The 228897-nt window shown below is 66.5% G+C and carries 218 protein-coding genes and 2 pseudogenes (1 of these 220 only partly in view); 123 read left to right on the top strand and 97 right to left on the bottom strand.

The features are described 5' to 3' along the window. Window positions 1–143: 143 nt before the first annotated feature. On the top strand, window positions 144–443 hold the full coding sequence (locus ABZ789_RS09090; protein ID WP_358422190.1) for a WhiB family transcriptional regulator: 300 nt from the start codon (window positions 144–146) through the stop codon (window positions 441–443). Window positions 444–456: 13 nt separating this feature from the next. Here the strand turns inward: ABZ789_RS09090 and ABZ789_RS09095 are convergent, their stop codons facing one another. Continuing rightward, window positions 457–1860, bottom strand: a complete 1404-nt coding sequence (locus tag ABZ789_RS09095; protein ID WP_358422193.1) for a PLP-dependent aminotransferase family protein — start codon at window positions 1858–1860, stop codon at window positions 457–459. 37 nt (window positions 1861–1897) lie between these two features. On the opposite strand from ABZ789_RS09095, the gene ABZ789_RS09100 reads away from it, so the two are divergent. Further along, a complete protein-coding gene (locus ABZ789_RS09100; RefSeq protein WP_358423106.1) occupies window positions 1898–2779 on the top strand; it encodes a DMT family transporter in 882 nt (293 codons plus the stop codon). Between the two features lie 3 nt (window positions 2780–2782). On the opposite strand, the gene ABZ789_RS09105 is transcribed toward ABZ789_RS09100, so the two are convergent. Next, window positions 2783–3616 carry an NAD(P)-dependent oxidoreductase gene (locus ABZ789_RS09105; protein WP_358422196.1) on the bottom strand — a complete coding sequence of 278 codons (834 nt, stop codon included), beginning with the start codon at window positions 3614–3616 and terminating at the stop codon, window positions 2783–2785. Window positions 3617–3660: 44 nt separating this feature from the next. Here ABZ789_RS09105 and ABZ789_RS09110 point away from each other — a divergent pair, with 44 nt between their 5' ends. From ABZ789_RS09110 to ABZ789_RS09125, 4 genes are read left to right on the top strand one after another with little or no spacing between them, the layout of a single operon-like run. Then, window positions 3661–5280 (top strand): methylmalonyl-CoA mutase family protein, encoded by a 1620-nt coding sequence (locus ABZ789_RS09110; RefSeq protein ID WP_358422199.1) that lies wholly within the window; start codon window positions 3661–3663, stop codon window positions 5278–5280. Next, a complete protein-coding gene (locus ABZ789_RS09115; RefSeq protein WP_358422202.1) occupies window positions 5280–5681 on the top strand; it encodes a cobalamin B12-binding domain-containing protein in 402 nt (133 codons plus the stop codon). Before ABZ789_RS09110 ends, ABZ789_RS09115 begins: the two co-directional genes overlap by 1 nt. Window positions 5682–5726: 45 nt before the next feature. Next, window positions 5727–6683, top strand: coding sequence for an LLM class F420-dependent oxidoreductase (locus tag ABZ789_RS09120; protein WP_358422205.1), 957 nt, complete (start codon window positions 5727–5729; stop codon window positions 6681–6683). Beyond that, complete coding sequence (locus ABZ789_RS09125; protein WP_358422208.1) at window positions 6680–7735, top strand: CoA transferase; 1056 nt, start codon at window positions 6680–6682, stop codon at window positions 7733–7735. The genes ABZ789_RS09120 and ABZ789_RS09125 overlap by 4 nt, the downstream gene beginning before the upstream one ends. On the opposite strand, the gene ABZ789_RS09130 is transcribed toward ABZ789_RS09125, so the two are convergent. After that, entirely contained in the window at window positions 7617–8864 is a 1248-nt protein-coding gene (locus tag ABZ789_RS09130; protein ID WP_358422211.1) for an MFS transporter, read from the bottom strand. The genes ABZ789_RS09125 and ABZ789_RS09130 overlap by 119 nt on opposite strands. Window positions 8865–8951: 87 nt before the next feature. On the opposite strand from ABZ789_RS09130, the gene ABZ789_RS09135 reads away from it, so the two are divergent. After that, complete coding sequence (locus tag ABZ789_RS09135) at window positions 8952–9530, top strand: helix-turn-helix domain-containing protein (protein WP_358422214.1); 579 nt, start codon at window positions 8952–8954, stop codon at window positions 9528–9530. A gap of 12 nt (window positions 9531–9542) precedes the next feature. Here the strand turns inward: ABZ789_RS09135 and ABZ789_RS09140 are convergent, their stop codons facing one another. Beyond that, window positions 9543–10562: a ferredoxin--NADP reductase gene (locus ABZ789_RS09140; protein ID WP_358422217.1), complete on the bottom strand. Its 1020-nt coding sequence runs from the start codon at window positions 10560–10562 to the stop codon at window positions 9543–9545. A gap of 103 nt (window positions 10563–10665) precedes the next feature. Between ABZ789_RS09140 and ABZ789_RS09145 the strand changes: the two genes are divergently transcribed. Genes ABZ789_RS09145 through ABZ789_RS09165 form a run of 5 tightly spaced genes read left to right on the top strand, consistent with a single transcriptional unit; the run spans window position 10666 to window position 15715 of the window. Then, a complete protein-coding gene (locus ABZ789_RS09145; protein ID WP_358422220.1) occupies window positions 10666–12072 on the top strand; it encodes an AMP-binding protein in 1407 nt (468 codons plus the stop codon). Further along, window positions 12050–12955, top strand: a complete 906-nt coding sequence (locus ABZ789_RS09150) for an acyl-CoA dehydrogenase (protein ID WP_358422223.1) — start codon at window positions 12050–12052, stop codon at window positions 12953–12955. Before ABZ789_RS09145 ends, ABZ789_RS09150 begins: the two co-directional genes overlap by 23 nt. After that, window positions 12942–14030, top strand: a complete 1089-nt coding sequence (locus tag ABZ789_RS09155; protein WP_358422226.1) for an acyl-CoA dehydrogenase family protein — start codon at window positions 12942–12944, stop codon at window positions 14028–14030. The genes ABZ789_RS09150 and ABZ789_RS09155 overlap by 14 nt, the downstream gene beginning before the upstream one ends. Before the next feature lies 1 nt (window position 14031). Further along, the gene (locus ABZ789_RS09160; protein WP_358422229.1) at window positions 14032–14799 is read left to right on the top strand and encodes an enoyl-CoA hydratase/isomerase family protein; all 768 of its coding nucleotides are present in this window, start codon (window positions 14032–14034) and stop codon (window positions 14797–14799) included. 13 nt (window positions 14800–14812) lie between these two features. Beyond that, window positions 14813–15715 (top strand): alpha/beta hydrolase, encoded by a 903-nt coding sequence (locus tag ABZ789_RS09165; protein WP_358422232.1) that lies wholly within the window; start codon window positions 14813–14815, stop codon window positions 15713–15715. Window positions 15716–15763: 48 nt separating this feature from the next. Here the strand turns inward: ABZ789_RS09165 and ABZ789_RS09170 are convergent, their stop codons facing one another. Both ABZ789_RS09170 and ABZ789_RS09175 read right to left on the bottom strand, forming a co-directional pair. Continuing rightward, a complete protein-coding gene (locus tag ABZ789_RS09170) occupies window positions 15764–16090 on the bottom strand; it encodes a hypothetical protein (protein ID WP_358422235.1) in 327 nt (108 codons plus the stop codon). Window positions 16091–16130: 40 nt separating this feature from the next. After that, window positions 16131–16892 carry an SDR family oxidoreductase gene (locus ABZ789_RS09175; RefSeq protein WP_358422237.1) on the bottom strand — a complete coding sequence of 254 codons (762 nt, stop codon included), beginning with the start codon at window positions 16890–16892 and terminating at the stop codon, window positions 16131–16133. Between the two features lie 350 nt (window positions 16893–17242). On the opposite strand from ABZ789_RS09175, the gene ABZ789_RS09180 reads away from it, so the two are divergent. Then, the gene (locus tag ABZ789_RS09180; RefSeq protein ID WP_358422240.1) at window positions 17243–18178 is read left to right on the top strand and encodes a zinc-binding dehydrogenase; all 936 of its coding nucleotides are present in this window, start codon (window positions 17243–17245) and stop codon (window positions 18176–18178) included. Window positions 18179–18249: 71 nt separating this feature from the next. On the opposite strand, the gene ABZ789_RS09185 is transcribed toward ABZ789_RS09180, so the two are convergent. Next, window positions 18250–19002, bottom strand: coding sequence for an SDR family NAD(P)-dependent oxidoreductase (locus tag ABZ789_RS09185; RefSeq protein WP_358422243.1), 753 nt, complete (start codon window positions 19000–19002; stop codon window positions 18250–18252). Then, window positions 18999–19766, bottom strand: coding sequence for an SDR family NAD(P)-dependent oxidoreductase (locus ABZ789_RS09190; protein WP_358422246.1), 768 nt, complete (start codon window positions 19764–19766; stop codon window positions 18999–19001). Before ABZ789_RS09190 ends, ABZ789_RS09185 begins: the two co-directional genes overlap by 4 nt. Before the next feature lie 64 nt (window positions 19767–19830). On the opposite strand from ABZ789_RS09190, the gene ABZ789_RS09195 reads away from it, so the two are divergent. The 4 genes from ABZ789_RS09195 to ABZ789_RS09210 all read left to right on the top strand — a co-directional run bounded on the left by ABZ789_RS09195 (window position 19831) and on the right by ABZ789_RS09210 (window position 23724). Beyond that, window positions 19831–21270 (top strand): fatty acid--CoA ligase family protein, encoded by a 1440-nt coding sequence (locus ABZ789_RS09195; RefSeq protein ID WP_358422249.1) that lies wholly within the window; start codon window positions 19831–19833, stop codon window positions 21268–21270. Beyond that, window positions 21263–22402: a thiolase family protein gene (locus tag ABZ789_RS09200; RefSeq protein WP_358422252.1), complete on the top strand. Its 1140-nt coding sequence runs from the start codon at window positions 21263–21265 to the stop codon at window positions 22400–22402. Before ABZ789_RS09195 ends, ABZ789_RS09200 begins: the two co-directional genes overlap by 8 nt. A 13-nt stretch (window positions 22403–22415) precedes the next feature. Then, the gene (meaB, locus tag ABZ789_RS09205; RefSeq protein WP_358422255.1) at window positions 22416–23300 is read left to right on the top strand and encodes a methylmalonyl Co-A mutase-associated GTPase MeaB; all 885 of its coding nucleotides are present in this window, start codon (window positions 22416–22418) and stop codon (window positions 23298–23300) included. A 94-nt stretch (window positions 23301–23394) separates the two neighbouring features. Beyond that, the gene (locus tag ABZ789_RS09210) at window positions 23395–23724 is read left to right on the top strand and encodes a PLDc N-terminal domain-containing protein (RefSeq protein WP_358422258.1); all 330 of its coding nucleotides are present in this window, start codon (window positions 23395–23397) and stop codon (window positions 23722–23724) included. A 16-nt stretch (window positions 23725–23740) separates the two neighbouring features. On the opposite strand, the gene ABZ789_RS09215 is transcribed toward ABZ789_RS09210, so the two are convergent. The 3 genes from ABZ789_RS09215 to ABZ789_RS09225 are packed head-to-tail and all read right to left on the bottom strand — an operon-like array spanning window position 23741 to window position 26385. Next, on the bottom strand, window positions 23741–24820 hold the full coding sequence (locus ABZ789_RS09215; protein WP_358422260.1) for a dihydrodipicolinate reductase: 1080 nt from the start codon (window positions 24818–24820) through the stop codon (window positions 23741–23743). Window positions 24821–24860: 40 nt separating this feature from the next. Next, window positions 24861–25676 (bottom strand): acyl-CoA thioesterase domain-containing protein, encoded by an 816-nt coding sequence (locus ABZ789_RS09220; RefSeq protein ID WP_358422263.1) that lies wholly within the window; start codon window positions 25674–25676, stop codon window positions 24861–24863. A 58-nt stretch (window positions 25677–25734) separates the two neighbouring features. Beyond that, window positions 25735–26385, bottom strand: coding sequence for a TetR/AcrR family transcriptional regulator (locus tag ABZ789_RS09225; RefSeq protein ID WP_358422266.1), 651 nt, complete (start codon window positions 26383–26385; stop codon window positions 25735–25737). Between the two features lie 179 nt (window positions 26386–26564). Between ABZ789_RS09225 and ABZ789_RS09230 the strand changes: the two genes are divergently transcribed. The 3 genes from ABZ789_RS09230 to ABZ789_RS09240 are packed head-to-tail and all read left to right on the top strand — an operon-like array spanning window position 26565 to window position 29515. Further along, window positions 26565–27563: an acyl-CoA dehydrogenase family protein gene (locus ABZ789_RS09230; protein WP_358422269.1), complete on the top strand. Its 999-nt coding sequence runs from the start codon at window positions 26565–26567 to the stop codon at window positions 27561–27563. Further along, entirely contained in the window at window positions 27547–28722 is a 1176-nt protein-coding gene (locus ABZ789_RS09235; protein ID WP_358422272.1) for an acyl-CoA dehydrogenase family protein, read from the top strand. Before ABZ789_RS09230 ends, ABZ789_RS09235 begins: the two co-directional genes overlap by 17 nt. 10 nt (window positions 28723–28732) lie before the next feature. Further along, entirely contained in the window at window positions 28733–29515 is a 783-nt protein-coding gene (locus ABZ789_RS09240) for an enoyl-CoA hydratase (protein WP_358423109.1), read from the top strand. 60 nt (window positions 29516–29575) lie between these two features. On the opposite strand, the gene ABZ789_RS09245 is transcribed toward ABZ789_RS09240, so the two are convergent. Next, on the bottom strand, window positions 29576–30343 hold the full coding sequence (locus tag ABZ789_RS09245; RefSeq protein WP_358422275.1) for an SDR family oxidoreductase: 768 nt from the start codon (window positions 30341–30343) through the stop codon (window positions 29576–29578). 86 nt (window positions 30344–30429) lie between these two features. On the opposite strand from ABZ789_RS09245, the gene ABZ789_RS09250 reads away from it, so the two are divergent. Further along, on the top strand, window positions 30430–30870 hold the full coding sequence (locus ABZ789_RS09250; protein ID WP_358422278.1) for a nuclear transport factor 2 family protein: 441 nt from the start codon (window positions 30430–30432) through the stop codon (window positions 30868–30870). Between the two features lie 32 nt (window positions 30871–30902). Then, a complete protein-coding gene (locus ABZ789_RS09255; RefSeq protein ID WP_358422281.1) occupies window positions 30903–32369 on the top strand; it encodes an ornithine decarboxylase in 1467 nt (488 codons plus the stop codon). 2 nt (window positions 32370–32371) lie between these two features. Here ABZ789_RS09255 and ABZ789_RS09260 read toward each other — a convergent pair whose 3' ends face one another. From ABZ789_RS09260 to ABZ789_RS09300, 9 genes are all read right to left on the bottom strand, one after another. Next, complete coding sequence (locus ABZ789_RS09260) at window positions 32372–33106, bottom strand: acyl-CoA dehydrogenase family protein (protein ID WP_358423112.1); 735 nt, start codon at window positions 33104–33106, stop codon at window positions 32372–32374. A gap of 62 nt (window positions 33107–33168) precedes the next feature. Beyond that, the gene (locus ABZ789_RS09265) at window positions 33169–34257 is read right to left on the bottom strand and encodes an acyl-CoA dehydrogenase family protein (RefSeq protein ID WP_358422284.1); all 1089 of its coding nucleotides are present in this window, start codon (window positions 34255–34257) and stop codon (window positions 33169–33171) included. After that, a complete protein-coding gene (locus tag ABZ789_RS09270; RefSeq protein ID WP_358422287.1) occupies window positions 34254–34679 on the bottom strand; it encodes a nuclear transport factor 2 family protein in 426 nt (141 codons plus the stop codon). The genes ABZ789_RS09265 and ABZ789_RS09270 overlap by 4 nt, the downstream gene beginning before the upstream one ends. Beyond that, complete coding sequence (locus tag ABZ789_RS09275; RefSeq protein WP_358422290.1) at window positions 34666–35925, bottom strand: amidohydrolase family protein; 1260 nt, start codon at window positions 35923–35925, stop codon at window positions 34666–34668. The genes ABZ789_RS09270 and ABZ789_RS09275 overlap by 14 nt, the downstream gene beginning before the upstream one ends. A 177-nt stretch (window positions 35926–36102) precedes the next feature. Next, window positions 36103–36291, bottom strand: coding sequence for a ferredoxin (locus ABZ789_RS09280; protein ID WP_358422293.1), 189 nt, complete (start codon window positions 36289–36291; stop codon window positions 36103–36105). Beyond that, entirely contained in the window at window positions 36288–37580 is a 1293-nt protein-coding gene (locus tag ABZ789_RS09285) for a cytochrome P450 (protein WP_358422296.1), read from the bottom strand. The genes ABZ789_RS09280 and ABZ789_RS09285 overlap by 4 nt, the downstream gene beginning before the upstream one ends. A 281-nt stretch (window positions 37581–37861) precedes the next feature. Further along, complete coding sequence (locus tag ABZ789_RS09290) at window positions 37862–38188, bottom strand: hypothetical protein (protein ID WP_358422299.1); 327 nt, start codon at window positions 38186–38188, stop codon at window positions 37862–37864. Further along, window positions 38185–39453 (bottom strand): aromatic ring-hydroxylating dioxygenase subunit alpha, encoded by a 1269-nt coding sequence (locus ABZ789_RS09295; RefSeq protein WP_358422302.1) that lies wholly within the window; start codon window positions 39451–39453, stop codon window positions 38185–38187. Before ABZ789_RS09295 ends, ABZ789_RS09290 begins: the two co-directional genes overlap by 4 nt. 4 nt (window positions 39454–39457) lie before the next feature. Then, window positions 39458–39994 carry a carboxymuconolactone decarboxylase family protein gene (locus tag ABZ789_RS09300; protein WP_358422305.1) on the bottom strand — a complete coding sequence of 179 codons (537 nt, stop codon included), beginning with the start codon at window positions 39992–39994 and terminating at the stop codon, window positions 39458–39460. Between the two features lie 296 nt (window positions 39995–40290). Between ABZ789_RS09300 and ABZ789_RS09305 the strand changes: the two genes are divergently transcribed. From ABZ789_RS09305 to ABZ789_RS09340, 8 genes are all read left to right on the top strand, one after another. After that, window positions 40291–40602, top strand: coding sequence for a hypothetical protein (locus tag ABZ789_RS09305; protein ID WP_358422307.1), 312 nt, complete (start codon window positions 40291–40293; stop codon window positions 40600–40602). Between the two features lie 79 nt (window positions 40603–40681). Then, window positions 40682–41848 carry an acyl-CoA dehydrogenase family protein gene (locus tag ABZ789_RS09310; protein WP_358423115.1) on the top strand — a complete coding sequence of 389 codons (1167 nt, stop codon included), beginning with the start codon at window positions 40682–40684 and terminating at the stop codon, window positions 41846–41848. Continuing rightward, window positions 41848–42615: an SDR family NAD(P)-dependent oxidoreductase gene (locus ABZ789_RS09315; RefSeq protein ID WP_358422310.1), complete on the top strand. Its 768-nt coding sequence runs from the start codon at window positions 41848–41850 to the stop codon at window positions 42613–42615. Before ABZ789_RS09310 ends, ABZ789_RS09315 begins: the two co-directional genes overlap by 1 nt. Next, window positions 42615–43910, top strand: coding sequence for a CaiB/BaiF CoA-transferase family protein (locus ABZ789_RS09320; RefSeq protein ID WP_358422313.1), 1296 nt, complete (start codon window positions 42615–42617; stop codon window positions 43908–43910). The genes ABZ789_RS09315 and ABZ789_RS09320 overlap by 1 nt, the downstream gene beginning before the upstream one ends. Continuing rightward, window positions 43907–44740: an enoyl-CoA hydratase-related protein gene (locus tag ABZ789_RS09325; RefSeq protein ID WP_358422315.1), complete on the top strand. Its 834-nt coding sequence runs from the start codon at window positions 43907–43909 to the stop codon at window positions 44738–44740. Before ABZ789_RS09320 ends, ABZ789_RS09325 begins: the two co-directional genes overlap by 4 nt. Next, complete coding sequence (locus ABZ789_RS09330; RefSeq protein ID WP_358422318.1) at window positions 44733–45887, top strand: thiolase family protein; 1155 nt, start codon at window positions 44733–44735, stop codon at window positions 45885–45887. The genes ABZ789_RS09325 and ABZ789_RS09330 overlap by 8 nt, the downstream gene beginning before the upstream one ends. A gap of 123 nt (window positions 45888–46010) precedes the next feature. Beyond that, the gene (locus ABZ789_RS09335; protein ID WP_358422321.1) at window positions 46011–46613 is read left to right on the top strand and encodes a helix-turn-helix domain-containing protein; all 603 of its coding nucleotides are present in this window, start codon (window positions 46011–46013) and stop codon (window positions 46611–46613) included. 74 nt (window positions 46614–46687) lie between these two features. After that, window positions 46688–47119: a hypothetical protein gene (locus ABZ789_RS09340; RefSeq protein WP_358422324.1), complete on the top strand. Its 432-nt coding sequence runs from the start codon at window positions 46688–46690 to the stop codon at window positions 47117–47119. 108 nt (window positions 47120–47227) lie between these two features. Here the strand turns inward: ABZ789_RS09340 and ABZ789_RS09345 are convergent, their stop codons facing one another. The 4 genes from ABZ789_RS09345 to ABZ789_RS09360 are packed head-to-tail and all read right to left on the bottom strand — an operon-like array spanning window position 47228 to window position 51328. Continuing rightward, entirely contained in the window at window positions 47228–48226 is a 999-nt protein-coding gene (locus tag ABZ789_RS09345; RefSeq protein ID WP_358422327.1) for an NADPH:quinone oxidoreductase family protein, read from the bottom strand. Then, the gene (locus tag ABZ789_RS09350; protein ID WP_358422330.1) at window positions 48223–49002 is read right to left on the bottom strand and encodes an enoyl-CoA hydratase-related protein; all 780 of its coding nucleotides are present in this window, start codon (window positions 49000–49002) and stop codon (window positions 48223–48225) included. The genes ABZ789_RS09345 and ABZ789_RS09350 overlap by 4 nt, the downstream gene beginning before the upstream one ends. Continuing rightward, on the bottom strand, window positions 48999–50030 hold the full coding sequence (locus ABZ789_RS09355; protein ID WP_358422333.1) for a phosphotransferase family protein: 1032 nt from the start codon (window positions 50028–50030) through the stop codon (window positions 48999–49001). The genes ABZ789_RS09350 and ABZ789_RS09355 overlap by 4 nt, the downstream gene beginning before the upstream one ends. Continuing rightward, a complete protein-coding gene (locus ABZ789_RS09360; RefSeq protein WP_358422336.1) occupies window positions 50027–51328 on the bottom strand; it encodes an acyl-CoA dehydrogenase family protein in 1302 nt (433 codons plus the stop codon). The genes ABZ789_RS09355 and ABZ789_RS09360 overlap by 4 nt, the downstream gene beginning before the upstream one ends. A 104-nt stretch (window positions 51329–51432) precedes the next feature. On the opposite strand from ABZ789_RS09360, the gene ABZ789_RS09365 reads away from it, so the two are divergent. Both ABZ789_RS09365 and ABZ789_RS09370 read left to right on the top strand, forming a co-directional pair. Next, on the top strand, window positions 51433–51876 hold the full coding sequence (locus ABZ789_RS09365; protein WP_358422339.1) for a VOC family protein: 444 nt from the start codon (window positions 51433–51435) through the stop codon (window positions 51874–51876). A gap of 22 nt (window positions 51877–51898) precedes the next feature. Next, on the top strand, window positions 51899–52741 hold the full coding sequence (locus ABZ789_RS09370; protein WP_358422342.1) for an SDR family oxidoreductase: 843 nt from the start codon (window positions 51899–51901) through the stop codon (window positions 52739–52741). Here the strand turns inward: ABZ789_RS09370 and ABZ789_RS09375 are convergent. Continuing rightward, window positions 52727–53380, bottom strand: coding sequence for a TetR/AcrR family transcriptional regulator (locus ABZ789_RS09375; protein ID WP_358422345.1), 654 nt, complete (start codon window positions 53378–53380; stop codon window positions 52727–52729). The genes ABZ789_RS09370 and ABZ789_RS09375 overlap by 15 nt on opposite strands. A gap of 131 nt (window positions 53381–53511) precedes the next feature. Between ABZ789_RS09375 and ABZ789_RS09380 the strand changes: the two genes are divergently transcribed. Genes ABZ789_RS09380 through ABZ789_RS09405 form a run of 6 tightly spaced genes read left to right on the top strand, consistent with a single transcriptional unit; the run spans window position 53512 to window position 60092 of the window. Beyond that, entirely contained in the window at window positions 53512–54810 is a 1299-nt protein-coding gene (locus ABZ789_RS09380; RefSeq protein WP_358422348.1) for a hypothetical protein, read from the top strand. A gap of 4 nt (window positions 54811–54814) precedes the next feature. Continuing rightward, window positions 54815–56218, top strand: a complete 1404-nt coding sequence (locus ABZ789_RS09385; protein ID WP_358422351.1) for an acyl-CoA reductase — start codon at window positions 54815–54817, stop codon at window positions 56216–56218. Next, window positions 56211–57260, top strand: a complete 1050-nt coding sequence (locus ABZ789_RS09390) for an aldo/keto reductase (protein WP_358422354.1) — start codon at window positions 56211–56213, stop codon at window positions 57258–57260. Before ABZ789_RS09385 ends, ABZ789_RS09390 begins: the two co-directional genes overlap by 8 nt. Before the next feature lie 32 nt (window positions 57261–57292). After that, a complete protein-coding gene (locus tag ABZ789_RS09395) occupies window positions 57293–58726 on the top strand; it encodes an aldehyde dehydrogenase family protein (RefSeq protein WP_358422357.1) in 1434 nt (477 codons plus the stop codon). A gap of 20 nt (window positions 58727–58746) precedes the next feature. Beyond that, window positions 58747–59196 carry a carboxymuconolactone decarboxylase family protein gene (locus tag ABZ789_RS09400; RefSeq protein ID WP_358422360.1) on the top strand — a complete coding sequence of 150 codons (450 nt, stop codon included), beginning with the start codon at window positions 58747–58749 and terminating at the stop codon, window positions 59194–59196. Beyond that, window positions 59193–60092: an NAD(P)-dependent oxidoreductase gene (locus ABZ789_RS09405; protein WP_358422363.1), complete on the top strand. Its 900-nt coding sequence runs from the start codon at window positions 59193–59195 to the stop codon at window positions 60090–60092. The genes ABZ789_RS09400 and ABZ789_RS09405 overlap by 4 nt, the downstream gene beginning before the upstream one ends. A 60-nt stretch (window positions 60093–60152) precedes the next feature. On the opposite strand, the gene ABZ789_RS09410 is transcribed toward ABZ789_RS09405, so the two are convergent. The 10 genes from ABZ789_RS09410 to ABZ789_RS09455 all read right to left on the bottom strand — a co-directional run bounded on the left by ABZ789_RS09410 (window position 60153) and on the right by ABZ789_RS09455 (window position 69382). After that, window positions 60153–60914, bottom strand: a complete 762-nt coding sequence (locus tag ABZ789_RS09410) for an SDR family NAD(P)-dependent oxidoreductase (protein WP_358422366.1) — start codon at window positions 60912–60914, stop codon at window positions 60153–60155. A gap of 101 nt (window positions 60915–61015) precedes the next feature. Beyond that, on the bottom strand, window positions 61016–61813 hold the full coding sequence (locus tag ABZ789_RS09415; RefSeq protein WP_358422369.1) for an NAD(P)-dependent oxidoreductase: 798 nt from the start codon (window positions 61811–61813) through the stop codon (window positions 61016–61018). Further along, window positions 61810–62628 (bottom strand): NAD(P)-dependent oxidoreductase, encoded by an 819-nt coding sequence (locus ABZ789_RS09420; protein ID WP_358422372.1) that lies wholly within the window; start codon window positions 62626–62628, stop codon window positions 61810–61812. Before ABZ789_RS09420 ends, ABZ789_RS09415 begins: the two co-directional genes overlap by 4 nt. Window positions 62629–62656: 28 nt before the next feature. Then, the gene (locus tag ABZ789_RS09425) at window positions 62657–63586 is read right to left on the bottom strand and encodes an alpha/beta fold hydrolase (RefSeq protein WP_358422375.1); all 930 of its coding nucleotides are present in this window, start codon (window positions 63584–63586) and stop codon (window positions 62657–62659) included. Further along, complete coding sequence (locus ABZ789_RS09430) at window positions 63583–65283, bottom strand: OB-fold domain-containing protein (RefSeq protein WP_358422378.1); 1701 nt, start codon at window positions 65281–65283, stop codon at window positions 63583–63585. Before ABZ789_RS09430 ends, ABZ789_RS09425 begins: the two co-directional genes overlap by 4 nt. Window positions 65284–65297: 14 nt before the next feature. Then, complete coding sequence (locus tag ABZ789_RS09435) at window positions 65298–66644, bottom strand: cytochrome P450 (RefSeq protein WP_358422381.1); 1347 nt, start codon at window positions 66642–66644, stop codon at window positions 65298–65300. Between the two features lie 51 nt (window positions 66645–66695). Beyond that, on the bottom strand, window positions 66696–66887 hold the full coding sequence (locus ABZ789_RS09440; RefSeq protein ID WP_358422384.1) for a ferredoxin: 192 nt from the start codon (window positions 66885–66887) through the stop codon (window positions 66696–66698). Between the two features lie 85 nt (window positions 66888–66972). Further along, window positions 66973–67833 (bottom strand): mycofactocin-coupled SDR family oxidoreductase, encoded by an 861-nt coding sequence (locus ABZ789_RS09445; RefSeq protein ID WP_358422386.1) that lies wholly within the window; start codon window positions 67831–67833, stop codon window positions 66973–66975. 38 nt (window positions 67834–67871) lie between these two features. Further along, the gene (locus tag ABZ789_RS09450) at window positions 67872–68576 is read right to left on the bottom strand and encodes an SDR family NAD(P)-dependent oxidoreductase (RefSeq protein ID WP_358423118.1); all 705 of its coding nucleotides are present in this window, start codon (window positions 68574–68576) and stop codon (window positions 67872–67874) included. Then, window positions 68573–69382: a TauD/TfdA family dioxygenase gene (locus ABZ789_RS09455; RefSeq protein ID WP_358422389.1), complete on the bottom strand. Its 810-nt coding sequence runs from the start codon at window positions 69380–69382 to the stop codon at window positions 68573–68575. The genes ABZ789_RS09450 and ABZ789_RS09455 overlap by 4 nt, the downstream gene beginning before the upstream one ends. Window positions 69383–69592: 210 nt before the next feature. On the opposite strand from ABZ789_RS09455, the gene ABZ789_RS09460 reads away from it, so the two are divergent. From ABZ789_RS09460 to ABZ789_RS09505, 10 genes are all read left to right on the top strand, one after another. Continuing rightward, complete coding sequence (locus ABZ789_RS09460; protein ID WP_358422392.1) at window positions 69593–71092, top strand: aldehyde dehydrogenase family protein; 1500 nt, start codon at window positions 69593–69595, stop codon at window positions 71090–71092. Next, window positions 71089–72294: a CoA transferase gene (locus ABZ789_RS09465; RefSeq protein ID WP_358422395.1), complete on the top strand. Its 1206-nt coding sequence runs from the start codon at window positions 71089–71091 to the stop codon at window positions 72292–72294. The genes ABZ789_RS09460 and ABZ789_RS09465 overlap by 4 nt, the downstream gene beginning before the upstream one ends. Window positions 72295–72346: 52 nt before the next feature. Next, window positions 72347–73540 (top strand): OB-fold domain-containing protein, encoded by a 1194-nt coding sequence (locus ABZ789_RS09470; RefSeq protein WP_358422398.1) that lies wholly within the window; start codon window positions 72347–72349, stop codon window positions 73538–73540. After that, a complete protein-coding gene (locus ABZ789_RS09475) occupies window positions 73537–74694 on the top strand; it encodes a thiolase family protein (protein WP_358422401.1) in 1158 nt (385 codons plus the stop codon). The genes ABZ789_RS09470 and ABZ789_RS09475 overlap by 4 nt, the downstream gene beginning before the upstream one ends. 289 nt (window positions 74695–74983) lie before the next feature. After that, window positions 74984–75937 (top strand): ABC transporter permease, encoded by a 954-nt coding sequence (locus ABZ789_RS09480; protein WP_358422404.1) that lies wholly within the window; start codon window positions 74984–74986, stop codon window positions 75935–75937. Beyond that, window positions 75934–76836: an ABC transporter permease gene (locus tag ABZ789_RS09485; RefSeq protein ID WP_358422407.1), complete on the top strand. Its 903-nt coding sequence runs from the start codon at window positions 75934–75936 to the stop codon at window positions 76834–76836. The genes ABZ789_RS09480 and ABZ789_RS09485 overlap by 4 nt, the downstream gene beginning before the upstream one ends. Window positions 76837–76883: 47 nt before the next feature. Further along, entirely contained in the window at window positions 76884–78461 is a 1578-nt protein-coding gene (locus tag ABZ789_RS09490) for an ABC transporter substrate-binding protein (protein ID WP_358422410.1), read from the top strand. Window positions 78462–78489: 28 nt separating this feature from the next. Then, on the top strand, window positions 78490–79503 hold the full coding sequence (locus ABZ789_RS09495) for an ABC transporter ATP-binding protein (RefSeq protein ID WP_358422413.1): 1014 nt from the start codon (window positions 78490–78492) through the stop codon (window positions 79501–79503). After that, window positions 79493–80542, top strand: coding sequence for an ABC transporter ATP-binding protein (locus ABZ789_RS09500; RefSeq protein ID WP_358422415.1), 1050 nt, complete (start codon window positions 79493–79495; stop codon window positions 80540–80542). Before ABZ789_RS09495 ends, ABZ789_RS09500 begins: the two co-directional genes overlap by 11 nt. Further along, on the top strand, window positions 80539–81975 hold the full coding sequence (locus ABZ789_RS09505; RefSeq protein WP_358422418.1) for an MFS transporter: 1437 nt from the start codon (window positions 80539–80541) through the stop codon (window positions 81973–81975). The genes ABZ789_RS09500 and ABZ789_RS09505 overlap by 4 nt, the downstream gene beginning before the upstream one ends. 14 nt (window positions 81976–81989) lie before the next feature. On the opposite strand, the gene ABZ789_RS09510 is transcribed toward ABZ789_RS09505, so the two are convergent. The 5 genes from ABZ789_RS09510 to ABZ789_RS09530 form a co-directional block, all read right to left on the bottom strand. After that, window positions 81990–83276, bottom strand: coding sequence for an MFS transporter (locus tag ABZ789_RS09510; RefSeq protein ID WP_358422421.1), 1287 nt, complete (start codon window positions 83274–83276; stop codon window positions 81990–81992). Window positions 83277–83470: 194 nt separating this feature from the next. After that, window positions 83471–83761, bottom strand: a complete 291-nt coding sequence (locus ABZ789_RS09515) for a DUF3263 domain-containing protein (RefSeq protein WP_358422424.1) — start codon at window positions 83759–83761, stop codon at window positions 83471–83473. 30 nt (window positions 83762–83791) lie between these two features. Continuing rightward, window positions 83792–85225, bottom strand: coding sequence for a FadD3 family acyl-CoA ligase (locus ABZ789_RS09520; protein ID WP_358422427.1), 1434 nt, complete (start codon window positions 85223–85225; stop codon window positions 83792–83794). Further along, entirely contained in the window at window positions 85222–86403 is a 1182-nt protein-coding gene (locus ABZ789_RS09525) for an amidohydrolase family protein (protein WP_358422430.1), read from the bottom strand. Before ABZ789_RS09525 ends, ABZ789_RS09520 begins: the two co-directional genes overlap by 4 nt. A gap of 34 nt (window positions 86404–86437) precedes the next feature. Continuing rightward, the gene (locus tag ABZ789_RS09530) at window positions 86438–87979 is read right to left on the bottom strand and encodes an AMP-binding protein (protein ID WP_358422433.1); all 1542 of its coding nucleotides are present in this window, start codon (window positions 87977–87979) and stop codon (window positions 86438–86440) included. 136 nt (window positions 87980–88115) lie between these two features. Between ABZ789_RS09530 and ABZ789_RS09535 the strand changes: the two genes are divergently transcribed. The 3 genes from ABZ789_RS09535 to ABZ789_RS09545 all read left to right on the top strand — a co-directional run bounded on the left by ABZ789_RS09535 (window position 88116) and on the right by ABZ789_RS09545 (window position 91332). Beyond that, window positions 88116–88838: an enoyl-CoA hydratase/isomerase family protein gene (locus ABZ789_RS09535; protein ID WP_358422436.1), complete on the top strand. Its 723-nt coding sequence runs from the start codon at window positions 88116–88118 to the stop codon at window positions 88836–88838. 104 nt (window positions 88839–88942) lie between these two features. Continuing rightward, window positions 88943–90277 carry a cytochrome P450 gene (locus tag ABZ789_RS09540; RefSeq protein WP_358422439.1) on the top strand — a complete coding sequence of 445 codons (1335 nt, stop codon included), beginning with the start codon at window positions 88943–88945 and terminating at the stop codon, window positions 90275–90277. A gap of 335 nt (window positions 90278–90612) precedes the next feature. Beyond that, window positions 90613–91332, top strand: a complete 720-nt coding sequence (locus ABZ789_RS09545; RefSeq protein WP_358423121.1) for a M23 family metallopeptidase — start codon at window positions 90613–90615, stop codon at window positions 91330–91332. A 66-nt stretch (window positions 91333–91398) separates the two neighbouring features. On the opposite strand, the gene ABZ789_RS09550 is transcribed toward ABZ789_RS09545, so the two are convergent. After that, entirely contained in the window at window positions 91399–92562 is a 1164-nt protein-coding gene (locus ABZ789_RS09550) for an IS30 family transposase (protein WP_358423124.1), read from the bottom strand. Window positions 92563–92837: 275 nt separating this feature from the next. Next, entirely contained in the window at window positions 92838–94808 is a 1971-nt protein-coding gene (locus tag ABZ789_RS09555) for a M13 family metallopeptidase (RefSeq protein WP_358422442.1), read from the bottom strand. A gap of 111 nt (window positions 94809–94919) precedes the next feature. Here ABZ789_RS09555 and ABZ789_RS09560 point away from each other — a divergent pair, with 111 nt between their 5' ends. Further along, window positions 94920–96128, top strand: coding sequence for a serine hydrolase domain-containing protein (locus ABZ789_RS09560; RefSeq protein ID WP_358422445.1), 1209 nt, complete (start codon window positions 94920–94922; stop codon window positions 96126–96128). Between the two features lie 17 nt (window positions 96129–96145). On the opposite strand, the gene ABZ789_RS09565 is transcribed toward ABZ789_RS09560, so the two are convergent. Together ABZ789_RS09565 and ABZ789_RS09570 are read right to left on the bottom strand one after the other, a co-directional pair. Next, the gene (locus tag ABZ789_RS09565; RefSeq protein ID WP_358422448.1) at window positions 96146–97069 is read right to left on the bottom strand and encodes a PaaI family thioesterase; all 924 of its coding nucleotides are present in this window, start codon (window positions 97067–97069) and stop codon (window positions 96146–96148) included. A gap of 68 nt (window positions 97070–97137) precedes the next feature. Next, the gene (locus tag ABZ789_RS09570; RefSeq protein ID WP_358422451.1) at window positions 97138–97743 is read right to left on the bottom strand and encodes a DUF1707 domain-containing protein; all 606 of its coding nucleotides are present in this window, start codon (window positions 97741–97743) and stop codon (window positions 97138–97140) included. 187 nt (window positions 97744–97930) lie between these two features. On the opposite strand from ABZ789_RS09570, the gene ABZ789_RS09575 reads away from it, so the two are divergent. Further along, on the top strand, window positions 97931–98401 hold the full coding sequence (locus ABZ789_RS09575; RefSeq protein ID WP_358422453.1) for a glyoxalase: 471 nt from the start codon (window positions 97931–97933) through the stop codon (window positions 98399–98401). Between the two features lie 24 nt (window positions 98402–98425). Here ABZ789_RS09575 and ABZ789_RS09580 read toward each other — a convergent pair whose 3' ends face one another. Continuing rightward, on the bottom strand, window positions 98426–99445 hold the full coding sequence (locus ABZ789_RS09580; RefSeq protein ID WP_358422456.1) for a sigma-70 family RNA polymerase sigma factor: 1020 nt from the start codon (window positions 99443–99445) through the stop codon (window positions 98426–98428). Between the two features lie 110 nt (window positions 99446–99555). Between ABZ789_RS09580 and ABZ789_RS09585 the strand changes: the two genes are divergently transcribed. The 9 genes from ABZ789_RS09585 (at window position 99556) to ABZ789_RS09625 (ending at window position 109347) form a co-directional block, all read left to right on the top strand. Next, a complete protein-coding gene (locus tag ABZ789_RS09585; RefSeq protein ID WP_358422459.1) occupies window positions 99556–101055 on the top strand; it encodes an AarF/UbiB family protein in 1500 nt (499 codons plus the stop codon). 110 nt (window positions 101056–101165) lie between these two features. Beyond that, complete coding sequence (locus ABZ789_RS09590; RefSeq protein ID WP_358422462.1) at window positions 101166–101975, top strand: crotonase/enoyl-CoA hydratase family protein; 810 nt, start codon at window positions 101166–101168, stop codon at window positions 101973–101975. A gap of 31 nt (window positions 101976–102006) precedes the next feature. Continuing rightward, window positions 102007–103164, top strand: coding sequence for an acyl-CoA dehydrogenase family protein (locus ABZ789_RS09595; RefSeq protein ID WP_358422465.1), 1158 nt, complete (start codon window positions 102007–102009; stop codon window positions 103162–103164). 2 nt (window positions 103165–103166) lie between these two features. Further along, on the top strand, window positions 103167–104735 hold the full coding sequence (locus ABZ789_RS09600) for an acyl-CoA synthetase (protein ID WP_358422468.1): 1569 nt from the start codon (window positions 103167–103169) through the stop codon (window positions 104733–104735). 2 nt (window positions 104736–104737) lie between these two features. Then, window positions 104738–105340 carry a TetR/AcrR family transcriptional regulator gene (locus ABZ789_RS09605; protein ID WP_358423127.1) on the top strand — a complete coding sequence of 201 codons (603 nt, stop codon included), beginning with the start codon at window positions 104738–104740 and terminating at the stop codon, window positions 105338–105340. Then, window positions 105337–106482: an acyl-CoA dehydrogenase family protein gene (locus ABZ789_RS09610; protein ID WP_358422471.1), complete on the top strand. Its 1146-nt coding sequence runs from the start codon at window positions 105337–105339 to the stop codon at window positions 106480–106482. Before ABZ789_RS09605 ends, ABZ789_RS09610 begins: the two co-directional genes overlap by 4 nt. Next, window positions 106479–107519, top strand: a complete 1041-nt coding sequence (locus ABZ789_RS09615) for an acyl-CoA dehydrogenase family protein (RefSeq protein WP_358422474.1) — start codon at window positions 106479–106481, stop codon at window positions 107517–107519. The genes ABZ789_RS09610 and ABZ789_RS09615 overlap by 4 nt, the downstream gene beginning before the upstream one ends. A gap of 175 nt (window positions 107520–107694) precedes the next feature. Beyond that, window positions 107695–108870 (top strand): CaiB/BaiF CoA-transferase family protein, encoded by a 1176-nt coding sequence (locus tag ABZ789_RS09620; RefSeq protein WP_358423130.1) that lies wholly within the window; start codon window positions 107695–107697, stop codon window positions 108868–108870. 201 nt (window positions 108871–109071) lie between these two features. After that, window positions 109072–109347, top strand: a complete 276-nt coding sequence (locus tag ABZ789_RS09625) for a WhiB family transcriptional regulator (RefSeq protein WP_358422477.1) — start codon at window positions 109072–109074, stop codon at window positions 109345–109347. 13 nt (window positions 109348–109360) lie between these two features. On the opposite strand, the gene ABZ789_RS09630 is transcribed toward ABZ789_RS09625, so the two are convergent. Further along, complete coding sequence (locus tag ABZ789_RS09630) at window positions 109361–110053, bottom strand: SDR family NAD(P)-dependent oxidoreductase (protein ID WP_358422480.1); 693 nt, start codon at window positions 110051–110053, stop codon at window positions 109361–109363. A gap of 231 nt (window positions 110054–110284) precedes the next feature. Between ABZ789_RS09630 and ABZ789_RS09635 the strand changes: the two genes are divergently transcribed. From ABZ789_RS09635 to ABZ789_RS09645, 3 genes are all read left to right on the top strand, one after another. Continuing rightward, window positions 110285–110998 carry a dienelactone hydrolase family protein gene (locus tag ABZ789_RS09635; RefSeq protein ID WP_358422483.1) on the top strand — a complete coding sequence of 238 codons (714 nt, stop codon included), beginning with the start codon at window positions 110285–110287 and terminating at the stop codon, window positions 110996–110998. A gap of 129 nt (window positions 110999–111127) precedes the next feature. Further along, entirely contained in the window at window positions 111128–113062 is a 1935-nt protein-coding gene (locus tag ABZ789_RS09640; RefSeq protein ID WP_358422486.1) for a 2-oxoacid:acceptor oxidoreductase subunit alpha, read from the top strand. Continuing rightward, the gene (locus tag ABZ789_RS09645) at window positions 113059–114129 is read left to right on the top strand and encodes a 2-oxoacid:ferredoxin oxidoreductase subunit beta (protein ID WP_358422489.1); all 1071 of its coding nucleotides are present in this window, start codon (window positions 113059–113061) and stop codon (window positions 114127–114129) included. The genes ABZ789_RS09640 and ABZ789_RS09645 overlap by 4 nt, the downstream gene beginning before the upstream one ends. Window positions 114130–114223: 94 nt before the next feature. Here ABZ789_RS09645 and ABZ789_RS09650 read toward each other — a convergent pair whose 3' ends face one another. Together ABZ789_RS09650 and ABZ789_RS09655 are read right to left on the bottom strand one after the other, a co-directional pair. Beyond that, window positions 114224–115639 carry an amidohydrolase family protein gene (locus ABZ789_RS09650; RefSeq protein ID WP_358422492.1) on the bottom strand — a complete coding sequence of 472 codons (1416 nt, stop codon included), beginning with the start codon at window positions 115637–115639 and terminating at the stop codon, window positions 114224–114226. Continuing rightward, window positions 115636–116859, bottom strand: coding sequence for a CoA transferase (locus tag ABZ789_RS09655; RefSeq protein ID WP_358422495.1), 1224 nt, complete (start codon window positions 116857–116859; stop codon window positions 115636–115638). Before ABZ789_RS09655 ends, ABZ789_RS09650 begins: the two co-directional genes overlap by 4 nt. A gap of 76 nt (window positions 116860–116935) precedes the next feature. On the opposite strand from ABZ789_RS09655, the gene ABZ789_RS09660 reads away from it, so the two are divergent. Both ABZ789_RS09660 and ABZ789_RS09665 read left to right on the top strand, forming a co-directional pair. Beyond that, entirely contained in the window at window positions 116936–117967 is a 1032-nt protein-coding gene (locus ABZ789_RS09660; protein WP_358422498.1) for an enoyl-CoA hydratase/isomerase family protein, read from the top strand. A 43-nt stretch (window positions 117968–118010) separates the two neighbouring features. Then, window positions 118011–118424 carry a DNA-binding protein gene (locus tag ABZ789_RS09665; RefSeq protein ID WP_358422501.1) on the top strand — a complete coding sequence of 138 codons (414 nt, stop codon included), beginning with the start codon at window positions 118011–118013 and terminating at the stop codon, window positions 118422–118424. A 69-nt stretch (window positions 118425–118493) separates the two neighbouring features. On the opposite strand, the gene ABZ789_RS09670 is transcribed toward ABZ789_RS09665, so the two are convergent. Next, window positions 118494–119489: a MaoC family dehydratase gene (locus tag ABZ789_RS09670; RefSeq protein WP_358422504.1), complete on the bottom strand. Its 996-nt coding sequence runs from the start codon at window positions 119487–119489 to the stop codon at window positions 118494–118496. Window positions 119490–119569: 80 nt separating this feature from the next. Continuing rightward, a pseudogene (locus ABZ789_RS09675) lies at window positions 119570–119695 on the bottom strand (CoA ester lyase); the annotation flags it as partial. Between the two features lie 226 nt (window positions 119696–119921). Between ABZ789_RS09675 and ABZ789_RS09680 the strand changes: the two are divergent. From ABZ789_RS09680 to ABZ789_RS09690, 3 genes are read left to right on the top strand one after another with little or no spacing between them, the layout of a single operon-like run. Further along, window positions 119922–121073, top strand: coding sequence for an acyl-CoA dehydrogenase family protein (locus tag ABZ789_RS09680; protein WP_358422507.1), 1152 nt, complete (start codon window positions 119922–119924; stop codon window positions 121071–121073). Between the two features lie 26 nt (window positions 121074–121099). Continuing rightward, window positions 121100–121846, top strand: a complete 747-nt coding sequence (locus ABZ789_RS09685; RefSeq protein WP_358422510.1) for a GntR family transcriptional regulator — start codon at window positions 121100–121102, stop codon at window positions 121844–121846. A 27-nt stretch (window positions 121847–121873) separates the two neighbouring features. Further along, window positions 121874–122326 (top strand): MaoC family dehydratase, encoded by a 453-nt coding sequence (locus tag ABZ789_RS09690; RefSeq protein ID WP_358422513.1) that lies wholly within the window; start codon window positions 121874–121876, stop codon window positions 122324–122326. 3 nt (window positions 122327–122329) lie between these two features. Here the strand turns inward: ABZ789_RS09690 and ABZ789_RS09695 are convergent, their stop codons facing one another. The 4 genes from ABZ789_RS09695 to ABZ789_RS09710 all read right to left on the bottom strand — a co-directional run bounded on the left by ABZ789_RS09695 (window position 122330) and on the right by ABZ789_RS09710 (window position 125577). After that, on the bottom strand, window positions 122330–123463 hold the full coding sequence (locus tag ABZ789_RS09695) for a PQQ-dependent sugar dehydrogenase (RefSeq protein ID WP_358422516.1): 1134 nt from the start codon (window positions 123461–123463) through the stop codon (window positions 122330–122332). Window positions 123464–123542: 79 nt separating this feature from the next. Continuing rightward, window positions 123543–123980, bottom strand: a complete 438-nt coding sequence (locus ABZ789_RS09700; RefSeq protein WP_358422519.1) for a MaoC/PaaZ C-terminal domain-containing protein — start codon at window positions 123978–123980, stop codon at window positions 123543–123545. Then, complete coding sequence (locus ABZ789_RS09705) at window positions 123977–124423, bottom strand: MaoC family dehydratase N-terminal domain-containing protein (RefSeq protein WP_358422522.1); 447 nt, start codon at window positions 124421–124423, stop codon at window positions 123977–123979. Before ABZ789_RS09705 ends, ABZ789_RS09700 begins: the two co-directional genes overlap by 4 nt. A 92-nt stretch (window positions 124424–124515) precedes the next feature. After that, a complete protein-coding gene (locus tag ABZ789_RS09710; RefSeq protein ID WP_358422525.1) occupies window positions 124516–125577 on the bottom strand; it encodes an alanine racemase in 1062 nt (353 codons plus the stop codon). A gap of 133 nt (window positions 125578–125710) precedes the next feature. Here ABZ789_RS09710 and ABZ789_RS09715 point away from each other — a divergent pair, with 133 nt between their 5' ends. The 4 genes from ABZ789_RS09715 to ABZ789_RS09730 are packed head-to-tail and all read left to right on the top strand — an operon-like array spanning window position 125711 to window position 129521. Beyond that, complete coding sequence (locus ABZ789_RS09715) at window positions 125711–127543, top strand: amidohydrolase family protein (RefSeq protein ID WP_358422528.1); 1833 nt, start codon at window positions 125711–125713, stop codon at window positions 127541–127543. Then, on the top strand, window positions 127540–128181 hold the full coding sequence (locus tag ABZ789_RS09720; RefSeq protein ID WP_358422531.1) for a TetR/AcrR family transcriptional regulator: 642 nt from the start codon (window positions 127540–127542) through the stop codon (window positions 128179–128181). The genes ABZ789_RS09715 and ABZ789_RS09720 overlap by 4 nt, the downstream gene beginning before the upstream one ends. After that, entirely contained in the window at window positions 128171–129043 is an 873-nt protein-coding gene (locus ABZ789_RS09725; RefSeq protein WP_358422534.1) for an alpha/beta hydrolase, read from the top strand. The genes ABZ789_RS09720 and ABZ789_RS09725 overlap by 11 nt, the downstream gene beginning before the upstream one ends. A 4-nt stretch (window positions 129044–129047) precedes the next feature. Then, a complete protein-coding gene (locus ABZ789_RS09730) occupies window positions 129048–129521 on the top strand; it encodes a nitroreductase family deazaflavin-dependent oxidoreductase (RefSeq protein ID WP_358422537.1) in 474 nt (157 codons plus the stop codon). Here ABZ789_RS09730 and ABZ789_RS09735 read toward each other — a convergent pair whose 3' ends face one another. The 6 genes from ABZ789_RS09735 to ABZ789_RS09760 form a co-directional block, all read right to left on the bottom strand. Beyond that, window positions 129522–130349, bottom strand: coding sequence for an ABC transporter permease (locus tag ABZ789_RS09735; protein ID WP_358422540.1), 828 nt, complete (start codon window positions 130347–130349; stop codon window positions 129522–129524). Beyond that, the gene (locus ABZ789_RS09740; protein ID WP_358422543.1) at window positions 130346–131518 is read right to left on the bottom strand and encodes an ABC transporter substrate-binding protein; all 1173 of its coding nucleotides are present in this window, start codon (window positions 131516–131518) and stop codon (window positions 130346–130348) included. Before ABZ789_RS09740 ends, ABZ789_RS09735 begins: the two co-directional genes overlap by 4 nt. Then, on the bottom strand, window positions 131515–132255 hold the full coding sequence (locus tag ABZ789_RS09745; RefSeq protein WP_358422546.1) for an ATP-binding cassette domain-containing protein: 741 nt from the start codon (window positions 132253–132255) through the stop codon (window positions 131515–131517). The genes ABZ789_RS09740 and ABZ789_RS09745 overlap by 4 nt, the downstream gene beginning before the upstream one ends. Beyond that, on the bottom strand, window positions 132231–133277 hold the full coding sequence (locus tag ABZ789_RS09750; protein ID WP_358422549.1) for an acyl-CoA dehydrogenase family protein: 1047 nt from the start codon (window positions 133275–133277) through the stop codon (window positions 132231–132233). The genes ABZ789_RS09745 and ABZ789_RS09750 overlap by 25 nt, the downstream gene beginning before the upstream one ends. 4 nt (window positions 133278–133281) lie before the next feature. Then, complete coding sequence (locus ABZ789_RS09755) at window positions 133282–133797, bottom strand: DUF4242 domain-containing protein (protein ID WP_358422552.1); 516 nt, start codon at window positions 133795–133797, stop codon at window positions 133282–133284. Between the two features lie 115 nt (window positions 133798–133912). Next, window positions 133913–134200: a putative leader peptide gene (locus tag ABZ789_RS09760; RefSeq protein ID WP_358422555.1), complete on the bottom strand. Its 288-nt coding sequence runs from the start codon at window positions 134198–134200 to the stop codon at window positions 133913–133915. On the opposite strand from ABZ789_RS09760, the gene ABZ789_RS09765 reads away from it, so the two are divergent. Then, entirely contained in the window at window positions 134094–134690 is a 597-nt protein-coding gene (locus tag ABZ789_RS09765) for a TetR/AcrR family transcriptional regulator (RefSeq protein ID WP_358423133.1), read from the top strand. The genes ABZ789_RS09760 and ABZ789_RS09765 overlap by 107 nt on opposite strands. Window positions 134691–134699: 9 nt before the next feature. Here the strand turns inward: ABZ789_RS09765 and ABZ789_RS09770 are convergent, their stop codons facing one another. Then, window positions 134700–135818 (bottom strand): energy-coupling factor ABC transporter permease, encoded by a 1119-nt coding sequence (locus ABZ789_RS09770; protein ID WP_358422558.1) that lies wholly within the window; start codon window positions 135816–135818, stop codon window positions 134700–134702. 134 nt (window positions 135819–135952) lie between these two features. Here ABZ789_RS09770 and ABZ789_RS09775 point away from each other — a divergent pair, with 134 nt between their 5' ends. Both ABZ789_RS09775 and ABZ789_RS09780 read left to right on the top strand, forming a co-directional pair. Then, entirely contained in the window at window positions 135953–137179 is a 1227-nt protein-coding gene (locus ABZ789_RS09775; protein ID WP_358422561.1) for an acyl-CoA dehydrogenase family protein, read from the top strand. A 167-nt stretch (window positions 137180–137346) separates the two neighbouring features. Further along, window positions 137347–138105, top strand: coding sequence for a TetR/AcrR family transcriptional regulator (locus tag ABZ789_RS09780; RefSeq protein ID WP_358422564.1), 759 nt, complete (start codon window positions 137347–137349; stop codon window positions 138103–138105). Window positions 138106–138122: 17 nt separating this feature from the next. On the opposite strand, the gene ABZ789_RS09785 is transcribed toward ABZ789_RS09780, so the two are convergent. Together ABZ789_RS09785 and ABZ789_RS09790 are read right to left on the bottom strand one after the other, a co-directional pair. Beyond that, window positions 138123–138920: an alpha/beta hydrolase gene (locus tag ABZ789_RS09785; RefSeq protein WP_358422567.1), complete on the bottom strand. Its 798-nt coding sequence runs from the start codon at window positions 138918–138920 to the stop codon at window positions 138123–138125. 25 nt (window positions 138921–138945) lie between these two features. Beyond that, entirely contained in the window at window positions 138946–140478 is a 1533-nt protein-coding gene (locus ABZ789_RS09790) for an ATP-binding cassette domain-containing protein (RefSeq protein WP_358422570.1), read from the bottom strand. A 188-nt stretch (window positions 140479–140666) separates the two neighbouring features. Between ABZ789_RS09790 and ABZ789_RS09795 the strand changes: the two genes are divergently transcribed. The 3 genes from ABZ789_RS09795 to ABZ789_RS09805 all read left to right on the top strand — a co-directional run bounded on the left by ABZ789_RS09795 (window position 140667) and on the right by ABZ789_RS09805 (window position 144956). Next, window positions 140667–142436, top strand: coding sequence for a penicillin-binding transpeptidase domain-containing protein (locus tag ABZ789_RS09795; protein ID WP_358422573.1), 1770 nt, complete (start codon window positions 140667–140669; stop codon window positions 142434–142436). Between the two features lie 77 nt (window positions 142437–142513). Then, window positions 142514–144190: an NTF2-like N-terminal transpeptidase domain-containing protein gene (locus tag ABZ789_RS09800; RefSeq protein WP_358422576.1), complete on the top strand. Its 1677-nt coding sequence runs from the start codon at window positions 142514–142516 to the stop codon at window positions 144188–144190. Window positions 144191–144218: 28 nt separating this feature from the next. Then, on the top strand, window positions 144219–144956 hold the full coding sequence (locus ABZ789_RS09805) for a sulfite exporter TauE/SafE family protein (RefSeq protein WP_358422579.1): 738 nt from the start codon (window positions 144219–144221) through the stop codon (window positions 144954–144956). A gap of 10 nt (window positions 144957–144966) precedes the next feature. Here ABZ789_RS09805 and ABZ789_RS09810 read toward each other — a convergent pair whose 3' ends face one another. The 5 genes from ABZ789_RS09810 to ABZ789_RS09830 all read right to left on the bottom strand — a co-directional run bounded on the left by ABZ789_RS09810 (window position 144967) and on the right by ABZ789_RS09830 (window position 150409). After that, window positions 144967–146439 (bottom strand): peptide MFS transporter, encoded by a 1473-nt coding sequence (locus ABZ789_RS09810; protein ID WP_358422582.1) that lies wholly within the window; start codon window positions 146437–146439, stop codon window positions 144967–144969. A 101-nt stretch (window positions 146440–146540) separates the two neighbouring features. Continuing rightward, the gene (locus ABZ789_RS09815; protein WP_358422585.1) at window positions 146541–146930 is read right to left on the bottom strand and encodes a DUF3054 domain-containing protein; all 390 of its coding nucleotides are present in this window, start codon (window positions 146928–146930) and stop codon (window positions 146541–146543) included. A 121-nt stretch (window positions 146931–147051) separates the two neighbouring features. Beyond that, window positions 147052–147606, bottom strand: a complete 555-nt coding sequence (locus tag ABZ789_RS09820) for a YceI family protein (RefSeq protein ID WP_358422588.1) — start codon at window positions 147604–147606, stop codon at window positions 147052–147054. 88 nt (window positions 147607–147694) lie between these two features. Continuing rightward, window positions 147695–148816, bottom strand: coding sequence for a YbhN family protein (locus ABZ789_RS09825; RefSeq protein WP_358422591.1), 1122 nt, complete (start codon window positions 148814–148816; stop codon window positions 147695–147697). A 108-nt stretch (window positions 148817–148924) separates the two neighbouring features. After that, window positions 148925–150409 (bottom strand): adenylate/guanylate cyclase domain-containing protein, encoded by a 1485-nt coding sequence (locus ABZ789_RS09830; RefSeq protein WP_358423136.1) that lies wholly within the window; start codon window positions 150407–150409, stop codon window positions 148925–148927. A gap of 175 nt (window positions 150410–150584) precedes the next feature. On the opposite strand from ABZ789_RS09830, the gene ABZ789_RS09835 reads away from it, so the two are divergent. The 3 genes from ABZ789_RS09835 to ABZ789_RS09845 are packed head-to-tail and all read left to right on the top strand — an operon-like array spanning window position 150585 to window position 153105. After that, entirely contained in the window at window positions 150585–151727 is a 1143-nt protein-coding gene (locus ABZ789_RS09835) for a DUF5931 domain-containing protein (protein WP_358422594.1), read from the top strand. A 59-nt stretch (window positions 151728–151786) separates the two neighbouring features. Beyond that, window positions 151787–152413, top strand: coding sequence for a response regulator transcription factor (locus ABZ789_RS09840; protein ID WP_358422597.1), 627 nt, complete (start codon window positions 151787–151789; stop codon window positions 152411–152413). Between the two features lie 41 nt (window positions 152414–152454). Then, the gene (locus tag ABZ789_RS09845) at window positions 152455–153105 is read left to right on the top strand and encodes a DUF1707 domain-containing protein (protein ID WP_358422599.1); all 651 of its coding nucleotides are present in this window, start codon (window positions 152455–152457) and stop codon (window positions 153103–153105) included. A gap of 50 nt (window positions 153106–153155) precedes the next feature. On the opposite strand, the gene ABZ789_RS09850 is transcribed toward ABZ789_RS09845, so the two are convergent. The 3 genes from ABZ789_RS09850 to trmB are packed head-to-tail and all read right to left on the bottom strand — an operon-like array spanning window position 153156 to window position 157984. Continuing rightward, complete coding sequence (locus ABZ789_RS09850; protein ID WP_358422601.1) at window positions 153156–156503, bottom strand: MMPL family transporter; 3348 nt, start codon at window positions 156501–156503, stop codon at window positions 153156–153158. Between the two features lie 9 nt (window positions 156504–156512). After that, a complete protein-coding gene (locus tag ABZ789_RS09855) occupies window positions 156513–157205 on the bottom strand; it encodes an NYN domain-containing protein (RefSeq protein ID WP_358422603.1) in 693 nt (230 codons plus the stop codon). Beyond that, a complete protein-coding gene (gene trmB / locus ABZ789_RS09860; RefSeq protein ID WP_358423139.1) occupies window positions 157202–157984 on the bottom strand; it encodes a tRNA (guanosine(46)-N7)-methyltransferase TrmB in 783 nt (260 codons plus the stop codon). Before trmB ends, ABZ789_RS09855 begins: the two co-directional genes overlap by 4 nt. A 97-nt stretch (window positions 157985–158081) precedes the next feature. On the opposite strand from trmB, the gene ABZ789_RS09865 reads away from it, so the two are divergent. The 17 genes from ABZ789_RS09865 (at window position 158082) to ABZ789_RS09945 (ending at window position 175229) form a co-directional block, all read left to right on the top strand. Beyond that, the gene (locus ABZ789_RS09865; protein ID WP_358422606.1) at window positions 158082–158699 is read left to right on the top strand and encodes a hypothetical protein; all 618 of its coding nucleotides are present in this window, start codon (window positions 158082–158084) and stop codon (window positions 158697–158699) included. A gap of 89 nt (window positions 158700–158788) precedes the next feature. Continuing rightward, a complete protein-coding gene (locus ABZ789_RS09870; protein WP_358422609.1) occupies window positions 158789–160033 on the top strand; it encodes a hypothetical protein in 1245 nt (414 codons plus the stop codon). A 36-nt stretch (window positions 160034–160069) separates the two neighbouring features. After that, complete coding sequence (locus tag ABZ789_RS09875; protein WP_358422612.1) at window positions 160070–160450, top strand: DUF6802 family protein; 381 nt, start codon at window positions 160070–160072, stop codon at window positions 160448–160450. Between the two features lie 277 nt (window positions 160451–160727). Then, window positions 160728–162560, top strand: coding sequence for a phosphoenolpyruvate carboxykinase (GTP) (locus tag ABZ789_RS09880; protein WP_358422615.1), 1833 nt, complete (start codon window positions 160728–160730; stop codon window positions 162558–162560). A 213-nt stretch (window positions 162561–162773) separates the two neighbouring features. Further along, window positions 162774–163454 carry an isochorismatase family cysteine hydrolase gene (locus tag ABZ789_RS09885; RefSeq protein ID WP_358422618.1) on the top strand — a complete coding sequence of 227 codons (681 nt, stop codon included), beginning with the start codon at window positions 162774–162776 and terminating at the stop codon, window positions 163452–163454. Beyond that, entirely contained in the window at window positions 163451–164377 is a 927-nt protein-coding gene (locus tag ABZ789_RS09890; protein ID WP_358422620.1) for a polysaccharide deacetylase family protein, read from the top strand. The genes ABZ789_RS09885 and ABZ789_RS09890 overlap by 4 nt, the downstream gene beginning before the upstream one ends. Then, window positions 164374–165306, top strand: coding sequence for a hypothetical protein (locus ABZ789_RS09895; RefSeq protein WP_358422623.1), 933 nt, complete (start codon window positions 164374–164376; stop codon window positions 165304–165306). The genes ABZ789_RS09890 and ABZ789_RS09895 overlap by 4 nt, the downstream gene beginning before the upstream one ends. Window positions 165307–165341: 35 nt before the next feature. Continuing rightward, on the top strand, window positions 165342–166724 hold the full coding sequence (locus tag ABZ789_RS09900; RefSeq protein ID WP_358422626.1) for an MFS transporter: 1383 nt from the start codon (window positions 165342–165344) through the stop codon (window positions 166722–166724). Window positions 166725–166872: 148 nt separating this feature from the next. After that, a complete protein-coding gene (locus ABZ789_RS09905; protein WP_358422629.1) occupies window positions 166873–167949 on the top strand; it encodes a class I SAM-dependent methyltransferase in 1077 nt (358 codons plus the stop codon). Beyond that, a complete protein-coding gene (locus ABZ789_RS09910; protein WP_358422632.1) occupies window positions 167940–168245 on the top strand; it encodes a hypothetical protein in 306 nt (101 codons plus the stop codon). The genes ABZ789_RS09905 and ABZ789_RS09910 overlap by 10 nt, the downstream gene beginning before the upstream one ends. 34 nt (window positions 168246–168279) lie before the next feature. Continuing rightward, on the top strand, window positions 168280–169818 hold the full coding sequence (locus tag ABZ789_RS09915) for an ABC transporter substrate-binding protein (RefSeq protein WP_358422635.1): 1539 nt from the start codon (window positions 168280–168282) through the stop codon (window positions 169816–169818). A gap of 38 nt (window positions 169819–169856) precedes the next feature. After that, a complete protein-coding gene (locus tag ABZ789_RS09920) occupies window positions 169857–170957 on the top strand; it encodes a methyltransferase domain-containing protein (protein ID WP_358422638.1) in 1101 nt (366 codons plus the stop codon). Between the two features lie 2 nt (window positions 170958–170959). Beyond that, window positions 170960–172027, top strand: coding sequence for an ABC transporter ATP-binding protein (locus ABZ789_RS09925; RefSeq protein ID WP_358422641.1), 1068 nt, complete (start codon window positions 170960–170962; stop codon window positions 172025–172027). Then, a complete protein-coding gene (locus tag ABZ789_RS09930) occupies window positions 172024–173067 on the top strand; it encodes an ABC transporter ATP-binding protein (protein WP_358422644.1) in 1044 nt (347 codons plus the stop codon). Before ABZ789_RS09925 ends, ABZ789_RS09930 begins: the two co-directional genes overlap by 4 nt. 9 nt (window positions 173068–173076) lie before the next feature. Beyond that, complete coding sequence (locus tag ABZ789_RS09935) at window positions 173077–173361, top strand: hypothetical protein (protein ID WP_358422647.1); 285 nt, start codon at window positions 173077–173079, stop codon at window positions 173359–173361. Window positions 173362–173367: 6 nt separating this feature from the next. Next, window positions 173368–174294 carry an ABC transporter permease gene (locus ABZ789_RS09940; protein ID WP_358422650.1) on the top strand — a complete coding sequence of 309 codons (927 nt, stop codon included), beginning with the start codon at window positions 173368–173370 and terminating at the stop codon, window positions 174292–174294. After that, entirely contained in the window at window positions 174294–175229 is a 936-nt protein-coding gene (locus tag ABZ789_RS09945) for an ABC transporter permease (protein ID WP_358422653.1), read from the top strand. Before ABZ789_RS09940 ends, ABZ789_RS09945 begins: the two co-directional genes overlap by 1 nt. Before the next feature lie 60 nt (window positions 175230–175289). Here ABZ789_RS09945 and ABZ789_RS09950 read toward each other — a convergent pair whose 3' ends face one another. Then, window positions 175290–176069 carry an IclR family transcriptional regulator gene (locus ABZ789_RS09950; RefSeq protein WP_358422656.1) on the bottom strand — a complete coding sequence of 260 codons (780 nt, stop codon included), beginning with the start codon at window positions 176067–176069 and terminating at the stop codon, window positions 175290–175292. A 240-nt stretch (window positions 176070–176309) separates the two neighbouring features. Here ABZ789_RS09950 and ABZ789_RS09955 point away from each other — a divergent pair, with 240 nt between their 5' ends. The 7 genes from ABZ789_RS09955 to ABZ789_RS09985 are packed head-to-tail and all read left to right on the top strand — an operon-like array spanning window position 176310 to window position 183766. Continuing rightward, on the top strand, window positions 176310–178064 hold the full coding sequence (locus ABZ789_RS09955) for a carbon-nitrogen hydrolase family protein (RefSeq protein WP_358422659.1): 1755 nt from the start codon (window positions 176310–176312) through the stop codon (window positions 178062–178064). Beyond that, a complete protein-coding gene (locus ABZ789_RS09960) occupies window positions 178054–180189 on the top strand; it encodes an FAD-dependent monooxygenase (protein WP_358422662.1) in 2136 nt (711 codons plus the stop codon). The genes ABZ789_RS09955 and ABZ789_RS09960 overlap by 11 nt, the downstream gene beginning before the upstream one ends. After that, entirely contained in the window at window positions 180186–180926 is a 741-nt protein-coding gene (locus ABZ789_RS09965) for an arylmalonate decarboxylase (protein ID WP_358422665.1), read from the top strand. The genes ABZ789_RS09960 and ABZ789_RS09965 overlap by 4 nt, the downstream gene beginning before the upstream one ends. Before the next feature lie 29 nt (window positions 180927–180955). Then, the gene (locus ABZ789_RS09970) at window positions 180956–181282 is read left to right on the top strand and encodes a Dabb family protein (protein WP_358422668.1); all 327 of its coding nucleotides are present in this window, start codon (window positions 180956–180958) and stop codon (window positions 181280–181282) included. After that, window positions 181279–181947 (top strand): isochorismatase family protein, encoded by a 669-nt coding sequence (locus tag ABZ789_RS09975; RefSeq protein ID WP_358422671.1) that lies wholly within the window; start codon window positions 181279–181281, stop codon window positions 181945–181947. The genes ABZ789_RS09970 and ABZ789_RS09975 overlap by 4 nt, the downstream gene beginning before the upstream one ends. Further along, the gene (locus tag ABZ789_RS09980; protein ID WP_358422674.1) at window positions 181947–182882 is read left to right on the top strand and encodes a DUF3089 domain-containing protein; all 936 of its coding nucleotides are present in this window, start codon (window positions 181947–181949) and stop codon (window positions 182880–182882) included. The genes ABZ789_RS09975 and ABZ789_RS09980 overlap by 1 nt, the downstream gene beginning before the upstream one ends. Then, window positions 182879–183766: an alpha/beta hydrolase gene (locus tag ABZ789_RS09985; RefSeq protein ID WP_358422677.1), complete on the top strand. Its 888-nt coding sequence runs from the start codon at window positions 182879–182881 to the stop codon at window positions 183764–183766. Before ABZ789_RS09980 ends, ABZ789_RS09985 begins: the two co-directional genes overlap by 4 nt. Window positions 183767–183803: 37 nt before the next feature. Here ABZ789_RS09985 and ABZ789_RS09990 read toward each other — a convergent pair whose 3' ends face one another. Genes ABZ789_RS09990 through ABZ789_RS10000 form a run of 3 tightly spaced genes read right to left on the bottom strand, consistent with a single transcriptional unit; the run spans window position 183804 to window position 186065 of the window. Beyond that, the gene (locus tag ABZ789_RS09990; protein WP_358422681.1) at window positions 183804–184280 is read right to left on the bottom strand and encodes a VOC family protein; all 477 of its coding nucleotides are present in this window, start codon (window positions 184278–184280) and stop codon (window positions 183804–183806) included. 49 nt (window positions 184281–184329) lie between these two features. Then, window positions 184330–185499, bottom strand: a complete 1170-nt coding sequence (locus ABZ789_RS09995) for a zinc-dependent alcohol dehydrogenase (RefSeq protein WP_358422684.1) — start codon at window positions 185497–185499, stop codon at window positions 184330–184332. Beyond that, the gene (locus ABZ789_RS10000; protein WP_358422687.1) at window positions 185499–186065 is read right to left on the bottom strand and encodes a hypothetical protein; all 567 of its coding nucleotides are present in this window, start codon (window positions 186063–186065) and stop codon (window positions 185499–185501) included. The genes ABZ789_RS09995 and ABZ789_RS10000 overlap by 1 nt, the downstream gene beginning before the upstream one ends. Window positions 186066–186433: 368 nt before the next feature. Here ABZ789_RS10000 and cysK point away from each other — a divergent pair, with 368 nt between their 5' ends. Together cysK and epsC are read left to right on the top strand one after the other, a co-directional pair. Next, the gene (gene cysK / locus ABZ789_RS10005; RefSeq protein WP_358422690.1) at window positions 186434–187369 is read left to right on the top strand and encodes a cysteine synthase A; all 936 of its coding nucleotides are present in this window, start codon (window positions 186434–186436) and stop codon (window positions 187367–187369) included. 8 nt (window positions 187370–187377) lie between these two features. Beyond that, complete coding sequence (gene epsC, locus ABZ789_RS10010) at window positions 187378–187956, top strand: serine O-acetyltransferase EpsC (RefSeq protein ID WP_358422693.1); 579 nt, start codon at window positions 187378–187380, stop codon at window positions 187954–187956. Between the two features lie 109 nt (window positions 187957–188065). Here the strand turns inward: epsC and ABZ789_RS10015 are convergent, their stop codons facing one another. Continuing rightward, window positions 188066–189514, bottom strand: coding sequence for an aldehyde dehydrogenase (locus ABZ789_RS10015; protein WP_358422696.1), 1449 nt, complete (start codon window positions 189512–189514; stop codon window positions 188066–188068). A 318-nt stretch (window positions 189515–189832) separates the two neighbouring features. On the opposite strand from ABZ789_RS10015, the gene ABZ789_RS10020 reads away from it, so the two are divergent. Then, the gene (locus tag ABZ789_RS10020; protein WP_358422699.1) at window positions 189833–190219 is read left to right on the top strand and encodes a hypothetical protein; all 387 of its coding nucleotides are present in this window, start codon (window positions 189833–189835) and stop codon (window positions 190217–190219) included. 22 nt (window positions 190220–190241) lie between these two features. On the opposite strand, the gene ABZ789_RS10025 is transcribed toward ABZ789_RS10020, so the two are convergent. The 3 genes from ABZ789_RS10025 to ABZ789_RS10035 all read right to left on the bottom strand — a co-directional run bounded on the left by ABZ789_RS10025 (window position 190242) and on the right by ABZ789_RS10035 (window position 192482). Continuing rightward, on the bottom strand, window positions 190242–190673 hold the full coding sequence (locus tag ABZ789_RS10025; protein ID WP_358422702.1) for a CBS domain-containing protein: 432 nt from the start codon (window positions 190671–190673) through the stop codon (window positions 190242–190244). A gap of 104 nt (window positions 190674–190777) precedes the next feature. Then, the gene (locus tag ABZ789_RS10030; protein ID WP_358422705.1) at window positions 190778–191680 is read right to left on the bottom strand and encodes an ROK family protein; all 903 of its coding nucleotides are present in this window, start codon (window positions 191678–191680) and stop codon (window positions 190778–190780) included. Window positions 191681–191726: 46 nt separating this feature from the next. Next, a complete protein-coding gene (locus tag ABZ789_RS10035) occupies window positions 191727–192482 on the bottom strand; it encodes a class I SAM-dependent methyltransferase (protein ID WP_358423142.1) in 756 nt (251 codons plus the stop codon). 162 nt (window positions 192483–192644) lie between these two features. On the opposite strand from ABZ789_RS10035, the gene ABZ789_RS10040 reads away from it, so the two are divergent. Then, window positions 192645–193874 carry a glycosyltransferase family 4 protein gene (locus tag ABZ789_RS10040; protein WP_358422707.1) on the top strand — a complete coding sequence of 410 codons (1230 nt, stop codon included), beginning with the start codon at window positions 192645–192647 and terminating at the stop codon, window positions 193872–193874. Here ABZ789_RS10040 and ABZ789_RS10045 read toward each other — a convergent pair. After that, complete coding sequence (locus ABZ789_RS10045) at window positions 193785–195536, bottom strand: hypothetical protein (protein ID WP_358422710.1); 1752 nt, start codon at window positions 195534–195536, stop codon at window positions 193785–193787. The genes ABZ789_RS10040 and ABZ789_RS10045 overlap by 90 nt on opposite strands. A gap of 144 nt (window positions 195537–195680) precedes the next feature. On the opposite strand from ABZ789_RS10045, the gene ABZ789_RS10050 reads away from it, so the two are divergent. Next, the gene (locus tag ABZ789_RS10050) at window positions 195681–196841 is read left to right on the top strand and encodes a polysaccharide biosynthesis protein (RefSeq protein ID WP_358423145.1); all 1161 of its coding nucleotides are present in this window, start codon (window positions 195681–195683) and stop codon (window positions 196839–196841) included. 27 nt (window positions 196842–196868) lie between these two features. Here ABZ789_RS10050 and ABZ789_RS10055 read toward each other — a convergent pair whose 3' ends face one another. Further along, a complete protein-coding gene (locus ABZ789_RS10055) occupies window positions 196869–198104 on the bottom strand; it encodes a DUF3068 domain-containing protein (RefSeq protein ID WP_358422713.1) in 1236 nt (411 codons plus the stop codon). A 247-nt stretch (window positions 198105–198351) separates the two neighbouring features. Here ABZ789_RS10055 and ABZ789_RS10060 point away from each other — a divergent pair, with 247 nt between their 5' ends. Further along, entirely contained in the window at window positions 198352–199524 is a 1173-nt protein-coding gene (locus ABZ789_RS10060; protein ID WP_358422715.1) for an acyltransferase, read from the top strand. Here ABZ789_RS10060 and ABZ789_RS10065 read toward each other — a convergent pair. The 4 genes from ABZ789_RS10065 to ABZ789_RS10080 all read right to left on the bottom strand — a co-directional run bounded on the left by ABZ789_RS10065 (window position 199413) and on the right by ABZ789_RS10080 (window position 205616). Beyond that, the gene (locus ABZ789_RS10065; protein ID WP_358422718.1) at window positions 199413–203705 is read right to left on the bottom strand and encodes an alpha-(1->3)-arabinofuranosyltransferase; all 4293 of its coding nucleotides are present in this window, start codon (window positions 203703–203705) and stop codon (window positions 199413–199415) included. The two genes, ABZ789_RS10060 and ABZ789_RS10065, sit on opposite strands and share 112 nt — an antisense overlap. Next, window positions 203686–203859 carry a DUF2613 domain-containing protein gene (locus tag ABZ789_RS10070; RefSeq protein WP_358422721.1) on the bottom strand — a complete coding sequence of 58 codons (174 nt, stop codon included), beginning with the start codon at window positions 203857–203859 and terminating at the stop codon, window positions 203686–203688. Before ABZ789_RS10070 ends, ABZ789_RS10065 begins: the two co-directional genes overlap by 20 nt. Window positions 203860–203999: 140 nt before the next feature. Beyond that, window positions 204000–205082, bottom strand: coding sequence for an isochorismate synthase (locus ABZ789_RS10075; protein ID WP_358422724.1), 1083 nt, complete (start codon window positions 205080–205082; stop codon window positions 204000–204002). Window positions 205083–205148: 66 nt separating this feature from the next. Beyond that, window positions 205149–205616, bottom strand: a complete 468-nt coding sequence (locus tag ABZ789_RS10080) for a universal stress protein (protein WP_358422727.1) — start codon at window positions 205614–205616, stop codon at window positions 205149–205151. Window positions 205617–205729: 113 nt separating this feature from the next. Between ABZ789_RS10080 and ABZ789_RS10085 the strand changes: the two genes are divergently transcribed. Together ABZ789_RS10085 and ABZ789_RS10090 are read left to right on the top strand one after the other, a co-directional pair. Continuing rightward, window positions 205730–206911 carry a glycoside hydrolase family 3 N-terminal domain-containing protein gene (locus ABZ789_RS10085; protein WP_358422730.1) on the top strand — a complete coding sequence of 394 codons (1182 nt, stop codon included), beginning with the start codon at window positions 205730–205732 and terminating at the stop codon, window positions 206909–206911. 74 nt (window positions 206912–206985) lie between these two features. Further along, window positions 206986–207594: a TetR/AcrR family transcriptional regulator gene (locus ABZ789_RS10090; protein WP_358422733.1), complete on the top strand. Its 609-nt coding sequence runs from the start codon at window positions 206986–206988 to the stop codon at window positions 207592–207594. A gap of 85 nt (window positions 207595–207679) precedes the next feature. Here ABZ789_RS10090 and ABZ789_RS10095 read toward each other — a convergent pair whose 3' ends face one another. After that, entirely contained in the window at window positions 207680–208537 is an 858-nt protein-coding gene (locus ABZ789_RS10095; protein ID WP_358422736.1) for a MaoC/PaaZ C-terminal domain-containing protein, read from the bottom strand. After that, window positions 208538–209884: a 3-oxoacyl-ACP reductase gene (locus ABZ789_RS10100; RefSeq protein ID WP_358422739.1), complete on the bottom strand. Its 1347-nt coding sequence runs from the start codon at window positions 209882–209884 to the stop codon at window positions 208538–208540. A gap of 124 nt (window positions 209885–210008) precedes the next feature. Between ABZ789_RS10100 and ABZ789_RS10105 the strand changes: the two genes are divergently transcribed. Both ABZ789_RS10105 and ABZ789_RS10110 read left to right on the top strand, forming a co-directional pair. Next, window positions 210009–211322 carry an acetyl-CoA C-acetyltransferase gene (locus ABZ789_RS10105; RefSeq protein WP_358422742.1) on the top strand — a complete coding sequence of 438 codons (1314 nt, stop codon included), beginning with the start codon at window positions 210009–210011 and terminating at the stop codon, window positions 211320–211322. Between the two features lie 227 nt (window positions 211323–211549). Next, a complete protein-coding gene (locus tag ABZ789_RS10110) occupies window positions 211550–214201 on the top strand; it encodes a VanW family protein (protein ID WP_358422745.1) in 2652 nt (883 codons plus the stop codon). Between the two features lie 76 nt (window positions 214202–214277). Here the strand turns inward: ABZ789_RS10110 and ABZ789_RS10115 are convergent, their stop codons facing one another. Beyond that, window positions 214278–215486, bottom strand: a complete 1209-nt coding sequence (locus tag ABZ789_RS10115; protein ID WP_358422748.1) for an oxygenase MpaB family protein — start codon at window positions 215484–215486, stop codon at window positions 214278–214280. Window positions 215487–215544: 58 nt separating this feature from the next. Here ABZ789_RS10115 and ABZ789_RS10120 point away from each other — a divergent pair. Continuing rightward, window positions 215545–216300, top strand: a pseudogene (locus ABZ789_RS10120) (zinc-binding dehydrogenase); the annotation flags it as partial. A gap of 76 nt (window positions 216301–216376) precedes the next feature. On the opposite strand, the gene ABZ789_RS10125 reads toward ABZ789_RS10120, so the two are convergent. Together ABZ789_RS10125 and ABZ789_RS10130 are read right to left on the bottom strand one after the other, a co-directional pair. Continuing rightward, window positions 216377–218212: an acyl-CoA dehydrogenase gene (locus ABZ789_RS10125; protein WP_358422751.1), complete on the bottom strand. Its 1836-nt coding sequence runs from the start codon at window positions 218210–218212 to the stop codon at window positions 216377–216379. Window positions 218213–218309: 97 nt separating this feature from the next. After that, a complete protein-coding gene (locus tag ABZ789_RS10130; protein ID WP_358422754.1) occupies window positions 218310–218918 on the bottom strand; it encodes a class I SAM-dependent methyltransferase in 609 nt (202 codons plus the stop codon). Between the two features lie 162 nt (window positions 218919–219080). On the opposite strand from ABZ789_RS10130, the gene ABZ789_RS10135 reads away from it, so the two are divergent. After that, entirely contained in the window at window positions 219081–220103 is a 1023-nt protein-coding gene (locus ABZ789_RS10135) for a beta-ketoacyl-ACP synthase III (RefSeq protein ID WP_358422757.1), read from the top strand. 36 nt (window positions 220104–220139) lie between these two features. After that, the gene (locus tag ABZ789_RS10140; RefSeq protein ID WP_358422759.1) at window positions 220140–220838 is read left to right on the top strand and encodes an HNH endonuclease family protein; all 699 of its coding nucleotides are present in this window, start codon (window positions 220140–220142) and stop codon (window positions 220836–220838) included. A 7-nt stretch (window positions 220839–220845) separates the two neighbouring features. Here the strand turns inward: ABZ789_RS10140 and ABZ789_RS10145 are convergent, their stop codons facing one another. Both ABZ789_RS10145 and ABZ789_RS10150 read right to left on the bottom strand, forming a co-directional pair. Continuing rightward, window positions 220846–222966: a thiamine pyrophosphate-dependent enzyme gene (locus ABZ789_RS10145; RefSeq protein WP_358422762.1), complete on the bottom strand. Its 2121-nt coding sequence runs from the start codon at window positions 222964–222966 to the stop codon at window positions 220846–220848. Between the two features lie 20 nt (window positions 222967–222986). Next, a complete protein-coding gene (locus ABZ789_RS10150) occupies window positions 222987–224333 on the bottom strand; it encodes a cytochrome P450 (RefSeq protein WP_358423148.1) in 1347 nt (448 codons plus the stop codon). A gap of 137 nt (window positions 224334–224470) precedes the next feature. On the opposite strand from ABZ789_RS10150, the gene ABZ789_RS10155 reads away from it, so the two are divergent. Next, entirely contained in the window at window positions 224471–225367 is an 897-nt protein-coding gene (locus tag ABZ789_RS10155; RefSeq protein ID WP_358422765.1) for an alpha/beta hydrolase, read from the top strand. Window positions 225368–225378: 11 nt separating this feature from the next. Here the strand turns inward: ABZ789_RS10155 and ABZ789_RS10160 are convergent, their stop codons facing one another. From ABZ789_RS10160 to ABZ789_RS10170, 3 genes are all read right to left on the bottom strand, one after another. After that, window positions 225379–226002, bottom strand: a complete 624-nt coding sequence (locus ABZ789_RS10160) for a universal stress protein (RefSeq protein WP_358422768.1) — start codon at window positions 226000–226002, stop codon at window positions 225379–225381. A 91-nt stretch (window positions 226003–226093) separates the two neighbouring features. Then, on the bottom strand, window positions 226094–227377 hold the full coding sequence (nhaA, locus tag ABZ789_RS10165) for a Na+/H+ antiporter NhaA (RefSeq protein WP_358423150.1): 1284 nt from the start codon (window positions 227375–227377) through the stop codon (window positions 226094–226096). Window positions 227378–227409: 32 nt separating this feature from the next. Then, window positions 227410–227547 (bottom strand): hypothetical protein, encoded by a 138-nt coding sequence (locus ABZ789_RS10170; protein ID WP_358422771.1) that lies wholly within the window; start codon window positions 227545–227547, stop codon window positions 227410–227412. A gap of 100 nt (window positions 227548–227647) precedes the next feature. Between ABZ789_RS10170 and ABZ789_RS10175 the strand changes: the two genes are divergently transcribed. After that, the gene (locus tag ABZ789_RS10175) at window positions 227648–228109 is read left to right on the top strand and encodes a CrcB family protein (protein ID WP_358422774.1); all 462 of its coding nucleotides are present in this window, start codon (window positions 227648–227650) and stop codon (window positions 228107–228109) included. Beyond that, window positions 228106–228474 carry a CrcB family protein gene (locus ABZ789_RS10180; RefSeq protein WP_358422777.1) on the top strand — a complete coding sequence of 123 codons (369 nt, stop codon included), beginning with the start codon at window positions 228106–228108 and terminating at the stop codon, window positions 228472–228474. The genes ABZ789_RS10175 and ABZ789_RS10180 overlap by 4 nt, the downstream gene beginning before the upstream one ends. Here the strand turns inward: ABZ789_RS10180 and aroD are convergent, their stop codons facing one another. Then, window positions 228475–228897, bottom strand: the 3' portion of a protein-coding gene (gene aroD, locus ABZ789_RS10185) for a type I 3-dehydroquinate dehydratase (RefSeq protein WP_358422780.1). Its footprint extends 348 nt past the window's final position; the window shows 423 of its 771 coding nt (coding positions 349–771); its start codon lies beyond the right edge, outside the window; its stop codon occupies window positions 228475–228477.

Below are 228897 nucleotides of genomic sequence, written 5' to 3' on the forward strand. Positions count from 1 at the left end.
AGTGGGGCGTCGAACTCGGCAAGGCTCAGGCCACCGCCCTGCAGGCCGTGCTCACCGGCGACGACACCCCCGACACCGGCGATGCCTCCACCGACAACCTCATCGACATCTACCGCGCTATGCGCGCCGGAGGGAAGTAGGAGATGCCCGCGCTGAAGTTGCTCTATCTGCCGCCTCCTGTTGCCGAGGAATGGGACTGGCAGATCGACGCGGCTTGCCGTGACGCGGACGGCTCGTTGTTCTTCCACCCGGACAACGAGCGGGGCGACGCGAGGGAGAACCGGATGGCCTCGGCCAAGAAGGTCTGCGCTCGTTGTCCGGTGCGGGAGAAGTGCCTGCAGTACGCCCTCGATTCCGGTGAACGCTACGGGATCTGGGGCGGGCTCACGGAGGACGAACGCACTCGGGTGAGAAGGGCTCGCCGGCGCCGCACGAGCCGGTGACGCCCGACCGTCCTCACCCGCCGGAGACGACTCGCCCGATGATCCGGGCGGCCTCCCGGAAGGCCGCGGGATTCGGTCCGGCGAAGTTGAGCCGGAGATACTGGCCGGTGGGCTCCGCAGGGAACCAATCGTCGCCCGCCGCGACGAGCACCCCGGCAGCCTCGCAGTCGCGCGCGACGACCTCGGCATCGCAGTTGTCCGGGAGTCTGCCCCACAGGTTGAGCCCACCGGGCGGCAGTCCCTCGACCTCCACATCCGGCGCGTACTCACGAAGTTCGCTCGCGAGGAGGTTGCGGCGCGATTCGAGCTCGCGACGAACGGCACGGAGATGGGTGTGCCATGCCGGCTGGGTGACGACGTCGAGCGCGACCGTCTGGAGAACGCCGCTCACGTAGACAGATTCGGCCTGCACGTCGGCGAGGATGCGTTCGCGAGCGGGTCCTCGCGCGACGATCGCCGCGACCCGCACCGACGGCGCAACGCTCTTGGTCAGCGAGCGGACGTAGACGACGTGGCCGGAGTCGTCGCGCGCGAACAGCGGAACCGACGGGGTCGAGATCCCGAAGTCGTGGGCCCAGTCGTCCTCGATGACGAACGCTCCCGCATCGCGCACGACGTCGAGGACCCGCTCTCCGGTCGACGACGACCATTGCCCCCCGGTGGGATTCGCGAAATTCGGTTGTGCGTAGAAGGCACGCGCCCGGGTCCGGTCGAAGGCACGCGCCAGTTCGTCGGGATCGGGACCGTTCGGTCCGCTGGAGACCGGCACGAGCTGTACCCCCGCCTTCGTGGCCGCGAGGATCGCACCCCAGTAGGTCGGAGACTCCACGACGACGGGATTGCCGGCACCGACGAGCGCCCGGAAGATCGAACCGAGTCCGCTCTGACTGCCGGGGGTGACGATCACGTCGCCTGAGGACGGTGGGGCGGTGCGCGCATTCGTCGCTGCCGCCAGTTCCGCGGCGAACCACGCCTGCAGTTCGGGAAGGCCCGCCGCCGGTGTCCGTCCGACGGCGGCATCGCTGCGGGACGCGCGTGAATACGCTCCGCGGACAAGGCGCTCAGGAAGCAGTGTGCGGTCGGGGTAGCCGGAGTGGAGCGTGATCACGTCGTTGGGCACGGTGCGCAGGGCTGCGGAGGCGCGGGGGAGCGGTGGTGCCGTTCCGAGCGCTTCCGTCTGCCAGCTGTGGTCGATCGTGTTCGACGTGCGGATCTGCCGGACGAAGGTGCCGACTCCGGTGCGGCTCTCCACGAGCCCCCGGGTCTGGAGTGTCCTGAGTGCCTTCTGCACCGTGACGGGGCTGACGCCGTACTGCGCGACGAGCGACCTCGTCGAGGGTAGTCGGGCGCCGGGTGCGGCGGAGGCGATCCACCGTGTCAGTTCCGCGACCAGCTGGGAACTGCTACTGTTCGACATGAAAGTACAGAGTAGCGCTATCGATTCCGACCGGCCAGTGCTATCGCCCGATCCTCGCGGACTCGCCTGGGGTCTGCTCGGCGTCGCAGCTTTCTCCCTGACCGTCCCGCTCACCCGCATCGCCGTCGAGAACGGAGCGATGTCACCGTTGTTCGTCGCCGCCGGTCGCGCGGTCGTTGCGGCGGCCCTCGCCGCTCTGGCACTCGCGCTCACGGGACAACGACTCCCGAACAAGCATCAGTGGCGCAGAATCGCCGTCGTCACGGGTGGGGTGGTGATCGGATTTCCGATGCTCACCTCGTACGCCCTGACCACGGCACCGGCGAACCACAGTGCGATCGTCATCGCGATCCTTCCCGCCGCTACCGCCGTGGTCGCGGTGCTGCGGGCCCACGAACGACCCCCCGCCCCGTTCTGGGTCGCCGCGGGTGCGGGGACGGTCGCCGTCATGGCCTTCGCCGGCCTGCGCGGTGGAGGTTCCGAAGGATTCGGCCGAGCCGATCTGCTGTTGCTCGGTGCGGTGGCCGCCGCAGCCGTCGGCTATGCCGAAGGCGGACTGCTGGCGCGGGAGATCGGTGCGTGGCAGACGATTTCGTGGGCACTGGTGATGGGGTCGCCGTTGATGGTGGCGCTGACCCTGCTCTCGCTCGCCGACGGACTGCCGCAGGGTGGGATGACGCACTGGGCGTCGTTCGCCTATCTCGGGATCGTCAGCATGTTCCTCGGGTTCTTCGCGTGGTACCGAGGTCTGGCGATCGGGCCGATGGCGCGGGTCGGGCAGGTGCAACTGACCCAGCCGGTCATGACCGTCGGCTGGGCGGCCTGGCTGTTGGGGGAGCCGTTGACCCGGGCGGTGGTGGCGGGCGGTGCCGTCGTCGTGCTGTGTGCCGGCACCGCCGTCCGCGTCCGTCGACGTTGAACGTCAGTCCTTGTCGAGGAAGAAGTCCCAGCGCGGATTGTCGCCGCCGCCGTAACGGGACAGGTCCGTCACTCCGGCTTCGGCCAGGACGTCGGCGTCGACGAAGCAACGGCCGGTGGTCTCCTTCGCCGGTCGCGAGAGGATCTCGACCGCAGCGTCGGCCATGATTTCGGGGCTGCGTGAGGCTGCGAGCAGCGCTTCGCCGTCGGGGGTGTTGGCCACGGCGGAGGTCGCGATGTACGTCTCGGGCCACAGGCAGTTCGCGGCGATGCCGGCATCGGCGTGTTCTGCCGCGAATCCCAGAGTCAGCAGCGACATTCCGTACTTGGAGAGCGTGTACGAAGGATGTACTCCGAGCCAGTACGGGTTCATGTTGATCGGCGGCGCGATCGTGAGGATGTGCGGGTTGGGTGACTCGCGCAGATGGGGGAGGGCCGCCTTCGACAGCAGGAACGTGCCGCGGCAGTTGATCTCCTGCATGAGGTCGTACTTCTTGACCGACAACGATTCGGTCGGCTCGGTCGCAATCGCGCTCGCGTTGTTGACGCAGATGTCCACGCCGCCGAAGTGCTCCACGGCGGTGTCGACGGCCCGCTGGACGTCGTCCTCCTTGCGGACGTCGCCCACCACCGCGACAGCCTTGCCGCCGGCGGCTTCGATGTCGGCGACTGCGGTGTGCACGGTTCCCTTCAGTTTGGGGTGGGGCTCGGCGGTCTTGGCCAGAAGCACCACGTTCGCGCCGTGACGCGCCGCGGCGACGGCGATGGCCAGTCCGATACCGCGGCTGGCGCCGGAGATGACCATGGTGCGGTCGCTGAGGGCATTCTGGCTCGACATCGTTCTCCCTGGTCGGCTTTGGTTATCCAGCTCTGTTCTCCGCAATGATATTGGCATTCTCTTTTTCTGCAAGTAATGTATCCGCCGTGAACGACTTCGCAGAAACCTCGTCGGGTATCCCGCTCGAGCCTGTCTACGGGCCGGGCGACCGTGCTACCGAACCACCGGCGCCGGGGAGCTTTCCCTTCACGCGCGGGAACTTCCCCAACGGCTACAGGGGCCGGTTGTGGACGTTCCGCCAGTACTCCGGGTTCGGTACTGCGGAGGAGTCCAACCGCCGTTACCGCTACCTGCTCGAGCAGGGAGGCACCGGTCTGTCCGTCGCGCTGGATCTGCCGACCCAGTGCGGCTACGACTCGGACGACCCCGAGGTCGGTGAGGAGGTCGGCCGGGTCGGCGTCGCCGTCGACACGCTCGCCGATGCCGAGGTGCTGTTCGACGGCATCCCGCTCGACAAGATCAGCACGAGCTTCACCATCAACGGCACCGCCGCGATCCTGCTCGCCTTCTACGTCGCCGCCGCGGAGAAGAAGGGGGTGCCGCGCGAGAAGCTGACGGGCACCATCCAGAACGACATCCTCAAGGAATACGCATCGCGCGGTACCTGGATCTGGCCGCCGGAACCGTCACTCCGCCTCATCGCCGACACCATCGAGTTCTGCGCCGCGGAAGTGCCGCGCTTCAACGCGATCTCGGTGGCCGGAGCCCATTTCCGCGATGCCGGCGCGAACGCGGTGCAAGAGATGGCATTCACCCTCGCCGACGGTGTCACCTACTGCGACACCGTCGTCGAACGTGGGCGGATGACCATCGACCAGTTCGCCCCGCAGATCTCGTTCTTCTTCTACACGCACGGCGACTTCTTCGAGGAGATCGCCAAATATCGTGCCGGACGCCGCCGGTGGGCGACGATCGTGCGCGAGCGCTACGGGGCGACCACCGACAAGGCGTCGATGTTCCGCTTCGGCTGTGTCGCCGGTGGCGCGTCCCTGTATGCACCGCAGGCACAGAACAACCTCGTGCGTGTCGCCTACGAGGCCATGGCGTCGGTTCTCGGCGGCGTGCAGTCGATGTTCACCGCGGCATGGGACGAGCCGTTCGCCCTGCCCAGTGAGGAATCGGCGACTCTCGCACTGCGCACGCAGCAGATCCTCGCCTACGAGACCGGCGTGACCAGAGTTGCCGACCCCCTCGGCGGTTCGTATTTCGTCGAAGCTCTCACCGACGCGACGGAAGAACGCATCGTCGAGATCATGTCCGATCTCGAGGAGCACGGTGGCATGGTCCGCGCGATCGAGGACGGCTACCTGCAGGGGTTGATCGCCGACGAGGCCTACAAGATCCACCAGGAGATCGAGAACGGCGATCGTCCGGTGGTCGGTGTGAACAAGTTCGTCTCCGACGAACCGCAACCCGAGATCTCGACCTACGAGCTCGATGCCGAAGGTCGTGAGATGCAGTTGAAGCGACTCGCGAAGGTCAAGGCCGAACGCGACCCCGTCGCGGTGCGCAACACACTCGCGGCCCTGTCCCGCGCAGCGGAAGGAACCGACAACCTCATGCATGCCCTGATCGATTGCGCCAATGCGTATTGCACCGTCGGAGAGATGGTCTCCGCGCTGAAGAACGTGTGGGGCGAGTTCCAGCAGCCGGTGGTGTTCTGATGAGCGCCCGCATTCTCGTCGCCAAGCCCGGCCTCGACGGACACGACCGCGGCGCCAAGATCGTCGCGCGTGCTCTGCGCGACGCCGGTTTCGAGGTCGTCTACACCGGCATCCGCCAGAAGGTCGAGGACATCGTCTCGATCGCTGTGCAGGAGGACGTCGCAGTGGTCGGCCTGAGCATATTGTCGGGTGCCCACGTCGCCCTCACCACGAAGGTTGTCGAAGGTCTTCGTGCGGCGGACGCCGGCGACATCGATGTCGTGGTCGGCGGAACGATTCCGCAAGGCGACGTGCCGAAACTTCTCGATGCGGGTGCCGCCGCGGTGTTCCCCACGAGCACACCGCTGGACGTGCTCGTCACCGAGATCGGCAAGCTCACCGGGGCGTCCGAGGCGTCCTGAGCCCGGTACACACCCACATCATCGAGTTCGGGAACTGGAGGAATCGTGCGTATCGGAGTGATGGTCGGCCCGGAACAGGGCGACACCAACCGCAAGGTCGACCGCATGCTGAAGGACGTCGAGTGGGCGGAGTCGGCCGACCTCGACACGGTGTGGGTGCCGCAGATCCCCACCGACTTCGACGCGTTGACGGCCGTCGCGCTGATGGGGACGCGAACGTCGCGTATCGAGATCGGTACCGCTGTGGTGCCGCTGCAGGCACAGCACCCGGTGCACCTCATGCGGCAGTCGCTTTCGACGCATGCGGCGCTCGGTGGACGCCTCGCCCTCGGCGTCGGCCCGTCGCACCACTGGATCGTGCAGGACATGCTCGGGCTGCCCTACGAGAAGCCTGCGAAGTACACGCGCGACTATCTCGAGGTGCTGGCCGCCGCGCGCGACCTGCCGGGTTCGATCGACGTCGAGAACGACACCTTCACCGTCCACAACCCTCTCGACATCGCGCCGGTCGCGCCCATGCCGGTGCTGGTCGCGGCGCTCGGTCCCGTCATGCTCAAGATCGCCGGTGAGCTCGCTGACGGCACTGTGCTGTGGATGGCCGACGAACGCGCGATCGCCGAGCACATCGCCCCGCGCATCACGAAGGCCGCCGAGGAGGCGGGAAGGCCGCAGCCGCGGATCGTCGCGGGCGTACCGGTCTGTCTGTGCGCGCCGTCGGAGGTCGACGTCGCGCGCGAGCGCGCGAATCGCATTCTTGCCGAGGCGGAGTTCTCGCCCAACTATCAGAGGCTCCTCGAACACGGTAAGTCGAGGGACATCGGTGACATGGCCATCGTCGGCGACGAGGACGCGATTCTCGCCGGTTTCCGTCGTTACGAAGAGGCCGGAGTGACCGACCTGTCGATGCGACTGCTGCCGATCGGCAACAACCGCGACGAACTGGTCGCGTCGAAGTATCGCACCCGTGAGGTCGTCGCCGAACTGGTGAAGGAACTGCGGTGACGGCAGGTCCGCTCGCGGGGATCAGGATTCTCGAGGTCGGCCACATCCTCGCGGGCCCGTACGCGACGATGCTCCTGGCCGATCTCGGGGCCGAGGTGACGAAGGTCGAACCGCCCACCGGAGATCTCTCCCGTCAGGTGAGCGATGCGTATTTCGCAAGCCTGAACCGCGGCAAACGCAGCGTCTGTCTCGACTTGACCACCGACGCGGGAATGCGTCGACTCGGCGAACTGGCCGCCGACTCGCACGCACTGCTCGTCAACCTCAAACCTTCGGCGATCCGCAGGTTCGGTCTGACCTACGACGCCCTGCGCAGGTGGAACGAGAAGATCGTCTGCGTCGCCGTCACGGGTTACGGGCTCGACGGTGGCGACGATCCGGCCTTCGACTACGTCATCCAGGCGGTGACCGGTGTGGCGGCCCTGACCGGTGATCCGGACGGGCCACCGACACTGCCGGGATATTCGGCGGCCGACAATTCCACCGGAATGACCGCGGCACTCGGTCTGCTCGCGCAGATCGTGTCGGGGCGTGGTGGTCAGGTGGACGTATCGCTGCGAGACGTCATGTTGTCGCAGTTGAACTATCGCGCCTCCGCCTACCTCAACGAGGGTACGGAACCGCGACGGATGCCGAACGGTGCCCACTCGTACTACGTTCCGGCGCAGCTATTCCCGACTGCCGAAGGGACGCTGGCGCTGTTCGTCACACACGACGGATTCTGGCGGATCTTCGCCGGCGAGGCCGGCATCGACGGCTTCACGGCGATGGCCGAGCGAGCGCAGCGGCGCGACGACGTGCTCGCCGTGGTCGCCGAGGCGCTTTCGCGCGACACGGCTGCCGGCTGGGAAGCCCGTCTCCGTCCGCTCGGTGTGCCCGCGGCCGCGGTGCGCTCGCTCCCCGACGCTCTCGATGCGACGCCCGAGATGATCGTCACCGCTGGGGATTTCCGCCTGGTGGGAAGTCCGATCCGGGTGCAGGGCTACGAGCCGGAGTACGGGCCGCCGCCTGCGCTGGGGGAGCACACCGAAGAGCCGGTGGCGACGCGCTGATCTCGTGCCGGTCGCTGTGCGGGTGGAAAGCGGCCGGCACCAGGGCGGCGACGCCGACCGCGCCGGCCACGACGAAGGTCGGCGCGGCGGACGTCGCGCTCAGCAGTGCTCCGAAGGCGAGCGATCCGGCTGTCTGCCCGACCGCGAGTGCGATGAACAAGGCGACTGTGCCCTCGGCCGCGCGGTCGGGGAGCGAACGCACTGCCCACACGATGAGCACCCCGCTCATCGCGATGTAACTCGCGCCGAACAGCGCGACGGAGATGTAGGTGGGCACCGGTGAGCCGGGCATCAGTCCCAGCAGAGCGGTGGCGGCGGACATGGTTGCCGTCGTCAGCGCCCATGCGACCCGCAAGTTCCAGGTCTGCACGATCCTGCCCGCCGCTGCACCCAGCACACCGAAGGCGCCCAAGGTCATCCACGCGAGAACCGAGTAGGTCTCTCCGTCGGTGGCGTCGGTCATGACGGACCGTCCGAACGTCCAGACCGCGGCGCTCGACGCGCCTGCCAGTGCTGCGGCGACGAGGGGGCGGGCAAGTGGTGAGAGTTCCCCGAGACGCACGGGTACCTTGTGATCGCGGGTGCGCCGGCGGTGGGATGCCCGGTCGGCACGGAGCGTGATGGATGTGGCCACCGCCGTGAGAACCGCGATGGCCGCCCACCCCGCACGCCACTGGCCGGCGGTCGCGAACACCAGACCGCCGGCGACGACGAGCCCCACACCGGTTCCCGAATTGACGATCGTCTGCGCATTCTCCTGCCGCGTGCGAACGATGTTGCGTTCGATCAGGGTCACGAGGCCGGGAGTGGCGAAACCCGCGCCGGCCCCGGCGATGATCACGCTCGTCGCGAAGACCAGCGGGTGCGGTGATGCTGCCACGCCCAGAGAGCCGAGCGCAGCCGTTGCTCCTGCGAATGCCACGACGAGGCGCGGGCGATCGCTGATCCTCGATGCGAGGACGGCAGCGATGCAGTACGAGAGGAAGCTGCCGGCCTGCACTGCACCGGCAACCGTCGGCCCCAATGCGAACGACTCGGTGAAGTGGGGCAGGAACAGTCCGTAACCGAAACGCGCCAGCCCGTAGGCCGCCGCGATCAAGGCGGTGCCGCCGATGACCAGAGTGTGCATCGCGTCCCCCGAGAGGCCGAAGTGCAGAACGGACGTTACTCTACGCTGAAACGGTCGTTCTGGCAGAACGCGCGTTACAGTGAGCGCATGTCCACGCTTCGTCGCCCCCCGGCTCGCGAGCGTCTGCTCCGGGCGGCCGAGGGGCTGCTCTTCGACCGGGGTATCCGCGCGACGCCCGTGGACGAGCTGCTGCGTCGCGCCGAAGCCTCCGCAGCCTCCCTGTACACGCATTTCGGCAGCAAGGAGGCGCTGGTTGCCGAGGCGCTCCGGATCCGGCTCGCGGACTGGCGCGCGGTATGGGACCGGCACATCGTCGAGGCCGGCGACGACACGGAACGCTTGCTGGCGATCTTCGACGCTCTGGATTCCTACCGCGGTGGCACCGATTCGCCTGCCCGGTGGTGTGCCTTCCTGGCGACCGCCACGGAGTTCCCCGAGGCCACCGGCGAGATCGCAGAGGTGCTGGCAGCCGACAGCGACCTTCTCGCCGACCGGCTCCTGCGCTTCTCCGAACCGTTGGCCGGAGCGAAAGCGCAGGATCTTGCCGACGATGTACTCACCGCCTACGACGGAACTCTCGCAGCCTTCCTGCGCGGCCACCCGGAATCGCCGATTCCGGTAGGCCGCAGGCTGGCCATGGCGGCCGTTCGGGCGTACACCGACTGACGTCCGTTCTTCCTATTCGTAACGGACCTTGATGTCCTCGCTGTCGGGTACGCCCTGGCAGGTGAGGATGTATCCGTCGGCGATCTCGTCTTCGGTCAGTGCGTCGTTCACGCGCATCGTCGCGCTGCCGTGGGTGATCTTTGCGATGCAGGTCGCGCAGTTGCCGGCCTCGCACGAGAACGGAGGCGCCAGCCCCGCGCGACGTGCACTTTCGAGCAGCGTCTCCCCGGCGTGCCGGGGAACCGAGACCCTCTGGTTGCCCAGACGGATCGACACGGTGCCCTTCACCTCACCGCTCGTCGCGGGCGGAGCTTGCTGTGCGTCTTCCGGCTTGATGGGTTCTGCCGCGCTGCCGAAGCGTTCGCTGTAGACGTTGCCGGGACCGGGGAGGGCGGATTCGACCATGTCCATGAAGGCCTCCGGTCCGCAAAGGTAGCTGTCGGCGCTGCCGTCGGAGCCCACGAATTCGCGTACCGCGTCGGGGGTGAGCAGTCCGCTCTCGTCGTCGAAATGCCGTACGACCTCGAGGCGGCCTGCGTACCGGGTGACGAGTTCGTCGGTGAGACCGGTGAAGATCGCAGACGCACGGTTGCGATCGGCGACGAGCAGCCGCACAGCACGGTCGGTCGTCGCCAGTGCGCTCTTGGCGAGTGACAGGATCGGAGTGATACCGCTGCCGCCGGCGAAGCCGAGTACCGGGCCGACCGCGTCCCGGAGGAGGAAGGTGCCGGCGGGTCGCGTGATCTCGACTTCGTCGCCCTCGGCGATGTTGTCGTGCAGCCAGTTCGAGACCGCTCCACCGGTCACCCGCTTGACCGTGGTCATCAGTTCGGTGTCGGTCTCGGGGGCGCTCGACATCGAGTAGGAGCGGTACAGCTCGGTGCCGTCGACGTTCACTCGGAAAGTGCAGAACTGCCCGGACTTGTAGGTGAACGGCCCGTCGTGAGGCGCGAGCACATAAGTGCGGGCGTCGTCGGTTTCCTTCACGATCCGGGTCACGGTCGCGCGTTGAAACAAAGGTGGTCTCGCCATGGACCGTCTCCTCCTGGTATCAATGTTCTGCATAAGCGAGAGTACTATTCTCATTCAGGAGAGCAACCTCTCGACCGATATTGCTGCGACGCGAGAGAGCACCATGACCGAACCCGCCGTGCTGGCCTTCGAAGACCGCGAGTACACCCTCGCGGAACTCGAGGCGCTCACCTGCGGGCTCGCCGTCAGGTTGCGTGAACGCGGGGTCCGGCCCGGCGACCGCGTGGCACTCATGTCGTCCAATCGGCCGGAATTCGTGACGGCTTACCGGGCCATCACGAAACTCGGTGCGGTCGTGGTCCTGCTGAGCCCGGCGTGGAAGCGCGCCGAGATCGACCATGCCCTGAGGCTCACCGAACCGGCCTTCGCCGTCGGAGACAATCCCGTCCTCGCTGCCGCGATGCCCATGCTCGATCTCGACGACCCGATCCGGCCCTACCGCGGCCCTCTCGACGCACCGTCCGTCGATCCCGGCGCCGATGCACTGCTGGTCTTCAGTTCCGGCACGACAGGCCTGCCCAAGGCCGTCCGTCACACGCATGCGTCGTTCGCCGCAGCGGTCGCGCACTGGCGCAGGTCGCTCGATCTGTCCGCCGACGACCGGCTGCAGATCGTCACTCCGCCCTCGCACATCCTCGGATTGCTCAACATCGCCACGGTGCTCGAGGCCGGCGGATGGATGCGATTGCACCGCCGGTTCGACCTCGACGAGATGCTGCGGTGCATCGAACGCGACCGGATCACCGTCGAGATGGCCGTCGCGCCGATCGCACTCGCGATCGCCTCTCATCCCGATCTCGAGTCGTTCGACCTGTCGTCGTTGCGGTACATCATGTGGGGCGCTACGCCCGTCACCGCGAGTGTCGCGGAGGTTGTCACCCGGCGCACGGGGGTGCAGTGGATGCCCGCCTACGGGGCGAGCGAAGTGCCCGTCATCGCCTGCAATCCGGTCGACGGTGCTCGCCTCGACAGCGTCGGCCGGGCCGTCCCGGGTGTCGAACTGCGGATCGTCGACCTCCGTACCGGCCGTGAGGTTCCGGTCGGAGAGACCGGTGAGATCCAGGTGCGTTCGGCATCGGCCATGGCCGGCTACCTCCCTGACGACGCCACCGCCGCGGCATTCGCCGACGGCTGGTACCGCACCGGCGACGTCGGATCGATCGACTCCGACGGCTGGCTGCGGATCACCGACCGGGCCAAGGACATGATCAAGGTCAACGGATTCCAGGTCGCCCCTGCCGAGGTCGAAGCCGTGCTGCACGGTCATCCGGATGTCGCCGACTGTGCCGTCTTCGGAACGAAGGACCACGCAGGCGAGACGGTGGTGGCGGCGATCACCACCGCCGCGACGCTCGATCCCGACGACATATCCGCCTATGTGGCCGAACGACTCGCGTCGTACAAGCGACCGGGACGAGTGATCTTCGTGCCCGATATTCCCCGCCTGCCGTCCGGCAAGGTCTTGCGCCGACAACTCGAGGAGCGCCATGGACGTACGTCTGACCAATGAACAACAGCAGTTGCGCGACGCCGCCGCCAAACTGGCCGACGACCTGGGTGCGCGCTCGGTCGCGGATCTGGACGATGCGGCCCGCCGGGCGCGACTGGAGAAGACCGTCGCCGCGACAGGCTGGCGCTCGCTACGCTCCGACGGGGCCTCGGGTGTCGAAGTAGCCATCGTCGCGGAGGAATTCGGACGTGGTCTCGTCGACGTTCCGTTCTTCGGCCCAGTGCTCGCCGACGACTTGCACCGGCACTTCTCCGACGATCAGCCGACGCACGCCCTCGCGGTCGGTGGTGACGCCTTCGACGCACACGGACTGAACCGCGCCCTCGTGCTCCGGGAACGGACGGTGCTGTCGGCCGGTGTCGGAGACCCTGCACCGGGCGCGGATCTGACCCGCTCCTTCGCGACCCTTGCCGAACCCGACGAGACGCTCGGGGAACTCGCCGCCGACGATGCCGAGCGCGCCCACGCACTCGGCATCGTCGTCACCTGCGCCGATCTCGTCGGCGTGTCTAGGGGAGCTCAGGCCGTAGCGGTAGATTACGCGAAAATCCGTGAGCAGTACGGTAACTCGATCGGGTCGTATCAAGCGGTCGCCCACATGCTCGCCGAGAGCGAGGCGCTCATCGAGGGGTCTGTCAGTGTGCTCCGGCACGCGGCCTGGGCCGTGGACGAACTGACGCCCGAAGAAGCGATCCGTGCTGCGCGCATCGCCAAGATCTACACCGCGCGCGCTGCGCGCACCGTCTGCGAGACCGCCGTTCAGGTGCACGGCGGGATCGGCAATACCTGGGAGTGCATCGAGCACGTGTACCTGCGGCGGGCATTGACGTCCACCGAACTGTTCCCCGTGAGCCTGGAGGAGATCGACCTTGGACTTTCGTGACTCGCCGGAAGAAGCCGCATTCCGCACTCGGCTGCGGACCTGGCTCGCCGATCAGGCCGGGAAGTTCCCCACCTCGGGCGACGAGTACTGGGCGCGGCAGGGGGAATGGCATCAGGCGCTCTACAGCGCAGGATTCTTCGGATTGTCGTGGCCGAAGAAGTACGGCGGACAGGACCTTCCGCCCGTCTACGACGTGATCCTCGACGAGGAACTCGCGATCGCGGGGTGCCCGCCCCGGCCGAGTCTCGGCTATCTCGTCGTCGGCCTCGGACACCACGCGAGCGACGAACTGTGCGAGCGGTTCCTGCCCGGCATGATCGACGGGTCCGAACGGTGGTGCCAAGGATTCAGTGAGCCCGGTGCCGGTTCCGACCTCGCGTCGCTCACCACCACCGCGACCCGTGAGGGCGACGAGTACGTGATCCACGGCCACAAGGTGTGGACGAGTTACTCCGACGTCGCCGACTGGTGCCTGCTGCTCGCCCGCACGGACCCGGATGCTCCGCGCCACCGCGGTATCTCGGCGTTCATCGTCTCGATGCACCAGGACGGCATCGAACAGCGGCCACTGAAGATGATCAGTGGGGTCACGAAGGAATTCGGCCAGGTGCTGTTCGACGGTGCGCGTGTACCTGCGAGTCGCATGGTCGGTGCACCGGGTGAGGGCTGGCGGGTCGCGATGACCGTCGTCGGCCACGAACGTGAGCCGTCCACTCTCGGATTCGCCGCGCGTTACGGCAAACTCGTCCGCCAACTCGCCGCCCGCGTCGACGGTCCGCCCCCGCAGGATCTGGCCTGGGCTGCAGTGCAATCGGAAATGCTGCGGCTTCACGTGCGCAGACGGCTGTCCGAACAACTCGACGGGGTGTCGCACGGTTCGGAAGGCTCGCTCGACAAGCTGCTCATGACCTGGGTCGACCAATCGGTCGGGCACGCGGCTCTGGCGGTCGCCGGCAGCCGTGACGAGGAACTGCTCGGCTCCTATATGTACAGCCGCGCGCAATCCGTCATGGGCGGTACCTCGCAGATCCAGAAGAACATCATCGCCTCACGCATTCTCGGATTGGGAGTCTGACATGTACGACATGCCCGAGGAGATCGAGGTCCGCGCCGAGGGGTCGCTGCGGATCATCACGCTGAACCGGCCCGCCAAGTACAACGCGGTCAACGATCCGCTGCACGAGGGACTGGCCCGGTTGTGGCCGCGACTGGCCGCCGACCGTGAGGCCCGCGCCGCAGTGATCACCGGTGCGGGGAAGGCGTTCTCCGCCGGGGGCGATCTCGACTACCTGGCAGAACTGGCGCAGGACGCCGAACTGCGCGCGAAGACGATTGCGGACGGACGCGAGATCGTTCTCGGCATGGCACGCTGCCGGGTCCCGGTGGTCGCGGCGGTCAACGGCCCGGCGGTGGGACTCGGATGCAGCCTGGTGGCGCTCAGCGATGTGGTCTACATGGGTGAGGGCACCTACCTCGCCGATCCCCACGTGCAGGTGGGGTTGGTCGCGGCCGACGGCGGTCCGCTGACCTGGCCGCTGCAGATCAGCCTGTTGCACGCGAAGGAGTTCGCCTTCTTCGGCGAACGGATCCCCGCCGAGCGGGCCTGCGAACTCGGCCTGGCGAACCGTGTCGTCGCAGATCCGCTCGCCGAGGCACTCGTGTGCGCCAAGCGTCTCGTGGAGCAACCGCAGAAGGCGGTGGAGGCCACCAAGCGGCTGCTGAATATCCACCTCGAACGGGCGGTGCTCGCGAGCCTCGACTACGCGATGAGCGCCGAGGAGATGACCTTCCAGAGCGACGATTTCCGTGCCAATATCGCGAGGATGACGGCGGGAAAGGCGTGAGCGGAGAGGTCGTGTGATCGGAAGGTTGCGCTCGCTCTCGAGATTTCATCCCGATCTGCGGGTGGCAGCGCTGCTCGCTCCACGTAGAGCGGTGACTCCGCGATCGCTGCCGGTGATGCGTCTGTTCACCCGCGCGATCCGGGGCACCGGCCCGGACGTGTACGTCTTCGAACCGGGTGTGTCCGTCCGCTGGTTCTGCCCGTCGGCGCGGGGCGGCACCGAACGCGGGGCCGCTCTGCTGTGGATCCACGGTGGTGGTTATGTCTTCGGCCGGGCTGCGCAGGACGACGCGCTGTGCCGGCGGTTCGCCGAGCGCCTCGGTATCGCCGTCGCCTCGGTGGATTATCGACTCGCGCCCGAACATCCCTATCCGACGCCGCTCGAGGACTGTCTGCGCGCCTACGAGTGGCTACGGCACCGGCCGGATGTGGACCCTGCGCGCATCGCGGTCGCAGGTGCGAGTGCGGGAGCAGGGCTCGCTGCGGCACTGTCACTTCTCGTCCGTGACAGGGGAATTCCGGCGCCGGTCTTCCAGCTTCTCGTGTATCCGATGCTGGACGACCGCACTGCGACAGGACCGGCGCAGACACGCATGTGGGACGGATACACGAACAGATTCGGCTGGGAGAGCTATCTCGGTGGAGCCGACCCCGAGACCGCGGTGCCGGCAAGACGATCCGACCTGTTCGGCCTGCCTGCTGCCTGGATCGGCGTGGGCACCCAGGACCTGTTCTTCGACGAGTGCCGTGCCTACGGGGAGCTGTTGCGGGCGTCGGGTGTCCGGTGCGATCTCCACATCGTCGACGGAGCGTTCCACGGCTTCGATTCGGTGGCCTCGCGCACGGGTGTCGCACGCGGGTTCTTTGCCGAACAGTGCGCTGCCCTGGAAACTGCTCTGTACCCGGAAGGCTCGTAGGGCCGCTGCCGATTCAGGCAGCGGCTCCACGAGGTTCGTCCTCCCGCTTCACGAGCGAGGCTTGGAGTACTCCGACTTCACTTCCATGATCCGCATCTTCGGGATCGGGCCGTAGCTGAGCGAATCCGACATGTTCAGCTGTTTTGCCGCCGCCGCCGCGTGAACGTTTGCCTTGGCCGCGTTGGGGTCGCCCTCGAGTTCGTAGAGGGTGACCGACGGGCCACCGTCCGCGTCGGCGGGGGTCAGCCGTGTGGCACCGACAAATCCGTCGAGGGCCACCACTTCGGGGATGTGGACCTCGTCGTACCACTTGTTGAACTCGTCCAGCCGCTCGGGATGGGACGGGTACGACTCGACGAGCAAGTAGTGCTTCATGAGTGATCCTGTCTGTGAGAAGGGTTGTGGTGTAGGGAACTCAGACCCGGACCACCCAGCCACCGTCGATGTTGAGGGTGTGGCCGGTGACCCAGTCGCTACCGGACGACACGAGATACAGCAGGCCGGGGATCAGTTCCTCGGGCTCACCGAACGGGAAGGGGATGGCGTGCTTGACCATCTCCTTGAGCTCGGGTGGTGATGCGATCGAGCCGGCTTCGGTGTTGACCATGCCGGGAGCGATCGCGTTCACACGAATCCCGAAGGGCGCCAGCTCGCGGGCGAGCGAGACGGTCATGCTGACGAGGCCGAGCTTGGTGATGCCGTAGGCCTGCGCGGCCATGAACGCACCGCTCGAGGACTGGTTGACGATCTTGCCGTAACCCCGTTCCTTCATGTACGGAACCACTGCGCGAGTGCACAGCAACGGACCGGTCAGGTTGACGGCGAGAGTGCGGTTCCACAGGTCGATTTCCATTGTCGTCAGCGATCCCTCGCCGACTACTTCCGCCATCAGGCCTGCATTGTTGACGAGGATGTCGACGGAACCGAAGTGTTCGGCCGCGGTCGCTGCCATCTGCGCGGTGCTGGCCTCGTCCCTGACGTCGACGCCGACCGCGAGCGCGCGGTGACCGTCGGCGGCCAGTTCCTCCGCGGCGGCGGTGGCGGATTCGAGGTTCACGTCGGCGAGTACCACCGCTGCTCCGGCTTCGGCGAGACCGCGGGAGTAGGCTCGGCCGATCCCTCCTCCGGCACCGGTGACGATGGCGACCTTGTCGGTCAGTTGTGGGGTGTCTGTCATGGATTTCCTTGTCTGCTGGTACTTCCGGCGTCGGTTACTTCGGTGCCGCCCCTGGTGCGGCAATGCGTGTTCGTCGACGACGGATCCGGATCCGGGTGACGTCGTCGGCCGTTCCGGGCCTCCGGATCTCGTGGAGACCGGCGAGAAGGTCTGTTCCCATGAGGCGGTGCAGTTCGGCCGGGCGGTGGACATCCGGTGGGTCGGGTGGACGTACAGGTAGAGACGGTGTGAGTATCTAAATCTTCCTGTCAAGAATGGTGTTCCGTATTGGGAGAACAGTAATGATTGGAGTGCGGAATCTGCAAGGGGTGGATCCGCTTCGGGTACGTACCGTCACGAAGGAGGGCGTTATGAGGGCATGGCAGTTCGAAGGAGCCGGGCGACCGATCGCACTGAACGAGGTGCCGGAGCCGGAACCCGGCCCGGGCGAGGTGGTGATCGACGTCGCGGCCGCCGGACTGTGTCACAGCGACCTGATGTACATGGAGGTCGGCGAGGCGACGATGCCGTTCCTGCCCATGACTCAGGGACACGAGAACGCCGGTGTCATCAGCGCACTGGGCGACGGGGTCGAGGGCTGGAAGGTCGGTGATGTCGTCGGTGTCTGCACATCGGGAGTGCGCCCGCCGCTCGGGATGTTCGCCCACGGTGGGTTCGCCGACAAACTGGTCGCCGATGCTCGCGATCTCGCGCGGGTGCCCGAGGGGCTGGATCTGTCGCTGGCCGCTCTCGCGACCGATGCAGGAATGACCTCCTATCACGCAATGATCAAGGCTGGTCGTGCCTCGGCAGGAATGAAGGTGGGCGTGATCGGATACGGCGGTCTGGGGCAGATCGGCACCCGCGCGGCTGTGCTGGCCGGCGCCGAGGTGCACGTGGCCGAGACGAAGGAGTCGGTCTGGGATCTCGCCCGGCAGGCCGGTGCGACGGATGTCGTGCGGGACGCGGCCGACTGGGCGGGGCAGGGATTCGACCTGGTGGTCGACTATGCGGGTTTCGACACCACACAGAAGGCGATCGACGCCATCGCCAGGGGCGGCGCCGTGGTGCAGGTCGGTCTGGGACTCCCGACGTTCACCGTCAGGACCCCGACGATCCTCGGCAAGACGCTCGTAGGTTCTCTCGGCGGGACAGTCGAGGACATCGAGGAGGTGTACGAACTGTTCGTGAAGCGCGAAATCGAACCCGCATACACCGAGATCGGCTTCGAGGAGATCGGCGACGGACTGGAACGTCTCCGGCGCAACGAGGTGACCGGACGGCTCGTCGCGCGCTTCGGCCGCTGAGCCGTCGGGTCGGATTCACACCCGGCAACACGAAGGGAGGCCCGGTGCGGGCCTCCCTTCGTGCGGGAACCTCATCCCCTCGGGATCACGAGGCTCTCCGAGCGTTGCACGGTGCCGGAGATTCCGGTCGCGTCCTGCTGCGCGAGCAGCACTGCAGCGGCGCCCATGGTCTCCGGCGGTTCCACCATCTCGGGTGGAATCTCGCGTCCGCCACCACCGGCCGTCCAGCCTTCGGTGAGCACGACCCGCGAGGGTGCCAGGCAGTTGACTGCGATGTTGTCGGATCTCAGGTCGGAGGCGAGCCCGGCATAGAGTCGCTCGACCGCAGCTTTCGACACCCAGTAGGCGTTCGAACCCCGGTCCGTCATCCCCACGCCACTGGTGGTCACCGCGATCATCGATCCGCCTCCACGTTCGCGCAGGTGTGGGATCGCTGCCTTCGTCACGTTGAACACGCCCGTGAGGTTGACGTCGAGACACAGCTGCCAGCGTTTCGCCGGCGTCGACTCGATCGGTCCCATCCACAACACTCCGGCGTTCGCGACCAGGATGTCGAGCCCGCCGAATTCGGCCACCGTCGCGGCGATCGCGGCATCGACGGACTGTTCGTCCGTGACGTCACACCGAATCGGGACGGCTCGTCCGCCCGAGGCGGTGATCCTTTCGGCGACCGATCCGATGGTGCCGGGCAGTTTGCCTTGCTGCTCGGACCGAGCGGCAACCGCGACCGCGGCCCCCGCCTCGGCGAGGGCGACAGCGATCGCCGCACCGATGCCACGACTGGCACCGGCGACGAACGCGACCTTCCCTGCGAGCGGACTCACTTCGGCGGGAACCTCAGTGCACCGTCGAGACGGATGACTTCACCGTTGAGGTAGTCGTTCTCGACGATGGACGCGACGAGCGTCGCGTACTCGGTGGGACGGCCCATGCGCTTGGGATGCGGGATCTGCGGACCCCAGTACGCCTCGAGCTGCTCCCCGGCCTTGCCGTAGGCGGGGGTGAGGATCGTGCCCGGCGCGATCGTGTTGACGCGGATACCGAGGGGCGACAGATCGCGTGCGGCGACGAGCGTCATACCGATCACTCCGCCCTTGGCAGCGGAATAGGGGAGCTGACCGATCTGACCTTCGTAACCGGCAATCGAGGCGGTGTTCACGATGACACCACGCGAACCCTCGTCGTCGAACGGATCCTGCTTGGCGATGGCGGCCGCGGCCAGACGCAGGACGTTGAACGTCGACGTCAGGTACGACTCGATGGTCTTGGTGAAGGCCTCGAGTGCCATGGGGCTGCCGTCCTTGCCCACGAGGCGCCCACCGCCCGCGGGGCCGCCGTGGCAGTCCACGGAGATGCGCAGCGGTGCGAGCGATTCCGCTTCGGCGATGGCTGCGGAGACGGACTCTTCGCTGCCGGCGTCGGTGCGCACGTATCGCACACCGAGTTCCTGTTCGAGTTCCTTGCCCTTGTCGTCGTTGACGTCGGCGACGACGACCTTGGCTCCCGCCTCATGGAGACGTCGGACGGTGGCCTGCCCGAGGCCACCCGTGCCGCCGACGACGATCGCAGAGTTTCCCGCTACCTGCATGCTGCCTCCTTCGATGCTCGAGCTCTTGAAAGTAAAGCTCTCTGTCTGTGAGAATAATGTTCTCATGAACCTAAGCATGATTCTAGAAATGGCCGCAAGCACCGGCGAGCGAGCAGTTGCGACCGTCGGGAACCGGACGCTCACCGCTGCGGGACTCGACGCGCTCGCGCGTCGTGCTGCCGCGCAGTTCCGGAATCATCCGGCGGTGCTGTACCTGGGGTCCAACCACCTCGCGTACCCCGTGGCACTGTTCGGCGCGTCGCTCGCCGGTGTGCCCTTCGTGCCGCTCAACTACCGACTCGGCGAGCAGCAGCTGAGCGCGCTGAAGGACAAGCACCCCGGCGCGCTCGTGCTCGAGCAGGAAGACCTCGACGCCCTCGTCGACGATTCCTACGACGCCGGTGAGCCCGAACCCCCGCTCGAACCGCAGTGGGACGGCGACAAGGTCGCCGCGATCATCTACACGAGCGGCACCACCTCGGACCCGAAGCCCGCGATCCTGCGACACCGGCACCTGCTCGCCTACGTGCTCAACACGATGGAATTCGGTTCGGCGGCGGAGACCGACGCGTCGCTGGTGTCGGTTCCGCCGTATCACATCGCCGGTCTGACCAACCTGCTGTCGAACTTCTACACCGGACGCCGGGTTGTGTACCTGCCGGCCTTCGACCCCCAGGTGTGGCTCGAGACGGTGCGCCGCGAACGCGTCACCCACGCGATGCTCGTCCCGACGATGCTCGCCCGGATCGTGACCGTCCTCGGCGACGACGAGGCCGACACACCGACGCTGGCGAGTCTCGCCTACGGCGGATCGCGCACGCCGCGACCCGTCCTCGAACATGCGCTGCGGGCCTTCCCGGACACGGGATTCGTCAACGCCTACGGTTTGACCGAAACCGCCTCGTCCGTAGCCGTTCTCGGACCCGACGACCACCGCACGGCCTTCGCCTCCGACGATCCGGCCGTCCGCGATCGTCTCGGTTCGGTGGGCCGCCCGCTTCCCGGCATCGAGATCGAGATCCGTTCCGAGCAAGGCGAACCTGTTCCGGCCGGCGAGACAGGCCTGATCTACGTGCGCGGTGAACAGATCTCGGGCGAATACGGCAACCGGAGTGTCCTCGACGCCGAGGGCTGGTTCTCCACCCGCGATCTCGGCCGGCTCGACGCCGACGGTTATCTGTACGTCGAGGGGCGGTCCGACGACACGATCATCCGAGGTGGGGAGAACATCGCTCCCGCCGAGATCGAGGACGTCCTGCTGGCCCATCCGGGCATCACCGAAGCTGCCGTGGTCGGTGTGTCCGATGCCGAATGGGGACAGCGCATCGTCGCGGTCCTCGTCGGTGACGGCGATCCGGACGAGATCCGCCAGTGGGTCAAGGAACGGCTGCGCTCGTCCAAGACCCCCGACAACATCGTCTTCCGTGACGAACTTCCCAAGACCGAGACCGGAAAGCTCTTGCGTCGCACACTTCTCGCCGAACTGGAGGCCACCCATGCCTGATGCCGTGATCGTTTCCGCTCTGCGCACCCCGATCGGCACCGCCGTCAAGGGCACGCTGCGCGACACCGACGCGTTCGCTCTCGCGCACCACATCGTCGCCGCGACCGCCGAGGATCTCGACGCGAGCCTCATCGACGACGTGATCCTCGGTGAGGGCCTGTACGGCGGCGGTGTGATCGCCCGTCATGCCGCGCTCACCGCCGGACTGACCCACGTGCCCGGTCTCGCGCAGAACCGGCACTGCGCGGCGAGCCTGTCGACCGTGCAGTCCGCCGCCGCGAGTATCCGCTCCGGCATGGACCGCATCGTGATCGCCGGTGGCGTGAACTCCGCGTCCACCTCGCCGCGGTCGCTGAGGCGCGAGGGCGAGGATTGGGTGCCGTGGATGTCGCCCAGCCATCCCGATCGCCCCGATGCTCCCAACCGCGATATGTCCATCACCGTCGGCTGGAACGCCGCGGTGAAGGCCGGCGTCAGCCGGGAAGAGATGGACGCCTGGGCGTTGCGTTCGCATCAGGTCGCGATCCGTGCCATCGACGAGGGCCGCTTCAAAGAAGAGATCGTCCCGATCGACACCCCGCACGGCCTCTTCGACACCGACGAGCATCCCCGCCGAGAGACGAGCCTCGAGAAGCTCGCATCCTTGAAGGTGCTGCACCCGGAGATCGAGGGCTTCAGCATCACCGCCGGCAATGCCTGCGGAGGCAACGATGCCGCCGCCGCACTGGCCATCGCGAGCAGCGATCTCGGCCTGCCCGCGCTCGGCAAGGTGTTGTCGTGGGCGTCGGTGGGTGTCGATCCGGCGATCACCGGACTCGCTCCCGTCGAGGCGATCCCGAAAGCCCTGCAGCGGGCCGGATTGTCCATCGGCGATGTCGACCTGTTCGAGATCAACGAGGCGTTCGCAGCGCAGTGCGTCGCGTGCATCAAGCTGCTCGAGATCGACCCCGAGAAGGTCAACGTCAATGGCAGCGGCTGCTCGCTCGGCCATCCGGTCGCCGCAACCGGTGCGCGCATGCTCGTCACCCTCACCCACGAACTGGGTCGGCGCGGTGGCGGCATCGGTGTCGCGTCGATGTGCGCGGGTGGTGGCATCGGTTCGGCTGTCGTGATCGAGGTGCCCGCATCGTGAACCGGGATACGCCGTGAACATCGGTGAACTGATCGAGGCGGCACGCGGGGGCTCCCCGCGTGCCGCCGGCAGGTTGCTGACTCTGGTCGAGGGCCCGCGCCGTGACGAGGTGCTCGCGATGCTCGCGCCGGCGTGCGCCCGCGTCGTCGGGATCACCGGCCCGCCCGGTGCCGGCAAGTCCACCACTGTCGGTGTGCTCACCACTGCCTACCGCCGACGTGGATTGCGGGTCGCGGTGTTGGCCGTGGACCCGTCGTCCCCGTACAGCGGCGGTGCGCTGCTCGGCGACCGAATCCGTATGGCCGCGCACGTCGGCGACTCGGGCGTGTTCGTCCGCTCGGTCGCTTCCCGCGGGCATCTCGGCGGTCTCGCGGCGGCTGTTCCGGCGTCGATCCGGCTTCTCTCGGCGCTCGGTTACGACGTGATCCTGCTCGAATCCGTTGGTGTGGGACAGTCCGAGATCGAGATCGCCTCGGTCGCAGAGCCGACCGTCGTGATCCTCAACCCCGGTGGAGGTGACGCCGTTCAGGCGGCGAAGGCAGGTCTGCTCGAAGTCGCGGATCTCGTCGTCGTCAACAAGGCCGACCGGGAGGGGGCGGATCAGACCGTGCGCGACCTCCGCGGCGACGTGAAGGTCCCGATCCTCAAACTCGTCGCTGCGACCGGCGAGGGTATCGACGACCTCGTCGACGCGATCGAAGCGCACCAGCGGGCCGACACGATCGAGCGCAGAACCGCGCGTGCGCGCAGCCAGATCCTGTCGCTGGCACATACCCTGTTGCGCAACCACACCGAACTCGACGCGCTGGCGAAGGCTGTCGCGGAGGGCCGTGACGATCCCTATTCGGCGGCTGCGCGCCTGCTCGGCGAGACGAACGGAGAGAAGGTCGCAGGGTAAGAACGAAGTTCGCAGGCCGAGAGGCCGACCAGCGGTACTGTCAGGTTTACCTAGAGCCTGCTAGCTTTCGGTAGTGCCATATCTCGGATTGATCGTGACAGTGCTCTGGGTGGGCTGCCTCGTCGACGTCATCTGTTCCGACGAGCATCGGGTCCGGCACCTGCCCAAGTTGTTGTGGCTGATGATCGTTCTGCTCTTGCCGCTGATCGGCTCCTTGCTCTGGCTGGTCCTCGGGCGGCCTCAGGGCGTCGTCGATATCTTGTCGTCGAAGTCCACGCCCCAGTACCCGCGCCCTTCCCGCCCCGTCCTCGCCCCGGAGAACGACGAGGATTTCCAGCGGCGCTTCCGCGCGCGTGTCGAGGAGCAGCGACGACTTGCACAGGAGCAGCGTCGCCACGACGAAGGAAGTGACAGCGCGGGCTGACCGAGCTGCCCCGGTATCAGGCCAGAACAGGGACGACGAGCGGCAATTCGACCGTCGTACGGATTCCGGGGCGAGCCTCACACACCGCTGCGATCGAATTCACGGCGCGGTTGGCGGTGTAGGACGGTGATATCTCGCTCATCCGCTCGAGCGGGATGGGAAAGCGCATGTCGATGTCGAGGGGTGCGTCGCCGTCGACGGCGATGTGCCAACCGGTGGCGTGCAGATCCCAGTCGGCATCGAGTTGATCGGTGCAGTACCAGGTGGGACGGAAGCGCATCAACTCGCGGCCGTCTCGGATTCCGGAAACCGTGATGCGTTGCGCGGCGACCGTTCCCGCCTCGATGGTGCCGGCGGCGATGGTGACGGTCGAACGTGCCGTGGCGAGTTCGCCCGTGGTCCTGATGGCGTCGAGGGTCAGGCCGAGTGCGTCGGCCAGCGCGGCCAGCGACGGCCCGAAGTTCGATTCCACATGGGCAAGACGGACGTCCTCGAAATCGCGCGCCGCACCACCGAATCCCATGACGTCGAACAGGATCCCAGGGGAGTTCCGCTGGGAGAGATCGGCGTACTCGTCGATCGCGAGGTGATCCATTCTCCGCTGGATGGAGGCCAGCACGAGGGGAACGGCCTCGGTGACGAAACCGGGACTGCTGCCGGTGCTGTGGATCGACGTACCGCCGAGGGTGCACGCTGCCTCCACCGCTTCGCGCACCACCGGATCCATTCCTGCCGGGCGATGGAACTCACCGCGGGTGGTGACGATGTTCGTGCCGGACGCGAGGATTCGGCACACTTCATCGAGGTCGAACAACAGCGGCATGTACAGCACGCAGTCCGCTCCGAGTCCGATGATCTCGTCGATGCTGCCGGTGGCGCGCACGCCGACAGGATCGCGCCCGCACAGTACGCCGGCGTCCTGGCCGGCCTTGTCGGTGCTGTGCACGAACACGCCGACGAGCTCGAGCGATGGGTGATCGATCACCGCGCGCATCGCGCGTGTGCCGATCGTCCCGGTCGCCCATTGGACCACCCGGAGAGGGCGGGACGTCGAAGTGCCGGCGACGGCGTTGGCTGGGGCGGACTGTCCTTGCATGACGCCTCGATCTCGGTCGGTGTTCGCGGGAAGAAGAATCTCAGGGCAGGCGCAGCAGTGCTTCCTGCGCGAAAGAGGCGACAAGAGAACCATTCTCGGTCAGAAGATCGCCGCGGCCGAAGCATCGTCCGCGTGCGACGAGTGGACTGTGCTGCCGGAGCAACAACCAGTCGTCGCTGCGGAACGGACGATGGAACCACAGATTGTGCGAGGTCACTGCCGACGTGAACGCGGTTCCGTTGCCGGTGTGGTCGAAACCGTCGACGGCGAGCAGGGCGGTGCCGATGAGGTTGAGATCGGTCGCGTATGCGGCGAGCGCAGGCGCGTACACCTCGTCGACCTCGGGTGTGCGCATCCACATCTCGAACTCGGGGGCCGAGACCCCTCGGTTCTCGAGGTCGGTCGTCGTACGGGTCTCCCAAGGGATCAGCGTGAACGCGGTCCGTGCGCTCTCGTCGAACACCGGCGGTACGTCCGGCACGGTCTGCACCTCCGGTCCGCCCTCGTCGGCGTGCAGGGACACCGAGGCGGTGGCGAGCACACCCTTCGACTGGCGAGCCACGGCCGTCAGGGTGGCGAAGCTCCGGCCTTCGTGCAGCCGGGTGATCTCGTAGCGGACCGGTTCGTCCGCACGTCCTTCACGAGCGAAGACGGTGTGCAGGGACTTGATGCTTTTTTCAGGGCAGGTGAGTTCGGCCGCCCGGACGAACTGCCCGAGCAACTGGCCGCCGAAGAGCCGGTGGTATTCGAGGTGCTGATTGCTGCCTTCGAAGACCACCGACTCCGGACGCTCCTCGTCCGCGGAGCGTGAATGCAGGTCGAGGCATGAGAGGAGGTCGTTCCACAACTCGGTCACAGGCCGAGTGTAAGCGAACTACTCCGATTTGAGAATGTAATTCTCATGCGGTCGGGGATCAGGCTGCGGCGAACCCCTGCGAGCAGAAGTTCCACACTTCGTCGGCTGTGATCGGACGGGTGGTGCTGTCGTCGCCACCACTGGACTGCGCGATGAACATCACGGTCTGCATTGTCATGGCGGCCATCCGCTTCGGGTTCAGGCCCTCGCGCAGGCTGCCCTCGGCATGGACCTTCTCCATCAGCTCGGTGAACAGCGCGAGCATGGGCGCGTGCGCGACCTTCACCTCCGCTGGGTGGGTGAGCAGGAGCTGAGGTGCGAAATCGGTGAACAGGGGTCGCTGTGCCGTCGGGTCGGGACGCGACGATTCGAACAGCAATTCCACGGCGACACGCAGCTGGTCGAGCGGCTTCTTCTCGCCGGCCGCGGCAGCGCGGATCTGGTCGGCGGAGCGGCTCAGGGCATCCTCGAACAGGGCGAGCAGCAGTTCGTGCTTACCGTCGAACTGCAGGTAGAAGCTGCGGAGCGACTGCTTCGAGCGATCGACGACCTCCTGCACCGTGAAGTCCGTGCTGCCCTTCTCGGTGATGATCGCCTGCGCGGCATCGAGGAATCGCTGTACGCGCTGCTCGGCACGCAACTTGGCTGTCCGAATTGAGCGTTCGACTGCGCGCTGCTTCCAGGCTGGTTCTTCGCTAGGGCCCGTCACTGCCGGAATCGCCCTCTGTCGCGTGGGGTGGACATAGGTGCACTGTACCGGAGAGTAAGGCCGGATTGCGGGACTGTCCTCCCATTTCCCGACCATTGTAGAGACTATTACTATCTCATAATGAGAATGATATTCTCGTTTCGTTCCCAGGTTCAACGTCAGGAAGGAGGCAAGTCGGAATGCTTTTCGAGTTCGACTCCGATCAGCAGCTGTGGCAGAAGACCGTCCGGGAAGTGACGGCCAAGGAATGTCCGTCGACGCTCGTCCGCTCCGTCGTCGACAACGGCGCCGATCCCGCGCCGTTGTGGAAGACCTATGCGGGTCTGGGATGGACGGAACTGGTGGAGTCCGAGGCCGCCGTGGAACTGGCGATAGTCCTGGAAGAACTCGGTCGCGCTACCGACCCCACTCCCTTCCTCGCCACCACCACGCAGTATGCGCCGCTCGTCGGTGGCCGGACGCAGTCCGACCGTGCCGGCGCAGCCGTGTACGAGGGAGTCTCCGCAGTGCGCGATGCGGACGGCTGGTTGCTCCGCGGTACCGCACATCAGGTGCTCGACGGCGACCGCGCCGACGACATCGCGGTCGTCACCGACGCCGGTGTGTTCACCGTCCGGGCCGATCAGGTCGCAACACGGCGCACGTCCGGCTTCGATCCCGTCCTGCATCTGGCCGACGTGGTGTTCGACGACGTGCGCGTCGAGACCGAACCGGACACCGACATCGACGTCGAGAAGGCGCGGCACGTCGCTCTCACCGGACTTGCCCTCACCATGGTCGGTGCGTGTCGCCGCATCCTGGACCTCGCGCTCGACCACGTGCGCAACCGTCAGCAGTTCGGCGTGCCTATCGGCTCTTTCCAGGCGGTCAAGCACCGTGCCGCAGACATGCACGTGGCGCTCGAACGTGCCCGTGCACTTGCCTATTTCGCCGCGCTGACCATCGCCGAGGACGATCCGCGTCGTCGCCTCGCCGCATCCATGGCCAAAGCGGCCGCCGGAGAATGTCAATCGACCGTCTTCCGCAGCGGCGTACAGCTGTTCGGTGCGATGGGCTTCACATGGGAGAACGACCTGCAGTTCGCGCTCAAGCGTGCCCGCGCGGGTGAGCACATGCTCGGATCCGCCGCGGAGCACCGGGCACTGATCGCCGAGGAGTACCGTGCAACTCTCGTTTGATTCCGACGTCGAGGAGTTCCGCGCCGAGTTCGTGGCCTTCCTCGAGGAGCACCTGCCCGACCCCTCCGAGGCCACAGTCCGTGCCCGGTCGAGTGCCGACGTTCCCGAGTGGGCACGCCGCTGGCAACGGGTCCAGTTCGACCACGGCTGGTTGCTGCCCGGCAATCCGCCCGAGTTCGGCGGCCGGGGCGCAACGATCCTGCAGCAGTACGTGCACCTCGAGGAACTGTCGAAGCGCCGCATCTACCATTCGTTCAACCCGCAGGGTCTCGGCATCATCGCAGCATCACTGTTGTCGTTCGGCACCGACGAGCAGAAGCGAAATTGGGCGGTGCCGATCCTGCGCGCGGAGATCACCGCAGCCCTCGGGATGAGCGAGCCCGGAGCGGGCTCCGACCTCGCCTCGCTGCGCACCCGCGCGGTGCGCGACGGCGACCATTTCGTCGTCAACGGGCAAAAGGTGTGGACCTCCGGTGCGCACGACGCCGATGTCCTGCTGACCTTCGTCCGAACAGATCCGGATGCGCCGAAGCACAAGGGAATCAGTGTCCTGCTCATCCCGACCGACCTACCCGGTGTCGTCCGGCGCCCCTTCCCCTCGGTGGCCGACGGAGAAGACCGCGACTTCAACGAAGTCTTCTTCACCGACGTGCGCGTCCCGGCCGAGAACCTCATCGGGGAGCTGAACGGTGGCTGGACAGTGGCGAACGGTTCGCTCGGGCACGAACGCACGCTGCTGTGGCTCAGCTTCGCCGACCGTTTGCAGGATTTCGTCGAGGACTTCCGGCCCCGCACGGTGATCGACCGGGACCGCTACGCCACGCTGGTGATGGACCACCAGGCGTTGAAGCTCCTCGGCTCGGCCGCCCTCGTCCGTGAGTCCCTCGGCAAGCAGGATGTCCCGGCTCTGTCGGTGCTCAAGCTTCTCGGGTCGGAAGCGGTCCAGTCGGCCGCCGAGCATGCCCTCGACGCGGCCGGACCGGACGGACTCGTCCACCCCGCGTCGACGTCGGCGTACGTCCCGTGGAATCTCGACAACTTCTCGTCGAGCTGGTTCGAGAGGTTCGTCCGGAGCTTCGCCGGCACCATCGCCGGTGGCACATCGGAGATCCAGCGCAACATCATCGCCGAGCGAGTGCTGGGACTCCCTCGTGGGTGAGGAGGACGCGGTGTACATCCGGTACGAGGTCGCCGATCGCATCGCGACGATCACATTGAACCGTCCCGAGGCCGCCAACGCTCAGAACGGCGCTCTCCTCGACGAACTCGACGCAGCCTGGAATCGCGCAGGCGATGATCCCGAAGTCTCGGTCATCGTGCTTCGAGCGGAAGGCAAGCACTTCTCCGCCGGGCACGATCTCCGGAGCGGTGAGCCGGTTCCCGACAAGATCACCCTCGAGTTGATCTACCGCAACGAGTCTCGGCGATATCTCGAGTACTCGCTGCGGTGGCGCAACATCCCGAAGCCGTCGATCGCGGCCGTGCAGGGCAGGTGCATCTCCGGCGGACTCCTGCTGTGCTGGCCGTGCGATCTCATCGTCGCGGCAGACGACGCGTCGTTCTCCGATCCGGTGGTCCTCATGGGCATCGGTGGAGTCGAATACCACGGTCACACCTGGGAACTCGGACCACGCAAGGCGAAGGAGATCCTCTTCACCGGGCGGGCGGTCACCGCGGAGGAAGCCGAGAAGACGGGCATGGTGAACCGGGTCGTACCGCGCGAAGATCTCGACTCCGAGGTGCGTGCACTCGCAGAGCAGATTGCGAAGATGCATCCCTTCGGGCTGCGGCAAGCCAAGAGGGCGGTCAATCAGACGCTCGATGTTCAGGGCTTCTACGCCGCGATCCAGTCGGTCTTCGACATCCATCAGACCGGACACGGAAACGCTCTGAGCGTCAGCGGATGGCCGGTACTGATGAACCTCGACGAGATGAAGGACAACATTCGTTAGGCACGGAAAATATTGTGTGGGACCGACTCCGGAGTTCGGGGTCGGTCCCACGCCGTTTCGTCAGACCTTGCGGGTGACGCCACCGTCGACGCGGATGATGGCGCCGGTGGTGAAACTCGAAGCATCGCTCGCCAGATGAAGGGCCAGCGGCGCGACCTCCTCCGGTCGCCCCATGCGGCGCATCGGTACGAAAGGTGCCTCTTCTCCTTCCGGCGGCGCCCATGCCTTCGACAGGTCGGTGCGGAACGGGCCCGGAAGGATCGCGTTGACACGCACTTTGGGTGCGTATGCGTCGGCGAGTCCCACGGTGAGGGCGTTCAGGCCTGCTTTCGCGCAGGCGTAGGGGAGTTCACGCACGCTTGCGGTCAGTGAGCCGGCGGTGCCGATATTGATGATCGACCCGCCATCGTGCTCTGCCATGTACGCACCGGCGCGAACGGCGAGACGGAACGGACCCTTGAGATTGACGCCGAAGGTCTTGTCGTAGAGATCTTCGCTGATCGACTCGAGATCCTGATAGAGCGGCGACATTCCGGCGTTGTTGACGAGGATGTCGAAGCGTCCGAAGTGGTGGAGCGTGGTGTCGACGAGCGCGTTGCAGTCGTCCCACTGCCCGACATGGCAGGCGACGGGAAGTACCCTGCTGCCGGTCGTCGCCTCGATTTCCTTCGCAGCGAGTTCGCATGCGTCGAGCTTGCGAGAGGCGACGACGACGTCGGCACCGTGTTCGGCGAGGATGTGAGCGATCGCGCGACCGATTCCGCGTGAACCACCCGTTACGACAGCGGTTTTGCCACTCAGATCGTGGAGAGAATCAAGTTTTCCCATATACGGATCATGCACCAGAATGCGAATCTTGGAAAGGGGGTTCTCTTCTGGAAGAATGAAATTCCGGACGAAATCGAAGGAGCACCATGACGCCTGACGAACTGTGCGACAAGTACGCCATCACCGAACTCCTCTACCGCTACGCGACGGCCGTGGATACCAAGGACTGGGACAAGATGCGGTCGGTTTTCACCGAGGATGCCCATCTGGACTACAGCTCCGTGGGCTATCCACCCGGGCCGAGGGACGAAGTGCTCGCGCAGTTGCAGAAGGCACTGTCGTACCTGCCGATGTCGCAGCATTTCATCACCAATGTCGAGGTCGACCTCGACGGCGACCGGGCGACGGTGCGGGCGATGTTCTACAACCCCATGCAACTCCCCGGCATCGACGGCCTGACCTATTGCGGGGGCAACTATCACCACGAGGTCGTACGAACGTCCGACGGTTGGAAGAGTTGCCGCCTCACCGAAGAAAGCCTGTGGTTCTCCAACCATCCCGACCCGGCGAAGAACGGGTCGCGCTGATTGTCGCCGGGCCGCCGGGGTAACCGACAGGCATGAACCAGTCGGAAACCCCGTTGCTCAGCGCGCTGGAGCAGTATCACCGACTCGACCGCTACGGCTTCACCCCTCCGGGACATCGGCAGGGCCGGGGTGCGGACGAACGGGTCATCAGGGTGCTCGGACACGATCCCTTCCGAGCGGATGTCCTCGCCTCGGGCGGTCTCGACGATCGGCTTTCGCGCAATGGTTACCTGAGCAGAGCCGAAGAACTCATGGCCGACGCAGTCGGGGCGGAGCAGGCGTTCTTCTCCACCTGCGGAAGCTCCCTGTCGGTCAAGGCGGCCATGATGGCGGTTGCCGGCAACGATCCGGGTGGTCTGCTGCTCGGGCGCGACTCGCACAAGTCGATCGTCGCAGGACTGGTCTTCAGTGGGGTCACCCCACGCTGGATCACCCCGCAGTGGGACGAGGAGATGCACTTCTCCCACCCGCCTTCACCCCGGCAGGTCCGCGAGATGTGGGACGAATACCCCGACGCCGCAGGGGCGCTGATCGTCAGCCCCAGCCCGTACGGGACCTGTGCCGACATCGCAGGCATTGCCGAGATCTGCCACGAACGTGGAAAACCCCTCATCGTCGACGAGGCGTGGGGCGCGCATCTACCCTTCCACGCCGAACTGCCCACCTGGGCGATGGATGCCGGGGCCGACATCTGTGTCGTGAGTGTCCACAAGATGGGCGCCGGCTTCGAGCAGGGCTCGGTCTACCACGTCCAGGGAGACCTGGTCGATGCTGCTCACCTGTCGGCGTGCGCCGATCTCCTCATGACCACCAGTCCGAACGTGCTGATCTACTCGGCAATCGACGGGTGGCGGAGACAGATGGTCGAGCACGGAACCGAACTGCTCGGAAGAGCGCTCGAGCTGGCTCGGAGCACCCGGGAGCGAATCGGGGGCATCGACGGCATCTCCGTCCTCGACGATCGGCTTCTCGGCGAGGAGGCCTCCCACGACCTGGACCGCCTGCAGATTCTCATGGACGTCGACGAGCTCGGGGTATCCGGATATCAGTGCTCCGACTGGCTGCGTGAACACTGCCGCCTCGACGTCGGCATGACCGATCACCGCAGGATCCTCGCCACGATGTCGATGGCCGACGACGTGGATACCGCGGACCGCCTGGTCGAATCACTCGAGGCACTGTCCCAGGCGGCGGAGTCCTTCGCCCCGCCCCCGCCGATCGATCTGCCGAGCCCGGGCGAGCTGCAACTCGAGTCCGTGCTCTCTCCCCGCGATGCCTTCTTCGGTAGGACCGAGATGGTGTCCGCCGACCGGGCAGCCGGCCGTATTGCGGCGGAACAACTCACTCCGTACCCGCCGGGCATACCCGCCGTCGTGCCGGGAGAACGACTCGACAGGGCGGTGGTCGATTACCTCCGCAGTGGTGTGGGCGCCGGGATGAATGTTCCCGACGCCACCGACACCTCCCTCGACGAGTTCCGCGTGGTCGTCGAGGGCTGATCTCACAGGTGGACCAGGCGCGGGGCCGAGCCCTCGGCCCGGATGATTGCACCGGCTTCGCGGGTCAATTCACGTGAGCTTCCGAGGAGACCGTCGAGCACCAGGGCACGCCTGATGTGCCGGTGCAGATCGTGCTCGGCGGTGAATCCGATGCCGCCGAGGACCTGCTGGCAGTGACGGGCCGCGATGATCGCTGCGCGACCTGCGGCGGCCTTCCCCAGAAGCGAGCCGAGTTCGTCGGTCGCGGCCTGCAATGCCGACTCCGCCCCCTCGACTGCCACATAGGTCTCCGCGAGCCGGTGCCGCACCGCCTGGAAACCGGCGATAGGTTTCCCGAACTGGGTGCGGTCGAGGGCATGGGTGCGTGCCAGATCGAGCATCGCCCGGCTCGTACCGACCAGCCACCACCCGAGGGCGCGTCGCGCCGCCGCGAGCGGAATCGGATCTCCGGAAGCGACCGGCGCGAGCGGCAGTTCCGCGTCGAGAGCGGTGGTGTCCCGGTCCTCGCGTGCCCATCCGATCCACCGTCCACCGGTGTAGGGGAGCGGGACGACCCCACCGGCCTCACGACCCGCGTCGACGAGCACGACGTCGTTGATCACGGGAGCGTGGGCGCCGGTCTCACCGAGCAGCCGGAACACCATCGGGATGGTGTCGTCGGGCATCTCGGCAAGCATGTCGTGCCAGCCCAGCTCGGTCAGGGCCGCATCGAGCGCGGCGCCGGTCGTGGTCTCCATCGTCCGGCGCAACGCGTCTGCGAGCAGCGCGAGATCCGAATCCGGTGCAGTGCTGTAGGTCGTCACTCCGCCCCCAGGTCGAGAAGCCGGCGCGCGACGATATTGCGCTGGATCTCGGCGGTGCCGCCGTAGATCGTCGCCGCGCGCGAATACAGGAACTCGGTCCGCCATTCGACGTCGGACAATTCGAGCACTCCGGGAAGCAGATCCCGGGCGGTGTCGAACAACTGCTGCTCCGCGGTTGCGAGCAGGATCTTGTCGACCGACGTCTCGGGGCCGAGCGGGGTGCCCGCCGCGAGTCGCTGCTGGGTGGCGTGCGAGCGGCACCGCACGGTGTGCAGGGCGAGATAGGCGGCGCCCAGCTCATCGTCGGATGTCGAATCCGTCTCTTCCACGAGACGATCGAGCCGGGTGAACAGATACGCGATCCGGTGCCAGAAACACGTCGAACGTTCGTGTGGCAACAGGTCCATCGCGAGTTTCCAGCCGTCCCCGGGATTACCCAGCATCCGGTCGGCCGGGACGACGACATCGTCGAAGTACACCTCCGCGAACTCGTCCACCCCGTGCATCGTGCGCAGCGGCCGGACAGAGATTCCCGGCGTGTCCATGTCGACGAAGAAGGCGGTGATGCCCTTGTGTCCCGGAGCGGTGCGGGTGAGCAAAACGCATCGGGAAGCGAACTGCGCCAGCGATGTCCAGACCTTCTGGCCGTTGATCACCCAATGGTCGCCGCGCAGTTCGGCCCGGGTGGACAGCGACGCGAGGTCGCTGCCGGACCCCGGCTCGGAAAAGCCCTGGCACCATTGTTCCTCGCCGCGAAGCAACTTCGGCACCATCTCGGCAGCGAGTTCCGGTCGCGCATAGGAGATCATGGTCGGTGCAAGCACCTCGATCATCGAATAGATGCCCGGTTCGGCGAGATCGCGTGTCGCGACCTCTTCACCGAGTACGGCGCGCAGGACAGCCTCGCCGCCGAGTCCACCGACCTCCTCGGGCCAGCCGTAACGCATCCAGCCGGCGTCGTAGAGTGCTCGGCGCACGCGGGCGAGTTGCTCGACCTGGGCGTCGAACGAGTGGTCCGGTCCGGGAGTCAGATCGTTCTCGTCGAGCCAGCCACGGACGGCCTCCCGGAATTCGGTGACCTTCATGCCGGTTCGAAAGCGTGAGGGATACCGGAGTCGTGGGTTCCGCTGCGGCGGATGAAGGTCATCGCGCGCGTGCGCAGGCGCCACCCGTCGGCTGTGCGGACGTAGGTGTCGTTGTAGTAACCGATACGCATGTCGTGGGTGGAATGCTCGACGAAGCACAGCGGCTGGGTGCCGGTCGCGGCGTCGCCGTCGATGTCGATGAGGGCCGTGCCCGTCATGAACAGGCCCTTCGGCGCCGCGGCGACGAGCTCAGGGAATCGGTCGAGCGGGAACGCGTCGCCGAATGCGCTGTAGGTGCCGTCGGGGGTGAACACGGCGACGACGCCCTCGACGTCGTTCTTCGTCATGTTCACCGCGTAGCGCGCGAGCAGCTGGTTGATCTCGACGAGATCGTCGGTGATCGAACGGTCAGTTGTGGACATAGACCTTTCCGCCTTTCATCACGAACCGCACGTTCTGGGTGACGGTGATGTCTTGGGTGGGGTCGCCGGGGACGGCGATGATATCGGCGAGTAGACCCGGTGCGAGACGGCCACGGTCGTCCACGCCGATGAGTTCTGCGGCATTGATCGTCGCGGCCTGGATCACCGCGAGGGGAGGAAGCCCGCGATCGACGAGTGCGACGATCTCGTCGGCGTTCTTGCCGTGCGGGATGGCCGGCGCATCGGTTCCGACCGCGATCTTCACACCGGCCTTGTACGCCGCGAGTACCGATGTGCGCGCCTTCGGGAACATCTCGGCGGCCTTGGCCTGCAACTCCGGTGGGGCGTGTGAGGTGTCCATCGCGTCGGCGAGGCGGGTGGTGGGCACGAGCCAGGTGCCCCGCTCGACCATCAGATCGATCGCGTCGTCGTCGATGAGGAAGCCGTGCTCGATGCAGTCGATCCCGGCTTCCACCGCGTGCCGCACGGCCTCGGCGCCGTGGGTGTGGGAGGCGACCTTGAGGCCACGACGATGTGCCTCGTCGACGATCGCGCGCAGTTCTTCGTCCGAATAATGTTGTGCACCTGCGGCTCCCGTCATCGACATGACACCGCCGGAGACGCACACCTTGATGAGCTGTGCCCCGTGCTTGATCTGGTAGCGCACGGCCTTGCGGACCTCGTCGACGCCGTTCGCGATGCCTTCCTCGATCGTCAGGTCCAGGACGCCGGGCGAGAAGGCCGCGAACATCGTCGGATCGAGGTGTCCGCCGGTGGGGGTGATGGCGTGACCGGCAGGGACGATGCGCGGACCGTCCACCCAGCCCTTGTCGATGGCCTTACCGAGCGCCACATCGAGAAGATAGCCACCGGTCTTGACGAACAGGCCGAGATTGCGGACGGTCGTGAATCCTGCACGCAACGTGCGGCGGGCGTTTCCGACGGCGCGGAGCATGCGCAGCGGCGGATCGTCCTGCACCGTCGAGTAGACGGGCTTCTCGCCCCGTCCGCCCATGAGCAGGTTGACTTCCATGTCCATCAGTCCGGGCATGAGGATCAGATCCCCGAGATCGATGACGTCGTCGCCGGGCGTCCCGTCGGTGTCACTGCCGGGCGTCCCGGTTGTGTCACTGCCGGGCGTCCCGCCCACGCCGACGATGCGATCGCCGTCGATGTGGAGGATTCCCGGGCGGACGATCTCGCCCGTGTCGACGTCGAGCAATCCGGCTGCCTTGAGGGTCAGCATCGAGCGTCCTTTCATCGGAGAGCGACGCATCCGAGAATGCCACTCTCTATCTTGATTATGAGGTTTTCACACAACCCCGGACGCCGTCAATCGACCGGCTCGTTACGACACGAAAAACGGCGCCGGCCCGGACCTTTCGGACCGGACCGACGCCGATGTTCGACTTCGGTTCGTAAGTCAGTCGAGCTTGATGGCTCGCTCCGGACATCCCGCCGCAGCCTCGCGGACGGAGTCCTCGTGTTCGGCCGGAACCTCGGTCACGAGCGTCACGGCATACCCGCCGTCGCTCAGATCGAACACCTCAGGGCATGCAGCGAGGCAGACGCCGTGTCCGCGACAAGCGTCGTCGTCGACGAATACCTTCACTTCGCCTCACCTTCCGCAGGCGTGTACTCGAGGTGCAGCGCGAGCAGGCCACGCAGGATGAAGGTCGGCAGGTAGCCGAACTTGCGGTCGCCTTCGGGGCCGTGCACTGCCTCGGAGATGCGGATGTCGCTGGTGCGCTCGAGCAGACGCTGGATGCCCACGCGTCCTTCCGTGCGTGCGAGCGGCGCACCCGGGCAGGCGTGCACACCGCGACCGAACGCGATATGGGTGCGGGCGTTCCGGCGGTCGAGGTCGAACTCGTTCGGATCCGAGAACTGGCGCGGATCGCGGTTCGCGGCACCGTTCACCAGCATCATGATCGAGCCGGCGGGCACGTCGACGTCTCCGACGGTGGTGGACGTCTTCGCGAGCCGGAAGTCGCCCTTGATCGGGCTCTCGAAACGCAGTGTCTCCTCGATGAAGTTGGGGATGCGCTCGGGCTCGTCACGCAGAGTCTTCTGGAGTTCGGGCTTCTCGGCGATGATCCTGAGTGCGGAGCTGAGCAACCGGACGGTGGTCTCCTGGCCTGCGGAGAAGACGTTCGCCGCGATGCGCAGCACGTCCTCGACCGGCGGCAGGGTGCCGTCGGGGAAGGTCGCGGTGGCGAGGCCCGTCAGCACATCGTCGGTGGGGTTCGCGCGACGGTCCTCGATGTACGCACCGAACTTCTTGTACAGGAACTCGAGGGGATTGAGCTTGAGCGACTCGCCCTCGGTGCTGCCGAGCGTGAAGCCCTTCTCGACCTGGATGTTCAGGCCTTCGATGAACTCCTGGTGGTCACTCTCCGGAACGCCGAGCAGATCGGCGATGACGAGCATGGCGAAGGGTGCGGCGAAACCGGTGATGTAGTCGCCCTCGCCCCTGGCGAGAAGGTCGTCGAGGAGCCTGTCGGCGATGCGCTCGATGAACGCCTCGTTCTCCTTGAGGCGCTTCGGCGTGATCAGTCGCATCAGCAGACCGCGATGGTCGTTGTGCTGGGGCGGATCCATCGTGGGGAGCTGGTCGTTCATCGGCAGCGACGGGCGGTGCTCCTCGATGAAGTCGCTGATGTCGTCGCTCTCGGGGCAGGCCGGCAGACCCGAGAAGGGGCCGGTCACCGAGATGCACGACGAGTACGTCTTCTCGTCGCTCAGCACCTGGATCGCCTCTTCGTATCCGGTGACCATCATGACGTTCATGTGGGGTTCACGTTTGACCGGGCATCCGTCGCGCATGGCGTCGTAGTAGGCGTACGGGTCCTCTACGAGATCCGGGTCCGTGAAGAAGTTCTTCGAGGCGATGTCGGTCATGATTCCTCCGAGGCAGGGCTGTGGGCTGTTGCAGAGTCCGGCCGCGATGCGCGGCGATCCCGCGCCCGATGCCGTAGCTCGCCCGCACATCCAATCACGCTCCGGAAAGACCGGCGCGACGGGATCTTTGGTGCAATTCGGACTTGTTATCCGTCACATACAACGATCTTGATCGTTGTGTTTGATCTTGATGTGCGAACGGCAAGCGCGCCCGTGCCGAACCTCGAGGTTCGACACGGGCGCGCGAGGTACTCATCGCCGGAACGCTCCGACACGGGTCATCACACCACCGGTTCCTTGGTGATCGTGACCCAAGCGGCGCCGCTGTCCGGCACGCGCGGCTGCTTCCAGACCTCGACCGGGAAGGACACCATCACGAGCGACTGCATCAGGTGCATGAGCGCGCGGGCATCGTCCTCGAGGTCGTCGAGGTCGAACTTGTCGAGGTAGGTGATCGCGTCCTCGAGGCGGCCGAAGGCCGCATCGTAGAACTGCTGCATCTCGGGCATGCTCGAGGCCAGTCGCTTTGCGTAGCGCTCGGGCTCGGTCGCGAGAGCCCAATCGGCATAGGGCTCGAGGTCGGCGAATTCGGTGGGCAGAGTCGTCACTTCTGGTACTCCTTGACGTAATCGGCGACGGTCTTGTGGAGATGGCGCAGGAGGATTTCCTGGTCGTTGAGCGGGAAATCGGTCACTGCGCGGGTGCCGATCATGGTCTGGGTTGCTTCGAGAGTGTTCGCGTCCTGGAGCGCGTACTCCTTGAAGGTGACCGCGGCGAGTTCCTGCGCGAGGCGCTCACGGGCGTTCTTCGGCGGGACGAAGTACAGGCTCGCCTCGAAGATGTGCTTGTCTACGGCGGTGGGCCAGTAGGTGTAGGTCAGGTACCAGCCCGGCTTCCAGACGAGCAGGGTCATGTTGGGGAAGAACTCGAAGCTGTCCTGTCCCCAGCTGTGGAACTTGGTGGGGTTGAGCGCAGGAGGCAGCTGGTCGTCGGCGAGACCTTCGACGTCGGGGGTGTCCCAGGGGCCGAAGAGTCCGGAGCGCAGAACGCGTTCGATGGGCTTGACCATGTTGGGATCCTTGGGCGGAGCCATTCCACCCCAGGAGGAGATCATCGAGTGCGGGGGCTTGAGGTCGTAGTGCAGAGCCTCGTAGCCGTAGCCGGCGAGCTTATCGGCCTCGTCCTTCACGGCCTGCTTCATGTGCAGGATCGGTGCGTGGTAGAACTCGGCGAAGGCGTCGATGAACAGCTTCCAGTTCGATCCGATCTCGGAGCGGTAGCTGTAGACCTCGGTCATCTTGTCGAACGGGTAGCCCTCGAGGCCCTTGGCGAAATCACCCAGGTAGTCGACGAGCGGTTCGGCGTCGTCGTCCAGGTTGATGTAGATGAAGCCTTCCCAGATCTCGCAACGGACCGACTTGAGGCCGAAGTCCTTCTTGTCGAGATCGAAGAACTCGCCCTCCTGCTGGACGAAGGTCAGATCGCCTTCGAGGCTGTAACGCCAGGCGTGGTACTTGCAGGTGAACTGCTTGCAGCTGCCTGCGGTCTCCTCGTTGGGGAAATCGTTCCACACCAACTTGTTTCCGCGATGGCGGCAGACGTTGTGGAACGCGCGGACGACACCGTCGTTGCCCTTGACGATCACCAGCGAGGTGCCGGGGCCGGCCGAGGGGATCTCCTTGGTGAAGTAGCTGCCGACGCGGGGCAGCTGCTCCACACGACCCATGTAGAGCCAGGTGCGCTTGAAGATCGCCTCGCGCTCGGCTTCGAAGAAGGCGGGGTCGATCGAATCGGTGTAGTCGACCGGTGCAGTGCCGAGTTCGGGGTAGTGCTCGGTCCAGCTTCCCTCGGCCGGCTTGGCAAAGTGGGGCAAGGTTCTACCTTTCGTCGTCGGACTCGATACCGAAGGTGTTGTAAGCCATGGCCATGAGGCTGTAGCCACCTACGGTGAAGATGAGGTCCATCAGTTGCTTGGTGGTGAGATGCTCCGAGAGCGCTGTCCAGGTCTCCTCGGACAGGCGCGAGGTCTCGGTCAACTCGCGAACGGAATCGAGCAGGCGCTGTTCGAACGGATCCGCTGCAGTTCCACCGAGTGCCGCAGTGATCTCGTCCGGCGTCAGACCGGCCTCGGTCTGTGCGATCTCGATGTGGTGCTCACGTTCGTACGAGCAGTCGTGCAGTTCGGCGACCCGGAGGATCACCAGTTCGCGTAACCGTGCCGGGAGTGTCGACCGGAACAGAAGATGCACGCTGAAACCGAGAAATGCCTTGGTCAACTCCGGATGGTGAACGAGCGTCGCCATCGCAGCGCCGGCCTGCTCCGGGTTCCGCATATGCCGGGGCATCAGGCCTTTCAGTGCCGCGTCGACGTTCTCGTCCCAGAGTTCCGCCGGCAGCGGGGATAGCAGTGCCACATCAACCTCCTCCCTGTTCGAGAGAATTGCATTCTCATTTCTGAGCGATAGATTTCCATGTTGCCGCCGGATAGTCAACGCCAGGGATGAAATGCGACGTTTGCGCAGGTCGAGAGGGTGAGCTTTCGCGGGGTGGGGGCCGAGGGCCTCGGGTGGGGTCGCTCGCCCGCGGCGTTCACGCGACGAAGCGTCGTCCCACGCGTATGTTGATTCTCTGTAAAAGAGAAGATAGTTTCCATCGCACGAGCCGCCTCGAGTCACGCTCGCTCACCGAATGATCGAAAGAGAGGTACGTCGTGACCACACCCGCACCACTACGTCCTGGAGTGCAGCTCGCTGCCGCCGAAGGGTCCACGAGGGTCGTCGTCGTCCGCGCGCCTTCGGAGGGTGCCCAGGAGCTCACATGCGGTGGAGCTCCGATGATTCCGGCGCCTGCGGGCCGCCCGGAGCCGTCGGCGGGCGACGCCGTCACAGTTCTCGGCAAGCGCTACGTCGATGCGAACGACACGGTCGAGCTTCTTTGCACCTCCTCGGGCCCCGGCGAACTCGGTTACGGCGGCGTTCCTATGACTCTCAAGGCTGCAAAGCCGTTACCCGCTTCCGACTGACCGATACGAAAGGGATCATCATGAACCTCTGCGACCTGCAGCCCCGTCGACAGGGCGTGAGGTGACGACGATGAGCGGCATGAGTTTCGAACTCGGCGAGGACCAAGAACTCATCCGCAAGTCGGTGGCCGAACTGTGCAAGAGGTTCGACGACCAGTACTGGATGGAAAAGGACCTCGCACACGAGTTCCCGTCGGAGTTCTACCAGGCCATGGCAGACGGCGGCTGGCTCGGCATCACCATGCCCGAGGAGTACGGCGGGCACGGGTACGGCATCACCGAGGCCACGCTCCTCCTCGAGGAGGTTGCACGATCGGGCGGCGGCATGAATGCCGCGAGTTCGATCCACCTCAACATCTTCGGTATGCAACCGGTGGTCAAGCACGGCTCCGACGAGCTCAAGGCACGCACCCTGCCGCGGATCGTAAACGGCGACCTGCACGTCTGTTTCGGTGTCACCGAGCCCGGCGCCGGCCTCGATACCTCACGGATCACGACCTTCGCGCGCAGGGAAGGAGATCACTACGTCGTCAACGGACGCAAGGTGTGGATCTCCAAGGCGCAGGAATCCGAGAAGATCCTGCTGCTGACCCGCACGAGTCGCTACGACGAGGTCGAGAAGAAGACCGACGGCATGACGTTGTTCCTCACCGACCTGGATCGCAGCTGTGTCGACATCCGTCCGATCCGGAAGATGGGGCGCAATGCCGTCACGTCGAACGAATTGTTCATCGACGACCTGCGGGTTCCCGTCGAGGATCGGGTGGGCGAGGAGGGACAGGGCTTCAAGTACCTGCTCGACGGCCTCAACCCCGAACGTATGCTCATCGCCGCCGAGGCGCTCGGCATCGGTCGGGTGGCGCTCGAAAAGGCCGTCAAGTACGGAAACGAACGCGAAGTGTTCGGCCGCCCGATCGGCATGAACCAGGGAATCCAGTTCCCCCTTGCAGATTCGCTCGCACACCTCGACGCCGCCGAACTCGTGCTGCGAAAGGCCACCTGGCTCTACGACAACGGGCAGCCGTGTGGCCGGGAAGCGAACACCGCCAAATACCTCTGTGCCGACGCGGGATTCACTGCCGCGGACCGTGCGTTGCAGACGCACGGCGGAATGGGCTACGCGGAGGAGTACAACGTCTCGCGTTACTTCCGTGAAGCACGCGTGATGCGCATTGCACCGATCAGCCAGGAGATGATTCTGAACTTCCTGAGCTCACACACTTTGGGACTGCCGAGGAGCTACTGATGGCCGTGAACAATTCTCTCTTCGATCTCACCGGGCGTTCGGCCGTGGTGACCGGCGCGGCCGGCGGTATCGGCTCGGCCGTCGCCGAGGCTCTGGCCGCGGCCGGTGCAGCCGTGCTCGTCACCGACGTCGACGGTGACGCCGCAGCCGCTGTCGCCGAGCGTATCTCGGCCAATGGCGGCAAGGCGGACAGCGCCGCACTCGACGTCCGTGACAGGGAAGCGGCCGACGCAGCGATGGCCCGTGCTGCCGGCTTGACCGAAGGCGTCCTGCACATTCTCGTCAACAATGCCGGTGTCACCGACCCTGCAATGTTCGCCGACACCACCGTCGAGTCGTTCCAGCGGATCCACGACATCCACGTGCTCGGTGCCTTCACCTGCTCACAGGCGGCGCTGCCCTTCCTCGCGACCGACGGCACGGGACGGATCATCAACGTGACCTCCTCGGCGGGAATCACCGGCACGCTGGGGCAGGTGAACTACTCCGCGGCCAAGGCCGGGATCATCGGCATGACCAAGTCGCTCGCTCGCGAGCTGGCACGCAAGAACATCCTCGTCAACGCTCTGGCTCCGCTCGCTGCGACGCCCATGACCGAGACGATCCGCACCAACGAGAAGTTCGCTGCGAACATGCTGGGTCGTATTCCCCTGCGGCGTTGGGCATCGCCGGAGGAAGTGGCCGGAGCATTCGTCTTCCTGGCCACGGACGCAGCGTCCTTCGTCACCGGGCAGGTCCTGCCGGTCGACGGCGGTATGGTGATGTGATGCCCGAGGCTGGGACGGGTTGGGAAACAACGGGTTCGGGGGAAACGAGCTCGGGTGGTCCGGATGGCCCGCTCGCAGGAGTCACCGTCATCTCCCTGGAGCAGGCCGTCTCGGCCCCGATGTGCACGCGCACGCTCGCCGACTTCGGTGCACGGGTCATCAAGATCGAGAACCCCCGCGGGGGTGATTTCGCGCGCGACTACGACGACGTCGTCCGCGGCATGGCGGCCCATTTCGTGTGGGCGAACCGCGGCAAGGAGTCGGTGACACTCGACCTGAAATCGGAGGACGGGATCGCCGTCCTTCATCGACTCCTCGCACGCTCGGATGTGCTCGTGTCGAACCTCGCGCCGGGTGCCACGGCTCGACTCGGTCTGTCACCCGACCGGCTCGAGGAGAGCTATCCCGAGCTCATCGCAGTCGAGATCGACGGTTACGGGCCCGGCGGGCCGCTCTCCCACAAACGCGCGTACGACCTCCTCGTCCAGGCGGAGGCGGGTGCCTGCGCTGTCACCGGTTATCCCGACATGCCGGCGAAACCGGGACCGCCGGTCGCCGATATCACCACCGGCCTGTATTCGGCGGTGTCGATCCTCGCCTTGCTGTGCGGTAAGGAGCGGCATCGCGGCCGCGGGGGTGCGCTGTCGAAGGTCTCGGTGAGCCTGTTCGACACGATGACCGAACTCATGGGTTATCCGCTCACCTACACGCGCTATTCCGGAGTGAACCAGCAGCCACTGGGCATGTCGTCGCCTGCGGTTTCACCGTACGGGTCGTACCGGACTGCCGACGACCAGGTGGTCGTGCTCGGCACCACCAACGACAGGGAATGGCAGCGGCTCGCGCGGGAGATCATCGAACGCGACGACCTCGCCGACGACGAGCGTTTCCGCACCAACGCCGGTCGCTGTGAGCATCGGGCCGTGCTCGACGAGGCGATTGCGCAGTGGTGCGCCCGGCATCCTCTCGCGTACGTGCAGAAGATCGCCGACGAGGCCGGGATCGGCAATTCGCGTTACAACCTGCCCAGCGACGTGATCGCGCATCCTCAGTTGCAGGTACGCGATCGCTGGCGCCAGGTGGACACACCGAACGGTCCGATCGAGGCTCTGCTGCCCCCGCCGGTCGTGGAGGGCTTCGAACTGCCCATGGGTGCTGTGCCGGGACTCGGCGAGCACACCGATTCCGTCCTCCAGGACTTCGGCGTCACGCGGGACGAGATCGCACGGCTACGTGAGACGGGCGTGATCGGTCCCGCATACCGAACCCCTGCTGTGGAAGGGAAAGGCCGATGAGCGGCGGCAGTCTCCTCGTCGACGACCGTGACGGAATCCGGACCCTCACTCTGAACCGGCCACATCGCAAGAACGCGATCGACGGCGCGCTGTGGGAGTCGCTGCACGCCGCGCTCGTCGAAGCCGGTGACGATCCCGGCCTCCGGGCCCTGGTCGTCACCGGCGCGGCCGGCGCATTCTGCTCCGGCGCGGATATCTCGAAGCCCGGTGCCGCACATCCCATCCGCAAGATGCAGGCATTGACGGACGTGGCCTTGCGGCTTCACGAACTGCCGATTCCCACGGTCGCGAAGGTCGACGGCGTCGCATTCGGCGCCGGATGGAATCTGGCATTGGGATGCGACCTGGTTGTGGCTACGCCACGCTCGACGTTCTCGCAGATCTTCGTCCGACGGGGACTGTCGCCCGATCTGGGCGGCACGTGGTTGCTTCCGAAGCTCGTCGGCCTGCAGCAGGCGAAGCGATTGGCATTGCTGGCGGATGTCATCGATGCCGACGAGGCGCTCCGGCTCGGCTTGGTGACCTGGGTCGAGACGGAGGAGAAGATCGACGATTTCGTCGACGATCTCTGTGCCCGGTTGGTGGCGGGCCCGCCGGTGGCACTTGCGCAGACCAAAGCGCTGTTGAACGAGGCCGGCGAGCGCGGTCTGCGCGATGCGCTGGCGAGCGAGGCGCGGGCCCAGGCCGTCAACTTCGCAACCGTCGACGCCCCCGAAGCCTTCCGGGCCTTCGCGGAGAAGCGCGAAGCGCAGTTCACCGGAAGGTGGGCGCTCGGTCCGGCCGGCAACGAATCGGCACCATCACCTACGAGTGGAGAAGTACATGCGTGAAGCAGTCATCGTCGAGGCAGTCCGTACGCCGGTCGGCAAACGCAACGGCGGACTGGCCGGTGAGCATCCGGCGGATCTCTCGGCGCACGTCCTGCAGGCTCTCGTCGACCGCACGGGAATCGACCCGGCACTCATCGACGATGTCGTGTGGGGTTGCGTCTCGCAGGTGGGCGACCAGTCGAGCAACATCGGCCGGTACTCGGTTCTCGCGGCCGGGTGGCCCGAGTCGATCCCGGGCACGACCGTCAACCGTGCATGCGGGTCGAGCCAGCAGGCACTCGATTTCGCGGCGCAGGCGGTGATGTCGGGGCAGCAGGATGTCGTCGTCGCCGGTGGCGTAGAGGTGATGAGCCGGGTGCCCTTGGGCTCGGCCCGGGCCTCCGGGCAGCCCTACGGCCCCAAGGCGCTCGCGCGATACGACGGATTCTCGTTCAACCAAGGCATCTCCGCAGAGAAGATCGCGCAGAAGTGGGGGTTCTCCCGCACTCGTCTCGACGAGTTCGCGGTGCTCTCGCACGAGCGTGCTGCCGCCGCGCTGGACCGGGGTGCGTTCGACGGGCAGATCGTCCCGGTGCCGACGCAAGCCGGGACGGTGTCCGTCGACGAAGGGGTGCGCCGGGGGTCGACCGTCGAGAAACTTGCCGGATTGAAGCCGGCCTTCGCCGAGGACGGGGTCATCCACGCCGGCAACTCGTCGCAGATCTCCGATGGCGCCGCAGCACTGCTCGTCACGACTCCGGAGAAGGCGCGGGAACTCGGCCTCACGCCACTGGTGCGGTATCGGGCGGGTGCCGTTGCCGGAGCGGATCCGGTACTCATGCTGACCGGGCCGATCCCTGCGACCGAGAAGGTTCTCGCGAAGTCCGGCGTCGCACTGGAAGAGGTCGGCGTCTTCGAGGTGAACGAGGCTTTTGCGTCGGTGCCGTTGGCGTGGCTGGCCGAGACCGGCGCCGACCCCGAGAAGCTGAACCCGCTCGGTGGGGCGATCGCACTCGGTCATCCCCTCGGCGGCTCCGGAGCTGTACTGATGACGCGGATGATCCATCACATGCGCGATCAGGATCTTCGCTTCGGTCTCCAGACCATGTGCGAGGGGGGCGGCACCGCCAATGCGACCGTCGTCGAGTTGATCCGAAACCAGGGCTGAGGAGGACATTCGGGCAGGTGTGACATCCATCGGGAAATAAACATAATGAGACGCTTGTCACAAGAGGAAAAACGACTTAATGTGTGTTCAGTAGGTTGTCCTTCTACAAAGAAGTGAGGGGTCTTGTCTCAACGTGCATACGACACTCTCCTCGCCAGAGGTGAGGACCGTCGGGAGCTGATCGTCAGCGTCGCCCAACGGTTTCTGGCGCGGAACGGGTGGCGCAGCACGAGCCTCTCTCAGATCGCCCGGGAAGCAGGATTGACCCCTGCCGGGCTGTTGCACCACTTCGAGTCGAAGGACCAGTTGTTGCATGCGGTGCTCGATGCCCGCGACAACGACGACGACGCCCGCGCGGATCGGACGGGGGATCTCGTCGATCAGATCAGGAAGATTCCGAAGCGTTTCGAGGAGTCACCCGAACTGGTCGGAATGTACGCGGTACTTCTCATCGAGAATCTCGAACCGGATGCTCCTCTGCACGAGCGCCTACTCGGGCGGTATCAGACGGCACTCGAAACGGTCGAAGCCGGAATCCGGCGTGGACAACTTGCCGGCCGATACCGAACGGATGTGGACCCAGCCGTCAAAGCGGTGGAGATCGTCGCTTTCCTCAATGGAATGGAAACCTCATGGCTGCTCGATCGTTCGCTCCCACTGACCGCAATATTCGAGGACTTCACACAGTCGCTCGAGCAACAGCTCATGCCCGTCGCCACATCCTGAGGCGGAGAGTCGCGATCGTCGCGCCCCGAGTCGCAGACGCCGTCCGTTACACCGGAGGCTGGCTGTACGACCAGGTGGCAGCAGGCTGGGAAGTGGTGGTGGTGGTCCCGCAGAGTTCCGATCTGCGTCCGTTCGAAATTCTCGGCGCCACGAAGGCAGTCGATCTCGAGTCGGCTCTGAGTTCCGGATCCCAGGGTCCGATGCCCGACACCGTAGCCGTCGCAGCGGAGCTCTACATGTCCGACGAGCGGATCCGAGGGGGTGTGCTCGACACGCTCTCGGAGAGCCCGGCCAAGATCGCGCTGTGGGGTGAGGGCATACCCTCCGAACTCGACTCCCGAATCGCGCCGCTGCAGCACCGCCTGAGCCGAGCAGCCCAGGTTTTCAAGTCGCACGCACTCGCCGCTGCGTCGGCGCCGGCAACTGCCGTCGGCCTCACCGAGTCCTTCCGGACCGGGGGTGTCGACGCCGGCCGTGTGCGCGGTGGTCTGCTCTCCATGGTCTGAGGGTTCCGGTTCGTACGGCTGTGGCTCCGACTTCCCACGAAGTCGGAGCCACAGCCGAAGCGCAGCCGGAGGCCCGGAGTTTCGGCCGAAGCGCAGCCGGCCCGGCGCTCAGCGCGACATATCGATGACGACCTTCCCCACCGCTCGTCCATCCGCCACCCGGCGCAATGCCTGCGCGGTGTCCTCGAGCGGATAGTCCGCCCCGATGTGCGGAACCGCCTTGCCGGAGACGAGCAGATCCACCAGCTCGGCCTCGTTCCGCCGGTACTCCTCGGGATCGAGATCCTGGAACTGGAAGCCCATGATCCGGATTCCCTTGACCAGTACGAGGTTCAACGGAATCCGAGGGATCGAACCGGACGCGTATCCGACAGTGACGAAACGTCCGCCGCGGCGAAGTGAACGGAGCGCCGGCTCCGAGAGTTCTCCGCCCACCGGGTCGATCACCACGTCCGCACCCTCGGGCACAGCCTTCTTCAGGGACGAGCGCAGATCCTCCGCCCGGTGGTCGATCATGTGGGCCGCGCCGTAGGACGACGCTACCGCCAGCTTCTCGGTCGACGAGGCGACTGCGGTGACCGAAGCGCCCAGTGCCACGCCGAGTTGCACGGCCGCAAGACCGACTCCGCCACCCGCCCCGAGCACGACGAGTTCCTCACCCGCCTCCAGCCGGGCCACGGACCGGAGCGTGTGATAGGCCGTGCGGTGCGCCACCCCGAAGGATGCAGCGGTTCGATCGTCGATGCCGTGAGGAATCTTCTTCAGGGATTTCACGGGAGCGACGATCTCGTCGGCGAACGCTCCGACCAGTCCGGTGCCGGTGACGCGGTCGCCGACCGAGATCTCACCCGCATCGTCCGCGATCTCGACGACGGTACCCGCGTACTCGCTGCCCGGAACGAAGGGCGGCGGCACGCTGATCTGGTACTTGTTCGCCACGAGGAGGACGTCGGGAAAGTTCACCGCCGCTGCCCCCACTCGCACCCGGACCTGCCCGGGCGCGAGTGGGGATGACGGCCGCGACTCCATCCGGAGGGATTCGGGCTCCCCGTATTCGGTGCAGACGACGGCGCGAACGGTGCTCGTAGGCTCTTCCGGAGCGGTCACTGTCCCTGCCAGACCGGTGCCCGCTTCTCCATGAACGCGGTGGCGCCTTCCTTGGCGTCGTGGCTGGTGAAGACGACCGACTGCCAATGGGAGAGTCGCTCGTCGGCCCGCTCGGGATCGGCCTGGGTCAGCCGGACCAGTTCCTTCACCGCAGACAGCCCGAGCGGGGCGTTCGCCGCGATCCGCCGGGCGTAGTCGAGCGCGGTGTCCATCACCTGATCCGGTGCCACCACGGCATTGATCAGGCCGAGTTCGTAGCCGCGCTGCGCCGGGATCGGATCCCCGGTCAGGGTGAGTTCGAGGGCCGCTCCGATGGGGATGCGGGTGCCGATGGCGGTGCCACCACCGGCGGGAAAGAGTCCGCGCTTCACTTCGGGCAGGCCGAACTTCGCCTCGGAGGACGCCACGATGATGTCGGCGCCGAGGAGAAGTTCGAGACCGCCGCCCACGGCACTGCCGTTGGCGGCGCCGATGACCGGAACGGAGAGTTCGCCCTTGGAGAGCCGTGCGTATCCGGCGGCTTCGTCGGAATCGGTCCCGATGTCCTCGCCTTCTGCGAACGCCCGGAGGTCCATGCCGGCGCAGAATGCCCGGTCGCCCGTGCCGGTGAGCACGATCGCCCGGATCTCCGGATCCGCTTCGGCCCGGAGTGCTGCGGCACCGAGACCGCGGATCACGGCTCCGTTGAGGGCATTTCGTGCTTCCGGTCGGTCGATGCGGAGTACGAGCACCGGTCCGTGCTGTTCCTGTACCAGTCCGTCCACAGCTGTCGTCATGACGCGACTCCCTTGTAATCGGTCGACTCGGCGAGGTCGGCGGCCGACTTCATGAGGTTGGTGATGACCGGTCCGTAGGACTGCAGTTTGGGATCGTCCCCGGCTCGCTGGAAGCCCTGTTCGAGGACGATGGCGAGCTTCCACTTGGCGAGAATCAAGTAGTAGTCGATGTCGTCGACCTGGCGACCGGAGACCTCGGCGTAGTGCGCGAGCATCTGCGAGCGGCCCGGCATCCCGGTCAGGTCGACGTAGCTCACCGCGCTGTCCTCGTTCGCGCTCGTGTCCTCCGGCCAGTTCATGAGCATCCAGCCGAGATCGAGCTTCGGATCGCCGACGGTCCCCATCTCCCAGTCGACGAGTGCCGCGAGCTTCGCGGGGGCGCCGTGCTCGAACATCACGTTGGCGAACTGGTAGTCGCCGTGCATCAGTCCCGGGACGTAGTCGAGCGGGCGGTGGGTCTCGAGCCACGTGGTGGCGACGTCCATACCCTCGATCTCGCGGGCCTTGATCCGTTCGAAGAAACGGGTCCACCGACTCACCTGCCGGTCGTGGAAGCCCTCGGGGCGCCCGAGATCGTGCAGGCCCTGTGCCTTCCAGTCCACCTTCGACAGCAGGGCGATGCCCTCGGCGAGCTGGTAGGCCAGGCCGGCCCGGGCATCGAGGTCGGTGTCGAAGGGTGCGGGCCAGGTGCCGCGATGGTCCATCGGCGACCATCCGTCGACGTGGCCCATGAGGTAGAAGGAACGGCCCAGCACGGACGTGTCCTCACAGGCGGCAACGGCTTTCGTGTGGGGTACATCGGTTCCGGCGAGTCCCTGGATGATGCGCCATTCGCGCATGATCCCGCTGTCGCGGTCGGCCGGCGCACCGGCCGGAGGGATGCGGATGACGCACGTGAAGTCGTCGCGCGTGAGCTTGTAGATCTCGTTCTGTGTGCCGCCGGAGAGGTATTTCGCGTCGAGGGGTGCGCCCTTACCGGGCAGGCCCTGCTCGTCCATCCAATCGGCGAGACGCTCGGTGTCGATCACAGGTTCCCCACTTCGAGTTCGATGTAGTCGGCGTACTTCTTTCGGGCTGCTTCCTGCTTCTTCGGGATCCACTCCGACGGCCACATGTCGTCGACGGGGCTGTAGTCGCGGAGAACCTGCTTGGCGACGGTGGTCTTGTGTACCTCGGTCGGTCCGTCGGCGAGCCCCATCACCGCCGCTCCGTGGATCATCCTGAAGAAGGGCATCTCGTTGGTCACACCGAGTGCGCCGTGCACCTGCATTGCGCGCCAAGCGATGTCGTGTAGCACGGTAGGCATCACGATTTTTGCGGTCGCGATGTCCTTCCGGACCTTCTTGTAGTCGTTGTACTTGTCGATCTTCCACGCGGTGTTGAGCACGAACAGCCTGAACTGTGCAAGTTGTGCGTAGGAGTCGGCGATATAGCCCTGCACGGTCTGCTTGTCTGCGAGGCGACTTCCGGCGGTCTCGCGGCTGAGGACGCGCTCGCACATCATGTCGACGGCCTTCTGTGCAAGACCGATGGTCCGCATCGCGTGGTGGATGCGGCCACCGCCGAGCCGTACCTGGGCGGCTGCGAACGCCTGGCCCTCCTCGCCGAGAAGGGCGGTGGCCGGCACCCGGACGTCGTTGTAGTGGATGAGCGCGTGGGTGCCGTCGTTCATCGGTTCGCCGTAGAGCCCTACATTGCGCACAATCTCCACGCCCGGGGTGTCGGTCGGGACGAGGAACATCGACGTGCCCTTGTGCACGGGCACATCCGGGTCGGTGACGACCATGACGATGAGGAACTCTGCTGTCCGGGCGTTGGACGAGAAGTACTTCCAGCCGTTGATGACCCAGTGGTCGCCGTCCTTGACTGCGCGGCAACGGAACTGGGCGGGATCGGCGCCACCCTGCGGCTCGGTCATCGAGTACGAGGAGAACACCTCGCCGTCGAGCAGCGGCTGCAGGTACTGCTCCTTCTGTTCCGGTGTTCCGTAGTGCGCGATGATCTCGGCGTTGCCGGTGTCCGGTGCCTGGCAACCGAAGACGATCGGCGCCCACGAGGAGCGCCCGAGGATCTCGTTGAGCAGCGCGAGCTTGAGCTGTCCGTATCCCTGGCCGCCGAGTTCGGGGCCGAGATGGGTGGCCCACAGGCCTTCCGCGCGGACCCTGTCCTTGAGGGGATCGATGGCTTTGCGGCGAAGTCCGTCGAGGGGGACGAACTGCTGGTGTTCCCATACGAGATCGAGCGGTTCGACCTCCTCGCGCACGAAGGCGTCGGCCCAGTCCAGCTTCTTCTGGTACTCGGGCTCGGTCTCGAAGTCCCAGGCCATTGCGCCCTCCTTCCATTGATGAGAATATCTATCTCGATACCAAGAATGCCATTCTTACACGACCGAAGAGCAATGGGAACACCTACCGACCGGAGAGCGCAGACATGAAGGCCGAAGACCTCTTCCACCTGGGGATCGTCACCGACGACCCTCGCGCCGCCCGTGACGAGTTCTCGGCGTTGCTCGGATACGAGTGGGGACCGCAGGTGGGCGGCGCCGTCGACGTGACGTTGCCGGACGGGGACCGCTCCGTCGACCTGCAGTGCACCTACTCCGTCACCGTGCCGAGGATCGAGATCGTCGCAGCCGTGCCCGACGCTCCTCTGTGGGCCTCCACATCGGGCATCCACCACCTCGGGTACTGGTCGGACGACGTCGAGGGCGACTGCCGTCTTCTCGAAAAGGAAGGGTTCGTCGTCGAGGCCACGCGCGCGCTGCCCGGCGGCGGTATGTTCTTCGCCTTCGCCCGCAGTCGGCGGGGCGTGCTCGTCGAACTCGTCACCCGCACCGCCGAATCCGGACTGTCGCGGTGCTGGGCCGCATCCTGATGACTCGAGAGGACTGCACATCATGACCACGGTGGGGATCGCGACCGGAGCGGGTCGCGGAATGGGATACGCGTGTGCGCAGCGCATGGTCGGCACGGTAGACGCCTTGTTGCTCGTCGACCTGGACGCCGACACCGTCGGTGCCACGGCCGACGAGCTGAACGGTGATCGGACGCGCGTCGAACCGTTCGTTCTCGACGTCACCGACGTCGACGGGCTGAACCGCCTCGCCGTCCGGGTGGCCGAACTCGGAACATTGCGGTCCGTCGCGCACGCCGCCGGGATCTCACCCACGATGGCCGACTGGCGGCGGATATTCGAGGTCGACCTGATCGGAACCGCGCGGATCGCTCGGGCGCTCCGCCCACTCGCGACGGCAGGCACTGCGTCGGTCTACTTCGCGTCGATGGCACCGAACATCGGCCGGATGCGGCCTTCGCCGGAAGAGGCCGCCGTGCTCGCGGATCCGCTAGCCGAGGACTTCCTCGACCGTCTCCGCGAGGTGGTGGGGGAGGCGCTCGAACATCCCGGCGTTGCCTATGCGTGGGCGAAATACGGTGTGCAGCAGTTCGCAAGGGACGAAGCTGTGCGGCTCGGGTCCGTCGGTGCCCGCGCGTGCTCCGTTTCGCCGGGCATCATCGACACTCCGCAGGGCCGGCAGGAGGCGGATCACAACGAGTCGATGGGCGAGATGGTGCGGGCGACGCCGCTCGGGCGCACGGGCCGGGCCGAGGAACTCGCCGCCGTCGTCGCATTCCTGTTGTCCGACGAGGCGAGTTTCGTCAACGGCACCGACGTGCTCGTCGACGGGGGTGTGGTGGCGTCGATCACCTCGGGAGCCGGACGCGCGTCAGTCCGGACGTAGACCGCGCAGGAAGAGGTCCACGACGGCCCGGACGTGGGCGTCGACGTCCTCGGCCTCGCGCGCGATCCCGAACGAGGCCAGGCGTGCCGGACCGCCGGACGCCATGGCCAGGAACAGTTCTGCGAGCGTGTCGGGGTCGTCGGCGACGATGCTCCCTGTCGCCGCGTGCCGGCTCAGCAGGTCCGCGACCTGCTTCTTGCGCGGCCAGTAACCCGGGCCCAATGCCTTCCGGGCGATGTCCGGATAGCGCGAGGCGTAGGCGATGGCGACCTGCTGGAGCTTGATCATCGACGGGTCGAGGGCGCGCCGGACGGCGGCCTCCGCGACGGCGGTCAGTGATTCGCCGAGATCGTCGTACTCGGGGATCTCGGGTTCGGGTGTGGGCCAGTCGGTGCGCTGCATGGCCCAGCCCAGAACGTACCGGAAGACGTCCTCCTTGGTCGGGAAGCGCGCGTACAGCGAGGGTTTCGTGGTGCCGGCCGCAGCGGCGATGGCGTTCATCGTCGTGCCCTCGTACCCGTTCTCGAGGAACAGTCGGAGTGCGGACTCGCGCACCGCGTCGTCGAGTCGGCTCGCTTCCTCCCTGGTAGGGCGTCCACCACGGCGTCGAATGTCCTGCTCGCTGCGAGTCGGGGTCATGAGTGCAGTGTGCCAAATCGTCTCGGGTCTGGACACAAAACTTTCCCTGTGGGTATGGTTACGTCAAGCATTTATCTATACCTTCCAGTAAAGTTATCGACGTTCCGCACCCAGAGGGCCGGAGGACTCACATGGCAGAAGCCACCCTGCAGAAAGACGTCGTCGCGACGCTGAACGCCTACTTCCGGGCACGACGGGACCAGGTCCCTGTGCTCGCGCAGCGCGCCGCCGACCAGGACATCACCGAGATTCGGTCGCGTGAGGACATGATCCCCCTGCTCTTCCCCCACACCACCTACAAGAGCTACCCCGAGACGCTCATCGCCAAGGGCCGGTGGGAGCAGATGAACCGCTGGCTCGGTTCGCTGTCGAGCCACCCTGTCGACGACGTCGACGTCTCCGGGGTCGCCGACGTCGACGGCTGGATCGCCGCTCTCGAGAAGGCCGGTCACATGGTCTCTAGCTCGAGTGGAACGAGCGGAAAAGGATCCTTCCTCAACAAGTCCCAGCGTGATATCGACGTGAACAAGCAGAATCTGCTCGACTGCTTCACCGCCCTCGGTCTCCCGCCCGAGAATCGCTGGCACGTCATACCCGTCGGCCCCGAGACGGGCCAGACCCAGCACAACGGGATACGCGATCTGATCATCCGTGAGTTCTCCCGCCCGGACGCCCTCCCGTTGTTCGACGGCGCACCGGTGGAAGGTTTCCACCGCTACATGGCCAGGCTGTCGGCGATGCGCCGCGCGATGGCCGACGGCACCGCCGCACCAGACGACATCGCACGCTTCGAAGCCGAATCCGCCGAACGCGCCGCACAGCAAGACCGGCGTCTGCACCACTTCGCCGACCAGATCATCGCGCACCGGTCCGAGGACATCCTCTTCAGTTCCCAGTTCCCCCAGCTGTTCCGCCTCTGCGAGATCCTGCGGGAGAAGGGGATCCAGGACGGCGACATCACGGGTAGCAATGCGCTCACCAGCGGTGGCGGACTGAAGGGAACGAACCTACCGGCCGACTACCAGGAGCAGATCTACCGAATGCTCAACATCGTTCCCGAGCGCTTCCTGCACTACTACTCCATGCAGGAACTCAACAACCGGATGTTCAAGTGTCCCGAAGAAGGTCGTTACCACGTTCCGGACGAGATCGTCCTGTTCGTCCTCACCAAGGACGGCAGCGCACTCGCCGAACCGGACGGCAACCTCGTCGAGGGCCGTGCCGCCTTCGTGGACACCACCGTCGACGGCCGCTGGGGCGGAACGATCTCCGGTGACCGGATCACCGTCGACCTCGGACCGTGCCCGTGCGGCCGGGCCGGCGAGACAGTGATGCCGAACATCGTCCGCTATTCCGATCTCGGCGACGACGACAAGATCACCTGCGCCGGAACGATGGACGCCTATGTCCGCGGACTCTCGGGAGAGTGACGAGATGGCCACGACCGCACCGGCCCGGACCCGGATCAAGGTCCCGCACTTCGTCCGCGGCGAACTGATCTGGGGTGAGGACAGCGAATACCTCTCCCGCGACTTCGGCGTCCCCTTCGTCACCCCGAAACTCGAATACAACGGCCTGTTCGCACCCCGCTCGGAGGTGGGACCGGCATTCGACGTGCCGATCTCCGAAATCATCGACTTCCTCGTCGAGACCGCGCAATACCTGACCCTGGAGAAGAACGAGTACCTCCAGGAATCCCTCGAGATGACCGTCCAGGTGAGTGCCCTTCCGCGTCGGATCATCGAGAACACCTTCGCCCGGCCCGGTCAGTTCCTCAGCCGGCAGGCGCTCGAATACCGGCTCGAACGCACCTTCGGCGGCCTCGACGTACTCGACGGCTGGGCCGAGCGCACCGATCCGAACGGCAACGTGAGCCGCGTCCGCGCCTTCCCGCCGCGCCTGGTCCACATGATGGCCGGGAACTCGCCTAGCGCCGCGATGACCACCATCGCCGATGCTGCGCTCACCAAGGGCGTCAACCTGTTCAAGATGCCCTCGGCCGACCCGTTCACCACGGTGGCGGTACTGCGCACGATGGCGGATATCGCCCCCGGCCATCCGGTGTTGCGGTCGATGTCCGCCGTGTACTGGCGCGGCGGCGACGAGAAGGTCGAGAACATCCTCTACCGCTCGCAGTATTTCGACAAGCTCGTCGCATGGGGTGGAGGCTCGGCCATCGAGAACGCCGCCCGCTATGCCGGACCGGGTTTCCAGCTGATCTCCTTCGATCCCAAGGTGTCGATGTCGATCGTCGGCCGCGAAGCCTTCGAATCCGAGGAGACCCTGCGCGAGGTCGCCGAACTGGCCGCCCTCGATGCGACCATCTTCAACCAGGACGCGTGCCTGGCGGCGCGACACATCTGTGTCGAGGGTGACGACGATCAGATCGACCGGTTCTGCGCCCTGCTGCACGAGCGGCTCGGCGTGGACCGGGATTTCGCCGAGGCCGTCGGACCGAAGCCCGACGCCGAGATCCGCGAGGCCGTCGAAGGAATGCGTTTCCTCGAGCCCGACTACAAGGTCTGGGGCAAACCCGACGGCAGTGGCTTGGTGGTGCGGTCCCCGGAGATGGTCGACTTCCACCCGACCAACAAGACCGTCAACGTCCTCCCGATCTCGACTCTGGACGAAGCCGCCTCCTACGCCACCGTGGCGACCCAGACCGTCGGTGTCTACCCGTCCCATCGGAAGGCGGAGATCCGGGACCGTCTCGCCACCGCGGGTGTGCAGCGCATTGTCAGACTCGGCAGCGCATTGAAGGGCAGCATGGGCAGCCCGCATGACGGCATGTATCCCTTGCATCGATTCGTCAACTGGGTGGTGGACGACGATGCCTGAGCGCTACGACGGCACCATGGCCCAGTGGGTGCTCGGCCCGTCGGGCATCCGGGTGAGCGAACTGTGCCTCGGTGCCATGACCTTCGGCACCGAGTGGGGCTTCGGCGCCGACGAGGAGACCTCCCGCCGCGTATACAGCGACTACCGCGCCGCGGGTGGCAACTTCGTCGACACCGCGAACAACTACACCAACGGGGCGAGCGAAGAGATGCTCGGCCGGTTCATCGCATCCGAACGCGACGCGGTGGTGGTGAGTACCAAGTACACGTTCCCAACCGACCCCGGCGACGCCAACTCGGGCGGCAGCAACCGGAAGAGCCTGCGCCGCAACGTCGAGACGAGCCTGCGACGACTCGGCACCGACTATCTCGACGTGCTGTGGGTGCACGCCTGGGATCGGTGCACCGCACCGGAGGAAACGCTTCGCGCACTGGACGATCTGGTGCGTTCGGGCAAGGTGCTGTCGCTGGGGATCTCCAATACCCCGGCGTGGGTGATCGCCCGTTCGGACGCCGTCGCCGAGCTGAGAGGCTGGACGTCGTTCAGCGCCCTGCAACTCGAGTACTCCCTTCTCGCCCGTACTCCCGAGCGGGAGCTGCTGCCGATGGCCGGCGAACTCGGATTCGCGGTCTGTGCGTGGAGTCCCCTCGCCCGGGGTGCGCTCGCGCGTGCGCACAGCGCCGAGACCATGGCACGGTTTCCCGAGAAGACGCGTCGCGTCCTGAACGTCACGCGCGAGATCGCCGACGAGCTGGGCACCTCCACCGCGCAGGTCGCCCTCGCGTGGGTGCGTCACCACGGGCTGATGATCTCCATCGGTGCGCGCACGCCCGACCAGTTGCGCGACAACCTCGGGGCGCTGACGTTGCGCCTCGACCCCGCACAGATCGCACGGCTCGACGACGCATCGGCGGTGCCGATGGGGTACCCGCACGACTTCCTCGAACAGCGTCGTGAGATGTTCGTTCCGGATGCCCTGCCGCCTATGGGTTCTCGACGTGAACCGTTACCGGCGGCACCGGCTGTGGACCAACAGGCCTGAGGATCATCGAGCACCCTGCGGAAGGCGACATCATGGACACACTCCACCATTGGATCGACGGCAAGCCGGTGGCGCCGAGCAGCGGTGAGTACGTCGACGCCACCGACCCGGCGACCGGTCGTGCCGTCAGGCGTGTTGCCCGGGGCAACGCCTTCGACGTCGACGCAGCGGTGCGGGCAGCGGCGGCCGCGGGCCCGGAGTGGCTGCAGATCCCCGCACTCGCGCGCGGCCGGTTACTCGTCGATCTGGCCCGCGCGATGCGTGAGGACGCGGACACTCTGGCCGCGCTGGAGACCAGCGAGACTGGCAAACCGGCCAAGGTCGCACTCGCAGAGGTGGAGAACTCGGCGACGTACTTCGAGTTCTACGGCGGGCTCGTCGGCATGCCCGCGGGCGAGACACTGGACGTGGCGCCGGACCAGCACGTCTACACCGTCCGCGAGCCGTACGGGGTCATCGGCGTGGTCACACCCTGGAATCTTCCGCTCAACCAGTCGGCGCGGGCCTGCGCACCCGCGCTGGCAGCGGGAAACACGGTGGTTCTCAAACCATCCGAGTTCACATCGGCGTCGAGTGTGCGACTCGCGCAACTCGCGAGCGAGGTCGGCTTCCCGCCGGGCACACTCGGCGTCGTTCTGGGCACGGGCGGGGAGGCCGGTGCTGCACTCGTCCACCACCCCGAGGTCGCCAAGGTCGCTTTCACGGGGTCGGTTCCGACCGGACGTGTCATCGGGAGTATCGCCGCGGAGCGCATCGTGCCGCTGACACTGGAACTCGGCGGCAAATCGGCGAACATCGTCTTCGCGGACGCCGACCTCGATGCGGCGGTGACGGGTGCCGTCCAGGCATTCACCTCGAACGCAGGACAGGTGTGTTCGGCCGGCACCAGGTTGCTCGTCCAGCGAGAGGTGCACGACGAGTTCGTCTCCCGTCTCGTCGAGAAGGTCGCGGCGATCCGAGTGGGCACCGATATGGGGCCGATCATCACCCGAGACCAGTTCGGCAAGGTGCAGGAGTATTTCAAGATTGCCGAGTCGGAGGGGGCCCGGCTCGAAACCGGCGGCCGAGTCTCCGCATTTGCGGAACAGTCCGGTGGATTCTTCGTCGATCCCACCGTCTATACGGGCGTGGACAATTCGATGCGGATCGCGCGGGAAGAGATTTTCGGGCCTGTTCTCGTGGTGATCCCGTTCGATACCGCAGACGACGCCGTGGCCGTTGCGAACGACTCCGACTACGGGCTCGTCGCCGGTGTGTGGACGCGGGATGTCTCCCGTGCCCTCACCGTCGGCGGGCGCCTGCGTGCCGGACAGGTCTTCGTCAACACCTGGTCGACGGCGTCGGTGCAGACACCGTTCGGGGGTTGGAAGAACAGCGGCTACGGGCGCGAGAAAGGCGTCGAGGCGCTGCACCACTACGGTCAGGTCAAATGCGTGACCGTCAAACTCGATTCGTCGCGGATGTGAATCCGCCGAAGGGAATACCGATGACGAGCAATGCCACTGCCGAAGACGCCGTGGACGCGGCGCACCGCACGGTGAGGGACTCCGGTCTGGCCGTGCGCCGGGAGGTTCTCGGGGACGAATACGTCGACGCCGCGTTGTCCCGCAGTGCCGGCACCGACGGCGAAGGACTGCAGGAGTACGTCAGCGAATTCGTGTGGGGCGGGGTGTGGACCCGCGAGGGACTCGAACGCCGCGACCGTTCGCTGGTCACCATCTCGCTCCTGATCGCGCTCGGCCAGCACACGGAGCTGGCCACCCATATCCGTACCGGGCTGCGGAACGGCCTGACGCGGAAGGAGATCTCGGAGACGGTGGTTCATGCGACCGCATACGTGGGTTGCCCGGCAGGGATAGCGGCGATGCGGGTCGTGCAGGAAGTTCTTGCGGCCGAACTCGGTCCGCTCACGGTAGAGACGGAGTCGGACGCATGAGCGAGCAGCGTGTAGGGCATATCGGCCTCGGCGCGATGGGACGACCCATCGCCCGGAATTTCGCGCGTGGCGGTCGTCGTCTCGTCGTCCGCGATGCCGACGCTGCCGCGCAGCAGCGGTTCGTGGACGAGAACCCCAACGCAGTGGGCGCGTCCGGATTCGCGGATTTCGCCGACTGCGACGTGGTCGTCCTGGTTCTGCCGACGAGCGACATCGTCGACGACGTCGTTCTCTCCGACGGCGGCCTACTGGGGCACCTGCAACCCGGAGCGGTGATCGTAGACATGGGGTCGAGCGTGCCGACGCGCACACAACGTCTCGCCGAGGCGGCCGCCGCGAAGGGTGTGCGCGTCGTCGACGCCCCCGTGAGTGGTGGCGTGGCACGTGCGGAGCAAGGCACCCTCGCCGTGATGGCCGGCGGTGACGCCGCTGTGGTCGACGGGGTGACGCCACTGCTCCAGGAAACCGGTAGCGAGATCATCCGCGTCGGGCCCGTCGGATCAGGACATGCGGCGAAGGCCCTGAACAATCTCCTCGCTGCGAACAACGTGCTCGTCGCTGCCGAGGCGCTGCTCGTAGGCAAGAAGTTCGGAATCGACCCGGCTACTCTGCTCGCGGTCCTCAACGCCGGCAGCGGACGCAATCAGGCCACGGAGACCAAGTACGAGAAGTTCGTGCTCTCCCGCTCATTCGATTCGGGGTTCGCGGCGTCCTTGATGCGCAAGGACATCGGGATCGCGCTCGACCTCGCGCACGATCAGGGGATCGCTCCCGTACTCGGTGAGGCGATCGGGCAGGTATGGAACTCTGCGGTCGAGGCCCTCGAACCCGGTGTCGATCAGACCGCCGTGGTTCGGTACCTGGAACAGGCGTACGGGGTGTCGTTGGAAGGCTGATACCTGCCTACGGTTGCTTCTCGATTCGGCCCCCGTGCCCCGTCTCGATGTGGCTGCCCGTCACCGCAGCACGGTGCCGCCGTCCACATTGACCACCTGTCCGTTGATCCACGACCCGTCATCGGACATCAGATAGGCCACCATGCTCGATACATCCGCGGCCTCGCCGAGGCGGGTGCTGCGGGTTCGAGCGAGCATGCCGTCGAGCAACTTCTGCGGTGCACCGTTGCGGATCTCATCGGTGAGGATCAGGCCTGGCGTCACCGCGTTCGCGCGGATTCCCTCACGACCCCACCGTGATGCGACATGACGTGCCAGGGCGTTGATGCCCGCCTTGGTCGCCGAGTACGCGGGTCGGCGCGGGTCACCGGTGAACGAGGCGATCGACGAGGTGTAGACGATCGTTCCGCCGCCACGTTCGAGCAGCTTCGGTACACAGTGACGGGTGACGAGCATGTGCCCGCGGAGATTGACGGCGACCGTCCTGTCCCAGATCTCGAGGTCGATGTCGACGACGTCGGTGTCCTTCGTGACCGCAGCCATGTCACCGGCGTTGATGTGGACGGCGTCGAGCGCTCCGTACGTCTCGGTCGTCGTCTCGACGAGCGCGCGGACGGAGTCGTCGTCCGAGATGTCGAATTGCACCGCCACTGCGGTACCGCCGGTCTCGGTGATCGTGGCGGCAGTACGTTCGGCGCCTTCGACGTCGATGTCTCCGATCACGACACGGGCGCCCTCACGGGCGAGGCGGCGGGCGGAATCGGCACCGAGGCCGGTCGCGGCACCCGCGACGAGCACGATCTTGTCCTTCAAGCCTTCCATGGAGCACCCTTTCGATCCGGACACGCAATATCGAGGATGAGTGCGGACGGCGTCCCGTGCCGTGAAGTCGAGCCACCACCCGGGACGCCTCGCCTGTCCGCCTATCGGGTGTGCGCGTCGATCGCCGTGTCGAGGACGCCGAGGTCTCCTCCGAGTTCCGACACGGCGGAGCGCACCACCGCCACGTCCTTGGTCAGGAATTCTCCGACAGCACTGCGGAACTCCGAGACCGACCCGCGCATGGCGATGTTCGCCATGACCTTGCACGACGAGCTGCCGTGCGGCAGAGCAGAGAACAACGCCGCCTCGTCGATTCCGAGCTGGCGGCCCAGTTCTGCTGCTTCGGCGAGCAAGCCGATCTCGGCCGCGAACAACGCGTTGTTCACCAGCTTCACCTTCTGGCCGCTTCCTGCGGCACCGACATGCAGGACGGGATCGCCGTAGCTCTTCAGCACAGGCGTCACCGCGGCGACGGCGTCGTCGGTTCCACCGAGGAACAGGGTCAGGGCGCCGGCCGCGATGTCGTGCGGACCGCCGCTGACCGCGGCGTCGATCACCGCGACACCGTGCGGTTCGGCGGCGGCGGCGAGCTTCTCCACCGTGCGCGGGCCGACCGTCGTGTGGACGACGAGCACCGACCCGCGCCGCATTCGCTCGAGTACTCCGTCGCTCAGGCAGACCTGGTGCACCTGCTCGTCGGTGAACACGCAGACCACGACCAGGTCGGTATCGGCACCGATGCCGGAGACATCGGAAACCGCAAGGGCACCGGCCTTCTCCACGGCTGCGCGCGCTTCGTCGTGCCGCGCGAGTACGCGCACGTCGTGTCCATCCGCGACGAGCCGTTCGACCATCGGCAGCCCCATACGTCCGGCGCCGACGAAGTGCACGCGACTCATCGCAGGTGTCCCATCTTTTCGAGGCTCGCATCGGCCGCGGTGAAGGTGATGCCCTCCGAGGCCCCGGCCGCCGCGGCGAGACCGGCCACGAGGCTCACGTCCTTCTTCAACAGCTCACCGGCGTGCCCACCGATCCGCTCGAGGCTGCCCCCGGCCGAGACCACGCGTCCGAGCGCGAAGCTGTTCGCAGAACCGTGCGAGACGACCTCACCGAGGCGGGTGGGATCGACGCCGAGTTCCGCGCCGAGCGCCAGGGTGTTCTCGGCCAGCGCCAGGTTCGCCGTGAACAACAGGTTGTTGAGGAGCTTCGCGACCAGACCTGCACCGAGGTCGCCGAGGTGCACCACCGGGTTTCCGTAGGTGGAGAACACCGGCCGGCACCGCTCCACGACGTCGCTCTCACCGCCGACCATCACGAGCAATGTGCCGGCAGCAGCGCCCATTCCACCACCACTGACCGGAGCGTCGACGAGCGAGATGCCACGTTCTCGTGCGGCTGCCTCGAGTTCGCGACAGGTGTCGGGATGAATCGTGCTGTGGACCGCGATGATGCCGCCCGCGTTCATTCCCGCGAGGACACCGTTCTCACCGGTGAGCACCTGACGCACGTCGTCGTCGTTCACCACACACAGGCAGACCAGATCGCTGTTCGCGGCGAGCTCGGCGGGGGATTCGGCGTACTTCGCGGCCGTATCGGAGTAGGAAGCGAGAGATTCCGGGCGGCGAGCCCAGAGCGTGGTCTCGTATCCGGCGTCCACGATGCGGCGGGCCATCGGCCCACCCTGGCTTCCGAGTCCGATGAATCCGACACGCATCACTGTGCCTCCGATCGGGAATGAGATGTCATAGGGCGGGGGTCTCCTGTTGCGCGATGCAGTCGTCGACGAATTCGAACACCGTTCGGTGGTAGGCCGGTCCGGCGTAGCCGATGCTGAGGTTGTGCCCGCCGCCCGGATGCAGATATGTGGTGACTGTCGGTGCCGCGGAGAATATCTCGGCAATATCCTCGAGCGCCTGTGCATCGTTGCGCCAGACCTTCTCATGTTCGGCGGCGGTGAAGTGCACGGGCACGCGGACCTGCGCGGCAAGGGCGGGAAAGTCCGAGGTCGGCCAGGCCGCGGTGACATCGGCCTCGTAATCCGGCGTGCGCGCGGCGATCGCGGCACCCCCGACGATGTCGGGCGGGTACAGCTCGGACGGTGTCCACAGCAGCTCACCGACTCCGCGGGCGTTCGCGTACCGTTCGCGCGTACCGAGGATCCCTGCGGCGAGTGCATGGTGTTCACGCCCGGTGCCGGACAACTCCATGCCGAGCACCTCCTCGCCCGGGTTCTCGACCGCCATGCGCACTGTCAGCTCACTGCCGACCGAATGTCCCCACAGGAACAGACCCGCGCCGCGAGGAGACGCACCGAGCAGCGCGTCGACGGTGCGGCAGGCGAGGTGCACACGTCGGGCGGGGGCGCCGAGCTCCTCCCGGTGCGGCCGCGACGATCCGTAGCCGGGGCGGTCCGGGGCGATCACGGTGAATCCGTGAGCGACGGCCTCACGCATCATCGACAGTTCGGGATGTCCCGGGCAGTCCCAATAGGCCGCGCGTGCAGCGCCTCCGTGCAGTGCCACGATCACGGCTCGGGGTTCGGCCGCTTCGGCGACCAGGGCCGACATGGGGATTCCCTCGACATCGACGACGCGGGCTACGGGTGAGACGTCTCCCGCGCCGCCGACGTGAGCCTCCTCGATCGGTGAGGACTGTGTGCGGGCGGTACTCATGTGTCGCTCCGCAGCAGCATCGCGCTGCCGGGAGTGAGCCCCCCGCTGCTGACCACGGCGACACGCGCGTCACGAACCTGGCGGTCGCCGCCTTCGCCGCGAAGCTGGGTGACCGCTTCATGGACGAGGCCCATGCCGTGGGTTCGACCGTGCGAAAGCTGGCCGCCGTGCGTGTTGAGGGGGAGTATGCCGTCGCGGGCGATGTTGTGGCCGCCGTCGAGGAAGTCCTTGGCCTCACCGATCTTGCAGAAGCCGAGCGCTTCGATCCACGACAGTGCATTGAAGGTGAATCCGTCGTACAGCTGTGCGACGTCCACGTCCTCGGGACTCAGCGACGTGCGCGACCACAGGTGCGCGGCCGGCCCGAGGACCTGTGGTTCGTGGGTCAGGGTGCTCTGATCCCATTCGATACGCTCGACGATCTGAGTGCCGACAGCCTCGACACGGATGGCTGGTTTGGCGAGGTCGCCGACCGTATCGGCTGCCGAAACGATAACCGCAACCGCGCCGTCGCACGGCACGTCGCAGTCGTACAGACCGAACGGGGTGGTGACCGGCCGGGCCGACAGGTAGTCGTCCATCGTCATCGGGTCGCGGTAGATCGCGGTGGGATTGACCGCGGCGTTGGCCCGCTGGTTGAGGGCGATCCACCCGAGAGTCTCTCGGGTGGCCCCGTAGCGATGAAAGTAGCGTTGCGCGTTCTGCGCGAGAGTGTGCGCGGCGGAGGTGCCGCCGAACGGCACCATCCAGCTGGGTGTGCGGCCGCCGGGTGGGCTGATGTCGCCGGCCTTGACGTATTCGCCGTAGGTGGATTCCCACAGGGTGCGGTAGCAGAGCACGTGGCGGGCGAGCCCGGCGGAGACCGCGAGCATCGCAGCGATCACAGACCCGCTGGGGCCCGGTGTTTCGAGACCGCCGTTGAACCAGGTCGGTCGTAGGCCGAGTGCGGCTTCGACGGCGCCGATACCGCCCTCGCTGAAACCGACGACGGGGCCGGCGCCGGGATAGGTGGACAGTCCGTCGATGTCGTCGAGCGTCAATCCTGCATCGGCGACGGCACGTTCGCATGCCTGCACGGTCAGTTCGATGGGGTCGACCATCAACCTGCGACCGAGGTCGGACGCGCCGATACCGGTGATCGCGACCTTGTCCTCGAACTTGTCCTGTGTTGCGGCGGGCCGGATATGGAATCGGATCTGTTCGGGTTCGATCTCGTCCGTCGGAAGCGGAGCAGGTTCTCCCTGCTCCGCCGTCGGACGGAAGAGCGGCAGCCACACGTCGCCGTCCTGGTGGAAGACGACCTCCATGCGCATGCCCAGTACGAGTTCGTCGGGCTCGCATTCGATCACGTTCGTCGTCAGGCGCACCCGAGGATCGTCCTCGAGTGCGACCTGCGCGATGACGAACGGCGGTTTCAGTCCTGGCAGACCGAAACGGTGGTTGACCGTGAATCCGATGAGGGTCGCGAAGCCGGAGACGACGCGGACTCCCATCTGCCGACCCCGGCAGTAACGGCAGATCGGCTGAGGAGGATGGATGAGAGCCGAGCACGACTCGCATTCGCGGATCCGCAACCGGCCGTCTTCGCCGGATTTCCAGAAGAACTTGTTCTGAGGGGTCAGCTGGGGCAGAGGACGTCCGGATCTCTTCGTGGCCCCGTCCCGGTTTTCACGGTCGACCACCGTCGAGTCAGCCAATTGTGCCGGTTTCCTTACTTCTGTGCCGTGATCGGAGCGGCGAGCTCCTGCTCGTCGATGATTACCTGCAACTTCTCGAGCGTCTCGTCGAGTCCTGCGCCGAGACGAGGTCCGGGCGTGAAGGTCGCCGGCAAGTGCCGCATTCCTTGGATGACGCCGATCGAGTCGTAGTGCACGGTGCCTTCCGGATCACACTTGTAGTCGGGCATCCGGTCGAGCACGGCGAGGAGCATGCGCTTGAACACCGTACGTGCCAGGTTCGATCCGATGCACCGGTGAACTCCGAGCCCGAAACTGAAGTGGCGGTTGCCCTTCCGTTCGAGATCCACGGTGTTCGGGTCGTCGAAGAGCGCCGGGTCGCGATTGGCCATCGCCCACGACAACCACAGGCGTTCACCTTCCTTGAACTGCGTGCCCTTGAACTCGCAGTCGGAGGCGAAGGTGCGGCCGTCACCGGGGGAGGGGGTGAAGTACCGCAGGAACTCCTCGGTGGCGCTGTCGAGGAGGCTGTCCCGTTCCTCACTGAGCCGTTCACGCTCGTTCGGGTTCTGGCTCAGCCACTCGAGTGCGTGCGACGTCAGTGCCGTGGTGGTGTCGAAACCGCCACCGATCAACAGGCTCAAGATGCCGAGAAGCTCCATGTCGTCGGGCTTCTCGCCGAGAACCTCGACGTCGGCGATCGCGTTGATCAGGCCGGGACGGGGCTTCTCGCGGATCTCCATCAGATTGGTGATCAGATCGATGCCCATATTGCGGTGCAGTTCCCCGACCCGGGCGATGTCGGGAGAGTCCGGCGGGGTGTAGATCGCGGCGTGGACCGGTTCGCAGTACACCTCCCACTTCTTGATCGGAACACCGAGCATCGCGAGGGTGATCACGGCCGGCACGATGTTCGCGAGATCGTCCACGAAGTCGATGCGGCCGCTCTCGATCTTCTCGTCGAGGCTTGCGCGGACCACCTCGTCGATGATCGGGATCCACTTCTTGATCGCCGCGGGGGACAGGTACGGGTTGAGCAGGGCGCGGAACTCACGGTGTTCCGGATCGTCCATCTCCAGGATTCCGCCGCGTACACCGGAGGCGCGCTCGGCGGTGGGAATCATGATGCCCTTGTAGCCTTTTCGGACACCCTTGATGTCGTGGTCGTTCGAGACGTCCGGGGATCGCACGAGGTTGAAGACCTCGTCACTTCCTGCGGCGACCCAGTGTCCGCCGTGCGTGTCCGACCACGCCATCGGGCACTTCGACTGCATCTCCTCGGTGATGTCGAGGAACTTGTCGCGGTAATCGGGGGCGTGCCGGTCGAACTGGTAGACGGGGGTCCGGTGGCTGTTGTCGGCAACGGTGTCGTCGACACTCATGGTTGTCCTCTCTGACATTCCGAGTGAGGGGCGGGTCGAGAACTTGGATGTTCAGGAGATCTCGATGGCCTGTTCGGGGCAGGAGCGTGCGGCTTCGCGCACGGCTTCCTCGAGATGCGCCGGGACGTCCTCGACGACGGCGGTGGCGTGGCCGTCGATGTCACTGAGTTCGAAGACCTCCGGTGCTGCCATTGCGCACAGGGTGTGTCCCTGGCAGCGAGCGGCATCGACTTTCACCTTCACGTTGTTCCTCCCGGTTGATGTGGTTTGTTTCTTCGGGCTGTAGACGTCCTCGGACTCGAGAATCCCGTCGGTGACGGGCGGAGGGTCAGATGTGGAAGTCGTACCACTTGAGGTAGCCGCCCCCGTCCACACGCATCTGCATGCCGGTGACGTACCTCGATTCGTCCGACGCGAGGAACAGGACCATGTTGCTGGAGTCCTCGGGTTCGATGTAGGGGATCCGCATGGCCTGCTGGACACCGAAGGCGGGCTCGGCGTCCTGGCGGGTGGGATGCTCGAGGTCGGGACGGAACGACCGGTACATCGGTTCGCTCTGCAGCATGTCGGTGTTGCAGTTGGTGGGGTGGAGGACGTTGGCGCGGATCCCGCGAGGTGCGAGATGAGTGGCGAGGGTGTGGATGAACTGAGTCAGCGCGCGCTTGGAGAAGACGTAGGCGACGCCTCCGAGATCCTTGCCGGGCTGGTCGACCTTCGAGACGTCCATGAGCGCGGCGGTTGATCCGGTAGCGATGATCGATGCGCCCTCGGACAGGTGGGGCAGTGCCGCGTGAACCGCGTTCATGGTGCCGACGAGGTTGGTGTCGACCACATCGGTCCACGCCTCCGTCTGCGGTTCACCCTTCATGCCGGCGACGCCGGCCTGGGCGACGACGATGTCGAGCTTGCCGAGTTCTGCAATGCCCTGCTCTACAGCAGCTTTCATCTGTGCGGAGTCGCGCACGTCGGCCTCGATGGCGACGATGCGGCGGCCTTCCTTCTCGACCAGACGCACGGTTTCCTCGAGATCCTCGGGAGTCGCCATCGCGTAGCCCATGGAGTCGATGTTCTTGCAGATGTCGACTGCGATGATGTCGGCACCCTCGGAGGCGAGCTTGACCGCGTGGCTGCGGCCCTGTCCCCGGGCGGCACCGGTGATGAAAGCGACCTTGCCTTCGACACGTCCCACTGGATTGTCCTTTCGATCGGGTTCGGCGGATGGGATGTTCAGGTGTTACGCCCGCCGTTGACCCCGAGGATCTGGCCGGTGATGTATCCGGCTTCTTCCGAGATCAGGAAGGAACATGCGGCGGCGATATCTTCGGGCTGTCCGACTCGGCGGACCGGTGTGCGCTGGATGTGCTCGTCGATGGTTCCGCCGAGGAGTCCTTTGTCGGCGGAGCGGTGCAGCATGGGGGTTTCGACGAAGCCCGGGGGAACGGCGTTGACCGTGATGCCGGACGGGCCGTATTCGAGTGCAAGAGATTTGGTGAGCCCGTTGACGCCGGCCTTGGAGGAGACATAGGCGGTCATGAACTGTTGTCCGGACTGGGCACTCGACGACGAGATGTTGACGATGCGCCCCCAGCCGGCCTCCATCATGTCGGGCAGCGCAGCCTGCACGCAGTGGAAGACACCACCGAGATTCACGTCGACGACCTTCTGCCAGGTCGCGTAGTCGATGTTGTGGAAGCGCTTGTAGAGCTCGAGACCTGCACCGTTGACGAGAATCGTCACGGGGCCGAGCTGCTCGCGGATCTGTGCGAAGGCGTCGTCCACCTGTGCGCGGTCGGACACGTCGACCTTGTACTCGAGCTCCTCGCCGGAAGGATTGAGATCGAGCACAGCGACCTGGTGTCCGTCCTTACGCAGACGTTCGGCGATGGCCTTGCCGATACCGGAACTGCCTCCGGTGACTACTGCTGTCTTCACTGCCACGGCTCGTCACCCACGATCGTGGTGCGGCGCATGAGTCGTTCCGACGAGGGGTCGTACGGCAGCGCACGGTGCAGCATGCCCGTGTTGTCCCAGACCACGAGGTCGCCGACGGCCCACTCGTGCGAATAGCAGAACCGCTCCTGCGTGGTCCACGCGAGAAGTTCGTCGAGAAGCTCGCGGCTCTCCTCGGGGCGCATACCGACGATGTGATCGGCCGTGGCGCCGATGACCAGGGAGCGCCGTCCGTCGCGACGCTCCCAGACCAGGGAAGATTCGCGCGGAGGGAGCGCACGCCAGCGTGCTACCTGCTCTTCGGTCGGGTCGGGATAGACGAGGCGCTGCGCGGCTTCGAAACTGTGGACGACGCGCAATCCTTCGTACCGCTTCTTCTCGTGCTCGGGAAGATTCTCGTAGGCGGCGTAGGTACTGGCGAATTCCGTTCCGCCGCCGACCATTGCGACGTGCCGGGCCGTGAGGGTGGTGGCCTTCGCCGGTACCTCGTTGGTGGTGTCGTCGATGTGCCAGTGGAACGTTCCCTTGAGGTACTCCGCCGACGGTGTCTTCGCGGGATCCAGCGAGACCGTGAAGATCTCCTGTCCCGGGGCCGGCATGACGACCTTGCCGAGATGGCGGCTGAAGGCCAGCTGAGCCTCGTCGTCGAGTCCGATACCGCGAACTAGAAGTACGCCGCGCCATTTGAGTGCTTCGAGCAACTGGGCGACGACCCGATCGTCGTCGAGGCTGTCGACGCCGGTGACTTCTACTCCGAGTGTGGGGCTCAGCGCTGTAGTGCTGATCACAAGAATCTCCCTTCCGGTTGCGAGAACCATACTCTCGGGCGAATGTGCGTCGCAAGACCCGGAGATTTCGTCTAGTCGCGCCTCGATGCAGTGGTGCGGATCACTGATGGGGCTATCCCGGCGGAGTGCTACTTGCTAAAGTTCTCGTAAGTCGTACAGAGAAATTCTCTGATATGAGAATGATATTTCCACACGAGGCTAGGAGATGGGATGTCAGTGCAGGAGAACGGGGCGACCGCTGTAGCCGATGGTGCGGGCACCGGTGACGTGACGAAACGCCTGCTCATCGACGGGCAGCTGGTCACGGCCGAGCGCAGTTTCGCCTCCTACAACCCGGCCACGGGAGAGGTGGTCGGTCACGCCCCCGACGCCGGTATCGAGGAAGCGGAGGCCGCGATCCGCGCAGCGCGACGCGCCTTCGACACGACCGACTGGTCCACGAACGTCGAGTTCCGGGCCAAGTGCCTCGACCAGCTCTACCAGGCCCTGCGCGACAACATCGAGGAGCTCCGCGAGCTGACCATTGCGGAGGTGGGTGCGCCGCGGATTCTCACCTACGGCAACCAGCTCGACGCCCCGATCGAGATCGTGAAGTACTACGCGGATCTGCTGCGCAAGACCGAATTCACGGAGGACCTCGGCGACGTCGAGTTCCGGGGGCAGCCCCACCGCCGCTGGGTGGAGAAGGAAGCGGCCGGCGTGGTCGCCGCGATCGTCGCCTACAACTACCCGACGCAGCTGGCGATGGCCAAGCTGCCGGCCGCTCTCGCCGCCGGCTGCACGATCGTGCTCAAGGGTGCGCCCGACACCCCGCTCGTGACGCAGGCCCTGGCCGAGGTGATCGCCGAGCACACCGACATCCCCGCCGGCGTCGTCAACATCATCTCGTCGTCACAGGTCGCTCCCGGGGAACTCATGACGACCCATCCCGACGTCGACGTGGTCACCTTCACCGGGTCCACACCCGTGGGCAAGAAGATCATGGCCGCGGCAGCGGACTCGCTCAAGAAGGTCTTCCTCGAGCTCGGCGGCAAGTCGGCCCTCATCGTCCTCGACGACGCCGACTTCTCCACCGCCGCTCAATTCGCCGCATTCAGCATCTGCTCGCACGCCGGGCAGGGATGCGCGCTGACCACGCGTCTGCTCGTCCCCCGCGACAAGCACGACGAGATCGTCGCGCTGGTCGCGGCGATGATGCAGAACGTACCTTTCGGTGATCCGTCGAACCCGAAGATGTACATGGGTCCGGTCATCAGCGAGAAGCAGCGCGACAAGATCCACGCCATGGTCGAACGCGCCGTTGCCGACGGCGCCACCCTCGCGACCGGAGGCGAGAAGGTCGACCCGGGCTGGTTCTACAAGCCCACCCTGCTCGCCAACGTCGATCCTGACAGCGAGATCGCGCAGGAAGAGGTATTCGGTCCGGTCCTCGCCGTGATTCCGTTCGACGACGACGACGATGCCGTGCGCATCGCCAACAACTCCAAGTACGGACTGTCGGGCGGAGTTCTCACCGCCGACGAGGAGCGTGGCATCGCGATCGGCCGTCGTATCCGCACCGGCACCTTCTCGGTCAACGGCGGCAACTACTTCAGCCCCGACGTTCCGTTCGGTGGCTACAAGCAGTCCGGAATCGGCCGCGAGATGGGCAGGGCCGGCCTCGAAGAGTTCCAGCAGCTCAAGGCATTCTCGAAGGTGGTGACCTCGTGAGGCCTCTCGAAGGTGTCCGCGTCGTCGAGGTCGCGATGTACGGATTCGTTCCCTCGGCGGGTGCAGTGCTCGCCGAGTGGGGCGCCGATGTCATCAAGATCGAACATGCGGTGACCGGTGACCCGCAGCGCGGCCTGCGGCAGACAGGAACGTTGCGTGTCGAGGGCGATCCCAATCCCAATGTGGAGCACGCCAATCGGGGCAAGCGCAGCCTGGGTCTGGATATCTCGATCCCCGAGGGTCGCGAGGTGCTGCTCGAACTCGCTCGCGGCGCCGACGTCTTCCTCACCAGCTTCCTGCCCAAGGTGCGCACGAAGCTGCAGATCGACGTCGACGACATCCGTGCGGTCAACCCGAAGATCGTCTACGCACGCGGCAGCGCCCTCGGTCCGCGGGGTGTCGAATCCGGCAAGGGCGGATACGACATGACGGCATTCTGGGCGCGCGCCGGTGTTGCCGCCACGCTCACTCCGCCCGGGGTCGAAGGGATGATCGCCCCTCCCGGACCGGCCTTCGGCGACACGATCTCCGGTACGAATCTCGCCGGGGGTATCGCAGCAGCGCTGTTCAAGCGCGAACGGACCGGTGAGCCCTCGGTGGTGGACGTCTCGCTGCTCAGCAGTGGCGTGTGGGCTATGGGCCACACCATCGCGCTGTCCGCACATCTCGGGCAGCACCTGGAGGCTCCGAAGCCCGGTGGCCATGGTGCCCCGACCAATCCGCTGTCGGGCGTGTACCGCACGGCGGACGGACGCTTCGTCTCGTTCGTCATGTTGCAGCCGGCACGTTTCTGGGCCGACGTGTGCAAGCACATCGAGCGGCCCGACCTGATCGACGATCCGCGCTTCGCCGACGCCGCGTCGATCGCCGCGAATACGGCGGACGCTGTCGAGATACTCCGCGAGGTCATCGGCAGCCGCTCACTCGCCGAATGGACCAAGCGGTTCGGCACGCTCGCCGGGCCGTGGGCGCCGATCCAGGACTCGCTGCAGGTGGTGAGCGATCCACAGGTCCGCGACAACGAATACCTGATCAAGGCAGGCGAACTCGAACTCGCCGCCAATCCGGTGCAGTTCGACGTGACTCCGCCGAACACCGGTCCGGCACCGGAGTTCGCAGCCCAGACCGAGGAGATCCTGCAGGAAATCGGACTGGATTGGGAGCGCATCATCGAACTCAAGACAGCGGGTGCAGTCACCTAGGCAGTGTTTCGAGAGTCGGCCGGTCGGGCCGCACCCGGTCCAGGGAGGGCTTATGCCATATATCGCATCGATCGGAACGTATCTGCCGTGCTGGGGCGCTCCGAACGCCAGAATCGCAGGTGACGACGAGGATGCCGTCACCCTCGCCGTCGAGGCGGGCAGAGCTGCACTGGAAGGCGGAGGGTCGGTCGAGTACGTCGTACTCGTCGGCCGGGACCTGCCCTTGACGGAGAGCAGCAACGCGGCGGTTCTGCTCGCCGGTCTCGGGCTCGATCCGGAACTCGAGGTCGTCGAGCGTCTCGGCGGAGCCCCCGCCACACTCGACGCCCTCGGGTCGGCACGGCCGCGCACCCTGGTCATCGGGGTCGACCTGAACACCGCCGGTGCGGCAGCGGCGCTCACCTCCGATCACGGACTCCAGGTGCGCACCGCCGCGCGGGTGTCCCGCAGCCTCCCGGTCCGCACGCGGAACGATTCCGGCGACATCCACGACTACGGGGACCCGAGGTTGCTCCGGAAGCGTGGTTATCTCGCCTCGCTCGCGACGGCCTGGGTGGACACCCCGGCCGTCGTGGCAGGCGTTCCCGCGGCCCAGGCAGCCGCACTCGCTGCCACGCAGAGCACGGAACTGCCGACGACCGGGGCGAGTTCGGCGCTTTTCGCTCTGGCGGCCATGGCGGAGGCGGGGATCACCGGGCCGCTCGTGGGCATCGAACAGGCCAGCCTGTCCGGTATCACTGTCGTGGGTGGGGTGGCCGAAGTCCGAAGACAGGAGAAACACGCTCGGCCCGTGCCGGATTCGGCCCGGACGATGCCCGGCGAGATCCCGATCTCCCTGGCAGCCTACGAGCGGGCATTCGAAGCCAAGGTGCGCTGGGAGGGCGGTCGCTTCCTCGACAGCGATCAGGTCGACTTTCCTCCCCGGTACCGTGTCGGTGAGGACGGCTCGCTCCGGACCGATTACACCTTCGTCGAATTACCGCGTACCGGAACGGTATACACCGAGGTGACCGTTCACGTCCCCGTTCCGGGCCTGCGGACACCGTATTCACTCGTCGTCGTCGATCTCGACGGTGTGAATGTGCGTGCGCTGGTGCGGGTCACCGGTGCCGTGGCCGGCAGCGTCGACATCGGTGACCGGGGACGCCTGGTGCTCCGGCGCGTCGCCGTGCGCTCTGGTGTCCCCGACTACGGGTACGCATTCGAACCCGATCCGGGATCCGTGGACGAGGAGGAGGCCGCATGAGAAAGGTCGCGATCGTCGGTGCAGGAATGACCCCCTTCGCCGAGCACTTCGCTCTCGGCATCAGGGATCTGCTTCCGATGGCGTACTCGGAGTGTGCCGCGAGCGTGGACAAGGGTGTCGGGAAGTCGGACATCGACGCTGCATGGTTCGGGTCGATGGGAACGACGGACGGGTTCCCGTCCGGGATCCTCGCCGACACTCTGGGCTTGCACGACATCCCGGTCACGCGGGTCGAGAACTCTTGCGCCACAGGACACGACGCGATCCGCAACGCCGTCTACGGAATCGCCTCAGGTGCTTGCGACGTCGCGCTCGTCGTGGGAGCCGACAAGCTCCGGGAGACGGCATCGAAGGGGATGCTCTGGGAGTGGGAATCCATGACGCGAGACATGGCGTGGGATTTCCCCCTCGGGCTCGCGCAGGCCGGCTTCGCCCTGCACATGCGGCGCTACCTGTACGAGTCACCGGCCACCCGTGAGCACATGGCGATGGTGGCGGTGAAGAACCACCGCAATGCATCGAACAATCCCAAGGCATGTCGCCGATTCGAACTGACGGTGGAGCAGGTCCTCGCAGCCGACACCGTGGTGACCCCCTTCGGTATCTACGACTGCGCGCCGCAGAGCGACGGCGCGGCTGCGCTGATTCTGGTGGCGGACGACGTCGTCGATCGCTACACCGACCGACCAGTGTGGATCCGCGGTACCGGCGTGGGATTCGACGCCGTGATGCATCAGCACAAGAGCGATCTCACCTCGTTCGCCGCGACCCGCCGGGCGGCGCGGCAGGCGTTCGGCATCGCAGGAATGGCGCCGGCCGATATAGACGTCGCCGAGATCCACGACTACTTCACCGGTATCGAGATCATCTCGTACGAAGATCTCGGCTTCGCCGAACGCTTCGAGGGTTTCAAACTACTGGAGGCGGGTGTCACCGAGGTAGGAGGAACGTTGCCGGTCAATCCCAGTGGTGGTCTCAACACGAAGGGACACCCGCCCGGCGCGACCGGCGTCGCTCAGTGCGTCGAACTGTTCGAACAACTCCGCGGACATGCGGCCAATCAGGTCGACGGTGCGCGGACGGGCCTCGCCCACAATGTGGGAGGGCCCACGGCTGTCGCCGCCGTCACGATCCTGGAGGGCCCTGGCGCCTGAGCCGAATACCACGAGAACCCGTGCGTCCACGCGACGTGCGGGTTTTCGCCTTCTCGGGGTCCGGTTCCGGGGTTCTTTCGAACAATCTGCAGTACTGCATCCAAATATCCTGCAGCACTGCAAGATTGCCGTTCTGTATTCTTAGTAATTTGATTTCTGTTTTCTGCAATCCGTATTGCCGCAGCCACATGCAGGCTCTAATGTGTGGGGCATCACAGGTAGTGCACTCTGCTCGTGTTCTTCGTCGCCGTGAGTCACGGCCTCGGTAGTACGACGAAAGTTGAGTCGGATGTTTCTCACGATTTCGAAGAAGGTGGGCCGCAGCCTGCTGGTGGTCCTGTTGGTGACCATCGCGGTCGTCGGTCTGCTCAGTCTCGCCCCCGGATCGGTCGCGCAGGTCATTCTGGGGGAGAACGCCACGCCCGAAGCGGTCGCGGCAATGAACGCCAAGCTCGGCCTCGACGCGCCGTTCTGGAGCCAGTACTTCGGCTGGCTGTCCGATGCCGTGCGCGGCGATCTCGGAACATCGCCGCTGACAGGTCAATCGGTCAGCGAAGCCATCGGAGAGCGGCTGCCCGTCACGTTGCAGCTCGCCACGATGGGGCTGCTGATGGCCCTGCTGATCGCGCTGATCATGGGCGTGATCTCCGCGTCCCGTCCGGGAAGTGCCGTGGACCGCGGCATGAATGCCCTGTCGGCCGTATTCCTCTCGGTGCCGGCGTTCATCGCCGGCCCTGTCCTGATCTACTTCCTCGCTATCCAGCTCCAGATCTTCCCGGTGATGGGCTGGTCCCGGATCAGTGAGGGCCTCGGGGACAACCTGCGCAGCGCGCTGCTTCCGGCGCTCGCCATTGCACTGACCGAGATCGCGGCGTTCCACCGCCTGCTCCGTACCGACCTCATCGGCACTCTGCGCGAGGATTTCATCGCCGCTGCCCGCGCGAAGGGAATGCCCTCGGGATACGTCATGTTCCGGCACGCCCTGCGCCCTTCGTCCTTCTCTCTCATCACGGTCGCAGGTATCAACCTCGGACGGCTCATCGGAGGCACGGTGATCGTCGAAACCCTTTTCGGGCTACCTGGCCTCGGTCAGCTCGTCGCCTCGTCCATCACATCTCGTGACGTGATCATGGTGCAGGGAGTCGTCGTCTTCATCGCGGTCGTCTACGTAGCGGTCAACACGCTCGTCGACCTCAGCTACCAAGTGATCGACCCCCGGGTCAGGAAGGTGGTCGGAGCATGACGCAGGTCGCGCTCGACAAGAAGGACACCGCGCGGTCGAGCGACCCGGCGGCGTCGAACCTGCCGAAGGTGCCCGTCGCCCGGAAGGCCCGCTCGGTGCTGGTCTACCTGTCGATCGCGTGGCTGGTGATCATCATCGGGGCTGCGATCACCGCCGGCTTCCTGCCGCTCGCTCCGTACAACGTCCCGATCGGCCCGCCGCGGACGCCACCGAGCTTCGGCTCGCTCGACACCATTCTGGGGACCGACACCCTGGGTAGATCGCTGCTTTCCCGGATCGTCCACGGTGCGCAGGTGTCGCTTGTCATCGGCGCCGTCGCCGGCCTGGTGGGTTTCCTGATCGGATCGTGCTTCGGCATGATCGCCGGCTATTTCGGCAAGCGTGTCGACGCCGTCATCTCGCTCCTGGCCGACGCGATGCTCGCCTTCCCGCCGCTCATCCTGCTGCTGGCGCTCGCCTCGATCCTCACACCGAGTGTCGGGACCATCCTGTTGGGCCTCGGCCTGCTGGCGATTCCGTCGTTCGTCCGGCTCGCGCGAGCGAATACGCTGGCGTGGTCTTCGCGGGAATTCGTCAGGGCTGCAAAGAACATGGGTGCCGGCGACGGTCGAATCCTGTTCCGCGAAATCATGCCGAACGTCCTTGCCCCGCTTGCGTCCTACATGCCCATCGTGATCGCGGCATTGATCGTCGCCGAGGGATCGTTGAGTTTCCTGGGCTTGGGTATCCCTCCGCCGCAGCCGAGTTGGGGCGGAATGATCAACGACGGCAAGGATGCGATCGCGACGTCCCCGCACCTGGTGTTCGTACCCGCACTGGTCATCTTCTTCACGGTCTTCGCCCTCAACCAGGTCGGTGACCACCTTCGCACCAAGTACGACCGCACGCTGCACGACTGATGTGTACCGAGACCGGTTGTACCGCAATCTCCGACGAAAGGTCGACAATGATTCGACGTAGAAGACTGTTCGCGGCCGCTGCGGTCGCCTGCTCCGCGGTGCTCGTGCTGGGAGCATGTGGCTCGGGTGGTGCCGACACCGCGTCCGGTCAGGATGCAGCGGTGGTCGGTGATCCGGTCGCCGGTGGCTCCGCCACCATCCTCCAGGCCGGTGAACCACGTTCCCTCGACCCTGCGGCGCTGTCCAACACCTGGGCTCATCAGCCCGTCCTGGGCAACGCTCTCTACGGCGAGTTGATCATCACCGACAACGACTCGTTCGACGTCGGATACCGTATGGCAACGGATTTCTCGACCGATGACGGGGGGAAGACCTTCACCCTCGCACTCCGTCCCGATCTGAAGTTCAGCGATGGGACACCGCTCGACGCCGCGGCGGTGAAGTTCAACTGGGACCGCCTCAAGGATCCGGCACTCGCCTCGACGACCATTCGGCAGGCCGTTCAGATCGAGTCCACCGAGGTCGTCGACCCTGTCACGTTGCGCGTGACGATGGTCGAGCCCAACCCGCAGTTCGCCCAGGCCATCGTCGCGGGTGCACTGAACTGGATCGCGTCACCGGCCGCTCTGGAACAGGGGCAGCAGGCGTTCGACGAGAACCCGGTCGGCGCGGGGCCGTTCACCCTGGTCAACTGGACCCGTCAGGACTCGATCGAGCTGGAGAAGAACGAGTCCTATTGGGACGCACCGAAGCCCTACCTCGACGGACTCACGATCCGGACGGTGGCCGACTACAACCAGCGATTGAATGCAGCCACGACCGGTGCCGCAGACCTGTCCATGGAGTCGAGCTGGACGAGCCTCGAGCGTGCGGAGTCGGCGGGTCTTGCCACATCGGTGACATCGACCGGCGGTGGACAGTTCGCCGCGATGAACTTCCGCAGGGCGCCCTTCGACGACGAGCGGGCGCGCCGAGCGGTGTCTCTCGCGGTGGACCTCGATGCTGTGAACACCGTGGTGTACAACGGTCTGGGCGAGGTGCCCCGCACGTTCTTCCCCGAGGATTCGCCGTACTACGCCGACATCCCGCTGTCCGAGACGAATACCGAGGAAGCACAGAAGCTGTTCGACGAACTCGCTGCCGAAGGCAAGCCGGTCTCGTTCACCTACCTGGCCTACCCGACTGCGGAGGCGCGCTCGCTCGGCGAAGCGATTCAGGCACAGCTCGCTGCCTTCCAGAACGTGGACATGAAAGTTGAGGTGCTCGACTATCCGACACTCACGGCGCGGGCGGGTGCGCGCGACTTCGACATGATCATCTCCTCGGCGATCACCCAGGACCCCGACTTCCCGCTCTCGATCGCGTTCAACTCTGCTTCGACGGGCAACTTCACCGGGATCAATGATCCCGAAATCGACGCAGCGCTCGAGCGCGGCAGGTTCGGCGCGACCGTCGAGGAACGCAAGGAAGCGTACGACGTCGTCCAGCAGCGCCTCGCCGATCAGGTGGTGGGTCTCTGGTACGTCCGGGCCACTCCTGCGGTCGCCTATTCGAAGGATCTGCAGGGCGTGCAGTTGTACACCCTCGGATCGCCGATGCCGGCCGAATTCTGGATCAGCAACTAGCCGACACGACGGAAGGGGCCGGCTCGCCGTGACTACTCAGCCGATTCTCGAAGTGAGAAATCTCCGTGCCTACATCGGCACTCCGCGAGGCACCGTCCGCGCCGTGGACGACGTGTCGTTCGACCTGGACTCCGGACAGGCGCTGGGTATCGTCGGCGAGTCGGGCTCCGGGAAGTCGGTGATGGCCCGGGCGATCATGGGACTCATGCCACCGCGCTCCGGTCGATCCGGATCGGTGACCTTTCAGGGCCGGGATCTGCTGGCTCTGAACAAGAAAGAAAAGCTCGAGATCTGGGGCAAGCAGATCGCCATGGTCTTCCAGGATCCGGGACGATCTCTGAACCCGGTGGTGCGTGTGGAACGTCAACTCACGGAGGGCATGAGGCGTCACCTCGGGGTGAGCCGGTCCGAGGCGCACTCCCGGGCGTTGAAGCTCCTCGAGGAGGTCGGGGTGCCCGACCCGGAACGCCGATTGCGGAACTATCCCCATGAGATGTCCGGCGGCATGCGCCAGCGCGTAATGATCGCGATCGCTCTGGCCTGCGAACCCGACCTGCTCATCGCCGACGAACCGACGACTGCACTGGACGTGACGATCCAACGGCAGATCCTGGATCTGTTGCGGCGTGTCCAGCGCGACCGCGGAATGTCGATGATGCTCATCAGCCACGACCTCGCGGTGGTGGCGGGCCGCACCGACAGGGTCTCGGTCATGTACGCGGGCCGGCTGGCGGAGGTCGGATCCACCCGTGAGGTCTTCGAGAATCCGATGCACCGGTACACCCATGCCCTGCTCGGTGCGACCCCGACGATCGATCACGTGCGGCACGCCCCGTTACGCGTGATCGGAGGTTCACTGCCCGACCCGACGGCACCACCCGAGGGGTGCCGGTTCGCGCCGCGATGCACCCACGCGTCGGAAGAATGCCGCACCACCCCGCCCCTGCTCGAGTCCGTGGGCGCAGATCATCACGTTGCGTGTCTGAACCCCGTTGCCGTTCCGGTCGGGGCAGTGTCCGGAGGTGAAACCCATGGCCGGTAGTGGTGCCGCTCATCTACGCGGTGACGAAGCTCTGCTCAGCGTGCAGGATCTGGTGGTCGAGTATCCCACCGACAACGGGACGGTCCAGGCGGTCTCGCAGATCAGCTTCGACATACTTCCCGGCGAAACCCTGGGCATCGTAGGCGAATCCGGGTGCGGAAAGTCGACCACCGGTCGTGCGGTGCTGCGTCTGGATCGCATCACCTCCGGCCGCATCCGGTTCGGTGACGAATGGATCGAGCAGGCGAGCGAAAAACATATGCGCTCGCTTCGGCGCGACATGCAGATGATCTTCCAGGATCCGGTCGCGTCGCTCAATCCGCGCCGCTCGGTCGCAGAGATCGTGGTCGAAGGCCTGACGGTGGCGAAGACTCCCGCGAAGGAATGCGAGGCGACGTCGGTCTCTGTTCTCGAGCAGGTCGGTCTGTCCGGCGACAGATTCGCCGGCATGCTCCCGCGCCAGCTGTCCGGAGGCCAGGCACAGCGCGTCGCGATCGCGCGGGCACTCGCCCTGAATCCCCGACTGCTCATCTGCGACGAGCCCGTCTCGGCGCTCGACGTGTCGGTACAGGCCCAGATCCTCAATCTGATCGAGGAACTGAAAGCGGAGTTCGATCTCACGGTGGTGTTCATCGCGCACGACCTCGGCGTGGTGCGCACGGTCAGCGACAAGGTCATGGTCATGTACCTCGGCAAGGTCTGCGAGTTCGGCGACTCCATCGAGATGTACGACGATCCGGCGCATCCCTACACCCGGGCGCTGCTCGACTCGGTGCCCCTGACCGATCCGGAGAAGGGCTTCGCCGGACCACCCCTGGCCGGGGACGTGCCGTCACCGCTCGCTCCTCCCACGGGGTGCCGGTTCCGCACTCGCTGCCCGATGGCGCAGGACCGGTGCGCGGAGGAAGAACCGGAGATGCGCGAGGTCAGGCCGGGACAATACGCGGCGTGCCATTTCCCGCTGCCGTCCGTGACGGGTCGCGATCTCCCCGAGTCGGCCACGGTCGGGGCGGATGAGAAAGCGCCGACTTCCCCGTGAGCGATCGAGTCGGTGGCTTCGCCGGCCGCACGATCTGGGTACTGGTATTCGCAGGCATCGTCACGACGGTGATGTCGACGCTGGTCATCCCATTGCTCGGTGAACTGCCGGAGTTGCTCGGCACCACTCCGTCCAATGCCTCGTGGGTGGTCACGGTGACGCTGCTCTCGGGCGCGGTCGCGACGCCCGTCACGGGCCGCCTCGGTGACATGTACGGCGCGCGGCGGATGCTTCTCGTGTGCACGATTCCGCTCATCGTCGGCTCGTTCGTCTGTGCACTGTCGTCGTCGCTGGCTCCGATGCTCGTCGGCCGAGCGTTGCAGGGTGCGGGATTCGGCATCGTTCCCCTGGGCATCAGCGCGCTTCGCTCTCTCGTGCCGCCCGCGCGCCTCGGGTCGGCGATTGCATTGATGAGTTCGTCGCTCGGCATCGGGGGAGCGCTCGGACTGCCTCTTGCTGCGGCGGTCGTCCAGTTCACGAACTGGCGAATGCTGTTCTGGGGAGTAGGAATTCTCAGCGTGCTGGTCGCGGTGCTCATCGCATGGTTCGTGCGCGACACGCCTGTACCGGCGAAGGCGGGTCGTTTCGACGTCTTCGGCGCCCTCGGTCTTTCGCTTGCGCTGGTGGCCGCGCTGCTGGCGGTGTCGAAGGGCGGCGACTGGGGCTGGGGAAGTCCGACGATCCTGGTGTTGTTCGCGGTCTCCGTGCTCGCCTTCGTCGCGTGGGGGAAGTGGGAACTGAGGAGTGCGGCGCCCCTCGTCGATCTCCGTGTGGCGATCGGGAATCGGGTTCTGGTGACCAACATCGTCGCGACCTTGATCGGCTTCTCGATGTACTTCCAGGCGCTGCTCGTTCCCCAGATCCGGATGTTGCCCGAAGAAACCGGCTACGGCCTGGGTCAGTCGATGCTGGTCATGGGATTGTGGTGCGCGCCGGCAGGGCTGCTCATGATGGCGGTGTCACCGTTGGGCGCCGGACTGACGACTATCCGTGGGCCCCGCACCACACTGTGGGTCGGATGTCTGATGATGGCCGTGTCGTACGCCTCGTCGGTGGTCCTGATGGATTCGACGTGGGGCCTGATGGCGATCACGTGCCTCATCGCGGCCGGAATCGGCCTGGCGTACGGGGCCATTCCCACATTGATCATGGGAGCTGTGCCGCAGGACCGGATCTCGTCGGCCAACAGTGTCAACACCCTGTTGCGCTCGGTCGGTGGAACGGCGTCGGCCGCTGTCGCGGGAGTGGTGCTCGCGCAGATGAGTGTGGGCTTCGCGGGAACCGACGTGCCCTCGGAGAGCGGATTCCTGACGGGGATGTTGATCGGTGCGGCGAGCGCGCTGCTCGCGGCCGCGGCGACCATGGCCATCCGCACCGTGGACCGAACGGAGAGCGGAAGTGTCCGGTCTGAAGCGTCGAGTTCGGTCCGGTGAGGGATCCCGCCTCGTCAACGGCGGGATGACGCGGTGAGGTGCGGCTCGGTGTCGATTCCCGGGATACCGCGTCCGCGCAGCGACGCACCCGCGGTCTCGGCCACGAAGTACAGCGAGACCAGACCGATCACGCACGCCCCCATCATGTAGAAGGCCGGCACGAGATCGTTGCCGGTGCGCTCCACCAGCCACTCGTTGACGGCGGGCGCCGTCCCACCGAAGAGCGACGTCGACACGTTGTACGCGATCGCGAATCCGGCGAACCTGACATGCGTGGGGAACATCGCGGGGAAGGTCGCCGAGATGGTCGACAACTGCAGGACGTACAGCAGGCCGAGGACGGTGAATCCGATGATCGCCCACCCGAATCCGATCGTCATCAGCATGTACATGGGGATGGCGAGGACGAACAGGCCGCCCAGCGACATCGCCCACAGGGGTTTACGGCCGATGCGGTCCGACCACGCGCCCGCGAACGGGATGACGGCCATCATCGAAAGCTGGCCGATCACCACCAGGAACAGCGACGCGGTACTCGTCAGGCCGATCCGATTCTCGAGGTAGGTGGGCATGTAGCTGAGCAAGGTGTAGTTGCACACGTTCAGCGCGATGACCAGACCCATCAGCGTGACGATCTGCCTCCAGTACTTGGTGAGAAGATCTTTGAACTCGGCCCCGATACTGGCCTCTTCGCCGTGCTCCTCCTCGAGTTCCCGAAAGACCGGAGACTCGTCGAGTTTCGTGCGCAGGTAGAGGCCGACGAGTGCGAGCGGGCCGGCCACGAAGAACGGGAGCCGCCAGCCCCACGTCGCCATGAACGCGTCCGTCGACGCCAGGTCGATGGCCAGGACGAGAAGCGCCCCGGCCGAGAAGCCACCCAGGGTGCCGAATTCGAGGAAACTGCCGTAGAAGCCGCGCTTGCGATCGGGGGAGTACTCCGCCATGAATGTGGCCGCACCGCCGTACTCACCTCCGGTGGAGAAGCCTTGGATCATCCGGAGCAACACCAGCAGCAACGGCGCCCAGAACCCGATCGATGCGTACGACGGAACGGCACCGAGCAGCACCGTCGAGCCACCCATCAGCAGGATGGTCAGGGCGAGGATCTGCCGGCGGCCCAGACGGTCGCCGAGCGGGCCCCACACGAAGCCACCCAGCGGTCGCATCAGGAACGAGACCGCGAAGACACCCAGGGTGAGCAGGGTCGCGGATTCGAGGTCGCCGGGAAAGAAGGAGTCGGCGATGTAAGTGGCGGTGTAGGCGTAAACGCCGTAGTCGAACCACTCGGTGAAATTGCCCATGGCGGACGCGCCGATGGCACGTCGGACCTGCTGAGGGGGCGCAGAACTGGAATCCGGCGATGGGTTTACGGAACCGGTTTTCACGGGCGTGCCCTTCGATCGGGATCGATGCCCGGTCGTTTACCCGGGTGGGCGGACCGTGAAACGTGGGCGGACCGTGAAACCGAACCCGGCGAAGTTTCCTCGGGGCCGTATCAGGCGGAGAGTTTGCTGAGCGGGTGCGTCGACGACGCGTAACGCGCACGGTCGCGGCCGGTTGCGGAACGGATGTCGACGGTGCTGAGCCGTTCGTCGCAGATCTGCACGAGTTGCGCGAGAATCTGGGGGTCGAACTGGTTCCATTGGTGCTTGGTCAGCAGGCGACGCAGTCGGTGGAAGTATTCCTCCGGGGTGATGCCGAAGGCCACGAAGATGTCCTCGTCCGGCCCGCCGTTCCAATGCCGCCACTTCACTGCGAAAGCGAGCATTGCAGCTTCGTCTGTCATGACGGCGCTCCTATCGATTGTCGGGGTGTTTCAGCGGAGAAGTTCTTTGACAACCTTGCCGGTGGCGTTCACCGGCAGCGCGTCGACGAATTCGACGACACGCGGAACCTTGAATCCGGCCATACGCGTCCGGCTCCAGGCGATCAGGTCCTCGGCCGGGATCGGGGCCGCGGAGACGACGAACGCCTTACCCACCTGGCCGAGTCGCTCGTCGGGGATGCCGACAACGGCCACTTGGTCGACGGCCGGATGTTCGAGCAGGAAACCTTCGATCTCGGCGGGATAGGCGTTGAACCCGCCGACGACGAACATGTCCTTCTTGCGCCCGATGATACGGAGGTGACCATCGGGATCGAGTTCGCCGAGGTCGCCGGTGTGGAGCCAGCCGTCGGAGTCGACAGCTTCGGCGGTGGCCTGCGGGTCGTCGAAGTAGCCCTGCATCACGTTGTAACCGCGGATGAGCACCTCGCCATCGGCAGCGATACTCACCTCTACTCCGTCGCAAGGTTTTCCGACGGTGGTGGCGATCTGTTCGAAGGTGTCGCCGGGTCTCGATGCCGTCGCGGTGCCCGCCTCGCTCAGACCGTAGCCCGTCATGATCGTCTCGAAGGGGAGTTCGTTCCGGATACGCCGGATCAGGTCGACCGGAATGTCGGCCGATCCGGTTACCGCGGCACGCAGCGACGACAGGTCGTGCGTTCCGCGTTGCTGTGCGGCGAGGAGCGAGTGGTAGAGCGTGGGTGGACCGGGCAGCATGGTCACACTCTCCCGCTCGATCAGTTCGAGGACGATATCCGTCTCGAAGACCGGGACGGGAATTACGGTGGCACCGCGGATGAACGACGCGACGAGACCTGCCTTGTAGCCGAACATGTGGAAGAACGGATTGACGATCATGTAGCGGTCGCCGCGCCGCAGGTCGGCCAGATCGCACCATTCGGAGAACATCCGGAGCGTCTGCAGGTGATTCATCATCACGCCCTTGGGGCGCCCGGTGGTGCCCGAGGTGTACATGATGTCGGCGACGTCCGACCCGTCGATCCTCCGCGCGAACGGACTTCCGCTGTCCAGGAAACCGGACCGGAGATCGATTCGCGAAATGCCCGAAGGTACTGCGTATTCCTGACTGAGAAAGCGGTCCTCGACGAGGACGAGCCTGGCTCCGCTGCGGCGGATGATGTCGCCTGCCTCGTCCTCACGGTAACGGGTGTTCACCGGGACGAGGACGCCACCGGCGGTGAGGACCCCGAAGGCCGCAACGATCCACGCAGCGGAGTTGGGGGCCCAGATCGCCACCCGATCGCCCTTGCCGACCCCCGCCGAGGCGAATGCCCCGGCGGCACGGCGGATTCGATCGGCGAGATCGGTGAAGGAGATCCGGAGGTCCCCGTCGACGACCGCTTCGGCATCACCGAAGCGGTCGCCGGCGCTCAGGACCATCTCGGGGATGGTCCGCCAGTTCATACCTTCAGGAGCCTCGCAAGGTTGCCACCCATGACCAGCTTCTGATCTTCGAGCGGCAGGTGCTGGATGTGCTCGATGTAGGTGGTCGGCTCGGCCAGGCCCTCGGGGTGCGGGTAGTCGGAGCCGAACAGCACGCGCTCGGCGCCGATGAGGGCGGTGAGCTTGCTGAAGTCCTCTTCCCAGAAGGGGCTGACGTGGATGCTCTTCTTGATGGCCTCGACCGGATCCTGCATGCCGAAGCCCTCGGGCGCCTTCTTGTAGACATCGGAGAGAGTCTGGAGAAGGTGCGGCAGCCAGGACGCGCCGTTCTCGATGACGGCGATCCGCAGTTCGGGGAAGCGGAAGAGAGCACCGTGGCACACCCAGGACGCCACGGCGTCCTGGATGGGACGCCACTCGCTGACCATGCGGAAGGCGTTGGTGACGAACGGGAGCATCTCGTCGCCCGTACCGTCCCACTCCTGGTTGTAGCGGGCGTAGCCGCTGTCGGAGGAGTGCTGGGTGACCAGCACGTCCAGCTCGACGACGCGCTTCCAGAAGGGGTCGAACTCGGGGAGGGCGAACGAGCGCGGTCCCTTGTAGCCGGGGACCGGCGCCGGCCGCACGAGGATGGCCTTCGCGCCGCGTTCGACGCACCACTCCAGCTCCTCGATCGCCTTCTCGACGATGGGGAGGCTGATGACGGGAACGGTGAAGATGCGGTCCTTGTAGTTGAATCCCCAGGTCTCGTACAGCCACTGATTGAGCGAGTGGACGACCGCGTGGATCAGCTCGGGGTTGTCGCGCATGCGCTCCTCGACGAGGCTGGCCAGCGTCGGGAACATCAGGGTGCGGTCGATCTGGAGCTCGTCCATGAGCTCGAGGCGCGCCGCGGGATCGCGGAACGCCGGGATCGACTTCATCGGCTTGCCGAAGATCTCCCGCTTGCTCTTGCCCTCGGGGTTGCCGTTCTTGAAGTAGTCCTCCATGGCGCCCGGGCGTGCGACGACCTCGAAGGTGGGGTTGGGGATGTACTCACTGATCTGACCACGGATCGCGATCTTGGTGCGGCCGTCGACCTGCACGTACTTGATGGCGCCTTTGTACTTCTCCGGAAGGAACTTGGTGAGAGCTTCCTCGGTCTCGTACAGGTGGTTGTCCGCATCGAACAACGGGTACGGCAATTCTTTCGCGGGCATGAATCCTCCTTCTCCTGTTGAGAGAATACTATTCTCATCTTCTGGTGGTCGCAATATCCTGACGGACCCGGAACTTCTGGATCTTGCCGCTCGCCGTCCGCGGAAAGTCTTCGACGCGATGCAGTTCCTCGGGCCACTTCTGCTTCGCGATGCCGGCCTGGAGGAAGTGCGCGCGGATCTCGTCGAGCGTCGGCATCGCATGATCGGGGTGCAGCCGTAGAACCGCCGCTGCGTGTTCGCCGAGGCGATCGTCCGGCGCCGACACGACAGCGGCTTCGGCGACCGCGGGCAGTGTCAGGAGTACCTCCTCTACCTCGAGAGCGCTGATGTTCTCTCCGCCACGGATGATGAAATCGGCCTTGCGGTCGGTGATGGTGAGGAAGCCGTCCTCGTCGACGGTCGCGACGTCCCCGGTGTGGTACCAGCCCTCCTCGTCGAAGGCCTTGGCAGTGAGTTCTGCGCTCGTGTATCCCATGCACAGATCCGGCCCGCGGCTGAGGATCTCCCCGTCGTCCGCGATCCGGATCTCCACGCCGGGGCAAGGGCTTCCGTCGGTGAACAGTCGCTTCTCGACCGGGTCCGTGACGAGCGAGCTGGTGATCGACGGATGCTCGGTGCTGCCGTACGCGCGGAACACCGTGATGCCCAGATCGTCGAGCCGGCGTGTGACCGCGGCGGGCACGGTCGAGCCTCCGAGGCCGGCGTACTTCATGTACCGGATGTGCCGGTCGGGATCGAAGTCGGGGTGGTCGAGCAGGCTGGTGATGAAATAGGTTGCCCCACCTCCGATCACGAGTCCATCGCTTTCCATCAGTTCGATGGCCCGGGCGGGATTCCAGACGTCGAGCAGATTGATCGGGCTGTTGTCGAGCAGGGGAATGAGGAACGCGTTGACCATCCCGATGAAGTGCCCGACGGGCGCGCCGGTCAGCTGGTTGCCGCGGTCGGCCGGGTAACGGGCCACGAGCTGCCGGGTCTCGAAGCCGAGAGTGCGGTGGCTGTGTATCACCCCTTTGGGGTCGCTCGTGGTTCCCGACGTGAACGCCAGCAGTGCCGGTCCGGCGGGGTCGACCGGTAGCACTCCCTCGAAGGGGTCGTCGTCGAGGAGGTCGTCGAAGTTGCGCCCGACCACGCCCACCACGGGGATGTCCGCGCACAGATCCGGTTGGTACTCCGTGTATCCGAACTTCTCGGCGCACACGAACACCTTGGGAGCCGACTCGCGCAGGATGAAGCCGAGTTCCTTGCGGCCGTAGAAGTGCACGATCGGGACGACCGTGGCGCCGAGGAAGGACGATGCCCAGAACACCGCGGCGGCCTCCATCCAGTTGGGCAACTGGAACGCAACGACGTCTCCAGGGCCCACACCCCGGCGACGCAGACCGGCGGCGAGGCGGCGCGCGACGTGCTCGACCTCGCCCACGGTGCCCGACCACGGGCGGACGTCGGAATGGATGCGGAACTCGATGTCGGGGGCGGCCTTCAATCCGCCCGCCAGCATGTCGCCGATCGTCTCGCGTGTCCACCACCCCTCGTGCTCGTAGCGTTCGACCAGTTCGGAAGGGATCTGCCGCATCTGAGTGCTCCATGTCCGGGGTGGGGCCGTGCCGTCGTAGGCCACGGCGCGAAGGAGTGCAGACCGGCATAGGCCGGTTGTGATGATGCTATTCTCCTAAAACTAGAATTCCAATATCAGTTCGGAGAACAGAACCATGGTGGAGCTGGAGCTCGATGACGGTCTCGCCGTCGTCACCATCGATCGCCCGCATGCACGCAATGCCATCGCTCCCGAGACGATGGATCAGCTCGAGAAGGTGCTCGACGAAGCCGCGCAGGCGCAGGCGCGTGCGCTGGTGATCAGGGGCGGTGGCGACCGGGCTTTCGTCTCCGGCGGTGATCTCAAGGAACTCGCCAAGCTCCGCACCCACGAGCAGGCAGCCGATATGGCGTGGCGGATGCGTACCGTCTGCGATCGGATCGCCGGCTTCCCCGCTCCCGTCGTGGCGGCGCTCAACGGGCACGCTCTCGGCGGCGGCGCCGAGGTTGCAGTGGCCGCGGACATCCGGATCGCCGCCGACGACGTCAAGATCGGCTTCAACCAGGTCTCGCTGGCGATCATGCCGGCCTGGGGTGGGGCTGAGCGGCTGGCATCGCTGGTCGGACGCGGGCGCGCCCTCATGCTCGCGGGCTCCGGAGAAATCCTTCGTGCCGAGGAGGCCGAACGTATCGGGCTCGTCGACCGGGTGCTTCCGCGGGAGGGCTTCGAACAGGGCTGGCGCGCACTCGGGCGCGCGCTGGCCAACCCGTCGTCCGCATCCGTCAAGCGCGTCGTGAACGGGGCCGGTCCCGAGGAGGCGGTCGACGCGTTCGCGCGATTGTGGGTCGCCGATGCGCACTGGGAAGCGGCGGACAAGGTGCTCTCACGCGGCAAGTGACCCGTCGCCCTCCAGGAGGACGTGTGACGGGCCCATCGGGCGTTTGAACAGGCCGAGACGGGGGATTCTCCAGAGGTCCTGTCCCCTCGACGTCGGGAGCGCCCTTGTCTGCAACGACCGCGATCGTTTCACCCGCCGATGCTGCTCGGCTCCTCGGCAGGGTGGCCGTACCGTTCGTGGCAGTGGGTCCGATCGCGCGGCGTCGCTGGGTGATGAAACTGCTCGAGAAGAACCAATCCGACGCGGCCGTGGTTCGGGTGATCGCCGACCTGCGCAAGCGTCACGGTGACGGTCCGCTGGCCGTGCCGATCCCCGGCCGCACGCTTGCGATCGTCCTGTCGCCCGATGATGTGGACCGGATTCTGCGCACCGACACGGCGTCGTTCACCGCAGCCAACAGGGAGAAGGTGGCCGCACTCAGCCCGTTCCAGCCCAACGGGGTGCTGATCTCCCGAGGGGACATCCGCGCACAACGCCGCGCGTTCAACGAATCGGTCCTCGAACCCGAACACGCGTTGCACCGTCTCGCCGCCGAGTGGGTCCCGGTGATCGAGCAGGAGGTGCGGGCACTGGTGGGAGTCGCCGGATCGCGCGGCGAACTCGACGCGCGGGACTTCGTGCGGGCGTGGTGGCGACTGGTCAGGCGTATCTCGTTCGGCGACGCTGCACGCGACGACGAGAGCGTCACCGACCAGCTGTGGACGCTTCGCTCGAACGGGAACTGGTCGTTCGCGCATCCCCTCCGGCACCGCCTGCGCGACCGGTTCACGCAGAACCTGCACCGCCACGTCACCGCGGCTCCGTCCGCCAGTCTTGCGGGCATCGTCCGTGACCTCGCGGCACCGGCTTCGGTCGATCGGATCGGGCAGATGCCGCACTGGCTGTTCGCGTTCGACGCTGCGGGTATGGTCACCGCCCGCACCCTCGCGGTGCTGTCCACCCATTCCGAGCAGCGCCTGCGCGTCGAGTCGGAGCTGGCGGCAACCGAAGCCGGAACTCCCCAGGTCTACGAATATCTACGGGCCTGTGTGCTGGATACGACGCGCCTGTGGCCGACCACACCGGTCATCCTCCGGGACTCGGTGGAAGAGACCGCCTGGAGCAACGGTGCGGGCGGTAGCTCGACCCTTCCGGCAGGTACGGGTTTCGTGATTCTTTCCTCGGCCTTCCACCGTGCCGACGATCTGCCGTTCGCCGACAGCTTCGAACCCGAGATCTGGCTCGACGGGCGAGCGGAGCGCTACCCGGCGCTCGTGCCGTTCAGCGCCGGACCCACGGTCTGTCCCGGACGCAGCATCGTCCTGTTCGTGGCGAGTACGTTCCTCGCGTGTCTGCTGCGCGCGGCCGACTTCGCTGTGGTGTCGGAGGTGAAGCCCGATCCGGCGCGTCCTCTGCCCGCGACATTGGACAATTTCGGCTTGCGTTTCGCGGTGCGATAAGTTCGCCTGCATACCCCATCCGGGGAAGTTTCATGGGCACTGAGTGCCATGACGTTGCTCACTGTTTACCTCTCTCTCGACCGAACCTGTGAGGTCGGTGTTGCTTCTGTGGCCGGAGTGGGGCAAACGGGACAGTTTTGATGGTCGACTGGTCGGTTTCCTGTCAAATCGACACGCCGCTGATCTCGAAAATCGACGTACTCTGTGACTGAATCGTGATCCTTTCGTTATCGGGATCCCGTCCCAGAGGAACTGTTGTGAACCGAAATACTGAATCCACTCCCACTCGAGACACCACCGACATCCGTCGGCGTGCGGCACGCGTCGGCAGGTGGATGGCAGTCGCGGTCCTCGCGGGCGCGGTGACGGTCGGTAGCACGACCGCCGCGCACGCTGCGGGCGATCCATTCCGCGCGGAGTCCCGCGCAGCCTGGACCGGCGTCGCCGAGAACCTGTCCACCGCACCGCAAGTGCTGAAGGTCGCCGGTCTCGACGCATCCCACTACACCGAGAAGCTCCGCCGCGCCTCCGAACGAGATGCGCAGCGTGCCGCCGAGCAGGTCGCCGCGCAAGAAGCGGCGCAGCGTGCGGAAGACGAGCGAATCGCTCGCGAGGCCGCCGAGCAGGCCGCCCGCGAGGAAGCTGCCCGCCCTAGAGTCGCATTCCCCGCCGCCGGCACACTCACCTCGGGCTTCGGTCCGCGCTGGGGTACCAATCACAACGGCATCGACATCGCCAACTCGATCGGAACTCCCATCGTCTCGGTCACCGACGGCGTCGTGATCGAATCCGGTCCGGCCACGGGCTTCGGCCTGTGGGTGCGCGTCAGGCAGGACGACGGCACGATCGGCGTGTACGGACACATCGATGCTTCGCTCGTGGTGCCCGGCCAGCACGTCCGCGCCGGCGAGCAGATCGCCACGATGGGCAACCGTGGTCAGTCGACCGGCCCGCACCTGCACTACGAGGTGTGGCAGCCGAACGGCACCAAGATCGACCCCATGCCGTGGTTCCATGCACGCGGCGTTCCCGTGCCGGGATCGCATCTGGGCTGACCCCCCTGCACATGACACTGCCCCGACGCTGGGCGGATTCCAGGGGTCGTCGCAACACCAAGCGAACTAGACAAGTTCTAACAGACGCTCGGCTGGGGTATCCCAGCCGAGCGTCTTGCGTGGGCGGCTATTGAGCTTCTGCGCGACGTGCTCGAGGTCTTCGAGGCCGTGGATAGATAGGTCCGTGCCCTTGGGGAAGTACTGGCGCAGCAGACCATTGGTATTCTCGTTCGATCCTCGCTGCCAGGGTGACGCGGGATCGCAGAAGTAGACCGGGACACCGGTGGCCACTCGGAACGCCTTGTGCGCAGCCATCTCTGCACCCTGATCCCAGGTCAGCGAGCCGCGCAGATGCTCGGGCAGCGTGCCGATCAGAGTAACGAGGACGTCGCGGACGGCTTCGGCCGTGTGTTCGCCGGGAAGATGCCCGAGCATGACGTAACGTGTGGACCGTTCGACGAGGGTGACGATCGCTGTCTTGTTGCCCGCGCCGAGCACCAAATCGCCCTCCCAATGCCCTGGGACAGCACGGTCCTCAACTTCCGCCGGGCGTTCGCTGATCATCACCATCGGATCAACGAACCGGCTGGTGCGTTGCTCAGGCGAGCGATGCGGCTTACGGCGGGCTCGGCCGGTGCGCAACGCGTCAGCGACCTCACGTTTCAGCCCGCCGCGAGCCTGGACGTAGATCGCCTGGTAGATCGTCTCCGTGCTCACCTGCATACTCTCGTCGTCCGCGAAATCTCGCGACAGGACGCCGCTGATCTGCTCCGGAGACCATTGTTCCCTCAACCGGTCCGACACGTAATCCCGCAGCCGCCCGGACTGGGCAAGTTTCGCCGGCTTCGGGCGCATCCGTTTCGTGGCGGCGTCGCGATGAGCACCATGCGGCAGATAGACGCCGTCCGTCGAGCGCGTGTCGATCTCGCGTTTGATCGTCGATGCCGATCGTCCCAGTTTTCGGCCGATCGCCCGTAATGACCAGCCGAGCCGCTTGAGATCAGCGATCGTCTCTCGTTCTTGAAGTGACAGCAGCCGCGATCCGACTTGCTCCGGAACCGTCGACGGTGGACTCGTCATGGATCTCATCGTCGTCGTGTTGGTGGTGTAGTCCACAAACGTTCCGTCGGGATAGAGCCGACCGCGTTTCAGTCGTCGGACTCCACGGTCCCAGTCCCTGGCCGTCCGGATGTTGATTCCTACACGTTCTGCCGCGGCCTTCCTGGTCAGGCCCTCCCTGCGTAACGACAGGAATTCGGCTTTGCGAGGGTCCTCGGTTCGCCTCGAAGAGACGCCAGCTGCACGCGCCCACGCGTACGCGGTATTGCGATTGATACCCAGGTCTCGCGCTGCTGGAGTGACGCTCTTGACCACATCGAGCGGGGCGAGGAACTCCTCGCGTTTGTCTGTAAACGACACGGTGGTCGCAACCTCCCGAAACTCGGGGTGTTGCGACCACCGTTAGAACCCGCCCTGTCCGCGTCGGGGCAGTGCTGTATGCGGGGCTACCAGATCCTTACGCGCTCTTCGGGATCGAGATACAGTCCGTCGCCCTGACGGACGTCGAACGCGTCGTAGAACGCGTCGATGTTGCGGACCACGCCGTTGCAGCGGAACTCCGGCGGCGAGTGGGGATCGACCGCCAGGCGACGGGACGCCTCCTCGTCGCGAACCTTCGTTCGCCACACCTGAGCCCACCCGAAGAACACCCGCTGCAATCCGGTCAGTCCGTCGATCACGGGTGCAGGCTTGCCGCCGAGCGCGATCTTGTAGGCCTCGAGCGCGATCGACAGACCACCGAGATCGCCGATGTTCTCGCCGATCGTGAAGCTACCGTTGACGCGTTGTCCGGGAAGGGCTTTCGGCTCGAACTCGTCATACTGAGCGATGAGCGCCGCAGTGCGCTTGCCGAACTCCTCGCGATCCGAATCGGTCCACCAGTTCTGTAGATTGCCGTCGCCGTCGTACTTCGCGCCCTGATCGTCGAAGCCGTGGCCGATCTCGTGCCCGAGCACCGCACCGATACCGCCGTAGTTTGCGGCGTCGTCGGCGTGCAGGTCGAAGAACGGCGGCTGGAGAATCGCTGCGGGAAAGACGATCTCGTTCATGCCGGGGTTGTAGTAGGCATTGACCGTCTGCGGGGTCATGAACCACTCACCACGGTCCACGGGGCCACCGAGCTTGCCCAGATCGCGATCGTATTCGGCGGCGTAACCGCTGCGGTAGTTGCCGACCACATCGTCCGGTGTGATCGTGACGGCGGAATAGTCGCGCCAGGTGTCCGGATAGCCGACCTTGGGGGTGAACTTCTCGAGCTTGCGCAGGGCCGCCTCACGTGTGGCCGGGCTCATCCATTCGAGTTCGGTGATCGACTGCCGATAGGCCTCGATGAGATTGTCGACGAGCACCTGCATGCGGGTCTTGGCCTCGGCGGGGAAGTGCCGTTCGACGTAGAGCTTGCCGACGGCTTCCCCCATGAGATCCTGCACGAGCGACACGCCGCGCTTCCAGCGGTCCCGGATCTCCTGAGTGCCGGTGAGCGTGCGTCCGTAGAACGCGAAGTTCTCCTCGACGAATGCCTCGGACAGATAGGGGGCACGCGCACGCAGTACTCGCCAGACTGCCCAGGCCTTCCAGTCGTCGAGTTGTTCGTCGGCCCACAGCCCGGCGAACACCTCGAGGAAGCTCGGCTGGCGCACCACGATCTCGGCCCACTGTTCGCCGGTCGCGCCGGTCGCGCCGATCCACCCATTCCAGTCGAACTGCGGAAGATCGGCGAGCAACGAATCGATGGTGAGCAGGTTGTAGCTCAGGTCGGCGTCGCGACGCTTGACGACATCCCAGTGACCGGCGGCCAGCTTCGTCTCGAGCGCCACCACCCTCGACGCGTCGTAGGGCAGGTCGGCAAGGGCGAACATCCGGCCGACGTGGGCGGTGTACTGCTCGCGGATCTCGGCGTAGCGCTTCTCCCGGTAGTACGACTCGTCGGGCAGACCGAGTCCGCCCTGTGAGACGTGCATGAGGTACCGCTCGGAGTTCTTCGAATCGGTATCGACGTAGTGCACGAGCGCGCCCGTCACGCCGGTACGCTGCAGGCGGCCCAGCACCACCGCGAGCGCGGCGCGATCGGTGGCGCCGGAGACGGCTTCTAGTTCGTCACGGATCGGGTCGAGACCGGCGGCCTCGATGGCCGCGGTGTCCATGAAGGACTTGAACAGGTCGCCGATCTTCCGAGCGTCGCTGCCCGGTTCGGCACCGGACTCCGCGGCCTCCTCGATGATGGTCCGAACATCGACTTCCGCCTTGTCGGCGAGCGTGCGGAACGCCCCGTCGAGTGCGCGGTCGGCGGGGATCTCGTGCTCGGCGAGCCACCGCCCGTTCACATGTTCGAAAAGGTCGTCCTGGGGGCGGACCCGCTCGTCGACGTGTCCGAGGTCGATGCCGGAGCGGATCTCCGAGTTCTGCGCGAGGGTCATGCTCCCCATCCTTACACTCGAGTCGCCCGGCGTGCAGACAGCGACGTGCAGATACGCGTGGAAGTGGGAGAACACATACACGGCCGGACGCATGCTCCTAGCATCGGGCATATGACCGAAGGTTCCCCGGCGGAGCCGCCCGAGGTGGCACCGTCGACGCAGATGCTGGTCGACCCTCGCTTCATGCCTGTGGCGGATCTGTTCTTCCGGATGTTCTACAAACAGAGTCAGGGTGGTGGCGCTCTCGCGTGCTATTTGCACGGCGAACCGGTGCTCGACATCTGGGCAGGCAGCGCGACCCGTGACAAGCGGTGGACCCGAGACACCATCGTGTTGTCGTTCTCGACCGGTAAAGGAGTGGCCAGCACGGTGGTGCACCGGCTGGTCGAACGCGGCCTGCTCGACTACGACGCAGCCGTGGCCGAGTACTGGCCGGAGTTCGCCGTTGCCGGCAAGGAGAGCATCACGCTGCGCGAACTCATGTCGCATCGTGCAGGCTTGCACAAAGCACGTGGCCTCGTCCCCGGTCGCGAAGGGTTGCTCGACTCCGAGGCCGTCGCTGCCGCGCTCGCCGCGTCACCGCCCGATCCTCGGCGTCTCCACGGGCCGGGTTATCACGCCGTCACCTACGGCAACCTCGTCGCCGAGGTCGCGTCGCGCGCCTCGGGGGTGCCCTTCCAGGAATTGGTGCGTACCGAGATCGCAGAGCCGCTGGGGATGGACGAATTCTGGTTTCGCGTGCCGGAGAACCAGCGGCACCGAATTGCCCGGGTCTTCCCGAAGGTCAACTTCCTGCCGGCGCCGTGGACGACGGCATCGGCCGTCCTGTCCCGTGCGCCGGGAGTGCGTGGCCTCGCCGAGGCGGGCATGGCCGAGGGCTTCGACGAACTGATGCGCAGTCCGTCCGCTCACGATGCAGTCATGCCGGGGTGGAACGGGGTGTTCACCGCTCGGGCTCTGGCCCGCATGTATGCGGCGATCGCCAACGAGGGCACGATCGACGGTGTCCGCCTGTTGGAGAAGGACACGATCGAGCAGTTGCTCGAGGTGCAGACCCGGCGGCGAGATTATGTCCTCGGCATCCGGCCGAACTGGCGACTGGGCTACCACCCCGGCTGGGTGAGAATCCGGCAGCAACCGTTGAAATCGGTCGGGCACTACGGTTTCGGTGGGTCGGGAGCATTCGCGGACCCGGAGACCGGGCTGTCGATCGCGTTCGTCACCAACCGCATGGGAAACGCGCTCTCCACGATCTCCGACGGTCGATTTCTGCGGCTCGGCGCTGCCGCGGTCACGGTAGCGCGCCGAGCCGCAGCCTGATCGGACCCCGAAGCAGACTACGTGCGAGAGGCGAGTTGGACGTTCGCGTGCGCGCGCACGTAGACGGTGCCGTCGGCTGCGCACAGCGTCGTCTCGAAGGAGGCGAGTCGCCGACCTGCCCGTAGCGCTGTCGACCGCAGTTCGATGTCCGGTCCGGGAACGGCCGGCGAACGCAGGTAGTCGAGGCCGATCTCCAGTACGCGGTAGTCGTGGTCGACGCCGGTCAGCGTCTGCGCCGCCAATCCGGTGACGGCCTCCGCTATCGAGACGAGCACGCCGCCCTGCACCGAACCGATCACATTGGCCATCCACTCGCGGGGCGACAGGCGGGCCCGCACGACTCCTCGTTCTGCGGCCGTCACCTCGAGCCCGAGCAATCCGGCGAGGGGACCGCGCGGGAGAGATCCGGTGGAGATGCCGGTGACGATATCGAGCCCGGGCAGCTCGGCCAGGACCGCTGCGTCGGACCACGGCTCCGGTTCTCCGCGGTCCGGTACGGACTCCGCCGCGTCCGGTCCGAGATCGGTCGGTGTGCGTCCGACAAGGATGGATCGTCCCACCAGGTGGGCGACGAGCGCGCCCTGCTCGTCGCGCACGTCGGTGCGTGACACACCGGTCGACTCGTCGAAGAAGAGGCCACTGCCATGGCCGACGAGGATGCCGGAGCTGGGGAAGGGGTGGGCGAGCGTCGCCGTCAGGTGCGACAGCACACCCTGGGGGCGCTCACCGGTCGCCGCGAACCGGGCGAGACCTGCGGGCAGGCCGCCCGCGAAGTCCGTGAGGACGCCCAGGGAAGCGAGAGTGGTCCGTCCGCGGTGGTCGAACAGGTGCGGCCCCACGGGCTGGGTGATCGAGACCGACGTGTCGCCGGCGACCTCGATTTCGACGCCCATGAAACGGCCCGGGCGGTCGACGGGGAACTGTGTCGTCTCGATAACCATGCTCTGCTTCTATCAGGGACGGCTTGCCGGATAGCGGCCGGGGAGTCGTTCCCGCAGTTCGCCGGGCTCTACGGGGTCTCCGTCCCGCCTCGGTTCTCGAGTTCGCGGATCCGCTTCGAGGCCTCTTCGAGTCGCTTCTTCCGTGCTGCAGCTTCCGACTTCTTCAGTTGTTCGTAGACCTTCTCGTCGTCGTCGCTGTACTTCAGGATCAGCCGCGGAACGCTCAGCGTCACGATCAGCGTCGGCCACACGATCCAGGCGTAATCCCACTCGACGACGCGTTGCAGGACGAGAAAGGTCGTCAGAGTGATACCGATGATGATCCAGTCGAGCGTTTCGACCAGATTTCCCCGCGTGCGGAGCGAAACAAGTTCCTCCTCCGCCGATTGTGTCGTCGTCACAGGAGAAGTGTCACCACGGACCGCCGGCATCGAGGAATCGGCAATGATCCGGATACGGCCGTCGACCTGTTCGAGAGGAACCCCGCCGGGCAGACCCCGAAAGGACGGTTGCAACGCCGAAAGTGTTCGTGCCGAGGAGATTTCTCCGGACCGATCGTAGAATTCGGCACTGTCCAGCCGTCCCGCGGCGTAGTGCTCGCCGAGCGCGTTCAACGCGTGCATGCGTTCTGAATCGCTGAGCAACAGGTCTTGGTGATCGGAATTTTCGGTCATGGTCCCCTGCGCTTTCGGAAGTGAGTATCGGATTCCGTGCACCCGCGATCTTAGGGCGGTATGCGAAGAATCGGGGACGCTCGGCGACACCTGCCGTACTCCACGATGAGTTCTCGCCGCGTGGTCGGTCTGTATCCGTGACACCCATACCGCGTCCCGGGCAGGGACACCGAACACAGGAGAAACCATGCCGCGCATACCGTTCGTGAACCTCGCTGTCGAGAACGTCGCCGCCTCTCGGGAATTCTTCGACAAGCTCGGATTCACCTTCAACGACATGTTTTGCGACGAGAACACCGCCTGCCTGGAAATCAACGAGCAGAGCTACGTGATGTTGCTCGCGAAGCCGCGCTTCCGCGACTTCATCAACGACGACATCTGCGACACCACGCGGGCCCGTGAGGTGCTCATGTGCATCACCGCGGAGAGTCGTGAGGGAGTCGACGCGCTCGTGGACGGCGCGGTTGCGGCCGGAGGCACCGAGTGGGTGACCTCGGGTGGGCAGAAGGCACAGGAGGAGATGGGGGAGTACTCGCATCAGCGGGCGTTCCGGGATCTCGACAATCACGTCTGGGAAGTGATGTGGATGGATATGTCCGCCGCAGAGCAGGCGTGGGCACCGGCGGACGCCGAACGAAGCGCTGCCGCGGAGGCTTGATTGCCGGCGACTCGACGGGAGGAGTCAGTGGGCTGCCGGGTCTTCCGGCAGCCCGAATCGGGCGAACAACGCAGCGGTGTCGTCGCCGAAGAAGACAGTGGCGTGCGTGACTCTACCGTCGACGATGTCGAGCACTTGCAGTTGAAAAGGGTGGTGGCGACCGTCCTCCCCTCGCATGTACAGCCCGAATGCCGGTTGGCCGTTCGCCACGGCTGGGCGGAGAACCTGGTCGCCGGGACCCTCTGCAGGGCAGTTGGTCTTGATGAGAGTGACGATCGCATCGGCGCCTTGGTACCAGCCCTCGAAAGGCGGCATCTCCCAGATCGCATCTTCGGTGAGCATCTGTGCGAGCGAGTCGATGTCGTACCTCTCGAAGCCGTCGACCCAGCGCTGTAACAATGCCTTGGTTTCGGCACCGTCGGGTTCGGCCAGTTCGTCGTCCCGCACGCGGGCGTCCTTCAACTGGGCTCGGGCGCGCTGCAGAAGGCTGTTGACCGCGGCTGTCGACGTGTCGAGGGCGGCCGCGACCTCGGTGGCACGCCACTGCAGGACTTCGCGGAGAAGCAGTACCGCCCGCTGGCGGGCGGACAGGTGCTGAAGGGCAGCGACGAACGCGAGTCGCACGGAATCGCGGGACGCGGCGATCGTTGCGGGATCCGACGGATCGTCGACGGCGTATCCGGCCGGGAACGGTTCGAGCCAGGGCACCTCCGGCCGGGTGACCAGATCGTCGGTGGGATCGGCACTCGGTGCGCCGAGTCCGGTGGGTAGCGGCCGACGACTGCGACCCTCGAGTGCGGTCAGGCACACGTTGGTGGCGATGCGGTGCAGCCACGTCCGCAGCGACGAACGACCCCCGAAGTTCTCGTAACCGCGCCACGCCCGCAGGTAGGTCTCCTGAACGAGATCTTCCGCGTCGTGGAGCGACCCGCTCATGCGGTAACAGTGGGCGAGCAGCTCTCGACGGAACGGCTCGGCAAGGTCCATGAAATCCGTCGACGCCGGCATCGAACCGGCAGATTCTCCGAGCAGTTGTTCTGTCATGATCGCGATACCCCCGGCTGGTCGGCCCCCGAATTCGCTACCCGTCAGAGAGTAGCCGTGGCCACCGACAGAAGACAGTGAAAATCGCGGGGCCTCGATCGGGGTGCCGGATGCAGGTACCGTGCACGAAGTCGCGCCGAGGGGGCGCGTGGTGGACGGAGTGGGGACAGGTCGTGCACGAATACACGCTGCGCGAAGGCGTATCCGACAGACCGGACCACACCGGAGCGGTCGGCCCGTACGCGAACGGCCTTCCGTCCGGTGCTCTGGACGTCGAGACACCCGAGCTCGACCGTTTCGGGCCGGCCGAGCTCGGCCGAGCCGTGGTGGTCGCGGCCGTGCTGATCGCTTTCGTGGTGTGGGCCATCGTGCGGTGGACCGTCCGGCCCCGGAACCACGGGATCGTCGAAGCGGCCGCCCACGGCACCGTCGACGCGTTCGAGCACCTCGGGCCGACCTTCGTGAAGCTCGGTCAGCTGATCGCCTCGTCGCCCGGGTTGTTTCCCGTCGCGCTCGCCGACGCTTGCCTGCGCATGCTCGACGACGTTCCGACCTTCCCCTCCGACCAGGCCCGGGCGGTGATCGAAGAGGATCTCGGATACCGCATCGACGAGTTGTTCGCCTCGTTCGACGACGTGCCGCTTGCCGCCGCATCCGTCGCCCAGGTGCACGGCTGTGTGTTGCACGACGGTCGCCGAGCGGTCGTGAAGGTGCAGCGCCCCGGGATCGCGCAGCGCATGCTCGTCGATCTGCGGGCCGCCTACATGGGCGCGAAACTGCTGCAGATCTTCGAGTTCTTCCGCATCGCGAACACACCGGGAATCATCCGCGATCTCTACAACGCGACGATGACGGAACTCAACGCGGCGGTAGAGGCGGACCGGCAGGACCGCTTCCGCCGCAACATCTCTGCTTTCGGCGACAATTGCTACGTCACGGTGCCCGAGGTGTACTGGCAGTGGTGCGGCCCGCGGGTGATCTGCATGGAGAGGTTGCAGGGCAAGCCGTTGGACCGGGTCGTGCCGGGCCAGGACGATCTCGACACCGCCCTGCTGGTGCGCCGAGGGGTGAAGGTGTGGATGGAAGCGGTGCTGTGCCACGGCCCCTTCCACGGCGACGTCCACGCGGGCAATCTGTGGTTGCTCGAGGACGGCCGCGTCGCACTGCTCGATTTCGGCATCGTCGGCGAACTACCCGACAAGTGGCGCGCTCTGCTGCGGGCGTTGTTCCGCGCTGCGCTCCTCGACGGGGACTTCACAGCGGTCGCGCAGAGTGTGCGGGCACTCGGTGTCGCCGCAAATCTCGATGTCGACGACGCGGCGGTCGGGCGGCAGGTGGCCGAGACCTTCGGTCCGCTCCTCGGTCAGGACGTGGGTGAACTGCGGCTCAGCGAACTGATCGGGGCGCTGGTCTCGCTCGGCCGTAAATGGAACACGTCGACTCCCGAGGAACTCGTACTGTTCGGGAAGCAACTCGGGTATTTCGAGCGGTATGCAACCGCGCTGGCGCCGGGTTGGGTGCTCGGCCGCGATTCCTTCGTCTTCCGGAATGTCTTCCCCGAGGAAATAGCCATACGACTTGCCGAATCGGGCGTGAGCCTGCCCGACTGAGTTCGGACCCGCGCAGACCTTTACAGAAAATCGCGCGGCCCGTAATTTGAACGATCGTTCGACCTAATTTGGTGCGAGTCACACAGGAAACGGAAGGACCGCTACCGCACATGGCAGCTTCGCAGGACGTCGTACTGAGCACCCGCGAGGGAAACGTCGTGACCTGGACGATCAACCTTCCGGAGGCACGCAATCCGATTTCGGGTGACGAGGTGGTCGAACGCCTCGTCGAACTCGTCGACGAAGCCAACCGCGACATCGACACGCGGGTCGTGATCCTCACCGGCGCGGGATCTGCCTTCTCGGCCGGGGGCAACGTCAAGGACATGGACGAGCGTCGCGGCATGTTCGGTGGTGCACCCCACGCACTGAGGGAAGGCTACCGGCGCGGTATCCAGCGTCTGCCCAAGGCCATCTACCACTGCGAGGTCCCGATCATTGCCGCGGTCAACGGTCCCGCCGTGGGTGCCGGCTGCGACCTCGCGATGATGTGCGACATGCGGATCGCCTCGACGCGGGCGTTCTTCGCGGAGAGCTTCGTCAAGCTCGGCATCATTCCCGGCGACGGCGGCGCCTGGTTGCTCCCGCGCGCCGTTGGGGCGGCCCGTGCTGCCGAGATGGCCTTCACCGGCGATCGTGTGGACGCCGCGACGGCACTCGACTGGGGCATGGTCTCGCAGGTCGTCGAACCTGAACAACTGCTCGATGCCGCGAACGCTCTCGCTGCACGAGTGGCGGTCAACCCCCCGAACGCCCTGCGTATGACCAAGAAGCTGCTGCGGGAGGGACAGCGCGTCGATCTCGACACGCTCCTCGAACTGTCGGCCTCTTTTCAGGCGCTCTCGCACCACTCCGAGGACCATCGGGAAGCCCTGTCCGCGTTCCTCGAACGACGCACCGGCGACTTCACCGGCAACTGACCCTTCCGATTCCTGACCCCTAGGACAGACCATGCAGCGCACGATCTTCACCGAAGAACACGAACAGTTCCGGAAGATGTTGCGCGACTTCATCGAACGTGAAGTCGTGCCGCATCGCGAGGAGTGGGACGAGATGGGCCGCCCTCCTCGTGAATTCTTCCGCCGGCTGGGCGAACTCGGCATTCTCGGGATCCAGGTCCCCGAGGAGTACGGCGGGGGCGGCGAGTCGAGCTTCAAGTTCAACACGATCGTCTTCGAAGAGGTCGCCCGTGCGGGTGTCTCGTTCGGCTCCTACACGGTGCATGCCTGCCTGATCCTGCCGTACCTGCTCGAATACGCGACCGACGAACAGAAGCAGCGCTGGCTGCCCGGTTTCGCCGACGGCTCGATCATGACCGCGATCGCGATGACCGAACCGGGCACCGGTTCCGACCTTGCGAACATCGCGACCTCGGCGAAACTGTCGGAAGACGGCTCGCACTACATCATCAACGGAGCGAAGACCTTCATCACCGGCGGCGTCACCGCCGACCTCATCCTGACGGTGTGCCGCACCAGCCCGTTCGACCCCGAAAACCGTCGCGGTGGCCTGTCCATCATCGCAGTGCCCACCGACAGTGAGGGGTTCGCGGTGGGTCGCAAGCTCGACAAGATCGGCCTGCACCAGCAGGACACCGCCGAATTGTCGTACACCGACGTGAAGGTACCGGTCGAGAATCTGCTCGGTGAGGAGGGCGCGGGCTTCGGTTACCTGACCCACAATCTGCCGCAGGAGCGGCTGAGTATCGCCCTGAACCAGGTCGGTTTCGCCGAGGCCGCCATCGCCCACGCGATCGCGTACACCAGCGAACGCAAGGTGTTCGGTAAGCCGGTCTCCACCTTCCAGAACACCAAGTTCGTGCTCGCCGAGTGCTCCGCCGAAACGCAGGCCGCGCGGGTCTACGTCGACCGCTGCCTCGAACTTCTCGACCGCAAGGAACTGACGGTCGCGGATGCTGCTCGTGCGAAATTGTTCTGCACCGAGGTCGCCGGCCGCGTCATCGACAAGTGCCTGCAGTTGCACGGGGGCTACGGCTACATCACCGAGTATCCCATCGCCAGGCTGTACGCCGACACGCGCGTGACCCGCATCTACGGGGGTACCAGCGAGGTCATGAAAACGATCATCTCCAAGGATCTGGGGCTGTAGCGATGTATCCGGGACGGTACGCCGCCGTCGACCCGGACCGCCCCGCTGTGTACGAGGCCGCGACCGGGCGGATGCTCACCTATCTGCGACTCGAGGAGGAATCCGTCCGGTTCGCGCACTGGCTGCGTGCACACGGCGTCGGGCGGGGCGATCACATCGCGGTGCTCACCGTCAACGACATGACCGTTTTCCAATTGTATTGGGGAGCACTGCGTTCCGGTGTCTACATCACGTTCGTGAACAGTCATCTGGCGCCGGCGGAGGCTGCCTACATCGTCGACGACTGCGATGCGACGGTGCTCGTGGTCTCGGCGCCGCTCGCGGACCTCGCGGCGGCGATCGTGCCGCTCACCCCGAAGGTGGTGCACCGTCTCGCATTCGGAGGGCAGGTGCCCGGGCACTTCGGGTACGAGGCCGAGACGGCGGGACTTTCGATCATCCCTCCGGAGGATCAACCCCGTGGCAGCGACATGCTGTATTCCTCCGGGACCACGGGCCGGCCGAAGGGAATCAAGCCCGCGCTCACCGGCGCACAGGTGGGGGACGAACCGGGCTCGCCGCTGCTGAAGCAGGTGAGGTGGTTCGGTTTCGACGAGAACACGGTGTATCTGTCACCCGCGCCGATCTACCATTCTGCGCCGCTTCGGTACAGCGTGTCGACACAGGCACTCGGCGGCACCGTCGTGCTCATGGACAGATTCGATCCCGAACGTAGTCTGGCGTACATCGAGCGTTATCGCGTGACCCACAGCCAATGGGTGCCCACCCATTTCGTGCGCCTTCTGAAACTGCCCCGCGAGATCCGGGAGCGCTACGACCTGTCGTCGATGCGATGCGCGCTGCATTCGGCCGCGCCATGTCCCGTCGAGGTGAAGAAGGAGCTCATAGGCTGGTGGGGCGAGATCGTCTACGAGTACTACTCCGCGACGGAGGCAATCGGCAACACCCTCGTCACCCCGCAGGAATGGCTACGCAAGCCCGGCACGGTCGGGAAGACCGGTGGACCTGGCACTCTCGGACTGGCGCACATCTGCGGTGAGAACGGTGAACTGCTACCTGCCGGTGAGATCGGCGTCGTGTACTTCGAACGCACCGACTACTCGTTCGAGTACCACAAGGACCCGGAGAAGACCGACTCGACGCGGCACCCGTTCGAGGAGAACTGGTACACCACCGGCGACATCGGCTATCTCGACGAGGACGACTACCTGTTCCTCACCGGCAGAGACAAGTTCACGATCATCTCGGGTGGGGTGAACATCTATCCCCAGGAAATCGAGAACGTCCTGGTTCTTCACCCCTCGATCGCCGACGTTGCGGTTCTCGGTGTACCGGATGCCGACCGCGGAGAACGTGTCGAAGCGTTCGTGCAACTCGTGCCCGGTGCAGAAGAGTCGGACGAGACCGAAGGTGAGATCATCGAGTTCTGCCGGGAGCGACTCTCGCGTTTCAAGTGCCCTCGGCATGTCCGGTTCGTCGACGAGCTGCCCCGCACTCCCACGGGCAAAATGGTCAAGCGGCGACTCGGCGAGTTGATCGCGCACTACGCCGACACCGGAGCGATGTCTTGAGGGTGCTCTCACCGAAGCAGCGCCTCTTCATCGAGGCAGGACGAAAGGAGTTCGTGCGCAACGGTTACGGATCGTCCTCGATCCGCACGATCGCGCAGGAAGCGGGCGTGAGCCTGTCCGCGCTCTACTACCACTACAAGAACAAGCAAGACCTGCTGCTGGCTATCCTGCTGGACGGTGTCGACACCTACGACGCGGTGTGCGATGCAGAACTCGCTCGTGCCGGCGACGACCCGATCGAACAGATCCGCGCGTTCGTCAGGGGAAACGTCGTCTTCCGTACGAAGTTTCCCGAACACGGTCGTATGATCGCCACGGAGGTCCGCAATCTCGAACCTGAAGGTGCCCGGTTGTACGAGGCACGCCGGCGCGCCGGGCGGCAACGGATCCGCGACATCATCGATCGAGGCGTCGAAGGCGGGGTGTTCACCACTCGATATCCCGACGACTGCCGCCGGTCGATTCTGGCGATGGTCTCTGCGGTCGCCAACTGGTACGACCCTGCCGGTCCGGACACCCCGGAGGAGATCGCCGAACGTTATGCGGAACTGTCGCTGGCGCTGTTGTGCCCGGCTGCGACCGGCGAGGAAGGAACTTCACGATGAGTGCACGACTCGTGCCGAGGGCGGGTACCCCCCACCCGGCGCTGACCGAACTCCGTGCTGAGGTACGGGTCTTCCTGAAGGAACAGATCGACGCCGGGGTGTTCACGCCGGGCATCGACACCTGGCTGACCCGATGGAACCCCGAGTTCACACGGGCACTCGCCGACCGAGGGTGGGTCGGGATGACCATCCCCGTCGAATACGGCGGACACGGACGAACTTTCATGGAGCGGTTCGTCGTCACCGAGGAGTTACTCGCAGTGGGGGCGCCGGTCGCCGCCCAGTGGGTCGCCGACCGCCAGGCCGCTCCGTCGCTGCTGAAGTACGGCACCGAGGAACAGAAGCAGCGGTTCCTGCCGGGTATCGCGGCGGGTGAGATCTGCTGGGCCATCGGCATGTCCGAGCCCGACTCCGGATCCGACCTCGCGAGTGTGAAGACGAAGGCGACCCGCGTCGACGGTGGTTGGCGGATCTCCGGCACCAAGCTGTGGACGTCCGGTGCGCATCATGCGGACGCCTTCTTCGTTCTCGCCCGCTCTGCGCCGCTCGACCCGGCACACCGACACGACGGGCTGAGCCAGTTCATCGTCCTGCTCGATTCGCCGGGTGTCACCATCAGGCCGATTCTCTCGATGTCCGGTGACCACCATTTCAACGAGGTGCTGCTGGACGACGTGTTCGTGCCGGACGACCTGGTGCTCGGACGGATCGGCGCGGGCTGGGAGCAGGTGACGAGCGAACTCGGCTACGAGCGCAGTGGTCCCGAACGCTTCCTGTCGACATTCGGGGTGCTCGAATCCCTCGTGCGCGGTGCGGCCGACGGCAGCGTCGAACCGGACACCCGTATCGGGGCGACCATCGGCCGGATGGCGGGATTGCACCGGATGTCCACTGCCGTCTCCGAATCCCTCGAACGCGGCGAGAATGCCGAACTGGCAGCGTCGGTGGTGAAGGTGCTGGGCACGAAGACCGAGGGTGATCTCGCCGACCTCGCCGACGAGATCGCGGGCTACACCGCCGCAGACCCGCATCTGGCCGAGCTCGTCCGGGCGGGCGTCATGCAACGACCGGGCTTCACTCTGCGCGGCGGTACGAGCGAGATCCTCCGCGGGGTCATCGCACGAGGATTGGGGATGAGATGAGCGGGCAGGACGCACTGCAGTCGACGGAACTGCAGGACTTCGCACAGATGCTGTCCGAGCTGTTCACCTCCGGCGACGACCATCGCATCGGTGAGGTCGTCGAACTCGATCGTGCGTTGTGGGCGACCCTCACCGAACTCGGCCTCGATCGGCTGACCGGTTCCGAAGGGGGCGGCGGAAGCGGGGCAGGCTGGCTGGAGGCGGCTCTCCTCCTCGAAGCCGCCGGTGCAGCAGCTGCGGCCGTGCCGGTCGCCGAGAACGACCTGCTCGCCGGGTGGTTGCTCGAAACCGCCGGATTCGACGCCACTCCGGGCGTGCGTACCGCCGCCGTTCTCGACGCAGATGGCCGCGCCCGTCACGTGCCCTGGGCTCGGTTCGCCGATTCGATCGTCGTGTTGTGGGAGTCGGTGCAGGGGTGGCAGGTTGCCGAGCTGTCCCGCACGAAGGTCGAACTCGTCGAGGCCGTGAACCTGGCAGCCGAGCCCCGCGACCATCTACGAGTGGACCCCTCGATCCTGTCGGGACGTGAGGTTCCGTCGGGCACCGTCGACGATTTCCGCTACCGTGGCGCGCTCGCACGGGTCCTCGCATCCGTGGGAGCGATGGATCGCATTCTCGAGCTCGTCGTCGAACACACTACAGCCCGAGTGCAATTCGTTCGGCCCCTGGGGAAGTTCCAGGCCGTGCAGGCGCTCGCCGCCGACATCGCCACCGAGGCCTCGCTCGCGCACGCCGCTGCCGATGCCGCGGTCGATGCCGTTCTCGCCGGAGGATTCGGGGAGGCGTCGGCGCGGTTCGCGATCGCGGCAGCAGCCTCGTGCGCGGGTCACGCGGCTTCGGTCGTCGCCCGTAACGCCCACCAGGCGCTCGGAGCGATCGGATTCACGATGGAACACGAACTCCACCGCCACACGAACCGGATTCTGTCGTGGCGCAGTGAATTCGGGACGGTGGCGTCGTGGGATGCCGAATTGCTCGCCGCGGCCCGTGAAGCGGAGGATGTGTGGGCTCTGATCACAGGTGGTCCGCCGCGCTGAGGATCGTGCCGTCCTCGGCAGGGACGGTCGTGGCGTCGGCCTGGTAGACATGCAGCGATACCGGATGGGAATCGCCGAATGCGAAAGGAATGCGACGGTGACGAGTGACGGAACCGATCGACGCGAGTCCGAGGCTCGCGATGTCGGGACTCACGATGTCAGGGCTTCGGCCGGGCTGCCGCTGGAAGGCATCACCGTGGTGAGCCTCGAGCAGGCGGTCGCCGCACCCCTCGCCACCCGCCATCTGGCGGATCTCGGGGCGCGGGTCGTCAAGGTCGAACGTGTCGGTGACGGCGACTTCGCGCGGGCGTACGACGGCGCCGTGCACGGGCTGGCCGCCCATTTCGTCTGGCTCAACCGCGGTAAGGAATCCTTCGCGGTGGACCTGAAGGCGACCGCAGGCATCGATGCGGTGAAATCGCTCATCCGGGGAGCCGATGTGTTCGTGCAGAATCTCGCACCGGGTGCCGCCGAGCGACTCGGGCTCGGCGCGGACGATCTGCGTGCGGATCAACCGGAACTGGTGGTGGTCAACATGTCCGGATACGGGACGGACGGCCCGATGCGCGACCGTAAGGCGTACGACCTGCTGGTGCAGTCCGAGACCGGCCTGTGTTCGATCACCGGTACGCCCGAGACCGCGGTCAAGACGGGCATCCCGACCTCCGATATCGCCGCCGGCATGTACGCGCTGACGTCGATCCAGGCGGCCCTGTTGCGCCGGCACCGGACCGGTGCCGGGGCGACGATCGACGTGTCGATGTTCGACGCGACCGCCGAATGGCTCGGTTACCCGATGTACCTGCAGATGTACCAGGATCGTCAGGTTCCGCGAATGGGTCTGTCGCACACTTCGATCGCACCGTACGACAAGTATCCGACCGCGGACGGAGAGATTCTCATCGGTGTCCAGAACGATCGCGGCTGGCGCACTCTCGTCGCTGATGTGCTCGGAATGCCCGAGTTCGCGGACGATCCGCGCTACGCCACCAATCTGGAAAGGGTGCGCCGCCGTGAGGAGGTAGATGCGCTGGTCGCGAAGGGCACCAAGCAGTTCACGAACGCGGATCTCGACGCGAAGCTCGCCGCTTCCGGTGTACCCGCCGCACAATTGCGCGATCTGCGCGGTCTCATCGACCATCCGCAACTCGGGACACGCGACCGATGGCGCGAGGTGCAGACGGAGGTGGGACCCGTGCGTGGCATCCTGCCACCGATGAACTTCCGCGATGTCGAACTGCCGATGGGTGCGGTGCCCGGCCTCGGCCAGCACACCGACGCGGTGCTCGCCGATCTGGGACTCACGGACGAGCAGATCGCAGGTCTGAAGAGGGCAGGCATCGTCGGCTGACCTCGTCTCGCGTCAGCTTCGTCGAATGTGCGGCCATAGCCGTTCGTCACCATAGGTATCCGAAGCGACCGGGATTGCCGATTCTGATGTATTCCTCCTGCTCAGCGTTTGACGGTCCCGGGCGTGTGCCGGGAAAATGGCCGTACAAATACTCGTCCGACGCGGGCGGGTCGGCGACGGCCCCAGGGCGAGGAGGCGGCGATGAACGGATCCGGTGACCGCGATTGGGTGGTCGCGGCGCGGTGCCGGGGCGCGGACACCGCGCTGTTCTTTCCGCAGCCGGAGGACGTCCGCAGGGCGGTGGCCCGGGCCGAACAGCAGGCCAAGGAGGTCTGCCGCTCCTGTCCTGTCATCGCCGAGTGCCGCGAGCACGCCGTGCGTACCGGAGAGACGCACGGCGTGTGGGGCGGCATGAACTACGCCGAACGACGGGCCTTCGAACGTGCGGCGAAGCTCGGGCGTCTGCAGTCGGTCTGAGCGGGCACCGCCCTCAGCCGACGTTGGTGACCGGGATCAGCGCGCCGGTGATCGGGGAGCCTGCGTCGGAGATCAGGAATTCGATCACCTTCGCGACGTCGGCAGGCTTCGACCAGCGGCTCGTGTCGGCATCGGGCATAGCCGCGCGATTGGCCGGGGTATCGATGACGACCGGCAGGAGTGCATTGACGCGGATGTGGTCGTCGCGGTACTCGAGCGCCATCGTCTCGACCAGCGCCGAGACGGCTGCCTTCGATGCGATGTAGGACGCGCCGCCCGGGAAGGGGTTGAGCGTCGCGGCGGTGGAGATGCAGACGATCGATCCACCGCCGCGGCGGATCAGGTGGGGGAGTGCAGCCTGGCTGACCGCATAGGCGGTACGGAGGTTGAGGTCGAGTTGTGAGTCGAGTACCTCGATGGGCGTCTCGTGGACGCGGGGACCGGAGGTGAAGCCGCCGACAAGGTTGACCACACCGAAGAGCGGAGCGTCGGCGTCGTCGCAGGCCAGATTGAGGGCTTCCTCGAGCTGCTGGTCGTCGGTGAGATCGGCCTGCACGAGCTTCAGATTCGGATGCGTCCCGACACGCTCGAGCTCATCGCGGACCAGCCACGGCACCACGACCCGCCACCCGGTATCGAGGAGATGCTTCGTCACGGCGGTGCCGAGTCCGCCGGTTCCACCACTGACCAGTACGGTGCGAGCCATCTTCCTGTGTCCCTTCGAGCGTGCGGTTGCGGGGTCGGTGCCGCGGTTGCTGTGCCCGACCTCCGTCGGACATGAGAGGCACAATACCGCAAAAAGAAAATGATGTTCTCATTAATTTCGGTGGGTGGAAGCGCGGCCCGTGAGTCGATCCGATGGAGGGGGTCCGCTGCTCGGCGAACGACCTCGTACGAAGATCATGACGAAACATCCCGAGCAGTGAAAGGGCGGCCGATGACCGACATCGAGGCGGAATTCGTTCACACAGCAGATCTGCGCGCGTATCTCGCGCGACCACTCGGGGGCGCCACCGGGGGCATGCTTCTCCTGCCCATGATCACCGGCATCGACGAACAGGTCCGCGAGTACGCGCACGACATCGCCGGCACCGGTGTGACCGCCTTGGTGTGGGATCCCTGGCACGGCCCGAGCGCCGACGACACCGCACGCGGTGAACTCGCCGAGATGATGGGACGGCTCGACGACGAGAAGTGCCTGGCGGAGATGACTACCCTGCTCGACCACGCCTTCGGTGAATACGGACTGACGAAGGTCGGCGTGATCGGGTGGTGCCTCGGCGGACGTCTCGCCCTCATCCTCGGCGCTCGCGACACACGGGTCGCCAACGTCGTCGCCTACCACCCGTCGATCGCAGTACCGCCCGCCCCGAACCACACACTCGACGCCGTCGACCATGCAGGCCGCGTCACCGCGCCCGTCATGGTGCTGCACGCCGGCGCCGACACGATCATGAGCTCCGAAACCTTCGGAAACCTGCAGTCGAGACTGCAGCATCGCGAGACCGGCGCGACCCTCACCCACGTCTACCCCGGCGCCGAGCACGGATTCTCCTCCCGCAACCGGCACGGGAATCCCGTCAATGCCGAGGCCTACGCTGTGTCGTGGCCCCAGGTACTGAGCTTCATCGGGGACACCGTCCGGTCCTGAGCGTTCGTTCCGGCTCCCTTCCCGGCTTCCCGCTGCCGCAGATGTCGTGGCGGGAAGCCGGCCCACAGCGGGACGAGGCCGCCGAGAATTTTCGGCGAAACGGTTGCGGACGTGCCCTCGAGGACCACCATGGAGCGCATGGCCTCGAGCGCGAAACTCGAACAGGTCGTCATCCGCATAGCCGGAGACTCGGGCGACGGTATGCAGCTTGCCGGTGACCGGTTCACCGCGGAGGCGGCCGCGTTCGGCAACGACCTGGCGACGCAACCGAACTTCCCCGCCGAGATCCGTGCACCCCAGGGCACGCTGCCCGGTGTCTCCAGCTTCCAGATCCAGATCGCCGACCACGACATCCTCACCGCCGGTGACAGGCCGGACGTGCTGGTGGCGATGAACCCCGCGGCATTCAAGGCCAATGTCGGCGACCTGCCGCGGGGTGGCACCCTCATCGTCAACAGCGACGAGTTCACCAAACGGAACCTGAGCAAAGCGGGATACGAAGCCGATCCTCTCGGCACCGACGTCGTGGAGCACCTGACCGTGCATTCCGTGCCGATGAGCACGCTCACCGCCGGTGCCGTCGAACCGGCGGGCGTCGGGAAGAAGGACGCCCAGCGGGCGAAGAACATGTTCGCGCTCGGTCTGCTGTCGTGGATGTACGGACGCCCGATCGCACCGGTCGAGCAGTTCCTCGAGCAGAAGTTCGCCTCCAAACCGGACATCGCGCATGCGAACGTCCTGGCGTTGCGTGCGGGCTGGAACTACGGGGAGACCACAGAGTCGTTCGCCACCACCTACGAGGTGGCGCGCGCGTCGCTGCCGCCGGGGACCTACCGGCAGATCACCGGTAACACCGCACTCGCCTACGGCCTCGTGGCAGCCGGCCGCGCGGCAGGGATGGACGTCTTCCTCGGTACCTATCCGATCACTCCTGCATCGGACATCCTCCATGAACTGAGCAGACTCGAACGGTTCGGTGTGCAGACCTTCCAGGCCGAGGACGAGATCGCGGGTATCGGCGCCGCGATCGGCGCATCCTATGGCGGAGCGCTCGGTGTCACGAGCACGTCCGGGCCGGGTATCGCTCTCCAATCAGAGGCTGTGGGCCTGGCGGTGATGACCGAACTGCCGCTGATAGTCGTCGACGTCCAGCGCGGTGGACCGTCGACGGGCCTGCCGACGAAGACCGAACAGGCCGACCTGATGCAGGCGATGTTCGGCCGCAACGGCGAATCACCCGTCGCGATCGTGGCACCGCAATCGCCCGCGGATTGCTTCGACGCCGCGCTCGAGGCCGCGCGAATCGCGATCACCTACCGCACGCCCGTCATGCTGCTCTCGGACGGTGCGATCGCCAACGGATCCGAACCGTGGCGGATCCCGGATATCGCCGAGCTGATGCACATCGACCCAGGTTTCGCGGCACCACCGGGCGACGACGACCCCGGCTATCTGCCCTACGCGCGTGACCCCGACACGCTCGGACGTAACTGGGCGATTCCCGGAACTGCAGGTCGCGAGCACCGGATCGGCGGTCTCGAGAAGGCCGACGGCACCGGCGACATCTCGTACCACCACACCAACCACGAGCTGATGACGCGGCTGCGGGTCGCGCGGGTGGCCGGTATCGACGTCCCGGATCTCGATGTCGACGATCCGACCGGTGACGCCGACGTGCTGGTGCTCGGCTGGGGATCGTCGTACGGCCCGATAGGCGAAGCGGTGCGCCGCGCGCGCCGCGCCGGGCACCGCGTTGCTCGAGCGCAACTGCGTCATCTCGCACCTATGCCCGGGAACCTCGGCACAGTGCTCGGCAGATACCGGCGCGTGCTGGTTCCGGAGATGAACCTCGGTCAGTTGTCGTCCCTGCTGAAATCGCGATTCGACGTCGACGTCCAGCCGGTGACGAAGGTGTCCGGGATGGCGTTCCGCGCCGACGAACTCCACGATGCCGTCGAGGCCGAGTTCGCCGGGACACTGGCCGGCATCGAACGGTCCCGGACGTCCGCTGCGGTGGCCTCCTCGACGAAACTCGCTCCGACAGCAGAGAGGGTACGAGCATGACCGGACTCCTCGGCCACGATCTCGGGCTCGCGCCGCACACCGACGCGCTCGACGGTGTGCCTCGCACGGATGCCCCGCAGAAGGCGAAGGATTTCACCTCCGACCAGGAGGTCCGATGGTGTCCTGGTTGCGGCGACTACGTCATTCTCGCGACGATGCGAAGTCTTCTGCCCGAGTTGGGTATCCGGCGTGAGAATCTGGTCTTCGTCTCAGGCATCGGGTGCTCGTCGCGGTTTCCCTACTATCTCGACACCTACGGTGTGCACTCGATCCACGGTCGTGCCCCGACACTCGCGACCGGTCTCGCGGTTACGCGCCCGGATCTGTCGGTATGGGTCGTCACCGGGGACGGCGACGCCCTGTCGATCGGAGGCAACCATCTCGTCCACACCTTGCGGCGTAACGTGAATATGCGGATCCTGTTGTTCAACAACAGGATCTACGGCCTCACCAAGGGTCAGTACTCGCCGACCTCGGAGGTCGGCAAGATCACCAAGTCTTCACCCGCGGGATCCGTGGATGCCCCGTTCAATACGATGTCGCTCGTTCTCGGCGCGGAGGCGACGTTCGTGGCCCGTGCGCTCGACTCCGATCGCGCCGGTCTGACCGACGTGCTGCGCGCAGCAGCGCACCATCGCGGCACGGCCTTCGTCGAGATCCTGCAGGATTGCCCGATATTCAACGACGGTTCGTTCGATGTACTGCGCAAGGACGAAGCGCAGGCCCACCTGATCCCGTTGCGGCACGGCGAACCGATCGTCTTCGGGACCGACGATGAACTGTGTGTTGTGAAGGAAGGTTTCGGCTTGCGAGTGGTTCGGCGGTCCGAAGTGGATGCTGCCGACATCGTCGTGCACGACGCGCACACCGACGATCCCGAGTACGCCTATGCAATCTCGCGGTTGTCGGATCAGGATCTCACCCATGTGGTCACAGGCATCGTGCGGCAGGTCGAGCGGACGACCTACGACGATGCTGCCCGTGCCCAGGTGCGGACCGCCCAGGAGTCCGGATCCGCCGACCTGCAGCAGTTGCTGCGGGGCGACAACACGTGGACCGTGTCCTGACGTTCGTGCACGCACTCGCGTGTCCGCTACCGTCCTCGCTGTCCGCTACGACGATTTACCGTGGCGGAGAGCCGGAGTCGCAGCCGATGGCGGACTATCGGATGTGATGGACGATGCGGCCGCCGATGACGGTCGCGCGTACCGCCTCGGCCGTCGGGGCGGCGAGCGCATCGTGGAGCGGACGGTCGAGCAGGACGAGATCGGCCGGCGCGCCAGTTCGCACGCTACGGGGGATCCCGCCCGGGTCGTCGAGCGGTGTCAGGCAGCGCTCGAGTGCTGTGGTGGCTGCGATTCGCTCGGTCTTCCCCACGACGTCGCCGGTGGGGCACGTGCGGGCGACGGCGGCGGTGATGACGGCCCACGGATCTGCGGGACCGTACGGCGCGTCGCTCGACAGTGCGAGCGCTACACCACCGTCGAGGAGACTTCGGCAGCGGTAGAGATCGGCAAGGTCGCACGGGGCCACGTCGCGGAGATAGGCGTCGCCCCGGTCGGCGAGAAAACCGGGTTGGGTGACGACCTGCAGGCCGAGTTGCCGGATGTCGTCGATCGACTCGGCCGGAATCAGGGCACCGTGCTCGATGCGGTCGCCGGGCACGCTACCGACTTCGGTGAGAACGGCGAGCAGAATCGCGAACGCTTCCCGGCTGACGCAGTGCACCGCGACAGCACGGCCTGCAGTGTGCGCGCGGCGGATCGTCGCCGCGAGGTCGTCGAGATCGGGCAGTCCGGAATCGGCGAGCACGATCTTGTACGGTCCAGGGGCGAAGGTCGCGGAGGAGGATGTGTAATCCAGTGGTGCGCCGAGAACCCGGATGCGCTGTGGGACGGAGCCGTCGGCGTGTGAGATGCGGAGATGGTCGAGAGTCGACGGGGTGAGGTCGGGTGTGGCGTCGGTGAGCCCGGTGATGCCGTAGCGGGCCAGTTCGGCTCCCACATCTGCGAGCGAGGGTGGGCCCACATCGGGTAGCCGGTCGCGTAACCACGTGTCGGCGCGCCATACTCGTCCGGTCGGGTTTCCTCTCTCGTCGCGTTCGACGCCGGGATGATCGGCGGTCGCGAGACCGGTGAGCGCGGCGGCCACGGAGTTGAGGAACCAGACGGCGCCGCTTCGATGCTGGATCCGCACAGGCCGTTGCGAATGCAGTGCGTCCAGCGACGAGCAATCCAGCAATCCAGCAACGTCTTCCGAGTATCCGACACCACGTATCCATCCTTGACCGGGTACGGCATCGAGCTTGCTGGCGAGATCGTCGGCAGTCCGGAGCGCAGGCGGTCCGCACCGAACGGAGTCACGCTCCGCGGCGAGCGCGTGCAGATGAATGTGATGATCGTGCAGTCCGGGGAGCAATGCGCCCCCGCGACCGTCTAGAACGTCGGCCGACGAGGGGGCGCATAGTCCCGGAGCGACAGCGGTGACGATTCCGTCGCGGACCAGAACGTCGACACCGCGACAGTCGGCGACCTCGACATCACGGACGACGAGATCGCGGGCGGCACGGACGTTCACGACCGGATTCCGAGGTCGACGAGGACGCGCTGGGTGTCGCGTCCCGATTCGGGTGCCGGAAAGTCGTTTTCGCGCCTGCTCGGTTCGGCGACCGGCACGGTGCCGGATCGCGTTTCGAATGCCCACCGGCTGCCCTCCCGGAGCGCGGGTTGCGCTATCGTCGCCGGCTCGTCGAGAGTGGAAGCCACCACACCGGACATCGAAATGTCCCACAACATTCCACTCCCGTCCGCCGGTGCCGACATCGCCAGTGTCGCAGCGGTGAGGCCCGTGAGAGGATCGGCGATCGCATCGCCAACGAAGACCGGACCATCCGCGTCGTACGCGAGCAGTCCTGCGGATGCGGCGATGTCGTCGCCGAAACCCACGCGGTGCGAATCTCGTCCGTGGGCAGTGATCGAGATCCAGGTCGTGCCGTCGCGGGTGGCATTCTCGGCGTCGATGCCGAAACCGGCCAGTGCCCGTGGCCGCGATGCTTCGATCACGATGTCCGCTGCTGCCACCAACTCGGCGAGTTCTCGTCGTTGCGTCGCGTCGCCGGGATCGAGCACCACAGACTCGTGCCCGCCGTGCAGCAACCGGTAGAAGTCGGGATTGCCACGACGTGCACCGTCGGGCCGTGACGGTGTTTCCACTTTGACGACCCGGGCGCCGGCGAGGCCGAGTAGGTGAGCACACAGCGGGCCGGCCCACAGGGCACTGAAGTCGACGACGAGTAGCCCCGCGACCGGTCGTGGCGACAACGGCGTCAGGGAAGTACCCGGGAGCGGTGTGACGGGGCCTGCCGCGATCCCGAGCAGCTCGGCGCGCTCGGCGAGGTCGGCCCCCGTGTGTTCGACGAGCCAGTCGGCTACGGCGGGCCACGGGTCGTCCGAGATTTCCGTGCCGATGAGGGCACCGAGCAACGACGGATCGTCCGGACGAGCACACGAGACCGCGGCCCATCCGTCGATGGTCGGCAGCAGGCGGCACGCACCTCCGGCCGACACCGTTCCGGCGCGTCGATGACCGGTGAACGCCGCGCGTTCGGACAGCAAACGCGCGCCGTCGACTTCGACGGCGCCCTGCGATGCCGCGGCGATCCAGGTTGAACATTCACGGGCGAGGGTGGCGGCTCGACCAGGAGGAAGAAGTGGGGGGCCGGCGACTCTGCCGGTCAGGGAGGCAATTCCGCTTTCCGCCCAGTCGCGTACCGGGTCTGCGGCGAGGTCGGTGGCCACGACCGCGATGTTACATTTCGTGCCGGATGGGGCTTGGTGAAGTACGAGGACGGATCACATGCAGACGGCACGACCGATGACACTTACCGCTGAAGACCTGGCGAACGGTGCGGCGGCAGAGCCTCTTCTCGGTGACGGTGGTGCCGTGATCCGGCCGATGCTCGTCGTCGACCTCGACCAGGATGTCGCGAACATCGAGTCTGCCGCCGAGTACGCTCGCCGCTCGGACCGGATTCTCGTCGGCCGCGCCACTCGCGAGGTCGCTGCCGAGCTGCATCCGTTGATCGACGCTCTCGACCTCACCTATGCGCCGGTCGCATCGTCACGCGCGGTGGTGGACGTGCCGGACCCGGACGTGGGAATCGCGGAGTTCACAGAGGCGGTGACGAGGAACCCGCAGGCAGCGCTCGTGGCCCGGCAGGTCGTGCGCGCGTCGGAGACTCTCCCGGTTCCGGAGGCGATCGACGTGGAGTCGTTCGGGTACTCGACACTGCAGGGCGGACCGGAGTTCGCCGCCTGGCTCGCGGAACGTGGACCTCGCCCACTGCCGCCGCCGTCCGCCGAACCGGTACTCATCGCCCGCGACGGCGAGTTCCTGCACATCACTCTCAACCGTCCGGAACGACGCAATGCCTACGGCACGGTGTTGCGCGACGCTCTCGTGGATGCGCTGCGGCTCGCGCTCCTCGACGACAGCGTCGAACGGGTGGTGCTCGACGGCGCGGGGTCGTCCTTCTGCGCGGGCGGTGACCTGGACGAGTTCGGCCGCACGCCCGACACGACGCTCGCCCATTTCGTCCGCACACGCGGTGGAGCGGGCCGCCTCGTCGCCGAGCTCGCCGACAGGATCGAGGTGCGGTTGCACGGTCACTGCATCGGTGCAGGTATCGAGATCCCGGCCTTCGCCGGCCGGGTGGTCGCGGCGCCAGAAACCGTCTTCCGCCTCCCGGAGGTTTCGATGGGCCTGATTCCGGGGGCCGGCGGGACGGTCAGTATCCCGCGGCGGATCGGCAGGTGGCGGTCGCTGCACCTGTTCGTCACCGCTGCACCCCTCGAGGTCTCACGCGCATTCGACTGGGGGTTGGTGGACGAGATCCGCGATATGTGAACAAATCGTTGACAACATACTGTTCACAAGTCATCCTGGGGTCATGTCGGAGGAAGGCTTCACCCCACCGGATCCGAGTCGCGAACGTGCGCACCGCGAATACGCGGGGTTGTTCCGGATCGCCGAACGGCACGGAGGCACGCCCGAACAACGCGCCAGGCAGGCTCATCCGGAGATGCTCGACCCGCTGGGGGCCATCCGCATCGTCGCGGCGCTGGCCGGCGGCGTGCACAGTCCCGGTCCCGACGAACCCGACGTCGACGACGCCGACGTCATCGCCGCGCTGGGCCTGATCCCCAAAGCACGTGCCGAGATGGATCAACTCGAGGCGCTGATCCTCCGCATCGCCCGCGAACGTGGAATGACCTGGCAGGAGATCGCATTCGGGCTCGGCCTGGGAAGCATCCAGGCTGCCCGCCAACGCTACGAGCGCCTCGTCAAACGCATCGATGCGTAACGACGACACCGATGTCGTGCGCGATCTCCCCATGGATTTCGTGCACGACGTCGGTCTCGACAGTGGCCGTCAAGCCATCAGTGCAGTGAACCGCCAATCCAGCACCGGCGCCGGCTCGGCACCGCCGCGGTAGGCGTAGACGAGCGACCGCAGATTCAGCACACCACCACCCTCGGCGAGAGGTTCGGCGGATTCGACGTGCAGGTCGCTGGTGAGGGTGTCGCCTTCGTGCACAGGCCCGGTGTGGTCGCACGACTTCCAGCCCAGCACCGTCACCAGATTCGGCAGCGCGCGCGTCGCCTGCGAGAAGGCCAGGCCGATGGTGTGGCCGCCATAGACGAGACGACCGGACGCGCCCACCCGCTCGTCGTGGTGCGTCGCTGCGACGTTGAGGCTCAGGCGCGCGAGTTCCGGTGCGCTCGAGACGACGTCGCCACTGGACTGCAGCACGGCACCGGCGAGGGACTTGTCGAAGTGCTCGCCCGGCACCTTCGAGCGGTAGACGCCCAGATCCCAGTCGGCGGGTGCGGACCACTGCGGTTCGTCCTGCGGTCCGATGGCCGAGAGGTCGTCGGAGGGCACGACGCGGTCGGGGTCGGGGTTCTCGCTCAGCGGCAGCATCGCGCAGCGGTAGAAATCGAGGACGGTGTTGCCGTCCTGGTCGACGGTGTTCATGCGCAGCGCCGCGAGGCCGGTGGGCTTGCGTCCGGGCTTGGCCGAATTCTCCTTCAGCCCCACGACTTCGGTGGTGGTGTAGAGAGTGTCGCCGATGTGCGGAAAGCGGCGGAAACGCAGGCCGCGGTAGAAGAGGTTGGCCTTGACGTGGTGCGTGACGAGCGTGGACTGCCCGATCGCGATGTCGGTGACCAAGCCGGCGTGGGCGACCGGGCCGCCCGCGACGGCGGCCGACAGATGCCTGTCGAGCGGAAGGCGCAGGCGGTCGCCGAGAATGCTCTGGTGCGCGGCGGCGAGACCGTCGGTGAGTGTCACGGCGGGGGCGGTGTCGAAGATCTGTCCGACGGTCAGTTCGTCGAAGAAGGGTCCGCCGACGTACGAGGTGGTCATGGTGGTCAGGCTCCGATCTTCGACAGGATGCGGCGGGCGGCGACGGCCTCGTCGAGCATCCGGCCGTCGAGCGTGGCGGTGACGGCGTCCTCGAGGTCGAGGACGATCTCGTCGGTGGTGGAGGCGAGAGCCTTACCGGCTTTGCGTTCGTCGGAGCCGGGCGCGACGAGTACGGCGCGCCGGCGGAGGTGTTGCTCGGAATACACGGAAGAACCTCGCGGAGTTCGGTCGGAATTTGACGGCGCTAAATGTACGGCCATTACGGGTGGCCGGCCACCCATAGATTCCAGTAGTCGTTCGCATCGGCGAAAACTCTTGAATCGCCGCGAGGTGAGCGGGTTCGCGCGTTGACAAGGCTCGAGAATCGTCCACAAAATGGCCGTACAAAGTTCTCCGGGCCCGTGCGGCCCGCCCCGAGCGGAGGAATGCCCCGTGACCCATCTGAGCGACGAAGAGGCTTTTCTCGTCGAGACCGTCCGAAACTTCGTCGATCGAGAGGTCAAGCCCACGGTGCAGGAGGTGGAGCACGCCGACGAGTATCCCGAGAAGTGGATCGAGCAGATGAAGCAGATCGGCATCTACGGGCTCGCCGTGCCGGAAGAATACGGTGGCTCGCCGGTGTCGATGCCGTGCTACGTGCAGGTCACCGAGGAACTCGCCCGAGGCTGGATGTCGCTGTCGGGCGCGATGGGCGGGCACACCGTCGTCGCGAAGTTGCTGACGCTGTTCGGGACCGAGGAGCAGAAGAGCAAGTACCTGCCCAAGCTTGCCACCGGTGAGATCCGCGCGACGATGGCGCTGACCGAGCCCGGCGGCGGCTCCGACCTGCAGGCGATGACCACGACCGCCAAGCGCGACGGCGACGAGCTGGTCATCAACGGGGCGAAGACGTGGATCACGAACGCACGTCGCGCCGGTCTGATCGCGCTGCTGTGCAAGACCGATCCCACCGCGCAGCCGCGGCACAAGGGCATTTCCGTTGTGTTGGTCGAGCACGGTCCGGGCCTGACCGTCTCCCGTGATCTGCCCAAGCTCGGCTACAAGGGCGTCGAGTCGTGTGAGCTGAGCTTCGACAACTACCGCATCTCCGCCGACGCGATCCTCGGCGGTGAGCCGGGCAAGGGCTTCGGGCACATGATGAAGGGGCTGGAGACGGGGCGGCTGCAGGTCGCCGCGCGTGCCCTCGGTGTCGCGGCCGCTGCGCTCGAGGATTCGCTCGCCTACGCACAGCAGCGGGAGAGCTTCGGCGTGCCGATCTGGAAGCACCAGTCGATCGGCAACTACCTCGCGGAGATGGCTACCAAACTCACGGCGGCGCGGCAGCTGGCACGGTATGCGGCGGAAAAGTACGACAGCGGTGAGCGCTGCGACATGGAAGCCGGCATGGCCAAGCTGTACTGCTCGGAGGTCGCGATGGAGATCGCACTGAACGCGGTGCGCATCCACGGAGGCTACGGCTATTCCACCGAGTACGACGTCGAGCGGTACTTCCGCGACGCGCCGCTGATGATCGTCGGTGAGGGCACCAACGAGATCCAGCGCAACGTCATCGCAAGTCAGCTCGTAGCACGCGGTGGCCTGTGACGACCGGCAGCTAGGATCGGTCCGTCATGGACAACAAGGTGCGGGAGACCGAACCGGCCTACGCGCAACTCGCGCGCCTGCTTCGCGAGGCCGTGGAAGCGGGGCAGTACAGCGACGGCACACGGCTGCCCACAGAAGCCGAACTCGCCGAAGAACACGGCGTGAGCCGGCAGACGGTGCGTCGCGCGTTCCAGGACCTCGTGGCCGATGGCATCGTCTACCGCGTTCCCGGACGCGGTACCTTCGCGAACGAGTCGGGGCGGCGCTACCGGCGACAGCTCGGTTCCATCGAGGATCTGCTGGCACTGTCGGCCGACACGGTCATGCAGATCGTTTCGCCGCTGCGACGCGGAGTCGACATCGACGCCGCAAGCCGGCTCCGCCTCGACACCGACGTGCTGTACACGGCGGTGTTCAAGCGTCTGCACGACGGAATACCCTTCGTGCTCACAACTGTTCACCTGCCCGAGCGCGTCGCGGCTCACGTGCTCGACGCGCCGGAGCTTCAAGCGGGCGCATCGAGCAGGAACACCATGATCGGTCTGCTCGAACCGCATCTCGACAGCCCCATCGTCGAAGCTGCACAGTCCATCACGGTCGCGCTCGCCGACGAACGGGCAGCACGGGAACTGAACTGCGCCGTGGGGCATCCTCTGCTGCGCGTCGACCGACTGTACTCGAACGACGCAGGGGTGCCCACCGAGCTTTCGGTGAGTTACTTTCTGCCCGAGCACTACACCTATCGCGTCACCCTCCGGCGGGCCGGTCACTGACCGCCGTCCACATCGACAGGAGTAAACATGCGGGTCATCAACGGAATCGACGAGGTCGAGAAGGCTGTAGGAGAACACCTCGGTTACAGCGACTGGCTCGAGATCGACCAGAAACGTATCGACCTGTTCGCCGAAGCCACCGGCGACCACCAGTGGATCCACGTCGATCCGGAGCGCGCGAAGGACGGCCCCTACGGCGCGACCATCGCCCACGGCTACCTGACGCTGTCGCTGCTGCCCGTGCTGGCCACCGAAATCTTCTCCCTCGAAGGTCTGAAGATGAAGGTCAACTACGGCAGCAACAAGGTCCGGTTCCCGGCACCGGTGGTCGTCGGCTCGCGGATCCGTGCCGGCGCGGAATTCAAGTCGCTCGAGCGCACCGCCAAGGGCGCGAACCTTGTGGTGGGCTACACCATCGAGATCGAGGGTTCGGAGCGTCCGGCGCTCGTCGCCGAGACGGTGGTCGTGCTCGTGCCCTGATCGTCAGGCGATCTCTGTGCGGAGGATGCGATCGTCGTCGTCGGCCGGGCTGCCGCGACCGTCCCGGTTGGACGTCGTCAGCCACAGTGAGCCGTCCGGCGCGGCGACGACGGTTCGCAACCTCCCGTACTCACCGACGAGGAAGTCTGTCGCGGTTGCGGCGATGGCCTCCCCGTCGGTGCCGTCGATGTTCGAATCATCGATGTCGATGCGCCACAGTCGTTCTCCTCGAAGTCCCGCCATCCACAGACTGCCCTCGAACCATGCAAGTCCGGACGGGGATGCCTCCGAGACCGGCCAGGTGAGTACCGGATCGACGAATTCGTCCGGCCCTCCTGCACCTTCGACCTCGGGCCAGCCGTAGTTCGTGCCGGGTGTCACGAGATTCAACTCGTCGACGTCGTTCTGCCCGAACTCCGACGCCCACAATCGCCCTCGGTCGTCGAAGGCGAGTCCCTGCACATTGCGGTGGCCCAGTGAGAAGACCGGCGAGTCCGGGTCCGGATTACCGGGTGCGGGTTCGCCCTCACCGTCGATACGGAGAATCTTGCCGCCGAGCGAATCCGGATCCTGGGCGAGTTCGCGTTCGCCCGCTTCACCGGTGGCGACGTACAGCATCCCATCGGGGCCGAACAGCATCCGTCCACCGTCGTGGATCCGCCCGGCGGGAATGCCGTCGAGTATCACCTCGGGTCGGGCGATGGCGGCGCCGTCGAAGGTGGCGCGCAGTATCCGGTTGTCGTGCTCGGTGGTGACGTAGAGGTACACGAGGCGGTCGGTGTCGAAGGCCGGTGAGACCGCGATCCCCAGCAATCCCGATTCGCCCTGTACGCGGGTGTCGTCGATGCGGCCGACCTCGCGGGTCGTGCCGTCGGTGATCTCGAGGATCCGGCCGGTGTTGCGTTCGGTGAACAGCGCCGACCCGTCGGGAAGGAAAGCGATGCCCCACGGCGTGTCGAGGCCGGACGCGACGGTGCCGGTGACGCGCGGAGCGCCCGGCTCTGACGACGGGGATTCGGTGGCAGACCGGCTCATCCCGGCAGGGCCCTCGTCGGCGGAGGGATTCGACGGGGAAGCGCATGCCCCGAGGAGCACCGCTGCTGCGGCGACGAAGCTCGCGAAAGATCTACGGGACATGGGTCGATCTTGCCGTGTCGAAGCCCGTTCCGTCGCTCGACGGCGTTTCGGCGGTGAAGACAGCAAAGTCCGGGCCGCGTCAGGAAGGTAGCGCGAGCCGGACGTGGGTCTTGCCGAGTACCCGCTGGTCGCCGGCGGAGACCGTGAGATCGATGCGTGCGGTGCGTTCCGTCCTGTCGAGCTGCCCGATCTTCGCGGATATCGACAGTTCGGTGCCGTGCACCGAGTCGACCACTACGGGTCGCGTGAAACGGGTTTCGTAGGACAGGACTGCGGTGGGATCTCCGAGCCATTCGGTAACGGTTTGCAGGGCGAGGGCGACGGTGAGCATGCCCTGGCAGAGAACGCCGGGGAGTCCTTCGCCGGCCGCGACGGTGTCGTCGAAATGGATCGGGTTGAAATCGCCCGAGGCCCCGGCGTACCGCACCAGATCCTCCCGAGTCACCCTCAGCTCCGTCTTCGTGATGATCGCACCGACCTCGAGGTCGTCGAATTCGGTCGCGGCGCCGAGCGTCATGTGTCGTCCCCCCTGTGAATGAACTTCGAAGTGACCGATGCGACGAGATTTCCTGCGCTGTCCCGGATCTCGCAGATCGTAGACAGAATGTGGCCGCCGGCGCGTTCGATGACGTCCGTGATGGTCAGCGTGGTCGTGAGATCGTCACCGGCGACGATCGGCCGCCGGTACTCGACCTTCTCCGAGCCGTGCACCACTCGGTGCAGTTCGATACCGGTACCCGGCGTCTGTAGAAATTGCGTCACCGACGGGCTCTGGACGACCGTGGTGAAGGTCGCCGGAGCTACGACATCGGCGAATCCGGCGGCTCGGGATGCTTCGACATCGAGGTGAATCGGGTCGCTCGCGCGAACGGCGCGCGCGAACTCCCGAACCTTCTCCCGGCCGACGAGATAGGGCGTCGGCGGGAAGGTGCGTCCGGCGAGGTCGGGGTTGAGGGGCACCACCGCAGCGTAACGGCGGACGGGCGGCTCTCGCGTCGTGTTCGTGATCTACACGCCGAATTCGATGCGGTCGTGCAGAAGCCGTCTCGACCTCACGTGTTGCATCCTCTCGCCGCGACCTCCCATCGCTCCACCACCACGTTGCCGGAGACCGCCACCAGTTCGTTCGCGAGGTTCACGGCGTTGCACGCGTGGTTGGGAATCACCTGCACCCTGGCCCCGAGGTCCGGGCGGGTCGTCGGGTTCGGCCACTGCACTGTCGCGTGATGCTCCGACAGTGCAGTGATCCGCGCGGCGGGTTCGCCGAGGATGCGTCCGTACCCCGTGGCCCAGGTGGCCCGGTCGGCGCCGAGAACCTTGGATCCGGCGTCCAGGACGACAGTCTCGTCTCGGGCCGAGACGACCGTGGCGAGCACCGTCAGGGCGATATCGGCTTCGGTCACGACTCCGAGTTCGAGCTGTTGGGCATCACCGAAGACGTACACACCCGGACGCAGTTCGGTTGCGGGGGTGGGTAGATCGACAAGCGCGGTGGGTGATGATCCGCCGCTGATCACGGCCGGCTCGATCCCCGCAGTGCGGAGTGAATCGGCAGCGGCGGTAAGGGCGTCGGCCTCGTCCCGGGCAGCACGGTGTGGACCGTCGGGCGCGTACGAGTGGCCGGGGAAGGTGAAGACACCTCTCACCTCGAGACCGGCGTCGTGGGCAGCCGACGCCACAGTTCCCGCCTGTTCGGGCCGAACTCCGGTGCGGTGATGCCCGCTGTCGATCTCGACGAGGACGCCGATCGCAGTGCCGGCATGTTCGACGAGTTGCCGAGCTCCGGACGGGGAGTCGATCCCGACGGTGAGGCGACAACGGTCGGCCAGAGTGCGCAGCCGGGCGCCGCGGGCTGCGTCCACCCACAGCGGATATGCCACGAACAGATCCTCGAATCCGGCTTCGGCGAAGACCTCGGCTTCGGAGACGGTCGCGACCGTCAAGCCGCAGGCTCCCGCGTCGAGTTGGTGACGAGCGATCTCGAGGCACTTGTGCGTCTTCGCGTGCGGCCGCAGCGACAGGCTCCTCGACTGCGCCGACTGTGCCAGCCGCGCGATGTTGTGGTCGAGGACGTCGCGGTCGACGAGCAGTGCAGGGGTCGTGTCGAGCTCCATGGCCGAACCGTAGACGGTCACGCATCGCACGCGCACCATGCCCGCCGGAGCGATCGGAGGGGCTGTCCGAGTCCCCGAGCGCACGCCGAAATTTAGAGAGTGTGCAACCTCTTTTTCGTGCTACGCTCGCCCCATGAGTGGCGTGGATCACAGTGATCGGGATTTCGATGTCGTCGTCCAGGGCGGGCTCTGGTTCGACGGGACGGGTGCACCCGGAGTCGTCCGCAATCTCGGAATACGCGACGGGGTGCTCGTCACCGCGACCCCCGAGGAACTCCCGGCAGGGCCGGAGACCGAGGTCGTCGACGCCCGCGGCCGCTGGGTGATGCCCGGCTTCGTCGACACCCACACCCATTACGACGCCGAGGTGCTCGTGGGTCCGGGCTTGCCCGAATCGGTGCGACACGGCGTGACCACCGTGCTCATGGGCAACTGTTCGATCTCGACGGTGTTCGTGCCGCCCGTCGATGCCGCCGACCTGTTCAGCCGCGTCGAAGCGCTCCCGCGCGAGCATGTGCTCACGGCACTGGAGAAGTCGAAGACCTGGACCACGCCACGCGAATACATCGACGCGTTGAACAAGCTGCCGCTCGGTCCGAACGTGACCGCCTTCGTCGGCCATTCGGATGTACGTGCCTCGGTGATGGGGCTCGGTCGCTCCACCGAATCTGCGAACCGGCCGACCCGCGCCGAACTCGCCGACATCGACGCGCGGGTCGAAGACGCGCTCGACGCCGGATTTCTCGGTGTGTCGACCATGACGAACCCGTGGGACAAGATGGACGGCGACCGTTACCGCTCGCGCACGCTTCCGTCGACCCACGCGTCGTGGTCGGAATTCCGTCGTCTCCACAAGATTCTGCGCCGACGGGGTCGCACCCTCCAGGCGGTGCCGAATCTGAACACCAAATACGACGTCGCGTTCTTCGCGCTCGCCAGCACCGGCATCGGACGCAAGCCGATGAAGGCGTCCGTGCTCGCGGCGGCCGACACCAAGGCCGAACGCTGGGTGAACCGCATCTTCGGTCCGATCGCGTTCGCCGCGAACCGGATCGGCAAGGGTTCCTTCCGTTGGCAGCACCTGCCCACGACGTTCGAGGTGTACTCCGACGGCATCGACCTCGTCGTCTTCGAGGAGTTCGGCTCGGGCCGTGCTGCTCTGCACTTACAGGACGAGATCGCCCGCAACGACCTGCTGCGCGACGAAGCGTACCGTCGCTGGTTCCGGCAGGACTTCGAGAAGAAGTTCTCGCCTCGTGTGTGGCACCGCGACTTCGACGACACCCGGATCGTCGAATGCCCCGACGCTTCGCTCGTCGGCCGCTCGATCGGCGACGTCGCGCGCGAGAGGAATCTGCACCCGGTCGACACCTTCCTCGACCTGGTCGTCGAGTACGGCCGGAAGTTCCGTTGGCACACCGTCATCGCCAACGACCGGTCGAAGGTTGCGGACCGGCTCGTCCGTACACCCGGTATCACCGTCGGGTTCTCGGATGCCGGTGCCCATCTGCGGAACATGGCCTTCTACAACTTCGCTGTCTGCCTGCTCCGACGTGTCCACGAAGCCGAGAACGAGCGCAAGCCCTTCCTGACCTTGCCCGAGGCCGTCCGGAAGCTCACCGGCGAACTCGGCGACTTCTACGGGATCGACGCCGGATATCTACGGGTGGGCGATCGGGCCGACTTCGTCGTCGTCGACCCGGCCGGGCTGAACGAGGATGTCGACGCGTATCACGAGGCGCCGCTCGAGGAGTTCGGAGGACTGCGCCGGATGGTCAACCGCAACGATCGCGCGGTGACCGCGACGGCGGTCGCCGGCCGGGTGGTCTTCCGCGACGGCGAGTTCGTGCCCGGCTTCGGCCGGACCGTGGGTACGGGCAGGTTCCTGCGTGCCGGGATCGAGGAACGCGGACCCGCTCCGGCTCGTACGCCGGCACGTACGCCGGCAGGTGAGCCCGTCGCGTGAGCGCGCCCGCGGCACGTCGCACCCAGCAGGAGCGTAGGGAAGAGACGATCGGCCGTATCCTCGACGCGACCATCACCTCCCTCGCCGAGCTCGGCTACACCGCGACCACGATCGGCGAGGTGTGCCGCCGCTCGGGAGTCTCGTCCGGCGGGGTGTTCAGGCACTTCCCGACGCGACTCGAGCTGATGATCGCGGCCGCCGACGCCGTACGTGAACGGCAGTTCGCGAACTTCGAAGTGGGACTTGCGGCGCTGGGTGAGGACCGGGAGGACGTCGGCGAGTCGCTGCGGGTCTGCCTCGAGCTGTTGCGTACCGCCTGCCGGGCACCGATGAACGCCGCCTGGTACGAACTGCTCGGCGCGGCGCGCACCGATCCGGTCCTGCGCGAACACCTCGTGCCGATGGCGGAGCGGTACCACGCCCAGATCGTGGAGTTCGGGAGGTCGCTGCCGGTCGCGACCCGGTTTCCGCCCGAGATCTTCGACAACGTTCTGCTCTCGCTCGTCCACATGTTCGACGGTGAAGCGCTGTCGTGGACAGTGCATCCGCAGCCCGAACTCGAGGTACAGCGGATCGAAGTGGTGGCCCGGATGTTGTTCGGCGTCACATCTGACATAAGTTCGAGTAATGAGCACTGACGGGTCTGCTCCCAGGTGGTTCGTAGACGCACTCGCCGCGCCGGTCGAGACCGGGAAGGTAGAGGTGGCGGGCGCGACCATCGCCTACCGGGCGTGGGGTGAGGCCGGCGCGGAAGGCGTCGTCCTCATCCACGGAGGTATGGCGCACTCGGGCTGGTGGGACCACATCGGTCCGCAGATCGCAGTCGGTCGCCGTGTGGTCGCGCTCGACCTGAGCGGTCACGGCGACAGCGACCATCGCGAGCATTACACCCTGGACGCCTGGTCCGAGGAGGTTCTGGCTTCGGCCGAAGCCGGCGGTATCAGTGGCCCGCCCATCCTCATCGGCCACAGCATGGGCGGCATCGTGGCGTTCGCGGCGTCGCATCTGTACGGCGACAAACTTGCCGGCGTGGTGATCATCGACTCTCCGGTTCGCGACATGACACCCGAGGAAGTCGAACTGCGTGCGAAGGCCGTCGCGAACGCCGGACCGCCGAAGGTATATCCCTCGGTAGAGGCAGCCGTTGCTCGATTCCGGCTCGTACCGCCGCAGGACGACGCGGAACCCTACGTGCTCGAACACATTGCGCGCGGGGCGCTGAAACAGGTGAGCGGGGGATGGTCGTGGAAATTCGACAATATGCGCATGGGACGCGAAGGACGCCGTAGCCTCGAGGTGATGAGTCCGGGATGTCCTGTTGCGTACTTCCGCTGCGAACGCGGCATCATCGACGATGCGCTGTTCGAGCGGATCGCCGACACTCTGGGGCCGGATGCGCTTCTGATCGAACTTCCGTCCTCGGGCCATCATCCGATGATCGATCAACCGCTTGCCGTCGTCGCTGCAGCGCGCACGCTGCTGGGAGCCTGGGGGAAATAGACGCATGAATCTGCTCCGGCCGGTCGCTGTCCGTATCGGAGCATTGCCGTGGCTGCCACGGTATTCGCGCCCGATCATCGCAGTGGACAAGGCCATCCAGCTCGTCACGCGCGGCAAACTGACCTTGCTGGCGCTCGCGAGGCTTCCCTCTCTCGTACTCACCGTGAAAGGCCGCAAGACCGGCGAGCCCCGGTCCACGCCGCTGCTGTGTGTGCCGCACGACGGGGGATGGCTTGTGGTGGGGTCGAACTGGGGCCACCCGAAACCGCCGTCGTGGGCCGTCAACCTGCGCTCGGCCGACCGCGCCGAGGTCCTCTACGACGGGTCGGCTCATACGGTGTCGGTGCGGGTCGTGGAGGGTGAGGAGCGTGAGCGAATGTGGCAGGTCCTGCTGCGGACGTGGCCCAACTACGCGCTCTACGCCCAGCGCACCGACCGTGAGCTCCCCGTATTCGTGCTGACGCCCTTCGACTCCTGATCAGGGGCCGAGGGGCCGGTCGGCTTCCTCCACGCTCACCGCTTTGCGACGTTCGCGCAGCAGATGCCGAGCCGCCCAGTCGAGCCAGAAACCGAGGAAGCCGATCACGACGATGACAGCCATCACCTGGTCGTAGGAGAGCTGATCGCGGGCGTTGAGGATCTGATAGCCGAGACCGGAACGCACACCCAGCATCTCGGCGGGGACGAGCACGACCCACGCGATACCGAGACCGACCCGCAGACCCGTCTGCACCTGCGCACGGATTGCCGGCAGCACGACGGTGGTGAGTATTTCCAGGCGGGTCGCGCCGAAGGAGCGTGCCACCATCAGGTAACCCTGGTCGATGCCGTGCACACCGGCAGCGGTGTTGATGACGATCGGCCATATCGCCGCCGCGGCGATCAGGAAGAACACCGGCTGGTGTCCGATGCCGAACAGTGCCACTGCGATCGGAGCCCAGGAAAGGGGCGAGATCATCCGCAGGAACTGCATGACGGGCATCGTCGCGCGTTCGACAAGCGGGTTGAGGCCGATCAGCAACCCGAGCGGGATGCCGAGAGTCGCGGCGATCAACAACCCCACCAGCAACCGCCACAGGCTCGCAAGGGTGTCGGGTAGCAGCACGCCGCGCGCGAACAGGTCGACGATCGCCGGGAAGACGTACTGCGGGGCGAAATCCCGCACGAGCGAATCCGGAGCGACGAGCACGGTCGTGACGAGCCACCACAAGGCGACGGCGATGACGATGGCGACGGCCTGAGGGACGAACGGCAGGCGCACGCCGGTGCGGGCCGGAGCGGGAGCCGTGCTGGTCGGGGCGCTCACGAGGGATCGACCTCCTCTGTGCGGGTGAGATCGGTGGGCAGGCCGAAGGCGTCGGTGCCGTCGACACGAGTGAGGGACGTGCGGACGAACCGGTCGTCGACGAGATCGTCGTGCACGGTCGCCGGATCGAGGCGCGACAGAAATCGCGTGTCGCCGTCGACGACGGTGTCGTGCATCGCCTCGATCAGTGCCGCGGTGAAACTCGGGAACGGAAACGGCTGATAACCGATGCGCTGAGGTTGCCACTGCGGGTGCACCGTTCCGGCCTCGCGGCCCGGATAGGTGAGTGCTTTCGTGATGGCGGGCAGCGGCTGCGGCAGATAGCCGGAGGACAGCAACCCGGCGGCAGCCTGGCGGTCGGCGCCGATCTGCAGTTGGGCGGCGACAACCGAGTCGGTGAGAGCCTGCACGGCCACCGGATCGCGTGCGATCAGTTCCTCGTGAACGAGCAGTGCACAGCACGCATGGTCGCGCCAGACGTCGCCGAGGAACCGGTGGATCCGCCCGACCCCGCGGACTTCCGCAGCGGCATTGAACGGATCGGCCACCGTGAAACCGGCGATCGAACCGTTTGCCAGGGCCGGAATCATGTCGGACGGCCCCATCACGACGAGCCCGACCGTGCGGGCGGACTTCGACGGCGCCTCCCGCACGACCGGTGTCAGCCCGCGGGCACGCAGCAGTTGCTGCAGCGCGATGTTGTGGATCGACCACCAGAACGGGATCGCCACCTGCTGCCCGGCGAGGTCGTCGAGGTCGGTGATGTGCGGTGCGACCGTCAACGCCGAACCGTTGGTGTGGTTCCAGCCGAGGATGCGCACGGAACTGCCCAGGCTGTAACGCAACTGGACGGCCATGGGCATGAGCAGATGCACGACGTCGACGCGGCGGCTGACGAAGGCCTCGGCGAGCGACGCCCAGCTACGGAAGAGCACCGGCTCGGCCGGATCGACCACACCGGACGGGTACAGACCCGATCCGTGCGCGACGAGCAACGGCGCGGCGTCGGTGATGGGCAGATAACCGATGCGCAACCGTCCCGTCCGATTGGTGCGATCGGCGGTGGCGGTACGCGCGAGATCGACCACTCCGGCGACACCGCCCGCAGCCGCGAGACCCAGTGCGCCGCGCATCAAGGTACGGCGGCCGAACAGACCCGGTTCGGTCATGTCGCGGACAAGGAGGAGTCGCGGTAGTGCGCCAGGATCTCCGTGCGCAGGGTGTCGCGCTCGACCACCGACGTGTCGCCGAGAGACCACTCGTGCCGAACGACACCGTTGTGCCCGAACAACGCGATGCGGTCGGCCAGCTCGAGGGCTTCGTCGATGTCGTGCGTGACGAGGACCGTCGTGAACCCGAGATCGCGCGCGAGTTCCCCGAGCCACGCACGCAGGTCGGAACGGGTGGCCGGGTCGAGAGCGCTGAACGGCTCGTCGAGCAGCAGCAGCCGCGGACGCACCGCCACCGCGCGGATCACCGCGATGCGCTGCGCCTGCCCTCCGGACAACTGGTCGGGGTAGTAGCCGGCGAGCGCGGAGAGTCCGAATCGCTCGAGGAGCGAGTCGGCGTAGGCGCTGTCGAACCGCTCCCGATGCGCTGCGAAACGTCCACCGAAGGCTATGTTCTGGCGAACCGTCAGCCACGGCATCAGGAACGGTTGCTGGAAGACCATTCCGGTGTGCGGACGGTTGTCGCCCTCGGTGTCGGGCCAATCGACGGAGCCCCGGTCGAGATGATCGAGGCCTGCGACGATCCGGAGCAGCGTCGACTTGCCGCTACCACTGCTGCCGAGGACCACGAGGAACTCGCCGGTCGCGATGTCGAGGTCCACGCCCTGCAGGACGGGCGCCTTGCGTCCGGTGAAGCTCTTGTATCCGTTGGTTATTCGTACTGCGACAGTTCCCACCGAAGCTGTCCTTCCGACGGCGACTGAATGGGCAGGAAGGCCGCTTCGCGGAACCTGCGGTTGGTGGCGCTCGCCGACGCGTAGCCGGCGCCCCCGCGCAGTGTGGCCTCGAGGCGGGTCGCAGCGACCGCGACGACCGAACCGTCGAGTCGCAGGCGGATGAACTCCGCCGGCGGGACGACAGATGGGTCGGCCGCGAAGCGGTAGAGGCGCTCACGCAGGGAGTCGTACTGTGCCGACACGTCTTCGAACTCGCTCGAGAACTGTGCACCGAGACCGTCCAGGCGCGTCGACGCTTCGGAGAGCGACGCTCGCGTGATGCCCGAGCAGAAGGAGGTCTGCAGGAGCATGAACGTCGGGCGAATCATGCCGCAGAATCCGGCGAGGTTCTCGGTCAGGATGTGCGACTGCGGAATTCGTACTCCGTCGAATCTCAGCGAAGTCGACGACGTGGCGCCCAGCGCGAGCAGTTCCGGCGGGTTCGCGATCGTGATGCCCTCGGCATCGGCACGCACCACGGCGACGAGGCGTTCCCCGTCGGCCGTGCGCGCAGGGAAGACGATGAGGGAGTCGGGAAAGACGTTGGACGCCCAGTGGATCGGTCCGGTCACCGTGATGCCGTCGTCGGTGCGCTCTGCAAGCAGTGGAAGCTCGCCGAGGCCGGCGAGGTGCTTGAGGGCGGCGGCCATCGCCGTCACGCCGATCGTGCGCCCCGAAGCCAGATCGTCGCGATAGAGGTCGCGCAGGAATTGCGGTGCGCGATCTATGTATTCGAGCGCCATACGCTGCGCCCACAGCGAGAATCCGACCGTCAGCGACTCTGCGGCGACCTCGTCGACGACCGCGACCATCTCGTCGAGACACTCTCCGCTGAGGCCTTTGCGGAGCAGGCCCGCCTCGCCGATGTGCGCGAGGTCGATGCGGATGTCGGTCTCACCCCGATCGAGGGCAGCGGCGCGGTCGCGCACGAAAGCCGCGATCGCAGCGCGCTGCTCGTAGGTTCGTTCGATGGCCGCGGTCATCTATCTATCCTTCGAGGGAGTGGAGCCGGTCGATGGGCGTGCTGACGACCTCGCGAGCGCGGACGACCGCGGCCTCGTCGGGGGCGTTGTAGAAGCACAGGCACTTGTCCATGTCCTCGCGGACGTAGGTGCGCAGGAAGCTCACCTCGGGGACGTCGGCGTACTTCGGCGAATTGGCCTTCTTGCGGGCGAGATAGGTGTCCATGTCGATGGTGTCCGGGATGTCCCACTCGACGAGATAGCCGGCCTCGGGCCGGGTGGCCTTGATCTGCGCGAGATCGGCGCCGACGAGGCGAACCTCGTTCGGACCCACGATCTCTGCGACATCCAGGGTGGTGGACTCGAGCTGGGCCGGGCGGCACGCGTCGAACTCGGCGATCGCGAATACACGCTTGCCGCCGGTGGTGACCTGCGATTCGATGAGTTCGCCGCCGGCGGCGACGACGGCTTCGTCGAAAGCCTTGATCGCGGCCTCGGCCTGGCCTTCGTTGGGGACGAGTTCGTAGAGATACAGCGACATGGGGTCACCTTCCGGGGAATGTGGATCGGAAACTGTGACCGGCCTGGGCGCGGCGGGCGCCGTTTCGCGTCGGCGACGGCGCAGCCATGACAGGCGGCGCGCAGACAGGGGCCGGTCAGCGGTGGGAACGACGACACGCAGCAGTCGCGACCCGCACGAGATCCACGTGCAGGCGGCGAGTCAGAAGGCTGCGTGTCACGGTCGTCACCGTACATGTGAATAGACCGGTCTGTCTATCCGGGATCTCGGTTACCCTGGGGTCCGTGCGTACGCTCGCCGAGACCTCAGCAGCAGGCATTCCCGAGTCTCCGAAGAACCCCGAGCCCTCGAAGAACGCGGCGAAGCCTGCACCCGCCCGTCGTCTGCTCGACACCGCGAGCGCGCTCTTCGCCGAACACGGCATTCGCGCTGTGGGAATCGACCGCATCCTCGCGGAGGCCGGGGTGGCCCGCGCGAGCCTGTACTCGTCGTACGGATCGAAGGACGCACTGGTACTCGCGTATCTCGACGAACTCGACAAGCACGATCGGCAGCGGTGGCACGCAGCCGTCGAAACGCTGGACGAACCGGTCGCGAAGATCCTCGCCTTCTTCGATCTCGCTATGCAGTCGGCGCCGAAGAAGAACTTCCGGGGGTGCCAGTACGCGAATGCCGCGACCGAATTCCCACGGGAACCGATCGAGCCGGTGGTCGCGCACCGGCGATGGTTGCTTTCGACACTCGTCGAACTGCTCGACCTCGCCGGCGCGACCGAACCGGACAGTGTGGCCCGGCGGGTGCAACTGATCTACGACGGCGCGCTCGCCGGCAGCAAGTTCGAGCATTCCGTCGAGTCCATCACGCTCGGCCGGGAGATGGCCGCGGCGATCATCGAGGCGCACCTTCCGCACTGACCGGTGTGCTCAGGCGGTGGGCATACGCCGCGGCGCGGTCTTCGCCGTGCCGACGGTGGTCGCCGGCCGGGGCACGAGTGCGCGGAAGCCCACGCTCGCGAGGACGAAGGTGCCGAGCGCGCCCAGTGCTGCGGCCACGCCCGTCGAGCCGGGACGTCCGGCGATCGTGTAATCCGCGAGCGCACTGTCCGCGAGTCGATGTTCCTCGACGCCCCGCGCCATGCATTCACCCGTGAGCTCGTCGGCGGACTGCACGTCGATCTCGCACCCCCGTGCGGTGGCGACCTCGAGAGCACCGGGAGTGTCCACGGCGAGAGGACCGAGGAGCCCTGCGATGGCCAGTGAGGCAACCGCCAGCCCCACGAACAGCGTCCCGCGAGCACGTGGGCGCGGGGGCGGAGCAGGGGAGGTATCCGCGTCGAGTGGGTTGGGCGGGAGTCGCGTGAGATAGACGGACTCCGGGGACACCCGTGCGACGGCGAGTACGACGGCGACCGTCACCAGCCCTTCGACCACCCCGATCGGGATGTGTGTCGCGTAGAGGAACCCGATGTTCGACATCGGCACCGTGGAGGTGCCGCCGAGCGCGAACTCGACGACGAATCCCGTCACGGCCGCGAGGACCGAGACGAATCCGCCGACGAAGGAGGCCAGGCCGAGGGAGGCGAAGGGGCGCATCCCGCGGTGCTCGCACAATGCGCGCAGCGCCGTCGCGGCGAGGAAGCCGGCCGCGACGGCGACGAGCACCATGTTGGTGACGTTCGCGCCCACTGCGGACAGGCCTCCGTCCGCGAAGACGAAAGCCTGCACCACGAGGACGATGGTCAATGCCACGGCACCCACGAACGGGCCGAGCACGATCGCAGCCAGTGCACCGCCGACGACGTGTCCGCTGACATCCGGCAGTACCGGCACATCGACCACCTGCAAGGCGAAGACCAGGGCGCAGACGGCCGCCGCGGTGGGTACAGCCTGCTTGTTCAGGTCGCTGCGCGCGTACCAGGCGGCGATGCCGACTCCGATCACGGCGATGACGAAGAACCACGCGGACGCCCGGTCGGCGATCAGACCGTCGCCCATGTGCAGGGCAAGGATGTTCGTGTCCGCGAAGCCGCTCGTTTCGGCCATCTCCGATGTCCCTCTCGCCGACGGAGTGCTCTGCGGCGAAGGCTAATACCGGCACCCGGTATGCGGAGCGTTTTCCGAGTGCCGAATGAGACGAAAGCCTGGGCAGGAAACGCCACCTGTTCTATGTTCGCTGCATGTACGAGTGGTCCGACACAGACCTCATGTTCCGCGACGCTCTACGCGGATTCATCGAGAAGGAAATCCGTCCGCACGTCGACAGTCTCGAGTCGGGAGAGTTGCCGCCGTACGACATCATCCGGAAGTTGTATGCGACGTTCGGCATCGACGAGATGGCCCGCGAGTCGCTCGAACGTGCCCTCGCGAAAGAAGAACGCGGAGAAAAGAGTTCGGGATCGGCCGGCGGAACGGGCGGGTCGCCGGGAATGGGGGCTCTGCTCAACATCGAGATCGCGGGGGTGAGCCTCGGCCTCATCGCGTCCCTGGGAGTGAGCCTGGGACTGACCGCGGGCACGATCCGCAGCCGCGGGACGCTCGCGCAGAAGAAGCGCTGGTTGCCGGAACTGGTGACCTTCGAGAAGGTCGGAGCATGGGCCATCACCGAGCCCGATTCGGGGTCGGACGCCTTCGGCGGGATGAAGACCACCGTGCGCCGCGACGGGGAGGACTACATCCTCAACGGCCAGAAGACGTTCATCACCAACGGTCCGTACGCCGACGTGATCATCGTGTACGCGAAACTCGACGAGGGCGATACCGCCGTGGATCGCCGCGACCGCAAGGTGCTCGCGTTCGTCCTGGACAAGGGCATGGAGGGGCTCACGCAGAGCCCGCCGTTCAAGAAGATGGGCATGAACTCGTCGCCCACGGGTGAGCTGTTCTTCGACAACGTGCGCCTGACCCCCGACCGGTTGCTCGGCGAGACCGAGGACGGCGGCCGCGGCGACGGCAAGGACAGCGCCCGGGAATCGTTCGCGGCAGAGCGAATCGGCATTGCCTATCTCTCACTCGGCATCATCGAGCAGTGCCTGACGCTGTGCACCGAGTACGCGAAGTCGCGGAAGTTGTGGGGTAAGGAGATCGCACAATTCCAGTTGATCCAGCTCAAGCTCGCCGAGATGGAGATCGCCCGGGTGAACGTGCGCAACATGGTCTTCAGCGCGATCGAGCGGGCAGAGGCGGGGAAGCCGGTGAGCCTCTCCGAGGCCTCCGCGATGAAGCTGTACTCGTCGAGGGCCGCGACCGAGGTGGCGATGGAAGCTGTGCAGTTGTTCGGCGGAAACGGATACATGGCGGAATATCGCGTGGAACAACTCGCACGCGACGCGAAATCGTTGATGATCTATGCAGGGAGTAACGAAATTCAGGTAACACATATCGCGAAGGGCTTGCTCGCACAGTAAACGCCCTGCATCCAGCCCTTCGAAATGCGCAAATGGGACAACTGTCGGACGGGGATGACAATTCGTCCGGTGTGTCGACTATTCTTCGCCATGAGAAAAGTTATGCCGGTCACCGACGAGGGGAGTGACCGGTTCCATAGGGGAATCGAGCGGAAATCGGGGGAGCGATGTACGCGGAACGAAGGGGCGGCGAACAGTCGTCGACAACGGCAACGACGGACGGCCGGAGCGCTCGTGCAGAGCGCACTCGTCAGGCCGTCATAGAGGCCCATATCGCGCTCATCCGGGCGGGGGAACTCAAACCCACAGGGGCGCAGATCGCTTCGCGCGCCGGAGTGTCGCTCCGGTCGTTGTGGGGGCATTTCGGAGATCTGGAAACACTGTTCGCCGCCACCGGCGCCGAATTGATGCGACGGCAGGACGACGCCTACGAACCGGTCGATCCGTCGCTGCCGCTTGCCGAACGGATCGATGCCTACTGCCGCCAGCGGGCGGAATTGCTCGAGTTCATCGCGCCGTTCGCGCGTTCGTCCGAGATCCGCGCACCGTTCTCGCGCGAATTGCAGCGCAATCGCCTGCGCTATCTCGATCGGGCGCGATACGAGATCAGGGCATTGTTCTCCGACCAGTTCGAAGGTGTCGACGACACCGTCCGGACGCACATCGAGAATCTGCTGGGAGTCTCGACGACGTGGCCGATGTGGGTGTCGCTGCGGGATGTGCTGCGACTGTCCGTGCCCGAAGCGGTCGAAGTCATGAAGCGGTCGGTGTCGGCCCTGCTGGCGGAAGTATCCGCTGCCGGAAGGCCGCAGGCGATCACGCGCGTCGATGAGGAACAGGACGCGGTGGCGTCGCGTCGAACATATCCGCACTCTCAGCCGAATGCGGCGCTGGGACCGCGCGAGCAGGTCGTCGTTCCGGTGTGAGCAGTGGAGCGCGCCCGTCAACTCCGGCGGGCGCGTGCGGCGAGAAAGGTCTCGACCGCAGGAAGTGCGGCCGCCACCGTCTCGGCGTGGTCCACCCCGCGCAGAATCGCGAGTCGCGCACCGGACACGGTGCGTGACAACGCGCGAGTGTCCTCCACGCGGAGGTGGTCCTCGGATCCGGCGACGGCGAGCACGGGCAGGGCGAGGCTCTCGAGCGTCTCGTCGTCGATGCCCGGTTCCCGGTCCGAGCGACGGAAGTAGGCGGCCAGAGCGCGCGCGTCGTTCTCCAGGAAAGCCGAGCGTGTCGCCTGATCGACCGGGCTGCGACGCTGCTTCTCCCATGCCCGGACGAAGCCGTCCATGCCCTCGCGTTCGAGCACGTCGGCGGAGTCCGGGAAGAACATCGCGTCCATCGCTCCGCGCTGGGGCCGGGCACTGCCCCCGAGCAGTGACAGGCTCGACAGTCGCTCGGGGGCGGTGACGGCGAGTGCAAGACCGGCACGGGCACCGAACGAATACCCCACGTAGTGCGCTCGGTGCACCTTCACCGCATCGAGGACGGCGAGCAGGTCTCCGACGATCGCGTCCATGGCGTATGCGTCCTCGCCGTGGGGAGTGTCGCTGCGGCCGTGGCCGCGCAGGTCGGGCATGACGAGGTGGAAGTCCCTGCTCAGGGTCTTGACGTACCCGAATCCACGCCACACCGCCGACGACAGTGCGCTGCCGTGAACGAGCAGGACGCACGGTCGATCCTCGCTGCCTGCCGTGGTGAACCGGATCCGGGTACCGTCGGCGGGATTCGTCGCGTGGTTCATCCCTGCAGTATGTCCGCTCGGTTGATCACCGCAGCGCGATGGACCGACGCACCCCCACTTCCTGCAGGAAACGCTTGTCGTGCGAAACCACGACGAGCGCCCCACCGTATCCCCGCAGCGCCTGCGTCAGGTGTGCGAGGCCGGCCAGATCCAGGTTGTTCGTCGGTTCGTCGAGCAGCAGTAGTTGCGGAGGAGGATCGGCCGCCAGGACGATCGCGAGGGCAGCGCGCAGTCGCTCACCGCCGGACAACGCACCCACGGGTACCTCGGCTCGGTGGCCGCGGAACAGGAAGCGAGCCAACCGCGCACGTACCTGCTGCGAGGTCAGGTGTGGCGCGCGATCCTCGGCATTCTCCGCGACCGAGCGATCGTCGTCGAAGATGTCGAGACGCTGCGGAAGCAGCGCGAAGGGGACGAGGGGGCCGGCCTCGGCGATGTCGTGGAGCAGGGTCGTCTTCCCCGATCCGTTCGGTCCGCGCAGTGCGATCCGTTCCGGCCCGACGATCTCGACCGGTGTGTCCGCCACCCGCCGGCCGGGTGGGACGGTGCTTCCTGGCAGATCGATGCGGATCTCCAGGTCGTCGCGCACCAGATCCTGCGCACGATCGAGATTCTCCCGCGCCGCGGCAAGATCTTGTTCGTGCTCGCGGCGATAGCGTCCGGCCGAGTCCTGCGCCTGCCGCTTGCGTGCGCCCATCACGATCTTGGGCTCGCGTTTCTGCTCGTACATCTTCTGCCCGTATCGCTGTCGCCGGGCGAGTGCGACCTGCGCGGTCGTGAGTTCGCGTGCCTGTCGCCGCACGTCGTTGCGGGCCTCCCGTACAGCAGCCTGCGCGGCCTGCTGTTCTTGCGCGACGATCCTCTCGTACTCGTCGAATGCACCGCCGAACAGACGCAACGAGCCCTCGCGCAGTTCGGCGATCGAATCCGCCCCCTCGAGAAGTTCGCGGTCGTGAGTAGCGACGACCACCGTGCCGGTGAACCGCTCGAGCGCGTCCTGCAGGCGCGCGCGGCCGTCGGCGTCGAGGTTGTTGGTCGGTTCGTCGAGCAGCAGCACGTCGGGTTCGTCGAGCAACCGTGCGGTGAAGGCGAGCAGTACGGTCTCGCCCCCGGAGAGTTGCCCGACGGTGCGATCGAAGTCGGCAGGCTCGTGCAGTATCCGGTCGAGACCGACACGGTGCACGAGTGCGAGGGCGCGGTCCTCGATGTCCCAGCGGTCACCGACGATCTCGAAATCCCGATCGGAGAATGTTCCGGATTCGATGCGGTGCAGCGATTTACGAACCTCGTAGATCCCGAGAACGCGGTCGACCGGCACCGTGGGGTCGAGGGTGACGTCCTGGGGTAGACAGGCGAGTCGTCCGCGTACGGCCACCGAACCGGAGGTGGGGCGGAGTTCACCCGCGATCAGGCGCAGCAGAGTGCTCTTACCGCTCCCGTTGCGCCCCACCAGCCCCGTGCGCCCGGCCGGGATGACGGCATCGATGCCCTGCAGGGCGCGGGTGCCGTCGGGGTGGACGTAGGAGAGTGCGGACAAGTTGATACCGGACGAAGACATGGTGGCTCCCGAAAGGTGAGGGTCGGCGGCGCGAGTGCGCGGGACGGGACTCACAGGAGCAACGAATTTCTCCGATCGACGGGTACCTGATCCGAACACGATGATGGATCCGATCCGTCCCGGACGCAACGGAATATTTCACCCCGCCGCCTACCTGCGGTAACAGGCACGGGATGGAAAGAGCAGGCATGATCGGGATCGTGCGTATCCGACTGCTGAGCCTCGGCGTCGCGGCAGCGACGGTGTTGTCGCTGCCCGCGTGCGCGATCGGTCCCGATCAGCCGGAGACGGTCGCGGAGGACTTCGCCGCCGCTCTCGACGCCGGCGACGTACCCGCGGCAGCGGCACTGACCACCGATCCGGCGGGGGCGGAAGCAGCCATCGACGCTCTCTTCGAAGGGCTCGGCAACAGCGATCCCACCGTGACCGTCGCGGGAACGGGTGACGGCGACACGTTCGACCTCGACGTTTCCTGGAACTTCGGGGAGGGCCGGGATTGGTCGTACCGGACCGCCGGTAGCGCCGCGGAAGACCCGGCAGCCGACGCCTGGCGGGTGCGGTGGGATCCGGCGGTGCTCGCCCCGGAACTTGCAGGTGGGGCATCGCTGCAGTACCTGACGACGGCCGGCGCCCCGCCGACGATCTTCGACCGGGCCGGGCGGCCGCTGATGGGCGAGCAGGCCGTCACCGTCGTGAACGTCGATACCACCGCCGATCCCGCCGCGGTCGCGCCTCTGCTGGCGACTGTCGTCCCGACCATCACGGCCGAGAGCCTCGCCACGCAGGTCGCAGGGGCCGACGGCGGCGCCGCAGGGGTGATCACTCTGCGGGAGGATGACCTCGCCCCCATCCGGGAGCAGCTCACCGCGCTGCCCGGCGTGACGCTCTCACCGCAGGCTCGATTGCTCACCGTCGATCGTGCCCTCGCCTCACCCGTGTGGGCCGGTCTCGCCGAGCTCTGGCAGGAGGGGCAGGACGCCTCGGCCGGCTGGGTGGTACGGCAGGTCGCGTCCGACGGGACGACCGCACAGGTCGCCGGCGAATCAGGCCCGGAGGCTCCCGACCTGACCAGCACGATCGACCTCGACCTGCAACGACGAGCCGAAGACGCGCTCGCCGCGATCGATACGCCGGCGGTGATCGTCGGGATCGAACCTGCGACCGGTGCGATCCGCACGATGGCCCAGAATGCGGCGGCCGATGCCGAAGGACCGGTGGCGGCCACCGGCCTGTATCCGCCGGGTTCGACATTCAAGGTCGTGACGACGTCCGCGGCACTGCAGGCCGGGCTCGCCGAACCCGACACCGTACTGCCCTGTCCGGGCGTCGCCTCCATCGGTTCGCGCACGATCCCCAACGACGAGAGTTTCGATCTTGGGCAGGTGCCTCTGCACACCGCGTTCGCATTCTCGTGCAATACGACGATGGGCCGGCTCGCCCTCGATCTTCCCCCGGATGCGTTGCGTGCAACGGCCGAGAAGTTCGGGCTCGGCATCGACTACGTAACGCCCGGTCTCGTCACGGTCACCGGCAGCGTGCCGGTCGCCGACACCGACGCGGCCCGCGTGGAAGCAGCCATCGGGCAGGGGCAGGTGACGGCGTCCCCGTTCGGTATGGCACTGGTCGCCGCGTCTGTCGCGAACGGCCGGACGCCTGCTCCCATGCTCGTCGAGGGGCAGCCCGCCACAGCGGACCGAGACGTCGAACCGATCCCGGAGAATGTCCTTGCCGCAGTACGAGAGATGATGCGCGAGACGGTGATCGAGGGTACAGCCGGTACGTTGCGTGACATCCCCGATCTCGTCGGGAAGACAGGGACGGCGGAGTACGGTGACAACGTCGGGGCACACGGATGGTTTATCGGTTCACAGGATAATCTTGCCTTCGCGGTGTTCGTGGCAGGGGCGGACGGCTCGGCTCCCGCAGTGGAGGCAGCGGGCCGATGGCTGAGGGGGTAAGGCAGTGGACCAATCGTGATCTGTTCGTGTGCAACGTGTGCTGGTATCTCGTGTGGCTGAAGTGAAGGTTCTTGCATATGAGATTTCGTGAGTGGCGGGGGAAGTGGTGGCGCATCGGCGCGCTCGCTGTCGTCCTCGTCGTGGCTGTCGTGACTCTGACGACGGTCGTCTTCGCGGATTCTCGCAGTGAGGCACAACGCCTCGTCGACGACTTCGTCGCCGCCCTGGACGATCGCGACGCCGCTGCGGCGGCGGCGCTGACCTCCTACCCGAACGCGGCCGAGGGAACCATCGCTCAGATGTACGACGGTCTGTCCGAGGGCACCGTCGACTACGAGCTCACTCAGCTCGTCGAACTCAACGAGGAATCGGGGTATTTCACCCTCTCCGCAGCATGGAACTTCGGTGAGGGCAAGGACTGGTCGTATCAGGTCAACGGTGCGGTGCGGAAGCTCGCAGTCGGCTGGCGCGTGTCCTGGGATCCGGAGGTCGTCGTGCCCGACCTGTCCGGTGGACGCACAGTCCATCACGTGCGCACCGATGCCGCACCCCCCAAGATCTTCGACCGCACCGGGCGTCTGCTCATGGAGGAACAGACCATCAACGCCGTGGTGCTCGACCCTGCGGCGATGCCCGATCCCGTCGACACCACCAATCGCCTCGCTGCGGTGCTCGCGCCTGTCGCGCCCGTCATCACCGCGCAACTGATGCAGGAACGGATGCAGGACGACCCCGGCAACCGGGTCACCGCCGTCAAGCTCCGTGACGAGGACTATCAGTTCCTCGCGGACGCTATCGCGTCGATCCCCGGGGTCGAGGTTCTGACGACACCGACCCTGATCAGCGCCGACCGTCGGATCTCCACGCCTCTGCTCGATTCGCTGCGTTCGGCCTGGCAGCTCGAGCGCGACCGCACGGCGGGCTGGGCGGTCACGCTCGAAGACCCCGAGAGCGATCCGATCCAGGTGGCCGGTTTCCAGGGTCCGCCCCCGCCCGATCTTCACTCCACCTTCGATTCACAGGTGCAACTCGCCGCGAAGGAAGCGGTCGTCACGGCGGGCACTCCGGCCGCGCTGGTCGCCATCCAGCCGTCGACCGGCGGGATCCTCGGCGCCGACGTCAACAACTGGGCGATGGAACTCGGTCCCGTCCTCACCCACGGCCTCTACCCTGCCGGGGGGGTTCTCGACCCGGTTCGGCTGGCGGCCGCACTCCAGCGCGGTGTCGATCCCAAGGACGTGAGCTCGGAGGATATCGGCGAGACCGCCCGTAGTCTCGGGCTCGGCGCGAACTACGAGGTGCCCGGATTCGACTTCGAGACGGCACAGATCGGCAACACCCGATCCGGTGTGGTCCAGTTCGCCGGCTCGGATTCGGACGAAGATCTCGTCAGTCCCCTCGGTGCCGCGGTGCTGGCGGCATCGGTCGCACGGGGCAGCGCCGCTGCGCCGATGATCGTGCAGGGACAGGAAGCGACCGTCCACGACGCTCCGGAACAGTTGCCGGGCCCGGTGATCGATGCTCTGCGCGGCATGATGATCGACAACGTCCAGAACGGTCCTGCTTCCTTCCTCCGCGGACATGCCGGCCTCGCAGGTATCGCTGCGGGTAGTGGCGACGATCGGTGGTTCTTCGGTTACACCGGCGATCTTGCCTTCGCGGTGTTCGTCGCCGATGCGGACGGCGGCGACCGGGCGATCAAGATGGCCGATACCTTCCTGCGCAAGCTCGGCGAACCGTTGGTCGGCGACTGACCTATCCCACACGGTACGTTGGGCGACCGTGACGGTCCTCGACGTGACGCTCCTGGTGGTCGCCGGATTTTTCGCAGGTGTTGTCGGGTTCGTCACCGGGCTCGCGTCCCTCGTCTCCTATCCGGCGCTGCTCGCTGCCGGTCTCTCGCCGGTCGCTGCGAACGTCACCAACACCGTCGCAATGGTGGGTGTAGGTGCCGGCGCACTGACCAACTCGGCGCGGGAGGTCGTGGATACCGGCCCCCGGGTGTGGTGGTGGACGCTCTATGCCGCACTCGGCGGAGCGACCGGGGCGGTCGTCCTGCTCGTCGCCCCACCGGGTTCGTTCGAGGCGGTCGTGCCCGGGCTCGTTGCGCTGGCTGCGCTGGCCCTGTTGCTCCAGCCGCGCATCCGCAGGTCGGCGGGCGGCCGCGACCTTCCGAAGGTGTTCGCGGTGTCGGTGTTCGTCGTCGCGGTCTACGGGGGCTATTTCGGTGCCGGAGCCGGCGTGGTCTTCCTCGCCCTCGTGCTGATCTGCACCTCCGAGCAGATCTGGCGCGCGAGCATCCTCAAGAGCTACCTGCTCGGCGTCGCGAACCTGGTCGCCGCGATCGGCTTCGCGATCTTCGGCCCCGTGCACTGGGTCGCGGCGGCCGCGATGGCGCTCGGAGCATTCGCCGGCGGGTGGTGCGGCCCGCCCCTGGTCCGGCGGATACCGCCGGACCTGTTGCGGGTGACGATCGCGTTCGCAGGGTTCGGACTGGCGTTGTGGCTCGCGCTCCGCTGAATCTCGCCGGTCACTGCACGCCGTGCATGAGCGTCTTGATACGCGGAGCGAACAGCGCGAGCACGACGCCCACCGCGATGGAGGCTCCGCCGATCCACAGGTAGTACGGCACTTCGTTGTTCTCGTCGTAGAACCCGGCGAGAGTACCGGCCATGGCAGTGCCGCAGGCGACCGACAGGTAGAACAACGCGACCATCTGCGTGTGGAAGTTCTTCGGTGCCAGCTTCGTCGACAACGACAATCCGACAGGGGAGAGGAACAATTCGGCGAAGGTGAACAGCAGGAGGATGCCGACCAGCCCGAGCAGCGGGGCGCTGTTGGCGCCGCCGCCGGACATCGGGATGAAGCACAGGAAGGCGATGCCCATGATGATCGTGCCCGCTGCGAACTTCACGGGCGAGGACGGCTGGCGATCCCCGAGCTTGGTCCAGGCAGTAGCGAAGACACCTGCGAACAGGATGATGAAGACCGGATTGATCGACTGCACCCACGACGGCGGGAACTCCCACCCGAACAGATCTCGATTCAGACGAGTATCGGCGTACACGGCGACCATCGTGAACTGCTGCTGGAAAAGTGACCAGAACACGGCACTTGCGATGAACATCGGGATGAACGAGAGCACCCGGCTGCGCTCGATCGACGTGATGTGCTTGCTCGACAACATGATGACGAAGTAGGTGACGGTCGCGACGATCGTGAGGATGACGACGATGTCGGACAGGTTGCCGGTCGTGATGAGTCCGGTGAGCGCGAAGACCGCGATGAGAACGATCGCTGCCACACCGACTGCGGCCACGCGCGGGCGTGCATGCGCGGGCAGTGGGTGCGGCGGCACCTTGCCGATCTCGCCCAGATGCTTGCGATAGATGGTGTACTGCAGCAGGCCGAGGAACATGCCCACCGCGGCGAGGGCGAAGCCCCAGTGGAAGCCGTAGCGCGACTGCAGGAAGCCGGTGAGCAGCGGTCCGACGAGCGCACCGATGTTCACTCCCATGTAGAAGATGGAGAAACCTGCGTCGCGGCGGGTGTCGTGTTCGTCGTAGAGATCGCCGACGATCGATGTTGCTGTGGCCTTGAGGCCACCGCTACCGACTGCGATGAGGACCAAGCCTACGCCGACGCCGGCGAATCCGGGCAGGACCGCGAGCGCGATGTGGCCGAACATGATGAGCACAGCGCTGTAGAACAGGGTGCGTTCGGAGCCGAGCAACCGGTCGGCGATCCACGCGCCGAGGATCGTCGACAGGTACACCGTGCCGCCGTAAGCGCCGACGATGGAGGTTGCGGCAGCCTGACTGATCCCCAGTCCACCCTCGGATACCGAGTAGTAGAGGTAATAGATCAGGATGCCCTGCATGCCGTAGAAGGAGAATCGCTCCCACATCTCGACACCGAACAGATTGGCCAGGGGCAGGGGTTGGCCGAAGAATCGATGGTCGGATCGGGAGCCGGGCAGGGTGGGCGGCTCGATCGTGGACATATTTTCCACTGTGACACTGTGTGGGCGGCACGCGCGACGCAATCAGGAGAGATCACATCGCGGGTGCTCGTGTGACTCTCTACGTCATACGAGAAGCCTGGTCAGCGGGATGAGCCGACGTGCACCTTGCGGCGCTGCACTGCGCGGGCCACGAGGCGCCATCCCACGAGAAATACGCCCAGGAAGATCGTGGCCACGATGATGAATGGGGTAGCGGTGCCTTGGCCGGTGATGGCGCGCAGCAGCATTCCGGCCACGAGCGTGCTCACCCACACCAGCAGGCCGGTGGGAACGGCCGCGAAGGCGTCGAACTTGTCGCGGTAGAGCCCCGCGGTGAGGAACCATCCGACGGTGAGTCCACCGAGGAACGGCCATGCCGTCCCTGCGAGTCCCACCAGGTCGAGCACTTCGTTGTGACTGGAACGACCGAGAACGGCGAATACGACGACGAGAACGACGTCGAGCACCAACGCCGGGGTGTACTTCTTCACGGGTCCAGGGTACCGGCGGCGTCAGGCGAGCCGGATCGCCGATGGGTATCTCCGAGCACGGAACGTGGCTACAGTGCACGGAACGCCTCCCCCGTAGGAGAGGCGTTCCGTGTGGGAGGGGTCAGGCCTGCAGACCGGCCTCGATTTCGAGGGTGATCGTGATCTTGTCGCCGACGACGGCGCCGCCGCCTTCGAGCGGCATCTCGATGCTGATGCCGAAGTCCTTGCGGTTGATGACGGTGGTGGCTTCGAAGCCCGCGACCGGGCCTTGGCCCATGCCGGGGTTGACACCGTTGTACTCGAGCTTCAGTTCGACCGGTCGGGTGACGCCGTGCAGGGTGAAGTCGCCCGTGACGACGTAGTCGTCACCGTCGGCGCGGATGCCGGTGGAGGCGAAGGTGGCGACGGGGAACTGCTCGGCATCGAAGAAGTCGGCCGAGCGGACGTGCGCGTCGCGGTCGGCGTTCTTGGTGTTGATCGAATCGACGTGGATCTCGGCGTTCACCGAGGCGGTGCCGTCCTCGGCGACGGTGATGGCTCCCGAGAAGTTCTCGAAGGTGCCCCGGACCTTGCTGACCACGAGGTGGCGGACGGTGAAGCCCACGTTCGAGTGGACAGGGTCGATGACCCAGGTGCCGGTGGTCAGGCCCGGGAAGGTGGCTGTGGCGGTGGTCATGATGACTCCTCGATTGATTCAACTTTCAACTTCTTGCCTGCAACCCTGCCACCGAATAGTTGCGTGCGCAACTAGAGTGTGGTGTGTATCACACCGGGTCTGGGTTCTCGACGGGACGGCGACGCCGCTCGAGGGCGCTGCGCTCGTGCTCCGCCCGCTCGGCGATCGGATCGATCTCGTCGCTGCCGTTGCCCCGGTACATCGCGCCGACCGTGCTCCAGCCCGCCAGTGCCACGAAGGCGAAACTCACCATCCGGTACACGAAGACCGAAGCCAGCGACTGTGAGGCGCTCAAGCCGGCAGCGGTGAGGGTCGCGATCAGAGTGCCGTCCACGAAGCCCAGGCCGCCCGGTGCGAGCGGCACGCTGCCGACGGCCTTCGCTGCCGCGAAGGCGATGAACAGGCCGGCCACCGAAGGGGAGCCACCCACAGCCCAGCATGCGAGCCCGAGGCAGGCGACGTCGGCCGATCGGTGCACGGCCGACCATGCGACCGCGGCCAACGCGTCGCGACGCGCGAGGTCGACGGCCTCGAGCTGGGCGAGGGTGCGCTCGAAGAGGTCGAAACCGGTGTCCTTCGGCTTTCTCGTGATCCGGTTGATCCGCCTGAGAATCCATGTCCCCGCCGATTCGATCGACGACGGATTCTTCGAGACATACCGGAGTCCGTAGATCAGCGCGACGGCCCCGGCGAGCGACAGCACGAGGGTGACGGGACTGATCCGGCTGCCGACTGCGAACGCGCCGATCATGCCCACCGACGCCAGCGTCACCGCTGCGATGACCCCCGAGACGGCGAGCTGCCACGAGGCGACCACAGGGGTCGCGCCCCACTTGCGTGTCTGCTTGTAGGTGAAGGCGGTGGAGAAGACCGGCCCCGCCGGCAGGGTGACGGCCATGGCCGTGCTGCCGTAGATCACCGACGCCGACCGCCAGTGCCCGACGTGCACCCCACCCGCGTGGAGTAAGCGTTGCTGCACCCCGGCGAACCCGCTGAGGGAGATCATCTGGGCCAGCACACACGCGGCGAACCAGCCCCAGTTCATCTCGGAGACCGCGCGCCACGAATCGCTCATCGTCGGCCACAGATAGATCGCCTCGACGGTCAGCAGGGCGACGAGCGCGACTGCCGACACCCACTTGACCCACCGGAACGAGCCCCGGCGCGGCGTGGCGTCGGGGCATGGAGGATCGTCGTGCGGCTGCGCCACGCTGTTCACCGTAACCGACGGCAGAGGCGCGGAGAGGGGACTCTCGATGTGCGGACCCGCAGGCCGGTGCGGACGAAAGGGCTGTCGGTCGTCGGAGAATGTGTCCGATCAGTCCGATTCGTTCGATTCTCCGGAGGCTTCGGGATAGCGCACCGGCCACGCGAGATGCGTCATCCGTCGCCTCCCGCGCAGCTGCACCTCGTCGCCGAGTTCCCAGTGGCCACGCTCCTCGTCGTCCGCGAAATACAGGGCACTCGACGAAGCAAGAACCCTGCTCGGACGCAGTTTTGCGAGTTCGGTCAGGCGTGATGCCTCGTTCACCGGGTCGCCGATGACCGTGTATTCGAACCGCTCCGCAGCGCCGATGTTGCCGGCGACCGCGAGGCCCGCGGAGACGCCGATTCCGACGTCGAGATCGGTGATCTCGTCGAGAGCAAATCGCAGTTCGCGTGCGGCCGCGAGAGCCGCCGTAGGGGCGTCCGGGCGGTCGAGAGGAGCGCCGAAAATCACGAGTGCGGCATCGCCCATGAACTTGTTGACGAAACCGTTGTGCCGATCCACCACTTCGACGACGACACGGAAGAACTCGTTCAGCAGTTCGACGACCTCGTTCGGCGGTCGCTCGGCCGCCGTCGCCGTGGACCCCACCATGTCGACGAACAACACCGCGACGTACCGCGTCTCGCCGCCGAGTTCGGTGCCGTACTGCAGGGCCCGGCGAGCGACGTCCTCGCCGACATGCTGACCGAACAGCTCCCGCAGACGTCTGCGCTCGTCGGACTCGGTCATCATCCGGTTGAAGCCGACCTGCAGGCGCCCGATCTCGCTGCCGTCGAACACCTCGACCTGCACTCCCGACGCGCCGCGCTGCACCCTTTCGATCGCCCAGCGCAGCTGCTTGATCGGGTCGGAGATCTGCGCAGACGTGAGCAGCGACAACACCAGCGCCAATCCGATCGACGTCACCGCCAGCGCGAGCACGGACAGTGCGAGCGCATCGGCGTCGAAATCGGTGTTCGCACTGAGCTGGGTCACGCACAGCAGCACGATGCCGGCGACCGGCATCAAAGTGCCCAGTCCCCAGGTCATGGCCAGGCGCGTGCCCACACCGGGAGCCATCGTCCGGTCGAAGTTCCCTTCGCTCAGCGCGCGTGCGGCGACCGGACGCAGGATGCGTTCGCCGAGCATGTACGTGAAGCCGAACGTGCTGGTCGCGGCCATCGCGACGGTGACCGAGACCGCCACCGCGAGCGAGGGCATCTCTTCGGCGGTGAGGAAGACGAACAGCACACCCCCGAGCAACCACAGGCCGAGATGGACGATCGCCTGCCGGAGTGGGGCGTGCAGTGCCGCCATCTGCTCCGCGCGGGTGGGTGGCCCGCCGCGCAGCTGCCACCGCACGACCGCACGCAACATGATCGCTGCGGCGCTCAGGCTCACGATGCCGGCGAAGGCCAGGTACACCGCGAAAACCGCGAAGTTGCGGACGCGATCGGCCACGATCGCCTCCGTCTCGGAGATCGGGATCCCGTAGCGGACGAAGGCGAACACCAGCAGCGCACCGAAGAGATTCGAGGCGCCCATCGAGACCATGTAGAGCGGCCACCGACTCCGGAGAGTGGCGGCGACAGCTCGGTACGACCTCAGCACGACTTCAGATCAAACCATTGTGCGGACGGTCACAGGATGGGGCGGTCACCGTACACGCCCCCGGAGTGGTTGGATTCACTCGCCATGCCCAGCGTGACGAAAGGTACGAAAAGTACAGATGAGGCCGTCCCGGACCGGTCCCGACGCGGACGCACCGCTCTGGCGGGCCGCTCAGGTCTTCCGGCTGGTAACCGTCGTATACGCGGTGGGCTCCCAATTCGCGATGGTCGTGAACTACACCCGGCCGAACCTGTCGTGGTTCTTCACCGGGGTGCTCGTGGCGTGGTCGCTCGTATCGGCGGTGCTGCTCTCCCGTGAGGGACGGTCGCGCCGCACGGTCGCTGCGGTAGACCAGATCGTTGCCGTGGCGCTGATGGCAGCCACCAGGCTGGTCGCCGACCACGACTGGTACAGCAACCACCAGACCATGCCGACCACCTTGTGGGTGGCCAATGCCGTCCTGTCGGCCGCGATCTTCGGCGGGCCTCCGGCCGGTATCGGATCGGCGATCCTGATGTCGGTGGTCAGTGCGGTCGTACGCGATCAGATCAACCTCGACCTGTGGCGGGACGCCACGGCACCGGTGCTCGCCGCGTGTGGCGTGGCGATGGGCTTCGCCACGACGACCGCCCGCCGTGCGCATCGGCAGCTCGAGGAGGCTGTCCGCGTAGCAGCAGCGATGGAGGAACGCGAACGACTCGGCCGACAGGTACACGACGGCGTATTGCAGGTGCTCGCGCTCGTGCAGCGGCGGGGTCTCGAGCTGGGCGGAGACGCGGCGGAACTCGCCGCGATGGCACGCGAACAGGAGGCCGCGCTGCGGCAGTTGATCTCCGAGCAGAACACCGATGTCGATCGCGGTGGCGAGAACACCGACCTCACGGCGATGGTGCGTGCCTTTGTCGGTGCAGCCGCGACCGTGTCGGCGCCTGCCGATCCGATCATGATCGCCCGAGCGCGCGCGGAAGAACTCACTGCGCTCGTCTCCGCAGCACTGTCGAACACCGAACTGCATGCCGGTGCCGACGCTGCCGTGTACGTCCTCGTCGAGGATCTCGGTGACGAGATCGTGCTCAGCATCCGCGACGACGGTGTCGGGATCGAACCGGGCAGACTCGACGAAGCTCGCAGGCAGGGGCGTATGGGGGTGTCCAAGTCGATCGTCGGCCGCGCGGAATGGCTCGGCGGGGTCGCACTGCTCGACAGCACCGCGGGAGAGGGAACCGAATGGGAGATCCGGGTGCCGAAGGGAAATGAGTGACCGAGACCAACGCGGAAGCACACGGGAACACCACACGGAAACCGGCGACAGTCACTGTGATGGTGGTCGACGACCACCCGATCTGGCGTCACGCGGTCGGTCGTGACCTCGAAGACGCCGGATTCACCGTGGTCGCCGAGGCCGACGGGGTCGCGAGTGCCGCACGTCGTGCCGCGGTCGTCCGCCCCGACGTCGTGCTCATGGACATGGCGATGCCCGACGGCACCGGCACCGAGGCGACCCGTGCCGTCCTCGATGTCTCCCCCGACAGTCGAGTGCTCGTACTGTCCGCCTCGTGCGAACGCGCCGATGTTCTCGGTGCGGTGAAGGCCGGGGCGTCCGGTTACCTCGTCAAGAGCGCGTCGGTGCACGAACTCGTCGACGCGGTCCTCGCAACCGCGCGTGGGCAGGCGGTCTTCACTCCCGGATTGGCCGGACTCGTGCTCGGTGAGTATCGCCGCATGTCGAACGATGTCGTCGATCGCCGGTCTTCCCCGACTCTCACCGGCCGTGAGACCGAAGTACTGCGATTGGTCGCGAAAGGACTGTCTGCGAAGCAGATCGCCGCGCGGCTGACCCTCAGCCACCGCACGGTCGAGAATCATGTGCAGGCGACGCTGCGCAAACTGCAACTCGCCAACCGGGTCGAACTCACCCGCTACGTCATCGAGCAGGGACTGGAGTGACGGGAGAGAGCCGACCCGCGACTCCCATTAAGCTGACGCGCATGGAATCGAAGGATCTGCGGGTGTCGGACGCCGAACGCGAGCACGTCGGGGAACTTCTGCAGCGTGCGGTAGGGCAGGGAATGCTCTCGCTCGGTGAGTTCACAGAACGGATGGACACCGTGCTCGCCGCCAAGACTCGCGGCGATCTGAATCAGGTCCTCGTCGACCTTCCGGGTATCCAGATCCGTCCCGAATTCCAGGATCAGTACCTGCCCGGAATGCCGCAGCAGCACTATCCTGCGCCGACCACAGGTGCGTTCCCGGCAACCGGTCAGGGCGCTCCTGCCCTCATCAAGGGTCGTGTCTCCAGCGTCGAGCGGAAGGGCCCCTGGCACGTGCCGCCCGCCATCGCCTTGGACACCGTCGCATCCTCGGTCACCCTCGACTTCACCGAGGCGGTGATGCAGACGCAGGTGGTGCGGATCGACGTGAACGACTACCTCAGTTCGATCACGATCCTGCTGCCCGCGGAGGCGACGGCCGACGTCAACGGCGTGGAGAATGTCGCGTCGAGCGTGTCGTCCAAGGTGCGCGGCGGGCCGCCGTACGGACCGCTTCATCTCATCGTGACCGGCAAGGTCCGCTGCGGAAGTGTCAACGTCACGCACCCGCTGTCCACGCGCATGCGGAAGTTCTTCAACGGCAACTGACCGATAACCCGAGGCGACCCGCGAGCGAGTCGCCTCGGGTTCGTGATCCGTCAGTCGCGGCGCTGCCGAGCGATCAGTTCGTTCACGCTGATGGAGTGGCCGCTCTCGGGCCCGTGCCGTCCCGGGCCCCGGGGATCCGATCTGCTCGGGTCGGGCTGGGACTCGTCCGGGCGCTGTTCCGGCCGGTCGGAACCGCCCGGTCGAGGCGGCCCTTCGGCAGCCCGGGGGCGTGGTGGCAATGGCGGACGAGGTGTGCCCTGCGCCGGTGGCCGCTGCGGTGCGCCCTGCGGGTGCGGTGGCTGGGGTGCGCCCTGCGCCGGTGGCCGCTGCGGTGCGCCCTGCGGAGGCGGTGGCTGCGGTGCGCCCTGCGCGGGCAGTCGCTGCGGTCCACGCGGTGCGGGCGGCCGCTGCGGCGCACCTTGCGCGGGTGGCCGCTGCGGTGCGCCCTGCGCGGGTGGACGGACCTGCCCAGGTGCGGGTGGCCGCTGTGTTTCCGGTGCGGGTGGCCGCTGTGTTTCCGATGTGGGTCGCGGACGCTGGGCGGAATGGTCTCCACCCGGCGAGGTGCGCCGCAGTTGCGACAGCCAGTTCTCGATCGGCTGTGGATCTCGTCCCCTGCCGGTGTCCGGGTCGTTCGGCCGTGCCGGTCCGCCCGGCGCCCCCGATTCGTCAGGACCGACAGTGGGCCGCACGAAGGATTGCGGCAACGGAGGCGGCACATCTCCACGCCGGCGGCGGGGTAGCGGCGGTGCGGACGAGGTCGGAGACGCTTCCGGAGCGCGCCGCTCGGGAGTTTCGGGTGCACCGTGCCGTGGCTCTTCGGCTGTATGCGGGGGAATGGACATATTGTTCTGCTCGTCTCCCTGAGCCCGGTCGTCCGGGCGGTGCCGCGGATCCGGGATCGGCGGCGAGGTGGTGGAGGGACGTCCCGGGCCTGCGGACGGCGTCGGGCGGCCGGTACCCGGCGGTACCCGTTCACCGTTCCGCGGTGCGGGTGGGCGACCGGCGGCCGGCGGACGGACACCGGCCCGGCCGGGAACCTGGCGCCGTGCCGACGGCGGTGTGAGATCGCGGAGCTTGCGTTGTTCTGCGGCCGGCCGCGGCGGGGCGATCTTGGGCAGCGGCTGTGTCAGATCCGAGCCGCCGTCGAACGTACCCGCAGGGAAGCGATGCCCACCTGTGGCCGAGACCGTTGCGGGACCGAACATGCCGACGGTGATGAGTTCGGGAACATCCTCGGGCATGAGTTCGTCGGCGAGGATCGGTTCACCCAGACCGATCTTCTCCTGGATCCGCTTCATCCACGCGGGCGCCCACCAGCAGTCGTCACCGAGCAGCTTCATCACAGCGGGCACAAGGAACATGCGGATGACAGTCGCGTCGATGATGAGAGCGGCGATCATGCCGAACGCGATGTACTTCATCATCACCAGTTCGGAGAACCCGAAGGCGCCGGTGACGACGATGAGGATCAGAGCAGCCGCGGTGATGATGCGGCCGGTGTGGGCGGTACCGATACGGATCGACTCGGTGGTGCTCGCCCCCATCGATCTCGCCTCCACCATTCTGGAGAGCAGGAACACCTCGTAGTCGGTCGACAGGCCGTACACGATCGCGATGATCAGCACGAGCACCGGGGACATGATCGGTCCCGGGGTGAAGTTGAGCAGGTCCGCGCCGTTGCCGTCGATGAAGATCCAGGTGAGGATGCCCAGGGTCGACCCGAGACCCAGGGCGCTCATCAACACGGCCTTGATCGGGAGCACGAGCGATCCGAAGGCCAGGAACATGAGCAGGGTCGTCAGCAGGACGACCACCACGACCATCAACGGCAGCGTCTCGAGCAGGGCCGCGATCGAGTCCTGTTCGATCGCCGGGGTGCCGCCGACGAGCACTTCGACGCCTTCCGGCCATTCGGCCGCGTGCAGATATTCGATGGTGGCGGCGGACTCGTTGCGGTCGGTCAGGCCGGCTTTGAGGACGCGCACGCCGTCCTTCGCGGGGCCGGTGATCGTGAACTTCTCGACGAGACCCGGAGCCTCACTGGCCGTTGTGATGATCTTGTTGAGATCGCCGCCCTCGGCGCCGCGGACGACGAGTTTGACCGGCTCGGCACGCTGACCGGGGAACAGTTCGTCGAAGGTCTCCTGCGCGACACGCGTGGGGTGCTCGGGTGGCAGGTAGGTCTCGTTGATGCCGCCGAACTTGATGCCGGTCAGCGGCATGATGAGCAGCAACAGACCGATGACCGTGGGGATCGTCACCTTCATCGGGTTGACCATCACCCACCGGCACAGGCGGCCGAGGAAGCTGTTCTCGACCTGCTCGTTCGACTGGATCTGGCCGAAGCGCTTCATGCCGAACTTGTCGATGCGCTTGCCGAGGATGCTCAGGATCGCAGGCAGGATCGTGATGGACAGCAAAGCCGCCAGCGAGACCGCGGAGATCGCGCCGTATGCGACCGACTTGAGGAAGCCCTGGGGGAACAACACAAGACCACCGAGGCTCGTGACCACCATGGTCGCCGAGAACACCACGGTGCGACCTGCTGTGATGACGGTACGTCGCACCGCTGCCGCGGTGTCGTAGCCTTCGGCGAGTTCTTCACGGAATCGCGACACCATGAACAGGCCGTAGTCGATCGCCAGACCCAGGCCGATGAGCGAGACGACCGGTGCGACGAACGAGTTCACCTCGGTGAAGTTGGTGATCAAACGGACGATACCGTTCGCGGCGATGATCGTCAGGCCACCGGTGATCAGCGGCAGCGCCGCCGCGACCACGCCACCGAAGACGAAGAACAGAAGGATGCCGACTGCGGGGATCGCGAGGATCTCCATGCGCTTGATGTCGTTGGCCATCGTGTCGTTCAGCGCGCCGGAGATCGGTTGCAGACCGGCGAGTTGCACGTCGACACCGTCGATGTAGAACTCGTCCTTGACGTCGCGGAAGTTGCCGGTCAGTTCTGTGTCGTTCTCACCGGCGATGGCGACCGACGCGATGGCGTGCTGTCGCGACGGATCGGCCAGCGTCGGCAGCGACGGCGCGTTGTCGGTGGGCCAGTACGCGCCGTTGATCTTGAGAATTTCCTCGGGATGGTCGGTGACCAGCGAGTTCAGGCTGTCCTTGACCTTCGCGGCGAATTCCGGGTCGTCGACCGTCTTGCCCTCGGGTGCCGTGTAGAGCACCAGCACGTCGCCCATGGTGTCGCGGCCGAAGGTGCCGTCGGCGAGCTTGGCAGCGGCCACGGACTCGGAACCGGGATCGTCCCAGCCGCTCTGACTGAGGTGATCGTTCAAGCTCAGGCCGTACCCGGCGAGCCCGAGCAGCGCCGCGACCATCACCGCGATGACGGTGAAGCGCGCACGGTAGACGAGCTCTCCCCAACGGTCGAACACGTAAGTCTCCTATTCGGCGACGCTCTTGCGCCCCACGAGGAGAGCAGAAAGCGGTCGGAACGGCTGCAGCCAGGCACCCTCGTCGGGCAGCGATTCCAGGCTGACGCGGGGCAGCGGTTCGCGGAAGACACCGGGAATGTCCTCGAGGTCGAGGAACTCGATGATCTCCGAGGTCACCGCCCAGCTGGCGTGCTCGCGGAATCCGAGCACCGTGGTGGCGACACCGTCCTGCGCGAGCAACTCGAGGGGTTCGCGGAAGGCCTGGCCGTCGGCGGAGGCCACCATCACACCGGCGAGACCCTCGCGGTGCCTCAGCTCGATGTGGCGCAGCATGTCGGAATCGACGTCGCTGTCCTCGTCGATCTTCGGCTTGGCGAACACCGCGAAGCCCACATTACGCAGCGCCTCGACCCAGGGGCGGACGACATCGGCGCTGCCCGGTGCGATGTTGGTGAAGACCGTGGCCTCGGCTTCGAGCGGGGCGGAATGCTGACGCGACAGTTCGGCGGTGCGCCCGAGCAGCCACCGGCCGAGAGCGTCGAAGCGCGGGCGGTATGCCGCCGTCGGCCGGCCGCCGAGGATCGCGCCGAGGCCCATATCGAGATTGGGGGCGTCCCAGACGAGCAGGACCTTACGAGCCGGCTCGACGCCGTCGATCGCGGGGGAGTCGGTCACGCCGGAGAGCTCTTCGTGGACACTCATGCTCCGATCTTCCCCCAAACGAACTCGTTGATCGCGCTACCCACCTGATGTGCCTTGTCCTCGAACTTCGTGACGGGCCGCTCGAGACTGATGGGTGCGGTGCCGGAGAACCGGGCGAGCCGCGGCTCGGCGTCGCCCACCTCGGCGATGGCTTCGGCGTAGTCGGCGTGGTCGGTGGCCACGTGCAGTATTCCGCCGGGCTTCAACCGGTCGGCGATCAGGGCGAAGGTGGGGGCTTGCAGGAGCCGGCGCTTGTGGTGACGAGCCTTCGGCCACGGATCGGGGAAGAACACGCGCACGCCGGTGAGCGACTCGACGGTCAGCATCTTCTCGAGCACCTCGACGGCATCGCCGCGCAGGATACGCAGATTTGTGACCGGGGCGTCGCTGTCATAGGTGCGCTCGATGCTCTGCAGGGTCTGCGCGATGCCCGGCTTGTAGACCTCCACCGCGATGAGATTCACTTCCGGCTCGGCCTGGGCCATCGCCACCGCAGCAGTTCCCGTTCCGGATCCGATCTCGAGAACGAGCGGTGCCGACCGGCCGAACCACGCTTCGACGTCGAGTGGCTCGTCGCCGACCTCCTTGCCGAGTTCGGGCCAACGACGGTCCCAGCACTGCTGCTGGGGATCGGTCAGCGATCCACGGCGGGACCGGAAACTCGTCACCCTGGGGTACAGGCGATTCCCGCGGGTCGGGCGCTCGTCGAGCGTCTCGGTGGTGTGCTGATCGGCTTCGTTCACGCGTCCATTGTCGCGTATCTCCGGAGTGTGTGGCAGGAGTGACCGAAGTGACCACAGTGTTTTCTCAGGAAGTCTGCGTTCGCCCTCTCACACGCGGTCTCTCTGTCACAATCTCGGCGACGATCGGGGGATCATGACGGGGGACCTGTGGTATGGCCTCGCTGCGGAGGTGGAGCAAGTCGACGTGCAGGCCGGGCGCGCCCTGCGCAAAGCATTGGCCGGGCACGCGGCTCCGATGAGGGTGCAGGTTGCCGGGCGCGCGGGTACCGGTCGGGCAGTGGTCGAGGCACGAGTGCGAGAGGCGCTGTCCACCGAGGCGGACGCCGGCCCGCTCGTCGTCAGGGTGACGGTCGATGCACCCGACGCTCCCGACCCGGTGCTCGACGCCGATCTCGTCGTCTACGTCGTGCCCCGCCGCCTGGAACCGGCAGTTGCGCACCCTGCCGACCGTGCCGCGCTCGCTGCCGTCGATCCTCGACGGGTCGTCCTCGTGGTGTCCGGTGAGGGTGATGTCGCCGAGTATGCGACCGTCGTCGACGCGATGGGGATAGCGCGGGAACAGGCGGTCGCGCTCGGCGACGATCCGCTTCTCGGGGAGCGGATCGCCGCGCGCACGGCTCTCGCCCGCGACCTGCGCGACGAGGAACTCGCCCGGGTCGCCGCCGGAATCCCGGCCTCGCCGCGCGTACGGGAACTCGTCGAACAGGTCTTGGACCTCGTGAACCCCGCATGCGCCCCGGGGCAATGGTGAACGCAGCCGACGATGTAATACGCCGATGGAACCCGCGCGGATGGATACAGCTGCACGAGCCACCCGCGACCGGTGTTCGGGTCGTCGGAGTGCCGGGCTCCGGGGCGGGCACATTGGCGTCGGAACTGCGGCAACTGGGCGGGATCGACATCGTGAACGGCGGACGTGCGGCCGTCACGCTCGTCGTGCTCGAACCGTCGGCCGTGATCGGGCGAACCGAGATCGAACTCGTGCGTATCGCAGCCACCGAGTCGACCGAAGTGGTGTGCGCCCTCACGGGGATCGACCGCGTTCCCGGCCGGCGTGCGATTCGCGACGCCGACATCGAGATCCTGCATCGGCACGCACCGTGGCTGATGCGAGTCGTAGTGCTGTCCCTGTCTGCGGACGCGGCGCGGCGCGCACGGGAGCCGCTCGGCCGCGACGAGGCAGGAATCGCCGATCTGCGGGACGTCCTGATCGCAGCCGTCCGGGCCACGCACGACCCGCGACGCGCACGTTCTGCGGTCGTCGCGGCCACACGGCTGATGATCGACGAGGAGATCGAACGTCTGGCCGCGGAGGACGACGAAGCGGACCTGCGTGCGGAACGCGCACGTCTCGCCACCGCTGCCCCTCCTTCGACACCCGGTCCCGACGTGCGCAGGCTGCAGGTGATGCTGTTGCAGAACCTCGCGATCGGAGTGCGGGCCGCGTCCACCGCGACTCTCGAAGTACTCGAGACCGCAGGCGTGGACGAGGCGGTCCGGATGATCGACTCCCGTGTCGATGACCTGCGCGCGAGGCTCGTCCACGAGATGGGACGGCTCGCGCCGGGCATCGAGGCGCCGGAGATCACGCGGACGCCACGCCCGGCCGATGCCGCACGTTCGCTGGAGGACACGCTGACGCTGGTGTTCGGAGCTTCGGCGGGTGCGGGTCTCGGGAGGTTGCTCGTCACCCCCTTCGGGAACCTGCCGGGCTGGATGTCGCTGGTGGTCGCGCTGGTATGTGCGGTCCCGGCCGCGGGCTGGCTGATGCGGATCCGGCGGCGCATCGCGTACCGGGAACGGATGCGCCGTTGGATCACCGACGAGTTCGCCACCGTGCGCGCGGAGCTCGACACCTGGGTCCGCACCAGCATTCACGAGGCCGAAGTGCAGTTCGCCGCCGGCTCGGCCGCCGCCCGCGACCGATGTGCGACCCGCGTGCGCGAGCGGGTCGCTGCCCTCGATGGGGAGATCGCTCGTCGCCGCGGAGAACGGCGTGCGCGCGTCGCGGCGTGTGAACGCGACTCGAGGGCGCTCGGGCACGCGCCGGAACCGCGTGGCGTCGCTGCGCGTCCAACCGCATAGGGCGACCCGGCGAGCGCCGGGGCCGGAAAGGAAACGATGGCCGAACTCGCTGATGGATCGGGCGGGGCGCCCGTTCCGTCCGACGATCCGTTCGACCCCTCCGCACTCGATCCGGCAGAGGTGGCGGCGTGGGCCGATCTCTTCGGCGCGACCACCGACCTCGACGGTGACGGTGTCGCCGAGACAGTTGTCGTCGACAGCGAAAGCTGGGGCGTCGGCGACGAATGGGGTGAGGGCCTCGTCGTCGCCACCGACAGCGATCTCGACGGCAGCTGCGACCGGCTCTCGGTGTTTGCGGACGACGGCCGTTACGGCGTCTGGGAATACCGTCGCGAGCTCGAAGGATCGGGTCGCTGGAGTCGTCTCGACACAGGTAACCTGGAATACGACATACAACACGGAGAGGCGTCGAAGTGATCCATCTCCGGCTGCGCAAGTGGGGGAGGGGGCGGTATTGTGCGCGGGCTCTGAATCGTTCTTGTGATATTTCCGACCGGCCCCGAGTGACGCTGGTCGGCCTCCCGACGCTAACCTCTATGAAAAGGACATCCGGCGCCTACTTCGACTGTTCGGCCACGGACGATGTAGGTGGTACCCCTGCCGAGAGGGGAAAGCCCGGATCTACCACTGTCTGCGCCGCAAAGTGCAGGTCGGAGGTGGGATCCGGTTCCGGGCACACCCCAGGAGAGTTTTGATGACCTCAGCGACCATTCCCGGTTTGAACGGTACCGACGACAAGATTCCGACCAAGCATGCCGAGTTGCTTGCCTGGGTCCAGGAGATTGCCGAGCTCACCCAGCCCGATCGCGTCGTATGGGCCGACGGCTCCGATGAGGAATGGGACCGTCTGACCTCTCTGCTGGTGGAAGCCGGCACCTTCACGCGTCTGAACGACGATAAGAAGCCGAACTCGTTCCTCGCGCACTCGGATCCGTCCGATGTTGCCCGCGTCGAGTCGCGCACCTTCATCTGCTCGAAGAACGAGATCGACGCGGGCCCGACCAACAACTGGGTCGACCCCGACGAGATGCGCGCCACGATGACCGAGCTGTACCGCGGCAGCATGCGGGGACGCACCTTGTACGTGGTGCCGTTCTGCATGGGCCCGCTCGGTGCCGACGACCCGAAGCTCGGCGTCGAACTGACCGACTCGGAGTACGTCGTCGTCTCGATGCGCATCATGACCCGGATGGGCACCGCAGCGCTCGAGAAGCTCGGCACCGACCGTCCGTTCGTCAAGGCGCTGCACTCGGTGGGTGCTCCGCTCGCGCCCGGCCAGCAGGACGTTCCGTGGCCGTGCAACGACACGAAGTACATCACCCACTTCCCCGAGACCCGTGAGATCTGGAGCTTCGGCTCGGGCTACGGCGGCAACGCCCTGCTCGGCAAGAAGTGCTACTCGCTGCGGATCGCGTCGGCAATGGCTCACGACGAGGGCTGGCTCGCCGAGCACATGCTCATCCTCAAGCTCATCTCCCCCGAGGACAAGGCGTACTACGTCGCCGCGGCATTCCCGTCGGCGTGTGGCAAGACCAACCTCGCGATGATCCAGCCGACCATCCCCGGCTGGCGTGCCGAGACCCTCGGTGACGACATCGCGTGGATGCGTTTCGGCAAGGACGGCCGGCTGTACGCCGTGAACCCCGAGTTCGGCTTCTTCGGCGTTGCACCGGGCACCAGCACGGATTCGAACCCGAACGCGATGGCCACCATCGAAGCCGGCAACACCATCTACACCAACGTCGCCAAGACCGACGACGGCGACATCTGGTGGGAGGGCATCGGCGGCGAGACCCCGGCGCACCTCACCGACTGGCTGGGCAACGACTGGACCCCCGAGTCCGGCACCAATGCCGCGCACCCGAACTCGCGGTACTGCACCCCGATGTCGCAGTGCCCGATCCTCGCCCCCGAGTGGGACGATCCGCAGGGCGTGCCCATCTCGGCGATCCTGTTCGGCGGACGTCGTAAGACCACGGTGCCGCTCGTCAGCCAGTCCTTCGACTGGCAGCACGGCACCTTCCTCGGTGCGACGCTGTCGTCCGAGCAGACGGCCGCGGCCGAGGGCAAGGTCGGCAATGTCCGTCGTGACCCGATGGCTATGCTGCCGTTCCTCGGTTACAACGCCGGCGACTACCTGAACCACTGGATCACGCTCGGCAAGAACGCCGACGAGGACAAGTTGCCGAAGATCTTCTACGTCAACTGGTTCCGTCGTGGCGATGACGGCCGCTTCCTGTGGCCGGGCTTCGGCGAGAACTCGCGCGTGCTCAAGTGGATCGTCGACCGTATCGAGCACAAGGCCGGCGCCCAGTCCACGCCGATCGGGTACGTGCCCACGGCCGCCGACCTGACGCTCGACGGTCTCGACGTCGATCCGGCCGACGTCGACGAGGCTCTGAAGGTCGACGTCGAGGACTGGAAGGCCGAGATCGACGGCATCGCAGAGTGGTTCGAATTCCTCGGCGAGAAGGTGCCGTCCGGCATCCGCGACGAGTTCGAGGCCCTGAAGCAGCGCCTGGGCTGAACTGTCCCGTAACGACGAATGCCGCTTCCGGCTCGACCGGAGGCGGCATTCGTGCATTCAGGGGACGGCTCTAATTCCCATATTGTGAAGCTGATCGGCTGATTCGTGCCACATTGCGATTGTTTGTAACAATCGCTTCACACTATGGATTCACGATTCCCGCAATATGGTTCCTGAGCATCGCGCTCGGACAGCCACAAATGCGAGGAAATCATGACCGTCGATTGGAACGAAGAAGTAGCCGGCATCCGCGCCCTGCGCGCGTCGAGGACTCGGATCGGGGCGGGCGAGAACCCGGCCGTCGTCGTGGTGGACTTCCAGAAGGCGTTCACTCAACACGAGAAGTGCGGATCCACCGCACTCGACGCCGTGACCCACACTGCCGAACTCCTCGACGCCGCACGTGCCGCGCAGGTGCCTGTGGTCTTCCTCGTCGTGATTCTCGACTCCCTCGACGACCGGATGCTCGCGCAGCGCGTGCGATCGAGCCTGACCGAGGTCTGTGAGCGCGGAAATCCCTGGACGGAGATGCACCCGCTCCTCCCGGTCGCCGACACCGACCACGTCGTGGAGAAGACGGTGGCGAGCGGCTTCTACGAGACCAGGCTGCACGAGCTGCTGCAGTCGCTCGAGGTCGACGAGATCATCATGACCGGAACCAGTACGAGCGGTTGCGTCCGCGCCACCGTCGTCGATGCCGCCTACCGCAACTACCGGGTGAGCGTCGTCGAGGAGTGCGTGGACGACTTCCGGACACTGTCCGGAGAAGTCGCGCTGTGGGACATGCAGGACCGCTACGCCGATGTCGTCACCAAGGACGAGACGATGGAGCGACTTGCCGCGCTGGCGCGGGAACGCTCCGCGCATGGCGTCGCCGCGGGGCGGCCGTCGTGATCTCCCCGGAAGAGCGCCTCGTCTACAGTCCCATCACTGATCGGCCGCGGGTCACATGGCCCGACGGTAAGACCGTTGCCGTCTGGCACGCTCCGAACGTCGAGCACTACGACTTCGTCGCGCCCGGGGGCGGTGGACCCACCGGCCGTGCACCCAGCCCGGACCCTCAGCACTATTTCCACCGCGAGTTCGGAAACCGCGTGGGCTTCTGGCGGATGCTCCGCGCGATCGACGCATACGAGATCCCGTCCACCGTTTCGCTCTCACTGGTCGTTCTCGAGGAGTTCCCCGAGATCCGTGATGCGATGGCAGAGCGGAACTGGGAGATCATGAGTCACGGCATCTCCAACCTGCGACCGCTGTTCGGGCTCACGCCCGAGCAGGAGAACGAGTTCTATCGCCTCAATCAGGCTCTCGCGCAGAAGTATTGGGGAAAGCCGATCAAGGGCATGCTCGGGCCGCGAGTGTCCGGGACCGATGCCACCTGCGACCTCATGGCCGAACACGGGATGATCTACCACGCGGACTGGATCCACGACGAACAACCGCGACCGCTCCGCACCACCGGCGAGAGCAAGCTGGTGTCGATCCCGTACAGCTTCATGCTCAACGACTTTCCGATCGTCACCACCCGCAACCACACCGGGCGGTTCTTCGCCGATCAGGCAAAGGCGCAGGTGAGTCGCCTGCTGCAGGATGCCGAGGAGGACGGTCAGGCTCGCGTGACATGCGTGGCCACCCATCCGTTCGTCTCGGGACAACCGCACATGATCCGGTACATCGAGGAGATCTTCGACTTCCTGCGCAGCGACCCCCGGATCTGGATCGCCACAGCCGAAGAAATCAGCGAATACTACATCGAACACTTCTACGACGAGCAGGTCGCACACGCTGCCGCTCTCGCAGGTGAGGTCCAGGCATGATAATCGACGCTACCCGCAAGTTGATCGAGAATCCTTCCGATGCAGTAGTTTTTGCTCCGAATGTCACCATCACTCATGACGGGTTGCGGCCACCGCTCGTACTACCCGCCGGCAAGAAGCTGGCGGTGAGCCTGCTGCTCCATGCGCCGCAATATCAGGACACGATCGAGGCGGGTGACTTCGGGCCGGGGTACATCGCCGGCGGTGTCGGGCGAGAGGCCAACCCGCCCAAGGGGCAGGTCGCACGACTGTCCCAGTGGGATTTCGGGCTCACCGTCGGGATCTTCCGTCTGCTGTCCATCGCGGAGAAGCACGGCGTGCCGGCGGCGGTCGCGCTCGACGAGTACGGCGTGACCCGCAAGCCCGGACTCGCGCGCGCCGTCGCACCCCGTGCCGCCGAGATCGTCTGTCGGGGCCGCGCGGCAACGCTCGTGGTGAGTCCGCAGATGTCGGAAGAACAGGAGCGGTCCTACATCCGGGAGTCGAAGGCGTCCGTCGAGACTGCCACCGGTTCCACGGTGGCAGGGTGGTTCTCCCCCGAGAGATGCCAGTCGCAGAGGACTCCGCGCCTGCTCGCCGAGGAGGGCTTCGCGTGGTTCGGCGACTGGCCCGCCGACGAACGTCCGGTTCCGCTCGACGGCGCCGCAAACGGGCTCACGGCAGTGCCTTTCGGTCTGGAAACCGAGGACATGTTCGCGATGTACACGCGCAACCTTCCGTATCTCTCGTACGAGGACCTCGTCGACGAGACGGTGGACCAACTCGTCGCGGATGCAGACATCGTCGGTGGCAGGTTCCTCGGATTGAACTGGTTCGGTTGGGTTCTGGGTCAGGCATGTTACGCCGACGTCGCCGATCGCCTGCTCGGCCGACTGGCCTCCCGTGACGACGTGCTGTTCGTGACGCCGGCACAGGCGGCGGAGCTCTGAGCGCCCCCGCAGCGGGGCGATCGACGAAGCGGCCGGTGGGGCAGGGGGAGTCCCTGCCCCGCTCGTTCGCGTTCGCCCTCGGCTCCGGAACGATTCTGCAGGGTTTCAATTCGGCACTGATCGCGGTCGCGCTGGTGTCGATCGCGCAGCACTTCGGTGATTCATCGTCGTTGCCGTGGTTGATCTCGTCGATGTACATCGCGGCTGCGGTGGGAGCTCCGGTTGCGGGCCGGCTGTGCGACGTCTTCGGTGCACGTCGCATCTATCTCTGGGGCCTGGCGATCGTCGCGGTGGCGACGTTCGCCGGACCCTTCCTGCCATCGACCGGATGGTTGATCGCGGATCGGGTTCTGCTGGGTCTAGGTGCTTCGGCTCAGTTCCCGGCCGCCATGGCATTGATCCGCCGGATCGCGGCGGAGCGGAGCGCCTCTCCGGCCTCCGCGCTCGGCGTGATCGCCGTCTGCGGCCAGACCAGTGCTGCACTCGGACCCGCGCTCGGTGGTCTCGTCGTCGCCGGCATGGGCTGGCAGGGCATCTTCTGGATCAATGTTCCACTGCTGCTCAATTCGGCGTGGTGGGTGTGGCGCGTGGTACCTGCGGACCCGCCGCGCACCGATCGGCCGGGCATACGCCGCACCGTGCGCGACCTCGATCCGCTCGGTATGGCACTGTTCGTCACTACCCTGCTGAGCCTGCTGGTCTTCCTGATCGAATCGACCGAGCGGATGATCTGGCCGTTGCTACTCGTGACGATCGCCGCTGCGGGACTCTTCGTCCTGCGGGAATCCCGCGCCCGCACACCGTTCGTCGACGTCCGGCTGCTCGCGCGGTATCCGGCGCTGTCCCTGACATGCATGAGGGGGATGACGACTTTCACGGCCTTCTACTGCGTGTTCTACGGAATGCCGGTGTGGTTCGAGGCGGGACGGGACCTGGGGCCTGTGATGTCGGGCCTGCTCATGTTCCCGATCTTCGGGGTCGGGGTGCTCGGGACGATGGCCGCCACGAGAATGTCCCGGCGATGCTCACCCCGCTGGCTCCTGCTCATCGGCTCTGCGGCGTTCCTCGTGGCCGGGGCGGTGATGGCGGGCGTCCTGGATGCGTCCAGCCCGATCTGGCTGCTGGTCCTCGTCGGCGTGCTGCTCGGAATACCGAACGGGTTCAACAATCTCGGCAATCAACTCGTGTTGCACGAATCCGTGCCGACCTCGCATGCCGGCAGTGTCAGTGGTGTGTACCGCACTGCACAGTTCGTCGGCGCGAACTTCTCTGCAGTGATCGTCGCGTACACGGTTGGTACAGCCGACAGCGGCGCCGCCGCGCCGTCGTTGACCGCCTTGGGTGTCGTGGTCGGCGCAATCGGCATGGCTCTGTGCCTGGGAAATGTCGTTGCGTTGATCTCCGCTCGGCGCAACTAGTGGAACGCGATGTGACCTGCGCAAAAGCAGTTATTGCGCGGAAGTAAACATTACGTCTCGGATGTTCGTCTCTGCCACATCGTGATGTAGAAATATCCACATAGCGGCAATCAGATCCGCACCATCTCATTCGGATTCGGAGGATCCCGTGGACGTTCGGCTACAGCAAGCCCATCGGGCCGGTCTGGAGTTCCTCGGTGCCACGCAGAAGTTCACCGGCGGTGTCCTGCAGTCGGATGCACGGCGCGAGTACCTGAATGCGGTACCCGAGGCGCCGACCGGGCTCGACGAACGACGGGCGTCGGTAGCGCGGGTGCTCGCGGATTCACCGGCGTGGGCGTTCGATCGCTTCATCACCCGGTGGGTGGCGGAAGAAGTATATGTCCGTGCGCTTCCCGCGGTGGAGAGCATCAGGCCCACTGTCGAGGCATGGCTCGCGTCACCCGAGCAGCAGCTCGAAGTGGATCCCGATGTCGTCCCACCCTCGTACTGGGAGAACGAGTTCCATCTCACGCCCGGCGGATGGAACGGTCACGACCTCATGGGTCCGGCCATCACCGAACTGGTCTTCCACTACGTGCTGGTTCCGGGTGGAGTCGGCGCTGTCCGAACGGGACAGGCGCGCAAGGATCATCGTGCGACCGTCGCCGGCGCCGGCCGACGTGATTCCTATCGACGCATCGTCGAATTCGGTGCCTCCAGCGGCCGATACACCTTCGCCCTAGCGAACACCTACCCCGAGTCGCCCATCACGGCAATCGATCTCGCGGTCAGCTCACTGCGCCACGGTATCGCGACCGCACGAGCGCGGGGAATCGACACGATCGAGTGGCTGCACGCCGACATCGAGCGCACCCAGCTCCCGGACGGCGCAGCGGATCTCGTGACGATGTTCTCGCTGCTCCACGAGGTTCCGGACACCGGCGCCGAGGCCATCCTCGCGGAGGCGTTCCGGTTGCTCGAACCCGGTGGTGAGTTCCTCCTCGGCGAGGTTGCCCCTTACGACCGGCACCCGGCCTTCGACGCCGTGGTACTCGACTGGGAAACCGAGAACCGAGGCGAACCGTACTGGCGGGAAGCGCTCGGCCGAGATCTGGTCGGGATGCTCGAGCGGGTCGGATTCACCGAGGTGACCTCCTACGGTGCCTCGGGGGGAGTCTTCCCGTGGATCACCCACGCCGTCAAACCCACCGAATCGCACCAGGACCGATCGACATGCCAGTGAACCCGACTGCTGCCCGCCCGAACTACCTTTCGGACAACCGCCTCGACGACCTCGCCCGAATGGTCGCGGAACTCACTTCTCAAGTCTGGGTCCTCAAGGACCGCAACATGATTCTGGAGAAACTGCTCGCGGACGCCGGAGTCCTCGAGGCAGCCCGGATCGACGAGTACCTCCCCGACACCGAGACCGCCGCCGCACTCGCTGCCGAGCGCGACGCTTTCGTCTCTCGCGTCTTCGGTGCTGTCCTGGACCACCACGAACGAGTGGACCGTGCTCTCGGCAACGTTGCCGGATGACGACCTGTACCTCTCATACCTCTCAGGATTCGACATGACCACTTTTGCTCCCGCCCCGCTCCGCCGCCGCAAGACCCGCAGGGTCGCGTCCGCCGGAATCGCTTTCGCACTCTCCGCAGCGCTGTTGTCGGCGTGTGCGCCCGGTACCGACTCGGCAGGCGGCTCGGCCGCGGCCGACACCATCGTCGTCGGCTCCACGATCTCGATCCGCGCACTCAACCCCCTCGACATGCAGTATCAGACCGCTCAGTACAACGCCTTCGAATCCCTCGTGCGGATCATCGGCGGCGGTGAACCCGAGCCCGGCCTGGCCACCGACTGGAACCGCGTCGACGACACCACCTGGGACTTCACCATCCGCGAGGGTGTCACCTTCCACGACGGGACACCGCTGACGGTTGACGACGTCGTGTTCTCCTTCAACGAGACCATCGAGGAATCCTTCGTCACCTCGAGCGTGCTCACGGGGATCGACACCGTGACCGCACTCGACGATTCGACGGTGCGCATCACCACCAAGGGGCCGGATGCCCTGCTGCTCAACGCGGTCGGACAGGTGTCGATCGTGCCGAAGGCACTCTACGAACAGCTCGGTCCCGACGGCTTCGCCGCCGCGCCGGTCGGCACCGGTCCGTACACCATCGGTGAGTTCGACCTCAACACCGGCGTCATGTTCCATGCCTACGAGGGGTACTGGGGCGAGGCACCGAAGACTCCGAACATCGACATGCGGTACTTCAGCGATCCGACCTCGCTCGCATCGGCACTCGAATCCGGTCAGGTGGACGTCGCACACCAGCTCGGCATGCCGGCGATCAAGACGGTCGGGACCAATCCGGACTTCGTGCTCTCCAACGAGTTCGGTGGTAGCCAGAACATGATGCAGTTCAACTCGGTCTCGGGCCCGTTCGCAGACGAACGCGTCCGGGAGGCGGCCAACGCGGCAATCAACATCGACGAACTCATCGAGGCTCTCACCTATGGCGCGGGCATGAAGGAGGACGGCCAGCTTCCGCTCGAGGCGATCAACGGTTACACCGACACGATCACCCGCCCCGCATACGACCCGGAGAAGGCGAAGCGTCTGCTCGCCGAGGCGGGTGCCGAGGGAGCCCAGATCAAGATCGCGGGTCTGAGCATGTACAAGTCACTGCTCGAAGCGGTCGGTGCCCAGTTGGCCGCTGTGGGCTTCGAACCCACTGTCGAGACCCTCGAGATTGCCGTGTGGTCGCAGCAGTTGCGCGAAGGCAGCAGCGCCGACATCTTCTACAAGGGTCTGGGTTACGTCGGCATGTACGACGCCGACCGGCCGTTCTCACAGATCGCACGCGGATCCAATGCGATGGTCGCCGACCCCGCCTGGGATGAGCTGTACCAGGCGACGCGCACCGAACTCGACGAGGATGCACGCAGGGAGAAGATCGTCGAGGCGAGCGAGTACATCCTCGACAAGGACTACGTCCTGTGGACCTATTCGAGCCCGAGCGTCGGGGCTACCACCACGTCGATCTCCGGGATCGACTTCAGCTCGGGACTCATGCTGATGTTCGACGACGCCGTCAAGACGTCCTGATCCGACCTGTCGTCCCGATCGAGAAAGGCACTGCGACGATGACCACGGAATCCATCGCCGGCGGCTCGGGAGCCGGATGCGCCCCCACCCGGACCAAGGGCGAACACGTCGACCAACGAGGACGCGCAGAGCTCGAATTCGTCCGAACCATCACCACCGCCTCGTCGGGACTGCGAACGAAGCTGCGGCAGGACATCGAGGGGGCAGGTGTCCTGCCGGCGGTGGTGACCGATATCGCCGCAACCCGCGCGGTGGTCGACCCGGTCGCCGAAGCGTCTGCGCACTACCGGTTTTCGGCAGCAGCTCGTCGATGGACGCGGACCGTGACGACCCCGCGTGCAATGGACGCATTCGAACGTCGGCGCAATGTGCTCGAACCGCTCGCCGTTCCGTCCTCCACGGCGGTCGCCGAGGCGCCGGGGAAGTCGGCACCCCGGTACTGGGATTACGAATTCCACGGCACGACCGGGGGCTGGGACGGGCACGAGCACATGGGATTCATCCACCACGAGCTCGTCTACCACTTCCTGCTCACGAAGGTCTACGGCGGAAACGGTGACATCTTCGCGCAGCGTGCCACTTTCGCTCGAAGCGCTCCCGGTGAAAATTACACGGACATCGTCGATCTCGGATGTGGAACGGGTCAGTACACGCTGAAGCTCGCCGAAGCCTATCCGCAGGCGTCGATCACGGGCGTCGACCTGTCCCGGGCCGAACTCGTCTACGCGGCACGGCGGGCCGAAGAGGCCGGAACGACAGTGGCGTTCCGCCGCGCGCCGGCGGAGGATACGGGTCTTCCCGACGCCTCGGCGGATCTGGTGACCTCGTTCATCCTGCTGCACGAGATTCCGCCGCACGCCGTCAAAGCGGTGTTCGCAGAAGCGTTCCGGCTGCTCCGGCCGGGAGGACACGTCCACTTCGCCGATGTCGGCCGGTACGACCGTCGTCCTCCCTATCAGGCATGGAACGACGACTGGGATGCGGAACACGGCAACGAGCCCTGGTGGCGCACCTCCGCGACCCTCGATCTCGTCGAGGTGGCCCGGCAGGCCGGATTCGTCGACGTCGAGCAGTTCGAACTCGCACCGGGTTTCCATCCCATGGGCACCACGGCGCGCAAACCCTTGATCCAGGAGTAACCATGTCCCCAGTCGCCTTCGCGCCGGTCGGTCCGGCAGCCCCGGCCGAGACCGTCCCCGTGGCACTCTCGCTGCAGGACCTCGAGGTCTATCTTCCGCGTGCCGACGACGAGTTGCAGATTCTGCACGGTGTCTCGTTCGAAGTGCCGAAGGGTTCGGTCGTCGCCCTCGCGGGAGAGTCCGGCTCCGGGAAGTCCACCGCAGCCTTGTCGGCGATGCGGCTGTTGCCGTGGGGTGCGCGGGTGACCGGACGGATTCTCGCCGACGGTCGCGACGTCGCTGCCATGAGCCGCGACGAACTGCGTCGGTTTCGTGCCGGCCATGCCCGGATCGTTCTGCAGGACCCGTGGAGCTCGTTGCATCCCATGCACTCGATCGGCGGCCAGCTCGTCGAGTCGGCGCGTTCTGCGGATCCGTGGCTGTCGAAGCAGCAGGCCCGGGAACTGTCCGTCGAGATGCTGCGACGGGTCGGCCTGCCCGACCCGGAGACGCGCATGACGGCCTATCCACACGAGATGTCGGGTGGGCAGTTGCAGCGGGTGCTGATCGCGATGGCACTCGTCGCGCGGCCGCAACTGCTGCTGTGCGACGAACCGACAACCGCCCTCGACGTCTCCACGCAGGCGCAGATTCTCGAGCTGTTGCTCGAACTGAACCGAGAGATGGGGCTGACGATCGTGATCGCCACCCACGACCTCGACGTCATCGCAGGTATCGCCGACCGTCTCGTCGTGATGTATGCGGGCAGGGTCGTCGAAGAAGGCCCCACGGCCGAGGTGATGGCCGCTCCCCGGCATCCGTACACCTGGGCACTCATGCAGACCGCGCCCAAGCACAACACGGGCACGCGGATGCGCACGATCGACGGCCGTCCGCCGGCCCTCGACGCCCTGCCGCCGGGGTGCGCCTTCGCCGACCGTTGCGAGTTCACCGTCGACGTGTGCCGCACGTCGCGCCCCGAATTGGTCCTCATCGACACTCACACCGTGCACCGCACCGCGTGCACGCGTGTCCAGTCCGAAACGGGCGGTGCCACCGCCGCCATCGATGCTCCGCTGGAGGCCTCATGATCGCCGATGATGTCGTTCTGGATCTTCAGGACGTGGTGCAGACGTTCACCAGCCCCGACGGCCGTAAGGTTCATGCCGTCAACGGCGTGAGCCTGACGGTGCGTCGCGGTGAAACCGTCGGGCTGGTCGGCGAATCCGGCAGCGGCAAGACCACCGTGGGACGAACTGCGCTGCGTCTGTACGACCCGACCGCCGGCCGGATCGTGTTCGAGGGCGACGACGTGACCCGGATCAAGGGCGCGGAGCTTCGCAAGAAGCTGCGCAGCCGCACGGCGATGGTCTTCCAGAACCCCACGACCTCGCTCAACGGCTACATGCGGCTCGGAGACATTCTGCGCGAACCGCTGGATGTGCATCGGATCGGGACGAAGGCGGAACGCGTGGCGAAGGTCGAGCAGATGCTCGATTCGATCGGCCTGGGAGCGGCCTACGCGTATCGCTATCCGCACGAGCTGTCGGGCGGGCAGCGGCAGCGAATCGGCATCGCCCGCGCTCTCATGCTCGACCCCGCACTCATCGTGGCCGACGAACCGACCGCCTCGCTCGACGTCTCCGTCCAGGCACAGATCATCAATCTGCTGGAGGACATCCAGGCGGAGCGCGGGCTGTCCTACCTGTTCATCAGCCACGACCTCGCCCTGGTGCGCCGCATCAGCCACCGGATCGCGGTGATGTATCTCGGTCGTATCGTCGAGATCGGCACGAGCGAGGACATCTTCACGCGGCCCCTCCACCCGTACAGCACCTCGCTCGCATCGATGGAACTCTCGCCCGAGAACCGGATTGTGCCGCAGGGGGAGCTGCCGTCTCCGGCGAATCCGCCGTCGGGATGCGCCTTTCACGGTCGTTGCCCCATCGCGCGCCCCCAGTGCTCCACCGAGCGTCCGCTGCTGACGGTCGTTCCGGGTGGAGGACCGGCGGAGGATCGCGCTGTCGCCTGTCATTTCCCCGGTGAGCTGACGCTGGCGACCGAACTGCACACACGCTCGGTCGTCGCTGCTCCGCTCCCGCTCGCTCCCGCGGCCGCGGCCGCTTCCTAGGAGGTTCTCATGCCCGGATTCGCAGCGGACAACCCGCGATATCTGGCGGCCGACACAGACGTCGAGACCGTCTACCGGATGCTCCTCGAAGTGGCCTCCGAGCTGTGGGTCACCCGCGACCGGTTGCTGCTGCTCGAGGGGACTCTCAGCCGGCGTGGCCTGATGTCGGCGGAGGAACTCGAGGAACTCGCCTTCGACGACGAGCACGCCGCTGTGCTCGAAGAGGAACGGCAGCGTTTCGTCGGACGTCTCTTCGGGTGCGTCGAGGACGTACCCGCGGCGAACGGGCGGTGATCGACGATGAAGATCGCTCGTTTCGTGATGTGGAAACTCCTGCTGCTGGTGACCGTCATCATCGGTGTGACGACGTTGATGTTCACCCTCACGCGACTGTCCGGCGACGCCGCCGTCCTCATGTCGCCGCCCGAGGCCTCCGACGCGGTCGTCGAAGCGACGCGTGAGCGGCTGGGCCTCGATGCTCCGCTGATCGTGCAGTACGTGGACGCTCTCGTCGGTGCCTTCACCTTCGATTTCGGTACGTCGTTCGTGACGAAGGAGGCCGCGAGTACCCTCGCCCTCGAACGCCTCGCGCCGAGCCTGTCGATCGTCCTGCCGGCACTGCTGCTCGCCGCCCTGCTCGCCTTCGCAATCGGTACCTACGCCGCGCTGCACCAGGCAGACATCCGGGGCCGGCTGCTCATGGCCGGAGCCTTCGTGCTCGACGGCATCCCGTACTTCCTGATCGCGCTGGTCCTCGTCCTGATCTTTGCGATCACGCTCGGCTGGTTGCCCGCCACAGGCGGTGGGTCTGCAAGCCTTGTCCTCCCGATCGTCGTCCTCACCATCCAGGGATTCGCGACGCTGTCGCGGTTGACCCGCGGACAGCTCATCGACGCGCTGTCCCAGGGGCCCGTGACGATGGCCAAGTCCAAAGGGCTCTCACCTCGGACGGTGCTGTTCAAACACACGGTTCCGCTGGCAGTGCCCCCGCTGATCTCGTATCTGGGCATCCTGTTCTCGTTCCTGATCGGTTCGCTGCTCATCCTCGAGCCTCTCCTCAACTACGCCGGCATGGGCCAGTTGCTCGTGCGCAGCGTCAACCAGCGCGACTTCCCCGCGGTGCAGGCGTGCGTGTTCATCATCGCCATCCTCATCACCGTGGTGAACATCGTGATGGACACGATCGTGCGGGTCCTCGACCCCCGTCTCCGAACGAAGGTGGCCTGATGACTTCCTCGCTTGCCCCCGCATCACCCACTTCGAGCGAGAAGGTGGTGAAGTCACCCGGTCGGATGCGTGAGATCTTCACGAAGGCGTGGAGGAATCCCACGGGCAAGGTCGGCTTCCTGACGCTCGGCGTGCTCGTGCTCGCAGCGCTCTTCGCTCCACTGATCGCCCCTCACGACCCGACGGTGCAGGCCCTCACCGCGGCCGACCGGGCGCCGGTCTGGCTCGGTGGCGAGGGTGGCTACCTGCTCGGTACCGACTCTCTGGGCCGCGACGTCTTCAGCCGCATCCTCTACGGCCTGCGTCTGTCTCTCGTGATCGGCATCGTGGCCGCGACCATCAGTGCGGCACTGGGTCTGGTGCTGGGGATCATCGCCGGCTGGTACGAGAGGTTCGCCGGTAAGTTCCTCATGCGCATCGCGGACGTGCAGTTCGCCGTCCCGTTCGTCGCCGTCGGCATCGCGCTGACCGCCGTCATCGGCCCCGGGATCACTCCGCTGCTGATCATCCTGTCGGTGTGGGGATGGACGAGTTACGCCCGGACCATCGCGAACTCGGTGTCGCAGGTCAAGCGTCAGGATTTCGTCACGGCGGCACGCACTCTCGGAGCATCCACCCCGAGGCTGATGTTGCGCCACGTCGCACCGAGCGTCCTGGCGCCCGTGGTCGTGCTGTGGTCGACGAGTGCCGGCGTGCTCATTCTCGCCGAATCGGGTCTGAGTCTGCTCGGTCTCGGTGTGCAGGCCCCGGTGTTCTCGCTGGGCAGCATGCTTGCAGACAGTCAGATCGCTCTGCGCCTGTCGTGGTGGGCGGTTCTCTTCCCGGGCCTGGCGCTCCTGCTGATCGTGCTGGCGTTCAACATGATCGGGGACGCGCTTCGCGATGCGTTCAATCCGAGCTCGGCACTCGTTCCACGTAATCCCGAACTGGTCTGAGATCGCACGGACAGACTGCGGGCCCGGCGGCGTTTCGCTGCCGGGCCCGCAGTCGTCTCGTCACGACGAACCGGATCCGTCCAGGGCCGAGGAGATTTCGGACGCCGCCTCGCGGACCAGGGAGACGATCCGAGCGCGTCGTGCGGCGTCGGTGCGGAAGATCGGGGCCGCAGTTCCGATGGAAGCGACGGTGCTGCCGTGCGAGACGATGGCGGCGGCCGTGCCCCAGATACCTTCGTCGATCTCTTCGAAACTCTCCGTCCAGCCGTCGCGGTGGACGATATCGAGTGCCTCGTCGGTGATCTGAGCGGCCAGGCCGGCATCGATCTCGTCGCCGATCGCCGCGACGACCGCCGCCCGCTCCGGTCGGCTCATGGAGGCGAGCAGAACCCGTGACATCGAACCGCGATGCAGTGACATGGCCTGCCCTTTGTCGAACTGCAGCCGGACAGGTCGCCGGGACTCCACCCGGTCGACGCAGTAGGCGGCGCGACCTCCGCGGCGAGCGACGAGTACGGTCTCATCGATCTCGTCGCGGATCCGCGTCATGATCGGCATGGCGATCTCGATGATCGGGGGACGGGCAGCTTCGCAGGCAGCGGCAAGCGACATCACGAGATCGGTTACGCGGTAACCGTTTCCGGACGACGCCTCGAGCAGTCCCACCTCGCGCAGCAGGGCGACATAGCGATATGTGGATGTCACCGACAGATCCAGGCGCTCGGACAAATCCGCGACCGTCCAGGTGGGGCGGTCCTCGGTGAAGCACAGCAGTGCCTTGAGCAGCTTGCGGCTGCTGCCCGCTCCGGATACCTGCTGCTCGGTCTGGGTGGGTGCCATGTCTTGTCGATTCTCCTGTGCCGGTGGAAGTGTCGAGAGCGATCGTGGACGGATGGGTCCGATGAGATCGTCGTTCCTTTCATAATGTGGCAATTGCTATCTCGCGTCGTGCTTGCGGCGGCCATGTTCACATGGTTGTTACCTGGAGTGTTCCCCGTGAGACGCGTACGAAACGTGAGGCGCGCATAGTCGAATTCCACAGTCTGCATGATGGAGTCGCATATTATGGAAACAGTCACGATGCTGGACACGTTCCCGAGGCCGGACGCCGCAGAGGCCACGGTGCGTGTCGGTGCCGCCCAGTTCTTCTCCGGTACCGACGTGGAGGCGAACGCTGCCCTGTGCGTCGAATACCTCCGGACTGCCGCAGCAGCCGGCGTACGACTCGTCGTCTTTCCCGAGAACAGCAATCGCCTCAGGGACTACAGGGACCGGGAACAGTGCTGGGAGCTCTCCGAAGATCTCGACGGAAGCTTCGTCCGCACCCTGCGTGAAGCATGCGCCGAGTTCGGCATGTATGCCGTCGTCGGCGTGGATATCCGCGGCGAACAGAGCCCCGACGTGCACATCGCCTCCATCCTCATCGGTCCGGACGGGGAGATTCTCCACGTTCACCACAAGACCGTCTTCTGGGACTACGAATACACACTGTTCGTCCCGGGAACCAAGCCGCTCGAGGTCGTCGACACTCCCCTCGGGCGCATCGGCCTGCTCATGTGCGCCGACGGGATCGTCCCCGACGTTCCGCGTGTTCTCGGCCAACTCGGCGCCCAGTTGTTCTGCAACTCCCTCAACTCGCGTGGACCCGACGAACTCCGGGTTCACGTCCCGCTCCGTGCGATCGAATCGCACGTCTGGCACGTCGCGGCGAACACCGTCGGCGGCCCGGCCGACGGATGGCCGTGGATGGGTGGCTCGCAGATCGTCACGCCCACCGGCGAATCGCTGGTGTGCGCCGGTGAGGAGCGAGAAGGACTGGTGTGGGCCGACATCGACATCACCGTATCGGACGACAAGCACGTCGAGGGACTCGGCGACATCTTCGAACTGCGGCGGCCCGATCTCTACGGGGACCTGATGGTCGACCACGGAGATCTCCCGGTCGCCGCGATGCTCGGCCCGGTCGACCCCGACATGGCACCGAAACCGCTCGATGTCGCAACTCTGCAGGTGTCGTGGTTCCACAATCGCGAATGGACCGTCACCCGTGCGCTCGCCCAGATCGAGTACGCGGCACGCCGCGGCGCGACTCTCGGAGTCCTGCCGGAGTTCTTCTGCTTCCGGCCCGGCGAACCGGCCACCGACCCCGCGGAGGCTGCCCGCATCTCCGAGACGGTCCTCACCCGCCTGCAGTCCGCGGCGGCCGAGCACCGAATCTGGCTCGTCGCCCACCTCGTCGAGACGGATCCGAGCGCCGATGCTCCGCTCTACTACTCGACTGCCTATCTGATCGACGACACCGGCACGATCGCGCTGCGCTATCGCAAGACCCACCTCGACGAGGTCGATGCGACGTGGGCGACGGCCGGTGCCGACATTCCCGTGGCGCACACGAGGATCGGCGCGATCGGCCTCATGATCGGCAACGAGGTGTGGGTGCCCGAGGTGATGCGTCTGCTCACCCTGCGTGGCGCCGAACTCGTCGCCCACCCCACCAGCTGGGACAGGATCGAAGCAGCGGAGATGGCCGCCACCGAGCGCACCGAGGAGAATCGCGTGCACCTCGTCTCCGTCACCCGGCTCGACAGTCCCGCCCGGATCGGCAGCCAGATCGTCCGCGCCGACGCGTTCATGCCCGGTCAGCCCATCGCCCTCATGCGCTATCCCTCCGCGCAGTGGACCCGGCACGGTTTCGAGGAGCAACTTCTGCAGAGCCTCGACCTGCGTGAATCCCACAGCAAGATGATGGGCTACCACCTCGATCCGGTCGGCTCCCGCCAGCCCGGCCTGTACGGTCCGCTGCTCACCGAAAGGACTCTCGAAAGTGTCCGATAACGCTGCCACCGACGCTTCGTTCCGCGACATGCACACCGTCGCCGTGGCCGGCATGGGGCCGGTCGGAATGGTCGCCGCGCTGCGACTCGCGCAGATGGGCCACGAGGTCCTCGTCTTCGAAGCAGGCGACGAGTTGTCCTCCGAATCCCGTGCCTCGACCTTCCACCCGTCGACTCTCGAGCTCCTCGACCGCCTGGGCGTGGCCGACGCGCTCCACGAGGTCGGCCTGAAGGCACCCGTCTACCAATACCGCGAACGCAGCGGCGCTGTGCTCAGCGAGATGGACATGACGATGCTCGCGGGGGAGACCGCGTACCCCTATCGCTTGCAGAGTGAGCAGAACAACCTCACCCGCATCATCCACGACGTGCTCGTGACGATGCCCAACGTCACGTTGCGGTTCTCGAGCCCCGTCGTCCGCGTGGAGCAGGCCGACCGGCACGTCCGTATCCATCTCGAAGGCGGACACCGCGACCGACCCATCCGCGCACGCTGGTTGATCGCTGCCGACGGTGCACAGTCGGCGATTCGCAAGTCGCTCGGTGTGTCGTTCGAAGGGCGCACCTACGACGAACGATTCCTCGTGGTCTCCACTACGCACGAATTCCGCGACGATTTCCCGGATCTCGCATACGTGTCGTATATTTCCGACCCCGACGAATGGGGCGTGCTGCTGCGAACCCCCAACCACTGGCGGGTGTTGTTCCCCATTCGCGACGGCGAAACCGACGAACACGCGCTCGGTGCCGAGGCGATCGAAGCGAGACTGCAGCGCATCGCCCCGCAACCGACGCCTTACGACGTCGCGCACGCGTCGATCTACGCTGTGAACATGCGTGCCGCCGCGACCTTCGCGGTCGGGCAGATCCTGCTGGCGGGCGATTCGGCGCATGTGAACAATCCGCTCGGCGGCATGGGCATGAACAGTGGCATCCATGACGCGTGGGCCGCCGTGGAGTGCATCGACGCGGCCCTCACCGGAACCGATCCCGGGCATGCGGCGTCCCTCTACAGCGAACTGCGCCGCGACGCCGCACTCAACCACGTGCAGGCACGCGCACAGAACAACTACGACTCGATGCGCCAGGACGATGCGGCAGCGCGGGCGTCCCGCGCCGACACGCTGTCCGCCCTCGACCGGGATCTGTTCGACAAACGCGAACATCAGCGCACCGCAGCGATGTTCACCTCCCTGCGGATCACGCTGGGCAGGCTCGCCCGGGAGCTGCGTTCGGTGCCGGATTCGGTCCGGCCGGCCGGTCGCGTCCTGTCCGAGAAGCTCTGCTACGGGCCGATTCTCGCCCCCGGCGTGTACGACGGGGTGTCGCTGGCCGCGCTCGAGAAGGCCGGCTTCGGTGCCGGCTACGTATCGGGTGCCGCGGTATCCGCGGTCGCGCTCGGCCGGCCCGACCTCGGCTATCTCGGTCTGGCCGATATGGCCGAGCACGTCCGTCGCCTCGCCGCGGTGAGCGATGTCCCCCTCATCGTCGACGGGGACACCGGCTACGGCGGCGTTCTCCAGGTAGGAGATGCGATCGCCCGATTCGAGGCGGCCGGCGCGGCCGCGGTCCAACTCGAGGATCAGGTCGCGCCGAAGCGCTGCGGCCACCTCGGCGGGAAGGAACTCGTCCCGGTGGAGGAGATGGTCGCCAAGATCGTCATGGCTTGTTCTCGTAGAACCTCCATGCTCGTCATCGCCCGCACCGATGCGCTGTCCGTGGCCGGATCGGACGCCGTCCTCGACCGCGCCCGGGCCTACGCCGAGGCCGGCGCCGACCTGATCTTCGCCGAAGGCGTGACGGCCGAGTCGGATCTGCGTGCGCTACGTGAGGCCACCGGCAGAACCCCTCTGGTCGTGAGTATGTCGGAGGCCGGCGATCCATCCGACCTGCCGCCCGAGCGCATTCTGTTCGAATGCGGCGTCGCACTCGTCATCCATCCGGTCGCTCCGGTCCTTGCTGCCGCAGATGCAGTCACGCAGGTCTACGACTCGATCCGGGCCACCGGTGATTCGGGCCGGACCGGCCGGGAGTGGCAGGACTTCACCGAACTGATGGGCCAGACCGAACAACTCTCCCGCGCGGCACTGCTCGCCGCCCCGACCCGAGCAAGGAGCAACGCATGACCATCCTGTCGAAAGGGCGCCGGTTCGCGCTCGTCGTCCCGTCCACGAACACCTCCGTCGAGCGGGAATTCCATCGGGTCCGTCCGCAGGACTGCTCGTGGCACACCGGACGCATCATGATCGACGCTCCCGCTCTGGATTCGGCGGAGGCGTTCGGGCTCTTCCGGGAAGGTCTCAACGCGGCTCTGCCGTCCGCACTCGAGATCGTCATGACCTGCGATCCCGAGTACATCGTGATGGGCATGTCCGCCGAAACCTTCTGGGGTGGAGTCGCAGGCAATGCCGCCTTCGAGGAGAACGTCCGGTCTCTCACCGGGCTCGGGGTCACCACGGGTGCCACGGCCGCGGCCGAAGCATTGAAGGCGTTCGGGGCGAAGAAGATCGGCATCGTCACCCCGTATCAGCCGGTGGGCGACGAGCAGGTCGTGGCCTACTTCACCGAACTCGGGTTCGAGGTGCACGCGATTCACGGCCTGTGTTCGGCATCGGCGACCTCGATCGCCGACGAGACACCCGAGACCCTGCGCGCGGCGTTCCTCGCCGTGGACGGGCCCGACGTCGATGCACTGATCCAGGCCGGGACGAATCTCGAGGCGATCGCCGTCGCGGCGGAACTCGAAGGCGAACTCGGTAAACCGGTCATTGCGATCAACGCCGCAACGATCTGGCATGCGCTGCGTACCAATGGAATCGACGACAAGATTGCCGGTTTCGGATCGCTGCTCGAGCGCTTCTGACCCACGGATCCGAGACCGAAAGAGGAATCATGTTCAACCATGTCGGGCACCTGACCCTCGTCCCCCATGCGACGTCCGCGCATATCGGCGGAATCGTCGACGCGCTGCTCGATCTGCCAGAACACATCGAGGGCCTCGTCTCGGCGCAGGTCGTACGCGATGCCGGGCTGGTGGAGGGCAATGCCACCCTGCGCTTCCACATGCGATTCGGCTCGCGCGACGACTGGGCGGCCTATCGCACCCATCCCGCGCACGTTGCCGTCGTCACCGAACGCATCGGACCGATCCTGGAGTCGAAATCGTTCGTGCAGTACGACGATTCGGAGGTCTGCGAGACCGGATCGGCGTCCGTGTGAACAGCGACCTCACCGACGACTACGAGCGAGCCGGGTTCGGGGGCCGACTCGAACCGGGAGTTCGGCCCGCACTCGTCCTCGTCGACCCCGCTCGTGCCTACACGGAACCGGAGTCGCCCCTGTATGCGGGTGTGGAGGACGCGATCGCAGCGATGCTCGAACTGCGTGAGCTCTCCGCGCTCGCGGATATCCCCGTCTATCTGACCCGGGTTCTCTACGACGATGCCGAGGGGACGCTCGGTGGGCTGTTCTTCCGCAAGGTTCCGGCACTGAGATGCTTCCTCGCGGGGAATCCGCTCGCCGAGTTCGTGCCCGGATTCGAGCCGCGCACAGGGGAAACGGTTCTCACGAAGCATTATCCGAGTGCCTTCGCCGGCACCTCGCTGGCGGCGTCCCTGACGGCTCGGCGGATCGACACGGTGCTCATAGCCGGCCTTTCCACGAGTGGATGCATCCGGGCGACCGCACTCGACGCCCTGCAGCACGGATTCGTGCCTGTCGTCGTTCGTGACGCGGTGGGAGATCGCCACCCGGACCCGCACGAGTCGAACCTGCGCGATATTGCCGCCAAGTGCGGCGAGGTGCGCACCCTCGACGACGTTCGAAATTACCTGGCTCGGCTCTCCGCGACGTCGGCCGAGGGGACGGGCGGAGCCGTCCGGTGATGCCCGTCGACGAGTTCGCCGCCGACCTCGCCCTCGATTACCGGGATCCGGGCTCGTGGCTGCACCACGATTCGGTGCGGGGCAGCTACGACGATCCGGTGGTCTTCTACGTCCATCCGACGACGGCGCAGGGACCGGTGTGGTTCGACGACCTCACGGACCCCGCCACTGCCGCGCAGACACTTCGGATCTCCGACCGGCAGCTCGCTGCGTTTCCGGGGCGGTGGTGGGCGCCGCGTTACCGGCAGGCCACCACGCGAGCCTTCTACGAACGCGGTGGCGAGGGCATCGACGCTTACGACCTGGCGTATCTCGACGTGTCGGCGGCGTTCGCGGCCTTCCTCGAACGCGACGCGGCACATCCGGGCCCGGTGCGCCCGATCGTCCTTGCAGGCCACAGCCAGGGCGCTCGTCACGTCCTGTCGCTCGTGGAGGAATACTTCTCCACGACGGGACTCGCCGAGCGGCTGGTCGCGGTCTACGCCATCGGGATTCCGCTTCCCGCGGACAATCTGGTCCTGTCCATGTTCCCGCCGCCGGCCGATCCGCAAGCTGCCGGTGTGACGATCGGGTGGCGATCCGTACTGCCCGGTTATCCGAGAGCTTCGCCGGACGACCGTATATCCGTGTGCGTCAACCCGCTCACCGGTACGACGACACGTCCCGAGGCCGAAGCGGGCGCGCACGTACCGGTGGACGATCCGTCCTGCGTCCTGCGTGCTGTGCGGGTCGCCGCACGCAGCCGTGGTGGTGTGCTCGAGGTGGAGCCCACCGACGCCGGGGCGCTCGACTGCGTCGTGCTTCCGGAGGGGAACCTCCACCGGGTCGACATCGAGTTGTTCGCGGGCAACATCCGTGACGACCTCCGTCGCAGGACCGCAGCATGGCGTCGCCGCACGGCGGTGTCGCCGACAGAACAGGAAGGTGGGCGATGACGGCAGACGAGACCTGCATGGTCCCGTTGTGGGAGGAGGTCACCGGGCGACGGATTCGCGTTCAGGACGGGTGGCTGCACTACGTGGACCTCGGTGAGCGAGGTGATCCTGCCACCCCCACAGCGACCGTGGTGCTGCTGCACAAGCTCGGCGGCTGGGTGGCGGACTGGCGGCACGTTGCGGAACTGCTGGCAGCGAACTACCGAGTCGTGGCTGTCGACCTGCCCGGGCACGGCGGCTCGACGATGGACGAATCGAGTCCGTGGGCGCATCCTCCGAGCACGAGCGCAAGACGGATAGCGGAACTGCTCGCTGCACTCGGCATCGAGCGAACCCACCTCATGGGCAACTCACTGGGCGGCATCGTGGGTGTGCACCTGGCCGTCGCGCGGCCGGAGCTGGTCGACACGCTTGCCCTGGTCGGTGTGTCTCTCACCGAGCGACACAGTCTCGAACGCACCCTCGACAACGACCGCGCGGTGCGACATCTCTTCGGCCCCGGCTGGGAGCCGCTGCCCCTGGGTTCCGCCGCCGCGGAGCGCGCGGGCACGGACGATCCCCGGATCCTCACCGAGCAGGATCTCTCACGCGCGGCAGCGGGCCGGTGGGTACGGCCCTCCGAACGCGGAGTGGGCCTGACAGGCGTGGCTCACCTGCTTTCCGAAGTGCGGGTGCCGACCCTGGTGGTGAACGGTGTTTGCGCGCCGTATCGCGTCTACGACGAACGTGCCCGCGACAGCCTGGCCGATGTTCGTGTCGTGACTGTCGACGAGGCAGGATCGTTCGTGCATCAGGAGCGGCCTGCGGACGTCGCACGCCATTGGCAGGAGTTCGTGGCGGAACAGAGCAGTGAGGCAACCGCAGGTAGGCCGCGGCGGGAGTGAAGCGGGCCTGCAACTTACACGCGAGAGTTGCGGTCTTTCATGCGTTCTGCTGCGCTGCCCACTCGTCGAGCCGCCGCTTCGAATCCTCTGCCGAGACGTTCTCGACGCGCGTCATCACCGCCCAGCGGTGACCGAACGGATCGAGGATCGAGGCGAACCGGTCACCCGTGACGAAGGTCGTCGGTTCCTCGAACACCCGGGCGCCGAGAGCGACCGCTCGCGCGAACACGGAGTCGACGTCGGTGCAGTAGAAGACGTACGAATGGTCGACGTCATTCGTTCCGTCGGGAGCATGCAGCCCCATCTCGGGAAGGGGATCGCTCAATTGCATTCGGCCGTCGCCGAAGTCGATTTCGGCATGCATCACCGTTCCGTCGGGGCCGTCCATCCGGTCGGCGACGGTCGCGCCGAAGGCTTCACAATAGAACTCGATCGCCCGTCTTCCGCCGTCTACGACGAGATACGGAGTGAGAGAGGTATATCCCTCGGGGATGGGGTTCACCGGATTCGTCATGAATGCAGTGTCGACCGACGACCGTGCGATCGTATTGTAGAAATCCGACTCACGGGCGGAAGACGGCACGCAGGCAGTCGTCCTCCTTGTTCTTGAACATCTCGTAGCCGCGTGCCGATTCGGAGAGCGGAAGTTCGTGGGACATCAACCAACTCGGATCGAGTCTCCCTGCCTGCACGTGCTCGAACAATGCCGGCACGTACCGCTGGCCGTGCTGCTGAGCCGTTCGCAGGGTCAGGCTCTTGTTCGTCAGGGCCGCCATCGGGAACTTGTCGGTGAGACCGTAGATGCCGAGGACCGACACCACCCCGCCCTTGCCGCACGACAGGATCGCCTCCCGCAGGGAAGTCGCGCGGTCGGTTTCCATCCGCAGGGCCTGCTTGACCTTGTCGTACGCCTGCACGACGCCGGTGCCGTGGCCTTCCATGCCCACGGCGTCGATGCACGCGTCCGGGCCTCGTCCACCGGTGCTCTCACGAAGCGTCTCGTAGACGCTGTCGACTGCGGTGTAGTCCACCGTCTCGGCTGCCACCTTCTTCTCGGCGCGGTCGAGGCGGCCGCGGAAACGGTCGATCACGATCACCCGTTCGGCGCCCATGATCCTCGCGCTCGCCGCAGCCATGAGACCGACAGCGCCCGCACCCCACACCGCCACGGTGTCGCCCGGTGAGATGTCGCAGAAGTCGGCACCCATGTATCCCGTAGGGACCGCGTCCGACAGGAACAGGGCCTGCTCGTCGCCGACACTGTCCGGTACCTGGAAACAATTGACGTCGCCGAACGGTACGCGGATGTACTCGGCGTGCGAACCCTGGTATCCACCGAACGGATGGGTGTAGCCGTAGATGCCCCCGGTCGGGTAGCCGAGCAACGGCTGCTGCATCGCGGCGTTCGGATTGGTGGTGTCACACGCGGCATGCAGCCCGTTCTCGCAGTAGGGGCACTTGCCGCAGCCGATGAACGACGGCACCACGACACGGTCACCGACGCGCAGCGAGGTCACCTCCGGACCCGTCTCCACGATCTCACCCATGAACTCGTGGCCGATCACATCACCCTCCCGCATGCCCGGCAGGTATCCGCCGAGGAAATGCAGGTCGGAACCGCATGTCGTGGTGAGACGCACCCGCACGATCACGTCGTGGGGATTGACCAGGCCGGGGTCGTCGACCGTTTCGACCGACAATTCGTTCACGCCCATCCAGCACAGAGCTCGCATCAAAGGTCTCCTTTCGATTCGCGGGCACTCGGACTTCCCTGCAGGGTCGGTATCTCTCCGGTCTGCATGAGGGCCCGCGCACGATAGAGCGCCGTGAAGGTCAGTGCACCGGTGACGAGGTCGGGGCCGGGAACCTCGGCGCGCAGAGTCATCTCGGTGCCACCCCGGGGGGCGTCGGCGACCGCGAGTACCACCCGTGGCCCCGGTGTATCCGCGTCGTCCTCGCCGACGAACGCCAGCCCTTCCGCGGTGACATCGACGCGGGTCTCCCAGATCATCGACCCCCCGGCCGCGTTCCACGTCCAGCGAAGACGGTTCGCCTCCGCCGTCTCGACCCGCACATGGTCGCCGAAGACGCGGCTGAGATTCTCGGGGTTCCGCCAGAACTGCATGACCTGTGCGCGCGGAGCCGTCACGGTCACCGTCTGCGGTCTTCGTGCGTCGAGTGGACGGTCGACCACGCGCCGGACGAATCCGCCCACCGAATGGCCGGCATTGTTCACGGCCTTGCCCGCGTTGTTCACAACTCGGCTCGCGTTGTCCACGACTCTGCTGAAATCGACCACGGTCGTCTCCTCGCTCGGATGGTCGGGTCGGTGTGGGAGACCCGGAGTCAGGGCTTGCCACCTTTCAGGGCCGGTTCGGGCGTCCCCGTGCCGCAGGGGTAGTGGTCGTGGGGGAGTGGGACGGAGCCACCCACGAGCCGCCCGCGGTCGGTGCGGCCGACGGCACATGGCGGGTCATATCGTCGGCTACCCGTGCCCGGTGACCGGGCAAACCCGAACCGGGCGACACGACCGGGAATAACGACGACGGGCGGATACGTTCGTACAGCGATGCCCCACTGCGTCGCCGGATGGCAACAAAATGGTGCAATAGAGCGATCGAGACCGCGACCTGAGCCGCCGTGTGTGGCCATGAGGGAGGATCAAGCATGAGCAGGATCTACGACAACGTGACCGAACTGGTCGGGGGTACCCCGATCGTCAAGCTGAACCGTCTGGCCGAGGGGTCCGACGCCACGGTCGCCGTGAAGCTCGAGTTCTACAACCCGGCGAACAGCGTCAAGGATCGCATCGGTGTGGCCATCATCGACGCCGCCGAGAAGTCCGGTGAGCTGAAGCCCGGCGGCACGATCGTCGAAGGCACCTCCGGCAACACCGGCATCGCGCTCGCCATGGTCGGTGCCGCACGCGGCTACAAGGTCATCCTCACGATGCCCGAGACGATGTCCATCGAGCGTCGCGTCATGCTGCGCGCCTACGGCGCCGAGATCGTGCTCACCCCCGGTTCCGAAGGGATGAAGGGCGCTGTCGCGAAGGCCGAGGAGATCGTCGCGAACACCGAGAACGCCATCCTCGCCCGCCAGTTTGCCAACCCGGCGAACCCGGAGATGCACTACAACACCACCGGTGAGGAGATCTGGAAGGACACCGCCGGCGAGGTCGACATCTTCGTGGCCGGCATCGGTACGGGTGGCACGATCACCGGTGCGGGTCGCAAGCTCAAGGAACACAAGCCGGAGCTGAAGGTCGTCGGTGTAGAGCCGATCGACTCGCCGATCCTCAACGGTGGTGAGCCCGGTCCGCACAAGATCCAGGGCATCGGCGCGAACTTCGTGCCCGACGTGCTCGACCGCGAGATCTACGACGAGATCGTGGACGTGTCGTTCGAGGATTCGGTGCGGGTCGCCCGCGAACTCGGCACGCAGGAGGGCATCCTCGGCGGCATCTCGTCGGGTGCGATCGTCTGGGCGGCCCTCGAGCTGGCCAAGCGCCCCGAGAACGCCGGCAAGCTGATCGTCGCCGTCGTCTGCGACTTCGGCGAGCGGTACATCTCCACCCCGCTGTTCGAACACATCCGGGACTGATCGCGATCGTGGGTATCCTGCACACCCTGCGGGAGGATCTGCAGTCTGCGCGCGGCCACGATCCGGCCGCGCGCAGTGACGCGGAGAACGCCGTCGTCTACTCCGGTTTGCACGCGATCTGGTCGCATCGGATCGCGCACCGGATGTGGCAGGTGCCCGCACTGAAGGGCCCTGCGCGGATTCTCGCGCAGTTCACCAGATTCCTCACCGGCATCGAGATCCATCCCGGCGCGACCATCGGCCGGCGCTTCTTCATCGACCACGGAATGGGTGTGGTCATCGGTGAGACCGCCGAGATCGGCGACGACGTGATGCTCTACCACGGCGTGACCCTCGGCGGCCGGTCGCTGGCGAAGGAGAAGCGTCATCCCACCCTCGGCAATCGGGTGACCGTCGGTGCCGGCGCGAAGGTGCTCGGTCCGGTGGTGATCGGGGACGACAGCGCGATCGGTGCCAACGCCGTGGTCACGCACGATGTGCCGCCGGATTCGATCGCCACGGGTATTCCTGCGACCGTCCGTTCCCGCAAGAAGCACGAGCCGCTCGTCGATCCGACGAGCTACATCGATCCCGCGATGTACATCTGAGATCGCTTCTGTCGCACGACGCGATCGAGGGGGAGGAATGTGCGAGTTCTTCGACGAGAACCCGCATTTCCTCCCCCTCGATCCATGTCCGGGGGCCGGTGGTCCGGACTCAGCCCTCGTAACCCAGCGGGTAGAGCACCGATTTGGTCTCGCAGTACGCCTCGACTCCCTCGGGGCCGTTCTCGCGACCGATGCCGGAGTTCTTGTAACCTCCGAACGGTGATCCGGGATCGAAGGCGTACCAATTGATTCCGTAGGTCCCGGTGCGCACGCGCGAGGCGACCTCGAGACCCTTCTCGATATCGGTGGTGTAGACCGAGCCTGCGAGTCCGTAATCGGAATCGTTGGCGATCTTCACCGCTTCGTCGACGCTGTCGTAGGGGATCACGCAGATGACGGGCCCGAAGATCTCCTCACGGGCGATCGTCATGGAGTTGTCGACATCCGCGAAGATCGTCGGCTCGACGAAATAGCCGGTCTCGATACCCTCCGGGCGGCCACCGCCGAGTACGAGACGCGCGCCTTCTTCCCGGCCCTTGGCGATATAGGATTCCACGCGCTCGCGCTGCTTCGCGGAGATCAGCGGACCCAATTGGGCCCCTTCGGTATCGGGAAGCCCCACCGGGAAGAACGCTGCAGTCGCGGTCATCTTCTCGATCACCTCGTCGTAGCGTGACCGCGGAGCGAGGACCCGGGTCTGACCGACGCAGGCCTGGCCGGTGTTCATCAGGCCGGACATCACCAGCATCGGCATGGTGGAGTCGAGGTCGGCGTCCTCGAGGATGATCGCAGCCGACTTGCCGCCGAGCTCGAGTGAGCACCGCTTGAGGCCGCGGGCAGCGATCTCGCCGATGTGACGGCCGACAGCCGTCGAACCGGTGAAGGTGATCTTGTCGACGTCGGGATGCGACACCAGATACTCGCCGGTCTCGGCTCCACCGGGAACGAGGGAGAGGACACCCTCGGGGAGTCCTGCCTCCGTGAAGATCTCGGCCAGCACGTTGGTCGTCAGCGGCGATTCGGGAGCCGGCTTGAGGACTACGGTGCACCCGGCGAGCAGGGCGGGGCCGAGCTTGTTGATCATCAGGAACAGCGGCACGTTCCAGGCGATGACAGCGGCAACGACACCGACCGGCTCGCGGCTGACGCGGCTGCGGCCGAACAGGCCGGTGCGCTCCTCGACCCAGGGGAAGGAATCGGCAAGCCCGGCATAGTAATTGATGGTGGCCAGACCTGACGTGAGCTGCATCATCTCCACCGACGCCGGCGGCTGGCCCATCTCGGCTGTGAGCGAGGCGCCGATCTCCGCGCGGCGCTCGTCGATGAGCTTGGCCGCCTTGGCGAGAATCTGCGCCCGCTCGTTCGGCGTTGTGCGAGACCACGGTCCCTCGTCGAAGGCGTGGCGTGCGGCGGCGACCGCGGCGTCGATGTCCTGCGGTCCCGCGACGGGGACGGAGCCGACGCGTTCCTCCGTGGCGGGGGAGAACACCTCGAGTCTTTCGTCGGTCGACGGTGCCACCCATCGGCCGCCGATGAACAACTTGTCGTAGTCGGTCATGTCGCTTCCTCACCTGGCTGTACTCGTGTATCGGGCTGTACTCGTGTCCGCTCGCGCGGCCGTCGAGCATGCCGCTGCGCTGTGACCCCGAACACTAGAACACGTTACAGCCTTCGGCCAGAGGGACGACCGGATCCAGCGGGATCGGCCGCTTCCTCCGCCTACGGCCCGGGATTCCGAAAAGTCTCATTCACCGAGGTGACAGCGGGTGGCAGGGGACGACTCGTTCGGTCGGGCAGTAGACGTTCGTGAACTCGGGTGGCGCGAATCGTGCACCGTAACCACACTGGGAAGTGCCCAACGGTCAGGAGACACGACATGGCGGAGAACAACCCGTTCGGTTTCGACCCCGAAGATCTCGACCGCGTGGTGAGAGAAGCCGGCGAGGAACTGCGTGAGCTGAAGGACCGCATCTTCTCGTTCCTCGAGCCGCCGGCGGCGCAGCCGCGGACGCAACCGCGACCCGAGACGACCGGGGAGAAAGGCGACGGGGTCTGGGTCGTCTACACCTCCGACGACGACGGTGTCGCTCACATCGACCAGGTGCACCGCACGGAGCTCGATGCACTGCGCACGCTCAAGGGCAACACCGACCCGCGCCGCTCGGTGCGCTTCCTGCCTTACGGCATGAGCGTGAGCATCCTCGACCGCCCGAGTGCCGACGAGGACACGGCGTCCGATCCCGACGCGACCGCCGAGGACTGATCGGCAGTTCGAGGACGACGAATCAGCCGCCGCCGTGGATGTAGGAGGCGAGCTGGTCCCGTTCGGTCTGCAGTTCGTCGATGCGGCTCTTGACCACGTCGCCGATACTGACGATTCCGACGAGGTCCGCGTCGACCACGACCGGCAGATGCCGGATCCGCTGCTCGGTCATGGTCTCGGCGAGACTGTCGACCGAGTCGGTGGGCAGACAGGTCGTCACCGACGGGGACATCAGGTCGCGTGCCGAGGCGGCGAGGATGGACGGGCCGCTCTCGTGCAGGGCGCGTACGACATCGCGTTCGGTGACGATTCCCACGACGGTCTCGTTCTCGAAGACCACCACCGCCCCGATGTTGAAACGTGCGAAGTCGCCGATGAGCTCGCACACCCTGGTGTCGGTTCGGACCGTGTGGACCGCCGAGCCCTTGTTCCGCAAAATGTCAGCAATCCGCATTCGGTACCGCCGATCCGCTCGCAGGGCATCCCCGCGGACCGCCGCCGGTTTCCGCCGGGACTCCAATGGTCCTCAGGGTAGGCCGGAATCTCCGTCTTGCCCGGTCAGGTTATCCAGTCGTGACCTGCGGCGACGATCGAAGCACCGGTGAGGCTGCCGAGAGCGCCGAGTTCGGCGGGAACGATCCGCAGGCGCTGTATGAAGCGTAGGCGGGCATGGCGCGCCGCCGACGCGAGCATCGGCCGCCACAGATGGCCACCGGATCGTGCGAAGCCCCCACCGACGACCACCCGCTCCACATCCGCGAGTGCCGCTGCGGATGCGATCGCCTGGCCCAGTGCCGTCCCGGCGCGCTCGAGCGCCGCTGCGGCGATGCCGATCCCGGCCTCGGCGTCCGCCGCGAGCGCGACGCCGTCGCGTCCTTCCCACCCGTGGGCACGCGCCCAGCGCACCGACGACGGGCCACTGGATACCGTCTCGACACAGCCGACGCCTCCGCACGCGCACACCGTGGTGCCGTAGGGCGAGACGATGTGCCCGATATGGCCGGCGTTTCCGGTGCGGCCGCTCACGATCCGGCCACCGAGCACGAGACCACCACCGATGCCGGTTCCGACGACGACACCGATCAGGTCGGTGACATCGCGTCCCGCCCCGAAGCGTTGTTCGGCCAGGGTCGCTGCCGCGCCATCGCTCACGAGCTCTGTCCGGGCACCGGGAAAGAGACCGCGCACCGCCTCGACCAGCGCGAAGCCGGCACTCCATTCGGGAATGTTGATAGGGCAGATGGTGCCGGTGATCGTGTCCACCGGTCCGGCCGCGGCGATACCCACGGCGGTCACCGGTCCGGCGCCCATCCCGGCGACCTGCCGTAGCAGCCCGGCGCACGCGCCCCACACATCTTGTCGGGGGACGGGCACGGACCGGGCTTCGAGTGGAGTGCCGTCGTCGGCAACGATGGCCGCAGCGAGCTTCGTACCCCCGACATCCAGGGCCAATACGGTCATGACGACGACAGTAAGCGACCGCACCCGCCAGCGCTGTTGCAGACCGTCAGTGCCGGCGCAGGACCAGCACCAGATTGCTCACCAGGAACTCCCGAACACCGGGGACGTGCACGAGCCACCACGCCCACCGCGGGTGATAGCGAGGGAAGGCGGCGAGCAACTCGCCGTGCGGGGTCGACTGCGCCCAGCGCAGGCCGTCGCTCGCGCCGACATCGAACAACGACACCCCGTACCGGTTCTTCGGTTCCCGGCCGTGCTTGCGGGCGTAGCGTCTGGCCGCGTACTCGCCACCGAAGGCGTGCCACGGACCGGTCTCGTGGCCCCCGAACGGACCCCACCACAGCGTGTACGACAACACCATCAGGCCGCCGGGACGCGTGACCCGCAGCATCTCGTCGGCCATGACCCAGGGGGCCGCGACATGCTCGGCGACATTCGAGGAGAAGCACACGTCGACCGATCCGGTGCGCAGTGGCAGCGCCAGACCGGATCCGCGCACCGCGCCGCCCACCTGCAAGCCCGCCGCGTGCATCTCCGACGGGTCGGGCTCTATCGGCACATACCGGGAACCGGCCTCGGTGAATGCGTCGGCGAAATAGCCGGGACCTCCGCCGACGTCGACAACGGTGGTGCCCGTCAGGTCGGTGCCGGTGAGCCCGGCGTACAGATCTCCGATGAGATCGACGGTGTCGTGCGCGAGACCGTTGTAGAACTTTTCCGGTGCCGTCTGCTCGAACCGGAAGCTGCCGAGCAGGCCCACGGAACGTCGCAATGTCGCGCGGCGGGCGAACAGCCGGGTCACGTCGGTGCGGGATACGGTCGTGGAAGGCACGTGGAATCACAATAGTGCGGAGGTTGAGATCTTCCCTCACCCGTCGCCGACAGCACCCGCTACTGTGTCTCTGTCACCGTTCGAGTCGGATCTGCCCTGCCGGGTGATCGAGTCAATACAGGGGGTCGCCGCGTGCGGGAGGTTCTGCTGCTCTGCTGGCGCGACACCGGTCATCCTCAGGGTGGCGGCAGCGAGCGGTATCTCGAGCAGGTCGGGGCGCAGCTCGCGGCGCGTGGTGTCCGGGTCGTCCTGCGGACGGCGGCATATCCCGGGGCTCCGAAGCGCGAATTCATCGACGGCATCACCGTCAGCCGAGGTGGTGGACGGCTCACCGTCTATCCGCGAGCGCTCGCCGCGATCCTCGGGGGCAGGTTGGGTGTCGGTCCGCTCGCCGGCATCCGTCCCGACGCCGTCATCGACACCCAGAACGGGATTCCCTTCTTCGCCAGGCTGGTTGCCGGTGCACCCGTCACGGTGCTCGTGCACCACTGCCACCGCGAGCAGTGGCCGGTCGCGGGGCGGGTGATGGCCAAACTCGGTTGGTGGATCGAGTCGTCGCTGTCGCCGCGGGTCCATCGCCGCAACCAGTACCTCACGGTCTCGCTTCCGTCCGCCGAGGAGCTACGTGCTCTCGGTGTCGACCGGGAGCGGATCGCCGTGGTCCGCAACGGCGTCGACGCCGTTCCTGCGGGCGTCCCGGCGGGTGGGGACGACACCCGGACGGTTCACCCGAGTGTGTGCGTGCTCTCCCGGTTGGTGCCGCACAAGCAGATCGAGGACGCCCTCGCGGCAGTGGCGGCGCTGCGCGGCACGGTCCCGGGGCTGCATCTGGATGTCATCGGTGGCGGCTGGTGGGAACAGAACCTCCGTGATGCGGCCGCCGAACTCGGGATCGGCGACGCAGTCACCTTCCACGGCCATGTCGACGAGCAGCGCAAACACGAGTTGCTCTCTCGGGCATGGGTGCACCTGATGCCGTCGCGTAAGGAAGGCTGGGGTCTGGCGGTCGTCGAGGCCGCCCAGCACGGCGTGCCCACCATCGGCTACCGCAGTTCCAAGGGGCTGACCGATTCGATCATCGACGGCGTGACCGGTGTGCTCGTGGATTCGCCTGCCCAGCTCACTGCCGCCGTCGCCGAGCTGCTCGCCGACGCCGACCGCCGCCGTCAGCTCGGCAGCAAGGCCCGCATCCGCGCCGGTGAGTTCTCGTGGGAGGCGACGGGGGAAGGCGTCCACGAGGTCCTGTCCGTCACGACCTTCGGGCACACCGTCTCAGGACTGTTCCCGCGTGCCGACGAGGCGTCGCCTTTCGCCGGCACGCCGGGCGACCGCACACCCAGCGCCGCCGGCCAGTACCAGTAGCCACACCACGTGTGCCCCTACCGCGACCTGCCGGTGGGGTGACGGGCTCGAAGTGACCCCGTCGACCCGATACAGGCTCAGATCGCCGTCCTGATAGGCGAGGCGGAGGGCATCTAGGGTCCGTTGTGCGTCCCCGAGGTCGCCGGGCGTGCCGTGTTCGACGAGTACCCAGCCCACACCCTGCGCGGCGAGGTCGTCCGGATCGGCTCCGGACAGCAGCAGCGCTTCGACGTCCTCCGCGCGGCGACCCTCCCCGGCGACGTCGTCGTCCGCAACGACGAGCGTGCCGGTCTGCAGGACATCGGCTCGCAGCATGCGCGGGGCGGGGTCGAGCACCGGCACGGGGCCGGAGAATTCGAAGACCCGGAACATGCCTGCCGGTAGTACCGCCACGTCGCCCTGGCCGGCCGGCACGGTCTGCGTCACTCGTTGCCATCCCGCCGGATACCGCACGGGTTGCAGTTGCCCCCCGACGCCCCACACCAGGTCGGGGAGCGCGACGAGCACGGTGATGACGGCAGCTACCGCCCACACAGGCTCGGGCGCCGCGAAGCGCCGAGCAAGGGCTCCGGTGCCCGCCGCCGCGGCCAGCGCGTAGGCAGGCATCGCCCACGCGACCCACTTCTGCGTGTCGCGCAGCAGGCCCGCACCGGGAACATGCACCATCGCCCATTCGCCCACGACGAGTCCCGGACCGGTCGCGGCCGCGGCGATTGCGACCACCGCGAGGACGGCAGGAATCACCAATGCGACGACGACGGGATTCCTCCGGCGGCGCCACAGTGCCGGCACACCGCACGCCACCACCGTGAGCAACAACAGGGTGCCGGCCAGCGCCCACCCCGTGGTCCGCGAGGCGGGGACGGCTTCGGCGTTCCAGATCCCGCCCAGTCCGGCTACGGAACCGATCGTGCCGAGCAGCGGTTCGGCCCTGGCAGCGAACGCGCGCACTCCGGCGGGGTCCGCCTCGGTGCCGCCACCCGCCACCGCCGTCGCGACCAGCCACGGCAGCGACACCGCGACACCCGTCACGAGCGCGGTGACCACCCGCGGCAGCACCCGCGTGCGCCCGCCGGGCACCGCGAGGACGGCACAGGCGGTCACGACCGCCAGCAGGGCACCGGTCGGGGTCAGGCCGGCGGCGGCCAGGCAGACCACCAGTGACGGCCACCCGCCGCGCTGTCGGCGCCGCACTGCAACGGCTGCGCAGACCGCCCACGGCAGGGCGGCATATCCGGCGAGCAGGCTCCAATGACCCTGCAGGAGCCGCTCGGCCACATAGGGGTTCCAGATCGCCACCGTCACCGCGACGAGCCGCGCGCCCGTGCCACTGCCCGGCAGTGTCACCGCGACCATCCGTGCCGCACCCCAACCCGCTGCCCACAACGACGCGACAAGCAGCGCCGTGACCGCGACACCCCCGTCGATCGAGGTGCTCACCCAGGCGAGCAGGGCGTCCTGTGGAACGGCGCGGGCAGCGGCGTCGGACAAGCCGAGGGCAGAATCGGTGGGGTACGACCGGGGAGTGCTCACGGCATCGCGGAAGAGCAGATAGCCGGGGGAGACGAGGAACGGGCCGAGCACCGCGATCGTCAGGACGAGTGCCCATACCGCCGGGAAGGCCGCCTTCGGGGACATGCGGGGCGACTCCGGGCGGGGCATGGCGGCAGAATACGGTGTCGTTCCGGATGGGAGGATGGGCGGATGCCGCGAACACCCCGACCCGAGTCGGTGGGCTCCGAAACCACGGGTAGTGCGGCAACGGGGACCGCCGTCGCGGGGATGACGCTGGTGACGGTCGGTGCGATGACCGCGAATCTCGCGTCCTATCTGCTGCACCTGCCCGCCGGGCGATGGCTCGGCCCCGCCGGCTACGGGGAGTTCGCGAGTCTGCTCGCCGCGCAGCTCGTCCTCGCGGTGCCGGCGCTGGCGCTGCAGACCGTCGTCGCCCGGGAAGCTGTCCACGGCACCGGCGCCGCAGCGTTGCGTCGCCTCGGCTACCGGTGTGCCGCACTCGCCTTCGTCGTCGCGATGATTCTGGTGCCCGTCGTGGCGTGGGCGCTCGATACGAGTGTCGGGGGAGCCTTCGGATCGCTCGTCACCGCCCCGCTGCTCGTGCTGCTCGCCGCCGAACAGGGCCTGTTGCAGGGCAGGGGCAGGTTCGCGGCGCTCAGCGTCGTTCTGGCCGCCGCAGGCATCGCGAAGGTGGTTCCGGCCGTCGCGGTGCTCGCCGTCGGAGGCGGTCCCGGAGCGGCGTTGTTCGCCGGTGCGATCGGGACGGGGGCGATCGCGCTGGCAGCGGGCGCGCTGGTCGGTCGTGCGACCGGTGGCAGACAGGATCCGGTCCCGAGCGCGGGATCGGTGCTGCGCGCCTCCCAGGTGCAGTTGGCTCTGATCGCGCTCACCTCACTCGACCTGCTGCTTGCACGCATGCTTCTCGACCCCGATTCCGCCGGTCTCTACGCACTGGGGGCGGTGGCGACGAAGGTCGCCTTCTGGTTGCCTCAGGCGGTCGGTGTGGTGCTCTATCCGCGAATGGCGAATCCGGCCCAGTCGGCGGCTGCGGTGCGTGCTGCCCTCACCGTCCTCGTCGCGATCGGGGTGGTGCTCGTGGGCGGGGCGGCGGTGTGTGCGCCGATCGTGCCGAGACTGGTCGGCGACGCGTACGAGCCGGTGCAGTCGCTGCTGTGGCTGTTCGCCCTGCAGGGCGCGTGCCTCGCCGTGCTCCAGGGCGCATTGCTGTCGGCTATCGCCGGAGAGCGCACTCATCTCGCTCTCGTCGCGTGGGTGGGTCTCTGTGTCGAGGCAGTGCTGATGTTCACGGTGGCGTCGACGCTGCGGCAGTTCGTCGCCGTTGCTGTCTGCGTGGCCGCCGTGACGGCCGCGGTGGTCGCGATACTCGCGGTACGGGGCGCTTCCGCAACGGTCCCGTCCACAGACGGAACCGCCCCCCACCGGGATCGGTGAGGGGCGGTGCGGGCGTCTACCGGACGATCACTCCTGTGTAGGAGGCTTCCGTAGATCGGTGCGGGGAATCTCCTGCGTCCGATCGGTCGTCCAGTCGCGCTGCTGCTCGTTCGGATCCGTCTGACGGGGGATGACCTCGGTGCGATCGTCGGTGTAGTCGTGCTGCGTTTCGGCGGAATGAGCCGGGCCGACGGTGGTCGTGGCCGGGCCTTCCGGAGCCGGGCCGTCCGACGCCGTGGCCGGGCGGCGGGTGCCGCCACCGCGCAGACCGAGCACGAAGCCGGCGATCAGCAGGATGGCTCCGAGGATGCCAAGGATGATCGGCAGGGTGCGGCCGAACAGGGCGAGGGTGTCCTGGCCGTCCTTGGCCTGGCCGATCTGGTACTCGATGGTTTCCTCGTCGAAGGGGAGCGTCACGTTCAGGACCGTCACTTCGGGCCTGTCGGCCTGGCGTGCGTAGTACTGGTCCTGCTGCTCCTGGCCCTTGACGACGACACCTGTGATCGGGTCGACCCACAGGTCGCGGGTGTTGTTGTACCAGCGGGTCATGGTGATGGGCTCGTCGCCCTCACCGACACCCCACGTGGAGGCGGGCAGGCTCAGCTTGTAGGTCGGGACCTCACGGTCGGCCTTCGACAGGTCGATCGGGCCGATCTCCTGACGGAAGTGATAGACCGCCATGCCGTTGATCTCTTCCTCGCCGACGAAGTCGATGGGGAAGGTCTGGCGCGCATTGATGTCGTAGTAGGGGTACGACTCCTGCTTGACGTCGAAGGGGAACTTGTACTGGAGGCCCTCACGGACCTCGATCTCCACCGGCGGCGCGTCGGCGTTCACCTGGACGGTGCTCACCCGGTCGGGATTGTCGTCCTTCGAGATGGGCATGGACGTCTCGCGGTCGATCGTGACCCGGTCGATGATGGCCGATACGAGGCCCGTATCACCCTGCATGTCGAGTCGTCGCACGGTCTGGCCGGCCTGCAGCGTCATGGTGTCCGCGTCCGACGGATCCTCGACGGTGACGAAGCGCTGGGCGACGATCGGGACGTCGCGATCGACCTGCGCGTTACCGGCGAGGAGCTGGCGAGAATTGAGGATGTCGCCCGTGCCCTCGGCGACCGTCGTCACCTCGAGATCGAGCGGCGTCTTCTTCAGCTGCCCCACCGTGTACGTCGGTACGAGGATTGCGATCACCAGGAGGAAGGCCCCGAGGCCCACCAGAATCATTGCCAGTATCCGGCCGGAGCTCGAACGCTCAGCCATGCTTTCTCCTCACTCAACGGTCGTCATCGAGTACCCCCACCGGCAGCAGGGCGGCTGCACGGATCGTCTGGCATCCGGCCCGCGAACACCACGTGAGCTCAGACACTAACAGCCCGGTATGGCGATATGCGCGCCCGCTCACCGCTGGGAAGGATCCGAAGTCGATCTTCATTACCTGCCGGGATCGTCTTCTTCGACGTGATCCTGCTCTGTCCGCGGCGGCGGTGACACGGCACACTGGTTGCCGATGACCACCAGCACCGACCGGAACCACCGCGTGAGCGGATTCCTTCCGGCCCTCGAGGGAATGCGCGGCTTTGCCGCGATGGGCGTGGTGATCACCCACGTCGCGTTCCAGACCGGAGCAGTTCACGACCCGCTGATCGGACGGGTGTGGGCGCGATTCGACCTCGCCGTCGCTCTGTTCTTCGCCCTGTCGGGTTTCCTGTTGTGGCGCCCGCACGCCGCAGCGGCCCGCGGACTCGGTCCGAGCCCGTCGACGGCCCGCTATTTCCTCTCCCGCGCGACCCGCATCCTGCCCGCCTACTGGACCGTTGTGATCCTGGTGTTGTGGCTGCTCCCCGGTGCAGGGGGAGGCGCCACGGTGTGGTGGGCCAATCTCACGCTCGTGCAGGTCTTCATCCCACTCACTCTCACCGACGGTCTCACCCAGATGTGGAGTCTGTCGGTGGAGGTCGCGTTCTATCTCGTGCTGCCGTTGCTCGCGGTGGCGGTGAGCGGTCTGCGCGGCGGCGCGGCGCGCTTCCGCATCCCGCTCATGCTCGCGGTGAGCGGCTTGTCGCTGCTGTGGGCGTGGGTTCCGGTGGACACGCCGGAGCACATCAACCACACCAACTGGCTTCCGGGTTTCCTGCCGTGGTTCGCGGCGGGCATGATCCTCGCCGAACTCGCCACCGGACCCGAGATCTGGGTGCACAGGCTCGCGAGGCGACGTGTGGCGATGGGAACGGTCGCCGTCGTCGCTTTCGCGGCTGCGGCGACCCCGCTGGGGGGATCCGAAACTCTCACCGATCTCGCGCCGGCGGAGTACTTCGCCAAGATCGCACTGGGCGCGATCATGAGCTTCGCGCTGCTCGCTCCCCTGACCCTCGCGCCACGCGAGAATCACCGCATTCTGGCGAGCCCGGTCGCGCTGGCGATCGGGCGCTGGTCGTACGGCCTGTTCATCTGGCATCTCGCGGTGCTGTCGATCATCTTTCCCGTGTTCGGGATCCCGGCGTTCGCAGGTCACTTCTGGTTCGTGCTCGCGGTGACGACCGTGCTGAGCCTGGCTGTGGCCTCGGTCAGCTACGCGCTCGTCGAGGAACCGTCGCGGGCGGCCTTCCATCGCTGGGAGAGGGCCCGGCGCGGCACCGCCGCCAGGCCGACCGCGACCACCCCGACGAGCGCCGCGAACTGAATCAGCGCCGAATGCCCGATATATCCCTCGGGTGACCGCCACGGCCCGGTGGACAACAGCGCCATCGCCAGCATGGTCGCGCCGCCTGCGATGACGACGAGGATGCGTGATGCGAGCGCCGGATTGCGACGTAGCGCGATCGCGCCGATCCCCGCCGCGCCGACGGCAACGACGACCGCGCCGACCACCCCTGCGAGGACCACCGCGGCGACCAGCACACCGGCCAGCGCGATCGTCGGCGAACGCCAGGTGCGCGGCATCGGTCCGGGGTCCGCATCGTCGCGACGACGTTGCGGCCACAGCGCCGCAGCGAACAACGGGAGCAGCAACAGCAGCCCACCGAAGATTCCGAGCCGATACCAGCGGTCGGTCGCGAACTCGAGCGTCAGCACCTGTTCCGGACCGGCCGGCACGATCCAGCCCTGCTGCCAGCCGTCCACGACGACGGGTGTGGCCTCGGCGCCGTCGGGAGTGCGTGCGACCCAGCCGACGTTGGTGCTCTCGGGCACCACCACGAGCCGATCCTCGTCTCCTTCCGGAACCGTCACTTCCCGGAGGTTCTCCGTCCAGCGGCCCTTTTGCAGTTCGGTGGGTTCCGGGGTGGGTGCCTCGGAACCCGGCACCGCGAGTTGCAGGCTCGAGACGACGAAGGCCGGGCCGGGACGAATGTCGATGTCGACCCGTCCCGGGTCGATTCCGACGACATCGCTGTCGCACAGCGTCGCGGGAACTTCCCTCCCCGCTGCGAGGTCGGCGACGCTCGCGGTGACGGAGGTGCGGTAGTTCCGCCCGCCGATGTCGACGACCGGCCCGGTTTCGCAGCCGACCGTCACCGTCTCGTCGTAGACGGATCGCTGTGTTCCGACGGGCCCGTCGTCGCCGAGCACGGTGACCTCCGCGAGTCCGGGCGGCGTCAGCTTCGAGAAGCCGAGCACGGTGCGGTCGAGGGTGTCGCGCCAGCGGACGACCGTGAGTTCGATTCGATCCGTGACGTGCGGGGCCAGATCTACGACCGTGTCGTCGCCGTCGAGTTCACGTACCTGCGGTCCGTTGCCCAGATTCACCGCGACCGCCGCCGGCGCGACCGGCAGTGCCCCCAGGGCCGTCTCGATGTCCAGTCCGGTCACTCGCCGGGCAGTGGGCAGTTCCAGCGTGAGCGACGGCCGGGGGGCACCGGGTTCGAGCGAGTCCTCCGTGGCCGTCCAGGACGTCCGCGGGTCGCCGTCGGTGAGGGCGAACGCCGATCCTTGCAGGTCCACGACATGGGCGTCGCCGCGTGCCACCACCCGGTCGGAGCGGTCCACGAGGTTCTCGAGGGCCGGCCCCGGCCGCGCACGCAGGTACAGCTGAGGCCGGACCCGGGTCTCCTCCGGCACGGTCAGGGTGCGGGTGAACGCGCCGGGCTCTTCTGCGGAGATGGCCAGCCCACGCGCGCAACGCACACGGTCGCCGGTGTCGACGCAGCTGCCGCGGCCCGGGAACTCCTGCCCGAGTTGCCAGCCGTGCACCGGCACGTTCCCGTCCGGGCCGGGCACCACGATGCGGCGGCGGATGTCGATCGGCCGCGGGTTGTTCCGGTCGGTGAAATCGTCGACGGACACCTCGGTGAGACCGAACTGGTTGCCGACGGTGCCTCGTTCGGTGTGCACGGACGTGATGCGGATCCACGAGGTACTGCCGAGCGGCAGCGCGACGGTCTGTTCGCGTCCCGGCTCGTCGACGCGCACGGCCGTGCTGCCGCGCTCGGTGCTCACCTCGAGCCACTCGACGGGATCGCCGAGGGCCCCGGGACTCGTCGTCAGGTGCAGCAGACCCGCTTCGATCGGCCGATCGAGGTCGAGTTGCAGCCACTGTCCGATCGCCGATTCGAGACCGTTGCTGTGCCAGCCGGTCGTCGGGTCGCCGTCGATCACCGCAGCCGGACTGCTCGTCACCGACGTACCGCCGAGCTGGGTGGCATCCGACGCTGCACTCGACACGCTGATGCGGGCGCCCTCCCATTCGGCACGGACCAGTTCGGTGTCCGGCACCGGATAGTCGGCGACCGAATTGTGGGTCCGGCGCGGATCGTCGGCCGCGCGGATCGCCGACGAATGGTGATCGACCTGCCCGTAGTCGGTCTCGCGATCTGTCGGGGTGTCGGTGATCGTCACCGCGTCGACGGGAACACCGGCGCGCGCCGCGTCGGCTGCGAGCAGGGTGGGACCGATGAAAGCGGGCTGCGAGGTGTTACGAGGCAGCAGCGACTCCGGGCCACCCTGCACGACCGGCACGTCGGCGACATCCACCGCATAGGGGCCGACGGGCGCCGCGGTGGGCTCGGTGACCCGGTAGATCTCCACGGCAGGATAGACCGGCCGCAGGTCGGCGTCGGTGACGAAGTCCTCGGGGTTCTCGAAGACGATGTCGTCGCCGAATTCGGCGACCTTCTCGATGCCCGGCGACCCGTCGAGCGCGCGATGGACGAGGGCGGGTCGCGTGGCCGGAGAGGTGTCGGGGTCGAGGTCGTTGCGTACCACCAGGTAGCCGATGCCCTGGCCGCGCAGGGTCGCGGCGAGACCGTCCGAGGGACGGCCGTCGGCGATGTCGCGTTGCACGGCGTCGAGCGCTCGGATCGCGCCGGGCGGGACGAGCGGCACCGCATCGCGTACAGCCCACGGCGTCGATGCGAGAGCCTGCAGCGGTTCGTCGCGGGTGAGCCCCCACAGTTGGCTGCCGAAAGGTGCTCCCGGAACGATCAGGGCCCGTTCGCCGCGCTCGCTCGTGTTGTCTTCGAGCCAGGCCGCCGCGGCGTGCCAGTGGCCGGGTACCTCGTCGTACGCGCCGCGCGGGGCGAGCCGGCCTGTCCACGCGAGCGACGTCGCGAGCGTCGCAGCGACGACGATCAGCGTCGTTACCGCGACCATCGGGTCACGCTCGGGGTGGGCGAAGGCGTTCCGGGCCCGCGACCACGGCACCGAGCCGGGCAGGGGCACGGCGCGGAGCAGGTGGGCGAGTCCGAGCACGAGCGGCAGACGCACGAGCGGCTCGAGCTTGTGCACATTGCGCAGTGGCGCACCGGTGGAGTCGAGGAACAACCGGACCTGCTCGGCGAACGGCGAGTCGAGCCCGCCGACGTAGCCGACTCCCATACCCACGAGACCCACCATCAGGATCAGGGTGAGGCGACCGCGTCCGGGCATCGACCGCATCGCGAGCCCGGCGAGCCCGGCGGCGGCGAGGGCACCTGTGACGAGGACCGCAGCCGGTTGCGTGACGAGGACGGCACCCGCGATTCGTTCGGGCGAGACGAAGGGAGTCCAGCTACTGGTGCCGCGCAGGACCTCGGCGAGTGAGGTCCACTCGGTGGTCACGCCGGAGGATTCGATGAAGTCGAGGAACGGGGGGCTGACGCGGCCGAGCAGCAGCAGGGGCACCATCCACCAGGTGACCGCCACGATGCACAGCGGAAGCCACCACAGGGTGAACTGCCACCAGCGGCGATTCGGACGGTGCGCCGCCCACCACAGGGCCGCGACCAGGCACGCGGACGCGGTCGCGACGGCGTTGATCGCACCCATGAGGGCCACCGCGGCGGCGGACCGTGCGGCGAGCCGGCGCGGTGAGCCGGGGTTCGGTGTGCCCAGATACCGCACGAGCGGGAGCAGCACCCACGGCGCCAGAAGCATCGGATGGGCTTCCGACGAGATGGAACCGAGTGTCGTGAGTACGCGCGGAGACAGTGCGAACACCGTCGCCGCGATCAGGCGGGAGCCGCGGTTTCCGACTCCGAGCGCTTCGGCGAGCCGGACGATGCCCCAGAATCCGGCGACGAGCAGCAGCACCCACCACACCCGCTGGGTGATCCACGGGGGAATGTGCAGTAGTTGTCCCACGGCGAAGAACGAGCCGTGCGGGAAGAAGTAGCCGTACGCCTGGTTCTGTACCTGCCCGAGCGGCGCCACACTGCTCCATTGGTGAGCGGCGCGTGTGAGGAAGCCGATCGGGTTCTGGGTCAGGTCGTACTTGGTGTCGGCGACGACCAGGCCGGGAACCTGGGCGAACGACAGGACCACTGCCACTGCGGTGACTGCGTACAGCCACCGCCGGGACAGTGGTTCGGCGGACGGGAGGTCCGTCCCGCCTCGGTACGTGCGTGAACTCGAAGCGTTGCGGCCGCCGTCAGCGGCTGCCGTACTCAACCTGGTTCAGGAGGGACGAATCGGCGTTGCCACTGCGATCGATCTGAGGGCGCGAGTCCTCCTGCACGGCGGCCGTCACGCCGAAGACCGCTACGGCGCCGAGCACGGCACCGACGACCACGCTACCCAGGCCCGGTCCCAGGAACTTCCCCATTCCGTCTCCCCATCTCCAGTGACGCACGTCGTCATCTCCGGACGCCACGCTGTCTATCGGTCCGCGCCAAACTATCACCCCGGGAGTGCCCGGCGGACGGCACGAGCCCTCGGCCCGATCTCCGCGCACACCGAGGTGGTCTACACGGACAGTGCGCCGAGCAGCGTCCGTAGTTTCGCGCTCGTCTCGTCCAGTTCGGTGAGGGGGTCGGAGTCGGCCACGATGCCACCTCCGGCCCACGCGACCGCACGCCGGCCGTCGGAGCTCAGCTCCGCGCACCGGATGGCGACGAACCAGTCGCCGTCCCCCGCCTCGTCGCACCAGCCCACCGCGCCACCGTAGAAGCGCCGGTCGCCCTCGACCCTGGAGATCAGGTCGAGCGCGGCCTCGGTGGGAGTACCGGCCACTGCCGGTGTGGGGTGGAGGAGGTGCGCGAGAGTCAGGGCATCGGTGTCGGGGTCGCGCAGTGTGCCGGTGATCGGGGTGGCGAGGTGCCAGACATCGGGCGTCTTGGTGAGCTCGGGTTTCTCGGGGATCTCGAGCTCGCTGCACAACGGCGCCAGACGTGAGCGGATCCAATCGACGACGTAGACGTGCTCGGCGAGGTTCTTGCTCGACGCCAGCAATTCCTCACCTGCACGGCGATCCTCCTCCGGATCGGCACGGCGTGCTGCCGTGCCGGCGAGGGGGCAGCACGTGACGGTGCTGCCGTGGCGGCTGACGAGCCGTTCGGGACTCGCGCCGACCAGCGTGTGACCCCAGTAGCGTTCACCGGCCGCACTCAGGTCCAGCGCGTACGTCGCCGCCTCGGGGTGACGTTCGATCATGCGGGCTGCGAGGGCGAGAGGGTCGAGAGGCTCGTCGGCCTCGAGCGCGATCCGCCGCGCAGCGACTACCTTCTCCATCTCTCCGAGAGACAGTTGCTCGACGAGTCGTCGCACCCGCTCGACATGCACGCGGGGCAGCGGCAGTTCGGCGGACAGGCGCACCGAGGGAAGACTCGGCAGGCCGGGCGGGATCTGCCACGGCCCGTCGGTGATCTCGACCTTCTCGGGCTGCGCGAGGGCCATCGGACGGTGCGGTGAGAACGGCAGTGCACCGACGACGAGCGTCGCCTTGCCGCTGCGGAGGGCTCGTGTGGCGGAGTGGACGTCGTCGAAGAACCGGCGGGTGCCGGTGGCGTGAACCGTACGTTCGGCGCGCGAGAGCAGGAATCCGTCCATGGTGGATCGACAATATCCCTGCTTGCCCCCGCCCTTGCCGAAGACCGGGGTGACCGGGGGTGGGCCTCAGCGCCCGGGAGGCACGATCAGGACCGGCCGGTGACTGTGCCGGAGCACATGGTCGGCCACGGACGACTGCAGCAGCGAGCGCAGGCCGGTCGTGCCGCGGGTACCGGTGACGATGATGTCGACGTCCAGCTCGTCGGCCGCCTCGATGATCGCCGACCACACCGCGTTCACGACCTCGACGGTGCGGCCCTCGGCGGACAGGCCCACCGAGCGAGCCAGTTCGAGTCCTTCGTCGTTGGTCGTCCGGGCGTCGGACAACGCGACGTCCTCGCTGTCCTCGTCGGGCACCCAGTCGGGTTGCATGACACCGGACAGACCGGACATACGGGCAGCCTGCCGAACCATCGGTTCCCAGGCGGTGACGACGACGGCGCGGCAGGATTCGAGGAAGCGGCCCGCGTACCGCACGGCACGCTTGGAGTTCTCGGAACCGTCGTATGCGATGAGGATCAGATCTGCGCCCACCGCGCACCCCCTGGATCGGATTCGGATGTTCGGGTGCACCTTAACCTGCCAGGACGCCTGTCGGGGAGGTTCGAACTGTGGGTGGTCGCGGCCCGTCCGCTACCGTCGGCGGCATGCGGATCCGTCATTCTGTCGCTGCCGTGCTCACGGTCGTCCTCGCCACCGCGGGGTGCGCCTCCTCGGACTCGGGGAGCGGCGATACGACGACCCCGGCGAGTTCGACCCCCGGCTCGTCCACTGCCACCGCGACCACCACGACCACGACGGATGCGACTGCGACCGCGACCTCGGGCATCTGCGGCGACGATCTGCTCGCCCGGCTGACCCTGCGACAGAAGCTCGCTCAGCTGCTCAATGTGGGGGTCACCGGTGCCGCCGATGCGCAGGCGATCATCGAGGCCGAGCAGATCGGCGGGATCTTCATCGGCAGCTGGACCGACGCTTCGATGCTCACAGACCGTCTCGTGCCGCAGGTCGCGGCGAAGAGTGAGTTGCCGTTGATGGTCACCATCGACGAGGAGGGCGGGCGTGTGTCCCGCGTGGGTGCGCTGTTCGGGCCCGATCCGTCCGCGCGGGTGACGGCGCAGACGATGACGGTCGACGAGACCTACCGGATGGCGTTCGAGCGCGGGCAGGAACTGAAGTCGCTGGGCATCACGGTCGACTTCGCTCCGGATGTGGACGTGAGCAGCCAGCCCGACGACTCGGTCATCGGCGACCGCTCGTTCTCCGACGATCCCGCGATCGTCACCGAGTACGCCGGGGCGTACGCGCGGGGACTGCTCGACGCGGGGATCATGCCCGTGCTCAAGCACTTTCCGGGGCACGGTTCGGCATCGGGGGATTCGCACACCGGTGCGGTGACCACCCCGCCGATCGGGCAACTCCAGCAGATCGACCTCGTGCCCTATCGCAGTCTGGTCTCGCCCGAGGTGGGCGTCATGCTCGGTCACCTCGACGTGCCGGGACTGACCGGCGGACTTCCGGCGAGTATCAGCCCGGCAGCGGTGGACCTGCTCCGCTCGGGTGCTTACGGCGGCCCTGCCTTCGACGGCGTGATCTTCACCGACGACCTGTCGGGGATGCGGGCGATCACCGACACCTACGACATCACCGAGGCTGTGGAGGCGGCGATGGTGGCTGGCGTGAACCAGGCGCTGTGGCTGACCACGGCCGAGGTTCCCGCTGTGCTCGACCATCTCGAGCAGGTCGTCGCGGAAGGCACCCTCTCGGCCGAATGGGTCGACGAGTCGGTGCGGACGGTGACACGCGCGAAGGGTGGCCTGGACTGCTGAATTCGTGGCAGTGCCTCGGCGACGGGTTTCCTACCGTAGAGTAAGAACTCGATTCGAGAATGCCGGGAGGAGTCATGGCGGGCGGAACCAAGCGATTGCCGCGTGCGGTGCGCGAGCAACAGATGCTGGACGCCGCCGTCGACGTGTTCTCCGAGAACGGCTTTCACAACACGTCCATGGATGCGATCGCGGCGCGGGCGTCGATTTCGAAACCGATGCTCTATCTGTACTACGGCTCGAAGGACGAACTGTTCGCCGCATGCATCGCCCGCGAGGGTCAGCGCTTCGTCGAAGCGTTGACACCGGCCGGGGCCCCGAATCTTGCGCCGCGCGAGCAACTGCGTGTCGCGCTGGAGTCGTTCCTCGGTTTCGTCGACCAGCACCGGCCTTCGTGGATGGTCCTCTACCGTCAGGCGCTGTCTCAACAGGCCTTCGCGCCTCAGGTGCAGGGCAGCCGCGACCGCCTGATCGAACTCACCGCGCATCTGCTCGAATCGAGTACGCGCGATCCCGAACCCGGTACGAACTTCACCATCATGGCTGTCGCGCTCGTCGGCGCCGGTGAGGCTGTCGCCGACCGCATCGCCGGTGGTGAGATCGACGTACAGCAGGCCGCGGATCTGCTCGAGAATCTTGCGTGGCGCGGACTCGCCGGTCGCAAGCGCTCCGAACAGCCGCACTGATCGCCCCTGCCCGCCAGAGCGATTCGGGCGGGGCGGAACGCCCCCATCGCGTCCCGCCCCGCCCGAAGTTCCGGAGTTCCCCGTTCTAACGCAGCGTGGCCGTCAGATGTGGGTACTGCTTTTTCGGGTGCCGCAGCGCGAGATCCCAGCCGTCCGCGACGTGCTTCGCGTAGAGGTTCAGCGACGACGGCAACAGCACCGGCTTACCGAAGCGCACCGCATAGGTGACCTTGCCGGGGATGCGGCCTTCGACGGCAGACAGTGTCGCCGCCGCACTCCACATGCCGTGGGCGATGGTCTTCGGGAATCCGAATGCCTTGGCGCCCAATGTCGAGACGTGGATCGGGTTGCGGTCACCGGAGACCGCGGCGTAGCGGTCGATGACTTTCTGATCCACTCGCAGGGTGGAGGTGGGGACCGCTGGGATCTCCTCTTCCTTCGGTTCCTTCCTGGGCTCTCCCGACAGCGACGTGCGCTGCTGGTGCAGGAAGGTCGATGTCTGCCGCCACACGAGTTCGCGCCCGACGTTGACCTCGCTGACGAGATCGACGAGCAGACCCTTGCGGTGTTCGCGCATGTTCTCCGCGTGCACCACGAGGTCGAGCGGTTCGGTGACCGAGATGGGCCGGAACTGCTCGATCACGTTCTCGGCGTGGACGGACCCCACGGCGGCGAACGGAAAGCCCTTGGACACCATCAGTTTCATCACGAGCGGGAAGGTGAGGATGAACGGATAGGTCAGCGGCAGAGTGTCGCCGAAACGCAGACCGCACACCTTGGTGTACTCGGCAAGATTGTCGGGATCGACCTTCAGTGACCGCAGTACGAGAGTGTCGTCGGGCAGTTCGTCGCCCGAGGCGCCGACCACCGGCAGCGCCCCGAGCACGGCGCGGCTGTAGATGTCGAAGGTCGACGGCAGCGAGGGCAGTTCGATCCGTGCCATCTAGGCCCCCAGCATGGACTGGCCGCACACACGCACGACCTGCCCGGTCACGGCGCTCGACGCGGGGTTCGCGAACCATGCGACGGTCTCGGCCACATCGACGGTCTCGCCGCCCTGCTGCAGCGAGCTCATCAGCCGGCCGGCCTCACGGGTGCCGACAGGGATCGCGGCCGTCATGGCGGTCTCGATGAACCCGGGAGCGACGGCGTTGACGGTGATCTTCTTGTCGGCGAGCACCTCGCTGGTCGCCTGGACGAGGCCGATGACGCCGGCCTTGGACGCACCGTAGTTGGTCTGGCCGCGGTTACCGGCAATGCCCGCGATCGACGACACGTCGATCACACGGCCGCCTTCCTTCAGCGCGCCCTTCTCGACCAGTACCTCGGTGATCTTCTGCGGGGCGATGAGGTTGACGGCCATCACTGCGTTCCAGCGAGCGGCGTCCATGTTCACGAGCAGCTTGTCGCGGGTGATGCCGGCGTTGTGGACGATGATGTCGGCCCCACCGTGACGCTCGAGCAGGTGGGCGGCGAGCTTGTCGCCGGCGTCGGGTGCCGTCACGTCGAGGGCGAATGCCGTGCCGCCGACCTTGTTGGCCGTCTCGGCCAGGGCGTCGCCGGCTGCGGGCACATCGGCTGCGACGACCGTCGCGCCGTCGCGTGCGAGCACCTCGGCGATCGTCGCGCCGATGCCTCGGGCCGCGCCGGTGACGACCGCGACCTTCCCGGCGAGCGGACGGTCCCAGGATTCGGGGGCGGTGGCGTCACCCTCACCGATACGGATCACCTGGGCGTCGACGAAGGCGGACTTCGCCGAGAGCAGGAAGCGCAGGGTCGACTCGACGCCGGACAGGCCGGTAGCAGCCTTGGGGGAGACGTAGACGAGCTGGACCGTGGCGCCGCGACGCAGTTCCTTGCCGACACTGCGGGTGAAGCCTTCGAGAGCGCGCTGGGCGATGCGCTCGTCGACGGATCCGGCCTCTTCGGGTGTGGTGCCCAACACGACGACGCGGCCGCTCGGGGCGAGATTGCGCAGGGCGGGCTGGAAGAAAGTGAAGAGCTGTTCGAGGCCCGCGGGCTCGGTGATACCGGTAGCGTCGAACACGAGAGCGCCGAACTTCGTGTCGGACGGCTCGGCGAACGTGTAGTCGCTCAGGAGGTTGCGGATCGGTTCGATCAGGCGGCCGTTACCGCCGAGAAGTACGGGGCCGGGGAGCGCAGGCTCGCCGGGCTGGTAGCGGCGGAGCTTCTCGGGCTGCGGCAGGCCGAACTGCTTGGCGAGGAACGCTCCGGGTGCGGACGAGATGAGCTGGGCGTAGAGCTTGGGTGCGCCCTTGGCTTCGGCCACGATTCCACCTTCTTCGATTCGGTCGTCGGTGCAGTGTTCGACAGCACGCGTGTTCGACAACAACTTACCCGTGAGTAAGAATAGTAGCCAGAATTCGAATCCGTCCGAAAACCGGGAGACACCAGTGACCACCAAAGCCCGTTCCACGCAGCAGCGACGTGTCGCAGTTCTCGGAGGCAACCGGATCCCCTTCGCCCGCTCCGACCGCAAGTACGCGCGTGCCTCGAACCAGGACATGTTCACCGCGACCCTCGACGGCCTGGTCGGTCGCTTCAACCTCCAGGGTGAGCGGCTCGGCGCCGTGGTCGGCGGTGCGGTTCTCAAACACAGTCGCGACTTCAACCTCATGCGGGAGTGCGTGCTCGGCAGCGCACTGAGCCCCTACACCCCGGCCTGGGACCTCCAGCAGGCATGTGGCACGGGCCTGCAGTCGATCATCGCGGTCGGCGACGCCATCGCCGCCGGACGGATCGAAGCGGGCATCGGCGGCGGCGTCGACACCACCTCGGACGCCCCGATAGCGGTGAGCAACCAGCTGCGCGAGTTCCTGCTGTCCCTGAACCGAGCCCGGTCCACCGCCGATCGGGTCAAGCTGCTCGGCAACGTCCGCCCCTCGATGCTGGGCATCGAGATCCCCCGCAATGGCGAACCGCGCACCGGTCTGTCGATGGGCGAGCACGCCGCGATCACCGCGAAGGAATTCGGTATCGCTCGCGAGGCCCAGGACGAACTGGCTGTCGCGAGCCATCACAATATGGCCGCGGCCTACGACCGCGGATTCTTCGACGACCTGGTCACCCCGTTCCTTGGCCTGACCCGCGACGACAACCTGCGGCCCGATTCGTCGGTCGAGAAGCTGGCGACGCTGAAGCCGGTCTTCGGAAACAAGCTCGGCGAGGCCACCATGACCGCGGGCAACTCCACGCCGCTCACCGACGGCGCGTCGGCTGCTCTGCTGTCGAGCGAGGAGTGGGCTGCCGATCGCAAGCTGCCCGTGCTCGCCTATCTCGTGGATTCGGAGACGGCTGCGGTCGATTACATCCACGGAGGCGACGGGCTGCTCATGGCCCCCACCTACGCCATTCCGCGCCTGCTGAAGCGTAACGGCCTGACCCTGCAGGATTTCGACTTCTACGAGATCCACGAGGCGTTCGCGTCCGTGGTGCTCGCAACTCTCCAGGCGTTCGAGTCGGAGGAGTACTGCAAGGGCAAGCTCGGTCTCGACGCACCGCTGGGATCGATCGATCGCAGCAAGCTCAACGTCAACGGCTCGTCGCTGGCCGCCGGTCATCCGTTCGCCGCGACCGGTGGGCGAATCGTCGCATCACTGGCGAAGATGCTGCATGAGAAGAAGCAGGAGACCGGCAAGCCGGTGCGCGGCCTGATCTCCATCTGCGCCGCGGGTGGACAGGGCGTGACCGCGATTCTGGAGGCCTGATCACGCGCCCTGTACTCGGGCGGAAAAAGAATTTCGATCGGTGTGTAACATTCGCCGATCCACAGCGATAGACCCATCGACCCCGCGCTGCTGCCTGACCCCCGACCTGGTAGCAACGCGGGGTCTTCGCCATTCCGGACGCAGCCGCTTCGAACCGGGGCACTACCCTGGAAAGCAGGTAGTCGGCGCGCAAATCGAGGGCGTGCCAAGCTTGCGAAGGGAACTGGGTGAGCGGCAGTAACAGGACCGACGACTCCCATCACGAAAATGAGGACGCTCGGAGCGAGCATCCCGGTCGGTCGATGGAATCCGATCGTGCGGATGACAGCGCGTCGGCTCCTACCGCGCGTTTCGAAGCGGTTGATCCGTCTCGTGAGGTGACCGATCCGGACCGTCGCGGTGGTGCCGAGCCGGAGACGAGCGGTGTGACCGTGCCGGAGACGAGCGGTGTGACCGTGCCGGAGACGAGCGGTGTGACCGTGCCGGAGGCGAGCGGTGTGACCGTGCCGGAGGCGAGCGGTGTGACCGTGCCGGAGGCGAGCGGTGTGACCGTGCCGGAGACCAGCGGTGCGACCGAACCCGGTGCCGCGACGGAGGCATCCGGTGGGAACGTGAACGAGGCCGCAACCGAGAGCGTGAACGCAGACGAGACCCCGACCGAGAGCGTGAACGCGGACGAGACCCCGACCGAGAATGTGCACCCCTCGGAGGCCCCGACCGCGGTCATCCCGATCGTGAAGCCCTGGGAGCAGACGCCGGGAAACGCTCCCGCCGCCACCGATCGAATCCTCCGCGCTTCCGGTGAGGACTCGCCCGGTCGGGCGAATCCGGGACAGCCCCGTCCGGTGGACCCCGCACAGCCGAGTCCGGCGGGTCCTGTCCCGCCTGCCACGACAGCCATGCCCCCCACTGCTCACGGGCCGCAGAGCGATCAGCCGACCCAGCAGATGCAGGCCGGATCGCCGCCGCAGGGTCCGCCGCCGGCCACCCCACCGCCCACGGGCGGACCGGGCGGACCGGGCGGTTCGGGGGACGAGCCGAACAAGCCGTGGTCGAATCTGCCGAAGCGCACGATCGCGCTCGTCGTCGGTGGGGTCCTCGCGTTTCTGACGGTGCTGTACGTGGCCGATCTCGCGCTGTCGTCGGGCAAGGTGCCGCGGGGCGTCGCCGTCGCAGGGATCGAGGTCGGCGGCATGTCGCTCGACGACGCCGAGGCAACGCTGAACGAGCAGCTCACGCCGCGTCTCGATACTCCTGTCGACGTCATTGCCGGCGACACCGAGGGGCAGATCGTGCCGTCACAGGCCGGGATCGGGATCGACTGGCCCGCGACGCTCGACCGGGTCGGGTCGCAGCCTCTGAACCCGTTCACGCGGCTGGCGTCCTTCTTCGGCACCGAGGAAGTCGGTGTGGTCTCCTCGCGCGACGAAGCCGCTCTCACCGCCGCGATCGAGAATGCGGCCGTCGCCGCCGCGCACGAACCTCGCGAGGGCAACATCCTCTTCGAGGAGGGCACACCTGTGCCGGTGACCCCTCAGCCGGGCCAGCGGCTCGATGTCGCCCTCGCCGGCGACGTGTTCGCCGAGCGGTGGCCGTTCGGCGAGGTGTCGTTGCCTGTCGAGAGTGTCGACGTCACCGTCACCCGTGAGGGACTCGACCGGGCTCTCGCAGAGATCGCGGTTCCGGCCGTGACTCAGGATCTGGTCGTCAGGGGAGCCGACGGCATCACCGGTGTGCTTCCCCGCGACGCGGTGGGTGCCGTCCTCTCGTTCGTCCCGGACGGTGCCGGTGGGCTCGACCCCCAGTACAACACCGACGCCGCGATCGGGATCCTCGCGCCGCAGCTGGCCGCGTCCGAGACCGAGCCGGAGAGCGCGCGGATCGTCCTCGACGGCGGTCGCCCGACGATCATCCCAAGTAAGGCCGGCGAGCTCGTCGACTGGCCGGTCACCCTCGAGAATCTGCCCGATCTGCTGAAGGAGGAGGTCGACCGCAGCATCGACGCGGTGTACAAGAAGGCCGAACCGGAACTCACCACGGAAGGTGCCGAGAAGCTCGGAATCAAGGAGGTGGTCTCGGAGTTCACCACCAGTGGGTTCGAGTACGCCTCCGGTGTGAACATCCGCCTGGCGGCGCAGGAGATCAACGGCGCCATCGTCGAGCCCGGCGAGACGTTCTCCTTCAACGCCTACACGGGTCCGCGCGGCGCGGCGCAGGGTTACGTCGAATCGGGCATCATCGAGGCCGGACGACCCGGCAAGGCCGTGGGCGGCGGAATCAGTCAGCTCGCGACCACCCTCTACAACGCGACCTACTTCGCCGGTATGGAGGACGTCGAGCACACCGAGCACAGCTACTACATCTCCCGGTACCCGGCGGCGCGCGAGGCCACGATCTACGACGGTGCGATCGACCTGAAGTTCCGCAATCCCTTCGATACCGGTGTGCTGATCCAGACGATCGGCACCAGCTCGGACATCACCGTGCGCATTTGGGGGACGAAGACGGTCGACGTGCAGTCGATCACCGGAAACCGCACGAACTTCACCTCACCCAACACGATCACGCTGCCGGCCGGGCCCGCCTGCATCGCGTCGAGCGGCGCGCAGGGCTTCACCGTCACCGACACCAGGATCGTCACGGATGCCCGCACCGGAGCACAGATCTCGAACACCACGCGTACGGTGCGCTACGACCCGGTTCCGATCGTCAAGTGCGTGAGCCCCGAACCGGAAAAGCGCGACGAACCCGCGCCTTCCGGCGAGGGCGACGGCTCGGATTCCGGTGCTTCCGAGTCGAGTCCCGCCTCGTCCGCGCCGGCGCCCGCCTCCGAGTCGTCTGCGGTCGAAGAGCCCGCGCCGGGCGCGACCGAGGAGTAACGGACGATCCCGAGACGAAGGGGAGGTCGTGTGCGGTCCGGTAACGGATCACGCACACAACCTCCCTCTCGTTTTCTCACTCCGGAAGTGGCACCACGTCGGGGATCTCCCCGTCGAGGATGCGTAGCTGCGCGTCGCGCAACTGCTTCTCGCCGAGTCGCTGCAGCCACGCCTTCCCGGCCGGGAAACGGCCGATGACATGGTGTTTGGCGACGTTGACGGCGAAGCGGCCCGCCGGATACCAGGGCGGGCGCAGCGGAACCTTCAGAGCGCGGACTCCGGACGGGCCGAGCAGGGTCGTCGCGAGCGACAGTCCGCGTTCGTATTCGTACCGCCGGCGCAGCGCCTGGAAGCGGGGATAACGGGTGTGGAGGGGAAGTTCGACGAGCGAGGCGGCGAGCATGTAGCTGTTCTCGTCGGCGGCCGGGGACGACGACCCGATCTGGTACATCATCCGTAGACCGGCCCGCTCCTCGAACCGCAGCCACTTCGGATCGACACCCATCAGCCATCCCACATAGGCCCACAGGTGGAGGACGGCCTCGGCCTCACGCCGGGTGTACCGCACGCCCAGCACGCGGGTATGGAGGAGGAAGGTGATCGAGAACAGGCCCAGCGTGCCCGCCTGGTCGAACTGGTTGACGGGCAGCCCGCGGAACTCGGTGTCCCACCCGGCGTCGTGCTCGTGGTGGTAGTCGACGAAGGCATGCATGAGCCGCACGTGAACCGAGAGTTCGAAACCTTTCCCGAATCGCTCGAGTCCACCCTCGGAGACGCATGCGTTCCACCAGGTCCCGGTTTCGGCGATGCGGCGGCGGGTGCGTTCACCGGTGAGACGTCCGGACGACGTCAGTACCGGCAGGGGACCGGAGTTGTTGTAGCCGCCGAGCAGCGAACCGTAGGCGAGGACGTCGCCGACATCGGACCCGACCCTGCGCAGGGTGCGCGCGCCGAGGGCGATCTTGTCCCGATCGACCCAGGCGGGGGTCTCCTCGAGCATCGCGAAGTACTTCCGGAGCACAGGAGGTGCGTGCGGCACGGCGTCGATGCCTTCGGCGAGCGCGGTGCGGAACTGCGCGAGCGTGACGGTGCGGTCGCGGCGGATGGCTCGCACGAGTTCCGCGCTGGGTTCGTCGCGTTCGAGCAGGGCGCGGCGCAACGCGTCTTCTTCGTCGGGAGTGGCGTCCGGTGCTCGTCCGGCGAACGGGCGCAGCGGAGCAGTGATGCGCGCCGCCTTCTTGCGATCGCGCATGTACCGGGTGGTCGACGTGCCGGTGATGGTCACAAAGGTCAGCGTGCTACTGACAACCGAGGTTGTCAACAGTCGTTCCCGAGCTGTGGTCCCGTCGAGCTTCCGGCTGAGCCTCGACGGAGTACCGGTGGCGCAGACGTGCGGGCTGTCGACCTTCAGTCAGTACACGACGGTGAGTGTGGACTCGGCCGTCAAGGTGGACAAGCATCTTCCGCTGGACAAACTGTGCCTGCTCGGCTGCGGTGTCGGCACCGGCTGGGGAGCGGCGGTCAACTCGGCCGAGGTGTATCCGGGACAGACCGTCATCGTTCAGGGCATCGGTGGGATCGGGATCAACGCGGTCCAGGGGGCCGCGCACGCCGGTGCGGCCCGGATCATCGCGGTGGATCCGGTGCCGTTCAAGCGTGAGGAGGCGCTGCGGTTCGGAGCAACCCATGCGGTGGCCGGCATGGAGGACGCGACGGAGATTGCCCGGTCGTACACCAACGGTCAGGGCGCGGACTCTGCGATCGTCACCGTCGGTGTGACGACGGGGGAGCACATTGCGCAGGCCTTCTCCGCAATCCGTAAGGCGGGAACCTGCGTCGTCACCTGTCTCGGGAAGATGACCGATTTCGGTATCCCCATCAGCGCGATGGAACTGGTGCTCTACCAGAAGCGCCTGCAAGGTTCGCTGTTCGGCGCTTCCGCGCCGACCGCCGACATCCCGTGGTTGATCGACCTGTACACCTCGGGCGCGTTGAAGCTCGACGAGCTGGTCACGACCACCTACAAGCTCGACGACATCGCTCAGGGATTCGTCGACATGCACGAGGGCCGGAACCTGCGCGGAGTCGTCCTGTTCTGAGCACCACACCGTTCGGATAAGGCAGTGGCCCCGCCGGAGAACCGGCGGGGCCACTGCCTTCGGTGCGACGCGCGTATCAGAATGCGGCTTCGTCGAGCTCCATGATGTCGAGATCGATGTCGGTGATGATCTGACGCGACACGCTCAGCTCGGGCAGGACGTTCTTGGCGAAGAAGGACGCGGCTGCGACCTTGCCCTCGTAGAAGGCCTTGTCCGAGGCGTCGGCGCCGGCATCGAGCGCGGCGAGTGCGATCTCGGCGTGCTCGAGCAGCAGCCAGCCGATCATCAGGTCGCCGAACGACTCGAGGAAGCGGACCGAGCCGAGGCCCACCTTGTACAGCTCGGTGGGCTGCTCCTGCGCACCCATGAGGTACTGGGTGAGCGTCGCGACCATCGTCTGCGCCTCGTCGAGTGCGGTGGCCAGGAGCGTGCGCTCCTTCTTCAGACGCTGGTCGGCGTCGTCGCGCTCGACGAACTTCTTGATCTCACCCGCGACGTGGGCGAGTGCCACACCGCGGTCGCGGGCGATCTTGCGGAAGAAGAAGTCCTGCGCCTGGATGGCCGTGGTGCCCTCGTACAGCGAGTCGATCTTCGAGTCGCGGATGTACTGCTCGATCGGGTAGTCCTGCAGGAAGCCCGAACCACCGAGGGTCTGGAGGGAATCCTTCAGGTACTGGTAGGCCCGCTCGGAGCCGCAACCCTTGACGACCGGGAGCAGCAGGTCGTTGACGCGGTGCGCGAGACCGGCGTCGGCGCCCGAAACCAGCTCGGCGACGACGTCGTCCTGATGCGCGGCCGTGTACAGGTAGACGGCGCGCAGACCCTCGGAGTAGGCCTTCTGCATCGCCAGCGAACGACGCACGTCCGGGTGCCGCATGATCGACACGCGCGGAGCGGTCTTGTCGGACATCTGGGTGAGATCGGCGCCCTGGATGCGCTCCTTGGCGTACGCGAGGGCATTGAGGTAGCCGGTCGACAGGGTAGCGATGGCCTTGGTGCCGACCATCATGCGAGCGTGCTCGATGACGTCGAACATCTGCGCGATGCCGTTGTGGACCTCACCGACGAGCCAGCCCTTGGCGGGAACGCCGTGGCCGCCGAAGGTGACCTCGCAGGTCGCGGAGGCCTTGATGCCCATCTTGTGCTCGACACCGGTGACGAAGACACCGTTGCGCTCGCCCATCTCGTTCTTCTCGAAGTCGAAGTGGAACTTCGGGACGAAGAACAGCGACAGGCCCTTGGTGCCGGGGCCGGCACCCTCGGGGCGGGCGAGGACGAGGTGGAAGATGTTCTCGAACAGGTCGTCGGAGTCGCCCGAGGTGATGAAGCGCTTGACGCCCTCGATGTGCCAGGAGCCGTCGTCCTGCTTGATCGCCTTGGTGCGACCCGCGCCGACGTCGGAGCCGGCATCGGGCTCGGTGAGGACCATCGTGGCTCCCCAGCCGCGCTCGACGCAGGTGGCTGCCCACTTCTTCTGCTCGTCGGTGCCGTTCTTGTAGAGCACGCCGGCGAAGCCGGGGCCGGCCGCGTACATGAAGGCCGCGGGCTGGGCGCCGAGCATCATCTCGTTGACGGCCCACAGCAGCGCCTGCGGAGACTCGGTGCCGCCGATTTCCTCGGGGATACCCATCGACCAGTAACCGGCGTCCCACCAGGCGCGGAACGACTTCTTGAAGCCCTCGGGGATCGACACCGAATGGGTCTCGGGATCGAAGACGGGAGGGTTGCGGTCGGTATCGGCGAACGCCTCCGCCGCCGGTCCTTCGGTAAGCGCCTTGACCTCGGCGAGGATGCCGCGTGCGGTGTCCTCGTCCATGTCGCCGAACTTGCCGGCTTCGAGGACCTTCTGAATCTTCAGGAACTCGAAGAGATTGAACTCGAGATCGCGGAGGTTGCTCTTGTAGTGGCCCATGTCGTCGGTGTCTCCCAGTGCGGTGCGGTCCAGCCGGTTTCAAGTACCGCCCAAGTTATTACTCGTCGGTAACATCTCTATGTTACTCGCCGGGCAACTAACTGCCAAGGGGTGGTTTTCGGGCGACCACGAGAGCATCGATCGCGGTTCCCGAGTCCGTTTCCCGATATCGCCGTTCCGCCGCCACGATTTCCAGTCGGCCGTCGATTTCTGTCACGAGATCATCTGGGGTGTAAAGGATTTCCTTGTCCTGGGGGCCTCCTACACCTTGTTCCGGATTTATCGCGTCGTGCCCGAGGAATATGAGGATTCCTTCAGGTTTCAGTGAATGGATCGCCCTCTCGAGAAGTGCCTTCCGCTGTGGCGGAGAGAAATGCAGGAAGACCGAGAGGATCAAGTCATATTCGCCGCCGAACGAGTCGGCCGTCACATCTCCACGCACATAGCGAAGGCGATCACGCGAACGTGAGGGCGCCTGCGCGGCGATCTGCCGGGCCTTGTCGAGAGCGACTTCGGAGAAATCGACCCCCACGACCTCCCAGCCGCGCGTCGCCAGCCACAGCGAGTGGCGACCCTCCCCGCAACCGAGATCGAGCGCACGGCCGTGCGGCAGCGACGCCACGTGTTCGACGATCACCGGATTCGGCGGCGCGCCCCAGACGAGGTCGGACGCCGCATACTTCTCGTCCCAATCCTGAGCATCCATGCTGCGACGCTAACCCGGGCGCGGCGAACGGGACGCCCGGTTGCGGTCGGGGTCACGGGAGAGCATCGTCGGGGTGGTTCTGTGACGAAACCGTGACCCACGGTATCGTCGTCCGGATGCGACGTGCCGACAAGCGGTGCGTCGAGGAGGAGGAGTCGTCTGATGGGTGCACAGATCGCTGTCCCGGCCCCGTTGAGGAACAGCGCGCTGCTCGGCCTGGGCGTGCACCGGCCCGAGCGCATCGTCACCAACGACGAGATCTGCGAGCAGATCGACTCGAGCGACGAGTGGATCCAGTCGCGGTCCGGTATCAAGGAACGCCGCTTCGCGAAGCAGCACCCTGAGGAGTCGGTCGTCGACATGGCGACCAGCGCCGCCGAGAAGGCCCTCGTCGCCTCCGGTCTCACCGGTGCCCAGATCGATACCGTCGTCGTCGCGACCTCTACCTACCCCTTCCAGACTCCGCAGGCTGCGGCGCTCGTCGCCGACCGCATCGGCACCGGCGGCGCTGCCGCACTCGACATCGCCGCCGGGTGCGCGGGCTTCTGTTATGCCCTCGGCGTGGCCTCCGATCTGGTGCGCGCCGGTTCTGCCGAGCACGTGCTGGTCGTCGGTGTCGAGCGCATGAGCGACGCCACCGAACCCACCGACCGCTCGGTGCGCTTCATCTTCGGTGACGGCGCGGGCGCCGTCGTCGTCGGCCCGTCCGACGAGGTGGGCATCGGCCCGACCGTCTGGGGTTCGGACGGCTCGCAGGGGAACGCCATCCGCCAGGAACCCGACTGGGTCGACTTCGCGACGAATCCCGACCAGAAGCGCCCGTGGATCATCATGGAGGGCACCGCGGTCTTCCGCTGGGCAGCCTTCGAGATGAGCAAGTACGCCCGGCAGATCGCCGACAAGGCGGGCGTGGCGCTCGAGGACCTCGACGCCTTCGTCCCGCACCAGGCCAACCTGCGCATCAACGACGTCATCGTCAAGCAGCTCGAGCTGCCCGAGACGGTGGCGGTCGCCGACGACATCATCGAGACCGGCAACACCTCGGCCGCCTCCATCCCGCTCGCGATGGAGAAGATGCTGCGCACGGGCCAGGTCGAGGCGGGTTCGACGGCGCTGCTCCTCGCGTTCGGCGCCGGCCTCTCCTATGCGGGTCAGATCGTGAAGATGCCCCCGCTGGCGCAGTAGAAGGCAGCGGCAGCAAGTACGACTCGGTAGCAGTACATGGCGCGTGCGCGTAAGCCGTCGGTTCCCCGATGGCTCTGGATCCTCTGTTTCATCGCGGTCTCCGTGGCCGTCGTCCTCCTCGAACCGGCGAGCGACGACGAGTCCGGGGCTGTCGTCGTCGCGAATCCCTCGCAGGCCCTCGAAGCGCTGGCGGCCCTGCCGGTGCGCGACGAGGAACCGCAGGACGGATACGACCGGAATCTCTTCGGGTCCGCCTGGACCGACAATGTCACGGTCGGACTCGGCCGCAACGGCTGCGACACCCGCAACGACATCCTCGCGCGCGACCTCGTCGACATCTCGTTGGAACCCGCGACGAAGGATTGCACCGTTCGCACCGGAACCCTCCACGATCCGTACACCGGCAAGGAGATCTTCTTCCGGCGCGGCGTCGACACGTCCTCCGCCGTGCAGATCGATCACATCGTGGCTCTGTCGGACGCCTGGAAGAAGGGCGCTCGCTATCTCGACGACGAGCAGAGACGCAATCTGGCCAACGATCCCCGTAATCTCCAGGCCGTGGACGGACCGACCAACCAGTCCAAGGGCGACTCCGACGCCGCCGAGTGGCTACCGCCCGACAGCTCGTACCACTGCAAATACGTCGAGCGGCAGATCGAGGTGAAGACGGCCTACGAACTGTGGGTCACCCAGGACGAACACGACGCCATGGCGCGAATTCTGGCGGGATGCTGACGCGACGTCATCGATCGCGCATGGCCCGGACGATGTCGTCCTCGGACATGAGCACGTGCGCGGCCGCAGGCCCGAGCGGAACGTAACTGTCGCGGGAAGTGACCCGGGTGACCCGGCCCTGCCAGGACGCGTCGACGAGCGCCGCGACGATCGCCTCGGCGACGCTCCCGCTGCGGCGGGTCTCGTCGGCCACCACCACGCGCTCGAACCCCTCGGCATGTGCGAGCAGGGCGGTCGTGGGCAATGGGGACAGCCACTGGAGGTCGAGGACGGTCACCGCGACGCCCGCGCGCCGCGCGGCCCGCAGGCTCATCGGCACTCCGTTGCCGAAGGTCACCACCAGCACGTCGCTGCCGTCGCCGTAGACGCGAACCGAACCGGGCGGCAGCCCGGCGGGGTCGGGGACTTGTTGCCACAGGCCGTCCCCCTCCTCGTACAGGTCCCGCCGGTGGTACAGCGCGATCGGTTCCAGAAAGACACACACCCGCCCCTCCTCCCGAGCCAGTGCCGTACAGGTACGCAACAGGGCGCCCGCAGTGACGGGAGCGCTCGGCACGGCCAGCACCAGGCCCGGGATGTCGCGCAGGACGGCGACGGAGTTGTCGTTGTGGAAATGCCCGCCGAACCCGCGCTGGTAGGGCAGGCCGGCGATGCGCACCACCACCGGGTTGCGGTACTGCCCGTCCGAGAAGAACGCCAGACTCGCCGCTTCCCCGCGCAACTGGTCCTCGGCATTGTGCAGGTACGCCAGATACTGGATCTCGGGGATCGGCAGCATCCCCGCCACGGCCGATCCGAGAGCGAACCCGAGCACGGTCTGTTCGTCGAGCAGCGTGTCGAACACGCGCAGACGACCGAACCGTTGCTGCAGCCCCCTGGTGAGGCCGTAGACCCCGCCCTTGAGGCCCACGTCTTCCCCGAAGACACAAGTGCGCGGATCCTCCTCGAGGAGATGTCCGAGCGTGCGGGTGACGGCCTGCGCGAGGGTGAGCGGTTCGCCGGCCGGATGCGGGTCGTCGTCGACCCGGGTGAGCGCCGAGTCGAGCGGGCGCATCACCTCGGCGGCCGATCGTAATCGTGGCGGCCTCTGCAGGGAGTCCGCGACCGATGCGACAGCTACACGCATCCGCTCGTAGCGATCGAGTACTCCCGCGACATCCAGAACACCGCGCGCGAGGATCTCCCGGGCCGTGCCCACCAGGGGATCCCGCGCGTGATCGGCGGCGAGGTCCGCAGGGTTGCGATAGGCCGATTCGACGTCGGAGCCCGCATGGCCGAGGAAACGCGCCATCCGCACATGCAGCACGAGCGGCGCTCTGCTCGTGCGCACCGTGTCGATCGCCTCGGCCGCTGCGGCGAGCATCGCCACCGGGTCGGCGCCGTCGACCTCCCGGTATGCGATCCCCGGATACGAGGACAGGGTCTTTCGGATCCACCCCGCCGGCGTGGGCACGCTGATCCCGAGTCCGTTGTCCTCGCACACCAGCAGCAGCCGCAGCGGCAAGCCGCGGTGGCGGCAGTAGGCGGCCGCATTCATGGCGCCGACCGCCGTCGAATGGTTGGCCGAGGCGTCACCGAAACTGCACACCACCACCGAGTCGGCCGGCCATGCCGTTTCGAGCCCGAGTCGCTGCATACGCGGCAGCGCGAGTGCGATTCCCACGGCACGCGGCAGATGCGACGCGATCGTCGACGTCTGCGGCACGATGTTCAACTCGGCGTTCCCGAACACCTTGTGCCGACCGGCCGAGATCGGATCGAGTGTGGACGTCGCGCACCCGGCGAGAACATCGCGGATCGGTGTGCTGCCCTCGACCAGCGACGCTCGTGCCGCATAGAAACCACCCGAACGATAATGCAGCAGAGCGGGATCCGTCACCCGTGAGCACAGACCGAGCGCCGCGTTCGATTCGTGACCCGCCGACGAGATGGTGTAGAAGCCCCCTCCGCGCTCCTGCATGGTGCGGGATGCGAAATCGATTTGCCGCGACTGTAATTGGGCGTCGAAGTAGCGAATCAGCAGATCGTCGGCGATGTGCCGATCGGCTCGGCGCGATCGCGGTGCGTGCCCGTCCAGGGCGCGCACCGCGGCGACGAATCGTTCGTCGAGTTCGTCGGCGACCGACATACCTCTTTTCTACGCTGTGCCTACCTCGTTCGGAGGTCGATCGGGCCCCCGTCGTTCGGGAACGGCAGCGATGTGAAGTTCATGGGCGCGATGTAGTCGGCCGGAACGTGCCACCGGTAGCGCAGCAACATGTGATGCAGCACGGTCTTGATCTCGGCTCCCGAGAAGTGCATGCCCAGGCAGCGGTGGGCGCCCCCGCCGAAGGGGGCCCACGCGTACTTGTGCACGCGGTCCTCGCGTCGCTCGGGGGAGAACCGCTCCGGATCGAAACGTTCGGGATCGGGCCACAATTCGGGCATGTGGTGGGAGAAGTGCATACCGAGATTGAGGAGGGTGCCCTTCGGCACGAAGTGACCGAGGATCTCGGTGTCGGTGGCCGCAAGGCGCACGACACCGGGCACCGGGGTGACCAGCCTCTGACACTCCTTGATCACCAGATCGAGCGAGGTCAGCCCGTCGAGTTGCTCGAAACTCGGAGTGGTGGTCCCGAGTGCGTCGGATTCGTCGCGGCACCGCTGCTGCCACTCGGGGAACTGGCCGAGATACTGCATCGCCGTCGACAGGGTGATCGTCGAGGTGTCGTGTGCGGCCATCATCAGGAAGATCATGTGGTTGACCACATCGTCGTCCGAGAACCGTTCTCCCTCTTCGGATTCGACGTGGCAGAACACCGAGAAGATGTCGTCGCCGCCACCCGCGCGACGGGCGGGGAGATAGTGGCGGAAGAACTTCTCCAGGTGCGCCCGCCCCACGATGCCGCGTCGCCACCGCGTACCGGGTAGGGGATACCGCACGATGGCGGTGGCTGCTTGGACGCACCCGATGAAGGCCCGGTTCACCTCGTCCATCTCCCGCGCGGACGATCCTTCGGCGCCGCCCATGAAGATCTCCGTCGCGAGGCCGAGCGTCAGCGCTTTCAGTGCCGGGTAGACGCGAAAGTCCGGACGCGGAGTCCAGCCGTCGAGGGTCCGTTCGATCGACGGGTGCATTCGGTCGGTGTAGAGGGCCAGCCGGTCGCGGGTGAACGCCTGCGACATGATGCGGCGGTGGGCGGTGTGTTCCTCGCCGTCGAGCAGCATGAGCCCACGATCGAAGAACGGCCCGATCAGCGCGCGCCATCCCGGTCCGTTCAAGAGAGCCCGGTCGCGGTTCTGCAGGGCGGCCCCCACGGCGTCGGGGCCGAGGAGGACCACCCAGGGCCGGCCGGCGAAGCGGAACCACGAGACCGGTCCGTGTTCGTGATATCGATGCGTATACGCCGCAACGGGATCGCGCATGTACTTCAGCGCGTAACCGACATAGGGGAGGCCGCTGTCGCCCGGAACGGGAGCGAGGCCGGGGGGTGGGGGAGCGAGCATCTTCGTCACGGGCGCATCTCCGACGGTCGGCATCTGAGGCTGGCTGTTGTCAGATCAAATGTAGCGCGCGTCACATGTCCGTTGTGTCGATTCGTCCGCGGGATGGAGGCTGGTCGCGCGTGCGGGTGCGTGCCATGCTGACGCCCATGGACGTCGAACGCCCCAAACTCGAAGGCACCGTGGCTGTCGGGGAGGGCCGCCGGCTCGGCTTCGCCGAGTTCGGGTCTGCGCAGGGCCGGACGGTGTTCTGGTTGCACGGCACCCCGGGCGCGCGCCGGCAGGTGCCCATCGAGGCACGCGCCTTCGCCGAACGGCGCAACATCCGCCTCATCGGCATCGACCGGCCGGGGATCGGTTCGTCGACCCCGCACATCTACGAGAACGTTCTCGCGTTCAGCGACGACCTGCGGATCGTCGCCGATACCCTCGGCGTCGACCGCATGGCGATCGTCGGACTGTCGGGCGGTGGCCCCTACACCCTCGCCGCGGCATATGCGCTGCGGGAACGCGTCGTGGCCGCTGCTGTCCTCGGTGGCGTGGCGCCGGTGGTAGGTCCCGAGGCGATCGGCAGCAACCTCATGAAGCTGGGCACGATCGTCGCGCCCGCGCTGCAGAACGCGGGGATCCCGATCGGTGCGGCGGTCAGTGCCGCGATCCGGGTGGTGCGTCCTTTCGCGTCGCCGATCATCGACCTGTACGGGCGACTCTCACCCGAGGCGGACCGCCGCCTGCTCGCCAGGCCGGAGTTCAAGGCGATGTTCCTCGACGATCTGCTCAACGGCAGCCGCCGCCAGATGGCGGCGCCCTTCGCCGACATCGTCGTGTTCACCAGGGACTGGGGATTCCGGGTCTCCGACGTGAAGGTGCCGGTGCGGTGGTGGCACGGCGACACCGACCACATCATCCCGATCGAACACGGCCTGCACATGGTCGAGTTGCTGCCCGACGCGCGCTTCCACCACCTGCCGGGGGAGAGCCACCTCGGTGGTCTCGGCGCGTCGGAGGAGATTCTCACGACCGTGCTGGACTTGTGGGAGGACTGAGTCTCGGGCCGTCAGCGGTCTTCCGGTGCGACGACGAGCACGGGTATCGGGCAGTGTCCGGACAGGTGTTCGGCGACGCTGCCCAGGATCCGGTTGGACATGCCACGACCACGTCGCCCCACCACGAGGACATCGGCGCCGCGCTCCCCCGCGAACCAGCGAAGGGATTCCCCTGCGGGCCCGGCGAGAACGGTCATTCCCACCGGGGTGCTCTCCATGGCGGCGGCAGCAGCTGCGAGTCGCTGCTTCGCCACGTGAAGAGCTTCCGTCTCGTCCTTTCCGCCGTCGTCGTACGACACCACCGCGACGAGTTCGAGCACGCCGCCGCCGGGCTCGAACAGTCGCCGCGCAATACGTAATGCGTGGTCGGATTCGGCCGAGCCGTCGATGCCGACCATGACCCGGAGACTGCCGGTTCCATCCGGTTCGGATCCCCACATCGCGATCGGCTCGGAGGACACCGATCGGGGCCGGCGTTCGACGCGCTCGTACGCAACCGGAATGAACAGTGGCCCCAGGATCACGGCGATCAGCGTCCATCGCGGGTCGTGTCCGCGCCGCGCCATCCAGATTCCGGTGGCCAGCCCGATCAGCACCCACGCGGTGATGAAGACGGCGAAGATCGTCCAGTTCACATTGGCCTCCTGACGGGCGACGACGAAGCGCGATCGACGAGAACAGCGGTGATGAGGATGCGCGGCAGCGGCCGAACCCGGATCGTCTTGCTCATCGACCCTGGTAGACGTCGGGAATACCGTCACCGTCCTCGTCGATCCGCTCTCGTGCCGCGATTCGGCGGTAGGCGCGGTTACGGGCGGTGAGGACGATCGAAGCGAGGGCCGCGCTGAGCACGGATCCGCACAGCACGGCTACCTTCACGTGGTCGGCGGCCACGGTTCCTGCTCCGTAGGCCAGATCGCCGATGAGAAGCGACACGGTGAAGCCGATACCGCCGAGCAACGCCACACCCAGTACGTCCGTCCAGCTCAGCTCGTCGTCGAGGCGGGCACCGGTGAACCGCGCGACCAGATAGGCGACGCCGAAGATTCCCACCACCTTGCCGAGCACCAGTCCGGCGATCACCCCGATGGAGATGGGATCGGTCAGAGCGCCCGCCAACCCGTCGAAGCCACCGACCGTGACTCCCGCGGCGAAGAACGCGAAGACCGGAACGGCGAATCCCGTCGAAACCGGCCGGATTCGGTGCTCGATGTGTTCGGCGACGGGGACCGCCTTACCGGCCACCGTCCGGGAGATCGGAACGAGGAATCCGAGCAGGACACCTGCGATCGTGGCATGCACGCCGGACTCGTGCACGAGCCACCAGGTGACGGCGGCGAGGGGGAGCAGCAACCACCAGGCATTCACGCCGCGCTGCAGGGCGAACCCGAAGGCGATCAAGGGCAGCAGTGCGCCGGCGAGATAGAGCAGGTTCAGATCGTCGGTGTAGAAGACGGCGATCACCGTGACCGCAAGCAGGTCGTCGACCACGGCGAGGGTGAGCAGGAAGGTGCGAAGGGCGGAGGGGAGGTGCGTGCCGATGACGGCGAGAATCGCCACGGCGAAGGCGATGTCGGTGGCTGTCGGTACCGCCCACCCGTTCAACGCGTCGGCGCCGCCCCGCATGTTGATCGCGACGAATATCAGTGCGGGCACGATCATTCCGCCGAGTGCAGCGGTGACGGGCATCGCGGCGCGGCGCAGGTCCCGCAGGTCGCCTTCGATGAACTCGCGTTTGAGTTCGACGCCCACCACGAAGAAGAACACCGCGAGCAGACCGTCGGCGGCCCACGTCCCCAGCGACAGGTCCAGGTGCAGGCCGCTGGGGCCGAAGGTGGTGTCGCGCACCGCGTGATAGGAGTCCGACCATGAGGTATTGGCCCAGATCAACGCGGCAATCGCAGCGATCAGCAGAAGAATTCCCCCGACGGTCTCCTTGCGGAGGATGTCGGCCACGCGGCGCGATTCCTCCCAGGAACCTCGGGACAGCCAGGGCAGGCCGGAGAACATATCGGGCATCGGAGTGCGTCCCTCGACGACCGCTAGCCGGCGAGGGCAGCCGGAACTGCGATCGACTCGAGGGGCGAGGAACTCAGAAGTGCTGCGCGTAGCGGCAACGGGAACACGGTGACCTCCGGATCGACGGCGAAATACGACTCGCCGACCAGACTTCCCGGCACACCATTTCCTACCGTACCGTACGGTGCTCCCAGTATCGCCATCCGACGATGCGGGCCGTCCGGACCGAGATTCCCGAGGTGCCTACGGAAGGAACACCGAATGGTCGATCCCTCCGAGCCGCAGCGGAGTTCGCCTGCGCAGGCGATACACCTGCAGCCCACCGCGCTGGTGGCTGTCGCGGTGGGCGGACTGGCCGGAACCGCCGCCCGATTCGGACTCGGACGGCTGTTCCCGGTCGAGAGCGGCACGTGGCCGGTGACGACCTTCACGATCAACATCGCCGGCGCTCTGCTGCTCGGGATACTGCTCGAATCGCTGGTCCGGGTCGGCCCTGAAACCTCCTGGCGTCGTGCGGTCCGGCTCGGTGTGGGTACCGGCGCGCTGGGCTCGTTCACCACCTACAGTGCGCTCGCCGTCGATACCGATCTGCTGCTCCGCGCCGGCGACTTCGTGGCGGCGGCGGCCTACGCGCTGGGCACGGTGCTCGCCGGCCTGGTCGCAACCGGCATCGGTGTGGCGCTGGGCGCGTGGCTCGGGGAACGCCGGGGTGCGGCACGATGATCGCGGTGTGGGTGACGCTGGCCGGCAGCGCCGGTGCCGTGGCGCGCTTCGTCGTGGACAGTGCACTGCGCGCCCGATTCGCCGCGATCCTGCCGTGGCCGACCATCCTGATCAACGTCACGGGATCGTTGCTGCTGGGCATCCTGACCGGTGCCGTGGTGTTCCACGGCGCATCCGCGACGATGCTCACGATCGCCGGGATCGGATTCTGTGGCGGCTACACGACCTTCAGTACGACGAGCATCGACTCGGTACGCCTGCTCGCGCAACGCCGCTACGCGGGCGCGGCCGTGATCGCGTTCGGCACTCTCGGGACCACGCTCGCCGCGGCAGCGGCCGGACTCGCTCTCGCTGCCCTGGGATGATCAGCGCGAACGGTCGAGCAACTCGAGGACCGAGCGCAGTTCGTCGGCGTCGATCTGGCCCGGCGCCGAGGCGGTACCGACCATCCCGAATGTTGCTGCCGATCCGAACACCTGACCGGCGATTCGCGACAGCACGCCGAGACCGCCCATCGACATCGTGATCAACGGGCGGTCGGCGTAGTCCTCATGCATCGTGCGCGTCGCGTCGAGCAGAACGAGCACGTCGCCGGTCGTGCGGGGCATGACGGCGATCTTGCAGATGTCGGCGCCGAGGTCCTGCATCTCCCGCAACCGCGCGACGATCTCGTCCTTGGGAGGAGTGGCGTCGAAGTCGTGATTCGACGCGACGACCGCGACATGGCGGGCGTGTGCCGCCGCGACGATCCGGTCGACCGCAGCACGGTCGCGGCGATACTCCACGTC

It is taken from the genome of Rhodococcus sp. NPDC047139 (assembly GCF_040643435.1).
Taxonomy (GTDB): Bacteria; Actinomycetota; Actinomycetes; order Mycobacteriales; family Mycobacteriaceae; genus Rhodococcus.

Bases quoted from the DNA above. Each gene is read 5' to 3' on its own strand.
- ABZ789_RS09090 (WP_358422190.1), top strand. From the start codon at position 144: ATGCCCGCGCTGAAGTTGCTCTATCTGCCGCCTCCTGTTGCCGAGGAA.
- ABZ789_RS09095 (WP_358422193.1), bottom strand. From the start codon at position 1,860: ATGTCGAACAGTAGCAGTTCCCAGCTGGTCGCGGAACTGACACGGTGG.
- ABZ789_RS09105 (WP_358422196.1), bottom strand. From the start codon at position 3,616: ATGTCGAGCCAGAATGCCCTCAGCGACCGCACCATGGTCATCTCCGGC.
- ABZ789_RS09110 (WP_358422199.1), top strand. From the start codon at position 3,661: ATGATATTGGCATTCTCTTTTTCTGCAAGTAATGTATCCGCCGTGAAC.
- ABZ789_RS09115 (WP_358422202.1), top strand. From the start codon at position 5,280: ATGAGCGCCCGCATTCTCGTCGCCAAGCCCGGCCTCGACGGACACGAC.
- ABZ789_RS09130 (WP_358422211.1), bottom strand. From the start codon at position 8,864: ATGCACACTCTGGTCATCGGCGGCACCGCCTTGATCGCGGCGGCCTAC.
- ABZ789_RS09135 (WP_358422214.1), top strand. From the start codon at position 8,952: ATGTCCACGCTTCGTCGCCCCCCGGCTCGCGAGCGTCTGCTCCGGGCG.
- ABZ789_RS09140 (WP_358422217.1), bottom strand. From the start codon at position 10,562: ATGGCGAGACCACCTTTGTTTCAACGCGCGACCGTGACCCGGATCGTG.
- ABZ789_RS09145 (WP_358422220.1), top strand. From the start codon at position 10,666: ATGACCGAACCCGCCGTGCTGGCCTTCGAAGACCGCGAGTACACCCTC.
- ABZ789_RS09150 (WP_358422223.1), top strand. From the start codon at position 12,050: ATGGACGTACGTCTGACCAATGAACAACAGCAGTTGCGCGACGCCGCC.
- ABZ789_RS09160 (WP_358422229.1), top strand. From the start codon at position 14,032: ATGTACGACATGCCCGAGGAGATCGAGGTCCGCGCCGAGGGGTCGCTG.
- ABZ789_RS09170 (WP_358422235.1), bottom strand. From the start codon at position 16,090: ATGAAGCACTACTTGCTCGTCGAGTCGTACCCGTCCCATCCCGAGCGG.
- ABZ789_RS09175 (WP_358422237.1), bottom strand. From the start codon at position 16,892: ATGACAGACACCCCACAACTGACCGACAAGGTCGCCATCGTCACCGGT.
- ABZ789_RS09180 (WP_358422240.1), top strand. From the start codon at position 17,243: ATGAGGGCATGGCAGTTCGAAGGAGCCGGGCGACCGATCGCACTGAAC.
- ABZ789_RS09190 (WP_358422246.1), bottom strand. From the start codon at position 19,766: ATGCAGGTAGCGGGAAACTCTGCGATCGTCGTCGGCGGCACGGGTGGC.
- ABZ789_RS09195 (WP_358422249.1), top strand. From the start codon at position 19,831: ATGAACCTAAGCATGATTCTAGAAATGGCCGCAAGCACCGGCGAGCGA.
- ABZ789_RS09200 (WP_358422252.1), top strand. From the start codon at position 21,263: ATGCCTGATGCCGTGATCGTTTCCGCTCTGCGCACCCCGATCGGCACC.
- ABZ789_RS09215 (WP_358422260.1), bottom strand. From the start codon at position 24,820: ATGCAAGGACAGTCCGCCCCAGCCAACGCCGTCGCCGGCACTTCGACG.
- ABZ789_RS09230 (WP_358422269.1), top strand. From the start codon at position 26,565: ATGCTTTTCGAGTTCGACTCCGATCAGCAGCTGTGGCAGAAGACCGTC.
- ABZ789_RS09245 (WP_358422275.1), bottom strand. From the start codon at position 30,343: ATGGGAAAACTTGATTCTCTCCACGATCTGAGTGGCAAAACCGCTGTC.
- ABZ789_RS09250 (WP_358422278.1), top strand. From the start codon at position 30,430: ATGACGCCTGACGAACTGTGCGACAAGTACGCCATCACCGAACTCCTC.
- ABZ789_RS09255 (WP_358422281.1), top strand. From the start codon at position 30,903: ATGAACCAGTCGGAAACCCCGTTGCTCAGCGCGCTGGAGCAGTATCAC.
- ABZ789_RS09260 (WP_358423112.1), bottom strand. From the start codon at position 33,106: ATGGAGACCACGACCGGCGCCGCGCTCGATGCGGCCCTGACCGAGCTG.
- ABZ789_RS09265 (WP_358422284.1), bottom strand. From the start codon at position 34,257: ATGAAGGTCACCGAATTCCGGGAGGCCGTCCGTGGCTGGCTCGACGAG.
- ABZ789_RS09270 (WP_358422287.1), bottom strand. From the start codon at position 34,679: ATGTCCACAACTGACCGTTCGATCACCGACGATCTCGTCGAGATCAAC.
- ABZ789_RS09275 (WP_358422290.1), bottom strand. From the start codon at position 35,925: ATGCTGACCCTCAAGGCAGCCGGATTGCTCGACGTCGACACGGGCGAG.
- ABZ789_RS09285 (WP_358422296.1), bottom strand. From the start codon at position 37,580: ATGACCGACATCGCCTCGAAGAACTTCTTCACGGACCCGGATCTCGTA.
- ABZ789_RS09310 (WP_358423115.1), top strand. From the start codon at position 40,682: ATGAGTTTCGAACTCGGCGAGGACCAAGAACTCATCCGCAAGTCGGTG.
- ABZ789_RS09315 (WP_358422310.1), top strand. From the start codon at position 41,848: ATGGCCGTGAACAATTCTCTCTTCGATCTCACCGGGCGTTCGGCCGTG.
- ABZ789_RS09320 (WP_358422313.1), top strand. From the start codon at position 42,615: ATGCCCGAGGCTGGGACGGGTTGGGAAACAACGGGTTCGGGGGAAACG.
- ABZ789_RS09325 (WP_358422315.1), top strand. From the start codon at position 43,907: ATGAGCGGCGGCAGTCTCCTCGTCGACGACCGTGACGGAATCCGGACC.
- ABZ789_RS09330 (WP_358422318.1), top strand. From the start codon at position 44,733: ATGCGTGAAGCAGTCATCGTCGAGGCAGTCCGTACGCCGGTCGGCAAA.
- ABZ789_RS09350 (WP_358422330.1), bottom strand. From the start codon at position 49,002: ATGACGACAGCTGTGGACGGACTGGTACAGGAACAGCACGGACCGGTG.
- ABZ789_RS09360 (WP_358422336.1), bottom strand. From the start codon at position 51,328: ATGGCCTGGGACTTCGAGACCGAGCCCGAGTACCAGAAGAAGCTGGAC.
- ABZ789_RS09365 (WP_358422339.1), top strand. From the start codon at position 51,433: ATGAAGGCCGAAGACCTCTTCCACCTGGGGATCGTCACCGACGACCCT.
- ABZ789_RS09370 (WP_358422342.1), top strand. From the start codon at position 51,899: ATGACCACGGTGGGGATCGCGACCGGAGCGGGTCGCGGAATGGGATAC.
- ABZ789_RS09375 (WP_358422345.1), bottom strand. From the start codon at position 53,380: ATGACCCCGACTCGCAGCGAGCAGGACATTCGACGCCGTGGTGGACGC.
- ABZ789_RS09380 (WP_358422348.1), top strand. From the start codon at position 53,512: ATGGCAGAAGCCACCCTGCAGAAAGACGTCGTCGCGACGCTGAACGCC.
- ABZ789_RS09385 (WP_358422351.1), top strand. From the start codon at position 54,815: ATGGCCACGACCGCACCGGCCCGGACCCGGATCAAGGTCCCGCACTTC.
- ABZ789_RS09390 (WP_358422354.1), top strand. From the start codon at position 56,211: ATGCCTGAGCGCTACGACGGCACCATGGCCCAGTGGGTGCTCGGCCCG.
- ABZ789_RS09395 (WP_358422357.1), top strand. From the start codon at position 57,293: ATGGACACACTCCACCATTGGATCGACGGCAAGCCGGTGGCGCCGAGC.
- ABZ789_RS09400 (WP_358422360.1), top strand. From the start codon at position 58,747: ATGACGAGCAATGCCACTGCCGAAGACGCCGTGGACGCGGCGCACCGC.
- ABZ789_RS09405 (WP_358422363.1), top strand. From the start codon at position 59,193: ATGAGCGAGCAGCGTGTAGGGCATATCGGCCTCGGCGCGATGGGACGA.
- ABZ789_RS09410 (WP_358422366.1), bottom strand. From the start codon at position 60,914: ATGGAAGGCTTGAAGGACAAGATCGTGCTCGTCGCGGGTGCCGCGACC.
- ABZ789_RS09415 (WP_358422369.1), bottom strand. From the start codon at position 61,813: ATGAGTCGCGTGCACTTCGTCGGCGCCGGACGTATGGGGCTGCCGATG.
- ABZ789_RS09420 (WP_358422372.1), bottom strand. From the start codon at position 62,628: ATGCGTGTCGGATTCATCGGACTCGGAAGCCAGGGTGGGCCGATGGCC.
- ABZ789_RS09425 (WP_358422375.1), bottom strand. From the start codon at position 63,586: ATGAGTACCGCCCGCACACAGTCCTCACCGATCGAGGAGGCTCACGTC.
- ABZ789_RS09435 (WP_358422381.1), bottom strand. From the start codon at position 66,644: ATGAGTGTCGACGACACCGTTGCCGACAACAGCCACCGGACCCCCGTC.
- ABZ789_RS09460 (WP_358422392.1), top strand. From the start codon at position 69,593: ATGTCAGTGCAGGAGAACGGGGCGACCGCTGTAGCCGATGGTGCGGGC.
- ABZ789_RS09470 (WP_358422398.1), top strand. From the start codon at position 72,347: ATGCCATATATCGCATCGATCGGAACGTATCTGCCGTGCTGGGGCGCT.
- ABZ789_RS09475 (WP_358422401.1), top strand. From the start codon at position 73,537: ATGAGAAAGGTCGCGATCGTCGGTGCAGGAATGACCCCCTTCGCCGAG.
- ABZ789_RS09480 (WP_358422404.1), top strand. From the start codon at position 74,984: ATGTTTCTCACGATTTCGAAGAAGGTGGGCCGCAGCCTGCTGGTGGTC.
- ABZ789_RS09485 (WP_358422407.1), top strand. From the start codon at position 75,934: ATGACGCAGGTCGCGCTCGACAAGAAGGACACCGCGCGGTCGAGCGAC.
- ABZ789_RS09490 (WP_358422410.1), top strand. From the start codon at position 76,884: ATGATTCGACGTAGAAGACTGTTCGCGGCCGCTGCGGTCGCCTGCTCC.
- ABZ789_RS09500 (WP_358422415.1), top strand. From the start codon at position 79,493: ATGGCCGGTAGTGGTGCCGCTCATCTACGCGGTGACGAAGCTCTGCTC.
- ABZ789_RS09510 (WP_358422421.1), bottom strand. From the start codon at position 83,276: ATGGGCAATTTCACCGAGTGGTTCGACTACGGCGTTTACGCCTACACC.
- ABZ789_RS09515 (WP_358422424.1), bottom strand. From the start codon at position 83,761: ATGACAGACGAAGCTGCAATGCTCGCTTTCGCAGTGAAGTGGCGGCAT.
- ABZ789_RS09520 (WP_358422427.1), bottom strand. From the start codon at position 85,225: ATGAACTGGCGGACCATCCCCGAGATGGTCCTGAGCGCCGGCGACCGC.
- ABZ789_RS09525 (WP_358422430.1), bottom strand. From the start codon at position 86,403: ATGCCCGCGAAAGAATTGCCGTACCCGTTGTTCGATGCGGACAACCAC.
- ABZ789_RS09530 (WP_358422433.1), bottom strand. From the start codon at position 87,979: ATGCGGCAGATCCCTTCCGAACTGGTCGAACGCTACGAGCACGAGGGG.
- ABZ789_RS09535 (WP_358422436.1), top strand. From the start codon at position 88,116: ATGGTGGAGCTGGAGCTCGATGACGGTCTCGCCGTCGTCACCATCGAT.
- ABZ789_RS09545 (WP_358423121.1), top strand. From the start codon at position 90,613: ATGGCAGTCGCGGTCCTCGCGGGCGCGGTGACGGTCGGTAGCACGACC.
- ABZ789_RS09555 (WP_358422442.1), bottom strand. From the start codon at position 94,808: ATGACCCTCGCGCAGAACTCGGAGATCCGCTCCGGCATCGACCTCGGA.
- ABZ789_RS09560 (WP_358422445.1), top strand. From the start codon at position 94,920: ATGACCGAAGGTTCCCCGGCGGAGCCGCCCGAGGTGGCACCGTCGACG.
- ABZ789_RS09565 (WP_358422448.1), bottom strand. From the start codon at position 97,069: ATGGTTATCGAGACGACACAGTTCCCCGTCGACCGCCCGGGCCGTTTC.
- ABZ789_RS09570 (WP_358422451.1), bottom strand. From the start codon at position 97,743: ATGACCGAAAATTCCGATCACCAAGACCTGTTGCTCAGCGATTCAGAA.
- ABZ789_RS09575 (WP_358422453.1), top strand. From the start codon at position 97,931: ATGCCGCGCATACCGTTCGTGAACCTCGCTGTCGAGAACGTCGCCGCC.
- ABZ789_RS09580 (WP_358422456.1), bottom strand. From the start codon at position 99,445: ATGACAGAACAACTGCTCGGAGAATCTGCCGGTTCGATGCCGGCGTCG.
- ABZ789_RS09585 (WP_358422459.1), top strand. From the start codon at position 99,556: ATGCAGGTACCGTGCACGAAGTCGCGCCGAGGGGGCGCGTGGTGGACG.
- ABZ789_RS09590 (WP_358422462.1), top strand. From the start codon at position 101,166: ATGGCAGCTTCGCAGGACGTCGTACTGAGCACCCGCGAGGGAAACGTC.
- ABZ789_RS09595 (WP_358422465.1), top strand. From the start codon at position 102,007: ATGCAGCGCACGATCTTCACCGAAGAACACGAACAGTTCCGGAAGATG.
- ABZ789_RS09600 (WP_358422468.1), top strand. From the start codon at position 103,167: ATGTATCCGGGACGGTACGCCGCCGTCGACCCGGACCGCCCCGCTGTG.
- ABZ789_RS09610 (WP_358422471.1), top strand. From the start codon at position 105,337: ATGAGTGCACGACTCGTGCCGAGGGCGGGTACCCCCCACCCGGCGCTG.
- ABZ789_RS09615 (WP_358422474.1), top strand. From the start codon at position 106,479: ATGAGCGGGCAGGACGCACTGCAGTCGACGGAACTGCAGGACTTCGCA.
- ABZ789_RS09625 (WP_358422477.1), top strand. From the start codon at position 109,072: ATGAACGGATCCGGTGACCGCGATTGGGTGGTCGCGGCGCGGTGCCGG.
- ABZ789_RS09630 (WP_358422480.1), bottom strand. From the start codon at position 110,053: ATGGCTCGCACCGTACTGGTCAGTGGTGGAACCGGCGGACTCGGCACC.
- ABZ789_RS09635 (WP_358422483.1), top strand. From the start codon at position 110,285: ATGACCGACATCGAGGCGGAATTCGTTCACACAGCAGATCTGCGCGCG.
- ABZ789_RS09640 (WP_358422486.1), top strand. From the start codon at position 111,128: ATGGAGCGCATGGCCTCGAGCGCGAAACTCGAACAGGTCGTCATCCGC.
- ABZ789_RS09645 (WP_358422489.1), top strand. From the start codon at position 113,059: ATGACCGGACTCCTCGGCCACGATCTCGGGCTCGCGCCGCACACCGAC.
- ABZ789_RS09660 (WP_358422498.1), top strand. From the start codon at position 116,936: ATGACACTTACCGCTGAAGACCTGGCGAACGGTGCGGCGGCAGAGCCT.
- ABZ789_RS09665 (WP_358422501.1), top strand. From the start codon at position 118,011: ATGTCGGAGGAAGGCTTCACCCCACCGGATCCGAGTCGCGAACGTGCG.
- ABZ789_RS09670 (WP_358422504.1), bottom strand. From the start codon at position 119,489: ATGACCACCTCGTACGTCGGCGGACCCTTCTTCGACGAACTGACCGTC.
- ABZ789_RS09685 (WP_358422510.1), top strand. From the start codon at position 121,100: ATGGACAACAAGGTGCGGGAGACCGAACCGGCCTACGCGCAACTCGCG.
- ABZ789_RS09690 (WP_358422513.1), top strand. From the start codon at position 121,874: ATGCGGGTCATCAACGGAATCGACGAGGTCGAGAAGGCTGTAGGAGAA.
- ABZ789_RS09695 (WP_358422516.1), bottom strand. From the start codon at position 123,463: ATGTCCCGTAGATCTTTCGCGAGCTTCGTCGCCGCAGCAGCGGTGCTC.
- ABZ789_RS09700 (WP_358422519.1), bottom strand. From the start codon at position 123,980: ATGACGCTCGGCGCCGCGACCGAATTCGACGACCTCGAGGTCGGTGCG.
- ABZ789_RS09710 (WP_358422525.1), bottom strand. From the start codon at position 125,577: ATGGAGCTCGACACGACCCCTGCACTGCTCGTCGACCGCGACGTCCTC.
- ABZ789_RS09715 (WP_358422528.1), top strand. From the start codon at position 125,711: ATGAGTGGCGTGGATCACAGTGATCGGGATTTCGATGTCGTCGTCCAG.
- ABZ789_RS09725 (WP_358422534.1), top strand. From the start codon at position 128,171: ATGAGCACTGACGGGTCTGCTCCCAGGTGGTTCGTAGACGCACTCGCC.
- ABZ789_RS09730 (WP_358422537.1), top strand. From the start codon at position 129,048: ATGAATCTGCTCCGGCCGGTCGCTGTCCGTATCGGAGCATTGCCGTGG.
- ABZ789_RS09740 (WP_358422543.1), bottom strand. From the start codon at position 131,518: ATGACCGAACCGGGTCTGTTCGGCCGCCGTACCTTGATGCGCGGCGCA.
- ABZ789_RS09750 (WP_358422549.1), bottom strand. From the start codon at position 133,277: ATGACCGCGGCCATCGAACGAACCTACGAGCAGCGCGCTGCGATCGCG.
- ABZ789_RS09755 (WP_358422552.1), bottom strand. From the start codon at position 133,797: ATGTCGCTGTATCTCTACGAACTCGTCCCCAACGAAGGCCAGGCCGAG.
- ABZ789_RS09760 (WP_358422555.1), bottom strand. From the start codon at position 134,200: ATGCCGTGTTCGGCGAAGAGCGCGCTCGCGGTGTCGAGCAGACGACGG.
- ABZ789_RS09770 (WP_358422558.1), bottom strand. From the start codon at position 135,818: ATGGCCGAAACGAGCGGCTTCGCGGACACGAACATCCTTGCCCTGCAC.
- ABZ789_RS09775 (WP_358422561.1), top strand. From the start codon at position 135,953: ATGTACGAGTGGTCCGACACAGACCTCATGTTCCGCGACGCTCTACGC.
- ABZ789_RS09780 (WP_358422564.1), top strand. From the start codon at position 137,347: ATGTACGCGGAACGAAGGGGCGGCGAACAGTCGTCGACAACGGCAACG.
- ABZ789_RS09785 (WP_358422567.1), bottom strand. From the start codon at position 138,920: ATGAACCACGCGACGAATCCCGCCGACGGTACCCGGATCCGGTTCACC.
- ABZ789_RS09790 (WP_358422570.1), bottom strand. From the start codon at position 140,478: ATGTCTTCGTCCGGTATCAACTTGTCCGCACTCTCCTACGTCCACCCC.
- ABZ789_RS09795 (WP_358422573.1), top strand. From the start codon at position 140,667: ATGATCGGGATCGTGCGTATCCGACTGCTGAGCCTCGGCGTCGCGGCA.
- ABZ789_RS09800 (WP_358422576.1), top strand. From the start codon at position 142,514: ATGAGATTTCGTGAGTGGCGGGGGAAGTGGTGGCGCATCGGCGCGCTC.
- ABZ789_RS09810 (WP_358422582.1), bottom strand. From the start codon at position 146,439: ATGTCCACGATCGAGCCGCCCACCCTGCCCGGCTCCCGATCCGACCAT.
- ABZ789_RS09820 (WP_358422588.1), bottom strand. From the start codon at position 147,606: ATGACCACCGCCACAGCCACCTTCCCGGGCCTGACCACCGGCACCTGG.
- ABZ789_RS09830 (WP_358423136.1), bottom strand. From the start codon at position 150,409: ATGGTCTCGATGGGCGCCTCGAATCTCTTCGGTGCGCTGCTGGTGTTC.
- ABZ789_RS09835 (WP_358422594.1), top strand. From the start codon at position 150,585: ATGAGGCCGTCCCGGACCGGTCCCGACGCGGACGCACCGCTCTGGCGG.
- ABZ789_RS09840 (WP_358422597.1), top strand. From the start codon at position 151,787: ATGGTGGTCGACGACCACCCGATCTGGCGTCACGCGGTCGGTCGTGAC.
- ABZ789_RS09845 (WP_358422599.1), top strand. From the start codon at position 152,455: ATGGAATCGAAGGATCTGCGGGTGTCGGACGCCGAACGCGAGCACGTC.
- ABZ789_RS09855 (WP_358422603.1), bottom strand. From the start codon at position 157,205: ATGAGTGTCCACGAAGAGCTCTCCGGCGTGACCGACTCCCCCGCGATC.
- ABZ789_RS09865 (WP_358422606.1), top strand. From the start codon at position 158,082: ATGACGGGGGACCTGTGGTATGGCCTCGCTGCGGAGGTGGAGCAAGTC.
- ABZ789_RS09875 (WP_358422612.1), top strand. From the start codon at position 160,070: ATGGCCGAACTCGCTGATGGATCGGGCGGGGCGCCCGTTCCGTCCGAC.
- ABZ789_RS09880 (WP_358422615.1), top strand. From the start codon at position 160,728: ATGACCTCAGCGACCATTCCCGGTTTGAACGGTACCGACGACAAGATT.
- ABZ789_RS09885 (WP_358422618.1), top strand. From the start codon at position 162,774: ATGACCGTCGATTGGAACGAAGAAGTAGCCGGCATCCGCGCCCTGCGC.
- ABZ789_RS09895 (WP_358422623.1), top strand. From the start codon at position 164,374: ATGATAATCGACGCTACCCGCAAGTTGATCGAGAATCCTTCCGATGCA.
- ABZ789_RS09910 (WP_358422632.1), top strand. From the start codon at position 167,940: ATGCCAGTGAACCCGACTGCTGCCCGCCCGAACTACCTTTCGGACAAC.
- ABZ789_RS09915 (WP_358422635.1), top strand. From the start codon at position 168,280: ATGACCACTTTTGCTCCCGCCCCGCTCCGCCGCCGCAAGACCCGCAGG.
- ABZ789_RS09920 (WP_358422638.1), top strand. From the start codon at position 169,857: ATGACCACGGAATCCATCGCCGGCGGCTCGGGAGCCGGATGCGCCCCC.
- ABZ789_RS09925 (WP_358422641.1), top strand. From the start codon at position 170,960: ATGTCCCCAGTCGCCTTCGCGCCGGTCGGTCCGGCAGCCCCGGCCGAG.
- ABZ789_RS09930 (WP_358422644.1), top strand. From the start codon at position 172,024: ATGATCGCCGATGATGTCGTTCTGGATCTTCAGGACGTGGTGCAGACG.
- ABZ789_RS09935 (WP_358422647.1), top strand. From the start codon at position 173,077: ATGCCCGGATTCGCAGCGGACAACCCGCGATATCTGGCGGCCGACACA.
- ABZ789_RS09940 (WP_358422650.1), top strand. From the start codon at position 173,368: ATGAAGATCGCTCGTTTCGTGATGTGGAAACTCCTGCTGCTGGTGACC.
- ABZ789_RS09945 (WP_358422653.1), top strand. From the start codon at position 174,294: ATGACTTCCTCGCTTGCCCCCGCATCACCCACTTCGAGCGAGAAGGTG.
- ABZ789_RS09950 (WP_358422656.1), bottom strand. From the start codon at position 176,069: ATGGCACCCACCCAGACCGAGCAGCAGGTATCCGGAGCGGGCAGCAGC.
- ABZ789_RS09955 (WP_358422659.1), top strand. From the start codon at position 176,310: ATGCTGGACACGTTCCCGAGGCCGGACGCCGCAGAGGCCACGGTGCGT.
- ABZ789_RS09965 (WP_358422665.1), top strand. From the start codon at position 180,186: ATGACCATCCTGTCGAAAGGGCGCCGGTTCGCGCTCGTCGTCCCGTCC.
- ABZ789_RS09970 (WP_358422668.1), top strand. From the start codon at position 180,956: ATGTTCAACCATGTCGGGCACCTGACCCTCGTCCCCCATGCGACGTCC.
- ABZ789_RS09980 (WP_358422674.1), top strand. From the start codon at position 181,947: ATGCCCGTCGACGAGTTCGCCGCCGACCTCGCCCTCGATTACCGGGAT.
- ABZ789_RS09985 (WP_358422677.1), top strand. From the start codon at position 182,879: ATGACGGCAGACGAGACCTGCATGGTCCCGTTGTGGGAGGAGGTCACC.
- ABZ789_RS09990 (WP_358422681.1), bottom strand. From the start codon at position 184,280: ATGACGAATCCGGTGAACCCCATCCCCGAGGGATATACCTCTCTCACT.
- ABZ789_RS09995 (WP_358422684.1), bottom strand. From the start codon at position 185,499: ATGCGAGCTCTGTGCTGGATGGGCGTGAACGAATTGTCGGTCGAAACG.
- cysK (WP_358422690.1), top strand. From the start codon at position 186,434: ATGAGCAGGATCTACGACAACGTGACCGAACTGGTCGGGGGTACCCCG.
- ABZ789_RS10015 (WP_358422696.1), bottom strand. From the start codon at position 189,514: ATGACCGACTACGACAAGTTGTTCATCGGCGGCCGATGGGTGGCACCG.
- ABZ789_RS10020 (WP_358422699.1), top strand. From the start codon at position 189,833: ATGGCGGAGAACAACCCGTTCGGTTTCGACCCCGAAGATCTCGACCGC.
- ABZ789_RS10025 (WP_358422702.1), bottom strand. From the start codon at position 190,673: ATGCGGATTGCTGACATTTTGCGGAACAAGGGCTCGGCGGTCCACACG.
- ABZ789_RS10030 (WP_358422705.1), bottom strand. From the start codon at position 191,680: ATGACCGTATTGGCCCTGGATGTCGGGGGTACGAAGCTCGCTGCGGCC.
- ABZ789_RS10045 (WP_358422710.1), bottom strand. From the start codon at position 195,536: ATGCCCCGCCCGGAGTCGCCCCGCATGTCCCCGAAGGCGGCCTTCCCG.
- ABZ789_RS10050 (WP_358423145.1), top strand. From the start codon at position 195,681: ATGACCGCGAATCTCGCGTCCTATCTGCTGCACCTGCCCGCCGGGCGA.
- ABZ789_RS10055 (WP_358422713.1), bottom strand. From the start codon at position 198,104: ATGGCTGAGCGTTCGAGCTCCGGCCGGATACTGGCAATGATTCTGGTG.
- ABZ789_RS10060 (WP_358422715.1), top strand. From the start codon at position 198,352: ATGACCACCAGCACCGACCGGAACCACCGCGTGAGCGGATTCCTTCCG.
- ABZ789_RS10070 (WP_358422721.1), bottom strand. From the start codon at position 203,859: ATGGGGAAGTTCCTGGGACCGGGCCTGGGTAGCGTGGTCGTCGGTGCC.
- ABZ789_RS10075 (WP_358422724.1), bottom strand. From the start codon at position 205,082: ATGGACGGATTCCTGCTCTCGCGCGCCGAACGTACGGTTCACGCCACC.
- ABZ789_RS10085 (WP_358422730.1), top strand. From the start codon at position 205,730: ATGCGGATCCGTCATTCTGTCGCTGCCGTGCTCACGGTCGTCCTCGCC.
- ABZ789_RS10090 (WP_358422733.1), top strand. From the start codon at position 206,986: ATGGCGGGCGGAACCAAGCGATTGCCGCGTGCGGTGCGCGAGCAACAG.
- ABZ789_RS10095 (WP_358422736.1), bottom strand. From the start codon at position 208,537: ATGGCACGGATCGAACTGCCCTCGCTGCCGTCGACCTTCGACATCTAC.
- ABZ789_RS10125 (WP_358422751.1), bottom strand. From the start codon at position 218,212: ATGGGCCACTACAAGAGCAACCTCCGCGATCTCGAGTTCAATCTCTTC.
- ABZ789_RS10130 (WP_358422754.1), bottom strand. From the start codon at position 218,918: ATGGATGCTCAGGATTGGGACGAGAAGTATGCGGCGTCCGACCTCGTC.
- ABZ789_RS10135 (WP_358422757.1), top strand. From the start codon at position 219,081: ATGGGTGCACAGATCGCTGTCCCGGCCCCGTTGAGGAACAGCGCGCTG.
- ABZ789_RS10140 (WP_358422759.1), top strand. From the start codon at position 220,140: ATGGCGCGTGCGCGTAAGCCGTCGGTTCCCCGATGGCTCTGGATCCTC.
- ABZ789_RS10145 (WP_358422762.1), bottom strand. From the start codon at position 222,966: ATGTCGGTCGCCGACGAACTCGACGAACGATTCGTCGCCGCGGTGCGC.
- ABZ789_RS10155 (WP_358422765.1), top strand. From the start codon at position 224,471: ATGGACGTCGAACGCCCCAAACTCGAAGGCACCGTGGCTGTCGGGGAG.
- nhaA (WP_358423150.1), bottom strand. From the start codon at position 227,377: ATGTTCTCCGGCCTGCCCTGGCTGTCCCGAGGTTCCTGGGAGGAATCG.
- ABZ789_RS10175 (WP_358422774.1), top strand. From the start codon at position 227,648: ATGGTCGATCCCTCCGAGCCGCAGCGGAGTTCGCCTGCGCAGGCGATA.
- ABZ789_RS10180 (WP_358422777.1), top strand. From the start codon at position 228,106: ATGATCGCGGTGTGGGTGACGCTGGCCGGCAGCGCCGGTGCCGTGGCG.